Origin of the sequence: Streptomyces sp. SLBN-31 (assembly GCF_006715395.1) — a bacterium.
Taxonomy (GTDB): domain Bacteria; phylum Actinomycetota; class Actinomycetes; order Streptomycetales; family Streptomycetaceae; genus Streptomyces.
In genome coordinates, this window is record NZ_VFNC01000001.1 from 2,333,297 (window position 1) to 2,557,494 (window position 224,198).

General features: G+C 72.1%; 213 protein-coding genes, 3 tRNA genes, 2 pseudogenes and 1 riboswitch (2 of these 219 running past the window's edge). Of the genes and pseudogenes, 126 read left to right on the forward strand and 92 right to left on the reverse strand.

Annotated features, from left to right (window positions below; translation table 11 throughout):
* Window positions 1-460: the 3' portion of a TetR/AcrR family transcriptional regulator gene (locus FBY22_RS10670; protein WP_142144441.1), read on the forward strand. Its footprint begins 155 nt before the window's first position; 460 of the gene's 615 nt are visible here — the last part of the coding sequence; its start codon lies beyond the left edge, outside the window; the stop codon is at window positions 458-460.
* A gap of 147 nt (window positions 461-607) precedes the next feature.
* Here FBY22_RS10670 and FBY22_RS10675 read toward each other — a convergent pair whose 3' ends face one another.
* A complete protein-coding gene (locus FBY22_RS10675; RefSeq protein ID WP_142144442.1) occupies window positions 608-1,606 on the reverse strand; it encodes a DUF2510 domain-containing protein in 999 nt (332 codons plus the stop codon).
* A gap of 351 nt (window positions 1,607-1,957) precedes the next feature.
* Between FBY22_RS10675 and FBY22_RS10680 the strand changes: the two genes are divergently transcribed.
* Window positions 1,958-4,639: an AAA family ATPase gene (locus FBY22_RS10680; protein WP_142144444.1), complete on the forward strand. Its 2,682-nt coding sequence runs from the start codon at window positions 1,958-1,960 to the stop codon at window positions 4,637-4,639.
* 7 nt (window positions 4,640-4,646) lie between these two features.
* On the opposite strand, the gene FBY22_RS10685 is transcribed toward FBY22_RS10680, so the two are convergent.
* From FBY22_RS10685 to FBY22_RS10720, 8 genes are all read right to left on the reverse strand, one after another.
* A complete protein-coding gene (locus FBY22_RS10685; protein WP_142144446.1) occupies window positions 4,647-5,438 on the reverse strand; it encodes an SDR family NAD(P)-dependent oxidoreductase in 792 nt (263 codons plus the stop codon).
* A gap of 63 nt (window positions 5,439-5,501) precedes the next feature.
* Window positions 5,502-6,629 carry a 3-oxoadipate enol-lactonase gene (gene pcaD / locus FBY22_RS10690; protein WP_142144448.1) on the reverse strand — a complete coding sequence of 376 codons (1,128 nt, stop codon included), beginning with the start codon at window positions 6,627-6,629 and terminating at the stop codon, window positions 5,502-5,504.
* Window positions 6,626-7,960 carry a 3-carboxy-cis,cis-muconate cycloisomerase gene (pcaB, locus tag FBY22_RS10695; protein ID WP_142144450.1) on the reverse strand — a complete coding sequence of 445 codons (1,335 nt, stop codon included), beginning with the start codon at window positions 7,958-7,960 and terminating at the stop codon, window positions 6,626-6,628. Before pcaB ends, pcaD begins: the two co-directional genes overlap by 4 nt.
* A complete protein-coding gene (pcaG, locus tag FBY22_RS10700; protein WP_142144452.1) occupies window positions 7,957-8,562 on the reverse strand; it encodes a protocatechuate 3,4-dioxygenase subunit alpha in 606 nt (201 codons plus the stop codon). The genes pcaB and pcaG overlap by 4 nt, the downstream gene beginning before the upstream one ends.
* A 6-nt stretch (window positions 8,563-8,568) precedes the next feature.
* The gene (gene pcaH / locus FBY22_RS10705; protein ID WP_142144454.1) at window positions 8,569-9,342 is read right to left on the reverse strand and encodes a protocatechuate 3,4-dioxygenase subunit beta; all 774 of its coding nucleotides are present in this window, start codon (window positions 9,340-9,342) and stop codon (window positions 8,569-8,571) included.
* 18 nt (window positions 9,343-9,360) lie between these two features.
* Complete coding sequence (locus FBY22_RS10710; RefSeq protein ID WP_142144456.1) at window positions 9,361-10,563, reverse strand: thiolase family protein; 1,203 nt, start codon at window positions 10,561-10,563, stop codon at window positions 9,361-9,363.
* Window positions 10,560-11,204: a CoA transferase subunit B gene (locus FBY22_RS10715; protein WP_142144458.1), complete on the reverse strand. Its 645-nt coding sequence runs from the start codon at window positions 11,202-11,204 to the stop codon at window positions 10,560-10,562. Before FBY22_RS10715 ends, FBY22_RS10710 begins: the two co-directional genes overlap by 4 nt.
* Window positions 11,204-11,959 carry a CoA transferase subunit A gene (locus FBY22_RS10720; protein ID WP_142144460.1) on the reverse strand — a complete coding sequence of 252 codons (756 nt, stop codon included), beginning with the start codon at window positions 11,957-11,959 and terminating at the stop codon, window positions 11,204-11,206. Before FBY22_RS10720 ends, FBY22_RS10715 begins: the two co-directional genes overlap by 1 nt.
* 211 nt (window positions 11,960-12,170) lie before the next feature.
* Between FBY22_RS10720 and FBY22_RS10725 the strand changes: the two genes are divergently transcribed.
* Window positions 12,171-12,635 (forward strand): MarR family winged helix-turn-helix transcriptional regulator, encoded by a 465-nt coding sequence (locus FBY22_RS10725; RefSeq protein WP_142144462.1) that lies wholly within the window; start codon window positions 12,171-12,173, stop codon window positions 12,633-12,635.
* 13 nt (window positions 12,636-12,648) lie between these two features.
* Here FBY22_RS10725 and FBY22_RS10730 read toward each other — a convergent pair whose 3' ends face one another.
* Complete coding sequence (locus FBY22_RS10730) at window positions 12,649-13,626, reverse strand: DUF3048 domain-containing protein (RefSeq protein WP_142147521.1); 978 nt, start codon at window positions 13,624-13,626, stop codon at window positions 12,649-12,651.
* A 214-nt stretch (window positions 13,627-13,840) separates the two neighbouring features.
* Between FBY22_RS10730 and FBY22_RS10735 the strand changes: the two genes are divergently transcribed.
* Window positions 13,841-15,031: a zinc-dependent alcohol dehydrogenase gene (locus FBY22_RS10735; protein ID WP_142144464.1), complete on the forward strand. Its 1,191-nt coding sequence runs from the start codon at window positions 13,841-13,843 to the stop codon at window positions 15,029-15,031.
* A gap of 11 nt (window positions 15,032-15,042) precedes the next feature.
* On the opposite strand, the gene FBY22_RS10740 is transcribed toward FBY22_RS10735, so the two are convergent.
* The gene (locus FBY22_RS10740; RefSeq protein WP_142144466.1) at window positions 15,043-16,104 is read right to left on the reverse strand and encodes an ATP-dependent DNA ligase; all 1,062 of its coding nucleotides are present in this window, start codon (window positions 16,102-16,104) and stop codon (window positions 15,043-15,045) included.
* Between the two features lie 74 nt (window positions 16,105-16,178).
* Between FBY22_RS10740 and ligD the strand changes: the two genes are divergently transcribed.
* The gene (gene ligD, locus FBY22_RS10745) at window positions 16,179-17,195 is read left to right on the forward strand and encodes a non-homologous end-joining DNA ligase (protein WP_142144468.1); all 1,017 of its coding nucleotides are present in this window, start codon (window positions 16,179-16,181) and stop codon (window positions 17,193-17,195) included.
* Between the two features lie 197 nt (window positions 17,196-17,392).
* Window positions 17,393-18,427 (forward strand): LacI family DNA-binding transcriptional regulator, encoded by a 1,035-nt coding sequence (locus tag FBY22_RS10750; RefSeq protein ID WP_142144470.1) that lies wholly within the window; start codon window positions 17,393-17,395, stop codon window positions 18,425-18,427.
* An 18-nt stretch (window positions 18,428-18,445) separates the two neighbouring features.
* Here the strand turns inward: FBY22_RS10750 and FBY22_RS10755 are convergent, their stop codons facing one another.
* Entirely contained in the window at window positions 18,446-19,231 is a 786-nt protein-coding gene (locus FBY22_RS10755) for a VOC family protein (protein ID WP_142144471.1), read from the reverse strand.
* Between the two features lie 78 nt (window positions 19,232-19,309).
* Window positions 19,310-19,444, reverse strand: coding sequence for a hypothetical protein (locus FBY22_RS44795; RefSeq protein WP_260844786.1), 135 nt, complete (start codon window positions 19,442-19,444; stop codon window positions 19,310-19,312).
* Here FBY22_RS44795 and FBY22_RS10760 point away from each other — a divergent pair.
* Both FBY22_RS10760 and FBY22_RS10765 read left to right on the forward strand, forming a co-directional pair.
* Window positions 19,443-19,688 carry a WhiB family transcriptional regulator gene (locus FBY22_RS10760; RefSeq protein ID WP_174267121.1) on the forward strand — a complete coding sequence of 82 codons (246 nt, stop codon included), beginning with the start codon at window positions 19,443-19,445 and terminating at the stop codon, window positions 19,686-19,688. The genes FBY22_RS44795 and FBY22_RS10760 overlap by 2 nt on opposite strands.
* Window positions 19,689-19,735: 47 nt before the next feature.
* Window positions 19,736-23,089, forward strand: a complete 3,354-nt coding sequence (locus FBY22_RS10765; RefSeq protein ID WP_142144473.1) for a hypothetical protein — start codon at window positions 19,736-19,738, stop codon at window positions 23,087-23,089.
* Between the two features lie 63 nt (window positions 23,090-23,152).
* Here the strand turns inward: FBY22_RS10765 and FBY22_RS10770 are convergent, their stop codons facing one another.
* From FBY22_RS10770 to FBY22_RS10780, 3 genes are all read right to left on the reverse strand, one after another.
* The gene (locus FBY22_RS10770; RefSeq protein WP_142144475.1) at window positions 23,153-24,127 is read right to left on the reverse strand and encodes an acyl-ACP desaturase; all 975 of its coding nucleotides are present in this window, start codon (window positions 24,125-24,127) and stop codon (window positions 23,153-23,155) included.
* A gap of 218 nt (window positions 24,128-24,345) precedes the next feature.
* Window positions 24,346-25,122 (reverse strand): dimethylargininase, encoded by a 777-nt coding sequence (gene ddaH, locus FBY22_RS10775; protein WP_142144477.1) that lies wholly within the window; start codon window positions 25,120-25,122, stop codon window positions 24,346-24,348.
* Between the two features lie 131 nt (window positions 25,123-25,253).
* Window positions 25,254-26,867, reverse strand: coding sequence for an ABC-F family ATP-binding cassette domain-containing protein (locus tag FBY22_RS10780; protein ID WP_142144479.1), 1,614 nt, complete (start codon window positions 26,865-26,867; stop codon window positions 25,254-25,256).
* A gap of 306 nt (window positions 26,868-27,173) precedes the next feature.
* Between FBY22_RS10780 and FBY22_RS10785 the strand changes: the two genes are divergently transcribed.
* A complete protein-coding gene (locus FBY22_RS10785; protein WP_142144481.1) occupies window positions 27,174-27,800 on the forward strand; it encodes a GPP34 family phosphoprotein in 627 nt (208 codons plus the stop codon).
* A gap of 282 nt (window positions 27,801-28,082) precedes the next feature.
* Complete coding sequence (locus FBY22_RS10790; RefSeq protein ID WP_142144483.1) at window positions 28,083-28,916, forward strand: isocitrate lyase/phosphoenolpyruvate mutase family protein; 834 nt, start codon at window positions 28,083-28,085, stop codon at window positions 28,914-28,916.
* Window positions 28,917-28,996: 80 nt separating this feature from the next.
* On the opposite strand, the gene FBY22_RS10795 is transcribed toward FBY22_RS10790, so the two are convergent.
* On the reverse strand, window positions 28,997-29,413 hold the full coding sequence (locus FBY22_RS10795) for an SsgA family sporulation/cell division regulator (RefSeq protein WP_142144485.1): 417 nt from the start codon (window positions 29,411-29,413) through the stop codon (window positions 28,997-28,999).
* Between the two features lie 247 nt (window positions 29,414-29,660).
* On the opposite strand from FBY22_RS10795, the gene FBY22_RS10800 reads away from it, so the two are divergent.
* The 4 genes and pseudogenes from FBY22_RS10800 (at window position 29,661) to mmpA (ending at window position 32,599) form a co-directional block, all read left to right on the forward strand.
* On the forward strand, window positions 29,661-30,737 hold the full coding sequence (locus FBY22_RS10800; protein WP_142144487.1) for an oxidoreductase: 1,077 nt from the start codon (window positions 29,661-29,663) through the stop codon (window positions 30,735-30,737).
* 72 nt (window positions 30,738-30,809) lie between these two features.
* A complete protein-coding gene (locus FBY22_RS10805) occupies window positions 30,810-31,148 on the forward strand; it encodes a plasmid stabilization protein (protein WP_142144489.1) in 339 nt (112 codons plus the stop codon).
* Between the two features lie 49 nt (window positions 31,149-31,197).
* A pseudogene (locus FBY22_RS10810) lies at window positions 31,198-31,888 on the forward strand (endonuclease V); the annotation flags it as partial.
* A 558-nt stretch (window positions 31,889-32,446) separates the two neighbouring features.
* Window positions 32,447-32,599 (forward strand): morphogenic membrane protein MmpA, encoded by a 153-nt coding sequence (mmpA, locus tag FBY22_RS44125; protein WP_174267122.1) that lies wholly within the window; start codon window positions 32,447-32,449, stop codon window positions 32,597-32,599.
* 19 nt (window positions 32,600-32,618) lie between these two features.
* On the opposite strand, the gene FBY22_RS10815 is transcribed toward mmpA, so the two are convergent.
* On the reverse strand, window positions 32,619-33,797 hold the full coding sequence (locus tag FBY22_RS10815) for a trans-acting enoyl reductase family protein (RefSeq protein WP_142144491.1): 1,179 nt from the start codon (window positions 33,795-33,797) through the stop codon (window positions 32,619-32,621).
* 203 nt (window positions 33,798-34,000) lie between these two features.
* Here FBY22_RS10815 and FBY22_RS10820 point away from each other — a divergent pair, with 203 nt between their 5' ends.
* The 6 genes from FBY22_RS10820 (at window position 34,001) to FBY22_RS10845 (ending at window position 42,960) form a co-directional block, all read left to right on the forward strand.
* Complete coding sequence (locus FBY22_RS10820; RefSeq protein ID WP_142144493.1) at window positions 34,001-35,131, forward strand: CaiB/BaiF CoA-transferase family protein; 1,131 nt, start codon at window positions 34,001-34,003, stop codon at window positions 35,129-35,131.
* A complete protein-coding gene (locus FBY22_RS10825; protein ID WP_142144495.1) occupies window positions 35,128-36,270 on the forward strand; it encodes an acyl-CoA dehydrogenase family protein in 1,143 nt (380 codons plus the stop codon). The genes FBY22_RS10820 and FBY22_RS10825 overlap by 4 nt, the downstream gene beginning before the upstream one ends.
* A 44-nt stretch (window positions 36,271-36,314) precedes the next feature.
* Complete coding sequence (locus FBY22_RS10830) at window positions 36,315-37,529, forward strand: acetyl-CoA C-acetyltransferase (protein WP_142144497.1); 1,215 nt, start codon at window positions 36,315-36,317, stop codon at window positions 37,527-37,529.
* Window positions 37,530-37,570: 41 nt separating this feature from the next.
* Entirely contained in the window at window positions 37,571-39,745 is a 2,175-nt protein-coding gene (locus tag FBY22_RS10835; RefSeq protein ID WP_142144499.1) for a 3-hydroxyacyl-CoA dehydrogenase NAD-binding domain-containing protein, read from the forward strand.
* A gap of 145 nt (window positions 39,746-39,890) precedes the next feature.
* Window positions 39,891-41,519, forward strand: coding sequence for a thiamine pyrophosphate-binding protein (locus FBY22_RS10840; protein ID WP_142144501.1), 1,629 nt, complete (start codon window positions 39,891-39,893; stop codon window positions 41,517-41,519).
* 106 nt (window positions 41,520-41,625) lie between these two features.
* Window positions 41,626-42,960 carry a glycoside hydrolase domain-containing protein gene (locus tag FBY22_RS10845; RefSeq protein ID WP_142144503.1) on the forward strand — a complete coding sequence of 445 codons (1,335 nt, stop codon included), beginning with the start codon at window positions 41,626-41,628 and terminating at the stop codon, window positions 42,958-42,960.
* A gap of 10 nt (window positions 42,961-42,970) precedes the next feature.
* On the opposite strand, the gene FBY22_RS10850 is transcribed toward FBY22_RS10845, so the two are convergent.
* Window positions 42,971-43,696: a MerR family transcriptional regulator gene (locus FBY22_RS10850; RefSeq protein ID WP_142144505.1), complete on the reverse strand. Its 726-nt coding sequence runs from the start codon at window positions 43,694-43,696 to the stop codon at window positions 42,971-42,973.
* A gap of 150 nt (window positions 43,697-43,846) precedes the next feature.
* Between FBY22_RS10850 and FBY22_RS10855 the strand changes: the two genes are divergently transcribed.
* Window positions 43,847-44,749, forward strand: coding sequence for an adenosine kinase (locus FBY22_RS10855; protein WP_142144507.1), 903 nt, complete (start codon window positions 43,847-43,849; stop codon window positions 44,747-44,749).
* A gap of 14 nt (window positions 44,750-44,763) precedes the next feature.
* Here FBY22_RS10855 and FBY22_RS10860 read toward each other — a convergent pair whose 3' ends face one another.
* Window positions 44,764-46,251 (reverse strand): M1 family metallopeptidase, encoded by a 1,488-nt coding sequence (locus FBY22_RS10860; protein ID WP_142144508.1) that lies wholly within the window; start codon window positions 46,249-46,251, stop codon window positions 44,764-44,766.
* Between the two features lie 201 nt (window positions 46,252-46,452).
* On the opposite strand from FBY22_RS10860, the gene FBY22_RS10865 reads away from it, so the two are divergent.
* Complete coding sequence (locus tag FBY22_RS10865; protein ID WP_142144509.1) at window positions 46,453-48,396, forward strand: Xaa-Pro dipeptidyl-peptidase; 1,944 nt, start codon at window positions 46,453-46,455, stop codon at window positions 48,394-48,396.
* 34 nt (window positions 48,397-48,430) lie between these two features.
* On the opposite strand, the gene FBY22_RS10870 is transcribed toward FBY22_RS10865, so the two are convergent.
* A complete protein-coding gene (locus FBY22_RS10870; protein ID WP_142144510.1) occupies window positions 48,431-49,387 on the reverse strand; it encodes an FAD-binding oxidoreductase in 957 nt (318 codons plus the stop codon).
* A gap of 66 nt (window positions 49,388-49,453) precedes the next feature.
* On the opposite strand from FBY22_RS10870, the gene FBY22_RS10875 reads away from it, so the two are divergent.
* Together FBY22_RS10875 and FBY22_RS10880 are read left to right on the forward strand one after the other, a co-directional pair.
* A complete protein-coding gene (locus tag FBY22_RS10875; protein WP_142144511.1) occupies window positions 49,454-50,476 on the forward strand; it encodes an oxidoreductase in 1,023 nt (340 codons plus the stop codon).
* Between the two features lie 37 nt (window positions 50,477-50,513).
* The gene (locus FBY22_RS10880) at window positions 50,514-52,154 is read left to right on the forward strand and encodes an ABC-F family ATP-binding cassette domain-containing protein (protein WP_142144512.1); all 1,641 of its coding nucleotides are present in this window, start codon (window positions 50,514-50,516) and stop codon (window positions 52,152-52,154) included.
* A 54-nt stretch (window positions 52,155-52,208) separates the two neighbouring features.
* On the opposite strand, the gene FBY22_RS10885 is transcribed toward FBY22_RS10880, so the two are convergent.
* Window positions 52,209-54,599 (reverse strand): Tex family protein, encoded by a 2,391-nt coding sequence (locus FBY22_RS10885; protein ID WP_142144513.1) that lies wholly within the window; start codon window positions 54,597-54,599, stop codon window positions 52,209-52,211.
* A 101-nt stretch (window positions 54,600-54,700) separates the two neighbouring features.
* Window positions 54,701-54,832, reverse strand: coding sequence for an LPFR motif small protein (locus FBY22_RS44800; RefSeq protein WP_260844787.1), 132 nt, complete (start codon window positions 54,830-54,832; stop codon window positions 54,701-54,703).
* Window positions 54,833-54,974: 142 nt separating this feature from the next.
* On the opposite strand from FBY22_RS44800, the gene FBY22_RS10890 reads away from it, so the two are divergent.
* A complete protein-coding gene (locus FBY22_RS10890; RefSeq protein WP_142144514.1) occupies window positions 54,975-55,928 on the forward strand; it encodes a GlxA family transcriptional regulator in 954 nt (317 codons plus the stop codon).
* Window positions 55,929-55,962: 34 nt separating this feature from the next.
* On the forward strand, window positions 55,963-56,613 hold the full coding sequence (locus tag FBY22_RS10895) for a DJ-1/PfpI family protein (protein ID WP_142144515.1): 651 nt from the start codon (window positions 55,963-55,965) through the stop codon (window positions 56,611-56,613).
* Here FBY22_RS10895 and FBY22_RS10900 read toward each other — a convergent pair.
* Complete coding sequence (locus FBY22_RS10900; RefSeq protein WP_142144516.1) at window positions 56,585-57,340, reverse strand: enoyl-CoA hydratase/isomerase family protein; 756 nt, start codon at window positions 57,338-57,340, stop codon at window positions 56,585-56,587. The genes FBY22_RS10895 and FBY22_RS10900 overlap by 29 nt on opposite strands.
* Window positions 57,341-57,564: 224 nt before the next feature.
* On the opposite strand from FBY22_RS10900, the gene FBY22_RS10905 reads away from it, so the two are divergent.
* Window positions 57,565-58,074, forward strand: coding sequence for an ATP-binding protein (locus tag FBY22_RS10905; protein WP_142147524.1), 510 nt, complete (start codon window positions 57,565-57,567; stop codon window positions 58,072-58,074).
* Window positions 58,075-58,077: 3 nt separating this feature from the next.
* On the opposite strand, the gene idi is transcribed toward FBY22_RS10905, so the two are convergent.
* The 3 genes from idi to galE (FBY22_RS10920) all read right to left on the reverse strand — a co-directional run bounded on the left by idi (window position 58,078) and on the right by galE (FBY22_RS10920) (window position 60,963).
* The gene (gene idi, locus FBY22_RS10910) at window positions 58,078-58,671 is read right to left on the reverse strand and encodes an isopentenyl-diphosphate Delta-isomerase (protein ID WP_142144517.1); all 594 of its coding nucleotides are present in this window, start codon (window positions 58,669-58,671) and stop codon (window positions 58,078-58,080) included.
* 253 nt (window positions 58,672-58,924) lie between these two features.
* On the reverse strand, window positions 58,925-59,860 hold the full coding sequence (locus tag FBY22_RS10915; RefSeq protein ID WP_142144518.1) for a cation diffusion facilitator family transporter: 936 nt from the start codon (window positions 59,858-59,860) through the stop codon (window positions 58,925-58,927).
* A gap of 134 nt (window positions 59,861-59,994) precedes the next feature.
* Complete coding sequence (galE, locus tag FBY22_RS10920; protein ID WP_142144519.1) at window positions 59,995-60,963, reverse strand: UDP-glucose 4-epimerase GalE; 969 nt, start codon at window positions 60,961-60,963, stop codon at window positions 59,995-59,997.
* A 279-nt stretch (window positions 60,964-61,242) separates the two neighbouring features.
* Between galE (FBY22_RS10920) and FBY22_RS10925 the strand changes: the two genes are divergently transcribed.
* The 20 genes from FBY22_RS10925 to FBY22_RS11015 all read left to right on the forward strand — a co-directional run bounded on the left by FBY22_RS10925 (window position 61,243) and on the right by FBY22_RS11015 (window position 82,368).
* Window positions 61,243-63,030 carry a DUF5941 domain-containing protein gene (locus FBY22_RS10925; protein WP_142144520.1) on the forward strand — a complete coding sequence of 596 codons (1,788 nt, stop codon included), beginning with the start codon at window positions 61,243-61,245 and terminating at the stop codon, window positions 63,028-63,030.
* Window positions 63,027-63,779: a sugar phosphate nucleotidyltransferase gene (locus tag FBY22_RS10930; RefSeq protein ID WP_142144522.1), complete on the forward strand. Its 753-nt coding sequence runs from the start codon at window positions 63,027-63,029 to the stop codon at window positions 63,777-63,779. Before FBY22_RS10925 ends, FBY22_RS10930 begins: the two co-directional genes overlap by 4 nt.
* The gene (locus FBY22_RS10935; RefSeq protein ID WP_142144524.1) at window positions 63,767-64,828 is read left to right on the forward strand and encodes an iron-containing alcohol dehydrogenase family protein; all 1,062 of its coding nucleotides are present in this window, start codon (window positions 63,767-63,769) and stop codon (window positions 64,826-64,828) included. Before FBY22_RS10930 ends, FBY22_RS10935 begins: the two co-directional genes overlap by 13 nt.
* Window positions 64,806-65,585, forward strand: a complete 780-nt coding sequence (locus FBY22_RS10940) for a CDP-alcohol phosphatidyltransferase family protein (RefSeq protein WP_142144526.1) — start codon at window positions 64,806-64,808, stop codon at window positions 65,583-65,585. The genes FBY22_RS10935 and FBY22_RS10940 overlap by 23 nt, the downstream gene beginning before the upstream one ends.
* Before the next feature lie 32 nt (window positions 65,586-65,617).
* On the forward strand, window positions 65,618-66,463 hold the full coding sequence (locus FBY22_RS10945) for a glycosyltransferase family 2 protein (protein ID WP_142147526.1): 846 nt from the start codon (window positions 65,618-65,620) through the stop codon (window positions 66,461-66,463).
* 95 nt (window positions 66,464-66,558) lie between these two features.
* Window positions 66,559-67,488, forward strand: a complete 930-nt coding sequence (locus FBY22_RS10950; RefSeq protein WP_142144528.1) for an ABC transporter permease — start codon at window positions 66,559-66,561, stop codon at window positions 67,486-67,488.
* Window positions 67,481-68,260 carry an ABC transporter ATP-binding protein gene (locus tag FBY22_RS10955; protein WP_142144529.1) on the forward strand — a complete coding sequence of 260 codons (780 nt, stop codon included), beginning with the start codon at window positions 67,481-67,483 and terminating at the stop codon, window positions 68,258-68,260. The genes FBY22_RS10950 and FBY22_RS10955 overlap by 8 nt, the downstream gene beginning before the upstream one ends.
* 386 nt (window positions 68,261-68,646) lie before the next feature.
* Entirely contained in the window at window positions 68,647-69,549 is a 903-nt protein-coding gene (gene hpnC, locus FBY22_RS10960; protein ID WP_142144531.1) for a squalene synthase HpnC, read from the forward strand.
* Window positions 69,546-70,496 (forward strand): presqualene diphosphate synthase HpnD, encoded by a 951-nt coding sequence (hpnD, locus tag FBY22_RS10965; RefSeq protein WP_142144533.1) that lies wholly within the window; start codon window positions 69,546-69,548, stop codon window positions 70,494-70,496. The genes hpnC and hpnD overlap by 4 nt, the downstream gene beginning before the upstream one ends.
* Window positions 70,496-70,633, forward strand: coding sequence for a DUF6380 family protein (locus FBY22_RS45905; protein ID WP_222127752.1), 138 nt, complete (start codon window positions 70,496-70,498; stop codon window positions 70,631-70,633). The genes hpnD and FBY22_RS45905 overlap by 1 nt, the downstream gene beginning before the upstream one ends.
* The gene (gene hpnE / locus FBY22_RS10970; protein WP_142144535.1) at window positions 70,630-72,057 is read left to right on the forward strand and encodes a hydroxysqualene dehydroxylase HpnE; all 1,428 of its coding nucleotides are present in this window, start codon (window positions 70,630-70,632) and stop codon (window positions 72,055-72,057) included. Before FBY22_RS45905 ends, hpnE begins: the two co-directional genes overlap by 4 nt.
* 68 nt (window positions 72,058-72,125) lie before the next feature.
* Window positions 72,126-73,190: a polyprenyl synthetase family protein gene (locus FBY22_RS10975; protein WP_174267197.1), complete on the forward strand. Its 1,065-nt coding sequence runs from the start codon at window positions 72,126-72,128 to the stop codon at window positions 73,188-73,190.
* A gap of 119 nt (window positions 73,191-73,309) precedes the next feature.
* Window positions 73,310-75,301, forward strand: a complete 1,992-nt coding sequence (gene shc / locus FBY22_RS10980; protein ID WP_142144539.1) for a squalene--hopene cyclase — start codon at window positions 73,310-73,312, stop codon at window positions 75,299-75,301.
* Complete coding sequence (locus tag FBY22_RS10985) at window positions 75,301-75,993, forward strand: 1-hydroxy-2-methyl-2-butenyl 4-diphosphate reductase (protein ID WP_142144541.1); 693 nt, start codon at window positions 75,301-75,303, stop codon at window positions 75,991-75,993. Before shc ends, FBY22_RS10985 begins: the two co-directional genes overlap by 1 nt.
* A 5-nt stretch (window positions 75,994-75,998) precedes the next feature.
* Window positions 75,999-77,021, forward strand: coding sequence for an adenosyl-hopene transferase HpnH (gene hpnH, locus FBY22_RS10990; RefSeq protein WP_030936191.1), 1,023 nt, complete (start codon window positions 75,999-76,001; stop codon window positions 77,019-77,021).
* A 4-nt stretch (window positions 77,022-77,025) separates the two neighbouring features.
* Window positions 77,026-78,183, forward strand: a complete 1,158-nt coding sequence (gene ispG, locus FBY22_RS10995; RefSeq protein WP_142144543.1) for a flavodoxin-dependent (E)-4-hydroxy-3-methylbut-2-enyl-diphosphate synthase — start codon at window positions 77,026-77,028, stop codon at window positions 78,181-78,183.
* 27 nt (window positions 78,184-78,210) lie between these two features.
* The gene (dxs, locus tag FBY22_RS11000; RefSeq protein WP_142144545.1) at window positions 78,211-80,145 is read left to right on the forward strand and encodes a 1-deoxy-D-xylulose-5-phosphate synthase; all 1,935 of its coding nucleotides are present in this window, start codon (window positions 78,211-78,213) and stop codon (window positions 80,143-80,145) included.
* Window positions 80,142-81,527: an aspartate aminotransferase family protein gene (locus FBY22_RS11005; protein WP_142144547.1), complete on the forward strand. Its 1,386-nt coding sequence runs from the start codon at window positions 80,142-80,144 to the stop codon at window positions 81,525-81,527. The genes dxs and FBY22_RS11005 overlap by 4 nt, the downstream gene beginning before the upstream one ends.
* 95 nt (window positions 81,528-81,622) lie before the next feature.
* Window positions 81,623-82,246, forward strand: coding sequence for a helix-turn-helix domain-containing protein (locus FBY22_RS11010; protein WP_142144549.1), 624 nt, complete (start codon window positions 81,623-81,625; stop codon window positions 82,244-82,246).
* A complete protein-coding gene (locus tag FBY22_RS11015; protein WP_142144551.1) occupies window positions 82,243-82,368 on the forward strand; it encodes a DUF6126 family protein in 126 nt (41 codons plus the stop codon). Before FBY22_RS11010 ends, FBY22_RS11015 begins: the two co-directional genes overlap by 4 nt.
* 16 nt (window positions 82,369-82,384) lie before the next feature.
* Here FBY22_RS11015 and FBY22_RS11020 read toward each other — a convergent pair whose 3' ends face one another.
* Entirely contained in the window at window positions 82,385-83,182 is a 798-nt protein-coding gene (locus FBY22_RS11020; RefSeq protein WP_142144553.1) for a tyrosine-protein phosphatase, read from the reverse strand.
* Between the two features lie 170 nt (window positions 83,183-83,352).
* On the opposite strand from FBY22_RS11020, the gene FBY22_RS11025 reads away from it, so the two are divergent.
* The 3 genes from FBY22_RS11025 to FBY22_RS11035 all read left to right on the forward strand — a co-directional run bounded on the left by FBY22_RS11025 (window position 83,353) and on the right by FBY22_RS11035 (window position 87,881).
* Window positions 83,353-85,425, forward strand: coding sequence for an alpha-galactosidase (locus FBY22_RS11025; protein WP_142144555.1), 2,073 nt, complete (start codon window positions 83,353-83,355; stop codon window positions 85,423-85,425).
* Between the two features lie 307 nt (window positions 85,426-85,732).
* A riboswitch (cyclic di-AMP (ydaO/yuaA leader) is annotated at window positions 85,733-85,898 on the forward strand.
* A gap of 4 nt (window positions 85,899-85,902) precedes the next feature.
* A complete protein-coding gene (locus tag FBY22_RS11030; RefSeq protein WP_142144557.1) occupies window positions 85,903-86,850 on the forward strand; it encodes a peptidoglycan DD-metalloendopeptidase family protein in 948 nt (315 codons plus the stop codon).
* A 245-nt stretch (window positions 86,851-87,095) separates the two neighbouring features.
* On the forward strand, window positions 87,096-87,881 hold the full coding sequence (locus tag FBY22_RS11035; protein WP_142147528.1) for an SGNH/GDSL hydrolase family protein: 786 nt from the start codon (window positions 87,096-87,098) through the stop codon (window positions 87,879-87,881).
* A gap of 53 nt (window positions 87,882-87,934) precedes the next feature.
* Here FBY22_RS11035 and FBY22_RS11040 read toward each other — a convergent pair whose 3' ends face one another.
* The 3 genes from FBY22_RS11040 to FBY22_RS11050 all read right to left on the reverse strand — a co-directional run bounded on the left by FBY22_RS11040 (window position 87,935) and on the right by FBY22_RS11050 (window position 90,183).
* A complete protein-coding gene (locus FBY22_RS11040; protein WP_313905368.1) occupies window positions 87,935-88,555 on the reverse strand; it encodes a TetR/AcrR family transcriptional regulator in 621 nt (206 codons plus the stop codon).
* Window positions 88,556-88,564: 9 nt separating this feature from the next.
* Window positions 88,565-88,891: a hypothetical protein gene (locus FBY22_RS11045; protein WP_142144559.1), complete on the reverse strand. Its 327-nt coding sequence runs from the start codon at window positions 88,889-88,891 to the stop codon at window positions 88,565-88,567.
* 113 nt (window positions 88,892-89,004) lie between these two features.
* Window positions 89,005-90,183 carry a glutamate dehydrogenase gene (locus tag FBY22_RS11050; RefSeq protein WP_142144561.1) on the reverse strand — a complete coding sequence of 393 codons (1,179 nt, stop codon included), beginning with the start codon at window positions 90,181-90,183 and terminating at the stop codon, window positions 89,005-89,007.
* A gap of 418 nt (window positions 90,184-90,601) precedes the next feature.
* On the opposite strand from FBY22_RS11050, the gene FBY22_RS11055 reads away from it, so the two are divergent.
* The 7 genes from FBY22_RS11055 (at window position 90,602) to FBY22_RS11085 (ending at window position 97,255) form a co-directional block, all read left to right on the forward strand.
* Window positions 90,602-91,846 carry an MBL fold metallo-hydrolase gene (locus tag FBY22_RS11055; protein ID WP_142144563.1) on the forward strand — a complete coding sequence of 415 codons (1,245 nt, stop codon included), beginning with the start codon at window positions 90,602-90,604 and terminating at the stop codon, window positions 91,844-91,846.
* A gap of 576 nt (window positions 91,847-92,422) precedes the next feature.
* Entirely contained in the window at window positions 92,423-94,498 is a 2,076-nt protein-coding gene (locus tag FBY22_RS11060) for a sensor histidine kinase KdpD (protein ID WP_142144565.1), read from the forward strand.
* 68 nt (window positions 94,499-94,566) lie between these two features.
* A complete protein-coding gene (locus tag FBY22_RS11065) occupies window positions 94,567-95,001 on the forward strand; it encodes a roadblock/LC7 domain-containing protein (protein WP_142144567.1) in 435 nt (144 codons plus the stop codon).
* Window positions 95,002-95,003: 2 nt separating this feature from the next.
* Window positions 95,004-95,375 (forward strand): DUF742 domain-containing protein, encoded by a 372-nt coding sequence (locus FBY22_RS11070; protein ID WP_142147532.1) that lies wholly within the window; start codon window positions 95,004-95,006, stop codon window positions 95,373-95,375.
* On the forward strand, window positions 95,353-95,952 hold the full coding sequence (locus tag FBY22_RS11075) for an ATP/GTP-binding protein (protein WP_142144569.1): 600 nt from the start codon (window positions 95,353-95,355) through the stop codon (window positions 95,950-95,952). The genes FBY22_RS11070 and FBY22_RS11075 overlap by 23 nt, the downstream gene beginning before the upstream one ends.
* Window positions 95,953-96,013: 61 nt before the next feature.
* Window positions 96,014-96,598, forward strand: a complete 585-nt coding sequence (locus FBY22_RS11080) for a GAF domain-containing protein (RefSeq protein ID WP_142144571.1) — start codon at window positions 96,014-96,016, stop codon at window positions 96,596-96,598.
* 57 nt (window positions 96,599-96,655) lie between these two features.
* The gene (locus FBY22_RS11085; RefSeq protein ID WP_142144573.1) at window positions 96,656-97,255 is read left to right on the forward strand and encodes a TetR/AcrR family transcriptional regulator; all 600 of its coding nucleotides are present in this window, start codon (window positions 96,656-96,658) and stop codon (window positions 97,253-97,255) included.
* A gap of 237 nt (window positions 97,256-97,492) precedes the next feature.
* On the opposite strand, the gene FBY22_RS11090 is transcribed toward FBY22_RS11085, so the two are convergent.
* Genes FBY22_RS11090 through FBY22_RS11100 form a run of 3 tightly spaced genes read right to left on the reverse strand, consistent with a single transcriptional unit; the run spans window position 97,493 to window position 99,622 of the window.
* On the reverse strand, window positions 97,493-98,098 hold the full coding sequence (locus FBY22_RS11090; protein ID WP_142144575.1) for a GPP34 family phosphoprotein: 606 nt from the start codon (window positions 98,096-98,098) through the stop codon (window positions 97,493-97,495).
* A gap of 13 nt (window positions 98,099-98,111) precedes the next feature.
* Entirely contained in the window at window positions 98,112-99,338 is a 1,227-nt protein-coding gene (locus FBY22_RS11095) for a YbfB/YjiJ family MFS transporter (RefSeq protein ID WP_174267123.1), read from the reverse strand.
* Window positions 99,335-99,622, reverse strand: coding sequence for a muconolactone Delta-isomerase family protein (locus tag FBY22_RS11100; RefSeq protein WP_142144577.1), 288 nt, complete (start codon window positions 99,620-99,622; stop codon window positions 99,335-99,337). Before FBY22_RS11100 ends, FBY22_RS11095 begins: the two co-directional genes overlap by 4 nt.
* A 112-nt stretch (window positions 99,623-99,734) precedes the next feature.
* Between FBY22_RS11100 and FBY22_RS11105 the strand changes: the two genes are divergently transcribed.
* The 10 genes from FBY22_RS11105 to FBY22_RS11150 all read left to right on the forward strand — a co-directional run bounded on the left by FBY22_RS11105 (window position 99,735) and on the right by FBY22_RS11150 (window position 107,058).
* On the forward strand, window positions 99,735-100,664 hold the full coding sequence (locus FBY22_RS11105; RefSeq protein ID WP_142144579.1) for a LysR family transcriptional regulator: 930 nt from the start codon (window positions 99,735-99,737) through the stop codon (window positions 100,662-100,664).
* A 128-nt stretch (window positions 100,665-100,792) separates the two neighbouring features.
* Complete coding sequence (locus tag FBY22_RS11110) at window positions 100,793-101,506, forward strand: SDR family NAD(P)-dependent oxidoreductase (protein WP_142144580.1); 714 nt, start codon at window positions 100,793-100,795, stop codon at window positions 101,504-101,506.
* Between the two features lie 19 nt (window positions 101,507-101,525).
* Entirely contained in the window at window positions 101,526-101,894 is a 369-nt protein-coding gene (locus FBY22_RS11115) for a nuclear transport factor 2 family protein (RefSeq protein WP_142144581.1), read from the forward strand.
* A gap of 164 nt (window positions 101,895-102,058) precedes the next feature.
* Window positions 102,059-103,087: an L-threonine 3-dehydrogenase gene (tdh, locus tag FBY22_RS11120; RefSeq protein WP_142144583.1), complete on the forward strand. Its 1,029-nt coding sequence runs from the start codon at window positions 102,059-102,061 to the stop codon at window positions 103,085-103,087.
* A gap of 27 nt (window positions 103,088-103,114) precedes the next feature.
* Window positions 103,115-104,317, forward strand: coding sequence for a glycine C-acetyltransferase (locus FBY22_RS11125; protein WP_142144585.1), 1,203 nt, complete (start codon window positions 103,115-103,117; stop codon window positions 104,315-104,317).
* Window positions 104,318-104,352: 35 nt separating this feature from the next.
* Complete coding sequence (locus FBY22_RS11130; protein WP_142144587.1) at window positions 104,353-105,264, forward strand: LysR family transcriptional regulator; 912 nt, start codon at window positions 104,353-104,355, stop codon at window positions 105,262-105,264.
* Window positions 105,265-105,299: 35 nt separating this feature from the next.
* A complete protein-coding gene (locus FBY22_RS11135; protein WP_142144589.1) occupies window positions 105,300-105,893 on the forward strand; it encodes a helix-turn-helix domain-containing protein in 594 nt (197 codons plus the stop codon).
* Window positions 105,890-106,435, forward strand: coding sequence for a GNAT family N-acetyltransferase (locus FBY22_RS11140; protein WP_142144602.1), 546 nt, complete (start codon window positions 105,890-105,892; stop codon window positions 106,433-106,435). Before FBY22_RS11135 ends, FBY22_RS11140 begins: the two co-directional genes overlap by 4 nt.
* 30 nt (window positions 106,436-106,465) lie before the next feature.
* Window positions 106,466-106,825, forward strand: a complete 360-nt coding sequence (locus tag FBY22_RS11145) for an MmcQ/YjbR family DNA-binding protein (RefSeq protein ID WP_142144604.1) — start codon at window positions 106,466-106,468, stop codon at window positions 106,823-106,825.
* Between the two features lie 159 nt (window positions 106,826-106,984).
* Window positions 106,985-107,058, forward strand: a tRNA-Pro gene (locus FBY22_RS11150).
* 316 nt (window positions 107,059-107,374) lie between these two features.
* Here the strand turns inward: FBY22_RS11150 and FBY22_RS11155 are convergent.
* Entirely contained in the window at window positions 107,375-107,662 is a 288-nt protein-coding gene (locus tag FBY22_RS11155) for a metal-sensitive transcriptional regulator (protein WP_142144606.1), read from the reverse strand.
* A 117-nt stretch (window positions 107,663-107,779) separates the two neighbouring features.
* On the opposite strand from FBY22_RS11155, the gene FBY22_RS11160 reads away from it, so the two are divergent.
* The 4 genes from FBY22_RS11160 to FBY22_RS11175 all read left to right on the forward strand — a co-directional run bounded on the left by FBY22_RS11160 (window position 107,780) and on the right by FBY22_RS11175 (window position 112,068).
* The gene (locus FBY22_RS11160; RefSeq protein WP_142144608.1) at window positions 107,780-109,912 is read left to right on the forward strand and encodes an alpha-galactosidase; all 2,133 of its coding nucleotides are present in this window, start codon (window positions 107,780-107,782) and stop codon (window positions 109,910-109,912) included.
* 114 nt (window positions 109,913-110,026) lie between these two features.
* A complete protein-coding gene (locus FBY22_RS11165) occupies window positions 110,027-110,521 on the forward strand; it encodes a MarR family winged helix-turn-helix transcriptional regulator (RefSeq protein WP_142147536.1) in 495 nt (164 codons plus the stop codon).
* Window positions 110,522-110,845: 324 nt separating this feature from the next.
* Window positions 110,846-111,652, forward strand: a complete 807-nt coding sequence (locus FBY22_RS11170; protein WP_142144610.1) for an MBL fold metallo-hydrolase — start codon at window positions 110,846-110,848, stop codon at window positions 111,650-111,652.
* Window positions 111,653-111,654: 2 nt separating this feature from the next.
* Window positions 111,655-112,068, forward strand: a complete 414-nt coding sequence (locus tag FBY22_RS11175) for a nuclear transport factor 2 family protein (RefSeq protein ID WP_142144612.1) — start codon at window positions 111,655-111,657, stop codon at window positions 112,066-112,068.
* 7 nt (window positions 112,069-112,075) lie between these two features.
* Here FBY22_RS11175 and FBY22_RS11180 read toward each other — a convergent pair whose 3' ends face one another.
* The 4 genes from FBY22_RS11180 to FBY22_RS11195 form a co-directional block, all read right to left on the reverse strand.
* Window positions 112,076-113,095 (reverse strand): glycoside hydrolase family 43 protein, encoded by a 1,020-nt coding sequence (locus FBY22_RS11180; protein ID WP_142144614.1) that lies wholly within the window; start codon window positions 113,093-113,095, stop codon window positions 112,076-112,078.
* 27 nt (window positions 113,096-113,122) lie between these two features.
* Window positions 113,123-113,410, reverse strand: coding sequence for a DUF1905 domain-containing protein (locus FBY22_RS11185; RefSeq protein WP_142144616.1), 288 nt, complete (start codon window positions 113,408-113,410; stop codon window positions 113,123-113,125).
* Window positions 113,411-113,749: 339 nt separating this feature from the next.
* Window positions 113,750-114,925, reverse strand: coding sequence for a flotillin family protein (locus FBY22_RS11190; RefSeq protein ID WP_142144618.1), 1,176 nt, complete (start codon window positions 114,923-114,925; stop codon window positions 113,750-113,752).
* Between the two features lie 12 nt (window positions 114,926-114,937).
* Window positions 114,938-115,186, reverse strand: a complete 249-nt coding sequence (locus FBY22_RS11195) for a hypothetical protein (RefSeq protein ID WP_142147538.1) — start codon at window positions 115,184-115,186, stop codon at window positions 114,938-114,940.
* Window positions 115,187-115,378: 192 nt separating this feature from the next.
* Here FBY22_RS11195 and FBY22_RS11200 point away from each other — a divergent pair, with 192 nt between their 5' ends.
* Together FBY22_RS11200 and FBY22_RS11205 are read left to right on the forward strand one after the other, a co-directional pair.
* A complete protein-coding gene (locus FBY22_RS11200) occupies window positions 115,379-116,545 on the forward strand; it encodes an acyltransferase (protein WP_142144620.1) in 1,167 nt (388 codons plus the stop codon).
* 61 nt (window positions 116,546-116,606) lie between these two features.
* On the forward strand, window positions 116,607-118,583 hold the full coding sequence (locus FBY22_RS11205; RefSeq protein WP_142144621.1) for a heavy metal translocating P-type ATPase: 1,977 nt from the start codon (window positions 116,607-116,609) through the stop codon (window positions 118,581-118,583).
* A 171-nt stretch (window positions 118,584-118,754) separates the two neighbouring features.
* Here the strand turns inward: FBY22_RS11205 and FBY22_RS11210 are convergent, their stop codons facing one another.
* The gene (locus FBY22_RS11210) at window positions 118,755-119,240 is read right to left on the reverse strand and encodes a helix-turn-helix domain-containing protein (protein WP_142144623.1); all 486 of its coding nucleotides are present in this window, start codon (window positions 119,238-119,240) and stop codon (window positions 118,755-118,757) included.
* Between the two features lie 140 nt (window positions 119,241-119,380).
* On the opposite strand from FBY22_RS11210, the gene FBY22_RS11215 reads away from it, so the two are divergent.
* Window positions 119,381-119,875 carry a PaaI family thioesterase gene (locus FBY22_RS11215; RefSeq protein WP_142144625.1) on the forward strand — a complete coding sequence of 165 codons (495 nt, stop codon included), beginning with the start codon at window positions 119,381-119,383 and terminating at the stop codon, window positions 119,873-119,875.
* A 61-nt stretch (window positions 119,876-119,936) separates the two neighbouring features.
* Window positions 119,937-120,047, forward strand: a pseudogene (locus tag FBY22_RS11220) (aromatic compound degradation protein PaaI); the annotation flags it as partial.
* 277 nt (window positions 120,048-120,324) lie between these two features.
* Here the strand turns inward: FBY22_RS11220 and FBY22_RS45695 are convergent.
* Window positions 120,325-120,678, reverse strand: coding sequence for a hypothetical protein (locus FBY22_RS45695; protein ID WP_313905369.1), 354 nt, complete (start codon window positions 120,676-120,678; stop codon window positions 120,325-120,327).
* Here FBY22_RS45695 and FBY22_RS45700 point away from each other — a divergent pair.
* The 6 genes from FBY22_RS45700 (at window position 120,646) to FBY22_RS11250 (ending at window position 125,492) form a co-directional block, all read left to right on the forward strand.
* Window positions 120,646-120,924, forward strand: coding sequence for an MGH1-like glycoside hydrolase domain-containing protein (locus FBY22_RS45700; RefSeq protein ID WP_313905370.1), 279 nt, complete (start codon window positions 120,646-120,648; stop codon window positions 120,922-120,924). The two genes, FBY22_RS45695 and FBY22_RS45700, sit on opposite strands and share 33 nt — an antisense overlap.
* Entirely contained in the window at window positions 120,921-121,277 is a 357-nt protein-coding gene (locus FBY22_RS45705; RefSeq protein WP_313905371.1) for a hypothetical protein, read from the forward strand. The genes FBY22_RS45700 and FBY22_RS45705 overlap by 4 nt, the downstream gene beginning before the upstream one ends.
* On the forward strand, window positions 121,274-122,722 hold the full coding sequence (locus tag FBY22_RS11235; RefSeq protein WP_142144627.1) for an alpha-amylase family glycosyl hydrolase: 1,449 nt from the start codon (window positions 121,274-121,276) through the stop codon (window positions 122,720-122,722). Before FBY22_RS45705 ends, FBY22_RS11235 begins: the two co-directional genes overlap by 4 nt.
* A gap of 65 nt (window positions 122,723-122,787) precedes the next feature.
* A complete protein-coding gene (locus tag FBY22_RS11240; protein WP_142144628.1) occupies window positions 122,788-123,450 on the forward strand; it encodes an NUDIX domain-containing protein in 663 nt (220 codons plus the stop codon).
* 96 nt (window positions 123,451-123,546) lie between these two features.
* A complete protein-coding gene (locus tag FBY22_RS11245) occupies window positions 123,547-124,530 on the forward strand; it encodes an aldo/keto reductase (RefSeq protein ID WP_142144630.1) in 984 nt (327 codons plus the stop codon).
* 218 nt (window positions 124,531-124,748) lie between these two features.
* A complete protein-coding gene (locus FBY22_RS11250; RefSeq protein ID WP_260844979.1) occupies window positions 124,749-125,492 on the forward strand; it encodes a hypothetical protein in 744 nt (247 codons plus the stop codon).
* A gap of 6 nt (window positions 125,493-125,498) precedes the next feature.
* Here FBY22_RS11250 and FBY22_RS11255 read toward each other — a convergent pair whose 3' ends face one another.
* A complete protein-coding gene (locus tag FBY22_RS11255) occupies window positions 125,499-125,810 on the reverse strand; it encodes an EthD family reductase (protein WP_142144632.1) in 312 nt (103 codons plus the stop codon).
* Window positions 125,811-125,866: 56 nt separating this feature from the next.
* Window positions 125,867-126,805 (reverse strand): sigma-70 family RNA polymerase sigma factor, encoded by a 939-nt coding sequence (locus FBY22_RS11260; RefSeq protein WP_142144634.1) that lies wholly within the window; start codon window positions 126,803-126,805, stop codon window positions 125,867-125,869.
* Window positions 126,806-126,822: 17 nt separating this feature from the next.
* Here FBY22_RS11260 and FBY22_RS11265 point away from each other — a divergent pair, with 17 nt between their 5' ends.
* A complete protein-coding gene (locus FBY22_RS11265; protein WP_142144636.1) occupies window positions 126,823-127,641 on the forward strand; it encodes a DUF427 domain-containing protein in 819 nt (272 codons plus the stop codon).
* Here FBY22_RS11265 and FBY22_RS11270 read toward each other — a convergent pair.
* From FBY22_RS11270 to FBY22_RS11290, 5 genes are all read right to left on the reverse strand, one after another.
* Window positions 127,604-128,140: an NUDIX hydrolase family protein gene (locus tag FBY22_RS11270; protein ID WP_142144638.1), complete on the reverse strand. Its 537-nt coding sequence runs from the start codon at window positions 128,138-128,140 to the stop codon at window positions 127,604-127,606. The genes FBY22_RS11265 and FBY22_RS11270 overlap by 38 nt on opposite strands.
* 15 nt (window positions 128,141-128,155) lie before the next feature.
* Window positions 128,156-129,292: an amidohydrolase family protein gene (locus tag FBY22_RS11275; protein WP_142144640.1), complete on the reverse strand. Its 1,137-nt coding sequence runs from the start codon at window positions 129,290-129,292 to the stop codon at window positions 128,156-128,158.
* A 1-nt stretch (window position 129,293) separates the two neighbouring features.
* Entirely contained in the window at window positions 129,294-130,697 is a 1,404-nt protein-coding gene (locus tag FBY22_RS11280) for a glutamine synthetase family protein (RefSeq protein ID WP_142144642.1), read from the reverse strand.
* Window positions 130,698-130,737: 40 nt separating this feature from the next.
* Entirely contained in the window at window positions 130,738-131,550 is an 813-nt protein-coding gene (locus FBY22_RS11285) for an SAM-dependent methyltransferase (RefSeq protein ID WP_142144643.1), read from the reverse strand.
* A gap of 123 nt (window positions 131,551-131,673) precedes the next feature.
* Entirely contained in the window at window positions 131,674-132,498 is an 825-nt protein-coding gene (locus FBY22_RS11290) for a hypothetical protein (protein WP_142144645.1), read from the reverse strand.
* Window positions 132,499-132,758: 260 nt separating this feature from the next.
* Between FBY22_RS11290 and FBY22_RS11295 the strand changes: the two genes are divergently transcribed.
* The 9 genes from FBY22_RS11295 (at window position 132,759) to FBY22_RS11335 (ending at window position 142,119) form a co-directional block, all read left to right on the forward strand.
* A complete protein-coding gene (locus FBY22_RS11295; protein WP_142144647.1) occupies window positions 132,759-134,171 on the forward strand; it encodes a cytochrome P450 in 1,413 nt (470 codons plus the stop codon).
* A 77-nt stretch (window positions 134,172-134,248) separates the two neighbouring features.
* Entirely contained in the window at window positions 134,249-135,103 is an 855-nt protein-coding gene (locus FBY22_RS11300; RefSeq protein ID WP_142144648.1) for a Cof-type HAD-IIB family hydrolase, read from the forward strand.
* A 70-nt stretch (window positions 135,104-135,173) separates the two neighbouring features.
* A complete protein-coding gene (locus FBY22_RS11305; protein WP_142144650.1) occupies window positions 135,174-135,830 on the forward strand; it encodes a helix-turn-helix domain-containing protein in 657 nt (218 codons plus the stop codon).
* Window positions 135,831-135,915: 85 nt separating this feature from the next.
* A complete protein-coding gene (locus FBY22_RS11310) occupies window positions 135,916-137,241 on the forward strand; it encodes a Xaa-Pro peptidase family protein (RefSeq protein WP_142144652.1) in 1,326 nt (441 codons plus the stop codon).
* Complete coding sequence (locus FBY22_RS11315) at window positions 137,241-138,218, forward strand: thiamine pyrophosphate-dependent dehydrogenase E1 component subunit alpha (RefSeq protein WP_142144654.1); 978 nt, start codon at window positions 137,241-137,243, stop codon at window positions 138,216-138,218. The genes FBY22_RS11310 and FBY22_RS11315 overlap by 1 nt, the downstream gene beginning before the upstream one ends.
* Window positions 138,206-139,186 carry an alpha-ketoacid dehydrogenase subunit beta gene (locus tag FBY22_RS11320; protein ID WP_142144656.1) on the forward strand — a complete coding sequence of 327 codons (981 nt, stop codon included), beginning with the start codon at window positions 138,206-138,208 and terminating at the stop codon, window positions 139,184-139,186. The genes FBY22_RS11315 and FBY22_RS11320 overlap by 13 nt, the downstream gene beginning before the upstream one ends.
* 22 nt (window positions 139,187-139,208) lie before the next feature.
* Window positions 139,209-140,561 carry an amidohydrolase family protein gene (locus FBY22_RS11325; protein WP_142144658.1) on the forward strand — a complete coding sequence of 451 codons (1,353 nt, stop codon included), beginning with the start codon at window positions 139,209-139,211 and terminating at the stop codon, window positions 140,559-140,561.
* Window positions 140,558-141,433 (forward strand): cupin domain-containing protein, encoded by an 876-nt coding sequence (locus tag FBY22_RS11330; protein WP_142144659.1) that lies wholly within the window; start codon window positions 140,558-140,560, stop codon window positions 141,431-141,433. Before FBY22_RS11325 ends, FBY22_RS11330 begins: the two co-directional genes overlap by 4 nt.
* Window positions 141,430-142,119 (forward strand): SDR family NAD(P)-dependent oxidoreductase, encoded by a 690-nt coding sequence (locus FBY22_RS11335; protein WP_142144661.1) that lies wholly within the window; start codon window positions 141,430-141,432, stop codon window positions 142,117-142,119. The genes FBY22_RS11330 and FBY22_RS11335 overlap by 4 nt, the downstream gene beginning before the upstream one ends.
* Before the next feature lie 32 nt (window positions 142,120-142,151).
* Here FBY22_RS11335 and FBY22_RS11340 read toward each other — a convergent pair whose 3' ends face one another.
* The 4 genes from FBY22_RS11340 to FBY22_RS11355 all read right to left on the reverse strand — a co-directional run bounded on the left by FBY22_RS11340 (window position 142,152) and on the right by FBY22_RS11355 (window position 144,687).
* Entirely contained in the window at window positions 142,152-142,799 is a 648-nt protein-coding gene (locus tag FBY22_RS11340) for an endonuclease (protein WP_142144663.1), read from the reverse strand.
* 10 nt (window positions 142,800-142,809) lie between these two features.
* Entirely contained in the window at window positions 142,810-143,142 is a 333-nt protein-coding gene (locus FBY22_RS11345) for a DUF3140 domain-containing protein (protein ID WP_142144665.1), read from the reverse strand.
* 109 nt (window positions 143,143-143,251) lie between these two features.
* Window positions 143,252-143,734: a Dps family protein gene (locus FBY22_RS11350; RefSeq protein WP_142144667.1), complete on the reverse strand. Its 483-nt coding sequence runs from the start codon at window positions 143,732-143,734 to the stop codon at window positions 143,252-143,254.
* Window positions 143,735-143,868: 134 nt separating this feature from the next.
* A complete protein-coding gene (locus FBY22_RS11355) occupies window positions 143,869-144,687 on the reverse strand; it encodes an alpha/beta fold hydrolase (protein ID WP_142144669.1) in 819 nt (272 codons plus the stop codon).
* 92 nt (window positions 144,688-144,779) lie between these two features.
* On the opposite strand from FBY22_RS11355, the gene FBY22_RS11360 reads away from it, so the two are divergent.
* The 5 genes from FBY22_RS11360 to FBY22_RS11380 all read left to right on the forward strand — a co-directional run bounded on the left by FBY22_RS11360 (window position 144,780) and on the right by FBY22_RS11380 (window position 147,138).
* The gene (locus FBY22_RS11360; RefSeq protein ID WP_142144671.1) at window positions 144,780-145,553 is read left to right on the forward strand and encodes a sulfite exporter TauE/SafE family protein; all 774 of its coding nucleotides are present in this window, start codon (window positions 144,780-144,782) and stop codon (window positions 145,551-145,553) included.
* 107 nt (window positions 145,554-145,660) lie between these two features.
* Complete coding sequence (gene rpmG, locus FBY22_RS11365) at window positions 145,661-145,825, forward strand: 50S ribosomal protein L33 (protein ID WP_142144673.1); 165 nt, start codon at window positions 145,661-145,663, stop codon at window positions 145,823-145,825.
* A gap of 44 nt (window positions 145,826-145,869) precedes the next feature.
* Window positions 145,870-146,130 carry a type B 50S ribosomal protein L31 gene (locus tag FBY22_RS11370; protein WP_142144675.1) on the forward strand — a complete coding sequence of 87 codons (261 nt, stop codon included), beginning with the start codon at window positions 145,870-145,872 and terminating at the stop codon, window positions 146,128-146,130.
* Complete coding sequence (gene ykgO / locus FBY22_RS11375; RefSeq protein WP_142144676.1) at window positions 146,127-146,249, forward strand: type B 50S ribosomal protein L36; 123 nt, start codon at window positions 146,127-146,129, stop codon at window positions 146,247-146,249. Before FBY22_RS11370 ends, ykgO begins: the two co-directional genes overlap by 4 nt.
* A 142-nt stretch (window positions 146,250-146,391) precedes the next feature.
* Window positions 146,392-147,138 carry a cobalt-precorrin-6A reductase gene (locus FBY22_RS11380; protein WP_142144678.1) on the forward strand — a complete coding sequence of 249 codons (747 nt, stop codon included), beginning with the start codon at window positions 146,392-146,394 and terminating at the stop codon, window positions 147,136-147,138.
* Window positions 147,139-147,513: 375 nt separating this feature from the next.
* On the opposite strand, the gene cobF is transcribed toward FBY22_RS11380, so the two are convergent.
* Both cobF and FBY22_RS11390 read right to left on the reverse strand, forming a co-directional pair.
* A complete protein-coding gene (gene cobF / locus FBY22_RS11385; RefSeq protein ID WP_160159867.1) occupies window positions 147,514-148,290 on the reverse strand; it encodes a precorrin-6A synthase (deacetylating) in 777 nt (258 codons plus the stop codon).
* A gap of 92 nt (window positions 148,291-148,382) precedes the next feature.
* Entirely contained in the window at window positions 148,383-148,898 is a 516-nt protein-coding gene (locus tag FBY22_RS11390) for a DUF309 domain-containing protein (RefSeq protein WP_142144683.1), read from the reverse strand.
* A 101-nt stretch (window positions 148,899-148,999) separates the two neighbouring features.
* On the opposite strand from FBY22_RS11390, the gene FBY22_RS11395 reads away from it, so the two are divergent.
* A tRNA-Pro gene (locus FBY22_RS11395) sits at window positions 149,000-149,073 on the forward strand.
* A gap of 206 nt (window positions 149,074-149,279) precedes the next feature.
* Here the strand turns inward: FBY22_RS11395 and FBY22_RS11400 are convergent.
* From FBY22_RS11400 to FBY22_RS11410, 3 genes are all read right to left on the reverse strand, one after another.
* Window positions 149,280-151,469 (reverse strand): MMPL family transporter, encoded by a 2,190-nt coding sequence (locus FBY22_RS11400; protein WP_142144685.1) that lies wholly within the window; start codon window positions 151,467-151,469, stop codon window positions 149,280-149,282.
* A 199-nt stretch (window positions 151,470-151,668) separates the two neighbouring features.
* On the reverse strand, window positions 151,669-152,790 hold the full coding sequence (locus tag FBY22_RS11405) for a PP2C family protein-serine/threonine phosphatase (RefSeq protein ID WP_142144687.1): 1,122 nt from the start codon (window positions 152,788-152,790) through the stop codon (window positions 151,669-151,671).
* 471 nt (window positions 152,791-153,261) lie between these two features.
* On the reverse strand, window positions 153,262-153,999 hold the full coding sequence (locus tag FBY22_RS11410) for a TetR/AcrR family transcriptional regulator (RefSeq protein WP_142144689.1): 738 nt from the start codon (window positions 153,997-153,999) through the stop codon (window positions 153,262-153,264).
* Window positions 154,000-154,198: 199 nt separating this feature from the next.
* Here FBY22_RS11410 and FBY22_RS11415 point away from each other — a divergent pair, with 199 nt between their 5' ends.
* On the forward strand, window positions 154,199-155,284 hold the full coding sequence (locus FBY22_RS11415; RefSeq protein ID WP_142144691.1) for a GNAT family N-acetyltransferase: 1,086 nt from the start codon (window positions 154,199-154,201) through the stop codon (window positions 155,282-155,284).
* 25 nt (window positions 155,285-155,309) lie between these two features.
* On the opposite strand, the gene FBY22_RS11420 is transcribed toward FBY22_RS11415, so the two are convergent.
* From FBY22_RS11420 to FBY22_RS11460, 9 genes are all read right to left on the reverse strand, one after another.
* Complete coding sequence (locus FBY22_RS11420; RefSeq protein ID WP_142144693.1) at window positions 155,310-156,383, reverse strand: GNAT family N-acetyltransferase; 1,074 nt, start codon at window positions 156,381-156,383, stop codon at window positions 155,310-155,312.
* Window positions 156,380-157,729 (reverse strand): beta-galactosidase, encoded by a 1,350-nt coding sequence (locus FBY22_RS11425; RefSeq protein WP_142144695.1) that lies wholly within the window; start codon window positions 157,727-157,729, stop codon window positions 156,380-156,382. The genes FBY22_RS11420 and FBY22_RS11425 overlap by 4 nt, the downstream gene beginning before the upstream one ends.
* Window positions 157,726-158,739: a glycosyltransferase gene (locus FBY22_RS11430; protein WP_160159868.1), complete on the reverse strand. Its 1,014-nt coding sequence runs from the start codon at window positions 158,737-158,739 to the stop codon at window positions 157,726-157,728. Before FBY22_RS11430 ends, FBY22_RS11425 begins: the two co-directional genes overlap by 4 nt.
* A gap of 76 nt (window positions 158,740-158,815) precedes the next feature.
* The gene (locus FBY22_RS11435; RefSeq protein WP_142144699.1) at window positions 158,816-160,426 is read right to left on the reverse strand and encodes a phospholipid carrier-dependent glycosyltransferase; all 1,611 of its coding nucleotides are present in this window, start codon (window positions 160,424-160,426) and stop codon (window positions 158,816-158,818) included.
* Window positions 160,423-161,235 (reverse strand): PIG-L deacetylase family protein, encoded by an 813-nt coding sequence (locus tag FBY22_RS11440; RefSeq protein WP_142144701.1) that lies wholly within the window; start codon window positions 161,233-161,235, stop codon window positions 160,423-160,425. Before FBY22_RS11440 ends, FBY22_RS11435 begins: the two co-directional genes overlap by 4 nt.
* A gap of 6 nt (window positions 161,236-161,241) precedes the next feature.
* A complete protein-coding gene (locus FBY22_RS11445; protein ID WP_142144703.1) occupies window positions 161,242-163,065 on the reverse strand; it encodes a glycosyltransferase in 1,824 nt (607 codons plus the stop codon).
* Complete coding sequence (locus FBY22_RS11450; RefSeq protein WP_142144705.1) at window positions 163,062-165,497, reverse strand: lipopolysaccharide biosynthesis protein; 2,436 nt, start codon at window positions 165,495-165,497, stop codon at window positions 163,062-163,064. Before FBY22_RS11450 ends, FBY22_RS11445 begins: the two co-directional genes overlap by 4 nt.
* Window positions 165,494-166,960, reverse strand: coding sequence for a glycosyltransferase family 4 protein (locus FBY22_RS11455; protein ID WP_142144706.1), 1,467 nt, complete (start codon window positions 166,958-166,960; stop codon window positions 165,494-165,496). The genes FBY22_RS11450 and FBY22_RS11455 overlap by 4 nt, the downstream gene beginning before the upstream one ends.
* 5 nt (window positions 166,961-166,965) lie before the next feature.
* Window positions 166,966-167,688: a glycosyltransferase gene (locus FBY22_RS11460; protein ID WP_142144708.1), complete on the reverse strand. Its 723-nt coding sequence runs from the start codon at window positions 167,686-167,688 to the stop codon at window positions 166,966-166,968.
* 538 nt (window positions 167,689-168,226) lie between these two features.
* Here FBY22_RS11460 and FBY22_RS11465 point away from each other — a divergent pair.
* Window positions 168,227-170,041, forward strand: a complete 1,815-nt coding sequence (locus tag FBY22_RS11465; protein ID WP_142144710.1) for a glycoside hydrolase family 15 protein — start codon at window positions 168,227-168,229, stop codon at window positions 170,039-170,041.
* A 111-nt stretch (window positions 170,042-170,152) separates the two neighbouring features.
* On the opposite strand, the gene galE (FBY22_RS11470) is transcribed toward FBY22_RS11465, so the two are convergent.
* The 7 genes from galE (FBY22_RS11470) to iolC all read right to left on the reverse strand — a co-directional run bounded on the left by galE (FBY22_RS11470) (window position 170,153) and on the right by iolC (window position 178,372).
* Entirely contained in the window at window positions 170,153-171,208 is a 1,056-nt protein-coding gene (gene galE / locus FBY22_RS11470) for a UDP-glucose 4-epimerase GalE (protein ID WP_142144712.1), read from the reverse strand.
* Between the two features lie 111 nt (window positions 171,209-171,319).
* Window positions 171,320-172,105, reverse strand: a complete 786-nt coding sequence (locus FBY22_RS11475) for a GntR family transcriptional regulator (RefSeq protein WP_142144714.1) — start codon at window positions 172,103-172,105, stop codon at window positions 171,320-171,322.
* A 35-nt stretch (window positions 172,106-172,140) separates the two neighbouring features.
* Window positions 172,141-173,634 carry a CoA-acylating methylmalonate-semialdehyde dehydrogenase gene (locus tag FBY22_RS11480; protein WP_142144716.1) on the reverse strand — a complete coding sequence of 498 codons (1,494 nt, stop codon included), beginning with the start codon at window positions 173,632-173,634 and terminating at the stop codon, window positions 172,141-172,143.
* A 29-nt stretch (window positions 173,635-173,663) separates the two neighbouring features.
* Window positions 173,664-175,541 (reverse strand): 3D-(3,5/4)-trihydroxycyclohexane-1,2-dione acylhydrolase (decyclizing), encoded by a 1,878-nt coding sequence (gene iolD / locus FBY22_RS11485; RefSeq protein WP_142144718.1) that lies wholly within the window; start codon window positions 175,539-175,541, stop codon window positions 173,664-173,666.
* Window positions 175,541-176,431, reverse strand: coding sequence for a 5-deoxy-glucuronate isomerase (gene iolB, locus FBY22_RS11490; RefSeq protein WP_142144720.1), 891 nt, complete (start codon window positions 176,429-176,431; stop codon window positions 175,541-175,543). The genes iolD and iolB overlap by 1 nt, the downstream gene beginning before the upstream one ends.
* Window positions 176,432-176,504: 73 nt before the next feature.
* The gene (locus tag FBY22_RS11495) at window positions 176,505-177,386 is read right to left on the reverse strand and encodes a deoxyribose-phosphate aldolase (protein ID WP_142144722.1); all 882 of its coding nucleotides are present in this window, start codon (window positions 177,384-177,386) and stop codon (window positions 176,505-176,507) included.
* A gap of 11 nt (window positions 177,387-177,397) precedes the next feature.
* Window positions 177,398-178,372 (reverse strand): 5-dehydro-2-deoxygluconokinase, encoded by a 975-nt coding sequence (gene iolC / locus FBY22_RS11500; protein ID WP_142144724.1) that lies wholly within the window; start codon window positions 178,370-178,372, stop codon window positions 177,398-177,400.
* Between the two features lie 290 nt (window positions 178,373-178,662).
* Between iolC and FBY22_RS11505 the strand changes: the two genes are divergently transcribed.
* From FBY22_RS11505 to FBY22_RS11525, 5 genes are read left to right on the forward strand one after another with little or no spacing between them, the layout of a single operon-like run.
* The gene (locus FBY22_RS11505; protein ID WP_142144726.1) at window positions 178,663-179,682 is read left to right on the forward strand and encodes a sugar ABC transporter substrate-binding protein; all 1,020 of its coding nucleotides are present in this window, start codon (window positions 178,663-178,665) and stop codon (window positions 179,680-179,682) included.
* On the forward strand, window positions 179,682-180,758 hold the full coding sequence (locus tag FBY22_RS11510; protein WP_142144728.1) for an ABC transporter permease: 1,077 nt from the start codon (window positions 179,682-179,684) through the stop codon (window positions 180,756-180,758). Before FBY22_RS11505 ends, FBY22_RS11510 begins: the two co-directional genes overlap by 1 nt.
* Before the next feature lie 4 nt (window positions 180,759-180,762).
* On the forward strand, window positions 180,763-181,674 hold the full coding sequence (locus tag FBY22_RS11515; protein ID WP_142144730.1) for an ATP-binding cassette domain-containing protein: 912 nt from the start codon (window positions 180,763-180,765) through the stop codon (window positions 181,672-181,674).
* Window position 181,675: 1 nt separating this feature from the next.
* Window positions 181,676-182,578 carry a sugar phosphate isomerase/epimerase gene (locus FBY22_RS11520; protein ID WP_142144732.1) on the forward strand — a complete coding sequence of 301 codons (903 nt, stop codon included), beginning with the start codon at window positions 181,676-181,678 and terminating at the stop codon, window positions 182,576-182,578.
* 19 nt (window positions 182,579-182,597) lie between these two features.
* Window positions 182,598-183,623: a Gfo/Idh/MocA family protein gene (locus FBY22_RS11525; protein ID WP_142144734.1), complete on the forward strand. Its 1,026-nt coding sequence runs from the start codon at window positions 182,598-182,600 to the stop codon at window positions 183,621-183,623.
* On the opposite strand, the gene FBY22_RS11530 is transcribed toward FBY22_RS11525, so the two are convergent.
* The 6 genes from FBY22_RS11530 to FBY22_RS11555 all read right to left on the reverse strand — a co-directional run bounded on the left by FBY22_RS11530 (window position 183,616) and on the right by FBY22_RS11555 (window position 189,560).
* Window positions 183,616-184,059 carry a GNAT family N-acetyltransferase gene (locus FBY22_RS11530; RefSeq protein ID WP_142144736.1) on the reverse strand — a complete coding sequence of 148 codons (444 nt, stop codon included), beginning with the start codon at window positions 184,057-184,059 and terminating at the stop codon, window positions 183,616-183,618. The genes FBY22_RS11525 and FBY22_RS11530 overlap by 8 nt on opposite strands.
* A gap of 1 nt (window position 184,060) precedes the next feature.
* Window positions 184,061-185,083, reverse strand: coding sequence for a Gfo/Idh/MocA family protein (locus tag FBY22_RS11535; protein ID WP_142144738.1), 1,023 nt, complete (start codon window positions 185,081-185,083; stop codon window positions 184,061-184,063).
* Between the two features lie 24 nt (window positions 185,084-185,107).
* Entirely contained in the window at window positions 185,108-186,418 is a 1,311-nt protein-coding gene (locus FBY22_RS11540; RefSeq protein ID WP_260844793.1) for an NAD(P)/FAD-dependent oxidoreductase, read from the reverse strand.
* Between the two features lie 126 nt (window positions 186,419-186,544).
* Window positions 186,545-187,549: a Gfo/Idh/MocA family oxidoreductase gene (locus tag FBY22_RS11545; protein WP_142144740.1), complete on the reverse strand. Its 1,005-nt coding sequence runs from the start codon at window positions 187,547-187,549 to the stop codon at window positions 186,545-186,547.
* Between the two features lie 50 nt (window positions 187,550-187,599).
* Complete coding sequence (locus tag FBY22_RS11550; RefSeq protein ID WP_142144742.1) at window positions 187,600-188,376, reverse strand: SDR family oxidoreductase; 777 nt, start codon at window positions 188,374-188,376, stop codon at window positions 187,600-187,602.
* 17 nt (window positions 188,377-188,393) lie between these two features.
* Window positions 188,394-189,560 (reverse strand): phytanoyl-CoA dioxygenase family protein, encoded by a 1,167-nt coding sequence (locus FBY22_RS11555; RefSeq protein ID WP_142144743.1) that lies wholly within the window; start codon window positions 189,558-189,560, stop codon window positions 188,394-188,396.
* 107 nt (window positions 189,561-189,667) lie between these two features.
* On the opposite strand from FBY22_RS11555, the gene FBY22_RS11560 reads away from it, so the two are divergent.
* A complete protein-coding gene (locus tag FBY22_RS11560; protein ID WP_142144745.1) occupies window positions 189,668-190,699 on the forward strand; it encodes a LacI family DNA-binding transcriptional regulator in 1,032 nt (343 codons plus the stop codon).
* A gap of 11 nt (window positions 190,700-190,710) precedes the next feature.
* Entirely contained in the window at window positions 190,711-191,319 is a 609-nt protein-coding gene (locus FBY22_RS11565) for a poly-gamma-glutamate hydrolase family protein (protein ID WP_142144747.1), read from the forward strand.
* Here the strand turns inward: FBY22_RS11565 and FBY22_RS11570 are convergent.
* Window positions 191,303-192,460 carry a Gfo/Idh/MocA family protein gene (locus FBY22_RS11570; RefSeq protein WP_142144749.1) on the reverse strand — a complete coding sequence of 386 codons (1,158 nt, stop codon included), beginning with the start codon at window positions 192,458-192,460 and terminating at the stop codon, window positions 191,303-191,305. The genes FBY22_RS11565 and FBY22_RS11570 overlap by 17 nt on opposite strands.
* A 122-nt stretch (window positions 192,461-192,582) precedes the next feature.
* On the opposite strand from FBY22_RS11570, the gene FBY22_RS11575 reads away from it, so the two are divergent.
* Window positions 192,583-193,587 (forward strand): LacI family DNA-binding transcriptional regulator, encoded by a 1,005-nt coding sequence (locus tag FBY22_RS11575; protein ID WP_142144751.1) that lies wholly within the window; start codon window positions 192,583-192,585, stop codon window positions 193,585-193,587.
* Here FBY22_RS11575 and FBY22_RS11580 read toward each other — a convergent pair.
* Entirely contained in the window at window positions 193,577-193,921 is a 345-nt protein-coding gene (locus FBY22_RS11580) for a cupin domain-containing protein (RefSeq protein ID WP_142144753.1), read from the reverse strand. The two genes, FBY22_RS11575 and FBY22_RS11580, sit on opposite strands and share 11 nt — an antisense overlap.
* 728 nt (window positions 193,922-194,649) lie before the next feature.
* Here FBY22_RS11580 and FBY22_RS11590 point away from each other — a divergent pair.
* From FBY22_RS11590 to FBY22_RS11640, 10 genes are all read left to right on the forward strand, one after another.
* Window positions 194,650-195,243, forward strand: a complete 594-nt coding sequence (locus tag FBY22_RS11590; protein WP_142147542.1) for a hypothetical protein — start codon at window positions 194,650-194,652, stop codon at window positions 195,241-195,243.
* Between the two features lie 27 nt (window positions 195,244-195,270).
* Complete coding sequence (locus FBY22_RS11595; protein ID WP_142144754.1) at window positions 195,271-196,137, forward strand: intradiol ring-cleavage dioxygenase; 867 nt, start codon at window positions 195,271-195,273, stop codon at window positions 196,135-196,137.
* Window positions 196,134-197,216: a maleylacetate reductase gene (locus tag FBY22_RS11600; RefSeq protein WP_142144756.1), complete on the forward strand. Its 1,083-nt coding sequence runs from the start codon at window positions 196,134-196,136 to the stop codon at window positions 197,214-197,216. Before FBY22_RS11595 ends, FBY22_RS11600 begins: the two co-directional genes overlap by 4 nt.
* 185 nt (window positions 197,217-197,401) lie before the next feature.
* A complete protein-coding gene (locus FBY22_RS11605; RefSeq protein ID WP_142144758.1) occupies window positions 197,402-198,052 on the forward strand; it encodes a GntR family transcriptional regulator in 651 nt (216 codons plus the stop codon).
* Between the two features lie 62 nt (window positions 198,053-198,114).
* Complete coding sequence (locus FBY22_RS11610; RefSeq protein ID WP_142144760.1) at window positions 198,115-198,864, forward strand: PIG-L deacetylase family protein; 750 nt, start codon at window positions 198,115-198,117, stop codon at window positions 198,862-198,864.
* Entirely contained in the window at window positions 198,861-199,565 is a 705-nt protein-coding gene (locus FBY22_RS11615; RefSeq protein ID WP_142144761.1) for a 4-carboxy-4-hydroxy-2-oxoadipate aldolase/oxaloacetate decarboxylase, read from the forward strand. The genes FBY22_RS11610 and FBY22_RS11615 overlap by 4 nt, the downstream gene beginning before the upstream one ends.
* Window positions 199,562-200,671, forward strand: coding sequence for a 4-oxalomesaconate tautomerase (locus tag FBY22_RS11620; RefSeq protein ID WP_260844794.1), 1,110 nt, complete (start codon window positions 199,562-199,564; stop codon window positions 200,669-200,671). The genes FBY22_RS11615 and FBY22_RS11620 overlap by 4 nt, the downstream gene beginning before the upstream one ends.
* On the forward strand, window positions 200,668-201,618 hold the full coding sequence (locus tag FBY22_RS11625) for a catechol 2,3-dioxygenase (RefSeq protein WP_142144763.1): 951 nt from the start codon (window positions 200,668-200,670) through the stop codon (window positions 201,616-201,618). Before FBY22_RS11620 ends, FBY22_RS11625 begins: the two co-directional genes overlap by 4 nt.
* Window positions 201,619-201,729: 111 nt before the next feature.
* The gene (locus tag FBY22_RS11630; RefSeq protein ID WP_142144765.1) at window positions 201,730-203,055 is read left to right on the forward strand and encodes an aromatic acid/H+ symport family MFS transporter; all 1,326 of its coding nucleotides are present in this window, start codon (window positions 201,730-201,732) and stop codon (window positions 203,053-203,055) included.
* 658 nt (window positions 203,056-203,713) lie between these two features.
* Window positions 203,714-204,496 carry an alpha/beta fold hydrolase gene (locus FBY22_RS11640; RefSeq protein WP_142144767.1) on the forward strand — a complete coding sequence of 261 codons (783 nt, stop codon included), beginning with the start codon at window positions 203,714-203,716 and terminating at the stop codon, window positions 204,494-204,496.
* 12 nt (window positions 204,497-204,508) lie between these two features.
* On the opposite strand, the gene FBY22_RS11645 is transcribed toward FBY22_RS11640, so the two are convergent.
* The gene (locus FBY22_RS11645) at window positions 204,509-205,249 is read right to left on the reverse strand and encodes an MBL fold metallo-hydrolase (RefSeq protein ID WP_142144769.1); all 741 of its coding nucleotides are present in this window, start codon (window positions 205,247-205,249) and stop codon (window positions 204,509-204,511) included.
* A 175-nt stretch (window positions 205,250-205,424) separates the two neighbouring features.
* A complete protein-coding gene (locus tag FBY22_RS11650; RefSeq protein WP_142144771.1) occupies window positions 205,425-206,015 on the reverse strand; it encodes a TetR/AcrR family transcriptional regulator in 591 nt (196 codons plus the stop codon).
* Between the two features lie 226 nt (window positions 206,016-206,241).
* On the opposite strand from FBY22_RS11650, the gene FBY22_RS11655 reads away from it, so the two are divergent.
* Together FBY22_RS11655 and FBY22_RS11660 are read left to right on the forward strand one after the other, a co-directional pair.
* Window positions 206,242-207,693, forward strand: a complete 1,452-nt coding sequence (locus FBY22_RS11655) for an MFS transporter (protein ID WP_142144773.1) — start codon at window positions 206,242-206,244, stop codon at window positions 207,691-207,693.
* A gap of 119 nt (window positions 207,694-207,812) precedes the next feature.
* Window positions 207,813-207,886 (forward strand) — tRNA-Pro (locus FBY22_RS11660).
* Here the strand turns inward: FBY22_RS11660 and FBY22_RS11665 are convergent.
* The 3 genes from FBY22_RS11665 to FBY22_RS11675 form a co-directional block, all read right to left on the reverse strand.
* Window positions 207,868-208,458 carry a hypothetical protein gene (locus FBY22_RS11665; RefSeq protein ID WP_142144774.1) on the reverse strand — a complete coding sequence of 197 codons (591 nt, stop codon included), beginning with the start codon at window positions 208,456-208,458 and terminating at the stop codon, window positions 207,868-207,870. The two genes, FBY22_RS11660 and FBY22_RS11665, sit on opposite strands and share 19 nt — an antisense overlap.
* A gap of 82 nt (window positions 208,459-208,540) precedes the next feature.
* Entirely contained in the window at window positions 208,541-209,275 is a 735-nt protein-coding gene (locus FBY22_RS11670) for an SDR family oxidoreductase (protein WP_142144776.1), read from the reverse strand.
* The gene (locus tag FBY22_RS11675; RefSeq protein ID WP_142144778.1) at window positions 209,272-209,538 is read right to left on the reverse strand and encodes an Atu4866 domain-containing protein; all 267 of its coding nucleotides are present in this window, start codon (window positions 209,536-209,538) and stop codon (window positions 209,272-209,274) included. The genes FBY22_RS11670 and FBY22_RS11675 overlap by 4 nt, the downstream gene beginning before the upstream one ends.
* A gap of 141 nt (window positions 209,539-209,679) precedes the next feature.
* Between FBY22_RS11675 and FBY22_RS11680 the strand changes: the two genes are divergently transcribed.
* Window positions 209,680-210,513 (forward strand): helix-turn-helix transcriptional regulator, encoded by an 834-nt coding sequence (locus FBY22_RS11680; protein WP_142144779.1) that lies wholly within the window; start codon window positions 209,680-209,682, stop codon window positions 210,511-210,513.
* Between the two features lie 582 nt (window positions 210,514-211,095).
* On the opposite strand, the gene FBY22_RS11685 is transcribed toward FBY22_RS11680, so the two are convergent.
* Together FBY22_RS11685 and FBY22_RS11690 are read right to left on the reverse strand one after the other, a co-directional pair.
* Window positions 211,096-211,842, reverse strand: coding sequence for an SDR family oxidoreductase (locus tag FBY22_RS11685; protein WP_142144781.1), 747 nt, complete (start codon window positions 211,840-211,842; stop codon window positions 211,096-211,098).
* Window positions 211,843-211,954: 112 nt separating this feature from the next.
* Complete coding sequence (locus FBY22_RS11690) at window positions 211,955-212,851, reverse strand: RNA polymerase sigma-70 factor (RefSeq protein WP_174267124.1); 897 nt, start codon at window positions 212,849-212,851, stop codon at window positions 211,955-211,957.
* A gap of 359 nt (window positions 212,852-213,210) precedes the next feature.
* Between FBY22_RS11690 and FBY22_RS11695 the strand changes: the two genes are divergently transcribed.
* Entirely contained in the window at window positions 213,211-215,070 is a 1,860-nt protein-coding gene (locus FBY22_RS11695; RefSeq protein ID WP_142144784.1) for an ABC transporter ATP-binding protein, read from the forward strand.
* A 53-nt stretch (window positions 215,071-215,123) separates the two neighbouring features.
* On the opposite strand, the gene FBY22_RS11700 is transcribed toward FBY22_RS11695, so the two are convergent.
* Window positions 215,124-216,389, reverse strand: coding sequence for a hypothetical protein (locus FBY22_RS11700; RefSeq protein WP_142144786.1), 1,266 nt, complete (start codon window positions 216,387-216,389; stop codon window positions 215,124-215,126).
* A 160-nt stretch (window positions 216,390-216,549) separates the two neighbouring features.
* Between FBY22_RS11700 and FBY22_RS11705 the strand changes: the two genes are divergently transcribed.
* The 3 genes from FBY22_RS11705 to FBY22_RS11715 all read left to right on the forward strand — a co-directional run bounded on the left by FBY22_RS11705 (window position 216,550) and on the right by FBY22_RS11715 (window position 219,293).
* On the forward strand, window positions 216,550-217,158 hold the full coding sequence (locus FBY22_RS11705) for a TetR/AcrR family transcriptional regulator (protein ID WP_142144788.1): 609 nt from the start codon (window positions 216,550-216,552) through the stop codon (window positions 217,156-217,158).
* Window positions 217,159-217,208: 50 nt separating this feature from the next.
* A complete protein-coding gene (locus FBY22_RS11710) occupies window positions 217,209-218,195 on the forward strand; it encodes a DMT family transporter (RefSeq protein ID WP_142147546.1) in 987 nt (328 codons plus the stop codon).
* A 120-nt stretch (window positions 218,196-218,315) separates the two neighbouring features.
* Window positions 218,316-219,293 (forward strand): cytochrome c oxidase assembly protein, encoded by a 978-nt coding sequence (locus FBY22_RS11715; RefSeq protein ID WP_142144790.1) that lies wholly within the window; start codon window positions 218,316-218,318, stop codon window positions 219,291-219,293.
* Between the two features lie 5 nt (window positions 219,294-219,298).
* Here the strand turns inward: FBY22_RS11715 and FBY22_RS11720 are convergent, their stop codons facing one another.
* The 3 genes from FBY22_RS11720 to FBY22_RS11730 all read right to left on the reverse strand — a co-directional run bounded on the left by FBY22_RS11720 (window position 219,299) and on the right by FBY22_RS11730 (window position 221,906).
* On the reverse strand, window positions 219,299-219,724 hold the full coding sequence (locus tag FBY22_RS11720; protein ID WP_142144792.1) for a VOC family protein: 426 nt from the start codon (window positions 219,722-219,724) through the stop codon (window positions 219,299-219,301).
* Between the two features lie 45 nt (window positions 219,725-219,769).
* Entirely contained in the window at window positions 219,770-220,618 is an 849-nt protein-coding gene (locus tag FBY22_RS11725) for an AraC family transcriptional regulator (RefSeq protein WP_142144793.1), read from the reverse strand.
* Window positions 220,619-220,820: 202 nt separating this feature from the next.
* Window positions 220,821-221,906 (reverse strand): M12 family metallopeptidase, encoded by a 1,086-nt coding sequence (locus FBY22_RS11730; RefSeq protein WP_142144795.1) that lies wholly within the window; start codon window positions 221,904-221,906, stop codon window positions 220,821-220,823.
* 95 nt (window positions 221,907-222,001) lie between these two features.
* Here FBY22_RS11730 and FBY22_RS11735 point away from each other — a divergent pair, with 95 nt between their 5' ends.
* Together FBY22_RS11735 and FBY22_RS11740 are read left to right on the forward strand one after the other, a co-directional pair.
* A complete protein-coding gene (locus tag FBY22_RS11735) occupies window positions 222,002-223,837 on the forward strand; it encodes a LuxR family transcriptional regulator (protein ID WP_142144797.1) in 1,836 nt (611 codons plus the stop codon).
* Window positions 223,838-223,993: 156 nt separating this feature from the next.
* A protein-coding gene (locus FBY22_RS11740) for an RNA polymerase sigma-70 factor (RefSeq protein ID WP_142144802.1) crosses the window boundary here: on the forward strand, window positions 223,994-224,198 show its beginning. It continues 713 nt past the right edge of the window; 205 of the gene's 918 nt are visible here — the first part of the coding sequence; the start codon lies at window positions 223,994-223,996; the stop codon falls past the right edge of the window.

The following is a 224,198-nucleotide window of genomic DNA, read 5'->3' on the forward strand; positions in this document are numbered from 1 at the left end:
CACGCGCTGCAGCAAGTCCACGCTCTACCGGCAGTGGAAGACCAAGCCCCAGTTCGTGGTCGCCGCGCTGCGCTCACGCCGCAGGTCCCGGTTCGAGGGCATCGACACCGGCTCGCTCGCCGGTGACCTGCGCGAGGCCGCGCGGGCCGTGGGCCGCTGGTCGACCAACGACACCAAACTGCTGCAGGCCCTCGGGCACGCCGTCACCCAGGACGCCGACCTCGCGCAGGCCCTGCGCGAGGCGATCGTCTACCCGGAGATCGCCGCACTGAAGGAGTTGCTCCGGCGCGGGGTGGCACGCGGCGAGATCGCCGCCGACCATCCGGCGCTGGAGTACATCCCCGCGCAGATGTTCGGGGTCGCCCGCGCCCGGCCCGTCGTGGACGGCGAGTACGCCGACCCCGACTATCTGGTCCGCTTCGTGGAGGCCGCCGTGCTGCCCGCGCTCGGACTCACCTGAGACCCGGGTCGCCGTCCACGGGATGACTGGACGGCGGCCCGGTCGCGCCGCACCGTGGGGACGGGGGCGGCGCGCACTCCCCGGCCGGGTGGGGTGCCCCTTGAGCGGAGGGGCGCTCCACCCGGCCGACCTGTGCCGGGGCCGGCCTCAGACGTTGCTGCCGTCGCCGCTGTCGGTCGAGACCTCGATGCCCTTGGTGATCTCGTCGATGACCGACTGCTTCTCGCCGACGTCGACGCCGAAGCGCACCACGACGATGTTCGCGGGGTTGGCGGGGGAGGGGAAGGCGAGCGACTCGACGTAGCCGTCGGAGCCGTTGCTGGTGACCGCCTTCCAGCGGACCATGTAGCCCTTCTGCCCGGCCACCGTGACCGCCTTGGAGCCGAGCACCTGGTGCGAGGTGATCGAACCGTAGGTCTTGCCGCCGTAGGACTGCGTGGCGTTCGCCTGGATGTCGGCCTTCGCGACCTCCTCGGCCGTGCTGCCCGAGGTCCTGAGCACCTGGGCCGGAGCCGAGTACGCGCCGCCCTTGGTGCATTTCTTCGAGGTGTCACCGGGGCACTTGTAGGAGTCGTTCGACGTGATTGAGGCGCCCACCTGGAGCTGCTGCCCGTACCAGTCCGCCGGTATGGGCAGGCTGATGCCGCTGATCGGGTCGGTCACCGAACCGCTCTTGATCTTCGGGGCCTCGGACTGACCGGGGGCCGGGGACTGCCCGCCGTCCGGGCCGCCGGAGCCGCCCGGCGAACCGCCCTCGCCGTCGAACGGCGCGCCCTGTCCACCCGGACCCCGCTGGGAGTTCGCGGCACCGCCGCCCGAGCCGCCGTCGCCGGTCAGCGCCCACACGCCCACACCGATGCTCGCGAGGACCGCCGCCGCCACGGCGACGGCTGTCCCCGTGTGCAGCCCGCGCCGCGGAGCGTGCGGCGGCGGCTGGGCGGGGAACGCCGGATAGGTGGGATACGCCGCGTACGCCGGATCCGGTCCCGCCATCGGCGACTGCGCCGGGGGACCCCATACGGCGGCCGAGCCCGCGGGGCGGGTCCGGTCCGTCCATGCCTTGCCGTCCCACCAGCGCTCGGTGGCGGGACCCTCACTCGTCTGCCCCGGGTCGGGATACCACCCGGGAGGAGTCACCTGCGTCATGCCCCCACCGTATGAGGCGTCGGTGAAAGCGGGATGAGAGGATCCGGCCTTCGGCCCACGACCGTCCGGTCGTGCGCCCGCTCACCCGCCCCTCGACAAGGCCGCCCCGGCGGCCCCTTTACCGCGAACGTGCCCCGCCCGTTCCCGCGTTGGCGTGAAACAGCCGGGTCCTGAACGCCTTTTGACGATCCGTCGGCTGCTCACCCGCAGGTCAGGACCTCGGCGCGTCGCCCGCTCGCACCCGCTGTCACCCATCACGGCAACAGCTGCCCCGACCGGCCTCCACTCGCCCGACCGGGCCGCTACGCTCGAGATCTGTACGTCGTTCGGGCGACTTGGGGAGGTAGCGGGATGACGGAGGTACGGCCCATGGAGGCCGCCTCGGCCTCCCTGTGGGAGCGGGACGAGGAACTCGCCGCCGTCGCACAGGCGGTCGACACCCTGCGCGCCGACCGCTCGTCCTCGGGCAGCCTGCTGATGGTCCAGGGCGAGGCGGGCCTGGGCAAGACCGCCCTGCTGGCCGAGACCCGCCGCATGGCGGAGCGGCGCGGCTGCACGGTCTGGTCGGCCCGCGGCGGCGAGACCCTCAGGTCCGTGCCCTTCAACGTGGTCCGCCAGCTGCTGCAGCCCGCCCTGGTGTCACTGATGCCGGAGGAGGCGCGCGAGTACCTCGGCGACTGGTACGAGGTCGCGGGTCCCGCCCTCGGCATCACCGAGCCCGGCGAGCGGCAGGCCGACCCGCAGGGCGTGCGCGACGGCCTCGTCGCCGCCGTACGCAGGCTCGCCCGGCGCGACTGGCCCCTGGTGCTGCTCGTCGACGACGCCCACTGGGCCGACCAGGAGACCCTGCGCTGGCTCGCCGCGTTCGCCGAACGCCTCGACGACCTGTCCGTCCTGGTCGTCGTGGCACGCCGTCCCGGCGAGGTCAGCGGCGAGAGCGCCCGTCTCCTCGAGACGGTCGCCGCCACCGCGGGCCGCCCCGGCACCCTGCTGAGCGCCCTCACCCCGGACGCCACCGCCGGCCTCACCCGCGCCACCCTCGGCGCGCACGCCGACGCCCCGTTCTGCCGCGAGGTCTGGGCCGTCACCGGCGGCAACCCGTACGAGACCGTCGAACTCCTCGCCAAGGTCCAGGACAGCGAGCTGGAGCCGACCGAGGGCTCCGCCGCCGAACTGCGCGCCCTCAACCGCTCGGCCCGCGGCGGCGGACTCGTCGCCCGCCTGGAGGAACTCGGCATCGACGCCACCCGGTTCGCCTGGGCCGCCGCCATCCTCGGCACCGGCATCACCGTCCGCCTCGTCGCCAAGCTCGCCACCATGGATCACGACGCGGCGGCGCGCTGCGCCGAACTGCTCAAGGGCGCCCGCATCCTCTCCGAACCCGACCCGTCGGCCGGCCCGGCCGGCGACGGCGAGCTGGAGTTCGTCCACCCGCTGATCGCCACCGCCGTCTACCACTCCATCCCCGACGCCCTGCGCACCGCCATGCACGGCATCGCCGCCCAGGTCATCACCGACTCCGGGCTCGGCGCCGCCATGGCCTCCCGGCACCTGCTGCAGGTGCACCCGGACGACGACGAGGAACTCGTCGAGCAGCTGCGCGAGGCCGCCCGCGAACACCTCGCCGTCGGTGCCCCGGACGCGGCCCGCCGCTGCCTGGAACGCGCCCTGCTGGAACCGCCGACCCCCGAGGTCCACGCGCGCGTGCTCTACGAACTCGGTTGCGCCACCCTGCTGACCGCGCCCGCCGTCACCATCGACCATCTCCAGTCCGCGCTGGGCATGCCCGGCCTCGCCGGCGACGAGCGGGTGGACGCCGTCTTCCGCCTCTCCCAGGCCCTGCTGCACAACGACCAGCTGGAGGAGGCCGTCCGCACGGTCGAGGCGGAGGCCGCCCGGCACGAGGACGGTCCCGCCAAACTGCGGCTGCAGGCGGTGCGGTTCATGTGGGAGGGCATAGCCGGTGAGGCCGTCTCCCCGGACCGCTCCGAGCGCCTCGCCGCACTCGCCGCGACCTGCACCGGCCGCGACAACTCCGAGCGCGCCCTGCTGATGCTGCGCGGCTTCGACGCCCTGATCCACGGCGAGAACGCCGAGGAGGTCGTCGAGTACTGCGACCGCTCCCTGGTCAACGGCCGCCTCGCCCCCGGACTCGGCTGGACCGACACCGAGTGGGGCATCGAACTCCTGCTGATGCTGGCCAGCTCCTACGCCCACACCGACCGCCTGGACCGTGCCGAGAGCCTGTGCACCGAGGCCCTGCGCGCCTACGAGTCGGCGGGCTGGAGTGGCGGTCACCTCGTCCTGGCGCACGCCTACGTCGGCCTCGCGCACCGCAGGCGCGGCCGGCTGCGGGAGGCGGAGACCTCCCTGCGCGAGTCGCTGCGTCTCGCCGAGCGGGTCGGCCGTGGACTGCCGCTGTACTGGACCGTGACCTGCAACCTCGTCGACACCCTGCTGGCCCGCGGCCATGTCGTGGAGGCCTGGGAGATCGCCGAGCAGTACGGCTTCGCCCCGCCCTACCCCTCCACCATCGTGATGCCCGACGTGCGTTCCGTCCGCGGCAGGCTGCTGCTCGCCGTCGGCCGCACCAAGGACGGCATCAACGAACTGGAGGAGGCCGAGAAGGCCGCCGCGGCCCGCGGTCACCACAACCCCGTGGCCGTCCCCTGGGCCCTCGACCTGGCGCGCGCCCTCGCCACGGAGGACCCGGCCCGGGCGGCCCGGCTCGCCTCCGACGCCCGCCGGCAGGCCGAACGGTTCGGCACGGACACGGCCATCGGCGAGGCCCTGCGGTGTGCCGCGGCGCTGGAGACCGGGCAACGGGCGGTCCGGCTGGCCGCCCAGGCGGTCGCCTACCTGGAGGCCTCCCCCTGCCAGTACGAGCACGCGGCGGCCCGCTTGGAGTACGGGATCGCCGCGCGGTCGGTGGCGGAGATCAACCGGGGCCTGGCGCTGGCGCGTTCGTGCGGCGCGGACGGTCTGGTGGCGACGGCCCGGGAGGTGCTGGAGACGGGACGGGGCCTGCGCTGAAGGCGCGTCACAGCGCCAGGAGCTGGTCCGTCACCACCGACAGCCGCCTGCGCACCTGGCGGTCGTACGTCAGCTCGTGCGCCCTCGACCGGCTCGTGCCGTCGAAGTAGCCGCCCGTGCCCAAGTCCTTCGTCGCCAGGGCCAGTACACCCGGTGCGCCGTCCGCCACCGTGTTCCACGGGGTGACGCCGCCCTCCCGGACCATCGCCGTGTCCATGAAGGTCGCCGGGTGCAGGACGTTCACGGCGACACCGGTGTCCGCCAGCTCCTCCGCGAGGTCGAAGGTGTGGGCGGCCAGGGCGAACTTGGCGCGGCGGTAGGCCGCGAAGCCGTCGTAGCCCCGACGGAACTCGACGTCGTCGAAGTCGAGGGGATCCTGGCCCACCGAACCCACGTTGACGATCCGGGCCGGTGTGTTCGCGCGGAGCACCGGCAGCAACGTGCGGGTCAGCACCACCGGCGCCAAGTAGTTCACGGCCAGGCGCAGTTCGTGGCCGTCGGCGCTCAACTCCCGCGCCGCGCCGGGCGCGCCCGCCCCGACACCGGCGTTGTTGATCAGGACGTCCAGGTCGGGATGCGCGTCGGCCACGTGGGCGCCCAGCTCGCGCACCCGCGCCAGTGAGGCCAGGTCGGCGACAAACCCCTCGGCGTCGCCCTCGGTGCGCAGCTCCTCGACGAGCCGCTCGGTACGCCCGGCGTCGCGGCCGTGGGCGAGGACGACGTGTCCGGAGCGGACCAGCTCGAAGGCGAGGTAGCGGCCCAGGCCCGAGGTGGCGCCGGTGATGAGAATGGTGGACATGCCCCCACCGTAGGCACGCGGCGGGGCATGTGCGAGGTGCTGCTGAGGCTACGACCAGCAGGGTCACCCTTCCGCTTCGGTCTCCTCGGCGAGGACGCGCTGAGCCGTCGCGAACGCCGCGTTGGCCGCCGGGACCCCGCAGTACACGGCCGTCTGCAGCAGCACCGCGCCGATCTCCTCGGGGGTGAGACCGTTGCGCCGGGCCGCGCGTACGTGCATGGCCAGTTCCTCGTAGTGGCCGTGCGCGACCAGCGCGGTCAGCGTGATCATGCTGCGTTCGCGGCGCGAGAGCGTCGGGTCGGTCCAGATCTCGCCCCAGGCGTAGCGCGAGATGAAGTCCTGGAAGGGGGCGGTGAAGGGGGTCTGGCGGGCCTGGGCGCGGTCGACGTGGGTGTCGCCGAGCACCTCGCGCCGCACCGCCATGCCGCGCTCGGCGCCGCCGTCGAGGTGGGCCCGCAGGGCCGTCAGCACGGCCTGCGGGCACTGTGCGGGCGCGAGGTGGCCGGCCCCGGGCAGCTCCACGAGCGTGGAGCCGGGGACGGCGTCGGCGATCTCGCGCAGATGCGGGGGCGGGGTCGCCCGGTCCTCGCGGCCGGCGATCAGCAGGGTGCGGACGGAGAGTTCGGGGAGCCGGTCGCGCAGGTCGTAGGCGGCCAGCGCGTCGCAGCAGGCGGCGTACGCCTCGGGGTCGGCGGCACCCTGGTCCCGCACGAGTTCCGGGATCGTGAACCCGTCGGGGAACCAGCGTGCCGGGGCGCTCTCGACGAGCCAGTCCAGTCCCTCCCGGCGCACCCGTTCGGCCCGCTCCTGCCACGGCCCGGGCCCGTTGAAGTGCGCGGAGGCGCAGATCACGGCCAGCGAGGAGACGCGCTCGGGGTGGTGCAGGGCGAGGTGCAGACCGACGGCGCCGCCCAGGGACACACCCGCGTAGGCGAACCGCTCGATGCCGAGGGAGTCGGCGAGGGCGAGCACCAGGCCGGCCAGGTCGCCGACGGTGGCGCCGGGGCCGATCAGGCCGGGGGCGGACCCACCGTGCCCGGGCAGGTCCCAGCGGATCACGCGGTGGGTGGCGGACAGCTCGGGCGCGACCTGGTCCCACAGCGCGTACGACGTGCCGAGCGAGGGCCCGAGCAGCAGCGCGGGCGCCGATGCGGGACCCTCGGCACGGTGGTTGAGGAGTTTGTCGGTCAACGTCGCTCCAGAGCACGGTCGGTGAGGGCTCCGGCGGAGCCGGTGTAACGGGTGGGGTCGGTGAGCTCGCCGAGGTCGGCGTCCTTCAGTTCCGGCTGCTCGGCGAGGAGTTCGCCGAGCGGGCGGCCCTCGGCGTAGGTCCGCCGGGCGAGCTCGGTCAGCAGTTCCTTGGCGCGGGCCCGCCCGAGCACCGCGGCCAGCTCGGCGGACAGCCGCTCCGAGACGATCAACCCGTGGGTGAGGCCGAGGTGTTCGCGCATCGCGTCGGCGTCCACCCGCAGCCCCTCGGTCAGTTCGGCGGCGTCCCGGGCGGCCCCGCCGGCCAGCCGCAGCAGGTCCCGCAGCGGCTCCCACTCGGCGTGCCAGGCCCCGGCGGGCCGTTCGTCCTCGGAAGCCATCGAGGCGTACAGCGTGGCCGCGAGCTGCGGGGCGCGCCGGGCGGCGGCCGCGATCAGAGTGGACCGCACGGGGTTGGCCTTGTGCGGCATCGCGGAGGAGCCGCCGCCGCTGCCCTCCGCGACCTCGGCGATCTCGGTGCGGCCGAGAACCAGGACGTCCGCCGCGATCTTGCCCAGTGCTCCGGCCGTGAAGGCCAGGCAGCCGGCGAGGTCGGCGACCGGGGTGCGCAGGGTGTGCCAGGGCAGGAGCGGGGCGGCGAGGCCGAGTTCACCGGCGTAGGCCGCGGTGAGGTCCACCGGGTCCGCGGCGCCGTACACCGTGAAGGCCGCCAGTGTCCCGGCGGCGCCGCCGAGTTGGGCGGGCAGGGTGTCCCGGACCCGGGTGACGCGGTCGCGTGCGTCGAGGACCAGGGAGCGCCAGCCGGCCGCCTTCAGCCCGAACGTCGTCGGTACGGCGTGCTGGGTGAGCGTCCGGCCCGGCATCGGGGTGTCGCGGTGGTCGGCGGCGAGCCGGGCCAGCGCCCGCTCCGTGCGGGCGAGGTCGGCCAGGGCGGGCTCCGTGGCCCGCACCGCGACCAGCATCATCGCCGTGTCCATGATGTCCTGGCTGGTGGCGCCCCGGTGGACGTAGGGGCCGTACTCCCCCCCGACGCTCTTCGTCAGGTCCGCGACCAGGGGGATGACCGGGTTGCCGCCGGAGCGGGCGCGCCCGGCGAGGGAGCGCACGTCGAAACGGGCGGCGTCGGCCGCCTCGCTGACCGCGGTGGCGGCCTCGGCCGGGGCGAGGCCCCGGGCGGCCTGGGCGCGGGTCAGGGCCGCCTCCGCGTCGAGCAGGGCCTGCAGGAACGCCGTGTCGGAGGTCGCGGAGGCGGCGGGGGAGCCTGCCCACCCGGGGGCGAGCAGGCCGGTGTCGTCGGGACCGACAGAAGTCACTGGTACTCCAGGAAGACCGTCTCGCCTTCGCCCTGAAGGCGGATGTCGAAACGGTAGGTGCTGTTGCCCTCGTCCTTGGCGATCAGCGTGTCGCGGCGGTCCGCCGCCAGCTGCGCGAGCAGCGGGTCGTCCGCGTGCGCCGCCTCGTCGCCCGGCAGGTAGATCCGGGTGAACAGGTGCACCAGCAGTCCGCGCGCGAAGACGCACACGCTCAGGTACGGCGCGCTGTGCCCCCGGGCGCCCGGACGCAGGGTGCGCGCGTACCAGTGGCCGTTGGCGTCGGTCTGGATGCGTCCCCAGCCGGTGAACTCCACGCCGTTGCGGCCCAGGTAGTCGCCGGAGGCCGGGTCGCGCCGTATGGAGCCGTCGGTGGTGGACACGTTGCCGTCCGGGTCGGCGCCCCACAGCTCCACGAACGCGTCGGGCAGCGGCTGGCCCTCGCCGTCGAGGACGTAGCCGTGGACCGTGATCGTGTCCGGGTGTCCGTGGGGCGCGATGTCCTCGCCGCCGCGGAAGGGCAGCGCGTAGCCGTAGAAGGGGCCCACGGTGTGCGAGGGGGTGGGCAGCACGCTCTCCGGCCGACTGGTGTCGATCTTCGTCATGGCAGGTCAGCGTCCTTCTTCGATCCAGGTGGCGTTCGGGCCGTCCAGCACGATGTCCCAGTGGTAGCCCATGGAGAACTCCGGCACGGACAGGTCGTGGTCGTAGGTGGCGACCAGCCGCCGGCGGGCCGCGTCGTCCGTCACCGACTGGATGATCGGGTCGTACGGGAAGAGCGGGTCGGCCGGGAAGTACATCTGCGTCACCAGCCGCTGCGTGAACGCCGTGCCGAACATCGAGAAGTGGATGTGCGCGGGCCGCCAGGCGTTGAGGTGGTTGCGCCAGGGGTAGGGGCCGGGCTGGATCGTCGTGAAGTGGTAGCGGCCCTCGGCGTCGGTGATCGTACGGCCGACACCGGTGAAGTTCGGGTCCAGTGGGGCGTCGTGCTGTTCGCGCTGGTGGGCGTAGCGGCCGGCCGAGTTGGCCTGCCAGATCTCGACGAGCTGGCCGCGTACGGGCTTTCCGGCCCGGTCCAGCAGCCGGCCCGAGACCGTGATGCGCTCGCCGACCGGCTCGCCGGTGTGCTGCCGGGTGAGGTCGTTGTCGATGGCGCCCAGGTCCCGTTCGCCGAAGGCGGGGGAGTGCAGCTCCACCAGCTCCGGGTCCTTGGTGACGTCGATGGCGACGGGCGGCTGCTGGGGGTGGCGCAGGACCGAGGAGCGGTACGGGGCGTACTCGCGGCGCGGGTGGTGCTCGACGGGGGCGCCGTCGGCGACCCGCTTCTCGTAGGCGGCGTGCTCGGCCGCGATCTCCTGGTCGATGTCGTGCTGGGTGAGAGTCATGGGGATTCCTCGTGGTTCCTATCGTTCCAGGACGAGGGCGAGGCCCTGGCCGACGCCGATGCAGAGGGTGGCGACGCCGACGCCGGAGCCGCGGCGGGCGAGCTGGTGGGCGACGGTGCCGGCGAGCCGGGCACCGGAGGCGCCGAGCGGGTGGCCCAGCGCGATGGCGCCGCCCCGGGGATTGAGGATGGCCGGGTCGAACTCGGGCCACTCGGCGACGCAGCCGAGCACCTGGGCGGCGAAGGCCTCGTTCAGCTCCAGCACGGACAGGTCGTCGAAGGTCCTGCCCGCCTTGGCGAGGGCCCGGTTGACGGCCTCGACGGGAGCGAGGCCGAAGTAGTGCGGGTCGAGTGCGTTCACGCCGGTCGCGGAGATACGGGCGAGCGGCTCGCGGCCCACCGCCTCCAGGCCTTCCTCGTCGACCAGCAGCAGGGCCGCCGCGCCGTCGTTCAGGGGCGAGGCGTTGCCCGCGGTGACGGTGCCGTTCTCCTTGCGGAAGGACGGCTTGAGCTTGGCCATCGCGGCCAGGGAGGCGTCGGGGCGCACGCACTCGTCGGCGGCGAAGACGACGGGGTCGCCCTTGCGCTGCGGGAGGGAGACGGCGGCGAGTTCGGCGTCGAACAGCCCTGCCTGCTGAGCGGCGGCCGCCTTCCGGTGGGAGGCGAGCGCGAACTCGTCCTGCTGCTCACGGCTGATCTTGTGCTTGTCGGCGATGAGTTCGGCCGACTCGCCGAGCGGGACGGTCCACTGCGGGTCCATCTTGGGGTTGACCATGCGCCAGCCGAGGGTGGTGGAGTACAGCTCGGTGTGCGCGGCGGGGAACGGCTTGTCCGACTTCGGCAGCACGTACGGCGCCCGGGTCATGGACTCCACGCCGCCGGCCACGGCGATGTGGGCGTCGCCGGCGGCGATGGCGCGGGCCGCCTGGATGACGGCTTCGAGGCCGGAGGCGCACAGCCGGTTGACGGTGACGCCGGGGACGGAGGTCGGCAGGCCCGCCAGCAGGGCGGCCATGCGGCCGACGTTGCGGTTCTCCTCGCCCGCGCCGTTGGCGTTGCCGAAGTACACGTCCTCGATGCGGGCCGGGTCCAGACCGGGGGTGCGGGCGAGGAGCTCGCGGATCGCGTGGGCGGCCAGGTCGTCCGGGCGCACCGCCGCCAGGCCGCCGTTGTAGCGGCCGATCGGGGTACGGACGGCGTCGACGAGGTAAACCGTGTTCACAGCAGGTCCTCCGCAACAGTCAGCTTCGCGCCGGTCTTGGCGACGACGTCATCGACGCTCGCCCCTGGGGCGACCTCGGTCAACACCAGGCCGTCGGGTGTCACGTCGATCACGCCGAGATCGGTGATGACCCGGTTCACACACGCCTTGCCGGTCAGCGGCAGCGCGCACTCCTGAAGGATCTTCGGCGAGCCGTCCTTGGCGGTGTGCGTCATCACCACGATGACCGTGCGGGCGCCGTGCACCAGGTCCATCGCCCCGCCGATCCCGGTGATCAGCTTGCCGGGAATCGCCCAGTTCGCCAGGTCGCCCTGCGCGGAGACCTGCATGGCGCCCAGTACGGCGACATCGATGTGCCCGCCGCGGATCATCGAGAAGGACAGCGCCGAGTCGAAGAAGGACGCGCCCGGCAGGACCGTCACCGTCTCCTTCCCGGCGTTGATCAGATCCGGGTCGACCGCGTCCTCGGTGGGGTAGGGGCCGGTGCCCAGGATGCCGTTCTCCGACTCCAGGATCACCTCCACGCCCTCGGGCAGGTAGTTGGGGATCAGCGTCGGCAGACCGATGCCGAGGTTGACGTAACTCCCGTCCCGCAGTTCTTGCGCGGCGCGCGCGGCCATCTGCTCACGACTCCACGGCATCAGCTGCTCACCGTCCGCTGCTCGATCTTCTTGTCCGCCGCCTGCTCCGGCGTGAGCGCCACCACCCGCTGGACGAAGATGCCCGGCAGGTGCACCGCGTCCGGGTCGATCTCGCCGGGTTCGACGAGTTCCTCCACCTCGGCGACCGTGACCCTGCCCGCCATGGCGGCCAGCGGGTTGAAGTTCCGGGTCGACTTGTTGAACACCAGGTTCCCGTGGCGGTCGCCCTTCGCCGCCCGCACCAGCGCGAAGTCGGTACGGATGCCCCGCTCCAGCACGTACTCGGTGCCGTCGAACTCCCGCACCTCCTTCGGCGGCGAGGCCAGCGCGACGCCGCCCGTGCCGTCGTAGCGCCAGGGCAGTCCGCCCTCGGCCACCTGGGTGCCTACTCCCGCCGGGGTGTAGAAGGCGGGGATGCCCGCGCCGCCGGCCCGCAGCCGCTCGGCCAGCGTGCCCTGCGGGATCAGCTCCACCTCCAGCTCCCCGGCCAGGTACTGACGGGCGAACTCCTTGTTGGCGCCGATGTAGGACCCGGTCACCCGCGCGATCCGCCCGGCCGCCAGGAGGACCGCGAGGCCCGTCTCCATCGCCCCGCAGTTGTTGGAGACGACGCGCAGCCCGGACACGCCCCGCTCGTACAGTGCCCCGATGAGCACGTTCGGCACACCGCTCAGGCCGAAACCGCCCACCGCCAGCGACGCGCCGTCCGGCACGTCGGCCACCGCCTCCGCGGCCGTGGCGACCACCTTGTCCATCCGTGAAGCCCCATCCCGTCCGAGCGCCCGGTCACGAATTAATCAGGGCACTGAGTATTTCGGTGAAGTTTCCTTCACGCTGCCATCGGAACAGTTCAGCGTCAAGACCTCCATGGACAGTGAGGTCGGGCCAGGCCGGCCGACGGCAGACAGGTGACGACACGACCGCTATCGTTCAGTGCACCAACTAATTCGACCTCGGGGAGTGCGCATGGCCGCGGTGGACCTCACCACCCACCCCGGGCACCTGGCCCGGCGGCTGCAGCAGGCCCATTACCTGCTGTGGAACACCATGGTCTCGGAGGAGATCACCTCGCCGCAGTTCGCGGTCCTCAACGCGCTCGCCGACGAGCCGGGCCTGGACCAGCGCACGGTGGGGGAGCGGGTGGGCCTGGACCGTTCCACGATCGCCGAGGTGATCAGCCGGCTCGGCAGGCGTGGGCTGGTGGACAAGGTGCGCGATCCGCAGGACGGCCGGCGTTTCCTGCTGCGGCTGACCGGCGACGGCGAGCGCACCCACCGCAAGCTGACCGTGCGCACCGCCCGTATGAACCAGGTCTTCCTGGCCCCGCTGTCCGCCGCCGAGCAGACGGTCTTCTTCGACCTCATCCAGCGGGTCGCGGACGCGGCCGAGGGGCTCCGCAACCCGGCGGAACCCCTCCTGGCGCAGGGGTGAACGTCGAGAGCGGTCAGGAAGCCTTGACGAACACGACCCACACCTGGCCGCTCGCGAAGTTCACCGGCTTGCCGTCGCCCGTCGTGAAGTCGGTGCCGTCGGCGGCCTTCTCGCGCTTCCAGTCGGCCTGGTAGACCTTCCCGTCCCGCAGCACCTCCGCCTTCCCGGAGCCCACCGTCTCGGTGTACGGGGTGTTGTTGCCGAGGAAGTCCCGGAAACCGGACTTGCGGATCCTCACGTGCTGGACGACGACGGTCGCCGGGGCGACGGGCTGCCCGTCGGTCGTCACCGTGGGCGTCCCGTCCATCGAGACCAGCCAGCGGTGGCGGTCGGCCGACCAGCGGAAGGTGAACCGGGCGGAGGGGTAGGCGACCGTGGCGGAGGTGTCGGCCCGGCCTCCGGCGGGCGCGGCGCCGTAGCGGAAACCGTTGGTGAGCGCACTCGCGCCCGGGGCGGAGCGCATCAGGCGGGCGGGGCGCAGATAGAGGTTGTGCGGTGCGGGTCTGCCGGTGCCGCGGAAGTAGGCGTCGGTGGCCTTGTCGGGCGGCTCCGCCTTGAGCGGTGCCTTGTCGATCAGCGGGAGCAGTTTGTGCTGGGCGCCGGAGAAGGCGAGCGTCGGATCGTCGTACTGGCCGAGCAGTTCCAGGTCCGACTCGCGGGCGCTGCGCACCGGCCCGACGACCTTGGGCAGCTTGCGCGCGTACACCGCCATCAGCCGGCTCAGTCCGCCCTCGACCTGCTCGACGTACACGACGTCCGCGTCGCGCAGACCCGTATGGGGCCGGGCGGGGCCGGAGTTGTCGATCTTCACGGCGAGCACCGAACCGGTGTGGGCGGACGGGGTCGCGGAAGCCGTCGGCGGCTTCAGCCGACCGCGACCGCCGTCGGCCGGACCGTGTCCGCCCGTGCAGCCCCCGGCCAGCACCGCCGTTCCCGCGGCCAGCAGTGCCACGCCCAGCGAGGTGCGTCTCTTGCGCACCATTCGTCCCATGCTCACCGTTGGCCCCCGTCTCTTGTCAACGATTATGCGCTTATAAGTTCATCGATGGCCATACCCGATCGAATCTGATTGGGCGCGTCGAATAAGGCCGAATGGCCCTGAACAACCGGCATCACTTTCGTGCGCGCTTCGGCGGGAGGCGCCCGGGTACCCGGGCGGGACTGCTGCACCGGACTCACCGACGCGATGGAGGGAGCGCCACGCGATGAAGGCTGTGACCTGGCAGGGCAAGCGGGACGTACGGGTGGAGAGCGTGCCCGATCCGAAGATCCAGGAGCCGACCGACGCGATCATCCGCATCACGTCCACCGGGCTGTGCGGCTCCGACCTGCACCTGTACGAGGTGCTCACCCCGTTCATGACACCGGGCGACATCCTCGGACACGAACCCATGGGCATCGTCGAGGAGGTCGGGGCGGGCGTGCCGGACCTCGCGGTGGGCGACCGCGTGGTGGTGCCGTTCCAGATCGCCTGCGGCAACTGCTGGATGTGTCTGACCGGGCTGCCCACGCAGTGCGAGACCACGCAGGTCACCAGCGAGGGCATGGGCGCCGCCCTGTTCGGCTACACCCGCCTGTACGGCGCCGTCCCGGGCGCACAGGCCGAGTACCTGCGGGTCCCACAGGCCCAGTTCGGGCCGATCAAGGTCCCCGAGGGCCCGCCCGACGACCGCTTCGTGTACCTCTCGGACGTGCTGCCCACCGCCTGGCAGGCCGTCGAGTACGCGGGCGTCCCGAAGGGCGGCAGCGTCGCCGTGCTCGGCCTCGGCCCGATCGGTGACATGGCCTGCCGGATCGCCATGGCGCGCGGCGCCGGGCGGGTGTTCGGCGTGGACCTGGTGGGCGAGCGGCTGCGCAGGGCGCGGGCGCGGGGCGTGGAGACGTACAACCTCAAGAGCTTCGACAACGAGAAGGAACTGGTCGAGGCGATCCGCGACGAGACCGACGGGCGGGGCCCCGACGCCGTCATCGACGCCGTCGGCACCGAGGCGCACGGCAGCGCGGCGGCCAAACTGGCCCAGCAGGCCTCGGCAATGCTGCCGCGCAAGATCAGCGGGCCCTTCGCCGAGCGGTTCAGCATCGACCGGCTGGCCGCCCTCCACACCGCGATCGAGCTGGTGCGCCGTGGCGGCACGATCTCGCTGAGCGGTGTCTACGGCGGGATGGCCGATCCGATGCCCATGCTCACCATGTTCGACAAGCAGATCCAGCTCCGCATGGGGCAGGCCAACGTACGCCGCTGGAGCGACGAGATCATCCCGTACCTGACCGACGAGGACCCGCTCGGCGTCGACGACTTCGCCACCCACCGGCTGCCGCTCAGCGACGCGCCGCGCGCGTACGAGACCTTCCAGAAGAAGCGGGACGGCATGGTGAAGGTGCTGATGCAGCCCTGACGTGAGTGGGGTCAGCCGAGGATCTCGCCGAGGTCGTAGCGGACCGGCTCCTCGAGCTGCGCGTACGTGCAGCTCTCGGGGGTCCGGTCCGGGCGCCAGCGGCGGAAACGGGCCGTGTGCCGGAAGCGCGCCCCGTTCTCCATGTGGTCGTAGGCCACCTCGGCCACCCGCTCCGGGCTGAGCGGCACCCAGGACAGGTCCTTCTTGCCCGACCAGCGGCTCGGCGCGCCGGGCAGCCGTGCCGTCTCGTGCGCCGCCTCCTCCGACCAGGCCGCCCAGGGGTGCCCCGAGACGTCCGCCATCCTGAGCGGCTCCAGCTCCTCGACCAGCTCCGCGCGCCGCTTCATCGGGAAGGCGGCCGACACGCCCACGTGTTGCAGCCGGCCCCGGTCGTCGTACAGGCCGAGCAGCAGCGAGCCCACGACGGGCCCGCTCTTGTGGAGGCGGTAGCCCGCCACGACGACGTCCGCCGTCCGCTCGTGCTTGATCTTGAACATGGCACGCTCGTCCTGGCGGTAGCGCCCCGTGAGCGGCTTGGCGATGACACCGTCCAGGCCCGCCCCCTCGTACTGCTCGAACCAGCCCTGCGCCACCTCCAGGTCGGTCGTCGCCGGCGCGAGGTGTACCGGCGCGGTCACCTGGGACAACGCCCGCTCCAGCAGCGCCCGCCGGTCGGTGAGCGGCACGTCCAGCAGCGACTCGTCCGCCAGGGCCAGCAGGTCGAAGGCCACGAAGGAGGACGGGGTCCGCTCGGCGAGCGTCCGCACCCGCGAGTCCGCCGGGTGGATGCGCTCGGTGAGCGCGTCGAAGTCGAGGTGCCCGTCCCGGGCGATCACGATCTCGCCGTCGAGGACGCAACGGTCGGGCACCCGCTCCCCGAGCGCGCTCACCAGCTCGGGGAAGTACCTGGTCAGCGGCTTGCCGGTCCGGCTGCCCAGCTCGACCTCGTCCCCGTCGCGGAACACGATGGCCCGGAAGCCGTCCCACTTCGCCTCGTACTGCATGCCCGGCGGGATCTTCGCCACCGACTTGGCGAGCATCGGCTTCACGGGCGGCATCACCGGGAGATCCATGCCCCCGATTCTGCTCGCATACGTCGCTTGTCGCCCGGTATGCGGTGTTTACGGGGTATGCCTACCGTGTCCGTATGGGTGAAGCGATGGAACTGGAAGCGGGCGGCCGTACGGTCCGGTTGTCCAGCCCGGACAAGGTCTTCTTCCCGGAGCGCGGGTTCACCAAGCTGGACCTCGCCCGGTACTACATCGCCGTGGGCCCCGGCATCCTGCGCGCCCTGCGGGACCGGCCCACCACGCTGGAGCGCTACCCGGAAGGCGTCACCGGCGAGTCGTTCTTCCAGAAGCGGGCGCCCAAGAACATGCCCGACTGGATCCCGACCGCCCACATCACCTTCCCCAGCGGCCGCAGCGCCGACGAGATGTGCCCCACGGAGGAGGCCGCCGTCCTGTGGGCGGCCCAGTTCGGCACCCTCACCTTCCACCCATGGCCGGTGCGCCGCGACGACGTCGACCGCCCCGACGAACTGCGCATCGACCTCGACCCGCAGCCCGGCACCGACTACGACGACGCCGTGCACGCCGCCCACGAACTGCGTGCCGTCCTCGACGAGTTCGGTGGCCTCAAGGGCTTCCCGAAGACCTCCGGCGGACGCGGCCTGCACGTCTTCGTGCCGATCGAACCGCGCTGGACCTTCACCCAGGTGCGGCGCGCCGCCATCGCCGTGGGCCGCGAGATGGAGCGCAGGATGCCGGACCGCGTGACCATCAAGTGGTGGAAGGAGGAGCGCGGCGAGCGCATCTTCGTCGACTACAACCAGACGGCCCGCGACCGCACCATCGCCTCCGCCTACTCCGTACGGCCCCGCCCGCACGCCCCCGTCTCGGCGCCTCTGCGCTGGGAGGAGGTCGGGGTCGCGCATCCGCAGGACTTCGACATCGCCACCATGCCCGCGCGGTTCGCCGAACTCGGCGACGTCCACGCGGACATGGACGACCACCGCTACTCCCTGGAGGCCCTGCTCGAACTGGCCCGCCGCGACGAACACGACCACGGTCTGGGCGATCTGCCGTACCCGCCCGAGTACCCCAAGATGCCGGGGGAGCCCAGACGGGTCCAGCCGAGCCGGGCCCGCAAGGACCTCTCCTGACCACTGCGAAGACGGTTCACTCGGTGAACGGTTCCTCCAGGACGTGGATCAGCCGCCACGGTCCCATCTCGCCGTCGCGCGCCGATCCTCGGTCGGCCGTCGCCCGCGCGCAAGCGGCTTTCGCGGAGCGAGAGCGCTCTCACGTCGGTGGTCGCCCCGGGCTATCCTGATCCGCACCCGCCGACGAGGAGCCACGAGTGACCGACACCGCACCACGCCCCACGCTGGAGGCCGTGGCCGCCCGGGCGGGCGTGTCGCGGGCCACCGTCTCACGGGTGGTCAACGGCGGGGACGGCGTGCGCGAAGCGCTCGTCGACCGGGTGCGGCAGGCCGTGGAGGAACTCGGGTACGTGCCGAACCAGGCCGCCCGCAGCCTGGTCACCCGGCGTCATGACGCCGTCGCCGTGGTCATCGCCGAACCGGAGACCCGGGTCTTCGCCGACCCCTTCTTCGCCCTCCAGCTGCGCGGCATCAGCAAGGAGCTGACGGCCCACGACAACCAGCTCGTGCTGCTCCTCACCGAGGGCCGCGACGACCACGTCCGCGTCGGCCGCTACCTCGCCGGCGGCCACGTCGACGGCGCGCTCGTCTTCTCGCTGCACCTCGACGACCCGCTGCCGGGGCTGATCCAGCATGCCGGGGTGCCGACCGTGTTCGGCGGCCGGCCCGGCTGGAGCGAGAGCGGCGGCGACGCCGTGTACGTCGACAGCGACAACCGGGGCGGCGCCCGCGAGGCCGTACGGCACCTGGTCGGCCTCGGCCGCTCCCGCGTCGCGCACATCACCGGCCCCCTGGACCAGACGTCCGCCGCCGACCGGCTCGAAGGCTTTCGTGACGTCATGCCCGACGCGGACCCGCGGCTGGTCGAGGAGAGCGACTTCACGCCGGCCGGCGGCGAGCGGGCGATGCGCGAGCTGCTGGACCGGCGCCCCGACGTGGACGCGGTCTTCGCCGCGAACGACCTCACCGCCGCCGGTGCCCTGCGGGTGCTGCGCGAGCGTGGACGGCGGGTGCCCGAGGACGTGGCCGTGATCGGCTTCGACGACATGCTGCCCGTCGCCGAGCAGACCGACCCGCCCCTGACGACGGTCCGTCAGGACATCGAAGGAATGGGCCGGTTGATGGCACGCCTGTTGCTGGACCGGCTCGGACACCGCACCGACGAGGGCGCCGAGGGCGCGCCGTCCAGCGTGGTGCTGCCCACCACCCTGGTGCGACGGGCCTCGGCGTGACGCTCCCCGGCGCCTCCCTCACGCCTGTGCCGGCTCGCTCCTGATGACGGCGAAGCGGGCGCCGTACGGGTCGGCGAGCCTCGCCACGGTGCCCACGCCCTCGATCCGGGTGGCCGGCATCCGCACCGTCCCGCCCAGCTCCCGCGCCCGGTCCACCGTGGCCTCCGCGTCGGCGACCTCGAAGTACGGAAGCCAGTAGGGGCTGTCCTCGGAAGGGTCGTCGGCGACCGAGACGATGCCGCCGAACATGGCGTCCTCACCGCCCTCGGCGGGGTTCACGCACGTGTACGTACCACCGGGGAAGGGCACCGCGGAGGTCTCCAGGCCGAGGGTCTCGTGGTAGAACCAGGCCGCCGCGGCCATGTCCGGGGTGTACAGCTCCACCCAGGACAGCGCGCCCACCTCGTTCGCCAGGTCGACGCCCTTGGTCCGGCCGGGCTGCCAGATGCCGAAGGGCACGCCCGCCTTGTCCCCGAGGATCGCCATGCGGCCCTCGCCCATCACGTCCATGGGCTGCATGAACACGCTGCCGTGGGCCTGCTCGGCGGCCTTGGCGGTGGCGTCGGCGTCGGAGGAGCGGAAGTAGACGGTCCAGGAAGGCGGGCCCTGCTCGGGCCCGGTCTGCATGGCGCCGGCCACCGTCTTCCCGTCCAGCTGGAAGAAGCCGTAGCCGCCGGCGTCCGGTCCCGCCGACTCGAACCGCCAGCCGAAGAGCCCGCCGTAGAAGGAGATGGCGCCCTCGATGTCGGACGTGCCGACGTCGATCCAGTTCGGAGCGCCGTTGACGAAACGGGTGGTGAGCATGTCGCCCTCCTCGCAGGGGTCCCGTTCTGTGCACTGCCGAGTCTTGCACCGCCCACTGACAATCGCCGCCGGAACGGATCACGCCGCATTCCGCGCGCCGCCGTGCGCCACGGTGGGCGGGCGCGTCACCATCAGGTGGCCGGGGGCCGTGAACGACGGCGTTGATCGGGCGTTGAGCGAACGTTTTTCGCCGCCCGGCACGATCACGCCCATGCACATCGACTCCATCACCCCGGACGACCTCACCTGGCAGGCCCAGGCCCTGTGCGCGCAGACCGGGGCCGACTTCTTCTTCCCCGAGCCCGGCAGTTCGGTGCGCGAGGCCAAGCGCATCTGCGCCCTGTGCGAGATGCGGCCCGCGTGCCTGGAGTACGCGCTGCGCAACGACGAGCGCTTCGGGGTCTGGGGCGGGTTGTCGGAGAAGGAGCGGCTGGAGCTCAGGCGCACCCGGTACTGAGCGAAAATCCGCCCGCCGCACGTGCGTGGGCGGGCACAATCCCCCGCATGGTCCGCCTCACCCCGCAGCAGCAGACCGAGAGCCTGCTCAGCGCCCTCGATCCGCTCGCCCACCCGCACCGCATGCGGGAACTCGCCGTGCGCGTCCGGATGACGACACCCCTGCGACCGCTTCTGGAGGAACTCGAGGCGCGGGGCACCTACGGCCGGCAGCTCGCCGTCGTCGCCGCGTCCGTCGGGCGCGACGCCGACTGGATCGCCGCGCGGATCGCCGACCCGGACTCCTTCGTACGCGGTCACGCGCTGCGGGTCGCCGACAGCCTGGGCGTTCCCGACAGCGCCTTCGAGGCGGGACTCGCCGACGCCTGCGAGACCGTGCGCCGGGACCTGCTGCGCGCGGTGGTCGCCTCAAGGCGCACCGCGCTCGCCGACCGCCTCGTCGACACGCTCCGCGCGGACTGGGGCGACACCGAGGCGGCCCGCCTGCTGCCCGGCTGCACGGCCGGCACGGTCGAGCGGCTGCTGCCCGGGCTCCTGCACGCCGTCGGCGCGTGGACGGCACTGGTGCGACGGCACCCGGCGATCCTGCTCGACGCGCTGGAGGAACAGCTGACCGCGCTGCCGCCGGCACTGCGCGAGACCTGGTGGACGCGCTACGACCGCGCGGTGGCCGCCGTCAGTCCGACCGCGCCGCTGCGGGTGCTCGGGCTGCTGGAACGGCTGGGTCCCGCCCGTCTGCCGTACGAACTCCGCGCCCAGGTATGGAGGTTCGCGGCCGTGGACCCGGGCCTGGTGTTGCGGCTGCTGCTCACACCCGCCTGGGCCGACGTGGTCGGCGTTCACGCGATGAGCCCGGCCGCCCTGCGTCGCCTCGCCCGCTCCGGACGGCCCGAACTCGTCGACTACGGCCGCTCGTTGGCGCCGTACGGCGCCCTGCCGACCCTGCTGGCGGCACTCCCGCCCGGCGGCAGGCAGGCGCTGTTCGCCGCCGTCGGCGAAGGGCGCGGCGGCTCCGACATCATCGATGCCACCGTCCTGGACGTCCTGACGCGCCGTCACGCCGCCGATGTGGCCCGCGAGTCCGCGGCCCGGGCCCGCGAGCGGGGGGCCCGGTGGAGTGCGGTGCTGCTCGCCGAGTCCTATCTGCCCGTCGCCGAGGTGCGCGAGCGGCTGCTCGCGGCGACCCGGCGTCCGGCCGCCGAGGACCGGGCCGAGGCCTGGCCGCTGCTGATCCGCAACGCCGCGCGCTGGGGCGACCCGGCCGCCGTCACCGCCGTACTGCGGGACATGGAGCGGCTGCGCAACGAACAGGACCCGGTCCGCTCGGCCGCGCTGCGCGCCCTCGCCGACACCCGGGCGGCCCTGTTCACCGAGGACGCGGCGCCCCACCTGGACCGGATCGCCGGTGACGCCGTCGAGGCCCGCGACTCCTCGCCGGAGACCCGGCGGCGGCTGAGTGAGCTCGCCGTGGCCGTGCTGCGCGAGCACGCGGCGGGCGGCTCCAGGGAACTGGTGAACTGGGCGCTGCGCACCCTGGTCCGGATCTCCGGCCACACCGGCGGCGCCGACCTCGGGCTCCTCGACCGCACGCTGCGGCGCGGCCAGGAGCACCAGGTGTTCGACGCGCTGCGGCCGTGGATCGAGGCGGGCGCCGAGAAGGCCGACTACGGCCTGGCCTTCGCCCTCGCCCGGGGCGTGGGCCGTCGCGCGGCCGGCATGACCGAGCTGCAGGAACTGCTGTGGCAGGCCGTCCGGTACGGCGGCGACTCCACCGTGCGCACGGCCGTCGACCTGTGGCTGGACCCGCCCGCCGCGCGCGACGAGCGGGTGGCGCGCCTCCTCACCCACGAGCCGTCGGCGGCCGCGCTGCCCGCCGTGTGGCGCACCGTCGTCCGGCGCCGCACCGACCTGCTGGACGGCCTGCTCGCCGAGACCCCGCCGCACGGGCGCTTCCTGACCAAGGGCACCCCGTGGACCGTACCGGCGACCGTGGAGGTACGACGCTGGGTGCCGCGTCAACAGGCTGCCCTGCTACGGCAGTTGGCCACCCTGGCGGGAGACGCCGCCCTGCCCGTGCACCAGCGGGCGCAGGCGGTGGCCCGGGCGGCGTACGTTCCGGACGGCGGTGCCGGTCTCGTCCGCCGCTGGATGGCGTCGTCCGACGTCGTCCTGGCGGAGGCGGCACTCGCCGCGCTGTCCCGCACCGACCGCCCCGCCGACACCCTGCCCGAGCTGCTGGCCCACGCCGGCACGGAACGGGCCCGGGTCGCGGTCTACGCGGCCACGCGCGCGAGTCGTCACGCACCGCCGTCGCGCCTGGCAGCGCAGCTCACGGACGTGATCACCGCCCCGGACGCCAAGGTGACCAGCCGCAAGGAGGCCGTCCGGCTCGCCGCCGCCAGACTGCCGGTGCCGTCGGCCGCGCGCCTGGTCGCCGAGACCTACGCGCGCTCCGGCACCCACGCCGACGTGCGGGCGGCCTGTGTCGCCTGCACCGGGGGACTGCTGGCCCATGAGGAGATCTGGGCACTGCTGCGGGACGCAGCGGGCGCCGAACCGGTGCTGCGCGCCGCCGTGCTGCGGGTCACACCGTTCGCCCTGCCCGAACCCCAGCGGGAGCGGTACGCCGCCCTGGTGCGCGAGGTCAGCGGCACGGACGACCCGGAGACCGCGGACCTCGCCTTCGAGGCCCTGGCCCGCTGGACCGCGTGGTCCCCCGAGGCGCCCGCGGTGCTGGCCCGGGCCGTGACGGACCTGTCGGAGCGCGCCAACTGGCACGCCGCCGCCCGGGGCCTGGTCACGGCAGCGTCGGCGAGCCCTGAGGGCGCCCTCGGGCTGCGCGAGGCGCTGCGGACCCTGGCCGAGACCCCGGCCGACGCCGAGCCCGACGCCGAGGAGGGGCGCGACCGGCCCGCCCGCCGGCGCATCGCGTTTCTCGCCGCGTGCCTCGGGGACGGCGCCCGGTCCGCTCCGGCGGCCCTGCGCCCCGCCGCCCGCGCCGCGAGCGAGGTGCTGGGGGAGTACGACGCCCACGTCCCGCAGGCCGCCGCCCTCGCCGTCGCTCACCTGGACCTGGCCGTCGTACCGCCCGGCCTGAACAGGCTGGCGGCCGTCGTGGGCACCGGGCGGCCCGTGCTCGCCGGGCGGATCGCCCACACGCTGCGGCTGCGCCTGCAGCACCAGGAGAAGCAGGTCGACGCCGAGGAGCTGCTCGCGGAGGCGGTACGGCTGACCGGACACGGCGGTCACACCGAGGGGCTGCTCGCCCTCGCCGTCGTCCAGGCGCTCGGCAACCGCGCCGACTGGCCGGCGCCCTGGCGCGAGCGGCTGCGGGCACTGCGCCGCCACCCCCGCGCCGACGTAAGGGACGCGGCGCTGGAGGAGACGACGGCGTACGAGTGAGCGGACGGCCTCGGTCGGCCGTCCGCTCTGCGCAGGATTGATCCCCTGGAGCCGGGGGTGGCCTCAGCCGGCCGCCCGCGCCGCCATCCGGGCCTTGCGGGTCGCGAGCTTCTCGTCGAACTTCAGGGCCTCCGCGTCGAGGCCGCCCATGAACAGGCCGAGTTCCTCCTGGGCCTGGACGCCCTCCGGGCCGAGGCCGTCGATCTCCAGGACCTTCAGGTGGCGCAGGACCGGCTGGAGGACGTCGTCGTGGTGGATGCGCAGGTTGTAGACCTCGCCTATCGCCATCTGCGCCGCCGCCCGCTCGAAGCCGGGGATGCCGTGGCCGGGCATGCGGAAGTTGACGACGACGTCCCGCACGGCCTGCATCGTCAGGTCCGGGGCGAGCTCGAAGGCGGCCTTCAGCAGGTTGCGGTAGAAGACCATGTGCAGGTTCTCGTCGGTCGCGATGCGGGCCAGCATGCGGTCGCAGACCGGGTCGCCGGACTGGTGGCCGGTATTGCGGTGCGAGATGCGGGTCGCGAGCTCCTGGAAGGCGACGTAGGCCACCGAGTGCAGCATCGAGTGGCGGTTGTCCGACTCGAAGCCCTCGCTCATGTGCGCCATCCGGAACTGCTCCAGCTTGTCCGGGTCCACCGCGCGCGAGGCGAGCAGGTAGTCGCGCATCACGATGCCGTGTCGGCCCTCCTCGGCGGTCCAGCGGTGCACCCAGGTGCCCCAGGCGCCGTCGCGGCCGAAGAGCGAGGCGATCTCGTGGTGGTAGCTGGGCAGGTTGTCCTCGGTGAGGAGGTTCACCACGAGCGCGATGCGGCCGATCTCGGTGACCTTCGACTGCTCCTTGTCCCAGGCCTCGCCGTCCTCGAAGAGGCCGGGGAAGTTACGGGCGTCGGACCACGGCACGTACTCGTGCGGCATCCAGTCCTTGGCGACCTGCAGATGCCGGTTGAGTTCGGTCTCGACCACTTCCTCCAGCGCGTACAGCAGCCGGGCGTCGGTCCAGACGGCGGGGCTGCCGAGGGAAGGGGAAGTGATCGTCACGGGAACTCCAGGGGGACGCACGACAGAAGCGGAACCGACCGGCGAGCGGTGCCGGGAACCTACGCAATCGTAGGCTACGAATCCGTAGGTTACGATGCCGTAGGTTAAGGGCGCTGTAAAGATCCCTGATCAGGCACCCTGCCGCAGGCGTCCGAGGGCATGTCAAAAAGCCCCACGACCCGCAGGTCCCGGGACCGAAGGGGTGAGTCGCTCACCCGTCAGGCGTACAAGTCGCGCATGCGGACCGAGAGGCACGTCACACACCCCTCGAGCTTCTCGAACTCGCTGATGTCGACCACGACGGGCTCGAAACCGAGATCGGCGAGCAGGTCCGCCGTCTTCGGCGCGCTCGCCGCCATCAGCAGCTTGTCCCCGCCGAGCAGCACCACGTGCGCGCCGGACTCCTCCGGCACCGACAGGAAACGCGGGAAGAGCGCGGGCCGGTCGACCTTCGGGATGTGCCCGACGACGGTCCCGTCGGGCAGCGCGGTGACCGCCGACTTCAGGTGCAGTACCCGGCTGACCGGCACCGCCACGACCCGCGCCCCCAGCGGCTCGAAGGCGGCCCGCAGCTGCTGCACGCCGGCCGCGTTGGTGCGCCCGCCCCGGCCGACGTAGATCGTGTCGTCGACCTTCAGCACGTCCCCGCCGTCCAGCGTGCCCGGCTCCCAGATCCAGTTCACCGAGCAGCCCAGCCGGGCGACGGCCTCCTCCACGCCGGCCGTCTCCTCCCGGCGCGACTCGGCGCCGGAGCGCGCGATCAGCGCGACGTTCTTGTACATGACGACGGTGTCCTCGACGAACACCGAGTCCGGGCAGTCGTCGGCCGGGTCGACCTCGATCGTCTCCCAGCCGTGCTCTCTCAGGGCCTCGACGTAGGCCTCCCACTGCTCGCCCGCGAGATCGGCGTCGACCTTCTCCCGCTCGATGTGCGTCACCAGACCATCGGCGAGGCGCGGGCTGGGGCGGCGGACGAGGGCCTTCTTGCTGGGCACGAGGGGCCTTTCGCATCGGAGGGGCGGGGGACCGGGCACCCGTGGTGTGCGGGGGCCCGGTCCGCCATCATGCAGCGCGGACCGGCGAGGGCAAAACCCTCGTTGCCGGGCTGTGCCCCTCCTGAGATGCGCTACCCGACCTCCTCCGGCGCCGTCTCCCGCAGCTCGCCGTCGAGCAGCAGCCATCTCGTGATGCCGATCGACTCCAGGAACGGCAGGTCGTGGCTGGCCACGATCAGCGCCCCCTCGTACGACTCCAGGGCGCTCGTCAGCTGTCGCACGCTCGCCATGTCGAGGTTGTTCGTCGGCTCGTCGAGCATGAGCAGCTGCGGCGCCGGCTCGGCCAGCATCAGCGCGGCCAGCGCCGCCCGGAAGCGCTCGCCGCCGGACAGGGTCGCCGCCTTCTGGTCGGCGCGGGCGCCCCGGAACAGGAAGCGGGCCAGCCGCGCCCGGATCCCGTTGTTGGTGGCGCCCGGCGCGAACCGGGCCACGTTCTCGGCGACGGAGAGCTCGTCGTCGAGCACGTCCAGGCGCTGCGGCAGGAAACGCAGCGGCACGTGCACCTGTGCCTCGCCCGACACCGGCGCCAGCTCCCCGGCGATCGTCCGCAGCAGCGTCGTCTTGCCCGCGCCGTTGCGCCCGATGAGCGCGACCCGCTCGGGACCGTGCAGGTCGAGCCCGCCGGCCACCCGCGCGCCGTACGCGAGCTCCAGCTCCCGCAGGGTGAGCACGCCGCGGCCCGGCGGTACGGCGGTGTACGGCAGGTCGACGCGGATCTCGTCGTCGTCCCGTACGGCCTCCACCGCGTCGTCGAGCCGTTCCCTCGCCTCGGTGAGCCGCTCCTCGTGCAGGAGCCGGTGCTTCCCCGCGGACACCTGGGCCGCGCGCTTGCGCGCCCCCATGACGATCTTCGGCTCGCGCTTCTGGTCCCACATCTTCTGGCCGTACCGCTTGCGCCGGGCCAACTTGACCTGAGCGTCCACCAGTTCGCGTTTCTGCTTGCGCAGATCGGACTCGGCGACGCGCACCATCCGCTCGGCCGCCTCCTGTTCGACGGCGAGCGCCTCCTCGTAGGCGGAGAAGTTGCCGCCGAACCAGGTGACCTCGCCGGAGCGCAGGTCCGCGATCTGGTCGACGAGTTCCAGCAGTTCACGGTCGTGGCTGACCACGACCATGACGCCCGGCCAGGACTCGACGGCCGCGTACAGCCGCCGGCGCGCGTACAGGTCGAGGTTGTTCGTCGGCTCGTCCAGGAGCAGTACGTCCGGGCGGCGCAGCAGCAGCGCGGCCAGCCGCAGCAGCACCGACTCGCCGCCGGAGACCTCGCCGATGGTGCGGTCCAGCCCGATGTGGCCGAGCCCGAGTTCACCGAGGGTGGCGAGGGCGCGCTCCTCCACGTCCCAGTCGTCGCCGAGGGTCTCGAAGTGCTCCTCGGTCAGCTCGCCCGCCTCGATGGCGTGCAGCGCGGCCCGCCGTTCGGCGATGCCGAGCGCCTCGTCGACGCGCAGGCGCGTGTCGAGCGTGACGTTCTGCGGGAGGTGTCCGATCTCGCCCGCGACGCGTACGACGCCTTCGGCCGGGGCGAGTTCGCCGGCGACGAGCTTCAACAGGGTCGACTTGCCGGACCCGTTGACGCCGACGAGTCCGGTCCTGCCCGGACCGAAGGCGACGTCGAGTCCCTCGAAGACGGACGTGCCGTCCGGCCAGGAGAAGGACAGGGAAGTGCAGGTGATGGAAGTAGACATACGGGGCCTCCGCGATTGCGTGGTGCGGTCAGGGGCAAACGCGTATCGAGACACCGGCGACCCGGAGGCGGGACCCGAGGAGAAGAGGAGGGCACGAAGAAGGCCCTGCTGCGTCGGGACGGCTCGAACACCGAGGTCGCACGCTGCGCACACACCTCTCGGGTGTGACGCGGTGTCTCATGACCTCAGAGGAGCAACGTCCTTCTCCGATCGACGACAACAGAACCGCCATACACCGTACGAGCGGGGTTCGGGGCTGTCAACGAATTAACGTGAGCCCCGACCTCGCCGCACCAAGGAGACCTCGTGCCCCACGGTTCGCTCCCCCTCCCGGCCAAGCTCTGCCTGCTGACCTGGGACACTCCCGGCGGCGAGGCCATGGCCGCCGCGCACGTGGTGCGGGCCGGCGCCCTCACCGAGCTGGTCCTGCGCGGCCTGCTCACCGACGACGACGGCATCGCCACGCCCGTGGACCTGGACTCCCTCGCCGGGGACGCCGTGCTCGACGGCCTCCTGGAACTGGTCCGCGAGTCCCGGCCGCACCGCTGGCGGACCTGGGTGACGCTGCACGCGCGCGTGACGTTCGACGCGGCACGCGAGCAGCTGACTGCCGAGGGATGCCTGCGGGCGGAGAAGAAACGGGTCCTCGGCGTTTTCCCGAGCGTGGAACACGTACTGGACGACACGGCCCTCGTGGAGGCCCTGCGTGAGGAGGCCCGGCGGGTCCTCGGGGAACGGCTGCCCGAGGTCTCCGGCCGGCAGGCCGCGTTCGCCGCCCTCGCGGCCGCCGCGAACCCGCCCGCGCTGTTCCCGGACGGCGGCCGCGGACACCACGAGGACCGCGTCGAGGAACTGATCGCGCTCAGCGGGGCACGGGTGGTGCTCAGCGAACTGTGCGCCACCCTGTCGACCCCGGGCCGAGCCCTCACGTAGAGGCCACCCCCACCGCGACCGGCTTCCGCAGCCGGAGGGTGGGTATCCCGCGGCCCTTACGTGGCTGCTCGGTTTCGGTCGGTCGTCCTCGCGGCCCTCGGGTCGCGGCCCGGTATTCGGCTTTCGTCGGTGGAGGCCGGGTCTCGCGCGCCCCTCGCGTCGCGGCCGGCTTCCGGCTCCCGCACGGGGAGGGCGGGTGCCCTCGGCCCTCGCGTCCGGCCCCCACGTCGACGTCGGATTCCTGCCAGCTCCCGTCCCTCCCCGGCTGGTTGGGTGGTGTGCATGACGACGAACCCGCATCCGCTGCGCGACCGCGCCCTCGCCTTCCGCGCCCTGCACGTCCCTGGCGAGCCGCTCGTCCTGCCCAACGCCTGGGACGCCATGAGTGCGCGCGTGGTCGCCGACGCGGGCGCCGCGGCCGTCGCCACCACCAGTGCCGGCCTCGCCTGGACGCTCGGCGCGACCGACGGCGACCGGCTGGACCGGGACACGGCCCTCGCCGCCGTCGCGCGCATCGCCGCCTCGGTCGGCCTGCCCGTCAGCGCCGACATCGAGAGCGGCTACGCGAAGGACCCGGCGGGCGTCGCCGACACGGTCCGCGCGGTGATCGAGGCCGGCGCGGTGGGCGTCAACATCGAGGACACGCTGTACGAGCCCGGCGCAGGGCCCCTACTGCCGATCGCCGGGCAGGCCGAGCGCATCGCGGCCGCCCGGGAGGCCGCCGACGCGGAAGGAGTGCCGCTCTTCGTCAACGCCCGGATCGACACCTTCCTGCGGGGCGGCGGAGAAGTGGACCACACCCTGGAGCGGGCCGCCGCGTTCCTCGCCGCGGGCGCCGACGGAGTCTTCGTACCCGGGGCCGTCGACCCGGACACGATCGGACTCCTCGCCGCGGGGATCGACGCCCCGCTGAACGTCCTGGCGGGCCCCGGGGCCCTGCCGGTCACCGAACTGGCGTCTCTGGGCGTCGCGCGGGTGAGCATCGGCTCCGAGGTGGCGCAGGCGGCGTACGCCGTGGCTCGACGGGCGGCAAGGGAACTGCTGGAGAAGGGAACGTACGACGCTCTGGCAGGCGGCCTGGACTACACGGCCCTGAACGATTTGGCGACGCCCTGACCCGCCTCAGGGGCGGGGGGAACTGCGCGACAGGCCACAACGCGGCTGCAGGGACCGACAACCGCCCGGGCCCCGCCCCTTCAGCAGGCGTCCCGCATCAACTCGGCCAGGTCATGGTCGAGGTCGAGGTGCAGGTGCTCCAGCCCGACGGGCACGAGATCCCCCGTCGCGTCGAGGAACGACCGGACCTCCTCCGACCGCACGTGCACCACGGCCGTTCCCTCGGGCGCGTGGAACTCCAGCACGGTCCGCTCGTACCCGTACGGCCGCACCCGCACGTCCCCGTGCCCCTCCGGCCCCTCCAGGCCGGCCGTGAGCAGTTCCCGCGAGAAGGTCCAGCAGACCTCCACGCCCTCGAGCGTGGCCGGCGCGGGGAAGGTCATGCGGACCGCGAACGGATCGGTACGGTCGTAGTGAAGCGTCGCCGGGATGCTGGGCATGCGCGGCGCGGCGGCGACGAGGCGGGCCTCGACGGGCTGCTCGATGACGGTGGACAACGCCTGCTCCCTTATGACGGCTGGACGAGCTTGCGGGCTTCTTGAGCCGGGCACTGCTAGAGACGCCGGAATCGGTGAATCCGTGCACACGAATTTCGAGTGACCTCCGTCACCGCGTTCATTCACAGAAGTGACGTGATCCACCTCGGTTGCGCCGGTGGGCAGTTGGCGCGCGCGGGCATCTGGACGGAGCCGGGGCGGTGGACTAGCTTCGCCCGCCATGAGGCGATCGGTGATCACGCGACGGATGAGACGCACGTTTCGCACGGTGGCCGCGGGGGCGGTGTGCTCGGCGGCGCTGGCCGCCCTGGCCGCCGTACCGGCCCAGGCGGGGGAGCGGGGGCGGCCGGCGCCGCACTGGGAGCTGAAGGACACCGCAACGCCCGGGGTGCGCTTCCGCGGTCTGGCGGCCGTCGGCCGGGACACCGCGTGGGTGGCGGGCACCCAGGGCACCGTGCTGCGGACCACGGACGGCGGGGCGAGCTGGCGGAACGTCTCGCCGCCCGGCGCGTCGGAGCTGCAGTTCCGGGACGTCGAGGCCTTCGACGCGCGCCGGGCCGTGGTCCTGGCGATCGGGGAGGGCGAGGCGTCCCGCGTGTACCGCACCGACGACGGCGGAGCGACCTGGACGGAGTCCTTCCGCAACACCGACGCGAAGGCCTTCTACGACTGCATGACCTTCTTCGACCACCGCCACGGCCTCGCCATGAGCGACCCGGTGGACGGCAGGTTCCGCATCCTGTCGACCGGCGACGGAGGCCGCTCCTGGCAGGTGCTGCCGAGCGCGGGCATGCCGGCCGCCCTGGACGGCGAGGCGGGCTTCGCAGCGAGCGGGCAGTGCCTGGTCGCCTCGGGCCCGTCCGACGTCTGGCTGGCCACCGGAGGCGGCGCACGCGCGCGCGTGCTGCACTCCGCGGACCGCGGGCTGACCTGGACGGCCGCCGACACGCCGATCCCGGCGGGCGACCCGGCCAAGGGCGTCTTCGCCCTCGCCTTCCGCGACCGCGCCCACGGCCTCGCCGTCGGCGGCGACTACCGCGCCGACCAGGCCTCCCCGCGGGCCGCCGCGGTCACCGGCGACGGCGGCCGCACCTGGCGGCCTGCCGCGACGCCTCCGCCCGCCTACCGCTCCGGTGCCGCCTGGCTGCCGCACAGCCGCACCGCCGCCCTCGCGGTGGGCCCCACCGGCACCGACCTCACCACGGACGGCGGCCGCACCTGGCGGACGGTCGACACGGGCTCGTACGACACCGTGGACTGCGCCGCGGACCTCGGCTGCTGGGCGGCGGGGGAGCAGGGGCGGGTGGCTCGCCTGGAACGGTGACGCATGGGGCCGGAATGCGGGTACCCGGTCGCCGACGGCGCCGGCCGTCGACCGCGGAAGGAGTGAGTGACCATGCCCGCAGGTTCCAGCTCGAAGCGGGAGCGCCAGTACGAGCACATCAAGAAGAGCGCGCAGGACCGGGGAGAGAGCACCGGACGCGCCGAGGAGATCGCGGCGCGGACGGTCAACAAGGAACGCGCGCGGTCCGGCGAGTCGAAGACGGCGAGCCGCAGCTCGAAGCAGGACATGTCGTCCAGCAAGCGCGGCGGCCAGCGGTCGGGCAACCGGACCGGCTCCCAGGGGCCGACCCGCGATCAGCTGTACAACGAGGCCAAGCAGCGCGGCATCGAGGGCCGTTCGAACATGAACAAGGACCAGCTGCAGCGCGCGCTGAACTCGAAGAAGAGCTGACCCGCCCGGTCCGGGCCGCCTCGCCGGGACCCGTACGCTCGTCCCCATCATGACGACCGTACGCATCCCCGCGGGCTGGCCCGCGACCGAGGAAGAGGCCCGGGCCGCGCAGGACGAACTGCGGGCCCGGGTGGTGCTGGGCGAGCCCGGCCCGCCACCCGGCGGCGGGCACGTGACGGGCGTCGACGTGGCCTACGACGACGAGCGGGACGTCGTCGCGGCCGCGGCGGTCGTCCTGGACGCCGCGACACTGCGGGTCGTGGCGGAGGCCACCGCGATCGGCCGGATCTCGTTCCCGTACGTCCCCGGACTGCTCGCCTTCCGGGAGCTCCCCACCGTCCTCGCCGCCCTCGACGCCCTGCCGTGCCCGCCTGGCCTGGTCGTCTGCGACGGCTACGGCCTCGCCCACCCCCGGCGCTTCGGCCTCGCCAGTCACCTGGGCGTCCTGACGGACCTTCCGACGATCGGCGTCGCGAAGAACCCCTTCACGTTCCACCACGAAGACCCGGCGGCCCCGCGCGGCAGCACCTCCCCTCCTCGCGGACACCGCGACGGGCACCGAGGAGGTCGGCCGCGCCCTGCGGACCCGCGAATCCGTCAAACCGGTGTTCGTCTCGGTCGGCCACCGCACGAACCTGGACAACGCCTGCGCCCACGTCCTTTCCCTGACCCCGTCCTACCGCCTCCCGGAGACGACCCGCAGAGCGGACGCCCTGTGCCGCAGGGCGTTGCGGGAGGCGGTCTCGCCGCGGAAGCCGGTCGCCGATCTCGCGGCGGCGGATCCCGCCCGCTCCTGGGGCCGGTCCCTGTTCGAACGGCAGGCCGCCCCGGTGACCTGGGCGGGGCGGGTACTGGACGCGGCGGCCGTCGGTCCGGACCGGACACCGGAGATCGCCGCCGCCCTGGAGCTCGCGCGCGACTTCGAGCAGTGGCACCGGGGACGCGAGCTCTTCGCCCTGGTCCGCGGGAGCGGAGCGGCCGACCAAGCGGGGCTCACGGAGGAACGGCGCATTGTGCTGCGCCTCGCCGAACTCGTGTGCAAGGTCGCCCACAACACGGCGGGACCGCCGCCGTACTTCGACCACCACGCCGGCTGGCAGATCGGCCCGCTCGCCCGGCGTCTCGCCGTGCTCACCCGGGACCCGGCCCTCCGGGACAGGATCGAGGACGCCCTGGGAGAGCGGCCGCCGGCCGGCGCCTGAGGGGCGGGGCCGACGGCCGCAGTGGGGCGTCTGAGTACCCGTACTGAGTACCTGTACGGATGTGGGCGGGCCCGCCCGGGCGGCAGGCTGGCCCGCATGACGACGCACCGCGCCCGCGCTCCCAAGCCCCTCGCCGACCCCAACCGTCCCGTCGAGCGTGCCGTGACGGCCGCCCTGGTGCTCGCCGTGCTGGCCGGGCTCGGCTGGATCGGCGGAATGATCTACACCCTGGCGGGCTGGTCGCTGTAGGGCCCGGTCGGGCCCCCGGTCACCGGCTCGCGGCCACCCGGAAGGTGATGCCCGCCCGGCGCAGGCGCTCGGTCAGGGCGTCGCCCATCGCGACCGCCGTGGTGACCTGCCCGGACGTCGGCGGGAGGTCGTCGAAGGCCAGGGACAGGGCCGACTCGGCGAACATCTTGGCCGTCTCGTCGTAGCCGGGATCGCCGCCCGAGACCTCGGTGAAGACCCGCCGGCCGCCGCCTTCGCCGACGAAGCGGACGGAGAACCAGCTCTTGGCGCGCTTCTCGGGGCCCGGCCCGTCGCCGGGCTTGAGCCGGTCCGACAACCAGCGCCGCGCGGGCGGCAGTTGAGCCGCCGCGACCAGCGCGCCCATGGCCGCCGCCCCGCCCACCGCGACGGGCAGGTGCCGCACGGCCGCGTAGTGCCGGTAGCGGAAGTCCGGGCCGTAGCGCTCCAGGGCCTTCGCGGACCGGTGCACGATCTGCGGGTCGATGGTCGGCAGCGGCAGCGCCCAGGCGCCGACCTCCTTGGCGAACCGCGGCGCACCGGTCGGTGCGGCGGCGCGCCTGCCCACCAGGCGCGGCTCGTGGCGGCGCCGGTCCCGCTCGGCGGCCAGCATCGGCCGCAGCCGGGAGAACTGGTTGAGCGCCGAGGCGAACGTACCGCCCGAGAAGGTGGCGTCGGCGGTGACGAACCCGTCCACCTTCAGCGGGACGCCCTCCGGCAGCTGCCGCACCGTGAAGTACGCGCCCAGGTCGTGCGGCACCGAGTCGAACCCGCACGCGTGCACCAGCCGCGCACCCGTCTCACGCGCGCGTGCGTCGTGCCGCACATAGGTCAGGTCCACGAACTCCGGCTCGCCGGTGAGGTCGAGGTAGTCGGCCCCCGTGTCGGCGCAGGCGGCGACGAGGTCCTCGCCGTAGGTCACGTACGGACCCACGGTCGTGGCCACCACGCGCGCGTGCTCGGCGAGTTCGCGCAGCGAGGCGGGGTCGGTCACGTCGGCCGTCAGCACCCCAATCTTCTCACCGCCCGGCAGCCGCTCGCGCAGCTCCTGGAGCTTGCGCTCGCTGCGGCCGGCGATCGCCCAGCGCAGCCCCTCGGGGGCGTGCGCGGCGAGGTACTGCGCGGTGAGCGTCCCGACGAAACCCGTGGCTCCGAAAAGCACGATGTCGTACGGACGGTCCGTCCTGTTCAGCCTGCTCATGACACCTCTCGTCCGCTGCGCGCGCCGTTGTCGGTGGCCGAGGCTAGCTTGAGGTGTGCCGGGCCCCGGCGCCGGGTGGCGCGCGCTCACCATAATTGGCTAAGCGCTTGCTCGTCCGGGTCTTGTGCTCTTCAGGACAGGTTCATAGCATCACTGGTGTTACATCAGTTGTGTCATACCCGTGTGATCAGTCTGGGGGCCGGATGGCGACGACGCCAGGGCAGGGGCCGCTCACCGGCGTGCGCGTGGTCGAGCTGGCCGGGATCGGGCCCGGCCCGTTCGCCGCCATGCTGCTGGCCGACCTGGGCGCCGACGTCGTCCGCGTGGACCGCCCCGGCGGGGCCGGTCTCGCGATCGACCCCGCCTACGACGTGACCAACCGCAACAAGCGCTCGGTCGTCGTCGACCTCAAGGCTCCGAACGGCTCCGCGCGCGTTCTGGACCTGGCCGCCCGCGCCGACATCCTGATCGAGGGCTACCGCCCCGGCGTCGCCGAGCGCCTCGGCGTCGGCCCCGAGGACTGCCACGCCCGCAACCCCGCGCTCGTCTACGGCCGCATGACCGGCTGGGGCCAGGAGGGCCCCCTCGCCCAGCGCGCCGGCCACGACATCGCCTACATCGCGCTCACCGGCACGCTCGGCATGATCGGCGAACCCGACCGGCCGCCGGCCGTCCCCGCCAACCTCCTCGGCGACTACGCGGGCGGCTCCCTCTACCTCGTCGTCGGCGTCCTCGCCGCGCTCCACCACGCGCGCGCGACCGGCACCGGCCAGGTCGTCGACGCCGCCATCGTCGACGGCACCGCCCACCTCTCCGCGATGATCCACGGCATGCTCGCCGCCGGCGGCTGGCAGGACCGGCGCGGCGCCAACCTCCTGGACGGCGGCTGCCCGTACTACGGCACCTACGCCACGGCCGACGGCCGGTACATGGCGGTCGGTCCCCTGGAGCCGCAGTTCTACGACGAGTTCGTCCGCCTCCTCGACCTGCCCGAGCACGCCGGCACCCGCAAGGACTGGACCCGATGGGGCGAGCTGCGCGAGGCGGTCGCGGCCCGCTTCGCCTCCCGTACCAGGGACGAGTGGACGGCCCTCTTCGAGGGCTCCGACGCGTGCGTGGCCCCCGTCCTCTCCCTGGCCGAGGCCCCCCGACACCCGCACCTCGCCGCCCGCGGCACCTTCACCGACCACGGCGGCATCACCCAGCCCGCCCCCGCACCCCGTTTCTCCGCGACCCCCACCACCGTGCGCACCGGCCCCGCCCGGCCGGGCGCCGACACCGCCGCCGTGGCACACGACTGGGACGCACCCGACCTCCTGAAGGGCCTCGAATGAAGCGGCAGATCTTCGCCCCCGAGCACGACGCGTTCCGGGAGACCGTGCGCGCCTTCCTGGCCAGGGAGGTGCTGCCGTACTACGAGCAGTGGGAGAAGGACGGCATCGTCTCCCGCGACGCCTGGCGCGCGGCCGGCAAGCAGGGCCTGCTCGGACTCGCCGTGCCCGAGGAGTACGGCGGCGGAGGCACCGACGACTTCCGCTACAGCGCGGTACTGGCGGAGGAGTTCACCCGCGCGGGCGCGCCCGGCCTCGCGCTCGGCCTGCACAACGACATCATCGGCCCCTACCTCACCTCGCTGGCCACCGAGGAGCAGAAGCGCCGCTGGCTGCCCGGCTTCTGCGACGGCTCGATCATCACCGCCATCGCCATGACCGAACCCGGCGCGGGCTCCGACCTGCAGGGCATCAGGACCCACGCCGAGGACCGCGGCGATCACTGGGTGCTCAACGGCTCCAAGACGTTCATCTCCAACGGCATCCTCGCCGACCTGGTGATCGTGGTCGCCCGGACGACCCCCGAGGGCGGTGCGCACGGGCTGTCGCTGCTCGTCGTCGAACGGGGCACGGAGGGCTTCGAACGCGGCCGCAACCTCGACAAGATCGGCCAGAAGGCGCAGGACACGGCCGAGCTGTTCTTCCACGACGTGCGCGTGCCGAAGGAGAACCTCCTCGGCGAGCTCAACGGCGCGTTCGTCCACCTGATGACCAACCTCGCGCAGGAGCGCCTGAGCATCGCCGTCTCCGCGATCGCCGCGGCGGAGCATCTGCTGGAGATCACCACCGAGTACGTCAGGGAGCGCGAGGCCTTCGGCCGGCCGCTCGCCACCAAGCAGCACATCCGGTTCGAGGTGGCCGAGATGGCGACCGAGTGCGCGGTCACCCGCACCTTCCTCGACCGCTGCACAGAGGAGCACGCGAACGGCACGCTCGACGCGGTGCACGCTTCGATGGCCAAGTGGTGGGCGACCGAGCTGCAGAAGAGGGTCACCGACCGCTGTCTGCAACTGCACGGGGGATACGGCTACATGAGCGAATATCCCGTGGCCAGAGCCTTCGTCGACGGCCGTATCCAGACCATCTACGGCGGTACGACCGAGATCATGAAGGAGATCATCGGCCGTTCCCTGCTCGGTTGAAGCTCTCCCGCCCGGCCCGACCCTCACCCTCGAAAGGCTTCCCAGTGAGCACCGAAGCGTACGTGTACGACGCGATCCGCACCCCGCGCGGCCGCGGCAAGGCGAACGGCGCCCTGCACGGCACCAAGCCCGTCGACCTGGTCGTGGGCCTCATCCACGAGCTCCGCGGCCGCTTCCCGGACCTCGACCCGGCCGCGATCGACGACATCGTGCTCGGCGTCGTCGGACCCGTGGGCGACCAGGGCTCCGACATCGCCCGCATCGCCGCGATCGCCGCCGGTCTTCCGGACACGGTCGCCGGCGTGCAGGAGAACCGCTTCTGTGCCTCGGGCCTGGAAGCCGTCAACATGGCCGCCGCCAAGGTGCGTTCCGGCTTCGAGGACCTCGTCCTCGCGGGCGGCGTCGAGTCCATGTCCCGGGTGCCGATGGCCTCCGACGGCGGCGCCTGGTTCAACGACCCGATGACCAACCTCGCCACCAACTTCGTCCCGCAGGGCATCGGCGCCGACCTGATCGCCACCATCGAGGGCTTCTCCCGCCGGGACGTCGACGAGTACGCCGCCCTGTCGCAGGAGCGCGCGGCCACCGCCTGGAAGGAGGGCCGCTTCGACCGGTCCGTCGTGCCGGTGAAGGACCGCAGCGGCCTGACGGTCCTCGACCACGACGAGCACCTGCGCCCGGGAACCACCGCCGACTCGCTGGCCAAGCTGAAGCCGTCCTTCGCGGACATCGGCGACCTGGGCGGCTTCGACGCCGTCGCCCTGCAGAAGTACCACTGGGTCGAGAAGATCGACCACGTCCACCACGCCGGCAACTCCTCCGGCATCGTCGACGGCTCCGCGCTGGTCGCGATCGGCTCGAAGGAGATCGGTGAGCGCTACGGCCTCACGCCCCGCGCGCGGATCGTCTCCGCCGCCGTCTCGGGCTCCGAGCCCACCATCATGCTGACCGGCCCCGCCCCCGCCACCCGCAAGGCGCTCGCCAAGGCCGGGCTGACCATCGACGACATCGACCTCGTCGAGATCAACGAGGCCTTCGCGGCGGTCGTCCTGCGCTTCGTGAAGGACATGGGCCTGTCCCTGGACAAGGTCAACGTCAACGGCGGCGCCATCGCGCTGGGTCACCCGCTCGGCGCGACCGGCGCGATGATCCTGGGCACGCTCGTCGACGAACTGGAGCGCCAGGACAAGCGGTACGGCCTCGCGACCCTGTGCGTCGGCGGCGGCATGGGCATCGCCACCATCGTCGAACGCGTCTGAACACCCCAGCGGCCACAACAGACTTCAACGGAGACCCCCTCATGACCGAGAGCACCACCATCCGCTGGGAACAGGACCGCACCGGCGTCGTCACCCTCGTGATCGACGACCCGAACCAGTCCGCGAACACCATGAACCAGGCGTTCCGCGACTCCCTGGCCGTGATCACCGACCGCCTGGAGGCCGAGAAGGACTCCATCCGCGGCGTCATCGTCACCTCCGCCAAGAAGACCTTCTTCGCCGGCGGCGACCTGCGCGACCTCATCCGGGTCACCCCCGAGACCGCGCAGGACCTCTTCGACGGCGGCATGGCGATCAAGCGCAACCTGCGCCGCATAGAGACCCTCGGCAAGCCGGTCGTCGCCGCGATCAACGGCGCCGCGCTCGGCGGCGGTTACGAGATCGCGCTCGCCTGCCACCACCGCGTCGCCCTCGACGCCCCCGGCTCCAAGATCGGCTGCCCCGAGGTCACCCTGGGCCTGCTGCCCGGAGGCGGCGGCGTGGTCCGCACCGTCCGCCTGCTGGGCATCGCCGACGCCCTGCTGAAGGTCCTGCTCCAGGGCACCCAGTACAACCCGCAGCGGGCCCTGGCCAACGGCCTGGTCGACGACGTGGCCGCCACCCAGGACGAACTGCTCGCCAAGGCGCGCGCGTTCATCGACGCCAACCCCGCCTCGCAGCAGCCCTGGGACCGGCCCGGCTACCGCATCCCGGGCGGCACCCCCGCCAACCCCAAGTTCGCGGCCAACCTGCCCGCCTTCCCCGCCAGCCTGCGCAAGCAGACGAACGGCGCCCCCTACCCGGCCCCGCGCAACATCCTCGCCGCGGCCGTCGAGGGCTCCCAGGTCGACTTCGAGACCGCCCAGGTCATCGAGGCCCGGTACTTCGTGGAACTGGCCGCCGGCCAGACCTCCAAGAACATGATCCAGGCCTTCTTCTTCGACCTCCAGGCCGTCAACTCCGGCGCCAACCGCCCCAAGGGCATCGAGCCCCGCAAGGTCCGCAAGGTCGCCGTCCTCGGCGCCGGGATGATGGGCGCGGGCATCGCCTACTCCTGTGCCCGCGCCGGCATCGACGTCGTCCTCAAGGACGTCTCCCTGGAGGCGGCCGTCAAGGGCAAGGGCTACTCCGAGAAGCTGTGCGCCAAGGCCGTCTCCCGGGGCCGCACCACCCAGGAGAAGGCCGACGCGCTGCTCGCCCGCATCACGCCGGCCGCCGACCCGCAGGAAGTGGCCGGCTGCGACGCGGTGATCGAGGCCGTGTTCGAGAACCCCGAGCTCAAGCACAAGGTCTTCCAGGAGATCCAGCACATCGTCGAGCCGGACGCGCTGCTGTGCTCCAACACCTCGACCCTGCCGATCACCCTGCTCGCCGAGGGTGTGGAGCGCCAGGCCGACTTCATCGGCCTGCACTTCTTCTCGCCGGTCGACAAGATGCCGCTCGTCGAGATCATCAAGGGCGAGCGGACCGGCGAGGAGGCCCTCGCGCGGGCCTTCGACCTGGTCCGGCAGATCAACAAGACCCCGATCGTCGTCAACGACTCGCGCGGCTTCTTCACCTCCCGGGTGATCGGCCACTTCATCAACGAGGGCGTCGCCATGGTCGGCGAGGGCGTCGAGCCCGCCTCCGTCGAACAGGCGGCCGCCCAGGCGGGTTATCCGGCCAAGGTGCTCTCCCTGATGGACGAGCTCACCCTCACCCTGCCGCGCAAGATCCGCAACGAGTCCCGGCGGGCCGTCGAGGAGGCCGGCGGCACCTGGGCGACGCACCCCGCGGAGGCCGTCATCGACCGCATGGTCGACGAGTTCGACCGCCCCGGCCGCAGCGGGGGAGCGGGCTTCTACGACTACGACGAGGCCGGCAAGCGGGCCGGTCTGTGGCCGGGACTGCGCGAGCACTTCACCAAGCCGGGCCACGAGATCCCGTTCGAGGACATGCAGGAGCGCATGCTCTTCTCCGAGGCCCTCGACACCGTCCGCCTGATGGAGGAGGGCGTCCTGACCTCGGTCGCCGACGCCAACATCGGGTCGATCTTCGGCATCGGCTTCCCCGGCTGGACGGGCGGAGTGCTGCAGTACATCAACGGCTACGAGGGCGGGCTGCCCGGATTCGTGGCACGCGCCCGTGAGCTGGCCGAGCGCTACGGCGAGCGGTTCGAGCCGCCCGCGCTGCTGGTGCGAAAGGCCGAGCAGGGCGAGCGGTTCGCGGACGCGTAGCGGACCAGGGCGGCGGCGCCGGTTCCGCCCGGCGCCGCTGCCCGGTTTCTTTCGGTCGGGGCCCGCACCCGCTTGCCCTCCGGCGCCGGGACACCGACGCTGACCCGCGAGCCGTCAGCACGGTCCCGTCCCCGGAGGAGCCCTCATGGGATACCGTCCCGCCCTCGCCGTCCTGGACATCCTGCGCGACGAGGGCGTGGACCGCGTCTTCGGCAACCCCGGCACCACCGAACTCCCCTTCCTGGCGGCCCTCTCGGACACGCCCGGCGCCCCCGAGTACGTGTTCGGCGTCCACGAGGGCTCCGTCGTCGCCATGGCCGACGGCTACGCCCGCGGCACCGGCCGCCCGGCCTTCGTCAGCCTGCACATCGCCGCCGGCCTCGCCAACGGCCTCATCGGCCTGCTCAACGCCCGCCGCTCCCGCACCCCGCTCGTGGTGACGGCCGGTCAGCAGGACCGCCGCCACCTCCAGCAGGACCCCATGCTCTCCGGCGACCTCATCGGCATCGCCACCCCCGCGGTGAAGGCGGCATACGACATCCAGCACGCCCACGACCTGCCGCTCGCCCTGCGTCGCGCCTTCGCCCTGGCCGTACGCCCGCCCGCCGGGCCGGTGTTCCTGTCCGTCCCCACCGACCTGCTCACCGAGGACACCGAGGTCGACATCCCGGCCCGCACCCCAGTGCCGCCCGCGGGACCCGCTGCAGGCCTCGAACACGCCGCCTCCCTGCTCGGCGCCGCCGACCGCCCGGCGATCGTCGCCGGGGACGGCGTGGGCCGCGAGGACGCCCTGGCCGCACTGGTGCGCACGGCGGAGGCCTGCGGGGCGGTCGTCCACCACCAGCCCATGGCGGACTGCCTGGACTTCCCCACCACGCACCCCCTGTACGCCGGGATGCTGCCGCCCCGTCACGACGCCGTCCGCGTCGCTCTGGCCGGGTACGACACCGTCCTGATCGTCGGGGCGCACGCCTTCACCCCCCACGCCTACACGCCCGGACCCCCGCTGCCGCCCGGCCTCCAGGTCGTCCAGCTCGACTCCGACCCGCACGAGATCGGCCGCAACTTCCCCGCGGCGACCGGCCTGGTGGGCGCGCTCGCCCCCTCCCTGGACCGGCTCTCGGAACTCCTGCGGGACCACGTGCCCGCACACACCGCCAAGTCCCGCATGCTGCGTGCCGGCGAGCGTCACGCCGCCGAGCGCGACCGCGACGACTCCGCCGCCCGCGCCGCCTACTCCCCGGCCCCGCTCGCCCCCTGGGCCGCCGCCCACGCCGTCGCCCGCGGCCTGCCCCCGGACGCCGTGGTCGTCGAAGAGGCCATCACCGTCGGCCTGTTGCTCCGCCGCCTCGTGCGCCTCGACCGCCCCGGCAGCTACACCCACACCGTCGGCGGCGGCCTCGGCTGGGGCATCGGCGCCGCAGTCGGCCGCGCCCTCGCCGAACCGGGCCGCCCGGTGGTCGCCGTCCTCGGCGACGGCTCCACCCTGTTCGGCCTCCAGGGCCTGTGGAGCGCCGCCCGGCAGAACACGCCCGTCCTGTTCGTGGTGATGGGCAACGGCGCCTACCGGACCGTGCAGGAGACGTACCAGGCGATGGGCGGCCAGGGCGTCTGCCCCGGCACGGAACTGGGGGAGCTGGACTTCACGCAGGCGGCACGCTTCTTCGGGGTGGACGCGGTACGGGCCGAGAGCGCCGACCAGCTGCGTGAACTGGTGGCGCGGGCCGGGGAACTGACCGGGCCGCTGCTGGTCGACGTACCGCTGCGTTCGTGAACGGGGGCCGAGCCGGCCCCGGCGAGGGCCGGTCGGCCCATGGCAGCGCACCGGGACCGCGCCCACGCTGACGGCACATCAACTGACAGCCGACCGGGAGGCCGTCATGCCACGTCAGCGCACCACCCCACGAAGACTGCTCGTCCTGTCGTCCGCCTGCGTCCTGACCGCGGCGGCCGCCCTGGCCCTCGCCCCCGCCGCCACCGCCGAACCGGCCACCTCCGTCGCCTACCCCTCCGGTGCGAGCGCGACCCGCTACTCGGGACTCGCCTTCGACACCTGTACGGCACCGCCGCTCGCGTCCGTACAGGCCTGGAGCGCCTCCCCGTACCGCGCCCTCGGCGTCTACGTCTCCGGCGTCAACCGCACCTGCGCCCAGCCGCAGTTGACCGCCTCCTGGGTGGCCTCGGTGTCCCAGCTGAAATGGCGTCTGCTGCCCATCCACAAGGGCCTGCAACCGCCCTGCGGAGCCCGCCCGACCGACGCCAAGATCAGCACGACGCCCGCCACCGCCCGCTCGCAGGGCACCGCTGCCGCCACCGAGGCGGTCACCGCGGCGAAGGCACTCGGCATGCGGCCGGGCAGCGCCCTCTACAACGACATCGAGAACTACAGCCAGACGGACACCACGTGCCGCACGGCCGTGCTGTCCTACCTCTCCGCCTGGACGAAGGAACTGCACCGCGTCGGCTGGGTCTCCGGCGTCTACATGAACCTCAACCTCGGCGCGGGGCAACTCGCCGCCGCCTACACGTCCACCAGCTACGCGCGCCCGGACGCGCTGTGGATCGCGCGCTACGACGGGGTCGACTCCCTCAAGGGCTGGAGTGGCGTCACCGACTCCAAGTGGGCCGTCCACCAGCGCGCCAAGCAGTTCCGCGGCGGCCACGACGAGACCTACGGCGGCGTCACCCTCAACATTGACACCGACCGCCTCGACGCTCCCGTCGCCACGGTCGCCCACCCCTACAAGGTGACCAGCACGACCGCCCTCAACGCCCGCACCGGCCCCTCGACGAGCTACCCCGTCGCCGCGACCTACGCCCCCGGCACCACCCTGGACGTCGTCTGCCAGGCCCCCGGCGCCAAGGTCGCCACCACGTCCGTGTGGGACAAACTCACCAACGGCGCCTACGTCTCCGACCACTACGTCAGCACCCCGTCCGACACCGGATACAGCTCCCCGCTGCCCCGCTGCACCTATCCCTACCAGGTCACCGCCACGAACGGCCTGACCGAACGCAGCGGCCCCGGCTCCGGCTACAGCGCCGTCGGCACCTCACCGAACGGCGCGCTCGCCTGGGTCACCTGCCAGCGGACCGGGACGACGGTCGGCACGACGAAGATCTGGGACCGCCTCGACAACGGCCACTACGTCTCCGACCACTACGTCGCGACCCCCAGCACCACGACGTACAGCAAGCCGATCCCGCGTTGCTGACCCCCGGGTGTCAGGCGGGACGGCCCTCCTCGGGGGCCGCCAGCCACTGGTGCACCTCTTCCTTCAACGACCGCTGGAACGTGGTCAGCAGCGCCTGCACCACGATGGGCTGCATGTGCGCGGACAGGGACTTCACGTCCTCCTCGGCCCGCTCGGACACCTCGCTGCGGAACAGCCGCGACAACTCGCGGGCCGCCGCCCGGGAGTGCTCGATCATCACCTCGCGCGCCGCGAGGATCGCCTCCTGGGACAGCGGTACGTCGAGCAGCTGCACGGACAGCCGGAGCAGCCCCGAGTCCACCCGGAAGGCGTCCCCCTCGGGCCGCACGACGCCCATCGCGGTCAGCCGCTCGACGTCCTCCTCGCTCAGCGCCCGCCCCGCCCGGCGCCGCAGCTCCTCGGGGGCCACCGTCTCCACGGTGTCCGGCGCCCAGGAGGCCACCACGGCCCGGTGGATCGCCAGGTCGTGGTGGCTCAGGTCCGCCGGCAGTTGCTCCATGTAGCGCTCGATCGCCGCCAGCGTCATGCCCTGGTGCTGCAGCTCCTCGATCAGGTTCAGCCGGGCCAGGTGCCCGGGTCCGTAGTGGCCGACCCGGCGCGGACCGATCACCGGCGGCGGGATGAGCCCTTTCGTGCCGTAGAACCGGACCGTGCGGACCGTGATGCCGGCCCGCGCGGCCAGCTCGTCGATCGTGAGCGTCGGCTCCCCGGTGGCCCTGTGGGTGTCGGTCGTCATGTGCAGCAGTATCGCTGTCACACCAGTACTGCGAAACCTCGACAGGAACTGCGCGACCGGCCCCCTCCGAACGGCAGCGGAGGTCCGGCCGGAGGGTCCACCGCGAGGGGTAGTGTCGACGTCGCTGTCCACGACCATGGGAGGCGGAACGTGAGGCGCGAGAACGACGTGCTCGTGTTGGGTGGGGCCGGTGTGGACACCATCGTGTACGTGCCGGAGCTGCCGCTGCCGTACGCGGACAGCTACCTGATCGAGCGGGGCATCCGCACCCGCGCCGGGCAGACCGGCGACTTCGTCGCGCTCGGGCTCGCCGCGCTGGGCCTGCGCGTGCACCACCTCGACATGCTCGGCGACGACCCCGAGGGCGACCTGGTCCGTGCCCTGCACGAGGAGCACGGCATCCCGCTGACGGCGGTCCCGCAGCCCGCCGGGACGAAGCGCGCCGTCAACCTCGTCGGCCCCGACGGCCGCCGGCTGTCCCTGTACGACTCCAGCCGCACCCGGAGCACGGACCGCCTCCCCGAGGACCTGGTCCGCGAGCTGGCCGCGGCGAGCCGGCACGCGCACGTGTCCATCACCCAGCCGTGCGCCGAGGCCCTGCCCGTGCTGCGCGAGACCGGCGTGACCCTCTCCACCGACCTGCACGACTGGGACGGCGAGAACCCGTACCACCAGGCGTTCGCCGACGCCGCCGACATCGTCTTCCTCTCCGCCGCCGCCCTCACCGACCCGGAGCGGACGATGCGGGGGATCACCGAGCGGGGCCGTGCCGAGGTGGTCGTGGCGATGGCCGGGGCGAAGGGCGCGTACCTGCTCGCCGACGACGAGCTCACCCATGTACCGCCCGTGGCGCCGCCCTCGCCGGTGGTCGACTCCAACGGCGCGGGCGACGCCTTCGTCTCCGCCTTCCTCCACGGCTGGCTCAACCGCGAGACCCCCCGGCGCTGCGCCCTGTACGGCGCCGTCGCGGGCGCCCACGCCTGCACGGTCCCCTCGACGCGGACGGAGCCGATCGGCCGGGAGGAACTGCTCGCCAGGGCCGCCGAGCTGTAGGAGGCGGGTGCGGCTCAGTGCACGTCGTTCGTCGCGGCGATCCTCTTCCACGACTTCGGCCGCGCGACCGCACCCGCCTTCCCGGCGATGGACGCACCCCTCGCGGCGGGCGCCGCGGGCTTCACCGGCTGGAACAGCCACGTGTCGAACAGCGCCGACAACGACTTCCCGGAGACCCGTTCGGCGTACGCCCGGAAGTCGGCGACCGAGGCGTTGCCGTACGCGTGCTCCTGCGGCCAGCCCTTCAGAATGGCGAAGAACGCATCGTCGCCGATCTCGTTGCGCAGCGCCTGGATCGCCAGCGCCCCCCGGTCGTAGACGGCGATGTCGAACTGGTCGTCCGGCCCGGGATCGCCCGGCTTCACCGTCCAGAACGCGTCGTCGGCCGGATGCGAGGCGTAGACGTAGTCGGCGAGCTCCTGCGTCGTGCCCTCGCCCTCGTGCTCGGACCACAGCCACTGCGCGTACCGCGCGAAGCCCTCGTTGATCCAGATGTCCTTCCAGCCCTTGAGCGACACACTGTCGCCGTACCACTGGTGGGCCAGCTCATGGACGACCACGGACGTGTTGGAGCCGTTCGCGAACTGCTTCGGGCTGTAGTACACGCGGGTCTGCGTCTCCAGCGCGTACCCGGTGGTGGTGTTGGGCACGTACCCGCCGGCCGAGGCGAAAGGGTACGGCCCGAAGTAGCCGCTGAGCCAGTCCACGAGCTCACCGGTGCGCTCCACGCTCGCCCGCGCGGCCCCGTCGTTGTCGCCGAGGTCCTTGCTGTAGGCGTTGACCACCGGTACGCCGCCCTCCGACGTGCCGGTGGTGATGTCGAACTTCCCGACGGCCAGCGTGGTCAGATAGGTCGCCTGCGGCTTGTTCTCCCGCCAGTTGTACCGGGTCCAGCCCAGCTTCGAACTCGTCGACTGCAGCGTGCCGTTGGAGATCGCCTGGGTTCCGTCCGGCACGGCCACCGACACGTCGTAGGTCGCCTTGTCGAGCGGATGGTCGTTGCTCGGGTACCACCACCAGGCCGCCTCGGGCTCGTCGGCCGCGACCGCCCCGTCCGGGGTGCGGTGCCAGGTGCTGAAGCCGTACGCGCTCTTCGTGGACGGCACCCCGCTGTAGCGGACCACCACGGTGACCGGCGTGCCCTTGGGCAACGGCGTCTTCGGCGTGATCACCAGCTCGTGCTGGCCGGAGGTGGTGAAGGAGGCCGCCGCGCCGTTGACCCGGACCTCGCTCACGTCCAGCAGGAAGTCCAGGTCGAAGCTCGACAGGTCCTGTGTCGTCCTCGCCAGGATCGTCGCCGTGCCCTCCAACTCGTCGGTCGTGGGCTGGTACTTCAGCCGCAGGTCGTAGTGGGAGACGTCGTAGCCGCCGTTGCCGTAGTACGGGTAGTAGGGGTCGCCGATACCCGGAGCGCCGGGGGAGAAGCTCGCCGCCGATGCCGGGATCGCCAGCAACAGGGAGGCCGCGGCGAGTGCGCCCGGCGCCAGGATTCTGGGGTGCACGGAAGACTCCAAGTCGTAGGGGGGTGAAGTCTGTTCGAAGCCTATTCAGTCCCTGTGGCTTCGCATGTGTCCACAGCCTCCCCTGTCACACGATCGCCATTCGGCCTTCATGAACCGACCGGACCGTAGGCCCTCGCATGTCACCCCTGACGCCGACGCGCCTTCTTTTGCACGGCAGTTGACCGATGTAGCGTCCCGCGCATGCCGAAACGCACGCGCTTCACGACCTGGAGACCCCTCGCGACGGTGGTCGTCGCCGTCCTCATGGCCGCCTTCCTCACCCCGGCGGTGGCCCACGGCGCCCCTCGCGAGAGCAGGCCCGTCTACTCGTACACGAATGCCGTCCGCGAGGCCGTCTGGGTGGACACCGGGCTCGACGGTGACGGCGACGGGAAGACCGACCGGGTCGCCGCCGACATCGTCCGCCCCCGCGAACCCGCCCGGCAGCACCGCAAGATCCCCGTCATCATGGACGCCAGCCCCTACTACTCATGCTGCGGCCGCGGCAACGAGAGCCAGAAGAAGACGTACGACGCCAATGGCCACGTCGTCCAGATGCCGCTGTTCTACGACAACTACTTCGTCCCGCGCGGCTACGCCTTCGTCGGCGTCGACCTCGCCGGCACCAACCGCTCCGACGGCTGCGTGGACGTCGGCGGCCGCTCCGACATCCAGTCCGCCAAGGCCGTGATCGACTGGCTGAACGGCCGCGCCAAGGCGTACACCACCCGGACCGGGAGCGTGCGCGCCAAGGCGGACTGGACCAACGGCAGAACCGGCATGATCGGCAAGAGCTGGGACGCCACCATCGCCAACGGCGTCGCCGCCACCGGCGTCAAGGGCCTGAGGACGATCGTCCCGATCAGCGGCATCTCCTCCTGGTACGACTACTACTTCCAGCAGGGCGCGGACCTCTACGACTCCGGCCCGGACTGGCTGAGCGACTACGTCGACAGCCCCGACGCCCGCGCCAGGTGCGCCGCCGTCCAGCAGAGGATCGCCGACGGCGCCCCGCGCACCGGCGACCGGACGCCGTTCTGGACCGAGCGCGACTACGTCAAGGACGCCGCCAAGGTGCGGGCCAGCGTCTTCCTGGTGCACGGCATGCAGGACCTCAACGTCCGCACAAAGCACTTCGGCCAGTGGTGGGACGCCCTCGCCCGGCACGGTGTCGAGCGCAAGATCTGGCTCTCCCAGACCGGTCACGTCGACCCCTTCGACTACCGGCGCGGCGCCTGGGTCGACACCCTGCACCGCTGGTTCGACCACGAACTCCTCGGCTACGGCAACGGCGTCGACCGCGAACCCATGGCCGACATCGAACGCCACCCCGACCAGTGGGTCACCTCCAAGGTCTGGCCGCCGCGGGGCACGGCCACCACAACCCTGCGCCCGGCCCCCGGCGCGCAGCACGGCGTCGGCACCCTCGGCCTCACCCCCGGCACCGGCACCGAGACCTTCACCGACGACCCGAGTCACAGCGAGACCGACTGGGCCGCGCACATCGACACGCCGACGTCCGACAAGGCCGGCTTCGTCACCCGGCCCCTCACCCACGACCTGCGCCTGTCCGGCTCCTCGAAGGTGACCATCACCGCGACCCCGACCACCGCGACGGCCCACCTCTCCGCCGTCCTGGTCGACCTCGGCCCCGACACCATCCGCGACTACGCCGACGCCGCCGAGGGCATCACCACCCTCACGGACCGCAGCTGCTGGGGCGCGAGCACCCCGGGCGACAGCGCCTGCTTCAAGAACACCGCGGCGAAGACGGCCGACGTCGACCACACCGTGTTCAGCCGCGGCTGGGCCGACCTCGGCACCTACGCCTCTCCCGGCAAGGGCGTCCCGCTCACCCCGGGCAAGGCGTACACCATCACCGTCGACCTCGCGGCCACCGACCACGTCGTCCCGGCCGGCCACCGCCTCGCCCTGATCGTCGCGGGCACCGACAAGGACCTCATCGACCCGCCCGCCGACAAGCCCACGCTCACCCTGGACCTGTCCCGCACCTCGGCCCGCGTCCCGCTCCTCGGCGGCACCCCGGCCTTCGCACGGGCGACCTCCGGTACGGCATCCGCGTCCCCGCAGGTCACCCGCCCGTCCGGCGTCGGCGACCCGAGCGGCGCGCAGCGCGTTCCCTGAGACACCCGCCTCGGGTGATCCCGCGACCCGCGAATCAGGCGGCCGGGCCGACCAGCCCGGCCGCCTCCTCCGCACAGCCCCAGGCGACCGTCACGCCCGCTCCGCCGTGCCCGTAGTTGTGCACCAGCGCCCGCCCGTCCGGCAGCAGTTCGCGCTCCAGACGCACCGCGTCCCGGGCCGGCCGCAGCCCCACCCGGTGCGCCAGCACCCGGGCGCCCGCGATCTCGGGCCGCAGCGCCGCACACCGTCGTACGATCGCCTCGGCCACAGCCGGATCGGGCTCCGTGGACCACACGTCCTCCTCGGCGGTCCCGCCCAGCACCAGCCGCCCGGGCTGCGGGAAGAAGTACGCCATCTCCCCGTCGGCGCCGGTGGAGACGAGCCAGGTGCGAATCCCCGGGTTCTCCACCACGACCAACTGCCCGCGCACGGGACGTACCGCGGCGTCCGGCACCAGCTCCCGCGCGCCCAGCCCGGTGCAGTTGACCACGACGGGCGCGTCCGCCTCCGCGAGGCCGCCGACCGCCCGCTCCTCGACCACGCCCCCCGCCCGCACCAACCGCTGCCGCAGCCACGGCAGATGGGTGGCCATGTCGACCAGCGGCAGCCGCGCCCACAGCCCCGAGCCCGCGTACTCCTCGGCCGTGGACGCCCGCAGCCCCGGCAACCGGGCGGCCGCCCACGCCACCTCCTCGTCCAGGACGGTCTCGCCCATTACGCCTTCGACCATCCGTACGCCGGTCACCTCCGGCCGCGACGCGAGCTCCTCGTACACGTCCAGCGACCGCAGCGCCCATGCGCGCGCCGCCGCGGCCGGCCGGATGCGGTACGGCCACCACAGCGCGCCCGCGACCACCGAGGTGGTCCGCTCGACCGGATCCCGCGTCCACACCCGCACCCGCAGCCCGCGCTCGGCCAGGACGACGGCGGTCGAGAGTCCGATGACCCCGCCGCCCACCACCACGACATCGTTGTTCGATCCACTCTCCACGCCCGGACCGTAGCGGAATGTCCCATGGCGTGCGCAGACCGCCCCCACTGAGGGAATACTCACAGCATGTCTGCCGAGTACGCGACCTTCGGCCTGGCACCGGCGATGCGTGCCGGTGGACTCCTCGCCAACGGTGACTACCAGGTGCACCGGGACTTCGTGGACTTCCTCGTCGACGGGCGCCCGCTGCTGTTCCAGCTCTCCGACCTCGACGCCGTCTCCCCGCTCGCCTCCGACGTACCGCCCGCGATCTTCACCGAGCAGGTCCGCGGCCTGCTCCTGGAGACGGACGCCCCGCTGCCCGACCGCCGGCACGTCATCTACGGCTGCCCCGAGTGCGCCGACCTCGCCTGCGGCGCGGTCACCGCGGTCATCGACCGCGACGGCGAGGACTTCATCTGGCGGGACTTCGCCTGGCAGACCGACGACCGCGCCGACCTGGAGCTCAACGGCTACCACGGCATAGGGCCGTTCCGGTTCCGGGGCACCGAGTACCGCGCCGCGCTGGCCGCCCTCCTCGACGGCGAGACCCACTCCGCGCGCCGCCGCGTCCTGCTCATCGGCGCCCGCGTCGCCCTCCTCGCCAAGCTCGCCGCCGCCCTGCGCACCATCGGCATCGGCGCCGACATCGCCCACGACGCGTACGGCGTGCCCGCCGACGAACTGCGCGCCTACGGCGCCGTCGCCTTCGGCCGCGCGGTCAGCCGGGAGGAACGAGCCGCGGTACGCCGCTCCTTCGAACAGGCCGGCCTCGACGTGGCGTACGTCGAGGGGCTCGCCCCGATCGTGCCGCTCCTGGTCGCCCAGATCGAACACGCCCTGGACCGCAGCCCCACCGAACAGCGCCGCCTCACCCGGCTGGTGGCGGCCGCCGGCGAGGCCGGCGTCGAGGTCACTTCGCCCTGCCGGGTACGCCTCACCGCGTACCGCCTCGACCGCCTGTACCGCACCCACACCCACGAGGTCTTCGACGGCGTCCTCGAACCGGGCCGCCACCGCATCGCCCTGGACGCCAAAGCGAGGAAGGGGGAGTCCTACGTCGTGGCCCGGACGGCCGGGAGCGTGCTGGTGAAGGCGATGACACCCTGACGGCCACCGCGCCGTGAAGGTTAGGATCGACGACCTGATGACTGCCACCCTCGTCGCCAAGAACCTCGCCGCCGGACACGGCGACCGCGCCCTCTTCTCCGGCCTGGACCTCGTCGTCGCCCCCGGCGACGTGATCGGACTGGTCGGCGCCAACGGCGCGGGCAAGTCCACCCTGCTGAAGATGCTCGCGGGACTCCTCGCCCCGGAGGAGGGCGAGCTCAGGCTCTCCCCGCCGACGGCGACCGTCGGCCACCTCCCGCAGGAACCGGAGCGGCGCCCGGGGGAGACCGTCCGTGCGTTCCTCGCCCGCCGCACCGGCGTCGCCGAGGCCCAGCGGGTCATGGACGAGGCCACCCAGGCCCTGGTCGACGGCGCGCCCGGCGCCGACGACGCCTACGCGACGAGCCTGGAGCGCTGGCTCGACCTCGGCGGCGCGGACCTGGAGGAGCGGGCCGAGGAGATCACCGACTCCCTGGGCCTCGCGGTCGACCTCGACCAGCCGATGACGTCCCTGTCCGGCGGCCAGGCGGCACGGGCGGGCCTCGCCTCCCTGCTGCTGTCGCGCTACGACGTCTTCCTCCTCGACGAGCCGACCAACGACCTCGACCTGGACGGCCTGGAGCGCCTCGAACGCTTCGTCGGCGGCCTCCGCGCCGGCACCGTCGTCGTCAGCCACGACCGCGAGTTCCTCACCCGAACGGTCACCAAGGTCCTCGAACTCGACCTCGCCCAGCAGCGGATCACCCTCTACGGCGGCGGTTACGCGGCCTACCTGGAGGAACGCGAGGTCGCCCGCCGGCACGCCCGCGACGACTACGAGGAGTACGCCGACAAGCGCGCCGCCCTCCAGGACCGGGCCCAGATGCAGCGCTCCTGGATGGACAAGGGCGTCAAGAACGCGCGCCGCAAGGCGAACAACGACAACGACAAGATCGGCCGCAAGTTCCGCAGCGAGGCCAGCGAGAAGCAGGCCGCCAAGGCCCGCCAGACCCAGCGCATGATCGAACGCCTGGAGGCCGTCGACGAGCCCCGCAAGGAGTGGGAACTGCGCATGGAGATCGCCTCGGCCCCCCGCTCGGGAGCCGTCGTGGCCACCCTGCGCGACGCCGAGGTACGGCGCGGCGGCTTCACCCTCGGCCCGGTCTCCCTGCAGATCGACTGGGCGGACCGGGTCGCGGTGACCGGCGCCAACGGCGCGGGCAAGTCCACCCTGCTCGCCGCCCTGCTCGGCCGCGTCCCCCTCGACGCGGGCACGGCCGCCCTCGGCTCCGGCGTCCTGGTCGGCGAGGTCGACCAGGCCCGCAAGCTGTTCCACGGCGCCGAGGGCCTGCTGGACGCGTTCTGCGCCGCCGTCCCCGACACCGAACCGGTCGAAGTCCGCACCCTGCTGGCCAAGTTCGGCCTGAAGTCGGACCACGTCCTGCGCCCGGCGGCGACACTGTCACCCGGCGAACGCACCCGCGCGGCCCTTGCGCTGCTCCAGGGCCGCGGAGTCAACCTGCTCGTCCTGGACGAGCCGACCAACCACCTCGACCTGCCGGCCATCGAGCAACTGGAGTCCGCCCTCGACTCCTTCGAGGGCACCCTCCTCCTCGTCACCCACGACCGCCGCATGCTGGACGCGATCCACGTCACCCGCCGCCTGGAGGTAGCGGACGGCAAGGTCACCGAGCGCTGACCCGCCCACTGTGACGGAGGCGGGCCGGAGCCCTCCGGCCCCGGCCCGCTGGGGTCAGCGCTTCTTCTGGTCCAGCAGGCCGGCCCGCCGCAGGGCGTCCGCCATCGCGCTGTTGGCCGGGGGCGCGGCGGCCTGGCGTGCGCCGCCGCCCTGACGACCGCCGCCGCCCTGGCGCTGCTGCTGTTGCCGCTGCTGAGGCGGACGGCCGCCGCGCTGCCGGCGTTCACCGCCGCCGCCCTGCTGGTCCTGCGGGGCCGCCTCGTCGTCGAGACGCAGCGTCAGCGAGATCCGCTTGCGCGGAATGTCGACGTCCAGCACCTTCACCTTGACGATGTCGCCGGGCTTCACCACGTCGCGCGGGTCCTTGACGAACGTCTTCGACATCGCCGAGACGTGCACCAGGCCGTCCTGGTGCACACCGACGTCCACGAACGCCCCGAAGGCGGCCACATTGGTGACCACGCCCTCCAGGACCATCCCGGAGGCGAGGTCGGAGATCTTCTCGACGCCCTCCTTGAAGGTGGCCGTCTTGAACGCGGGCCGAGGGTCGCGCCCCGGCTTCTCGAGCTCCTTGAGGATGTCGGTGACGGTCGGCAGACCGAACGTCTCGTCCACGAAGTCACCCGGCCGCAGCGAGCGCAGCACGCCCGTGTTGCCGATGAGGGAGGCGACCTCCTGCCCGGACGTCTTCACCATGCGCCGCACGACCGGGTAGGCCTCCGGGTGCACGCTGGAGGCGTCGAGCGGGTCGTGGCCGCCGCGGATGCGCAGGAAGCCCGCGCACTGCTCGTACGCCTTGGGGCCGAGCCGGGCCACCTTCTTCAGCTCCGTACGGGACTTGAACGGTCCGTTGGAGTCGCGGTGCGCGACGATGTTCTCGGCGAGGCCGGAGGTGATGCCTGAGACGCGGGCCAGCAGCGGCGCCGAGGCGGTGTTGACGTCGACGCCCACGCCGTTCACGCAGTCCTCCACCACCGCGTCCAGCGAGCGCGACAGCTTCACCTCGGACAGGTCGTGCTGGTACTGGCCGACACCGATCGACTTGGGGTCGATCTTCACCAGCTCTGCGAGCGGGTCCTGCAGCCGGCGCGCGATCGACACGGCGCCGCGCAGCGACACGTCCATGTCGGGCAGCTCCTGCGAGGCGAACGCCGACGCCGAGTACACCGAGGCGCCGGCCTCGGAGACCATCACCTTCGTGAGCTTCAACTCGGGGTGCTTGGTGATGAGTTCACCGGCGAGCTTGTCGGTCTCGCGGGACGCCGTGCCGTTGCCGATCGCGATCAGCTCGACGGCGTGCTCCTTGGCCAGCCGGGCCAGCTTGGCGATGGCCTCGTCCCACTTGTTCGCCGGCACGTGCGGGTAGATGACGTCGGTGGCGACCACCTTGCCGGTCGCGTCGACCACGGCGACCTTGACGCCCGTGCGGAACCCGGGGTCCAGGCCCAGCGTGGCGCGCGTGCCGGCGGGCGCGGCGAGCAGCAGGTCGCGCAGGTTGGCGGCGAACACCTGGACGGCGTCGTCCTCGGCGGCCGTCCGCAGCCGCAGCCTGAGATCGATGCCGAGGTGGACGAGGATGCGGGTGCGCCAGGCCCAACGGACCGTGTCCTTCAGCCACTTGTCGGCGGCCCGGCCCCGGTCGGCGATGCCGAACCTCGACGCGACGATCCCCTCGTACGACGAGGGCCCCTCGGTCGGCTCCTCCGGTTCCAGGACGAGGTCGAGGACCTCCTCCTTCTCGCCGCGCAGCATGGCGAGGACGCGGTGCGAGGGCAGCTCGGTGAACGGCTCGGCGAAGTCGAAGTAGTCGGCGAACTTGGCGCCCGCCTCCTCCTTGCCCTCACGCACCTTGGCGGCGAGCCGCCCGCGCACCCACATGCGCTCGCGCAGCTCGCCGATGAGGTCGGCGTCCTCCGCGAACCGCTCGGTCAGGATCGCCCGGGCGCCGTCGAGGGCGGCCTGCGGGTCGGCGACTCCCTTGTCGGCGTCGACGAACGCGGCCGCCGCGGCGAGGGGCTCGACCGTCGGGTCGCCCAGCAGCCCCTCGGCCAGCGGCTCCAGCCCCGCCTCCCGCGCGATCTGCGCCTTGGTGCGCCGCTTGGGCTTGAACGGCAGGTAGACGTCCTCCAGGCGGGCCTTGGTCTCCGCGCCCAGGATCCGCGCCTCAAGTTCCTCGGTGAGCTTGCCCTGCTCGCGCACCGAGTCGAGGATCGCGGTCCGCCGCTCCTCCAGCTCCCGCAGGTAGCGCAGCCGCTCCTCGATCGTGCGCAGCTGCGCGTCGTCGAGCATCTCGGTCGCTTCCTTGCGGTAGCGGGCGATGAAGGGCACCGTCGAACCGCCGTCGAGCAGCTCCACGGCAGCCCTGACCTGCCGCTCCCGTACGCCGAGCTCCTCGGCGATCCTGCCTTCGATGGACCCTGCTGCCAGGGCCCCGGGTGTGGTCACGATCCCGTACCGCCTTCTCACTGAGGTTGCGCGGCAATTGTGGCAGGTGACGCCGACAATCGGGGATCAGGGCGGCTTCGGCGGGCCGGGACGCGCGGGAGTCAGGCCCGGTGGCCGCGCGCGGAACCGGAGGCTCCGCCGAAGAGCCGGGCCAGGGCCCGGAACGGCAGCGTGACGACGGTGGCGATCGCGCCACCGATCTGGCGCAGTACGTCGGCTATCGCACGGAACACGGTAACTTCCCCTTTCCTCTCCCGGCCGCGACGACCGGGAGCCTTCGGGTACCCCGGCGTGCGCGGATTCCACCTCGGCATGGCAGGAAAGGTGGGGTGCTCGTCATTGCGGCCATCACGCGGGCGGCCAAGGATGGAGGACATGCGAACCGTGCTGGTCGTCCTCTTCGACGACGTGCAGAGCCTCGACGTCACGGGCCCGGTGGAGGTCTTCAACGGTGCCGAGCGGCACTGCCCGGGCACCTACCGGATCCGCACCGTGACCGCGGACGGCGGGCCCGTGCGCACCTCCAGCGGCCTCACCCTCGTTCCCGACCACTCCTTCGCCGACGCACCGGCCGCGCACACCCTGCTGGTCCCGGGCGGCGAGGGCACCAGGCGGCCCGATCCGGGCGTGGTGCACTGGCTGCGCGAGCACGGGCCGCGGGCCGAGCGGCTGGTCTCCGTGTGCAGCGGTGCGCTGCTGCTCGCCGAGGCGGGACTGCTGGACGGCCGCCGGGTCACCAGCCACTGGTCGGTGTGTGCCCGGCTCGCCCGCGACCACCCGTCCGTCGAGGTCGACCCGGACCCCATCTTCATCCGCGACGGCAACCTCGCCACCTCGGCCGGCGTGACCTCCGGCATCGACCTCGCGCTCGCGCTCGTCGAGGAGGACACCGGCCGTGACGTCGCCCTGTCCGTCGCCCGGCACCTGGTGGTCTTCCTGCGCCGGCCCGGCAACCAGGCGCAGTTCAGCGCCCAGCTCACCGCGCAGACCGCCCGGCGAGAGCCGCTGCGCGAGGTCCAGCAGTGGATCACCGAGCACCCGGGAGCCGACCTGTCGGTCGATGCGCTGGCCGCCCGCGCGCGCCTCTCGCCCCGCCACTTCGCCCGCGCCTTCCAGACCGAGACCGGCATGACGCCAGGCCGCTACGTCGACCGCGTCCGCCTCGAACACGCCCGGCGCCTGCTGGAGGAGACCGCCGACGGCGTCGAGGAGATCTCCCGTGCCTGCGGCTACGGCACCCCGGAGGCGATGCGCCGCGCCTTCGTCCGGACCCTCGGCACCGCACCCGCCGAGTACCGGCGCAGATTCCACCCGGCACCCGTCCACTGACCGCCCACCGAACCGACCGAACCAAGGGGGAACCATGCAGATCGCGATCGTCCTCTTCGACGGCTTCACCGCCCTCGACGCCGTGGGACCGTACGAGACACTCGGCCGACTGCCCGACTCCGAGACGGTGTTCGTCGCCGAACGCACCGGCCCGGTCCGCACCGACAACGCCCACCTGGCGCTCACCGCCGACCGCACCCTGGCCGAGGTGCCGAGCCCCGACGTCGTGGTCGTGCCCGGCGGTCCCGGGCAGACCGGGCAGATGGACAACGAGGCGCTGCTCGGCTGGATCCGCGCCGCCGACGCCACCAGCACCTTCACGACGTCGGTGTGCACCGGCTCCCTGCTGCTCGCCGCGGCGGGCCTGCTCGAGGGACGCCGGGCCACCTCGCACTGGCTGGCTCTCGACGAGCTGAAGAGGCTCGGCGCCGAGCCGACGGGGGAGCGGGTCGTGGCCGACGGCAAGTACGTCACCGCCGCCGGGGTGTCCTCCGGCATCGACATGGGGCTCGCCCTGGTGGGCCGGATCGCCGGCGACTTCGTGGCGCAGGCCGTACAGCTGGGCATCGAGTACGACCCGCAGCCGCCCTATGACGCGGGGGCCCCGCAGAAGGCGCCCGCGGACGTCGTGGAGCTGATGCGCTCGCGCAGCCGGTTCATCCTCGGCCGGGAAGAGCCCAGGTGAACCGCGGCGGGCGGCGCTCCAGGAAGGCGGCGACGCCCTCCGCGGTGTCCCCGCCGGCGCGCATCTGCTCCGTCCAGTGGGCGTCCCGGTCGGTGCGGCCGTCGGCGAACTCCTTGGCGGCGGCCTGCGTGAGCTGGGAGCGGGACACCAGGACCCGGGTGAACTCCGCGACCCTCTTGGCGAGTTCGCCCTCGGGCAGCACCTCGTCCACGAGGCCGGTGCGCAGCGCCCGCCCGGCGTCGATCAACTCGCCGGAGAACAGCAGGTACTTGGCGGTGGCCGGCCCCACCAGCGACACCAGACGGCGGGTGGAGGAGGCCGGGTAGACGATGCCGAGTTTCGCCGGCGTCACCCCGAACAGCGCGCCCTCCTCCGCGAACCGCAGATCACAGGCCGCCGCCAGCTGCGACCCGCCGCCCACGCAGTGCCCCCGGATCGCGGCCAGCGTCGGCTTCGGGAAGGCGGCCAGCGCCTCCTCGGCCCGCACCGCCAGCCCCTGCGCCTCCTCCGGTGACCCGCGCAGGGTGGAGATGTCGGCGCCGGCGCAGAACGTCCCGCCCTCCCCTGTCAGCACCAGCGCCCGTACGCCCGGGTCGGCGGCGAGGTCGTCGAGGAGCGGCGGCAGGGCCGCCCACATCGCGGCCGTCATGGCGTTGCGCTTGGCCGGATGGTGGATGACGACGGTGGCGACCGCGTCGGTCACGCCGTGCAGCAGCTGGGGCTCCATGGGCCGGATGCTAACCGCCGTGTCCGACCGCGCGGTCGGCGAGGGGGTCGGTACAAAGGGGGACGGGGCGTCATCGGGACGGTCGTCGTCGAACCCGTAACGCGCAAAAAGAGGTCACAAGCGCTCGATACTCGCTGACTTCTGTTCAGTCATCCGGGTGGCGGCGGGCGGTTACCAACACTCGACGTGTGGTGACAATCGAGCGCAAGGGTGGCGACCGGACGATGGACAACCACGGGCGCGGGTCAGGCTCGCGCCCAGAGGACGAGGGGCAGGACCCCCTCGATCCCGGCCCGCCGGATCCGCTGCCGTACGAAGGCGTCTGGCGGTTCACCGCTCCCGCCGTCGACGCCTCGGTCCCGCAGGCACGGCACGCCGTACGGGACCTGCTGTACCGCCAGGGCGTGCCCGTCTCCGACGACCTGGTGCACGGCCTGCTGCTGATCGTCTCGGAGCTGGCCACGAACGCGGTCAAGCACGCGGCGCTGCTGTCGCCGATGCTCGCCGTGGAGGTGGCCGTCGGCGCCGAGTGGGTGCGGGTGTCCGTGGAGGACAACCACCCCTATCGCCCCACCGCCCTGGAGGCCGACCACGGGGGTGAGGGCGGCCGGGGGCTGCTTCTCGTCGCCGAGGTCACCCGGGAGGCGGGCGGGGTCTGCGAAGTCGCGCACACGGCGAGCGGCGGCAAGGTGATCTGGGCCGCCCTGCCGCTCAAACCCGCGCGCGTGCCGTGACGCTCACCAGCCGGCCGACGGGCCCGTCAGCTCCCGGACCGCCGGGCGGGCGGCGTCCAGCACGGTCATGAACCACGCCGAGAAGGGGTCCTTCTCGTGCCGCTCGGCGAGCTCGGCGGGGGTCACGAACGCGGTCGCGCCGACCTCCTCCGGGTCGGGCCGCAGCGGGGACTGCACCATGCCGACGAAGAGGTGGTTGTACTCCTGCTCCACCAGGCCCGAGTCCGGGTCCGGGTGGTTGTAGCGGACCGTGCCCGCCTCGGCCAGCAGCGAAGGCGAGACGCCCAGCTCCTCGAACGTGCGCCGGGCCGCCGCCGCGAAGGGCGCCTCGCCGGGGTAGGGGTGGCCGCAGCAGGTGTTGGACCACACACCGGGGGAGTGGTACTTGCCCAGGGCCCGCTGCTGCAGCAGCAGCCGGCCGTGCTCGTCGAAGAGGAAGACGGAGAACGCCCGGTGCAGCCGGCCCGGTGGCTGGTGGGCGGCGAGCTTCTCCGCGGTGCCGATCGTGACGCCGTCCTCGTCGACCAGTTCCAGCAGAATCGCGTCTGAGGTGCCGTTCGACGGACTGTGCGTCGCGGTGGCAGGTGTGATCGGCATACCCATCCTTCGCATCGGTCTTCGCGCCCCAAGTGTGCCGCACGAAACCGGTACTCCCGGCACCTCACGGCCCGACCGCAGGTCCCGCGCGCGGCGCGCACCACGGCCGTACACCGGTCGGACGCCGGAATGGGGCCCGGTGGTTGATCGTGCCCGGCGCGGTCGGCGGGGAACCGTCCGGGCGGGCTGTGGACTCAAGGACGCGAGCGCGTGCCGGATCGCTGCGTTCCGCCCCTGGGGCGTCCCGCCCGCCTCAGTGGCACAGCTTCGCCTCGTGCTCGGCGTGCCCGCTCGGCTCCAGCTGGAAGGTGCAGTGCTCCACGTCGAAGTGGTCGCCGAGGCACTCCTGAAGCTCGTGCAGCATCTTCTCGTGGCCGATCGCGCTGAGCACGTCGGAGCGTACGACCACGTGCGCCGACAGCACGGGCATGCCCGAGGTGATGGTCCAGGCGTGCAGGTCGTGGACGTCCTCCACACCGTCCAGGGCGAGGATGTGCGCCCGCACCTCGGTCATGTCGACGTCCTTGGGCGCCGACTCCAGCAGGACGTCCAGGGTCTCGCGCAGCAGCTTGACGGTGCGCGGCACGATCATCAGGCCGATGACGAGGGACGCGATGGGGTCGGCGGCCTGCCAGCCCGTGGCCAGGATCACCAGCGCCGCGACGATCACCGCGAGCGAGCCCAGCGCGTCCGCCGCGACCTCCAGGAAGGCGCCGCGCACGTTCAGGCTCTCCGCCTGGCCGCGCACCAGCAGCGTGAGAGAGATCATGTTCGCGACCAGGCCGATCGTGCCGAACAGGACGGTCAGTCCGCCCGCGGTGTCGGCCGGGGTGACGAACCGCTGGATCGCCTCGTACAGGACGTAACCCCCGACGCCGAGCAGCAGCAGGCAGTTGGCCAGCGCGGCGAGGATCTCGGCCCGGGCGTAGCCGAAGGTGCGGTTGCCGGTCGCCGGGCGGTTGGCGAAGTGGATGGCCAGCAGCGCCATGCCGAGGCCCAGCGCGTCGGTCGCCATGTGCGCGGCGTCCGCGATCAGCGCCAGGGAGTCCGCCAGCACCCCGCCGACGATCTCGAGCACCATGACGGTGAGCGTGATCGACAGCGCCACCCGCAGCCGTCCGCGGTAGGCCGCGGCCGCCGTGCCGGTGGGCGGCGCGTGTGTGTGCCCGTGATCGTGCCCAGCCCCCATGTCGGCCGCCCTCCTGAGTTCCGCCCGGGATCACAGTGAACTACGGGGCGGGGGTACCCGGCAACGCGGCACTGAACACCGTTGTCATGTGCCCTGACCTGCGCAAACAAAGTGCAGGTCAGGACAGCCTAAGTTCAGTGGGAGCGGTGGTGCAGCCAGCCCTGCCAGGCCGACTCGACCATCTCCCGCACCCCGCGCCGGGCCGTCCAGCCGAGCTCCTCGGCGGCCCGCGCGGCGGAGGCGACGGCGCGCGGCGCGTCGCCGGGACGGCGCCCCTCGACGACCGGCGCACGGCGGTCGCCGGTCACCTCGCCGATGACCGTGATCAGTTCGCGCACCGAGACGCCCTCACCGCGGCCGATGTTGACCGTCAGATCGCCGCCCGCGCGCGTGTCCAGCGTCCGCGCCGCCGCGAGATGGGCCTCGGCGAGGTCGGCGACATGGATGTAGTCGCGTACGCAGGTGCCGTCCGGCGTCGGATAGTCGTCGCCGAAGATCCGCGGGGCCTCGCCCCGGGTGAGCCGGTCGAAGACCATCGGGACGATGTTGAACACGCCCGTGTCGGCCAGCTCGGGCGCGCCCGCGCCCGCCACGTTGAAGTAGCGCAGGCACACCGTCGTGATGCCGTGCGCCCGGCCGGCCGCCCGGACCAGCCACTCGTCGGCGAGCTTGGTCTCGCCGTACGGGTTCACCGGCAGGCACGGCGTGGCCTCGGTGATCAGGTCGACGTCCGGATTGCCGTACACGGCCGCCGAGGAGGAGAACAGGAACCGTCCGATCCCGGCCCCGGCCACCGCCTCCAGCAGGGCCGCGAGCCCGCCGACGTTCTCCCGGTAGTAACGGGTGGGCTGCGCCACCGACTCGGCGACCTGCTTGCGCGCCGCGAGATGGACGACGCCCGTCACGTCGTACTCGGCGAACACCCGCTTCAGCAGCTGTCCGTCGTACGCCGAGCCCTCGACGAGCGGCACGGTCGCCGGCAGCCGCTCCGGGAAGCCGGCCGAGAGGTCGTCCAGCGCGACGACCCGGTCCCCGGCGTCGGCCATGAGCCGCGCCACATGCGCCCCGATGTATCCCGCTCCGCCTGTGATCAGCCATGTCATGGTCGCCCACCCTATGTCGGCGCCGGACGGCGATCCCCAATGTCCCGGGATGCCTGATCTGCCCCGCGCGGTTTGTGGGCGGGCCCCCGCATCACCGATGATGATCGCGGCAAAGGCCGGTGGAGACGGTGTTGATCGGCCCGTGAACGGGCGGTGAACGGCGCTCTCCGGGCATCCGATAGCCTCTGCCGACATGCCGCCCGCCTGGTGCTGCCAAGGGGCGCCCCCACCGTGCACATGACCGGCGCCCGCGCGTCGGCACCCAGGGAGTGAGTTCGGTTGTCGACCGCCATCCTCACCGGTCAGCCGGTCCCCGGATCGTCGATCGAGGGCGATCTGCGGTCCCTCGGCTTCGACGTACGGATCGCCTCCGACGCCGCCGACGCCGAGACCCTGCTCGCCCAGGTACCCGGCGGCAAGCGGGTCGCCGTCGTCGACCCCCGCTTCGTCGGACACCTGCACGCGCTGCGCCTCGGCCTCACCGACCCGCGCTTCGACCTCGCCGCGATCCCGGGCGCGGTCACCGCGCAGCCGGCCGGCCGTCAGGCGCTGACCCGCGCGATGGCCCGTGAGAACTCCGCCGGCGGCGGTACGGCCCTCGCGGTGGACAGCCTCGCCGACCGCGTGGTCGCCGCCCTGGACGCGGACGGCGCCGGTGTCCACCGCCCCGAACTCGGCAGCCTGATAGCCGCCGTTCCCGCCGACCCGCAGGCCCGCAACGAGGCACGGCAGGCCGTCGCGGACGTCGACGACGAGGCCGTACGCCTGAAGTCCGCCGTAAAGGCCCGCGACGGCTTCTTCACCACGTTCTTCATCAGCCCCTACTCCCGCTACATCGCCCGCTGGTGCGCCCGCCGCGGCCTGACCCCCAACCAGGTCACCACGGCCTCCCTGCTGACCGCGCTGATCGCGGCGGCCTGCGCGGCCACCGGCACCCGGCCCGGCTTCGTCGCCGCCGGTGTCCTGCTGATCGCGTCCTTCGTACTGGACTGCACCGACGGCCAGTTGGCCCGCTACTCGCTGCAGTACTCCACGCTGGGCGCCTGGTTGGACGCCACCTTCGACCGGGCCAAGGAGTACGCGTACTACGCGGGGCTGGCGTTGGGCGCGGCCCGCGGCGGCGACGACGTGTGGGCCCTGGCCCTCGGCGCGATGATCCTGCAGACCTGCCGGCACGTCGTCGACTTCTCCTTCAACGAGGCCAACCACGACGCGACGGCCAACACCAGCCCCACCGCGGCCCTTTCGGACAAGCTGGACAGCGTCGGCTGGACGGTGTGGGTACGGCGGATGATCGTGCTGCCGATCGGTGAGCGCTGGGCGATGATCGCGGTGCTCACGGCGGTCACCACGCCCCGGATCACCTTCTACGTCCTGCTCGTCGGCTGCGCGTTCGCGGCGACGTACACGACGGCGGGCCGCGTCCTGCGCTCGCTGACCCGCAAGGCGCGGCGCACCGATCGGGCCGCGCTGGCGCTGGCGGACCTCGCGGACAACGGACCGCTCGCCACCCTGGTGGCGCGTGCCACACGCGTCCGCCTCGGCAACCCCCTCCTGGTCGCGGCGGCCGGCACGGTGGTCCTCGCCGTCTCCCTCTTCTCCGGAGCGACCTGGGCGCCCGTCGCCGGAGCCGTCGTCTACACCGTCACCGCCGGTCAGGCCCTGTGCCGCCCCCTCAAGGGCGCCCTCGACTGGCTGGTCCCTCCGCTGTTCCGCGCCGCCGAGTACGGCACCGCCCTGGTCCTGGCCGCCCACGCGGACGTGAACGGGGCCCTGCCGGCGGCTTTCGGCCTGGTGGCGGCCGTCGCCTACCATCACTACGACACGGTGTACCGCATCCGCGGCGACGCCGGAGCGCCCCCGGCCTGGCTGACGCGGGCCATCGGGGGGCACGAAGGACGGACGCTGCTCGTCACCGTCCTGGCCGCGGTGCTCACCGCTTCGCAGTTCAAGGTCGCGCTCACGGTCCTCGCCGTGGCCGTGGCCCTGGTGGTGCTCGTCGAGAGCATCCGCTTCTGGGTGTCCTCCGGGGCCCCCGCCGTACACGATGAAGGAGAACCCGCATGATCGGCCTCGTGCTGGCGGCCGGCGCCGGACGGCGTCTGCGCCCCTACACCGACAGCCTTCCCAAGGCGCTGGTGCCGGTGGGGCCCGCGGGCATAGAGGGCGAACCCACGGTCCTCGACCTGACCCTCGGCAACTTCGCCGAGATCGGTCTGACCGAGGTCGCGGTCATCGTCGGCTACCGCAAGGAGGCCGTGTACGAGCGCAAGGCGGCGCTGGAGGCGAAGTACGGCCTCAAGCTCACCCTCATCGACAACGACAAGGCCGAGGAGTGGAACAACGCCTACTCCCTGTGGTGCGGCCGTGACGCCCTCAAGGACGGCGTGATCCTCGCCAACGGCGACACCGTCCACCCGGTCTCCGTCGAGAAGACGCTGCTCGCCGCGCGCGGCGAGGGCCGTCGCATCATCCTCGCCCTGGACACGGTCAAGAACCTTGCCGACGAGGAGATGAAGGTCGTCGTCGACCCCGCGAAGGGCATGACGAGGATCACCAAGCTGATGGACCCGGCCGAGGCGACCGGCGAGTACATCGGCGTGACGCTCATCGAGGGCGACGCCGCCCCCGAGCTGGCCGACGCCCTCAAGACGGTCTGGGAGACCGACCCGCAGCAGTTCTACGAGCACGGGTACCAGGAGCTCGTGAACCGCGGCTTCCGGATCGACGTGGCGCCGATCGGCGACGTCGAGTGGGTCGAGATCGACAACCATGACGATCTCGCCCGCGGACGGGAGATCGCGTGCCAGTACTGACCCGGCTCATCCCCTCGCCGCTCGTCGTGGACATCCGCCCGGGTGCCCTCGAAGATCTGGCGGGCGTGCTGGCCGACGAGCGCATCTCCACCTCCGGACGGCTCGCCGTCGCCGTCAGCAATGGCTCCGGTGCCCGCCTGCGCGAGCGGATCGCTCCCTCGCTGCCCGGCGCGACCTGGTACGAGGTCGGCGGAGGCACCCTCGACGACGCGGTGCGGCTGGCCGGCGACATAAAGGCCGGCCACTACGACGCGGTCGTCGGCCTCGGTGGCGGCAAGATCATCGACTGCGCGAAGTTCGCCGCGGCGCGGGTCGGCCTGCCCCTGGTCGCCGTACCGACCAACCTCGCGCACGACGGCCTGTGTTCACCGGTCGCCACCCTCGACAACGACGCGGGTCGCGGCTCCTACGGCGTGCCCAACCCGATCGCGGCCGTCATCGACCTCGATGTCATCCGCGAGGCGCCCGCGCGTTTCGTGCGCGCGGGCATCGGCGACGCGATCTCCAACATCAACGCGATCGCGGACTGGGAACTGGCGAACCGGGTCAAGGGCGAGAAGATCGACGGTCTCGCCGCGGCGATGGCCCGCCAGGCCGGCGAGGCGGTGCTCCGCCACCCCGGCGGCATCGGGGACAACAACTTCCTCCAGGTGCTCGCGGAGGCGTTGGTCCTCACCGGCATCGCGATGTCGATCTCCGGTGACTCCCGGCCCGCCTCGGGCTCCTGTCACGAGATCAACCACGCCTTCGACCTGCTCTACCCCAAGCGCGCCGCGAGCCACGGCGAGCAGTGCGGCCTCGGCGCCGCCTTCGCGATGTACCTGCGCGGCGCGCACGAGGAGTCGGCGTACATGGCCGAGGTGCTGCGCCGGCACGGGCTGCCGGTGCTGCCGGAGGAGATCGGCTTCACGGTGGACGAGTTCGTCCGGGCCGTGGAGTTCGCTCCGGAGACCCGGCCCGGCCGCTACACCATCCTCGAACACCTCGACCTGAAAACCGACCAGATCAAGGACACATACGCCGACTATGTCAAGGCCATCGGTAGCTGAACTCCGTCCGGTCGTCCACCCCGCGGGGGTGAAGGACCGGCGCAGCGGTGAGCACTGGATGGGACGCCTCTACATGCGCGAGGTGTCCCTGCGGGTCGACCGCTACCTGGTGAACACCAGGGTCACGCCCAACCAGCTCACGTACCTGATGACCGTCTTCGGCGTGCTCGCGGCCCCGGCACTGCTCGTGCCGGGGATCCCGGGCGCCGTGCTCGGCGTCGTCTGCGTCCAGATGTACCTGCTCCTGGACTGCGTCGACGGCGAGATCGCGCGCTGGAAGAAGCAGTACTCGCTCAACGGGGTCTATCTGGACCGGGTCGGCGCCTACCTCACCGACGCCGCCGTGCTGGTCGGCTTCGGGCTGCGCGCCGCCGACCTGTTCGGCAGCGGCCGTATCGACTGGCTGTGGGCGTTCCTCGGCACGCTGGCCGGGCTCGGCGCCATCCTGATCAAGGCGGAGACGGACCTGGTCGGCGTGGCCCGGCACCAGGCGGGCAAGCCGCCGGTGCAGGAGTCGGCCGCCGAGATGCGCTCCTCCGGCATGGCCCTGGCGCGCAGGGCCGCGGCGATGCTGAAGTTCCACCGGCTCATCCTCGGCATCGAGGCGTCCCTGCTGATCCTGGTGCTGGCGATCGCCGACCAGGCGCGCGGCGACCTGTTCTTCACCCGGCTCGGCGTGGCCGTACTCGCAGGCATCGCCCTGCTGCAGACCCTGCTGCACCTCGTGTCCATCCTCGCCTCCAGCAGGCTGAAGTGAGCGGCACGAAGGTCGGTGCGGTGATCATCACCATGGGCAACCGCCCCGACGAGCTGCGCGCACTGCTCGACTCGGTCGCCAAGCAGGACGGCGACCGCGTCGAGGTGGTCGTGGTCGGCAACGGCTCACCCGTGCCGGACGTCCCCGAGGGCGTCCGCACGATCGAGCTGCCCGAGAACCTCGGCATCCCCGGCGGCCGCAACGTCGGCATCGAGGCCTTCGGCCCCAGCGGTCGCGACGTCGACATATTGATGTTCCTCGACGACGACGGCCTGTTGGCGAACCACGACACCGCCGAGCTGTGCCGCCGGGCCTTCGAGGACGACCCCCGGCTCGGCATCATCAGCTTCCGCATCGCCGACCCCGACACCGGCGTCACCCAGCGCCGCCACGTGCCGCGCCTGAACGCCAAGGACCCGATGCGCTCCTCGCGGGTCACGACCTTCCTCGGCGGCGCCAACGCCGTCCGTACCCAGGTCTTCGCCGAAGTCGGCGGCCTGCCGGACGAATTCTTCTACGCGCACGAGGAAACCGACCTGGCATGGCGGGCCCTCGATGGGGGCTGGATGATCGACTACCGGTCCGACATGGTGCTGTTCCACCCCACGACCGCGCCCTCGCGGCACGCGGTCTACCACCGCATGGTCGCCCGCAACCGCGTCTGGCTGGCCCGCCGCAACCTCCCCGCGCCCCTGGTCCCGGTCTACCTCGGGGTCTGGCTGCTGCTCACCCTCGTCCGCCGCCCCTCGCGGCCCGCCCTGAAGGCGTGGTTCGGCGGGTTCCGGGAAGGCTGGACCACCGCGTGCGGGCCCCGCAGGCCCATGAAGTGGCGTACCGTGTGGCGGCTGACCCGACTGGGCCGGCCCCCTGTGATCTGACAAGCTCGTTCCTGTGACCCCTCGGCCCCACCAAGGGCCCCAGGTTCCATGCCATGCCCGCACAGGCAGCGCATCAAAGACGAAGGTTTCCACCAGTGAGTGAGACAACGCACGACGGCACGGTCGCGCTGAGCGCGTTCCCGCCGCCCGACGAGGGCCTTACGGCGGCGCAGCTCGCCACCAAGTACGGGCTGACCGTGAGCGGCGCCCGCCCCTCCCTCGTCGAGTACGTCCGCCAGCTCTGGGACCGGCGTCACTTCATCCTCGCCTTCTCGCAGGCGAAGCTGACCGCCCAGTACAGCCAGGCCAAGCTCGGCCAGCTGTGGCAGGTGGCCACGCCGCTGCTGAACGCGGCGGTGTACTACTTCATCTTCGGCGTCATCCTGCACGCCAGCCGGGGTCTGCCGCAGGACGTCTACATCCCGTTCCTGGTGACCGGGGTGTTCGTCTTCACGTTCACCCAGAGCTCGATCATGACGGGTGTGCGGGCGATCTCCGGCAACCTCGGCCTGGTGCGCGCCCTGCACTTCCCGCGGGCCTCGCTGCCCATCTCCTTCGCGCTGCAGCAGCTCCAGCAGCTGCTGTTCTCGATGATCGTGCTGTTCGTCATCGTGGTCGCGTTCGGCAGCTACCCCGGCCTGTCCTGGCTGTTGATCCTGCCGATCCTGGTACTGCAGTTCCTCTTCAACACTGGGCTCGCGCTGATCGTGGCCCGCATGGGCTCCAAGACCCCCGACCTCGCCCAGCTGATGCCGTTCATCCTGCGCACCTGGATGTACATGTCCGGCGTCATGTTCTCGATCAACCACATGCTGGCCGGCCGCTCCGAGGCCTTCATCCGCGTGATGCAGCTGAATCCGGCGGCCATCTACATGGACCTGATGCGCTTCGCCCTCATCGACGGCTACGGCGCCTCGAACCTGCCCCCGCACGTGTGGGCCGCCGCCGTGTTCTGGTCCGCCGTCGTCTTCGTCGGTGGGTTCGTGTACTTCTGGAAGGCAGAGGAGCGCTACGGCCGTGGCTGAGCAGAGCACCGGGGACGCCGTCCCCACCGTCATCGCGGACGAGCTGCACATCGTCTACCGCGTCCACGGCGCGAAGAGCGGCAAGGGCAGCGCCACCGCCGCGCTCAGCCGCATCGTCAAGCGGGGCGAGGAGCGGGGCGTGCGCAAGGTGCACGCCGTCAGGGGCGTGTCCTTCGTCGCCTACCGCGGCGAGGCCATCGGTCTGATCGGCTCCAACGGTTCCGGCAAGTCGACCCTGCTGCGCGCCATCGCGGGCCTGCTGCCCGCCGAGAGCGGCAAGGTCTACACCAACGGCCAGCCGTCCCTGCTGGGCGTGAACGCGGCCCTGATGAACGACCTGACGGGCGAGCGCAACGTGATCCTCGGCGGTCTGGCCATGGGCATGTCCCGTGAAGAGATCAAGGAGCGTTACCAGTCGATCGTCGACTTCTCCGGCATCAATGAGAAGGGCGACTTCATCACGCTGCCGATGCGCACCTACTCCTCCGGCATGGCGGCCCGGCTGCGCTTCTCCATCGCCGCCGCCAAGGACCACGACGTCCTCATGATCGACGAGGCGCTGGCCACCGGTGACCGCAAGTTCCAGAAGCGCTCCGAGCAACGCATCCGTGAGCTGCGCAAGGAGGCGGGCACGGTGTTTCTGGTCAGTCACAACAACAAGTCGATCCGTGACACCTGCGACCGTGTGCTGTGGCTGGAGCGCGGCGAGCTGCGCATGGACGGACCCACCGAAGAGGTCCTCAAGGAGTACGAGAAGTTCACGGGCAAGTAGTCCACCCGCGCCTGGACGTAAACGCCAGCACGGATCGCCGGGCCCCGCCGCAACCTCCGCGGCGGGGCCCCGCGTCTGCAAAGGAAACGTCAACTCGGCGACGGCTTAGGAATCTTGACGCCAATCGGTGTGTTGTTGTGATGTGCAGGACACCCCAGGGATCCTTGCTGCGTTGTACAACGTAAGCTGTACCGGTCCCGAAACGCGGCAAGTGGGGCGATAATGCACGACACCCTCAAGCGGGACGGGCGTGCGGACGGCTGGGCGGCGTGTCCGAAATAGTGTGTATTGGGTCTGCGGTGTAGAACGGGAGATGTGACGGCAATGGCTACGGAAACTCCCCAGCTCCACGCAGCGTGTGCCGTCCCCGCGCCGGGCAGTGAGCGGTGACGGCAGGCGACTCGTCGCGCCCCGGTGATCCGGAGCGCGGCACGCTCGACAAGGCCGCGGGCGAGAACTTCCCCGTGGCGCCTTTCTTCCTGCCCCGGGACTGGCGCGACGACCTCATGGCGGTCTACGGCTTCGCCCGCCTCGTCGACGACATCGGCGATGGCGATCTGGCCCCCGGCGGCGCCGACGCCCGCCTGCTCGGCGTGTCCCCCGCGGACGCCGAGGACCGGCTGCTTCTCCTGGACGCCTTCGAGGCCGACCTCGAGCGGGTCTTCTCCGGGGAGCCCCGCCACCCCCTGCTGCGCCGCCTGCAGCCGACGGTCCGCCGCCGCTCGCTCACGCCCGAGCCCTTCCTCGGCCTGATCGCCGCCAACCGCCAGGACCAGCTGGTCAGCCGCTACGAGACCTACGACGACCTGCTCGCGTACTGCGAACTCTCGGCCAACCCCGTGGGCCGTCTGGTGCTGTCCGTCACCGGCACCTCGACCCCCGAGCGCGTCCGGCTCTCCGACGCGATCTGCACGGCGCTGCAGATCGTCGAACACCTGCAGGACGTCGCCGAGGACCTCGGCCGCGACCGCATCTACCTGCCCGCCGAGGACATGAAGCGATTCCATGTTCAGGAGGCGGATCTCGCCACGCCCACCGCGGGTGCATCGGTGCGCGCACTGGTTGCATACGAAGCAGAACGCGCCCGCTCCCTCCTGAATGAAGGCGCCCCCCTGGTGGGTAGCGTCCACGGCAGGTTGAAGCTGCTGCTTGCGGGGTTCGTGGCGGGGGGAAGGGCGGCGGTCCGAGCGATCGCCGCCGCCGAATACGACGTTCTTCCCGGCCCGCCCAGGCCCGGCAAGCTCCGGCTGCTGCGCGAGGTGGGCGGGACTCTGCGAGGAGAGGGGTGATCCGGACCGTGGAGTCGGAACAGCACGTGCCCGCGCCGGTACTCGCCGCCTACAGCTACTGCGAGGCCGTCACCGGACAGCAGGCCCGTAACTTCGCGTACGGCATCAGACTGCTGCCGACGCCGAAGCGGCGCGCGATGTCGGCGCTGTACGCGTTCTCACGGCGCGTGGACGACATCGGCGACGGCGCGCTCGCCGGGGACGTGAAGGCGGCAAGACTCGAGGACACCCGGGCACTGCTGACCCGGGTGCGCGCCGGCGAGGTCGCCGAGGACGACATCGACCCCGTCGCGGTCGCCCTCACCCACGCCGCCGAGGCCTTCCCGATCCCGCTCGGCGGTCTGGACGAGCTGATCGACGGTGTGCTGATGGACGTCCGTGGCGAGACCTACGAGACCTGGGACGACCTGAAGGTGTACTGCCGCTGCGTCGCGGGCGCCATCGGCCGGCTCTCGCTCGGCGTCTTCGGCACCGAAGCGGGAGCACGCGGCGCCGAGCGCGCGCCCGAGTACGCGGACACCCTGGGCCTCGCCCTGCAGCTCACCAACATCCTCCGGGACGTCCGCGAGGACGCCGAGGGCGGACGCACCTACCTGCCCTCCGACGACCTCGCGAAGTTCGGGTGCTCGGCCGGGTTCCACGGCCCGACCCCGCCGGAGGGCTCCGACTTCGTGGGCCTCGTGCACTTCGAGGTACGCCGGGCCCGCGCCCTCTTCGCCGAGGGCTACCGGCTGCTGCCCATGCTCGACCGGCGCAGCGGCGCCTGCGTGGCGGCCATGGCCGGCATCTACCGCCGCCTCCTCGACCGCATCGAGCGCGACCCGGAGGCCGTGCTGCGCGGCCGGGTCTCGCTGCCCGGTCGGGAGAAGGCCTACGTCGCCGTGCGCGGGCTGTCCGGCCTGGACACCCGGCACGTGACGCGGAGGACCGTCAGGAGGCGCGCCTGATGGACAAAGCGGTCCAAGGTGATTCCAGTGGTGAAAAGCGGCACGCAACCCTCCGGGCGAGGACGGCGTCCCTGACTGCGACGGCCTGCCGTGCACGGTTCGACCACGGCGGTCGCGCAGGGGAGGGCGCACGATGAGCGACGGCACGCAGCCGGGAGGACCGGCCGCCGACGTCCCGGGACGGTCCGGGCGGCACGCCGTCGTGATCGGCGGCGGGCTCGCCGGCATCACCGCCGCGCTCGCCCTCGCCGACGCGGGCGTCGACGTCACGCTGGTCGAGGGCAGGCCGAGACTGGGGGGCCTGGCCTTCTCCTTCCAGCGCGGCGACCTGACCGTCGACAACGGCCAGCACGTGTACCTGCGCTGCTGCACCGCCTACCGCTGGTTCCTCGACCGTATCGACGCGGCCGGGCTGGCGCCGCTGCAGGATCGTCTCGACGTGCCCGTACTCGACGTCGCGAGGCCCGCGGGCCGGCGGCTGGGCAGACTGCGGCGCGACGCCCTGCCGGTACCCCTGCACCTGGGGCGCAGCCTGGCGACGTATCCGCATCTCTCGCTCGCCGAACGGGCCGCGGTGGGCCGTGCCGCGCTCGCGCTCAAGGGCCTCGACCTCGCCGATCCGGACCTGGACACGCAGGACTTCGGCAGCTGGCTGACCGCGCACGGTCAGTCGGCGCGTGCCGTCGAGGCCCTGTGGGACCTGGTCGGGGTCGCCACCCTCAACGCGGTCGCGGGCGACGCCTCGCTGGGGCTCGCCGCGATGGTGTTCAAGACCGGTCTGCTGTCCGATCCGGGCGCGGCCGACATCGGATGGGCGCACGTCCCGCTGGGCGAACTGCACGACCGGCTGGCCCGCAAGGCGCTCGACTCCGCGGGCGTCCGTACCGAAGTCCGTACACGCGTCACCTCCGTCCTCACTGACGAAAACGGGCGCTGGAGCGTTCAGGTTCCCGGCGAGCGGCTCACGGCGGACGCCGTCGTGCTCGCCGTACCCCAGCGCGAGGCCCATGACCTGCTGCCCGACGGCGCGCTCGACGCCCCGGAAAATCTTCTGCGGATCGGCACCGCGCCGATCCTCAACGTGCATGTCGTCTACGACCGCAAGGTGCTCCAAAGGCCGTTCTTCGCGGCCCTCGGCACCCCCGTCCAGTGGGTCTTCGACCGCACCGACGCCTCCGGACTGCGCAAGGGCCAGTACCTCGCGCTCTCCCAGTCGGCGGCGCACGACGAGATCGACGAGCCGGTCGCCGCGCTGCGCGAGCGCTATCTGCCCGAGTTGGAACGGCTCCTTCCCGGTACACGCGCCGCCGTGGTCGAGGACTTCTTCGTGACCAGGGAGCGAACGGCGACCTTCGCTCCCGCCCCCGGCGTCGGACGGCTGCGGCCCGGCGCCCGTACCAAGGCCCCCGGCCTCTACCTGGCCGGAGCGTGGACCGCCACAGGGTGGCCCGCGACCATGGAGAGTGCGGTCCGCAGTGGTGTGAGTGCGGCCGACGCCGCGCTGAGCGCCCTGGGCCGGCCCCGCCCGCGTCGCCTCTTCGAGTTCGAGGAGGCGGCCTGATGCTCGACCAGCACGCGGCAGGTCCCCGCACCCCCGGTACCGCAACAAGAGGAGAGACTGTGCCCACTGTGCCCCCGGCCGAGAAGGCCGATCGAGAGACCGCAGTGGACGTGACCGCGCTCCTCGAGCGCGGCCGGACCCTTGCCACACCGGTACTGCGGGCGGCCGTGGACCGCCTGGCGCCTCCCATGGACACCGTTTCCGCCTACCACTTCGGCTGGATCGACGCCGACGGAAGGCCCGCCGACGGTGACGGCGGCAAGGCCGTGCGCCCCGCCCTCGCGGTACTGTCCGCCGAGGTCACCGGCGCCGCCCCGGAGGTCGGCATCCCCGGTGCCGTCGCCGTCGAGCTGGTGCACAACTTCTCCCTCCTGCACGACGACCTGATGGACGGCGACGAACAGCGCCGCCACCGCGACACCGTCTGGAAGGTGCACGGCCCCGCCCAGGCGATCCTCGTCGGCGACGCCCTGTTCGCCCTGGCCAACGAGATCCTCCTCGAACTCGGCTCGGTCGAGGCCGGCCGCGCCACCCGCCGTCTGACCACCGCCACCCGCGCCCTGATCGACGGCCAGGCCCAGGACATCTCCTACGAGCACCGCGACCGCGTCAGCGTCGAGGAGTGCCTGGAGATGGAGGGCAACAAGACCGGCGCCCTGCTCGCCTGCGCCTCCTCCATCGGCGCGGTCCTCGGAGGTGCCGACGACCGCACCGCGGACACCCTGGAGAAGTACGGCTACCACCTCGGCCTCGCCTTCCAGGCCGTGGACGACCTGCTCGGCATCTGGGGCGACCCGGTCTCCACCGGCAAGCAGACGTGGAGCGACCTGCGCCAGCGCAAGAAGTCCCTGCCGGTCGTGGCCGCGCTCGCGGCGGGCGGCCCCGCCTCGGAGCGGCTCGGCGAGATCCTCGCCGCCGACGCCAAGAGCAGCGACTTCGAGAACTTCTCCGAGGAGGAGTTCGCGGCCCGGGCCGCCCTCATCGAGGAGGCGGGCGGCCGCGAGTGGACGGCGCAGGAGGCGCGCCGCCAGCACACCATCGCCATCGAGGCCCTCGACGCCATCGACATGCCCGACCGGGTGCGGGATCGGTTCGCGGCGCTCGCCGACTTCGTCGTCGTACGAAAGAGATGATCATTATCGGTCGAATAGCCCTCGCGTAGTCGCCGGCCGGCGCCGCAGCAGAGGTTCAGGCACCGGCCGACGGCGGACCCACAGCAGCACGATTTGCACGACTGCACGAAGGGGAAGCCATGACAGCGACGACCGACGGAAGCACCGGGGCACTGCCGCCCCGAGCTGCCTCGGCCAGCGAAACACACAGCACCGACCCCGTGGCGACCGGGGTGCACGACGTCGCCGTGCGCGCGACCCAACGCGCGACCGACTTCCTGCTGTCCCGGCAGGACGCCCAGGGCTGGTGGAAGGGCGACCTCGAGACCAATGTGACCATGGACGCCGAGGACCTGCTCCTGCGGCAGTTCCTGGGCATCCTCGACGAGGCCACCGCGCACGCCGCCGCCCTGTTCATCCGCGGCGAGCAGCGCGAGGACGGCACCTGGGCCACCTTCTACGGCGGCCCCGGCGAACTCTCCACCACCATCGAGGCCTACGTCGCCCTCCGGCTGGCCGGCGACGAGCCCGACTCCCCGCACATGGCGAAGGCCGCCGCGTGGGTCCGCGAACAGGGTGGCATCGCGGCCGCCCGGGTGTTCACCCGGATCTGGCTCGCGCTCTTCGGCTGGTGGAAGTGGGAGGACCTGCCCGAACTCCCGCCGGAGCTGATCTACTTCCCGAAGTGGATGCCGCTCAACATCTACGACTTCGGTTGCTGGGCGCGGCAGACCATCGTCCCGCTGACGATCGTGTCCGCGAAGCGGCCGGTGCGGCCCGCGCCCTTCCCGCTGGACGAGCTGCACACCGACCCAGCCGACCCCAACCCGCCCAAACCCCTTGCCCCGGTGGCCAGTTGGGACGGCGCCTTCCAGCGGCTGGACAAGGCCCTGCACCAACTGCGCAAGGCCGTGCCGCGCAGACTGCGCAAGGCCGCCATGAACAGCGCCGCCCGCTGGATCATCGAACGGCAGGAGAACGACGGCTGCTGGGGCGGCATCCAGCCGCCGGCCGTGTACTCGGTCATCGCGCTCTACCTGCTGGGCTACGACCTCGAACACCCCGTGATGCGCGAGGGATTGGCCTCGCTGGACCGTTTCGCCGTGTGGCGCCGGGACGGAGCCCGGATGATCGAGGCCTGCCAGTCGCCGGTCTGGGACACCTGCCTCGCGATGATCGCCCTCGCCGACGCGGGTGTGCCGGCCGACCATCCGCAGCTGGTCAAGGCCGCGGACTGGATGCTCGGCGAGCAGATCGTCCGGCCCGGCGACTGGTCCGTCAAGCGGCCCGGACTCCCGCCGGGCGGCTGGGCGTTCGAGTTCCACAACGACAACTACCCCGACATCGACGACACCGCCGAGGTGGTCCTCGCGCTGCGCCGGGTCAGGCACCACGACCCCGAGCGGGTGGAGAAGGCCATCGGGCGCGGGGTGCGCTGGAACCTGGGGATGCAGTCGAAGAACGGGGCCTGGGGCGCCTTCGACGTCGACAACACCAGCCCGTTCCCCAACCGGCTGCCGTTCTGCGACTTCGGCGAGGTCATCGACCCGCCGTCCGCCGACGTCACCGCCCACGTGGTGGAGATGCTGGCCGTCGAGGGCCTCTCCCACGACCCGCGCACCCGGCGCGGAATCGAGTGGCTGCTGGCCGCACAGGAGCCGGACGGCTCGTGGTTCGGCCGCTGGGGCGTCAACTACGTCTACGGCACCGGGTCCGTCGTACCCGCGCTCGTCGCGGCCGGCTTCCCCGGCTCGCACCCGGCGATCCGCAGGGCGGTGGCCTGGCTGGAGTCGGTGCAGAACGACGACGGCGGCTGGGGCGAGGACCTGCGCTCCTACAGGGACAGGAAGGAGTGGAGCGGCAAGGGTGCCTCCACCGCCTCGCAGACCGCGTGGGCGCTGATGGCCCTGCTCGCGGCGGGGGAGAAGGACTCCGGGTCCGTCGAGCGGGGCGTCGGGTGGCTCGCCGCCACCCAGCGCGAGGACGGCTCCTGGGACGAGCCCTACTTCACCGGCACCGGCTTCCCCTGGGACTTCTCCATCAACTACCACCTCTACCGGCAGGTCTTCCCGCTGACCGCGCTCGGCCGCTATGTGCACGGAGAACCGTTCTCCACCGGCAAGGGGGGCTGATGAGCACCCAGCCCGCCCCGGCACCGTTGCTGATCGCCTGCGCGCTCGGCATCGAGCACCTCGCGCTGCGCACGAGCCACCGGGGCGTGAGGCGGAGGGGCGGCTTGGAGCGCCTGGGAGCCGAACCGAACCGGTGGGGCGCCGGCGGGCCGGTCACCGTCCTGCGCACCGGCATGGGGCCCGAGGCGGCCGAGCGGTCCGTCACCCGGGCCCTGGCCGATCCGGACCTCGCCGGGGCCGCCGTGCTGGCCACCGGGTTCTGCGCGGGGCTCGCGCCCGGGATGCACCCCGGCGACCTGGTCGTCGCCGAGGAGACCCGGGCCCCGGGCGGAACCGTTCCGTGCGCGGGGACCGACCTGCTCGTCAAGGAACTCGTGCGCGCCGTCCCCGGCCGCACCGTCCACACCGGCCCGCTCACCGGCTCGGACCACGTCGTCCGTGGTCATGAACGGTCGGAGCTGCTCGCGACCGGCGCGGTCGCGGTCGACATGGAGTCCGCGGCGACGCTTCTGAGCGCCGTGCGCTCCGGCGAGCGCCCCGTTGCGGCCGTACGAGTGGTCGTGGACGCTCCTGAACATGAACTCGTCCGTATCGGCACGGTGCGCGGTGGAATATCGGCTTTCCGCGTTCTTCGTTCGGTACTTCCGGCTTTTTTCGAATGGCACCGTAATTTGCTGCTCCCCAGGAGGTGAGCCAGATGGCCATGCCGCTGCGTCAGTCCATCAAAGTCGCTACATACTTGGCCGAACAGAAGCTCCGCAAGCGGGACAAGTTCCCGCTGATCGTGGAGCTGGAGCCTCTCTTCGCATGCAACCTGAAGTGCGAGGGCTGCGGCAAGATCCAGCATCCGGCGGGCGTGCTCAAACAGCGCATGCCGGTCGCGCAGGCCGTGGGAGCGGTGCTGGAGTCGGGTGCCCCGATGGTGTCCATCGCCGGCGGCGAGCCCCTGATGCACCCTCAGATCGATGAGATCGTGCGGCAGTTGGTGGCCAGGAAGAAGTACGTCTTCCTCTGCACCAACGCCATGCTGCTGCGCAAGAAGATGGACAAGTTCAAGCCCTCTCCCTACTTCGCCTTCGCCGTGCACATCGACGGACTGCGCGAGCGGCACGACGAGTCGGTGGCGAAGGAGGGCGTCTTCGACGAGGCCGTCGAGGCGATCAAGGAGGCCAAGCGGCGCGGCTTCCGGGTCACCACCAACTCCACCTTCTTCAACACCGACACCCCGCAGACCATCATCGAGGTGCTCAACTTCCTCAACGACGACCTCAAGGTCGACGAGATGATGATCTCGCCCGCCTATGCCTACGAGAAGGCGCCCGACCAGGAGCACTTCCTGGGCGTGGAGCAGACCCGCGAGCTGTTCAAGAAGGCCTTCGCGGGCGGCAACCGCCGCAAGTGGAGGCTCAACCACTCGCCGCTGTTCCTCGACTTCCTCGAGGGCAAGGTCGACTTCCCCTGCACCGCCTGGGCGATCCCGAACTACTCGCTCTTCGGCTGGCAGCGCCCCTGCTACCTGATGAGCGACGGGTACGTGCCGACGTACCGCGAGCTGATCGAGGAGACGGACTGGGACAAGTACGGCCGCGGCAAGGACCCGCGCTGCGCCAACTGCATGGCGCACTGCGGCTACGAGCCCACCGCCGTCCTCGCCACCATGGGGTCCCTGAAGGAGTCCCTGCGCGCCATGCGCGAGACGGTCTCCGGAAACCGGGAGTGAGGTCATGACCGCCGTTTCCCTCGGTGTCCCCGAGGTACCGGCCCGGCCGATCGCCGAGCGGCGCGTGTCGCGGCAGATCCATGTGGGGCCGGTGGCGGTCGGGGGCGGGGCACCGGTGTCGGTGCAGTCGATGACGACGACCCGTACGTCCGACATCGGCGCCACCCTGCAGCAGATCGCGGAACTCACCGCGTCCGGCTGCCAGATCGTCCGCGTCGCCTGTCCCACACAGGACGACGCGGACGCGCTGGCCACCATCGCGCGCAAGTCGCAGATCCCGGTGATCGCGGACATCCACTTCCAGCCGAAGTACGTGTTCGCGGCCATCGAGGCCGGCTGCGCCGCGGTGCGGGTGAACCCGGGCAACATCAAGAAGTTCGACGACCAGGTGAAGGAGATCGCCAAAGCGGCCCGGGACCACGGCACGCCGATCCGGATCGGGGTCAACGCCGGGTCGCTGGACAAGCGGCTGCTGCAGAAGTACGGCCGGGCGACGCCGGAGGCGTTGGTCGAGTCCGCGCTGTGGGAGGCGTCCCTCTTCGAGGAGCACGACTTCCGGGACATCAAGATCTCGGTCAAGCACAACGACCCCGTGGTGATGGTCAACGCCTACCGGCTACTGGCCGAGCGGTGCGACTACCCGCTGCACCTCGGGGTCACCGAGGCCGGTCCCGCCTTCCAGGGCACGATCAAGTCGGCCGTCGCCTTCGGAGCGCTGCTCTCGCAGGGCATCGGCGACACGATCCGGGTCTCGCTGAGCGCCCCGCCCGCCGAGGAGGTGAAGGTCGGCATCCAGATCCTGGAGTCGCTGGGGCTCCGGCAGCGGCGCCTGGAGATCGTCTCCTGCCCCTCCTGCGGCCGGGCGCAGGTCGACGTCTACAAGCTCGCCGACGAAGTCACGGCCGGCCTGGAGGGGATGGAGGTCCCGTTGCGGGTAGCCGTGATGGGTTGTGTGGTCAACGGCCCCGGTGAGGCGCGGGAGGCGGACCTGGGGGTCGCCTCCGGCAACGGCAAGGGGCAGATCTTCGTCAAGGGCGAGGTCATCAAGACCGTACCCGAGTCCAAGATCGTGGAGACCCTCATCGAGGAGGCGATGAAGATCGCCGAACAGATGGAACAGGACGGCGTCGCGTCGGGGGAGCCGGCCGTCACCGTGAGTTGAACAGCACGGACCGAAGGGGGCCCGAGCGTGACCATTCTGGAGAACATCCGGGGACCACGCGACCTTAAGGCGCTGTCCGAGGCGGAACTTCGCGAACTGTCAGAGGAGATCCGGGAGTTCCTGGTGCACGCGGTCGCCAGGACCGGCGGACACCTCGGGCCCAACCTGGGCGTGGTGGAACTGTCCATCGCGCTCCACCGGGTCTTCGAGTCACCGGTGGACCGCATCGTCTGGGACACCGGCCACCAGAGCTACGTCCACAAGATCCTCACCGGCCGCAAGGACTTCTCCAAGCTGCGCGGCAAGGGCGGCCTGTCCGGCTACCCCTCGCGCGAGGAGTCCGAGCACGACATCGTGGAGAACAGCCACGCCTCCACCGCCCTCGGCTGGGCCGACGGCCTCGCCAAGGCCCGCCAGGTGCAGGGCGAGAAGGGGCACGTCGTCGCGGTGATCGGCGACGGCGCGCTGACCGGCGGCATGGCCTGGGAGGCGCTGAACAACATCGCCGCCGCCAAGGACCGGCCGCTGATCATCGTCGTCAACGACAACGAGCGGTCGTACGCGCCGACCATCGGCGGGCTCGCCAACCACCTCGCCACCCTGCGCACCACCGACTCCTACGAGAAGGTGCTCGCCTGGGGCAAGGACGTCCTGCTGCGCACACCCGTCGTCGGCAACACCATCTACGAGTCCCTGCACGGCGCGAAGAAGGGCTTCAAGGACGCCTTCGCCCCGCAAGGCATGTTCGAGGACCTGGGCCTGAAGTACGTCGGCCCGATCGACGGACACGACATCGGGGCCGTCGAGTCGGCGCTGCGGCGTGCGAAACGTTTCCACGGCCCGGTCCTGGTCCACTGCCTCACCGAGAAGGGCCGCGGCTACGAGCCGGCCCTGGCCCACGAGGAGGACCACTTCCACACCGTCGGCGTGATGGACCCGCTCACCTGCGAGCCGCTCACGCCGTCCAACTCCCCTTCCTGGACCTCGGTGTTCGGCGACGAGATCGTCAGGATCGGGGAGGAGCGGGAGGACGTCGTCGCGATCACTGCGGCGATGCTGCACCCGGTGGGGCTCGGCAAGTTCGCCGCCAGGTTCCCGGACCGGGTGTGGGACGTCGGGATCGCCGAGCAGCACGCCGCGGTGAGCGCGGCGGGGCTCGCGACCGGCGGGCTGCACCCCGTCGTCGCCGTCTACGCCACCTTCCTCAACCGCGCCTTCGACCAGCTCCTGATGGACGTCGCCCTGCACCGCTGCGGGGTCACCTTCGTGCTGGACCGAGCCGGCGTGACGGGCGTCGACGGGCCCTCCCACAACGGCATGTGGGACATGTCGATCCTCCAGGTCGTGCCGGGGCTCAGGATCGCCGCGCCACGCGACGCCGACCAGCTGCGGGCGCAGTTGCGCGAGGCGGTCGCCGTGGACGACGCACCGACCCTGGTCCGCTTCCCGAAGGAGTCCGTCGGCCCCGAGATCCCGGCGATCGACCGGGTCGGCGGCCTCGACGTCCTGCACCGCGGCCCCGGCACGCCGGAGGTGCTGATGGTCGCCGTCGGGGTGATGGCTCCCGTCTGCATCCAGGCCGCCGAGCTGCTTCAGGCGCGCGGGATCTCCTGCACCGTGGTCGACCCCCGGTGGGTCAAGCCCGTCGACCCGGCGCTCCCGGGCCTCGCGGCGGAACACCGGCTGGTGGCCGTCGTCGAGGACAACAGCCGCTCGGCCGGTGTGGGATCGGCCGTGGCGCTGGCCCTCGGCGACGCCGAAGTCGACGTGCCCGTACGGCGGTTCGGTATCCCGGAGCAGTTCCTCGCGCACGCCAAGCGCGGCGAGGTGCTGGCCGACATCGGACTCACGCCGGTCGAGGTGGCCGGGCGGATCAGCGCGAGCCTGGCCGTCAAGGAGGCCGAGGTCACCCTGGCCGCCGAGGAACAGGTGAACGGCACCGTCAAGGAGAGGGCTGAATGACCAAGGAGTTCGACCTCGGGGCGCTCCTGTCCGAGCGCGGAGCCGAACGCTACGAGCTGCACGGGAAGTACCTCAACCACCAGCTCCCGCGCATGCTGCACACGATCGGCTTCGACAAGGTCTACGAGCGCGCCGAGGGCGCCCACTTCTGGGACGCGGACGGCAACGACTACCTGGACATGCTGGCCGGGTTCGGGGTGATGGGCCTGGGCCGCCACCACCCGGTCGTCCGCAAGGCGCTCCACGACGTCCTCGACGCCTCCCTCGCCGACCTCACCCGCTTCGACTGTCAGCCGCTGCCCGGCCTGCTGGCCGAGAAGCTGCTGACGTACAGCCCGCACCTGGACCGGGTGTTCTTCGGCAACAGCGGGACGGAGGCCGTCGAGACGGCGCTGAAGTTCGCCCGGTTCGCCACCGGGAAGCCGCGCGTGCTCTACTGCGACCACGCCTTCCACGGCCTGACCACGGGCTCGCTGTCCGTCAACGGCGAGTCCGGTTTCCGGGACGGCTTCGCCCCGCTCCTGCCGGACACCGCCGTCCCGCTCGGCGATCTCGACGCCCTGGCACGGGAGTTGAACAAGGGCGACGTCGCCGCCCTGATCGTGGAGCCGATCCAGGGCAAGGGCGTGCACGAGGCTCCGCCCGGCCATCTGCGCGCCGCCCAGGAACTGCTGCGCAAGCACAAGGCGCTGCTCATCGCCGACGAGGTGCAGACGGGGCTCGGCCGCACCGGTGACTTCTACGCCTACCAGCACGAGGAGGGCGTGGAGCCCGACCTGGTGTGCGTGGCCAAGGCGCTGTCGGGCGGCTACGTCCCGGTCGGTGCCACCCTCGGCAAGGACTGGATCTTCAAGAAGGTCTACTCGTCGATGGACCGGGTGCTGGTCCACTCGGCGAGCTTCGGCTCCAACGCCCAGGCCATGGCGGCGGGGCTCGCCGTGCTGTCGGTCATGGAGAACGAGCAGATCGTCGCGAACGCCCGGGCGACGGGAGAGCAGCTGAAGTCCCGGCTCTCGGCTCTCGTCGACAAGTACGAGCTGCTCGCCGACGTCCGCGGCCGCGGCCTGATGATCGGCATCGAGTTCGGCAGGCCCCGGTCGCTGAAGCTGCGCAGCCGCTGGACGATGCTGCAGGCCGCGCGCAAGGGCCTGTTCGCGCAGATGGTCGTCGTACCGCTGCTGCAGCGGCACCGGATCCTCACCCAGGTCTCCGGCGACCACCTCGAAGTGATCAAGCTGATCCCGCCGTTGATCATCGGCGAGCGGGACGTGGACCGGTTCGTGGAGGCCTTCACCGCCGTGATGGACGACGCGCACAGCGGCGGCGGACTGATGTGGGACTTCGGCAAGACGCTCGTGAAGCAGGCGGTCGCCAACCGGTGAAGCGGGGCGGGTGCCCGGCGTGAGCACCCGACCGCGGCTTTTGCCTCTGAGGCAATAAATTTGCCGCAGGGGCAAAATCGCGGCTGAATGGACATATGAGCTCCCCGGAAGCCGAGTCCGAGCCGTTCCCCGGACCGGACCTGCCCGCCGTCGCGCCCCAGCTGCGGGCCCTGCGCCGACGTGCCTCCCTCACCCTGGAGGCCGCGGCGCGCGCCGCCGGGCTCTCGCCGGCCCATCTGTCCCGGCTGGAGACCGGGCAGCGCCAGCCCTCGCTGCCGATGCTGCTCGCGCTCGCCCGTATCTACGGTACGACCGTCTCGGAACTGCTCGGCGAGCGGGTCGCCGACCGGGACGCCGTCGTACGCGGCGCCGACATGGAGCCGACGCCGGCGGGCGGCTGGACCTACTGGCAGGCCGGGTCGCCCGGCCGTGGCATGCAGGCCCTGCGCGTGCACGTGCCGCACGGCTCGCAGGGCGACATCGTGCGCGTGCATCCCGGCGAGGAATGGCTGTACGTCCTCAGCGGCCGGCTGCGGCTGCGCCTCGGTGACACCACGCACCGGCTCGCCCCCGGCGACAGCGCGCACTTCGACTCGCTCACCCCGCACCGCATCGCCGCGCAGGACCCCGACGGTGTCGAGCTCCTGTTCGTCCACACCCTGCTGCAGAGCCCGACGGCCACCCTGTGCCTCGGCCCCACCGATGGAGAGATGCCATGAGCAACAGCAACATGGAGGAGAAGTTCCCCCGCGGCCTGTGGGTCCGGCTGATCATCTACATCGCCGTGGGGCATCTGTTCGCGGCCTTCATCTACCTGCTGTTCGCGGTCGGGGCGAAGTAGGCCGGGTGCGCGTCGGTCAGTCGAGCAGCCGCCCGCGCAGCCGCTCACGAATCTCCGGTGTGACCCCGAGCCCCTGCTCCAGGTACGCCTCGACCCCGCCCCATGTCTCCTCGATGGTCTCGAAGGCCGCCGCCAGATACTCGGCGCGTGCCTCGAACAGGGGGCTGAGCAGCTCCATGACCTCGGGGGAGTAGCCGGCGGAGGAACTGCTGCTGCGGTGCACCTTGTAACGGCGGTGCTTGGCGTTGGACTCCAGGTAGTCCGCGACGATGGCCTCCCGCTCGACGCCCAGGGCGAGCAGGGTGACGGCTATGGACAGGCCCGCGCGGTCCTTGCCCGCCGCACAGTGCATCAGCGCCGGCACGCTGTCCTCGGCGAGCGAGCGCAGCACACGCGTGTGCTCGGCGGTGCGTTCCCTGATGATCGTGCGGTACGAGGTGATCATGCGGCCCGCGGCCTTGCCGTCACCGAGGACCTCGCGCAGCTGCTCGATCTCGCCGTCCCGCACCATCTTCCAGAAGCCCGCGCCGTCCGCCGGGTCGGACAGCGGCAGGTTCACATTGCGCACGCCCGGCAGCTCGACGTCCGGCCCCTCCAGCTGCTGGTCCGCGGCGTTGCGGAAGTCGAAGATCGTGTGCAGCCCCAGCGAGGAGAGGAACGCGGCGTCCTCCTCGGTCGCGTGCGCCAGGTGCCCGCTGCGGAACAGCACCCCGTGGCGCACCCGCCGCCCGTCCACCGTCGGCAGCCCGCCCACGTCGCGGAAGTTGCGCACCCGGGCCAGCTCCGGCTCGGTCGACGGGATCTGCTGCGTCACGGGGGCTCCTCCCAGTCCGCCCCGCCGACTCGGCTCGACGACGGGCACCTTGTCGACGATACGACATGCATTCCTTGGGCAATGAGTTGTCCACAGGCGTTGCCGTCGGCCCCCACCGGCATTGATGATGTTGCTGCTTGATCGCACCTGTTCGAATATGTGGGGGCTTGATGCTGGAGATCTCCGACAACGGCCGTACCTGGCTCCTGACCGGGCCGACCAGCGGCTACGCGATCCATCTCACCGAGGACGACGAGCTCCTGCACCTGCACTGGGGCCCCCGGATCGCCCTCGCCGACGCCGAGGCCCTCGCGGTACGCCCGCTGCCGGACTACCGCCCCTTCGAGTCCCCGCTCGACGGCCGCGAGGAGTACCCGGTCGAGGGCGGCCCGCGGTTCGTGCGGCCGGCCCTGTCCGTGCGCTCCGAGGAGCGGCGCGGCACCGAGTGGCGCTTCGAGGCGTACGAGGCGGAGGGCGACCACCTCCGGCTGAGGTTCCGCGACGGCGGCCTCGCGATCACCCTGCACCACCGGATGCGGCACGACGTCGTCGAGCGCTGGCTGACCCTCGACAACGAGGGTCCGGGCGCCCTGGAGCTGCTGCGCGCGGACGCCGCGACCTGGACCCTCCCCGACCGCGACGGCTGGCGGCTGTCCCAGCTGCACGGCCGCTGGGCCGCGGAGTCCCGGCTCACGACTTCCCCGCTCACCTACGGCGAGAAGGTCATCGGCAGCCGCCGCGGGCACACCGGACACCAGCACCTGCCCTGGGTCGCCCTCGACACCGACGCCACCGAGGAGCGCGGCGAGGTCTACGGCTGCGCTCTCGGCTGGTCCGGCTCCTGGCGCATCGCGGTGGCCCAACTCCCCGACGCACGCGTGCAGATCACCGGCGGCGCCGGATACGACGACTCCGGACTGCTGAACCTGGCGGCGGGGGAGTCGTACACCACCCCCGTCTTCGCCGGGCTGTGGAGCGACGGCGGCTTCGGCGGGGCGAGCCGGGCCTGGCACGCCTACCAGCGCGCGTACGTCGTCCCCGACGCGGACCAGGACCGGCCCGTGCTGTTCAACTCCTGGGAGGCCACGGAGTTCGACATCTCCGAGGAACAGCAGGGGGCCCTCGCACGGCGGGCCGCGGCGATCGGCGTGGAGCTGTTCGTCGTCGACGACGGCTGGTTCGGCAAGCGCACCAGCGACCGGGCCGGGCTCGGCGACTGGACGCCCAACCCCGACCGCTTCCCCAAGGGTCTGGCGCCGCTCGCCGACTACGTGCACGCCCTCGGCATGCAGTTCGGCATCTGGGTCGAACCCGAGATGGTCAACCCGGACAGCGACCTGTACCGCGCCCACCCCGACTGGGTCCAGTTCCAGCCCGGACGCAGGCGGACGGAGCTGCGCAACCAGCTCGTGCTGAACCTGGCCCGCGAGGACGTCCAGGAGTACCTCTGGGAGCGGCTCGACGCACTCCTGTCCAGCGCCCCGATCGACTACGTGAAGTGGGACTTCAACCGCTGCTTCACGGACGCCGGCTGGCCCGGTGACGCCTACCCGCAGCGACTGTGGGTCGACCACGTCCGCGCCCTGTACGCCCTGCTGGACCGGCTGCGGGAGGCCCACCCCGGTGTCGTCTTCGAGTCCTGCTCGGGCGGCGGCGGGCGGATCGACCTCGGGATCATGAGCCGTACGGACCAGGTGTGGACCTCGGACAACACCGATCCCCTCGACCGGCTCGCCATCCAGCACGGCTTCAGCCAGATCCACCCCGCGCGCGTCATGGCCGCCTGGGTCACCGACAGCCCCAACACCCAGCTCAACGGGCGCGTCAGCTCGCTTCGCTTCCGGTTCGTCAGCGCCATGGCCGGAGTGCTCGGGGTGGGCGGGGACCTCACACAGTGGACCGAGGAGGAGCTGACCGAGGCCCGCGACTGGGTGAGCCTCTACAAGGAGATCCGGCCGCTCGTCCAGCACGGTGAGCTGCACCGCCTCCGGCCGCCGACGGGCGGGCTCAGCGCGGTGCAGTACGCGCGCGGGGACCAGAGCGTCGTCCTCGCCTGGTTGCAGGCGCAGAGCTACGGCGAGCCCGTGCCGGCCCTGCGGCTGCGTGCCCTCGACCCGACAGCGTCGTACGAATGCCTCGAAACGGGCGAAGTGCATCGAGGTGCCGTATTGCTCCATCACGGATTGCGTACCGGACTGCGGGGCGACCTTGATGCGGCAGTTCTCCGCCTGCGCCGCATCTGACTCTTCTGTCCGAATTGCTGCGTTGATTGGGCTTCATTCCAACTCGCGCTGTGACAAACGGAGCTGGAGCAGTGTCACGTGAGCAGCGTCATACCCGTGACGGTGCGTACCTCGTCATGCTCACGTAATCAATCCGCCCTTCCTGCGAATTGAAGAGTGGGAAGAAGCGAAAATTCACGGAGAGTGACCGTGGATTTCCATGGAGGATCAAGGGAAACGGATGCACGGGGAACCGTCGCTTGTCCCTTCGCGTCCTCGTCGCTTACGTTCCACACCAATCCGGACGGACGCCCAATCCTGCCGCCGCCCGGAGCCCGCACCAACTCACCCGTGTACGGCAGGAGCGGGGGACCCACAGGTACAACGCCTGTTCCGGTCTCCGGAACGGCTAGGGGTACAGCCGCGACCAGCGCGCGGCCGGGCATCTCCAGCCCGCACCCGACAGCTCACCTCGCAGGCGCCGGAGAGGAATTCGCCATGCCCGCGAAGGGTAAGCACCGCCGACCCAAGTCCCAGCGCTTCACCCGCTCCATCGCCGTCGCCGGAACCGGCGGCGCCGCGCTCGCCCTCCCGTTGATGGGTGCCACCGGCGCCCACGCGGCCCCCGCCCAGTCCGCTTCCCAGTCGGTTTCGGAAAAGGCCGTGCAGTCCCTTCCGAATACCGCGAAGAAGGCGACCGAAAAGAAGAACTCCGCCTCGGAAAAGGCGGTCCACGTCTATTCGGTGCGGTCCGGTGACTACCTTTCGAAGATCGCCGAGGAGCAGCACGTCAGCGGTGGCTGGCACAAGCTCTACGCCGACAACCGCACCGCCGTCGGCGACGACCCGTCGCTCATCCACCCCGGTCTGAAGCTCACGATCGGCAAGAAGGCCGCGACGAACACCCCCAAGTCCTCCACGGCCAAGTCCTCGTCCGCGCAGGGCCCGAGCTCGACGAAGGAGCGCTCGTCCTCCTCCGGTAAGGCCACCACCCGCAGCGCCACCCGCAGCGCCACCGCGACCACCACCGCCACCACCGGCTTCCAGCTCCCCGTCTCGGGCGCGGCCGTCGGCACCGGCTACCACGTGGCCGGCAGCATGTGGTCCAGCGGCTACCACACCGGCGTCGACTTCGTCGTCCCCACCGGCACCTCCCTCAAGGCCGTCGGCGCGGGCACGGTCGTCTCCGCCGGCTGGGGCGGCGCCTACGGCAACCAGGTCGTCATCAGGCTCGCCGACGGCTACTACGCCCAGTACGCGCACCTGTCGCAGCTCTCCGTCTCGGCCGGCCAGAGCGTGAGCCCGGGCCAGCAGGTCGGCCTGTCCGGCGCCACCGGCAACGTCACCGGCCCGCACCTGCACTTCGAGATCCGGACCACGCCGAACTACGGCTCCGACGTGGACCCGGTCGCCTACCTCCGCTCCAAGGGCGTCGCCGTCGGCTGACCCCCCGCCGCCACGCCGCCCGACACGCTGCCGAAGGCCGGACCTCGATCCCCGGGTCCGGCCTTCGGTGTGTCTGACGGTTGAGCCGACAACAGTGCCGACCGAAGGGTTATTCCGACCTTGGTCAACACTTTAGGAGTGGCTTATCTCACCGTCCGTCAAGTCCCGCCTACGGTCGCGTAGGTCACATTCGAAGGTGAATCATGACGGCTGTGGCAGACGATTCGAAGAGTGACAGCAGATCAGTGATCGGGTCGTACGTCGCGGTGGGGGACAGCTTCACCGAGGGCGTCGGCGACCCCGGTCCCGACGGGGCCTTCGTCGGATGGGCGGACCGCTTCGCGGTGCTCCTCGCCGACCGGCGTCCCGAGGGCGACTTCAGCTACACGAACCTCGCCGTGCGCGGCAAACTGCTCGACCAGATCGTGGCGGACCAGCTACCACAGGCCATCGAGCTGGCCCCGGACCTGGTCTCCTTCTGCGCGGGCGGCAACGACATCATCCGGCCGGGCACCGATCCCGACGAGGTGGCCGAGCGTTTCGAGCGGGCGGTCGCCCGCCTCACGCAGGCCGCCGGCACCGTCATGGTGACGACCGGATTCGACACCCGTGGAGTGCCCGTGCTGAAGCACCTGCGCGGCAAGATCGCCACCTACAACGGGCACGTACGGGCGATCGCCGACCGGTACGGCTGCCCCGTGCTCGACCTGTGGTCGCTGAAGTCGGTCCAGGACCGCAGGGCCTGGGACGGCGACCGGCTCCACCTCTCGCCCGAGGGCCACACGCGCGTGGCGCTGCGCGCCGGGCAGGTCCTCGGCCTGGAGATCCCGGCCGATCCCGACCAGCCCTGGCCGCCGCTGCCGCCGCGGGGCACGCTGGAGGTGCGGCGGGACAACGTGCAGTGGGCACGCGAGTACCTGGTGCCGTGGATAGGGCGCCGACTGCGCGGCGAGTCGTCCGGTGACCACGTCACGGCGAAGGGCGCGCTGTCACCCGAGGACATCAGGACACGGATCGCCTCCGTCGCCTGATGCCTGATGCCTGAGGCCTGACGGGGTGGGGCCCCCGGTGCGAACCGGGGGTCTCACGTCTGCGAAGCGGTCAACGCCGTCCGGTCCAGACCCAGTTCGCGCGCCAGTGCCTCGTCCACCCACTCCTGGGCCCGGGCCCGCGAGACCGCGCCGGCGTACGAGGTGAGCTGGACCGCCAGGCCGTCCAGCAGGGCCGTCAGGCGCAGGGCCGTGCCGAAGGGGTCGGGGCAGTGGAACTCGTCCGCGGCCACGCCCTCCGCGATGACCTCGGCGATCGCCGCCTTCCACCGCTTGTCGAGGTCCCGCGCCACCTCCCGCAACGCGGGCTCGCGCAGCGCCGCCGCCCAGCCCTCGATCCACAGCCGCCAGCCCTTGGCCTGGCCGGTCGGCGCGTACCAGCGCACGGCGGCGCGCAGTCGCCGTAGCGCCGTGGTGCGACGGCCGAGCAGCTTGCGCAGATGGGCCAGGTCGTCCTCGGCGGCAAAGGTGAACGCGGCGGCGACCAGCTTCTCCTTCGTCGAGAAGTGGTACAGCACCAGGGCGTTGCTGACGCCGAGGGCCGACGCCACGTCGGCGATCCTGACCGCCGCCACGCCCCGCGCCTCGATCTGCTGGATGGCCGCCCGCAGCAGTTCCTCACGCCGCTCGGCCACGCTCAACCGCACTCTCGCCACGCCGTCACCCTATTCCGTCGTCCCTGATGACGCCGGGTGGGACCGCTGTTCGACCGGTTCCACCGGGTACAGCTCGGTCCTGGCGATCGCCGCGTCGCGCTCGCCGGCCAGGGACGTGCGGCGCTCGTCGGCCAGGAACCCGTCGTAACCGGCCCGCGAGGCGAACTCGATCAGCTGGATCTCGTCCGGGCGGCCCTCGGCGCCGTGGGCCCGCGCACGCTGCAGGATCCGGCCGTCGTGCTCGCCCAGCAGGGCCAGGACCTTGTCCTCGTACGCGGCCAGGGCCCCGGCGGCGCCGGGACGCGCCCAGAGCAGACAGCACAGACGAATCGTCATGGTGTCCGACCCTATCCGGGGCGCGTCCCCAACCAACGCCCCGGATCGGCCGTTTCGCGCGGGTCGGCAGGTGTGCGGCGCCCGGCCCCGGACCGGTCTTCGCGCCGCCGTCCTCAGCGGTACCAGCCGTACCGCTCCGCGATCACCGGCAGCCGGTCCGCGACGATGGCGTGGGCAGCCGCGCGCGGGGTCGTGCCGTCGGCCTCCGCGCGGGCCAGCATCTGCTCGACCAGGGCCCGCATCGAGCGACGCGTGTGGGCGAACGCCTCGTCCGCGTCCGGTCCGATGTCGCCGAACAGGGTCCACCACCACCAGGCGTTGGTCCCGGAGTTGACGACGACGTCGGGCAGCACGGTGACACCGCGAGCGGCCAGCAGCTCCTCCGCCTCGGGCAGTACGGGCATGTTGGCCGCCTCGACGATCCAGCGGGCCCCGATCCGTTCCTGGTCCGCCGCGTCGATCGCGTACGAGACGGCCGCCGGCACCAGCACCTCCGCCTCGGCCGCCAGCCAGGCGTCGCCCGGCAGCTCCCGGTCCCCGGGCCGCAACACCGCCCGGTCCACGGTGCCGTACCCGTCGCGCGCCGCCAGCAGCGCCTCCACGTCGAGGCCGGCGGGGTTGGCGATGGTGCCCTTGATGTCGGCCACCGCCACGACCGTGAGCCCCGCGCGCGCGAGGAAGCGCGCCGTGGCCCCGCCCATGGTGCCCAGGCCCTGCACGGCGACCCGCGTCCCGGCGTGCGGCAGGCCCGCCCGGTCCAGGGCGGCCAGCGCCGACTCCGCGACGCCGCAGCCGCCCACCAGTTCGTCCAGCCCGATGCCGTCCACCTCGACGGCGAAGGCGTCCGCGAGCCGGCCCCGCGCGGTCACCTCGTCGTCGAGCAGCGGGTACACCGCCTGGATGGTGGAGACGAGCCCCGCCTCGGCCGCCGCCCGCTCCACCGTGTCCTGGGTCAGGCCGAGGTCCTCACCGGTGGTCCAGAAGCCTTCGACGTACGGCTTCATGGCGCGCAGGTAGCGCACCAGCAGTCCGTACGCCCCCGCGTCCCGGGGATCGCAGTCGATTCCGCCCTTGGCGCCGCCCAGCGGGACGTAACGGCCCTCGGGGTTGTAGTGCAGCGCCTCCTTCATGGTCATCCCGCGGGCGAGGCCGGTGACCTCGTCCAGCGTGCATCCCTCGCGCATCCGCAGTCCGCCGCTGGCGACACCGCGCACCAGCCGGTCGACGACCAGGAAGCCCTGACGGCCGGTGATGTGGTCGGTCCAGGTGAGCGACATCAGGGGGGTGGTCATGGGGTCTCCTCGGAGACGGCGATCAGACGGGACCGGGCGGCGGGGGCGAGTGCCCCGGGCGGGTGGTGCCGGAGGGAATTACTGAATCGTCGGTCAGTGTCGAGAGGGTGCCTCCGCTTGTCAACGGAACGCGGGAGAGGGGTGAGCCCACCGCGCCGACGAGGGTCCGTGACGGTGGCGGGAATGGGCGCCGGGCGCCCCCGGTTGCCCTGGTGGTGGCTCCGCTTCCCGCGGGAGGCGGGCGCCGCGGTGCGCAGGTGGGCCGGGGAGCGGCAGCGGGACCTCTGCCTCGCAGAGGCCGTGGGCGGCCGTATCTTTGGGCTTTCCTTGGAAAGAGCCCGCCGGGACCGCGTGACTCGGGTGTTGTCAGTGGAGCCGACCATAATGGAATGCCTCACCGACTCCACCTGGAGGTACCGTGTCCGGTTTCCGTCCCCTGAGCTCCGGGCTCAAGGCGCTGCAGCCCGAGGCTTTCGGCGCGGATCCCACCGGTGAGCGCCTGGCGCGCATCCGCAGATCCCCGCACTTCAAGGACGGGGTCTTCCAGAATCCCGGCGGCCAGACGGGCCGCCCCTCCATCTCGATGGTGGACTTCGCGAAGGTCTACTTCGACAAGGACGAGCGGCCCCGCCGCGGCCCGCGGGGCACGATTCCCGTGCACCCCACCACCCTCGCCGACATCGCGAAGCCGCCGGCCACCGGGCTGCGGCTGACCTGGATGGGGCACTCCAGCGTGCTCGCGGAAATCGACGGGCACCGGGTGCTCTTCGACCCCGTCTGGGGTCAGCGCTGCTCCCCGTTCCCCTTCCTCGGCCCCAAGCGGGTGCACCCGGTGCCGCTGCCGCTGGCCGCGCTCGGCCCGGTCGACGTCGTCGTCATCTCGCACGACCACTACGACCACCTGGACCTGCCCACCATCAAGGCGCTGGCCGACACGGACACCCTCTTCGCCGTCCCGCTCGGCGTCGGCGCCCACCTCGAACACTGGGGAGTCTCCGCCGACCGGCTGCGCGAGCTGGACTGGCACGAGGCGACGAAGGTCGGCGGCCTCACGCTGGCCGCGACTCCGGCCCGCCACTTCTGCGGCCGCGGGATGCGCAACACCCAGCACACCCTGTGGGCGTCCTGGTCCGTCGCCGGGGACGAGCACCGCGTCTACCACAGCGGCGACACGGGCTACTTCGACGGCTTCCGGGACATCGGCGCCGAGTACGGCCCCTTCGACGCCACGATGATCCAGATCGGCGCGTACTCCGACTTCTGGCCCGACATCCACATGACGCCCGAGGAGGGCATGCGCGCCCACCTCGACCTTCAGGGCGGCAGGCCGCACGGCGTGATGCTGCCGATCCACTGGGCCACCTTCAACCTGGCGCCCCACCCGTGGGCCGAGCCCGGCGAGGGCACCATCGAGGCCGCCCACGCCACCGGCTCCCGCATCGCCCTGCCCCGCCCCGGCGAGCCCTTCGAACCCACCGCCGAGACGGTCCCCTCCGACCCCTGGTGGCGCCGAGTCGCCCACGCCCCCGACGGCGGCTGGCCGACGGCCGTCGCCGGAGCGGCGGTCAAGACGGCGGCGGACTCCGCGGCCGACGACCAGACCGACGTGCGGCGGGGCGCCGACGAGGGCACCGGGGAGCCGGAGGCGGTGCCCGCCGGCTGAGGCCGGTGCGGGGCCGCTCCGGGACGCCTGGGGCGGTGAGTACGGAGGGCGCGGCGGCTCGGGTGGCGAGTTCGGCGCAGTGCGGCCCGCGCCGGTGGCGCGGGCCGCCCCCTGTTGGGTGATGGTCGCGTCCTCGTGGTTGACACGGACAGTGACGTTCAAGGGGTGACTCCGGTGGGCGGAATCGGGGTTGAATCGGTCCCGTCGGGGTGGTGAGCGGACAAGTGATGAACGGTGTTCCCGGCCCGTTCCCTGTCCACCCCGCAGTCACGGCGGCGCGGCCGCTGCGTCGCCGCGACTGCTTCTGACCAGCTCTGATCGATCCGTTCTTGAGTGGGATCGCGCGTCCCCTGGGTTTATCGGTCTGTCGTACGACGCCTCATACCAGAGCGGGACGCTCTGCGTGGGACTTTGTCAACTGCCCACCGCACATGATGCCTTGCCGACTACTGTGAGTGTCCGTCGGGCGATGCGGGGCCGAATTCCTGTCCCCCTCTCGACCGACACGACGGCGCATGCCCGAACCGCGCACGCCCGCGCCCCAGGCACCGACGGACCAGCACGACGAGGAATCCGATGTCTCACCTCCGCGCACCGGCCGCACGCGCAGACCGCCGCGAGGGCGGACGGCACGGACGACCGGTCGCCCGCACAGCGCCCTCGCTGCCCGAAACCCACATACGGCCCCAGCTGCTCCGGCTCGCCGTGCTGCCGCCCGTCGCGGTCGCCCTGAGCGCCAGCGCGGCCGTCCTGTTCACGGTCCGCTCCACCGGAGCCCGCCCCGGCCTCACCCTGTGGGGCGTCCTCGCCGGCGCCGTCTCCGTCACGCTGGCGGGCATCGTGATCGCCGCGGTCGCCGCAGACCGGGCCGCCAGGTCAGTGAGCGACCGCATCGGCGTCCTGCGCCGCAGCACCGCCCGCGGCGAAGCCGACCTGCGCGCCCTCGTCGAGGCGCTGCGCCGCGGCGACGCCCCGCCCCAGAGCAAGCCCCGCGGCGCGCCCGCTGACGACGCCGAGGATTTCGAGCTGCTCGCCGCCGACCTCGCCCGCGCGCACGACGGCGCCGTCACCGCCGTCGTGCAGGCCGCCCAGCTCTCCAGCCAGGCCGGCAGCGAGCAGAAGCTCGAGGTCTTCGTGAACCTCGCCCGGCGGCTGCAGTCCCTGGTGCACCGGGAGATCTCGATCCTCGACGAGCTGGAGAACGAGATCGAGGACCCGGACCTGCTCAAGGGCCTCTTCCACGTAGACCACCTCGCCACCCGGATCCGACGGCACGCGGAGAACCTCGCCGTCCTCGGCGGCGCGGTCTCCCGCCGCCAGTGGAGCCACCCCGTCCCCATGACCGAGGTGCTGCGCTCCGCCATCGCCGAGGTCGAGCAGTACTCCCGGGTCAAGCTGGTGCCGCCGATCGACGGCACCCTGCGCGGCCACGCCGTCGCCGACGTCATCCACCTGCTGGCCGAACTCGTCGAGAACGCCTCGGTGTTCTCCGCCCCGCACACCCAGGTCCTGCTCCGCGCCACCCTCGTCACCTCCGGCCTCGCCGTCGAGGTCGAGGACCGGGGCCTCGGTATGCCCGTCGCCGAGCAGAAGAAGATGAACGCGCTGCTGGCCGACCCCGACCAGGTCAACGTCGCGAGCCTGCTCGCCGACGGCCGGATCGGACTGTTCGTGGTCTCGCAGCTGGCGCGTCGGCACGGCATCAACGTCCGGCTGCAGACCAACATCTACGGCGGCGTTCAGGCCGTACTCGTCGTACCGCAGGGGCTGCTGGGGCCGACGCCCGGCCTGCCCGGGGGCGTGGCGCAGCCGCAGGGCGGCACCGGCGGTACGGCAGCGGTCGTACCGCCCCAACTCCCTCAGCCGCAGCCGCAGTCACCGCCCCGGACCGGAGCCGACGTCACCACCGGGCGCCGGTCCGCGCCTCCTGCTTCCCCATCGCGTCACGGTGGGCAGTGGGACGCCGACGGCACCCGCTCGCCCCTCCACAACGGCAACGTGTCGCACGGAGCCACGGCAGGCGGCGGTCCCGCGCCCCTGCCGGTGCGCGGCTCCCACGAGGAGCGGCCCAACCCGGCGGAGGCGGTGCCCGGTATCCGGCCCGACGACCGGCACCTCGTCGCGGACCACGTGACCGCGCCGCCCACGGCCCGCGGCGGCACCGTCCGCGGCACCATGGGCAGGCCCCCGCAGCTGCCCCGCCGCCGCGCCCAGGAACACATCGCGCCCCAGCTGCGCGACGGTCCGGCACCCCGCCAGGACACCGACCACGTCGCCGGTCACGACCCCGGACTGATGGCCGCCTTCCAACGCGGCATCGGTCTCGCCGAGGCCCAGCAGCACCTGGAGTCGGAGCCCCTGGAGTCAGCGCACCCGGAGTCCGCCCACCTGCCGTCGGAACACATCGGGGCTGCGCACACAGGGGCGGACCACATGTCGTCACCGCACATGGAGCGTCCGCACCGGTTCCCCACCGAACGCCTGGACGCTTCCCGCACGGACGTCACCGCCACCACCCCGCCGCGCCCCATGGACGTCTCACCCATGGCCGTCTCACCCATGGACCCGGCCCACATAGCCCAGGCGCGCCCCGCCTCCGCGCGCGGCACCGACCACCCCACCCGGCACGACGGGAGCGCACCCGCCGGATGACCACCGCAGCCTCCACCCCCGCCCCCACCGCTCCCGCAGACCTTCGTACCCCAAGGAGTCGATCCACCATGGCGAGCGATGCACCGACCGGCCATGCATCCGATCTCGACTGGCTGATGAGCGGCCTCGTGCAGCGCGTACCGCACACCACCAGCGCGGTACTCCTCTCCTGCGACGGGCTCGTGAAGTCGGTCCACGGCCTCGACGCGGACAGCGCCGACCACATGGCGGCCCTGGCCTCCGGCCTGTACTCCCTCGGCCGCAGCGCCGGGATCCGCTTCGGCGACGGCGGAGAGGTCCGCCAGGTCGTCGTCGAACTCGACTCGACGCTGCTGTTCGTGACCACCGCGGGCTCCGGGACCTGTCTCGCCGTGCTCGCCGGCCGCGAGGCCGACGCGGCCGTGCTCGGCTACGAGATGGCCATGCTGGTCAAGAGCGTCCGCCCGTACCTGGCCACCGCACCCCGGCAGCACGCCGTCGAACCCACGGCGATGAGGCCTTGAACGTGGCGGCGGCGGGCGACGGGCCCTGGCTCGACGACGCGGCCGGCCGGCTGGTGCGCCCCTTCACGGTGAGCAACGGCCGCACCCGGCCGACCATCTCCCTCGACCTCCTGTCGCACGTGATGGCCACCGGCGCCACGCCTCTCGGCTATCTCGGCCCCGAGCACCAGCAGGCCATCGACCTGTGCCGGGCACCCGTCTCGGTCGCCGAGCTGGCCGCCCACCTCAAGCTGCCGGCGGTGGTCACCAAGGTGCTGCTGTCGGACCTCGTCGACTGCGGGGCGCTGACCACCAAGCCCCCCGAGTTCCACCACGCCCCGACCGACCGGGCCCTACTGGAGGCAGTGCTCGATGGACTACGACGACAGCTCTGACCCCTTCCCGACCGCACTGAAGATCCTGGTCGCGGGAGGGTTTGGAGTCGGCAAGACGACCTTCGTGGGCGCGGTGAGCGAGATCGCGCCGCTGAGCACGGAGGAGCTGCTCACCACGGTCAGCGCCGCGACCGACCGTCTCGACGGGATCGAGAACAAGGTCGAGACGACGGTGGCCATGGACTTCGGCCGCATCACCCTCGATCCGGAGCATGTGCTCTATCTGTTCGGCACACCCGGGCAGGAGCGGTTCTGGTTCATGTGGGACGAACTCTCCGAAGGGGCGCTCGGCGCGGTCATCCTGGCCGACACCCGCCGCCTGGAGGAGTGCTTCGCCGCGGTCGACTTCTTCGAGCAGCGCGGCCTCGGCTTCATCGTCGCCATCAACGAGTTCGACGGCTCCTACCGCTACGACCCCGAAGAGGTCCGAGCCGCCATCGACCTGCCCCCGGAGATCCCCGTCGTGCGCTGCGACGCCCGCATCTCCAGTTCGGGCGTGCAGACCCTGCTCACCCTCGTCCGCCACCTCATAGCACACGCCCCGGCCCACGCGCCGAGCCACGGCGCCCCCATGTGAGTCCCGAACACCCGCCATGGAGCCCCTACATGACCTGCGTCCCCAGTGACGGAGCCCGCCCATGAGGTACGACCCGTCGCGTCCCGCCGGTCGACTGCTGCTCACCCCGGAGGACAAGGAGGCCCCCGCCCGCACCCGGCGCCTGTGCCAACTCGGCCTGAACGAACGCCCGGACCCCGCTCTCGACGCCTACGCCGGCCGCCTCGCCGAGGTGACCGGGGCGCCGTACGCAATGGTCAACTTCATCGACGAGAACCGGCAGTTCTTCGCGGGCCTGCACGTGCCGGAGGTACCGCCGGCCGTCGTCGTCAGGGCCGACGGCAGCGCACCGGTGCTCGGCCGTGAACTCACCCGCGACCACGGCTTCTGCCCCCATGTGGTGGTCCGGCGCAAGGCGCTGGTGCTGGAGGACGTGCGCGACTACCCGCGGTTCGCGGGCAACGCGATCGTCGACGAGTTCGGCATCCGCTCCTATCTGGGCGCACCACTCGTCGACGGTACGGGCATGGTGCTCGGCACGGTGTGCGTGGCCGACGTGGAGCCGCGGCCGTGGGGCAGGCCCGGCCTGGAGAGCATCAAGGCATCGGCGGCGGAACTGGTGGCGCGGCTGGAGCGGCGCGAGGCGGACGGGCTTCCGCTGCTGTGACCGGGGGACCGGCCGCCTCACTAGCCGACCGGTCTAATACGTCCGTACACTGTCCGCATGGGACGCACCAGCGACGCCAAGCAGAAGATCCTCGGTGCCGCACGCTCGCTGATCGAGGGGCGCGGCTACTCCGCCCTGGGCGTGGCCGAGATCTGCAAGGCCGCCGGGGTGCCGAAGGGGAGTTTTTACTACTTCTTCGAGTCCAAGGAGGCGCTCGCGCTCGCCGTCGTCGACGAGCACTGGGCGGCCCAGAAGCGCGACTGGACACGCGCCCTGGGCGGCGACGAGGAGCCGCTGCGGCGGCTGCGGCGGCTGTTCGAGGAGACGGAGGCCGGACAGCGCGCCGTCCAGGAGGGCTGCGGCACCGTCTCGGGCTGCCTGTTCGGCAACCTCACCCTGGAGCTGAGCAACCAGACCGAGGCCGTCCGCGAGCGGTTGCAGGAGATCTTCGAAGCGCAGATCGACATGGTCGAGGCGGTGATCACCGAGGCTCGTGAGCGCGGTGAGACCACCGCCACCGACACCCGCGCGGCCGCGCGCGCGGTGGTGGCCCAGCTCGAGGGCCAGGTGATGTTCGCCAAGCTCTACAACGACACCGGCCGACTGAGCCCCCTGTGGGACAACTGCCGGGCGCTGCTCGGCGCCCCCGCGGCCTGACCGCCGGGGGCCAGCCGGCACAGGGCCGAGCCGATGGATTCAGGGCCGAGCTGACGGGTTCCAGCGGCGTCGCGACGCCCCGGCACGCTTGCCCGCTGCCCGCTGCCCGCTGCCCGCTGCCCGCCGGCCGACTGCGCCCCCTGTGGGACAACTGCCGGGCCCTGCTCGGCGCCCCCGCGGCCTGACCGCCGCTCGCGCCGGACGCCGCAGCCCGTTCCGCGCCGGCCATCACACGCCCTAGTAACCCCGCCAGACGTTGTCGAACGCCGCGTCCTCGATCTGGCGCCGTTGCCGTACGGCCTCCAGTTCCATCACCGCGTTTCCGACGGCGGCCAGCACGGTCGTGGCCGTCTCGCCCGCCAACTCCTCCGGGATCTCGGGCGGTTCGGCACCGATACCGGCCGCGGCGGCGAGCGCGCCGAGGACGGGCTCACCCGCCGCCCGGCGCTCCTCGGCCGCGCGCCGGGCCGCCGAGTCGACCAGCACCGACCGCCCGGTCCGCAGCGGAATGCGGCGGCCCCGCGGCCGGGCCGTCAGCCCGACGCGCTCCAGGTCGTCGACGTAGGCCGCGGACAGCCCGCGGCCCCGGCGCCACAGCCAGTCCTCGACCGACTCGTACGGTTCCTGCCGTACGAGAGCCGCGGCGGCCTCGTCCAACAGCCGGTCGCCCGTGGGGGACTGGGCGCTGGGCAGGATGCGGTCGCCGTCCAGGACGAGGGCCTTCGCCTCGACGAGGTCGAACACCTCGGCCGCCGCGAGCGCGAGCGACAGGTCGCCCTGTTCCAGCGGCTTGTCGGCCGCCGCGTCCAGGGCGACGATCGCGAGGTCCCGTGCGGTGGTCATGTGCGGCTCCACGTCAGTCGGCCGAGTGCGGGGCGAGCGCGCCCGCTTCCTCGTTCGATTGTCGCCGCCCCGCCGGTTCCGTGCGTCGCGTTACGACCATGTGGTGCGGGAAACCGACGCGCAGCACGGCGGCGGCCGCGGCCGCGGCGAGGACGACCAGGGCGGCCAGGAGCAGCGTCTGCCGGTATCCGTGGTGCAGCAGCGGCGCCACCGCCAGGGGGCCGAGGATCTGGCCGACGGAGTACCCGGCGGTCAGCAGGGCGACCGAGCGCGGGAAGCGCAGGTGGGCCCCGGTGGCGAGGGCGAGCGTGCTGACGCCGATGAACGTGGCGCCGAACAGCACCGCCGAGCCGTAGGCGGCGGCCGTACCGCCGGCCAGGGCGGGCAGGGCGATCCCGGCCGCCTGCACCACCAGGGCCGTGGCCAGCAGCCCGGGACGGGACCAGCGGCGCCCCAGCCGCGCCCACAGCGCCGAGGACGGTACGGCGGCCAGCCCCACGAGCACCCAGGCGCCGCTGCCGACCGGGCCGGGGGCCTCCTGCCCGATCGCCGCGACCAGGAAGGTCCCGGCGACGATGTACCCGACGCCCTCCAGGGTGTAGCTGACGAACAGCGCGCCGAACCAACGGTGCGTACGGGGCCGCGCGCCGCCCTCGGCCCCCCGGGCGGCGGGCGCCGCCTCCGGCCGCAGGTTCCAGCAGGCGGCGGTGAGCAGCGCGGTGAGGGCGGCCGCCGCCCACCAGGCCGTACGCCAGTCGCCGAAGGACCGCAGGACCAGGACCAGGACCAGCAGGCCGGACAGGGCGATTCCGCCGCCCACGCCGCCGAACGCCCAGCCGGACAGGTGCGGCGGACGGTCGCGCAGGTGGTGCAGGAGGGATCCGGCCGCGACGACGAACACCAGGGCGCTTGCCGCCCCTGCCGCCAGCCGCAGCAGCGCCCAGACGGCCGTGCTGTGGGTGAGCGGCATCGTCGCGAGCGTCCCGGTCAGCAGCAGCAGCGACCCGCGCAGCACGGCGGGCGAGCGGGTCAGGGCGGGGGCCAGGATGCCCGCGAGCGCCCCGAGCAGGTAGCCGACGTAGTTGGCGGTGGCCAGGTTCGCTCCGGATGCCGCGGACAGGCCCGCCCCGGTGTGCATCAGGGGCAGGATCGGGGTGTAGACGAAGCGGCCGACCCCCATGCCCGCCGCGAGTGCGGCGGCGGCCCGGGCGACATGGGCCCAGGGGGAGGAGTCCCTCATCGGCCCGGATCGTTCGGGTGGGACTCCAGCGGGGTGACCGTGACGGCCATCCACGGGCGCAGCGGCAGCGTGCCGAGCACCTTCTCGTGCAGCTCCGCCTCGTCGGTGGCCCGCCAGACGCCGATGCTGCGCAACTCGCCCACCGGACGCCAGAGCCGGGCCAGATGGCCGGTGGCGGCCAGTTCCGCGGCGCGGACGGCCTCGGCGGCCCGCCGCCGGTCGACCTCGTCCTGACCGGTGCCCTCGGGGACGGTGGTGGTGATCTCGACCAGGAACTCTCGCATGACGCACTCCGTTCGCGCTCGTCGGTGGGCCCATCGTGCGCCCGTCCCCGGCACGCCTTCCACGACCGGCTTCCTCGCTGCTGATAGGCCCGGCCTACCAGCGCGCCGTAGCATGGCGCGCGTGGAACTTCGCCAGCTGCGGTACTTCGTCGCGGTCGCCGAGGAACTGAACTTCGGCCGTGCCGCCGAGCGGCTGCTCATCGCAGGCCCCTCGCTCTCCCAGCAGATCAAGGCACTCGAACGCGACCTCGGAGTACGGCTCTTCGACCGGGACCGCCGCTCGGTCTCCCTCACGGCGGCCGGCGCCGACCTGCTGCCGCACACCCGTGCCCTGCTGGAGCGGGCGGACGACCTCGAGCGCCGGGCCGGCCGGCTGTCCGGTTCCCAGCCGGTACGGCTCGGATACGTCAACTGGCTGCCCGCCGACCTGGCTTCGCGCACGGCCTCGGTCGCCCAGGTCCGGGTCGACGCGTGGGTCGCCCCCTCCCACACCCAGGCCGCCCGGGTCTCCGACGGGAGCCTGGACCTCGCCGTGTGCTGGGTGCGCGAGGAGGACCTGAAGCGACTGGGTCTGCGGGCCCGGCTGATCGGCGCCGACCGGCTCTACGCCGTCGCCAAGGGCACCGACACCGGCGAGGTGGCCGCGGGGGAGACCGACGTCCTCATCGACGACGACATCACCTCATGGCAGTCCTGGAACGTCTACGCCGAGGAGCTCGCCCTCGGCGCCGGGGCCCGTCCGGTGCGCATCTCCGACGGAGCCGTCACCGGCCCCGCCTTCTTCGACCACGTCCGCCGCTGCACCCGTCCGGTCCTCAACTCCCCCAAGGGGCAGGGCGATCCGATCCCCTCCGACCTGGTCCGCCGCGAGATCGTCGCCCCGAAGGTGTACTGGACCTGGTCGCTCGTGTGGCGCGAGAAGGAGGACAGGCCTGCCGTCCTCGCCACCGTCGACGCCTTGTGCGAAGGCGTCGGCGACCTCGGGATCCATGCCCCGGACGCCTGGCTGCCCGCCGGCGATCCGTACGCGCTCCCGGGCTGACCTGCGCTGGGAGGATCAGCCTCCCACGCGGTAGAGAACCGATCCTTCCGCCGCCCTGCGATCCGGCCTACCTTCCACATAGTCGACCGGTCGGCTAGTAACCGGTCATCACTTCGGAGAAGGTCACCATGAGCACGCAGAACCAGAAGGTCGCGATCGTCACCGGCGCCTCCCAGGGCATTGGCGCCGCCCTCGTCGAGGGCTACCGCAAGCTCGGCTACGCCGTCGTCGCCACCTCGCGCACCATCGCCCCCGTCGACGACGCCGGCGTCCTCACCGTCCAGGGCGACATCGCCGACCCGGCCACCGCCGAGCGCGTCGTCGCGGCCGCCGTCGAGCGGTTCGGGCGGATCGACGCCGTGGTCAACAACGCGGGCGTCTTCGTCGCCAAGCCGTTCACCGACTACACGGCCGAGGACTACGCGGCCGTGACCGGCATCAACGTCGCCGGCTTCTTCCACCTCACCCAGCAGGCCGTCCCGCACCTGCTCGCCCAGGGCGGCGGCCACATCGTCAGCGTCACCACCAGCCTGGTCGACGCCGCCGACTCCCGGGTCCCCTCGGTCCTGGCCTCGCTCACCAAGGGCGGTCTGCAGTCCGCGACCAAGTCCCTCGCCATCGAGTACGCCACCCGCGGCATCCGGGTCAACGCGGTCTCGCCCGGCACCATCAAGACCCCCATGCACCCGGCCGAGACCCACGACTTCCTCGCCGCCCTGCACCCCGTCGGCCGAATGGGTGAAGTGGGCGACATCGTCGACGCGGTGCTCTTCCTGGAGACGGCCCCCTTCGTCACCGGGGAGATCCTGCACGTCGACGGCGGCATGAGCGCCGGCCACTGACACCTTTCGAGGAGCAGCCATGACCAGCACGACAGCAGACGAGGCCGTCCTGCGCGGCGTCCTCGACCGGTGGAAGGCCGCGGTCGACGAGCACCGGCCGGAACTCGTCGCCTCGGTCTTCACCGAGGACGCGATCTTCCAGGGGCTCCACCCCTACAGCGTCGGACGGCGGGGCGTCGCCGAGTACTACGATTCCCAGCCGCTCGGCATGAAGGCCGCGTACCGCGTCCTGGAGACCCGGCGGCCCGCCGACGGACTCGTCCTCGGCTACCTGGCCGTCGAGTTCTCCTTCACCGACCGGCCCGCCCTGGACGTCAAGCTCTCGGTCCTGGTGACCCGGGAGGGCGACGAGTGGTACATCGCCCACTACCAGGTGTCCCAGGCGTGACGCGCTCCCAGGCGTGAAGCGGATCTGCGGCGCGGCTTAAGAAACTCTCGATGGACCGGGGGAGGGACCGTGCGGCAGATTGCTACGCGATCCCACCCCTCTCCCCGGATGCGGGCTTCCTCGGCATGCCCGCGCCCGGGGTCTCACCGTCAGGAGCCCTAGCGTTGAAGGCGCTGGTCAAGGAGAAGGCGGAGCCCGGGCTGTGGCTCGCGGACGTCCCGGAGCCCACGGTCGGACCCGGTGACGTACTGATCAAGGTGCAGCGCACCGGCATCTGCGGCACCGACCTGCACATCCGCTCCTGGGACGGCTGGGCACGGCAGACGATCCGCACGCCGCTCGTGCTCGGGCACGAGTTCGTCGGCGAGGTCGTCGGGACCGGGCGGGACGTCGCGGACATCAAGGCCGGCGACCGGGTCAGCGGGGAGGGCCACCTGGTGTGCGGCAAGTGCCGCAACTGCCTCGCCGGCCGCCGCCACCTGTGCCGGGCCACGATCGGGCTCGGCGTCGGCCGGGACGGGGCCTTCGCGGAGTACGTCGCCCTTCCCGCCGCCAACGTCTGGGTGCACCGTGTACCGGTGGACCTCGACGTCGCGGCCATCTTCGACCCGTTCGGCAACGCCGTGCACACCGCGCTGTCCTTCCCGCTGGTCGGCGAGGACGTGCTCATCACCGGCGCCGGGCCGATCGGTCTGATGGCCGCCGCCGTGGCCCGGCACGCCGGCGCCCGCAACGTCGTGATCACCGACGTCAGCGAGGAACGGCTGGAGCTGGCCCGCAAGATCGGCGTGAGCCTGGCCCTGAACGTCTCGCAGTCCCGGATCGCCGACGGACAGCGGGAGTTGGGGCTGCGGGAGGGGTTCGACATCGGCCTGGAGATGTCCGGCCGGCCCGAGGCCATGCGGGACATGATCGCCAACATGACGCACGGCGGACGTATCGCCATGCTCGGCCTGCCCGCCGAGGAGTTCCCGGTCGACTGGGCCCGTATCGTCACCTCCATGATCACCGTGAAGGGCATCTACGGCCGGGAGATGTTCGAGACCTGGTACGCGATGTCGGTGTTGCTCGAAGGCGGCCTCGACCTGTCGCCCGTGATCACCGGCCGGTACGGCTACCGCGACTTCGAGGCGGCGTTCGCCGACGCGGCGAGCGGCCGCGGCGGCAAGGTCATCCTCGACTGGACCGCGTAAGTCATCAGCATCCATAGGAGCTTTGAGATGTTCGACTCCGTGCGCGACGACCTGCGCGCCACCCTCGACGAGATCCGCGCCGCCGGCCTGCACAAGCCCGAGCGGGTGATCGGCACCCCGCAGTCCGCGACCGTCAACGTCACCGCGGGCGGCCGCCCCGGCGAGGTCCTCAACTTCTGCGCCAACAACTACCTCGGCCTGGCCGACCACCCCGAGGTGATCGCCGCCGCCCACGAGGCCCTCGACCGCTGGGGCTACGGCATGGCGTCCGTGCGGTTCATCTGCGGTACGCAGGAGGTGCACAAGCAGCTGGAGGCGCGCCTGTCGGCGTTCCTCGGCCAGGAGGACACGATCCTGTACTCCTCCTGCTTCGACGCCAACGGCGGTGTCTTCGAGACCCTGTTGGGCCCGGAGGACGCGGTGATCTCCGACGCCCTCAACCACGCCTCCATCATCGACGGCATCCGGCTGTCCAAGGCGCGGCGCTTCCGCTACGCCAACCGTGACATGGCCGATCTGGAACGGCAGTTGAAGGAGGCCGCGGGCGCGCGGCGCAAGCTGATCGTCACCGACGGCGTGTTCTCGATGGACGGTTACGTCGCGCCGCTGCGCGAGATCTGCGACCTCGCCGACCGCCACGACGCCATGGTCATGGTCGACGACTCGCACGCCGTCGGCTTCGTCGGCCCCGGCGGCCGCGGCACCCCCGAACTGCACGGCGTCATGGACCGCGTGGACATCATCACCGGCACCCTCGGCAAGGCACTCGGCGGCGCCTCGGGCGGCTACGTGGCGGCCCGAGGCGAGATCGTCGCCCTGCTGCGCCAGCGCTCGCGCCCGTACCTCTTCTCCAACACGCTCGCACCGGTGATCGCCGCCGCCTCCCTGAAGGTCATCGACCTGCTGGAGTCGGCGGACGACCTGCGCGTCCGGCTGGCCGAGAACACCGCCCTGTTCCGCCGCCGGATGACCGAGGAGGGCTTCGAGGTCCTGCCCGGCGACCACGCCATCGCCCCGGTGATGATCGGCGACGCCGCGAAGGCCGGCCGGCTGGCCGAGCTGCTGCTGGAGCGCGGCGTGTACGTGATCGGCTTCTCCTACCCCGTGGTGCCGCAGGGCCAGGCCCGTATCCGCGTGCAGCTGTCCGCCGCGCACTCCACCGAGGACGTGGACCGGGCCGTCGACGCCTTCGTGGCCGCGCGGGCGCAGCTGGAGGCCGAACGGGTCTGAGGGCCCGGGGGTGTCTGTTTGAGACAATCGGATCCATGATCGAAGCGCGGCGGCTCCACATCCTCCGTGCGGTGGCCGACCACCGCACGGTGACGGCGGCTGCCGCCGCGCTGTACCTGACCCCCTCGGCGGTCTCCCAGCAGCTGACGGCCCTGGAGCAGGAGACCGGTCACCGCCTGGTCGAGCGCGGCGCCAAGGGCGTGCGGCTGACCCCGGCCGGCGAGATCCTGCTCAGCCACACCAACGCGGTCCTGGCCCAGCTGGAGCGGGCGGAGGCCGAGCTCGCCGCGTACGGCTCGGGCGCCGCCGGTACCGTCACCGTCGCCGCCTTCGCCACCGGCATCGCCCAGGTCGTCGCCCCCGCGGTGGCCCGTCTCGCAGAGTCGGCGCCCGGTATCCGCATCCGCGTCCAGGACGCCGAGGGCGACGCCAGCCTGCCGATGGTGCTGGACCGGCAGGTCGACGCGGCCGTCGCCGTCGAGTACCGGGGCGCCCCGCCCGCCGACGACCCGCGGCTGACCCACGTGTCCCTCTACGCCGAGCCGTTCGACGCGGTCGTGCCCGTGCGCCACCGGCTGGCCGAGGCCGCCGAGATCCCGCTCGCCCACCTGGCCAAGGACGCGTGGATCGGCCCCTACCCCGGCAACCCGTGCCACGACGTGGTCGTCCTGGCCTGCGAGAGCGCCGGGTTCCAGCCGCGCCTGGAGCACTCCTCGGACGACTTCCGCGCGGTCGTCGCCCTCGCCTCGGCCGACGCCGGCGTGGCGCTCGTACCGCGGTCGGCGCTGAGCGGGATGGACCTCACCGGCGTCGTCGTACGCCCCGTCGACGGTGTCGCGCCCACGCGCCGGGTCTTCGCGGCCGTACGGCGCGGGGCCGAGGAGCATCCCCTGATCCGCCCCGTGCTGGAGGCGCTGCGCGAAGCGGCAGGTGTGAAGACGCCGTAACCTGTCTGTTTCATATCCGGGATATCGTCCCTGATGTGAAACGCGATGAACGTGCCGGGGAGCCCCCGGTCCCGGACCCGGTCGACGCCCGGCTCGCCGCGCGCCTGGCCGAGCTGCGCGCCGAACACGGCTGGTCGCTCGGCGAGCTGGCGGAACGCAGCGGCATCAGCAGATCGACCCTCTCCCGTGCCGAAAGGGCGGAGATCAGCCCCACCGCCGCACTCCTCAACCGCCTCTGCGGGGTCTACGGGCGGACCATGTCCCGGCTGCTCGCCGAGGTGGAGGCGGAACCCACGCTTGTGGTGCCGGCCGCCGAGCAGCCGGTGTGGCGGGACCACGCCTCCGGCTTCGTACGACGATCCGTCTCGCCCCCGCACGCCGGGCTGCGCGGCGAACTCGTCGAGGGTCGGCTCGCGGCGGGGGCCGACATCTCCTACGACCGTCCGCCCGTACCCGGTCTGGAACAGCACATCTGGGTGCTGGAAGGAGCACTCGACGTGACGGCGCGGGAGACGGAGCACCACCTCGGCACGGGGGACTGCCTGCGGCTGCGGGTGTGGGGGCCGACGCGGTTCCGGTGCGCGGGCCCGGTGGACGTGCGCTACGTGCTGGCGGTGGTGCTGCCGTGATCGTGGAGCGCGTGGACCACGCCGAACTGCTCGCGTCCGCGGCCGGACTGGCCGACCTGCTGGTCGACACCGTCGAAGGCGGCGCCTCCATCGGCTTCCTCGGGCCCCTCGACCGGGCGGAGGCCCTGGCCTGGTGGCGGGAGCGCGCCGTCGGCGTCGCGTCGGGCCGGCTCGCGGTGTGGGTGGCCCACGGCGGCGGTCGGCCGGTCGGCACGGTGAGCCTGGCCTTCCCGGACAAGCCCAACAGCCGCCACCGGGCCGAGCTGGTGAAGCTGATGGTGCACCGGGACGCCCGCGGTCGGGGCCTCGGCCGTCTGCTCCTGGCCACGGCGGAGGAAGCGGCCGCCGCGTCCGGCATCACCCTGCTGCACCTGGACACCGAGACCGACAGCCCCGCCGAGCGGCTGTACCGGACGGCCGGCTGGAGCCGCATCGGTGCGATCCCGGACTACGCGGCGGCCCCGGACGGAGTGCTGAGGCCGACGTCGATCTACTACAAGCCCCTTCGCCGCGAGACCGGCGCCGAGGCTCCCACCAGGTGATTGTCAGTGGGGGCGGCTAACGTGCGGGGCATGCCCGACGCCGAAGACGTACGCCGAATCTGCCTCGCCCTGCCGGACACGACGGAGAAGATCGCCTGGAGCATGCCCACCTTCAGGGTCGCGGGGAAGATGTTCGCCACGCTGCCCGAGGACGAGACCTCCATCGCCGTGCGCTGCCCCAAGGAGGAGCGCGACGAACTGGTGCTGGCCGAACCGGAGAAGTTCTGGATCGCCGACCACGAAGCGCAGTTCGCCTGGGTCAGGGCCCGCCTCGCCGCGATCGAGGACGAGAGCGAGCTGCGCGACATACTCGCCGACTCCTGGCGCCAGGCCGCCCCGTCCCGACTGCTGGACGCCTACCCGGAGTTGGGGGCGCCGTCCGCGGACTGACCGGCGGGGGTACCGGTGCCGGGCGGCACGACCCGGTGCCGGGCGGTGGGACCCGTGGGCGGCCGCGGGGTCGGCGAAAAGGCGTGCGCGACCATGGACCCGAGTGCGGTATGGTTTCCCTGCGTGTTCGGCCCGGGGAAACCCCAGGTCAGACGGCACCGGGACGTGGCGCAGCTTGGTAGCGCACTTGACTGGGGGTCAAGGGGTCGCAGGTTCAAATCCTGTCGTCCCGACGGTGCGAAGGGTCTTCGTGGGCGAGAGCCGGCGGGGGCCCTTCTTCGTGCGTCCGCTCACGAACGGCGGCCGAACAGGCGCTTCAAGAGTCCTTCGGTCGGGGCCTCGTCATCGGAGCAGGTGCAGCGCTGTGAGCGCGGGACTCCGGCGAGTACCTGCTCGACGTGCATGCCGCAACCCCGGTATGTGATGCCCTTGCACTTTCGGCAGACCGCTTGTCGGCACATGAGGTGTTCTCCTTCGGGTCGGTCTACGGGATCGGTCAACGGGATCGGGATTCGGGTTGGTCTTCGGGGTCGAGAGGGTCGACGGTGATCAGGCGAGCGACAGGAAGAGCTTCTCCAGGCGGGCGCGGGTGCGCTCCTGACCCTCGGCCGGGTCCGCCGCGCTCTCGGCGTCCACGACGCACTGCTGCAGGCCGGTCGCGATGATCGCGAAGCCCGCGCGGTCGAGCGCCCGGGACGCCGCCGCGAGCTGCGTGACGACGTCCTCGCAGTCCCGCCCCTCCTCGATCATCCGGATCACTCCGGAGATCTGTCCCTGCGCCCGCCGCAGTCGGTTCAGCACCGAGCGCAGCTCCGCGTCCGTCGGTTCGAACTCCATGATCACTCTCCTCTCGCATACCCCCGGGGGTAATTGTACGTGAGGTGGCGGACCGACCGGGAAGGGTGGCCCTGGGAAGATCTGCCGAAGCCCGTCCGCCACCGAAGGGAAACCGCGTTGACCAGTGCCGTCGAAGCAGCGGAGGGGTCGGTTCTCTGGTCCCAGGAGGTTCTCGGGCTGTGTGCCGTCGCGGGGCCCGGCGGGTCGGTCAGGCTGGGGGCACCCGGACAGGACTGGGACACCCTGCTGCCCCTGGTGGAGATCACCGCCACAGGGCACGGGCGCAACTGGTCGGGGGAACGGTTCATCGACACCGCGATCGGCGAGCGCCTCGCCCACCGCGGCCACCGGACGGTCCAGGACGGGGAGTGGCGACGCACGACGATCACGCTCGCGGATCCGGTGACCGGCCTCGCCGCCGAGGTGAGTCTGCGGACCTGTCCCGGCGCCGGTTTCGTCCGCTCACAGGTGCGCCTGGTCAACCAGGGCGGCGCGCCGCTCCGACTGGAGAGCGTGTCGAGCCTCGCGCTCGGCGGTCTCGCCGACGGCGCCCTCGACGGCCTCACCCTGCACTGGGCGGACAACGACTGGCTCGCCGAGTGCCGTTGGCGGCAGGCCCCGTTCCGCGACCAGGTCGTCCGGCTGAGCCGGTCCGCTCACGGCCACGAGGGGCGCGGCTGCTTCGAGCGCTACTCGCAGGGCAGTTGGTCGACGGGCCGGCATCTCCCGGTCGCCGCGCTCACCGACCCGGCGGGACGCGCGTGGCTGTGGCAGATCGAGTCGAGCGCCGGCTGGCGCTACGAGACCGGCGAACGCGAAGGCGCCGCCTACCTCGCCCTGTTCGGCCCCGACGAAGCCCATCACCAGTGGAGTCGGCTCCTCGCGCCCGGTGAGGAGTTCAGCACCGTCCCCGTGACCCTCGCAGGTTCCGGAACCGGCGGGCTGGACGCCGCCTTCGGGCAACTCACCGACTGCCGCCGCCGGATGCGCCGCGGCCACCCGGACCGCACGACCCTCCCGGTGATCTACAACGACTACATGAACACCCTGATGGGCGACCCCACCACCGAAAAACTCCTGCCGCTCATCGAAGCGGCGGCCGCCGCCGGCGCCGAGGTCTTCGTCGTCGACGCCGGCTGGTACGACGACGACGCCCAGGGCTGGTGGGACGCCGTCGGCGCCTGGGAGCCCTCCGGCCGTCGCTTTCCGGGCGGCATCCAGCGGGTTCTGGACGCCGTCAGGGAACACGGCATGACACCGGGCCTGTGGCTGGAGCCCGAAGTGGTGGGCGTCCGCAGCCCGTTGGCGCGCACCCTGCCGCCCGAGGCGTTCTTCCGCAGGGGCGGCATACGGGTCACCGAACACGGCCGCCACCACCTGGACCTGCGCCACCCGGCCGCCCGCGCCCACCTCGACCGGGTCGTCGACCGGATCGTGGGGGAGTGGGGAGTGGGCTATCTGAAGCTCGACTACAACATCAACGTCGGGCCGGGCACCGAGAGCGGCGAGGAGAGCGCCGGTGCGGGGCTGCTCGGGCACCATCGCGCCCACCTCGACTGGCTGGGCGCCGTTCTCGACCGGTATCCCCGTCTCGTCCTGGAGAACTGCGGCTCGGGCGGCCTGCGCATGGACTACGCCCAACTCGCCGTCACCCAGGTGCAGTCCACCAGCGACCAGCAGGACCCCCTGCGCCTGCCGCCCATCGCGGCCGCCGCCGCCACCGCGGTGACGCCCGAGCAGGCCGCCGTATGGGCCTACCCCCAGCCGCACTTCGACCCGGACCTGATCGCCTTCACCCTCACCGGCGCGATGGCGGGGCGCTTCCACCTGTCCGGGTTCCTCGACCGGATGGACCGGGAACGGTTCGACCTGGTCCGTACCGGCCTGGCCGTCTACAAGGAACTCCGCGCGGGGATTCCGGGCAGCCTGCCCTTCTGGCCGCTCGGCCTGCCCTCGTGGGAGGACTCCTGGATCGCGTTCGGGCGGCGTGGAACCGACGCCGACTGGCTCACGCTGTGGCGACGGGCCCCGGCCCCCGGTGACGACGCCGACGACGGCACCCGCACCGTCCCCCTCGACCACCTCCGCGGCGCCCGCCTCACCCCCACGCTCCTCTACCCGGCCACCGCCGACGCCACCGCCGCCTGGGACGCCGCCCACGGCCGACTCACCGTCTCCTTGCCGCGCCCCGGCACCGCCGTACTCCTCCGCCTCGACGGCGGGGCGCCGCCCCCGGGCCGAGATGACTGACGGCTACGGGCCCGGCGTGGCCACGGAAGTTCCGGGGGTGCCCGCGTGCGGGGGCGGCATCCACGGCATGATCAGTGGATGGACACCGTGGACGACCGGACGGGTGGTGGGAGCGTGGACGAGCAGGCGGAGATCACGTCGCCCAAGGACGCCGCGGACAACGCGCTGGTGCTGGCCTTCGGGCGGCTGCAGGGGGCCGCGAACCGGCTGGAGTACATCCTCGGCCGGGCGCTGGAGCGGGAGTGCGGCATCAGCCACCTGATGTTCGAGGTGCTGCTCATCCTGGGGCGGGCGGAGGGGCCCGGGCTGTCGATGCGGGCCATCGCCCAGGAGCAGGTGCTGACCACGGGCGGCGTCACGCGCCTGGTGGACCGGATGGAGAAGGCGGGGCTGGTCACGCGCGCCGAGGACCCCGACGACCGGCGCGGCCGGCTGGTGAGGCTGACCCCGCTGGGCGAGGAGACCGTCGTACGGGCCTCCCGGCTGCACGTGGAGAACATCCGACGCCATTTCCTGGCGCCGCTCCCGCCCGAGGACCGTGACCGGTTCGCCGAGGACCTGCGCATACTCAGCCACTCGGCACGCGACGAGCTGCCCCGGCTTCCCTGAGAGGCCTCCGGGCGCCCACCGAACCACTGGCAAGCGAGCGTGCGGCGATCGCCCCTACCGCTGGCGGAATATCTGACGAGTCAGTTACTGTTCTGTCAGGTGAATCGCTCGCAGTCGGCGAGCACCGCACCCTGCCGAGGTCCTCGATGAAGCTCGTTCACGTCTACACGCTCACCGAGCGGGCCCCTTCTCGCCGTCGACGGTGACCGCGCCACGGTCCTGGCCCAGGGACACGCCACCGCCGACGACATCGACCGACGCCTCGCGGTCCTCGGCACCCACTGATCTCCCGTCCCCACACCCTTCCCTCGCAAGGAGCCATCGATGAGCACCCTCTCCTTCAAGGTCCTCGATCTCGACTTCCCGGCCGGCAGCAAGAACAAGACGGCCACCCTGGTCACCGGCGAGAGCGACGCGCTGCTGGTGGACGCCGCCTTCACCCGCGCCGACGGCCACCGGCTGGCCGCCGAGGTCCTCGACTCGGGCAAGCGCCTGACGACCGTCTTCGTCTCCCACGCCGACCCCGACTTCTACTTCGGTGCCGAAGTCCTCGCCGACGCCTTCCCCGAGGCGAAGTTCGTCGCCACCCCGCTCGTCATCGAGCACATCACCCACTCCTACGAGGGCAAGCTCAAGGCCTGGGCGGCCCTCGGGGCGAACCTGCCCACCCGCCTGGTCGACCTGGAGCCCCTGACCGGCGACCTCACCCTGGAGGGCCACCGCTTCGAGCTGAAGGGCGGCCCGGCCGGCCTGCCCGACCGGCACTACCTGTGGCAGGCCGAGCACCGCGCCCTCCTCGGCGGCGTCCTGCTCTTCCAGCAGGAGCACGTCTGGGTAGCCGACACCCCCACCCCCGGCGACCGCGCCGCCTGGATCGACCTGCTCGACGAGATGGCCGCCCTCGACCCCGCGCTGGTCGTCCCCGGCCACCGCCTGCCCGGCACCGCGGCCGACGCCTCCGCCATCACCGCCACCCGCGACTACCTGCTCGCCTTCGAGGAGGAACTGGGCAGGGCCGCCGACGGTGCCGCGCTGAACGACGCCCTGGTCAAGCGCTTCCCCGACAACGGCATGCTGATCGCCGCCCAGATCGGCTCCAAGGTCGCCAAGGGCGAGATGCAGTGGGGCTGACCATGGGCGAGTTCACCACCACCTCCACCGCGCCCGCCGACGTCGTCCGCCGCCAGTACCTGGCCTCCGCGGCCGGCGACCTGGCAGCCCTGCGGGCCACCCTCGCCCCGGACGTGGAGTGGACGGAGATGGCCGGCTTCCCGCTCGCCGGCACCTACCGCACCCCCGAAGGCGTCACCTCGAACGTCATGGAGAAGCTCGGCCAGGACTGGGACGGCTGGACCGCCCACGACGACACCTACGTCGTCGACGGCGAGAACGTCGTCGTCCTGGCCCGCTACACCGCCGTCAACAAGGCCACGAGCAAGCCGATCGACGTCCGCGTCGCTCACCACTTCGTCGTACGCGGCGGACTCATCGTCCGCTTCGAGCAGTTCGTCGACACCGCGCTCGTCCGCGACGCCATGCAGAACTGACCGCCGCTCACCCGCCGCCGTCGAGGTCCGTGCGCTGCCGGAGCACCCGCAACTCGTCGCGGTGCAACCGCATCTCGTACAGCTTGCCGCGGGCGTTCTCGAACGGGCGGTGCAGAATCATCATCAACCGGCCCTCGAAGGTGTGGAACAGCATGCCGTGCCCGCTGTCGTCGCGGACCAGAGGCCGGCGCTGTTCCCACGGACCCCGCAGCTCACCGGAGTTCGAGACGGCGTAGGTCTGCACGTATCCGCCGCCGAGGCCGCCGTCCTCGCCGGCCCGGTTCTTCTCGTACGTCGACCACAGCATCAACAGTGAGCCGTCCGGGGTGCGATGCAACTGCGGGCCGTCCGTGACGTACGGCGGCAACTGGTGCGGTACCCCGGCGGGGATCTGCTCCCCGAGCCAGGAGGCGTCCGAGCCCTTGAAGAGGAAGACGGGGTCACCGACGGTCCGCGTCAGGTCCGGGGCCAGCCGGATCGCCTCCATCGTCCCGTCGACGGTCTGCAGCCACTCGTGGGCGTACACCATCCACGGCTGCCCGGACGGGTCGACGTACAGCGTGCCGTCGAGGGTCATGAGGTGTTCGGGCGGTGTGGGGCGGGAGGCGTCGACGAGCGTGAACGGCCCGAGCAGCGAGTCGGACACGGCGGTGACCGTGCCGCGCCGGTGGTTCGGCAATTGGAACGGCGTGCCGTAGCGGCCCGGAGGCGACACCGGCAGCGGCCTGCTCTCGTCGTGCAGGGTGGTGAACAGGTAGTAGCGGCCGCCCCATTCGTGCACCTCGGGCGCCCATCCGCCGTCGGCCGCCCACGGCTCCCTCTGTTCGGCGGTCAGGAAGACCACCGTCGGACGCGTCCAGTCGCGCAGGTCGCGGCTGCGGTAGACCATCGTGCCGACGCCCTCCACACCGGACACCGACGGGTCGTTGGAGGTGTAGAGGCAGTAGGTGCGGGTGCCGCCGTCGGCGACGACGAACGGGTCGTGCAGCGGCATCTCGGCCAGCCGCATCACTTCGCTATCGGCCATGATCGAAGAATACGGGGACGGCGGGGTCTAGAGACGGACGGTCATCCGCACCGCCACCTCGTCCCCCGCTGCCACGCCCTGCGGCACCCGCACGGCGTTCTTCAGCGGTAGCAGATAGCCGCCGTCCTTGGGGAACAGCGAGGTGGCGAAAGCGACTTCACCGATGCGGGCCTCGACCGGGACGACACCCCAGCCGTACGTGGCGGTCGCGGCCACCTCGCGGATGTCGGCGGACTCCTGGTCGGGCACGGCCACGAAGTAGTACGGCGCCGGCCCGCGCCACTCGATCACCCGGCCCCTGAAGGCGAGTTCCACGCGGTCAGCTCCTCTTCTCCAGCTCGGCCAACTCGTGTTCGGTGCGGGTAGCGAGCAGGTCCTCGCCCCCCGGCCGTCCGCCGCCATCGCCGCCGTCCGTGGGGCGAGCGCCTCATCGAGGGAAGGCCGGGCGTCAGTGCCGTGGGGGACACCCGGGCGCGAAGCCATCTCGTCCCACGGCAGGGACAGACGTTGCTCCGTTGAGGCTCACCGCGGTGAACCGGGCCCCGCCCAGCTCCGCGCGCTCGAACTCGGTGCCCGGCAGGTCGTGAAGTCGCCGTCGCCCATGACGGTCAGGGTAGGACGCGGTCCCCGCCGGGGCGGAGACCGCGGCGCGGCTCAGTCGACGTTCACCGGTCCGTCGCCCGGCTTGCGGTCCTCCTTCGCACGCAGCTCCAGCACGCCGTTGCCCCCGCCGGTACGGCCCTCGGAGTCCTGGCCGCCGAGGTTCTGGCGGACCGAGTCGAGGATCGTCAGGCCCTGCGAGACCAGGCCGGCGGCGATCTCACCGAGGCCGTCGGCGCCGTTGAGGACGTTGACGTTGGCGCCGGCGAGGCCGCCGGCGGCCTCCTTCACGATCTGCGGAAGCTGGTCGATCAGCATCCGGTCCAGAGCCACCCGGTCGTAGGAGGCGGCCGCCTCGGCCTGGATCTTCATCCGGTCCGCCTCCGCCTTGGCGAGCAGCTTGATCCGCTCGGCCTCCGCCTCGGCGGGCTTGACGATCTCGGCCACCAGCTGCTGCTGACGCAACTCCGCCTGCCGCTGGGCCAGTTCGGTCTGAGCGGCGAGCACTTCCTGCTGGGCGTGGGCCTGCGCCAGCGGACCGGCCTGCGCGGCCTGGGCCTGCGCCCGGTCCACCTGCGCCGAGTACTCCGCCTGGACGACGGCGGTCTGCCGGGCGTACTCGGCCTGCTTGCGCGCCGCCTCCTGCTGCGCCTCGGCCGCGGTCTGGGTGGCCTGGGCCTGGGCGATCTGGGCCTGCCGCTGGATGGCGGCGCGGTGCGGCGCGGACATGGCGTCGATGTAGCCGGCGTCGCCGTCGTCGATCGACTGGATCTGCAGCGAGTCCACGATCAGACCGATCTTCGCCATCTCGGTCTTGGAGGTGTCCAGCACCTCCGCGGCGAGCTTCTGACGCTCAGTGACGATCTCCTCGACCGTCATGGAGCCGATGATGGCCCGCAGATGACCGGCGAAGATCCGGCCGGTCAGCACCGACATCTGGTCCTGATCCGAGAGGAAACGCTGACCGGCGTTGATGATGCTCTCGGTGTCGTTGCCGACCTTGAAGGCGATGACGGCACGGACGTTCAACGCGATGCCCTGCCGGGTCACACACGTCTCCGTCACCTCGGCCTCGCACATCGCCAGCGTGAGGAAACGGGTCTTTCGGAAGAACGGCAGCACGAACTTCCCGTGCCCCGTCACCACCCGGAACGGCGCGCCCCCCAGTCCCCGCCTGCCACCCGAGATCAGCATCGCCTCGTCTGGCGCGGGAACGCGGTAACCGAACATTCTGTTTACTCCTCAGTCAGCGTCGGCACGGTCGCCGAACGCGGCGAGTGGATCCTGCCACTCGATGACGCCGACTTCACGGCACCCCCGTGACTCGATCACGAGTACCGTCGCCCCCGTCGGCAGAGGGTCGTCCGACCAGGCGATGAAGGTCTCGGAGCCACCCCGTACACGCACCAGGATCTCGCCGGGGCCCGCCGTTCCGCGCGTGCCCACCAGCAGCTTCCCCGTGCAGCCGATCACGGCCTCGTCCTGCGGCATCACCGGCCGACCTCCCACGCTCTGGCCCACGGCTTCGACGATAGACCCACCGGTAGCCGGGGCGTGACACCAGGGATGACTCCGCTTACGCCCACCGTTCGTGTGACGTTGCCTACCAGATCGATTGGAAGATGGGGAACCGGCAACGCTCCCTCTCATGTCTCCTACGCACATTCTCGGGAGGGTGACTCGATGACGACGGCGACCGGGACGGCGCCGGCCGGCACACCGAGGACCTCGCCCGCACCCGCGACCACCCCCACGACCAGGACCGCCAGGACCGCGGCGCCCTCGCTGCCGTCCCTCACCGGACTGAGATGGATGGCCGCGCTGCTGGTGTTCGGCCTGCACGTGCACAACTTCGGCTACTTCGGCGGCACCGCCGACCGCATCACGACCTGGGCGTTCGGGGCCGGCGGCACGGGGGTGTCGTTCTTCTTCGTGCTGTCCGGCTTCGTGCTCATGTGGTCCGCGCGGCCCGGCGACCGCGCCCCCGCCTTCTTCAGACGCCGGGTCGCCCGCATCCTTCCGGTCCACCTCGTCACCGCCGCCCTCGCCCTGGTCATGGCCTGGACGCTGCCCCGCATGGCGATGCCGACCCTGGGCCAGGGCCTGGCGAACGTCCTGCTGTTGCACTCCTGGTGGCGCCCGTGGTGGCAGACCCTCGACCCGGTCAGCTGGTCACTGGCGTGCGAAGCCTTCTTCTACGCCACCTTCCCCCTGCTCGCGCTCCTGCTGCGCCGGCTCGGCGCCCGCGGGTCGGCTGCGCTGGCCGCCGCGGCGCTGCTGACGGTGCTGGTGCTGGCCTGGGCCGACGCCCACCACTGGTTCGGGCAGCCGCTGTACTCCTTCCCCGCCGCCCGTCTGCCCGAGTTCGTGCTCGGCGTGGCCGTCGCCCGGCTGGTGCTCCTGGACCGCTGGCGCGGACCCGGCCTGGAGGGTTCCCTCGCCCTGGCGATCATCGGGTACTTCCTGGTACCCCAGGTGACCGCCGGCTACCCGGCGACCACCTGCACGGTCCTGGGCTTCGCCCTGCTCATCCCGGCGGCGGCCGTCGCCGACCTGCACGGCCTGCCCTCGCTGTGGCGGCACCGCCGGCTGGTGCGGCTCGGGGAGCTCTCCTTCGCCTTCTACATGGTCCATCTGCTGGTCCTGCGGGCGGGCACGGCCCTGCTGGGGGTCAAGCCCCGCTACGGCTTCGTGGAGGGCCTGACCGTCACGGCCGTGGCGTTCACCGTGTCCCTGGCGCTGTCCTGGCTGCTGTACGAGAAGGTGGAACGCCCCGCGCGCCGGCTGCTGCTCCGCCGCCGCGGTGTGCGGCGCGGTGGACGGAAGGAGGCGGCGCGGAGCGAGCGGTGAGGAGCGCGCACCAACTATGAAGAGATGAACGTCTCTTCATGTGTTCCTGTATGGTGGGCCGGTGACCTCCACCCTCACCCCACCCCGCTCCGCCTCCGCGCCGGACACGGTCGCACCCCCGCGCCGCACCCGCCTCCTGGCCCTGCCCGAGGCGCGCTGGGCGCTCGCCGCCACGGCCGCCTTCCTGCTCGCCCTGCCGCTCCAGCTGGCGGGTCAACCGGCTTGGCTGTGGGGGCCGTTGTACGTGCTGGCGTACGCGACCGGGGGATGGGAGCCGGGCTGGGAGGGCCTGAAGGCGCTCGCGGGCCGGACGCTCGACGTCGATCTGCTGATGGTCGTCGCAGCCCTCGGCGCGGCGGCGATCGGCCAGGTGATGGACGGCGCCCTGCTGATCGTCATCTTCGCGACCTCGGGTGCCCTGGAGGCCCTGGCCACGGCCCGCACCGCCGACTCGGTGCGCGGACTGCTCGACCTCGCCCCGGCCACGGCGTGCCGGCTCGCTCCGGACGGCACCGAACAGGACGTGCCGGTCGAGGAGCTGGCGGTCGGCGACATCGTCCTCGTACGGCCGGGCGAACGCGTCGGCGCCGACGGGCGGGTGCTGGACGGGGCGAGCGAGGTCGACCAGGCGAGCATCACCGGCGAGCCGCTGCCCGCGGCCAAGGAGCCCGGTGACGAGGTGTTCGCGGGGACCGTCAACGGCACGGGCGCACTGCGTGTGCGTGTCGAACGTGACGCCTCCGACTCGGTGATCGCCAGGATCGTCCGCATGGTCGAGGAGGCGTCCGAGACAAAGGCGCCGACCCAGCTGTTCATCGAGAAGGTCGAACAGCGCTACTCGCTCGGCATGGTGGCGGCGACGCTCGCGGTCTTCCTGGTGCCGCTCGCCCTCGGCGACGACCTGAAGGGCGCGCTGCTGCGGGCCATGACCTTCATGATCGTCGCCTCGCCGTGCGCGGTCGTACTGGCCACCATGCCGCCCCTGCTGTCGGCCATCGCCAACGCCGGCCGGCACGGCGTGCTGGTGAAGTCGGCGGTGGTGATGGAACGGCTCGGACAGGTCGACGCCGTGGCGCTGGACAAGACCGGCACGCTCACCGAGGGCGTCCCCCGGGTGACCGACGTCCGGCCGCTGCCCGGATCGGGCCTGGGGGAGCGGGAGCTGACGATCCTGGCGGCCGCAGCCGAGCACCCCAGCGAGCATCCGCTGGCGCGGGCCGTCGTGGCGGCGGCGCGGGAGCGGGGGCCGGCGCTGCCGCCCGCCGAGGACTTCGGCTCCACCCCCGGGGTCGGGGTCGTGGCGACCGTCGACGGACGCCGGGTCGAGGTCGGCGCCCCCGCCCGGCTGCTCGCCGGCGCGGACGAAGCCGGGGCCGCGCCGGCGGCGGTACTCGCGGCCGAGACGGAGGAGCGGGGACGTACCGCCGTCCTGGTCCTCGCCGACGGGGTGCCCGTCGGCGTACTGGGCCTGGCCGACCGGCTGCGGCCCGACGCCGCCGCGACCGTCGCCGCCCTCACCGCCCTCACCGGCACCGCCCCCCTGCTGCTGACCGGCGACAACCCGCGCGCGGCGGCGCTGCTGGCCGCGGAGGCCGGCATCGAGGACGTCCGGGCCGGGCTGCTGCCGCAGCACAAGGTGGTCGCCGTACGGGAGCTGGAGGCCGCCGGGCGCAAGGTGCTGGTCGTCGGCGACGGCGTCAACGACGCGCCCGCCCTGGCCGCCGCGCACGCCGGTATCGCCATGGGCCGGGCGGGCTCCGATCTGGCGCTTGAGACCGCGGACGCGGTGGTCGTACGCGACGAGCTCGCCGCCGTGCCCGCCGTCGTCGCCCTCTCCCGCCGGGCCCGGCGACTGGTCGCGCAGAACCTCGTGATCGCCGGGGTGTTCATCGCCGGCCTGGTCGCCTGGGACCTCGCGGGCACCCTGCCGCTGCCACTCGGAGTCGCCGGCCACGAGGGATCGACCGTCCTCGTCGGCCTCAACGGCCTGCGCCTGCTGCGGGAGCGGGCCTGGGGGGAGAGCCCTGACCGAGGGTGAGTGACGCCGTCCTGTGTTCGGGGTGGCGGGCGGCGGATCGGTTCCGCGTGGACGGTGGGGCCGGGGTGCGCTGTGCGGCTGGCCGTGGCGGCAGGCGGTGGCCGCGGGGGCGTGACGCCGTCCGGCGCAGGGCAGTGGGCCGTCCCGTTCCTCGGGGTAGCAGGCCGTGGGTCAGGTGCGTGTCGACGGTTGGGTCAAGGGGCGCGCCGCCGGACCCGGTACGACCGTGACCTCGGTGGGGGAGAGGGCGGTGTGTTCGTCCGGGCACTCGACCACGACGCGGACGGAGGCGCCGCAGTCCCGGTGCCGGATGTCGAGCGTCGGGCCCTCGGGGTCCCCTACGTAGGCCTCGCCCCACTGCCGCAAAGCGACCAGTACGGGCCACAGATCGCGGCCCTTGGGGGTGAGGCGGTACTCGTTCCGGGTCCGGCTGCCGTGCTCCTGGTAGGGGACGGTCCGCAGGACACCGGCCGCGACCAGCTTGCGCAGCCGGTCGGCGAGTACCGCTTCGGACAGTCCCACATGGCGGCGGAAGTCGTCGAAGCGTCGCACGCCGTTGAAGGCGTCGCGCAACAGCAGCAGCGTCCACTTCTCGCCGACCAGGTCGAGGGTGCGCTGCACCGGACAGTTCTCGGTGCTCATGTCGAGCCACTTCATGCGGCCATCGTAGAGCACCTGGCTTCGACATTGACAGTCAGCGAAGGGGAGAGCTAGCTTCGGCGGACAGAGTCAGATGGCCCCGGAGGACCGGGCGACGGCGTCGGAGGCCTCGCGGGCCAAGGAGGAAGCGCAGCCGCATGGAACGCTCACGTACGTACGACTGGGACGACCCCGCGATCTCCGCGGCCACCGTCGGCCAGGGCTCCGGCCTGCACTTCCTGCGCGAGATCCTCGCCGGCCGGCTGCCCGCGCCGCCCATCGCCGCCACCCTGGGCATGGATCTCGAAGAGGTCGACCACGGGCACGCGGTGTTCTCGCTGGAGCCCGGCGAGGAGCACTACAACCCCATCGGCAGCGTGCACGGCGGCATCTACGCGACGATGCTCGACTCCGCGGCGGGCTGCGCCGTGCAGTCCACCCTCCCGCAGGGCGTGGCCTACACCTCGCTCGACCTCACCGTGAAGTTCCTGCGCCCGATCACCGCCGACACCGGCAAGGTCCGCGCCGTCGGCAGCGTCCTCAGCAGCGGTCGGCGTACCGCGCTGGCCGAGGCGCGGCTGTTCGACTCGGCCGACCGGCTCCTCGCGCACGCCACGAGCAGCTGCATGCTGTTCCCGGTTCCGGGCGCCTGAGCTGCCGGACCTCCGCGCACGGCACGCGGACCGGGAAGTCCCTCTCCGTCGCTCGGCCATGAGCAGCGGTCGGCGTACCGCGCTGGCCGAGGCGCAGCTCTTCGACTCCGCCGACCGGCTCCTCGCGCACGCCACGAGCAGCTGCATGCTGTTCCCGGTTCCGGGCGCCTGAGCTGCCGGACCTCCGCGCACGGCACGCGGACCGGGAAGTCCCTCTCCGTCGCTCGGCCATGAGCAGCGGTCGGCGTACCGCGCTGGCCGAGGCGCAGCTCTTCGACTCCGCCGACCGGCTCCTCGCGCACGCCACGAGCAGCTGCATGCTGTTCCCGGTTCCGGGCGCCTGAGCCGCCGGACACCCGCGCACGGCACGCCGACCCGGAAGTCCCCCCTCCGCCGCCCAGCCATTGCGGGCCGGACCCGCGCCCCCGAGTCTGGGAGCGATGCCGGGCCTACGAGGAGGCGGCGATGGCGGCGGACAGCGGCACGGCGGGCGGCGAACGGCAGCGGCTCGAAGAGGCCGACAGCGGCCGGGCGACCCGGCTGAAGGTGCGCTCCCTGGTCGGCCTGCTGCCGCTCGCGGCGATCAGCGTGGTAGGCAGCAGGCCGACCGCGGCTTCCCCGAACTGGTCGAGGGAGCCAAGGGGTTCATCCGGCGGCACCCGGCCGTCGAGGCCGTCGTCACCCGGCGCCTCGACGCCGACCGCGCGCACGACGGCCGGTACCTGTTCGCCCTGTTCGGCGAGGACAGGCTGCGCCGCGTCCTGGCCCGCATGCTGGACGAGGAGGAGTTCCTCGGCCCGCACGGCATCCGGTCCCTCTCCCGCCACCACGCGGATCACCCGTACACCTTCGAGGTGCACGGCGAGACGGACGGCGTGGGCTATCTCCCCGCCGAGTCCGACTCCGGCATGTTCGGCGGCAACTCCAACTGGCGCGGCCCGGTGTGGTTCCCGATGAACGTGCTGCTGATCCGCGCCCTGCTGAACCTGCATGCCTATACGGCCCCGGATTCACCGTGGAGTGCCCGACGGGCTCCGGCCGGCTCATGAACCTCTACGAGGTCGCCCGCGAGATCTCGAACCGGCTCACCGCCACCTTCCTGCGCGCCGAGGACGGCCACCGCCCTGTGCACGGCGCCCAGGCCAAGTTCGCCAAGGACCCGCACTGGAAGGACCTGATCCTCTTCTACGAGTACTTCCACGGTGACAACGGCGCCGGTCTCGGCGCCTCCCACCAGACCGGCTGGACCGGTCTGGTCGCGGCCACCGCCACCGTGTTCCACACCATCAGCGCGGAGGACTGGCACCGCGGCGCCCGGGAGTCCCTGCGGCCCCGGGACGTACCCCAGGCCGCCGCCGACGACGAACACTTCACCGTGGACGAGGAGGAGCCGTTCTCATGACGGTGATCTACGAGATCAACACCCTGGTCTGGCTGGGTGAGTTGAGCACCCGCCACGGTCGCCGCGTCACCCTCGGGGACGTGCCCGGCGAGGTGTGGGACGAGGTCGCCCGGCCCGGCATCGACACCGTCTGGCTGATGGGCGTCTGGGAACGCAGCCCGGCCGGCCTCGCCATCGCCCTGCGCGACCCGGCACTCCTCGCCTCCTTCCGCGAGGCCCTGCCCGACCTCACCGAGGCCGACATCACCGGATCGCCGTACTGCGTACGCGACTACGTGGTCGACCCCGGCCTCGGCGGACCGGAGGGCCTCGCCGAGGCACGCGCCCAACTCCGCTCGCGGGGCGTGCGGTTGCTCGTCGACTACGTCCCCAACCACGTCGCCGCCGACCACCCCTGGCTCACCGCGCACCCCGAGCGCCTGGTCCAGGGCACCGAGGAGGACCTGGCCCGCTCGCCCGAGGGCTTCCTCGACGTCGGCGGACGGATCTACGCCAACGGCCGCGACCCGTACTTCGCGCCCTGGCACGACGTGGTTCAGCTCGACGCCTTCGGCGCGGACCTGCGCACCGCGACCGTGGACACCCTCGTCTCCATCGGCGACCAGGCGGACGGCGTGCGCTGCGACATGGCGATGCTGCTCATGAACGACGTGTTCGCCAAGACCTGGGGCGACCGGGTCGGCCCGCCGCCCGCTGAGGACTTCTGGCCGTACGTCCTGCCACGCGTGCGCGACCGCCACCCCGACATGCTCTTCGTGGCGGAGGCCTACTGGGACCTCGAACGCGCCCTCCAGGAGCAGGGTTTCGACCACTGCTACGACAAACGCCTCTACGACCGCCTCGTCCACGAGGACGCCGCATCGGTCCGCGCCCACCTCCAGGCGGACCCCGCCTACCAGCGCGGCCTGGTCCGCTTCCTGGAGAACCACGACGAGCCCCGCGCCGCCGCCACCCTGCCCGGCGGCCTGGAACCGGCGGCGGCCGTCACCGTCGCGACCCTGCCCGGCGCCACCCTCTGGCACGAGGGTCAGTTCGAGGGCCGCAGGGTCCGCCCACCGGTCTTCCTCAATCGTCGCCCACCGGAACCGGTCGACGAGGAACTCCGCGCGTTCTACATGCGGTTGCTGCCCGCCGCGGCCGCCGTCCGCGACGGCGAGTGGCGGTTGCCGACCACCACCGGCTGGCCCGACAACGACACCCACCGCAACCTGCTCGCCTGGACCTGGACCGGCGCCGACACCCGCCACGTCGTGATCGTCAACCACTCCGACACCCCGGCCCGGGGCCGGATCCCGCTGCCCTGGCCCGACCTCGCCGGCCGGCCCCACCGGCTCACCGACCTGCTCACCGACCAGGCGTACGACCGTGACGGCGACACCCTGCTCGCCCCCGGCCTCTTCGTCGACCTGGCCGCCCGGCACTCCCACGTGCTCGCCGTGACCTGACGGGGGCCGTGGTAGGAAGCGACCATGACGAACCGCACCGTGCTCCTCCCGCCCGGGGGCGTCCGATGACCGCCGGCATCGACACCCCCGACCGGCGCGGCCGCACCGGCCTGGACCGGACCGGCCTTGACCTGACAGGCAACCCCCGCGTGAAGGTGCGGGAGGTGAAACTGCTCTCCAGCCACTGGTACGTCGAGCGCGCCACCACCTTCGACATCCGGCGCGCCGACGGCAGCTGGTCCACCCAGCAGCGCGAGACGCACGACCGCGGCAACGGCGCCACCATGCTGCTGTACGACACGGAGCGGGAAACCGTCCTGCTCACCCGGCAGTTCCGCTTCCCCGTCTACGTCAACGGCCACCCCGACGGCATGCTGATCGAAACCCCCGGCGGCCTCCTCGACGACGATGACGAACACCCGGAACTCGCCGTCCGTCGCGAGGTCGTGGAGGAGACCGGCCACACCATCGGCGAGGTCCGGCACGTCTTCGACGTCTACATGAGCCCCGGATCCGTCACCGAACGCGTCAGCTTCTACGCCGCCGCCTACGGCCCCTCCACCCACACCCACGAGGGCGGCGGCCTGGACGAGGAGGGCGAGGACATCGAGATCGTCGAACTGCCCTTCCACCGGGCCCTGGAGATGATCCGGACCGGTGAGATCAACGACGCCAAGACCATCATGCTGCTCCAATGGGCCGCCCTGGAGGGGCCGTTCGCCAAGTAGCGCGCACCCCCTTGACCTGAAGTGCGCTTCAAGCTTCAAGAACGAGACTCCCGTTCGTACCCGCACCTCCGCGCGGGCACGAACGGGAGGACATCCATGAGGTACCGCACGATCGGAACCGCCCCCGGCACCCGCCGCGAGGTCAGCGTCCTCGCCCTCGGCGCGATGCTCTTCGGCTCCCGCACCGACGAGAAGACGTCCTTCGCCGTACTCGACCGCTACGTCGAGGCCGGCGGCACCTTCATCGACACGTCCGACAACTACGCCTTCTGGGAGGACGGCGGCCAGGGCGGCCAGAGCGAGGAACTCCTCGGTCGCTGGCGGCACAGTCGCGGCGTCGGCGACGAGATCCTGATCGCGACCAAGCTCGGGGCCCGCCCGCTCGCCCCCGGCACCGACTACGTCGACAACCCCGAAGGGCTGTCCGCGAAGGTGATCCGCGAGTCCGCCGAGCGCAGCCGTGAACGCCTCGGCGTCGACCGGCTGGATCTGCTCTACGCCCACATCGACGACCACACCGTCCCGCAGCGCGAAACCGTCGAGGCCTTCGCCCGGCTGGTCGCCGAGGGCACGGTAGGCCTGCTCGGGGTCAGCAACCAGGCCGTGTGGCGGGTGGAGCGGGCCCGGGCGATCGCGGCGGCGGCCGGACTGCCCTGCTACGAGGTGCTCCAGTACGAGCACAGCTACCTGCGGCCCCGCCTCGACGTGCCCGGCGGCCTGTTCCCCGACGGCAGCCTCGGCGCCGTCGGCCCCGAGATGCTCGGCTACCTGCGGGCCGAACCCGGCCTCACCCTGGTCGCCTACTCGCCCTTGCTGAAGGGGGCGTACGTCCGCCCGGAGCGGCTGCCGGCCGAGTACGACCACCCGGGTACCCCGGCCCGTCTCGCCGCGCTCCACGAGGTGGCGCGGGAGACCGGTGCCACCGTCAACCAGGTGGTCCTGGCCTGGCAGCTCGGCGGCGCCCTGCCGGTCGTCCCGCTGGTCGGCGCGTCCTCGGTGGCCCAGCTGGAGGAGAGCCTGGCCGCGGTGGACCTGGAGCTGTCGCACGACCAGCGATTCCGGCTGGACTCGGCGCACTGAGGCAACCCGACCCTCTTTTCCACAGTCTCTAGAAACGGTTGCATTTCGATGCATACGGTCGGTGGGGCCGCCGTACGAGAGACGGGGGAGTCTTGCTGCACAGGGAGACACGGCGCTGGGACGGCGCCGACAGGGGACTGGACGGCGACGGGTCCGCGGATCACCTACCCGGGCGCCGGAACGAACGGCCGCGCGCCGCGTGGTGGTGGCGCGTCGCGCTGTTCGTCTGGCGCACCCTGCGGGGCGAGTGGGAGGGCATCATCGCCGATCCGCTGCGCCGGCTCAGGCGCCGCGGCCTGCCCGCCCTCTCGCTGGCCTTCCTGGCCGCGGGCGGCGTGATCTTCTTCCACGCCATCGCGCAGCACCGCACCGGCGCCACCGTGGTGCGGCTGCTCGGCGGCGTCTACGCCGACCTGCCGCTGTGGCTCGCGCTGCTGCGCACGCCCGTCTCCCTGTACGTACCGGCCCTGGACCTGCCGGTGTGGGCGGGCATCACCCAGCTCTTCCTCGCCTTCGCGCTGGCCGAACTCGCCCTGGGCCGGGCCAGGACCCTCGTCATCTCCTACGCCACGACGCTCGCCGGCACGCTCATGGTGCGGGTGATGCTCGCCATCGGGCCCGCCTGGCACGGGGTCGGGCTGCCGCCGGAGGTCGGCCAGGTGCTCGACACCGGACCGTCGGCCGCCGTCGTGGGCCTGTTCACCTACATCTCGGTGGTCAGGCGGGCGCCCATCGTGTTCACCCTCACCGGCGGCTCGATGGTGTGGGAGTCGATCGCCGTACCCAATCTGGCCGGCCGCGAGCACCTGATAGCGGTCGGTGCCGCGATCGCCCTGGCCCTGTTCCACGAATCGCGCCGCAACCGCAGGCGCCCGCGCCACGAGCCGATGCCCCCGGTCGTCTCGGGACCGGTGCCGGCCCGGCCGGTCATGCCGCCGGGCCGGCCGTCCCTGCTGGCGTAGGCCCGCTCAGACCTCGTCCACGGTGTAGACCATGCTGCGGACGGCGGTGAACTCCTGAAGGCGTTCGGAGTCCGCCGCACAGGCCCGGCCCTCGGGGGAGGCGAACGCCGCGCGCAGTTCGTCCAGGCTGTCCCATTCGAGCATGCCGACCAGGTAGTACGGCGTGCCGCCGCGGACGGCCGTGACGCCGGTGCCGACGGTGTAGCGGCGCAGCCCGGGCAGCTTGTGGGCCAGCGGGAGGTGGACCTCGCGGTAGTGCCGTTCGAAGGCCGCGGGGTCGTCGGGAGTGTTGTACAGGGCGAGGAAACGCGCCGTCATGTCAGATGTCCTCTCGATCGATGGTCACCGGTATCTACCGGCGCCACCGCGCGGGCTCATCGCGGTCGGGCGGATTCCTCGGCGGGAACCTCCGGCGCCAGGCCGAACGCCTCGAACACCCGCGGATCGGCGAAGACGACATTGCGCGCGATCCGCCCGCCGGTCACCGTGAACACCTGCAGCGTGTGCAGCCGGAACCCGCCCTCCGGGGCGGGCGCGTACGCGGCGAACGCGGGCTCGCCGCCCGCGCCGAGGTGCCGGACCCTCCACCCGGCGCCGCGCATCTCGAAGACCCGCTCCATGAACCGGCCGTAGTCGCGCCTGCCCCGGTACCACAGTGGGACCGGCGGCATCTCCAGGACCGCGTCGTCGGTCAGCAGCCGCACCAGCGCGGGCACGTCCGCGGCCTCGAAGGCCCGCGCGTACCGCCGTACCGCCTCGCGTGCCCCGGCGTCGTCCGGCTCGCCGATACCGCCGGGGTCGCCCACCTCGGCGACCGCGGCCCGGGCCCGCTGCAGGGCGCTGTTGACCGCTGCGACCGTGGTCCCGAGCTGCTCGGCGACCTCCGCGGCGCTGAACTGGAGCACCTCCCGCAGCACCAGCACCGCACGCTGCCGCGCGGGCAGCACCTGCATCGCGGCCACCAACGCCAGCCGCAGGTCGGCCCGCGCGTCGACGTCGTAGCGCGCGTCGGGGAACGGCTGGAGCCACGGGATGTCGAAAGCCGGCGTCAGCGGCGCCCCCGGGTCCTCGCTCGGCGCCCCGAGCCCCGACGGCAGCGGCCGCCGCGCCCGCCCCTCCAGTGCCGTCAGGCACACGTTCGTCGCGATGCGGTACAGCCATGTGCGCACCGACGCGCGCGAGGCGTCGTAGCGCTCCCGGGCCTTCCAGGCGCGCAGCATCGTCTCCTGCACCAAGTCCTCGGCCTCGTGGAACGAACCCGACATCCGATAGCAGTACGCGACCAACTCGCCCCGGTACGGCTCAAGGTTCATGGGGTCATCATGGCCCTATGAGTGGACTTGGCACCGCACAGTCCGTCCGCAGCACCCCCGAAGGCCTCCTGTGGGAGCCGAGCGAACGCTGGGTGCGAGGCCGCAAGGGCGACGTGACCGTCGTCGACAGCCGGCACCCCGTCCTGGTCTGGGAGCCGTCGCTGCCCGTACCGCAGTACGCCTTCCCCCGCGCCGACGTACGCGAGGACCTGCTGCGCCCCTCGAGGAACCCGCGGCCGGGCGCCCACAGCGGATCGAAGATCTTCTACGACCTCGTCGTCGACGGCGAGTTCCTGGAGAACGCCGCCTGGACCTTCCCGGGCGCCGACCTGGCCGGGCACATCGCCTTCGAGTGGTTCGGGCGCAGCGGCAGGGGCCTGGACCACTGGTACGAGGAGGAGGAAGAGATCTTCGTCCACCCCCGCGATCCGCACAAACGGGTGGACGCCATCCCGAGCAGCCGCCATGTGCGAATCACCGTCGACGGCACGCTCCTCGCGGACACCCGCCGGCCGGTGCTGCTCTTCGAGACCGGCCTGCCCACCCGCTACTACGTTCCGCGCGAGGACGTGCGCACGGACCTGCTCACCGCGAGCGACCACCACACCGCCTGCCCCTACAAGGGCGTCGCCGAGTACTGGTCGACGGACGGCGGCGAGAACCTCGTGTGGAGCTACCCCGAGCCGCTGCCCGCCGTGGCCGTGATCGAGGGGCTGCTCGCCTTCTACAACGAGGTCGTCGACATCACCGTGGACGGCGAGCGCGCGGAACGCCCCGTCACGCCGTTCAGCGCGATGCTCAGACAGAGCAGCCGACGTGGGCGAGGGCCTGCCTGAGCAGCACCCCGTGGCCGCCCGGCATCTCGCCCTGCACGGCCTGCGACATCGCCTCCTGCGGGCTGAACCAGACCAGGTCCAGGGCGTCCTGGCGGGGCCGGCAGTCACCGGTGACCGGCACCACGTAGGCCAGGGACACCGCGTGCTGGCGCGGGTCGTGGTACGGCGTGATGCCCTGGGTCGGGAAGTACTCGGCGACCGTGAAGGGCTGCAGCGAGGCCGGGATCCGGGGCAGCGCCACCGGGCCGAGGTCCTTCTCCAGGTGGCGCAGCAGGGCGTCCCGCACGCGCTCGTGGTGCAGCACCCGGCCGGAGACCAGGGTCCGGCTGACCGTGCCGTCCGGCCCGATGCGCAGCAGCAGGCCGACGCTGGTGACTTCGCCGCTGTCGTCGACCCGCACGGGTACGGCCTCGACGTACAGGATCGGCATGCGCGCACGCGCCATCTCCAGCTCGTCGGGGGAGAGCCAGCCGGGCGTGGTTTCGGTCATGTCAGACATTGCTTGATCATACTTTCAGGAGTTGCCGGGAAGGCGGTAGACCTGACGGGCGTTGTGTGCTCCTGCCCACTCCGCGATGTGCAACGCGTCCGGCAGGTCAAGTTCGTCGGCGTCCACCCGGTCCTGCAGCAGAGCGGCCAGACCCCGGCGGAAGGCGAGTGCGCCCAGGAAGTGGAACTCGGCCACACCGTAGGCGTCGGAGCTGTACAGCAGTTTGCGGAACGGGGTGATCTCCAGGGCCTCCTCCAGCACGGCCCGGGACCGTGCCGGGCCCACGAAGTGCAGGGCGAGCCCCACGTCCAGGTGGACCTGCTCGAACACCGTGGCCAGATAGGCGGCCTGGCGCTGGTACGGCCAGCAGTGCAGCAGCAGGACCGGGATCCTGCCGGCGGTCAGGTGCAGCCAGTCGGTGAGGTGGGCGGGGTCCGAGCGGTGCAGCCGGATGTCGTTGTCACCGAGGCCGACATGCAGTTGGAGGGGCAGACCCAGATCGACGGCGGTCCACAGCAGATGCCGTACGAGAACCGGGTCCGCCAGCCGGCCGCCGCCGCCCGCGAGCCAGCGCCGGGCCGCCTCGGTGACCCGCGCGTCCGAGGGGCGGGCCGGGTCCAGGTCGAAGCCCGTGCGGTAGGCGGCGACCGACTTCACCGCCACCACGCCCGGCCGCCGTACGGCCTCCAGCGCGGCCACCCGGAAGCGGTCCGCGTACTCGCCCGGCTCCACGCCCCGCGCCGCCACCGACTCGGCCACACTCTCCAGCCGCACCACTTCGTACGCGGTGCCGCCCGCGGCGACGGCGAGCTCGGCCGGGGTGCTGAGACGTTCCGGCGCGTACCCGGTGTCCACGCAGAACACGCCCGTCCCGGCGGCGCCCAGGAGCCGGCGGTGGACTTCGCCCCACCCGAGCCCGGCGCGCCGGGCCAGGTAGTCGTCGGCCGACGCGTGCCGCGGCAGGTCCAGCAGGGGGGCGCAGTGGCGGCGGACGGCCACCCCGACGGGACTGTCGAAGGAGGAGCTGCCCGGCCACGACCCGCCCTCGGTGATCAGGTCCTCGAACTCCGGCCCGGACAGGTCGGCGGTGACCACGCCGTGGCAGTGGTGGTCCACCAGCGCCAGCGCCTCCAGTGCCTCCAGGACCGGTCCGCCGCTCATCTCAGTACTTCCAGCGGTAGGCCGCCGCCACCCACTCGTCGTCGTGCCCGTCGGCCGCCGCGATCTCCCCCTGCCGTACGGCGATCACGGCATCGGCGAGCACCGGCCCGAGCGCCGCCCGCAGCCGTTCGTCCTTGCGGAACTCCTCGACGGCCTCGGCGAGGGAGGCCGGCAGCCGCCGTACGTCCCGTGCCGCCGCATCCGCCGGGTCCAGGTGGGCCGGGTCGCCGGTGATCTCCTCCGGCAGCCGCAGCGAGCGGTTCACGCCGTCCAGTCCGGCCGCGATCACGCAACCGAGGGCGAGATACGGGTTCGCGGCCAGGTCGACCGGCTTGACCTCCAGGTTCGCCGCCTGTTCGCGCAGGCCCGCCGTGCCCGTGACGACCCGCACCGCCGCCTCGCGGGTCTCGCGGCCCCAGGCGGTGAACACCCCGGCCCACTGGGACGGTTTGAGGCGCAGATAGCTCGCCGGGCTCGGCGCGGTCACGGCCGTCAGGGCGGGCAGCCGGGCGAGGATGCCGGCCGCGAAGGACTCCGCGTCGGCCGTCATGCCGTGGCGGCCCCCGCCGCCGGAGTGCAGGTTGACTCCGTCGCGCCAGGCGGAGAGGTGGAGGTGGCCGCCGTTGCCGACGCCCTCGGCGAGGACGGCCGGGGAGAACGACACCACCAGACCGTGCCGGCCGGCCACCGCCCGGATCGTCTGCCGCGCCAGCACGCTGCGGTCGGCCGCCGCCACCGGGTCCAGCGCACCCACCGAGATCTCGAACTGCCCCGCGGCGTACTCGGGATGGATCTGTTCGACCTCCACGTCCTGCGCGGCCAGTGCCGCCAGCAGGTCGGCGGTGTAGTCGCTCAACTCGACCTGGCGGGTGGCACTGTAGGCGGGTCCGGTGGTCGCGGGCACGAACTCCCCGCCCGTCGCGGGCCCTTGACCCACGCTCCACTCGATCTCGATGCCCGCCTTGAACGACAGTCCCTGCCGTTCGGCGGCCTCGGCGACGATCCGGCGCAGGACCGTGCGACCGCACCCGGGGTGCGGCTCGCCCTCCTGCGTGATCCGGTCGACCGGGGCCCACGCCCAGCCGGGCTGCCCGGCCAGGACGACCAGGCGGTCGAGGTCGGGGTAGAGGCGCAGATCGCCGTCCGGGGAGCCGAGGACGTCCGTGGTGACGATGGAGTCGTTCGCCAGGAGGGTGTCGAACACCGGCGACATGCCCACGCCCCAGGCCGACGCCGAGGCGAGCTTCTGCGTGGGGATCGTCTTGACCCGGCCGACGCCCGCGGTGTCGACGTAGGACAGCACGATGCCGTGCACGCCCCGCCCCGACAGCTCCTCGCTCATCGCGGCGGCCCGCTGCACTTCGCCGGGGCGCCCACCGGGGACGGGATCGGCAAGGGTGGTCATACGTCCTCCTCGACGGACTCGGCCGGGCGGCTGCCGTGCGTCAGGGTTTCATGGCCACCGCGCCGAACTGCGGTACCACGGGGGGCGTTTCGGGCTCGGCACGCCAACGGGAACACGACACCAGGCCCGGCTGAAGGATCTCCAGACCCTCGAAGAAGGCGGCGATGTCCTCGCCGCTGCGGGCGGTGATCGGCGGGGTGGCGTTCTCGTTCCAGAACTCCATCGCCGGGATCTGGCCGGCGCCGCCGAGGTCGTCGTCGAAGGTGGGGTGGGTCAGCACGAGGTAACTGCCGGACGGGACCGCCGCCATGACCTCGCGCACGATCCGCCGCGCCTTGTCCACGTCCAGCACGAAGTTGAGGATGCCGAGCATCATCACCGCGACCGGCGCGGTGAGGTCCAGGGTGCGCGCGGCGCGTTCCAGGATCGCGGCCGGGTCGTGCACATCGGCGTCGATGTAGTCGGTCACCCCGCCGGGTGTGCTGGTCAGCAGGGTGCGGGCGTGCGCGAGCACGATGGGGTCGTTGTCGACGTAGACGATCCGGGCGTCGGGGGCGATGCGCTGGGCGATCTCGTGGGTGTTGTCCACGGTGGGCAGCCCGGTGCCGATGTCCAGGAACTGCCGCACCCCGCGCTCCTCGGTGAGGAAGCGCACCGCCCGGCCCAGGAACCAGCGGTCCGCGCGGGCGATGTCCCGGATGATCGGGAACATCCCGGCGACGTGCTCACCGACCTGCTGGTCGACCTCGTAGTTGTCCTTGCCGCCGATCCAGTAGTTCCACACGCGCGCGTTGTGCGCCACACCGGTGTTCAGCCGTGCCGACCCGCTCGACGGGGTGTGGCTCTCACTCACGACTCAGCTCCTTCTCGCACCGCCTGCGGTCGTCGCCGCCATTGTGCCGCCCGGTGATCACGCTGTCCCGGGAATCGGCTGATCAGGTGTGATCAGGTGTGCGGAATCGGCCGGTTCGATCCGTCAGGCGTTGTGCCCGGGGCCGGGCGCGGGCGTCTTGCCCGCATTGACCTGCTTGAGCCGCTGGGCGCCCTCGCGCACCGCCAGCTCCAGGGAGGCGTGCTCGCCGCCCGCGAGACCGCCGGCGGTGACCGTGATGGCGTCGTTGCCCACGCGCACGGCGGCCACGTCCAGGGTGAGCGTGGCGGGCTCGCCGTTCGCGGTGCCCTGCACCACCACGCGCAGCCCCTGCCGGGCGTCGCCCTGGTTGGGCACGGAGGAGGTCGTCACCTGCACGGTCCGCTTGCCGCCCTTGGCGTCGGTCGCGGTGAACTGGTCGCACTTGACCGGCAGCGACTTCATCCAGCCCAGCGCGGCGCTCAGCCGGACCGGGTTGTAGGCGGCGACCTGGTACAGGAGGCGGGAGTCGCCCTGTTCGAAGCCGGTCAGCGCGTTCGCGCCGGACGGCCTGCCCAGCAGGTCGTCGTCGTAGAGCGAGTCCATGAGCCGCTGGCAGTCGGCGGCGTCCGCCTTGGCGGTGAGGAAATCGGCCACGTCGACCTTCCCCACCAGAAGGGTGTCGCCCCAGGACGCGGCGGTCTTCACCTGGTTCCAGTCACCCTCCAGGTTCGTCTCGGTGATCAGCGCGGCCCGCGCCCCGGCCTCGGTGAGCCGGGCTCCCGGTGTCGGACTGGTACGGCCTTCCTCGGCGAGCGGCGAGCCGGCAACGTCGGAGGCCGCGGCACCACCACCGTCACCGTCGCTCGAACACGCCGCGAGCGCCAGCAGCGCACCGAGGGACAGAGCCGACGCGAGCACACGGACGGGCCGGGACGGACGACGGGACATGGCGTGGCCTCCTGGGCGGGCGCGGCTGGGCGGGCGCGGCTGGGCGGGCGCGGTTTCCCTTCAGCGCACCACCGGCCCGTGCGGCCCACCAGCGCACCGGCGCGTACGGGTGACCCGGCGGACGGACCTCCACCCGCCCGGCTACCCGCCAGTACCCCCGCCCTGTGACGGACGGAACACCTGGGGTAAGGTCCCACCGGTCCACAACCACCCGCAGGCCGCGGGCCGTTACGGGCAGTGTCGAAGGGGGCGCCGCAGCCATGGAATTCCACGTGGTCGACCACGAGCACGCGACACCGGACGACACTCCGCTGGAGGACCTCGCTCCCCAGCCCCTGCTGACCCGCGACTACGAGATACGCCCCGCGCTCGTCTACGAGCGGCTGCGCGACCGCCACGGCCCCGTCGCCCCGGTCGACCTGCTGGGCGTGCCCGCCTGGCTGGTGCTGGGCTACCGCGAGTCGCTGCGGGTGCTCCAGGACGACGACGCCTGGCCCAAGGGCCTGGAGAACTGGCGCGCCCGGACGGAGGGCCGGGTGCCCGCCGACTGGCCGCTGGCCCCCTCCCTCGAGGTCAACCACGTACTGATCCAGGGCGGCGAGGGCTACCGCGACCTGCGCACCGCCTGGGACGCCGCGCTGCGCCCCTTCCAGGACCCGCGCCGCCCGCTGGCCAAGCGGCTGCGCACGGCCGTCACCGGGTACGCCGACGAGCTGATCGCCCTCCTGGCGCAGGGCGGCGGCAGTGGCCACGCCGATCTGTCGGCGCAGTTCTCCCGTCCGCTGCCGCTGATGGCGGCGAGCCACCTGCTCGGCTTCCCCGGCTCCCAGGGCGACGAGGCCCTGATGGACATGTGGCGGATCCTGGACGCCGGCCCCGACGCCGGGCCCGCCCTGGAGCGGCTGCTGGTGACGCTCACCGACCTCGCCGCCGCCAAGACCGCGAAGCCGGGCGACGACTTCCCCTCCCACCTGCTCGCCGCCCATCCGGACCTCACGGTCGACGAGCTGGCCCGCGAGCTGTTCATGCTGCTCGGCATGACCTCCGACCACGTCGGCATCCTCATCTCCAACACCGTCGTCGAGGTCATCTGCGGGGACAGCGCGGGCGGGGTGCGCACCACCCTGTCCGCCGGAATGGTCCGCGAGACCATGAACCGGGTCGTCATGCGCAAGCCGCCCCTGGTCAACTTCGTGCCGCGGTTCGCGGCCGAGGACACGACGCTGGGCGACTACGTGATCCGGGCCGGCGATCCGGTGTGGGTCTCAGCCGCCGCCGCCCACGCCGACCCCCTGTTCGCCGGGCAGATGACCCCGGACTCCAACATCAGCAGCCGGGCGCACCTGGCATGGGGAGCGGGCCGGCGCCAGTGCCCCGCCCGGGAACTGGCCTCGACCATCGCGATGGCCGGCGTCAGCCGCGTCTTCGAGCGCTTCGCCCACCTGGAACTCGCCCTCCCGGTCGACCAACTCCCCTGGCGCTCGTCGCCGTTCATGCGCGGGCTGCGGTCCCTGCCGGTGCGGTACGAACTCGCCGGGCCCGTGCCCGGGCCGGCGCCGCGGACGGAGATCGCCGTGCCGTCGGCGGACGTACCGCAGGGTGTCGAGCACGGCGCCCGGCGCCGCTCGTCGCTGTGGCGCTACCTGGCCGGACTGATCCGGTCGAACAACTGATCCGGTCGGCTCGCGTAGGGTGGCGGGACCGCCGCACACCCTCCGGCGCCCCGGCGCGCCCCGACCGGAAGCAGGTCATGACCTCCGCCTCCACGCCCCAGGCCACCGTCCCCGACCCGCCCGCCGGCCGTGCCGACATCCGTCTGGTCGTCACCGACATGGACGGCACGCTCCTCGACGACGCGGGCCGCGTCCCGCCCGGGCTGTGGGACACGCTGGCCGAACTGCGCCGGCGCGGAGTGCTGTTCAGCCCGGCGAGCGGACGCCAGTACGCCACGCTGGCCCGGCAGTTCGCCGACGTGGCCGAGGGCATGATGTTCATCGCCGAGAACGGCACCTACGTGGTCCGCGACGGCGTAGAACTCAGCTCCGACCCGCTGGCCCCCGGCGTCGCCGCCCGCGTGGTGCAGTCCGTACGGCGGCTGGTGGCCGAGGGCGTGGACGTCGGCGCCGTCGTCTGCGGCAAGCGGTCCGCCTACGTCGAGCGGAGCGACGAGGCGTTCCTGGCCGAGGTGCGCAAGTACTACGTCGAGCACCGGGTCGTGGAGGACGCCACCGCCCTCGACGACGACGTGATCAAGGTGGCCCTCTTCGACTTCGGCTCCGCCGCGCGCACCACAGCCCCCGCCCTGGCGCCGTTCGCCGACACCCACCAGGTCGTCGTCTCCGGCGAGCACTGGGTCGACGTCATGAACAGCACCGCCAACAAGGGCAGCGCCCTGCGCCGCCTGCAGCGGGCGCTCGGTGTCACCCCCGCCCAGACCATGGTGTTCGGCGACTACCTCAACGACCTGGAGATGCTGGACGCCGCCGAGTGGTCCTTCGCCATGGCGGGCGCCCACCCGGACGTCATCGCCCGCGCCCGCCACCTGGCCCCGTCCAACAACGACAACGGCGTGCTCCGCACGATCGCCCGCGTCCTGGGTCTCTGAGCCCCTGGTGCCGCGGTCGGCCCAGACTGTTCAATGGGGCTGCACATCTCCGGCCGCGAGAGGAGCCGCCGTGTCCGCCGCCGCCGTGCCGCCCGTCGGCGCGCGCATCAGACAGGCGCGCCTGGCCAAAGGCGTGAGCCTGCGCGCCCTCGCCCGGGAGATCGGGGTCTCCGCGAGCCTGGTCTCCCAGATCGAGACCGGCAAGAGCCAGCCGTCGGTGAGCACGCTGTACGCCATCACGACGGCGCTGTCGATCTCCGTCGAGTCGCTCTTCGACGCGTACGAGGGGCAGGCCGCCGCGGCCCCGGCGGCAGCGGCCTCGGCGGTGCCCGATACCGTCCTGCACGCCCTCGCGGCCTTCGCCGCCGACCCGGGCCGCCGGATAGGACCGCTGGTCGCGGAGGGGGAGCGCGAGACGCTGGAGCTGGACTCCGGTGTGGTGTGGGAACGGCTCGGCCATGTCCCCGGCACCGACGTCGACTTCCTGCTGGTGACCTACCGGCCCGGCGGTGCCTCCTCCGGCTCCGGCGGCCTGATGCGGCACGCGGGCACCGAGTACGGCTACCTGACCTCCGGCGAACTCGTGCTCACCCTCGGTTTCGACGAGTACACCCTGCGCCCCGGCGACGCCGTCTGCTTCGAGTCGACCACCCCGCACCGCTACCGCAACGACGGCACCGAGCCGGCCGTGGGCGTGTGGTTCGTGTTCAGCGAGGGCGTTCGGTAGCACCCGGTGTTCGGTAGCACCGGTGTTCAGTAACACTTGACACCCGTGCCGTGCGGACGTTCACTCCGAAGTGGGGGTGGTCGCCATGGCGATCCGCACATACGGCCCGAACGCCGTCGACTGGGAAGAGCGCGTCGACCTGGACCGGCTGCGCAAAGAGCGCCTGTCCCGGCTGCACGAGACCCTGAACCGCTCCTCGCTGGGCGCCGTGCTCAGCTTCGACTTCGCCAACATCCGCTACATGACCGCTACGCACATCGGCACCTGGGCGATGGACAAGCTGATCCGCTTCGCCCTGCTGGTGCGCGGCGGCGAACCCGTCGTCTGGGACTTCGGCTCCGCCGCCCGCCACCACCAGCTCTACAACCCATGGCTCGACTACAGCGACGGCAAGGGCGGCCCGCCCACCGGCGCCCGCGCCGGGATCTCCACCCTGCGCGGCGCCTTCCACCCGGACGCCGGGATCGCCGAGGAGGTGGCCCGCAAGATCGCCACCGAACTGCGCGAACACGGCCTCGCGAACGAACCGCTCGGCATCGACGTCGCCGAGATGCCGGTCCTGGCCGCCCTGCGCGCCGAGGGCATCGACGTCGTCGACGGCCAGCAGGTCTTCCTGGAGGCCCGACGCACCAAGACCCGCGACGAGATCTCCCTGCTCACCCAGGCCTGCGCGATGGTCGACGCCGCCTACGAGGAGCTGTACGGGTATCTGAGGCCGGGAGTGCGCGAGAACGAATGCGTCGGACTCGTCAGCAAGGTCCTCTACGACCTCGGCAGCGAGTACGTCGAAGGCGTCAACGCCATCTCCGGCGAACGCTGTTCACCCCACCCGCACGTCTACAGCGACCGCCTGATCCGCCCTGGCGACCCGGCCTTCTTCGACATCCTGCACAGCCACCTCGGCTACCGCACCTGCTACTACCGCACCTTCGCCGTCGGCAGCGCCTCCCGCGCCCAGCGCGACGCCTACGTCCGGTGCCGGGAGTACATGGACGAGGCCATCGCCCTCGTCCGCCCCGGTGCGACCACCGCCGACATCGTCCAGGTCTGGCCGCGCGCCGAGGAGTTCGGCTTCGCCGACGAGACGGCCGCCTTCGCCCTCCAGTACGGCCACGGGGTGGGCCTGTCGATCTGGGAGAAGCCCATCTTCAGCCGCCTGGTCTCCCTCGACCACCCCGAAGTCCTCGAAGAGGGCATGGTGTTCGCCCTGGAGACCTACTGGCCGGCCGCCGACGGCTGGTCCGCCGCCCGCATCGAGGAGGAGCTGGCCGTCACCGCCGACGGCTGCGAGGTCATCACCAAGTTCCCCGCCGAGGAACTGCTCGTCGCGGGCCGCAAGTACTGGACGGTCGGCGGTGAGCTGAACACCCGCCGCGAGTCCCAGTCCCACCTCAACACCCGGGACCGCTGATGGACGCGACCGAACTCCTCACCCTGTACGAGCGGATGGCCCTCGTCCGCCGCACGGAGAAGGCCGCCCACGACCTGTTCATGTCCGGCCTGGTCAAGGGCACCACGCACCTCGCCGCCGGGCACGAGGCGATCGCCGTCGGCGCGAGCGCCGCCCTGCGCGACGACGACTACGTCTTCGCCACCTACCGCGGCCACCACCACGCCCTCGCCCGCGGCGCCACACCGGAGGAGTGCCTCGCCGAACTCATGAGCCGAGCGACGGGCTTGTGCCGGGCCAAGGGCGGCTCCATGCACCTCACCAAGGCGTCCCGGAACATGCTCGGCTCCTACGCCATCGTCGGCGCCCATCTCCCCATGGCGGTCGGCGCCGCCTGGTCGGCCCGGCTGCGTGGCACCGGGCAGCTCGCGGTGGCCTTCTTCGGCGACGGCGCCACCAACATCGGCGCCTTCCACGAGGCACTGAACCTGGCCGCCGTGTGGAAGCTGCCGGTGCTGTTCGTCTGCGAGAACAACCTGTACATGGAGTACACGCCGATCGCCGACGTCACGGCCGTCGCCCGCCCGGCCGCCGACCGGGCGCCCGCCTACGGCATCCCCGGCGAGGTCGTCGACGGCAACGACGTCGTCGCCGTGCGCGAGACGGTGGGCGCCCTCGCCGAGCGGGCCCGTGCGGGAGGCGGGCCCGCGATCGTCGAGGCCGAGACCTACCGCCACTTCGGGCACAGTCGCGCCGACCCGGCGGCCTACCGCCCGGCCGAGGAGGTCGAACGCTGGCTCAAGCACGACCCGTTGGACCTCGCCCGGGGCCGGCTGGCCGAACTCGGGGTGGAGGAGGAGACGGTCACCGCAGCCGACGAGCGGGCCCGGGACGCCGTACAGAAGGCGGTGGAGGCGGCGAAGAACGCGCCGCCGCCCGATCCCCGCGAGGCGCTGACCGACGTGTGGGCGGACGGAGGTGCGGCATGGCGGACGTGATCACCTACCGCGAGGCGGTCGCCGAGGGCATCGCACGCGAGATGCGCCGCGACCCGGCCGTGGTGTGCCTCGGGGAGGACATCGGCGAGGCCGGCGGAGTGTTCAAGACGACCGTGGGGCTGCTCAAGGAGTTCGGGCCCGAGCGCGTGTGGGACACGCCGATCTCCGAACAGGCCATCGTGGGCGCGGCGATGGGGGCCGCCATGACCGGGATGCGGCCGGTGGCGGAGATCATGTTCTCCGACTTCTTGGCCTGTTGTTGGGACTACCTCGCCAACGAGATACCGAAAGTGCGTTACATGACGGGCGGTCAGGTCACCGTGCCCCTCGTCGTGCGCACCGCCAACGGCGGAGGGCTCGGTTTCGGCGCCCAGCACTCGCAGGCCACCGAGAACTGGGCCCTGACCGTGCCCGGCCTGAAGATCGCCGCGCCGACCACGCCCGCGGACGTGATCGGCATGATGGCGGCGGCGATCCGCAGCGACGACCCGGTCGTGTTCTTCGAGCACAAGGGGCTGCTGGCGAGCAAGGGCGCCCCGCCGCCCCCGGACCACGTCGTCGAGCTGGGCCGGGCCGCCGTCGTCCGCGAGGGCGCCGACGTCACCCTGGTCGCGCTCGCCTCGATGGTGCCGGTGGCGCTCGAAGCGGCCGCCCGCCTCGCCGAGGAGGGCATCGACGCCGAGGTCGTCGACCTGCGCAGCCTCATCCCGCTCGACACCGCGGCCGTGCTCGCCTCGCTCGCGAAGACCTCGCGCCTGGTCACCGTCGAGGAGAACCCGTACCAGGGCGGCTGGGGCGCCACCGTCGTCTCGGTCGTCGCCGACGAGGGATTCGACCTGCTCGACGCGCCCGTGCGCCGGATCGCGGGGGAGTGCGTGCCGCTGCCCTTCGCCGACGTGCTGGAGGAACAGGTCATCCCCACCACTCAGAAGGTCGTGGCGGCCGTCCGTGGCCTCGCCGCGTACTGAACACCCCATGGGAGGAAGCGCGATGACCGATCGGATACTCCTTCGCGCCGGGCACGTCGTCTCGATGGACCCGGACATCGGGGACCTGCCCCGGGGTGACGTCCTCATCGAGGACGGAACGATCACGGCCGTGCGGCCGGAGATCAGCGCCGACGCCGAAGTGCTCGACATGACCGGCCGCATCGTGATCCCCGGCTTCGTCGACACCCACCGGCACACCTGGGAGGCCTCGATCCGCGGCGTCGCCCCGGACGCCACCCTCGACGACTACTTCGTCGACATCCTCGACACCTTCGCCCCGCTCTACACGCCGGAGGACGTCTACGCGGCCAACCTGGCCGGTGCCCTGGAGTGCCTGAACGCGGGCATCACCACCCTGGTCGACTGGTCCCACATCAACAACACGCCCGAGCACCCCGACGCGGCGATCCAGGCGCTCGCCGAGACCGGCATCCGCGCCCAGTACGCCTACGGCAGCGCCAACACCTCCCTCGCCGAGTACTGGTTCGAGAGCAAGATCGCCATCCCGGGCGACGACGTACGCCGTGTCCGCGCGAAGTACTTCTCCTCCGACGACGGCCTGCTCACCATGGGCCTGGCCACCCGCGGCCCCGGCTTCTGCGTCAACGACGTCGTCACCTCCGAATGGGCCCTCGCCCGCGAACTGGGCATCCCGATCACCGTGCACGTGGCGATGGGCCGCCTCGCCGGCCGCTTCGGCATGGTCAAGCAGCTCAACGACCTGGGCCTCCTCGGCCCGGACACCACCTACATCCACTGTTGCTACCTCCACGAGGACGAGTGGCGGATGGTCGCCGACAGCGGCGGTACGGTGTCCGTCGCGCCGCAGGTGGAGACGCAGATGGGGCACGGCTGGCCGCCCGTGATGCAGGCGGTCGAGCACGGCCTGCGGCCCTCCTTGAGCGTCGACGTCGTCACCACCGTGCCCGGCGACATGTTCACCCAGATCCGCGCGGCCTTCGGCGCCGAGCGCGCCCGGGTCAACGCCGACTGCTGGCAGGCCAACCTGCCCGCGCCCGAGACCATGTTGACGGCACGCCGGATGCTGGAGATGGCGACGCTCAACGGCGCGCACGTCGCGGGACTGGAACACCGCACCGGTTCCCTGACCCCCGGCAAGCGCGCCGACGTCGTCGTCCTCGACGCGACCGCGCTGAACATGGCCCCGGTGCACGACGCGGCCGCCGCGGTGACGCTGTGCGCCGACGTCTCCAACGTCGAGACGGTCCTCGTCGACGGCGTGATCCGCAAGCGGGACGGGAAGCTGACGGCCGACGTGGCACGGGCGCGGCGCCTGGTCGAGGAGTCCCGCGACCGGCTGCTGGCCGCGAAGGAGGCGAGGAAGACCGCATGACACGGCACTTGGTGCGCCGGGCCGCCGACCTGCCCGAGCCGCCGTACGACCGGCTCGGGTACCGCAGACGGACCCTGGTCGGCGAGGACGACGGCAGTGTGCACACCGGCTTCGGCGTCTGCGAACTGCGGCCCGAGGGCCGGGTGCCCGCACACGTCCACTCGTACGAGGAGAGCTTCCACATCCTCGACGGGAGCGTGATCCTCGACGTGCCGGAGGGGTCCCACCTCCTGGTGGAGGGCGACTACGGCCTCCTGCCGACCGGTGTCCCGCACGCCTGGCGCGGCACCGGGGAGACGGCCGCGCGCTGGGCGGACATGCTGGCGCCGGTCCCGCGGGCGCGCTACGGGTACGACACCCAGGAAGTGCCCCAACTGCCCGCGAACGAGCCCGCCTTCATCGACGTCCGCGACCCCCGCACCCGCTCCTTCGGCCACTTCGAGCCCGCCCAGATGGACCCGGACCGGCAGTCCCAGGACCTCCTCGCGGTCTCGGCGAGCATGCGCACCGCACTGCTCGTCTACAGCGGCATCACGGTCAAGATGATGGTCGACGGCGACCTCGGCGCCGTCGCCTCGACGATGTTCATGGTGCGGTACGCGCCCGACGGCGTCGCCGGCACGCACGACCACCCCTTCGAGGAGACGTACTACTTCCTCGAAGGGGAGGCCGAGGCGGTCTTCGACGGCGAGACCTACCGCCTCGGGCCCGGCGACTGCGCCTGGGCGGGCGCCGGTTGTGTGCACGGCTTCGCCAACGCCGGTACGGGCGCGCTGCGTTGGCTGGAGACACAGGCGCCGCAACCGCCGACGCGCCACTCCTACCGGTTCACCCGGGACTGGGACTACCTCAGAAAGGCCCTGGAGTCATGAGCAGTGTCCTGGTCGTCGGCGGCACGTCGGGCATCGGCCGCGAGTTCGCCCGGGTCCGGGCCGACAGGGGCGACGAGGTCGTCCTCACCGGACGCGAGTCCGACCGCGCCGACGCCGTCGCCAAGGAGGTGGGAGCCCGCGGCCTCGCCCTCGACCTGTCCCGTCCCCGGGACATCGCCGCGGCCCTGGCCGACGTCGGCCGCGTCGACCACCTGGTCCTCGCGGGCGTCTCCCGCGACGAGAACCGCGTCACCGACTACGACATCTCCGCCGCCCTGCGCCTGGTCACGCTCAAGCTCGTCGGCTACACCGAGGTCGTGCACGTCCTGCGCCCGCGCATGACCGACGACTCCGCGATCGTGATCTTCGGCGGTCAGGCCAAGGAGCGCCCCTATCCGGGGGCCACGACGGTGGCCACGGTCAACGCCGGCGTACGGGGCCTGGTGAACACCCTCGCCGTGGAACTGGCGCCGGTCCGGGTGAACGCCGTCCACCCCGGTGTCGTCGGCGACAGCCCCTACTGGCGGGCCAAGCCGGAGGAGGTGCTGGCCGGCCTGCGCGCCCGGACCCCGACCGGACGGCTCGCCACCATGGCGGACGTCGTGGACGCGGTGGACTTCCTGCTGCGCAACAGGTCGGTGAACGCGGTGGAGTTGAGCGTGGACGGGGGGTGGCTGCTCGGCTGACCGGCAGGGCAGGCGGCCTGCGGGGCGTCGCGTCAGGCGGCGCGCCGCAGGCTGTCCTCCACCACGTCCTTGTCGAGCGCCGCCCGCACCAACGCGGCGGCGAGAGAGGCCGGTTGGGTGTTCCCGGCGAGTTTCACGAGTCGGTCGGGGTCCTTTGGCAGGCCCAGCCGTGCGGCGCCGTCGAGGGCCTTGCGGTCGAGGTAGGGGGCCACTTCGGGCCACACGCGCTGGACCTCGCGCAGGAAGATGTCGGCGCCGGCCGGGCCCAGCCCCGGGACCTCCTGGAGCAGACGGCGCAGTTCACCGACATCGCCGTCCGCCGCCTTCCGCATCCGGCGCAGGTCGCCGCCCCAGCGCTCGGTCAACAGCTGTGCCCCGTCACCGAGTTGGGTGGCGGTGCGCTCGTCGTAGCGGCGGTAGCCGCCGCGGCCCAGTGCGTCGACGCGGCGCTGCCAGTCTGCCCCGGCCATCCGGCGCGGGTCGCGCAGCCCGGTCTCGTACAGCTCCCGGGCGGTGGCCACGGCGATGGATCCGCGGATGCGGGCGCTCAGCAGCAGGGCCAGCACCAGCAGCCGGTACAGCGGCTGCGGGGTGTCCCTGAGCGTGATGCCCGCCTCCTCGGCGAACGTCCGCCCGTGCGCCCGCACGAGCTCCCGCACCACGTCCCGCTGCCCGCTCACGGCGTACGCCTCACGGCCGGAGCGGATCGTGGCCGATCGTCATCAGCAGGTGCCGGCGCCGGGTGTCCTCGGCCGCGGGCTCGTTCTCCAGGTCGGTCTGTTCCTCCACCGTGTCGACGACCTCGTGCATGACCTGGATGTCGTCGTCGGTGAGGTCGGTGCGCCGCTTCTGCAGGATCGCCAGGACGTGCTCCCCGGTCGGCGTGCCCGCGTGTTCGGGCAGCGGCTCCGACTGCTCGTCGGCGTCACTCACCCGCAGCCAGGCCGCCAGCTCCTGCGAGGTCATGTTCACCACGCGGTGGAACTCCTCCCACAGCGCGTCGAGTTCGAGGGCGTCGGTCATCGCGTGCCTCTTTCGGTACGTGCGTGTTCCGGTCGGTGCCACCGCGGTCCGGTCGGTGCCGCTGCGGTCCGGTCGGTGGCGTCGACTGCCGGTCGGTTCTCCCGGACGGTCACTTCTCGCTCGGGAAGTTCTCCGCCTCGAACATCCACCGCTGCTTCTCCAGGTCCGCGGTGATCGCGATCAGCAGGTCCTGGGTGACCGGGTCGGGCTCGTCGGTCGCGGCGATGCGCTCGCGCATCCGCCCGATCGCGGCCTCCAGCGCCTCCACCATCACCTGCACGACGTCGTTGTCGCGCACCCAGCCCTGCTCGGGGCCGGGCAGCCCGAAGTCGGCCGCGATCGTCTCCGGCCGGCCGTCCGGCGGCAGGCCGAGCGCCGCGGAGCGCTCCGCCACGGTGTCGGCGTAGGTACGGGCGGTGTCCACCACCTCGTCGAGCTGGAGGTGGATCGAGCGGAAACGTGGCCCCACGATGTTCCAGTGCGCCTGCTTCCCGATCAGCGAGAGCCCGAGAAGATCCACGAGGGTGTCCTGGAGTGCCTCCCCGGTCACCTTGCGCGCCGGTTCGGGAAGCGTGCTCTTCACCACGGCCATGGAGTGCTCCTCCTCGTGTCGTCCATGTCGTCAAGAAGCCGTGCCGCGTACGTCCTCGCAGGTCGCAGCGCACAACGGCCCATCGTCCGGGTGCCCGTCCGCATCCCGTGCAAACACCACGTACCACGTCCCGGTCAGCCTTCGGGGCCGCCCAGCACCCCGTCGAGGAACCGCGTCAGATCCGCGAACACCCGCGCCCTGTCGGTCTCGTGGAAGACCTCGTGCCGGGCGCCGCGGTAGATCCGCTCGGTGTGCCGGCCGGCGCTCAGCTGCTCGATCCCGACGCGGCTCCCGGCGAGCGGTACGAGCCGGTCGTCGTCGCCGTGCAGCCACAGAAGGGGGAGCCGGCCGACGTCGCCGCCCTCGGCCACGGTCGCCAGGGTGCGGGCGAACGCCTCGACCGTCGGCCGCTTCATCGGCCCGTGCCACACCAGCGGATCCGCCGCGTACGCCGCCCCGACCGCTGGCTCCCGGGACAGCGCGGCCGGACTGATCGGCGTGTCCGGGATCTCGGCGAGGGCGAGCAGCCGCCCGGGCAGCTCCCAGGCGCCGATCACCGGCCCCGAGAGCACCAGCGCGGCGAGCCGGTCGCCGTGGCGCTGGGCGTAGCGGGCCGCGATCAGCCCGCCCATGGAGTGCCCGACGACCACGACCGGCACACCGGGGTACGTCCCCCGCGCCAGTTCGGCCACTGCGTGCAGGTCGTCGACGACCTCCTCGAAGTCCACGATCAGCACCCGCTCGCCCGCCGACCGGCCGTGCCCCATGTGATCCGGACCGAAAACGGCCGCCCCGTGCCCCACCAGCACGCCCGCGAGCTCCTCGTACCGCCCGATGTGCTCCCCGTACCCGTGCGCGACGAGAGCGACGTACCGGGGCTGCTCCTTCGGCCACTCACGGGCCCGGACCGATCCACGACGTCCGGTCACCGCGTGCTCATGTGCGTCGGCCATGTCTCCTCCAGCTGCGTCCGAAAAACGCCAGGACCACCCACCGAGACGGTGCTTACAAGGACCGGTTGTCCGCACATAGCATCGGTCCCCGCATGAACACGATGACGCTCTGGCACACAACCGGCTGGGAATTCGCCGCCCTGGCCTTCGCGGCCCTCCTCGTAGGCTTCTCCAAGACCGCCGTGAGTGGGGCCAACACGGTGAGCCTCGCCATCTTCGCCGCGGTCCTGCCCGCCCGCGCGTCCACCGGCGTCCTCCTGCCGGTCCTGATCGTCGGCGACGTCCTCGCCGTCGTCACCTACCGCCGGCACGCCCACTGGCCCACCCTGTGGCGCCTGTTCCCGGCGGTCGCCGTTGGCGTGGTGGTCGGCACGCTGTTCCTGATGTGGGCGGACGACGGCATCGTGCGGACGTCGATCGGCGCGATCCTGCTGTTGATGGCGGGGGTGACGGTCTGGCGCCGGCGCACGGCCGAAGCGGACGAGGAGCCGGACTCCGTGAGCAGCCGGGCCGGGCGGGCGAAGGCCCGCTCCTACGGTGTCCTGGGCGGTTTCACCACCATGGTCGCCAACGCGGGCGGCCCGGTGATGTCGATGTACCTGCTCTCCGCGGGCTTCCGCAAGCTCGGCTTCCTCGGCACCTCGGCGTTCTTCTTCCTGATCGTCAACGTCTCCAAGGTGCCCTTCAGTGCGGGCCTCGGCCTGATCGACGGCCGCTCCCTGCTCCTCGACGCCGCGCTCGCCGTGTTCGTCGTACCCGGCGCGCTGTTCGGCAAATGGGCTGTGAACCGGATCAACCAGCGCCTCTTCGAGCAGCTGGTCATCGCCGCGACGATCGTCGGCGGGCTGCAGCTCCTGTTGCGCTGAAATCACCGTCCCGAACCCGGGAATGCGGCGAGGGGGGACCGCGTTACACCACATGTGATTGACATGCTCGGATCAAAGATCCGTGGCGTGGGCGAAGGGAGGACCCCATGGCTCGCAGCAAGGCGCGCCCCGTCGTCACGCTGAGGTCGACGGCCGGAACCGGCGTCACCTACGTGACCCGCAAGAACCGTCAGAACCAGCCCGACCGGATGGTTCTGCGCAAGTACGACCCGGTCGCCGGGCAGCACGTCGAGTTCCGCGAGACCCGCTGAACGAAGACCGCCCGCCCCAGGCCGCTCCCAAGGAGGGAAACCCCGTGAAGCCCCGCATTCATCCCGACTCCCGGCTCGTCGTCTTCCGTGACCGCGCCGCGGACGTCGCGTTCCTGACCCGCTCGACCGCCGACTCGCCGCGCACGATCGAGTGGCAGGACGGCAACACCTACCCGCTGATAGACGTCGAGATCTCCTCGGCCAGCCACCCCTTCTACACCGGCAACCAGCGGGTCCTGGACACCGCCGGCCGAGTCGAGCGCTTCGAGCGCCGCTACGGCCGCACGAGGAAGGCAGCACGATGAAGGTGCGCAAGTCGCTGCGCTCGCTGAAGGCCAAGCCCGGCGCCCAGGTGGTCCGCAGGCGCGGCACGGTCTTCGTGATCAACAAGAAGGACCCCCGCTTCAAGGCCCGCCAGGGCTGACGGCGGCACAGAACACGCAGGGCGGCTCCGCCTGGGGCCGCCCTGCACGTCGTTCCGCAGGCTGCCGCGCCGGCTCCCCCGTCTCCGGGCCCGCCGAGACGCCGGTCGCCGCTCGCGGCCGAGGGCCTCGTAGGCTCACCCCATGTCCCCGCACGTCCTGATCCTCGGTGGCACCGCCGAGGCCCGTGAACTCGCCGCCGCGCTGGTGGCCCGCCCCGGCCTGCGCGTCACCACCTCTCTCGCGGGGCGCGTGACGCGGCCGGGGGCGCTGGCGGGGGACGTACGCGTCGGAGGCTTCGGCGGTGCCGAGGGACTGGCCGACTGGCTGCGCGAGCAGCGCGTGGACGCGCTGGTCGACGCCACCCACCCCTTCGCCGAGGCGATCACCGCCCACGCGGCACAAGCGGCCGCGACGGCCGGCGTACGGGCCGTCGTGCTGCGCCGGCCCGGCTGGCGGCCCGGCCCCGAGGACCGCTGGCACACGGTCGCGTCCCTGAGTGAGGCGGCGGACCTGCTGCCGCGGTTCGGACCCCGGGTCTTCCTGACCACGGGACGTATGGGTCTGGCCCGCTTCGCCCATCTGGCGGACCGTCACTTCGTGGTGCGCTCGGTCGATCCCCCCGAACCCCCCATGCCCCCGCACACCGAAGTCCTGCTGGCCCGCGGCCCGTTCACCGTGACCGACGAACTGACCCTGCTGCGCGAGTACCTGATCGACGTCCTGGTGACCAAGGACAGCGGCGGACGGGCCACGGCCGCCAAGCTGACGGCGGCCCGCCGGCTGCGTCTGCCGGTCGTGATGGTGACCCGCCCGCCGCTGCCCGAGGGAGTGAGTGTGGCGAGGGACGTGGCGCAGGTGCTGGAGTGGCTGGACCTCGACACGCCGTGACCCGGCGCCGGAACCGCTCGGCGCTCAGCCCGTGCCGCTCGACGCGAGCTCCGGCTGTACCCGCTCCTCCCGCCAGTTCCCCCAGGCCGCGCCGAGGACGGCGGCCCCGACAAGATCGGCACGAGGACGACGTCGCGCCGGCCCCGGTCCACAACGGGCGGCTGCGCGCGCGGCGGACGGCGCGAGGTCCTCGGGCACTGTCACGAGGTCACGATCACACCGACCGGTGGGCTACCGGCGCGTGCGGGCGCCCCCCGGATAGCGCCGGACACCGCAGTCCGGACGGCCCCGAGCACCGTCGTCCGGACGGCCCTCCGGACTACCGTTCCCCGGGGTGGCGCCCAGGACTACCGTTGCCCGAGGTGGCGCCCAGGACTACCGTTGCCCGGGGTGGCGCCGCAGCAGGTACGTGTCCATGATCCAGCCCTTGCGCTCGCGCGCCTCGGCCCGCAGCCGCTCGATCCGCGGAGCGGCCTCGTCGATCGGACCGGAGACGAGGATCTCGTCGGGGGTGCCGATGTACGCGCCCCAGTAGATGTCGATGTCCTGGTCCGCGTACCGCCGGAAGGCCTGGTGGGCGTCGAGCATCACCACCACGTCGTCCACGCCCTCCGGGAAACCCTCACAGAGCCGCCGCCCGGTGGTGATCTGGACGGGGCGGGCGACCCGGTTCAGGCCCGTGCGGTGCCGGGCGACGAGCGCCGAGACACTGCTGATGCCCGGCACGACGTCGTACTCGAAGGCCACGGCGCCGCGCTCCAGGACCTCCTCCAGGATGGCGATCGTGCTGTCGTAGAGCGCCGGGTCGCCCCAGACCAGGAACGCGCCGCTCTGTCCGTCGCCCAGTTCCTCGGCGATCAGGCGCTCGTAGATGCCGGCCCGGGCGCTGCGCCAGTCCCCGACGGCGGGGGAGTAGGCCGCACCGCCCGCCCCACGGTCCCGCTCCGGGTCGCGGGCCTCGACGATCCGGTACGACGCCCCCTCGGGCATGTGCGTGTCGAGCATGTCCCGACGGAGCCCGGTGAGGTCGCTCTTCACCTCGCCCTTGTCCAGGACGAAGAACACGTCCGTGCTCCGCAGCGCCTTGACCGCCCGCAGGGTGAGCTGGTCGGGGTCGCCCGCGCCGATACCGATGACATGAATCTTTCGCACCCCCCGAGTCTGCCGCACGCCACCGGCAGCCCGGACACCGCGTCCGGGCCGGCTGGGGGGGAACGGCTCACGGTGCGCCGGGAGGCGTCCTCCTACGTCCGAAGCCGGGGCGCCCGCTCCGCCGCGTCGACGGTCTCCCCGCCCCGCTCCACCACCTCCGCAAGCTCCCGCGCCCAGGCGGACAGCCCCGTCAGATCCATCCCGTAGGGCTGCCGGCGCTCCGTGTCCGCCGCCCAGGCCGACACGGCGCCGGCTCCCCGCCGCAGCAGCCGGGCGCCGCCCGTGGCGTTCCCGCGGGCCGAGTGGGTGAGGCCGACGGCGAGCTGGGCGAGGCCGCGCCACAGTTCCCGCTCCTCCGCGGGACCCGACTTCCAGGCGTCCTCGAAGACCTCGTGCGCGTGGAAGGGCTTGCCCTCGGCCAGCAGCGTCTGCGCCTCGGCGACGGTCTCCTCCGGCGTGCGCACGACCCCCTCCGGCTGCCGGGCCACACCGGCCGCGCCGTAGGGCAGCGGCCGCCCGAGTCCGTCCCTCGGCCGGGCGTTGCGTGCCCGGCCCTCGCCGTCCCGGTCCCGCGCGTCCACCGGCTCTCCTGAGGATGTGCTGCCCATACGCCGATTGTCGCGCGCCCGGTGCCCCCTTTCGGCCCCGCCCCCACACGTGAGGTAAAGTGCTGTTCGCGCGATCACGCGGTTCACCGCGGGAAGCGCACCGGGACGTGGCGCAGCTTGGTAGCGCACTTGACTGGGGGTCAAGGGGTCGCAGGTTCAAATCCTGTCGTCCCGACGGTCACGATGTCGCAGGACATCGAAAGCCCCCGAACCCATGGGTTCGGGGGCTTCGTCGTGTTGCGGACGGGAGCGACCGAGAACCTGTACGGCCGGGGCCCGTGAGCACGCCGACGACGAGCCCGGCCGGGCACCACCGCGCGGGTGATGCCCGGCCCTGGCCGGGGCCGTGTCCTGAGGCCGTGTCAGCCGGTGGGCGGCACGCTAGCCGCGCCGCCCCGCCGAGTCCTGGCCGATCGCGTCCCGGCTGTCACCGGAAACCGGCAGCGCGTCGGGGTGCCCGGCGCCGGAGACCGCCGCCGGCTCCGCCCGGTCCGCGTGACCGGGCCACCACGCCGCGTGGCCGATGAGCGCGGTGAGGCTCGGCGTGAAGAACATCGCCATCACGAAGGCGGCGACCGCGATACCGAAGGAGACCGCGAAGCCCATCTCCGTGAGCAGCGCGTTGCCCGCCAGCATCATCGTGGCGAACGTGGCCGCCAGGATGAAGCCGGCCGCGGCCACGGTGGGACCGGCGTGCCGGAGCGCCATACCGGCGGCTTCGCGCGGTTCCCGGCCCTCGCGGGCCTCCTCCCGCAGCCGGGCGATCATCAGGATGTTGTAGTCCGTGCCGATGGCGACCACGAAGAGGTACATGATCACCGGGAGCATGAACATCAGCCCCGACTTGCCCTGCGCCTCCTGGAAGATCCACACCGTGGCGCCGAGCGTGGCGCCGAAGCCGAGGCCGACGGAGGCGATCAGGTACCAGGGAGCGACCACGCTGCGCAGCAGCAGACCCAGGATCACCATGATCAGCAGGGCGGCGACGGGGAAGACCGTGCGGTAGTCGTGGGTGACCGCCGCGTCGATGTCCTTGTAGATCGAGGACATGCCGCCGACCAGGGCCTTCGTGCCGTCCGGAGCGTCGGCGTGGGCGACGTCGCGCACCTTGCCCACCGCGTCCAGCGCCTTGTCCGTGGAGGCCTCGTACTTGAGCGTGACGGTGAAGTCCGCGGTGGTGCCGGCCTTGTTCACCTGTGTCATCCGGGCGTTCGCCACGCCGTCCACGGCGCCGAGCTTCCTGGCGTAGGCGTCGAAGGCACCCTTGTCCAGCGGCTTGCCGTCGGTGCTGGAGAGATAGACGTCGGTGGGGGCGGCTGCGCCCGCCGAGTACGCCTTCTGCATCTCGTCCTGGACGACCATGGACTCCTTGGTCTTGGGCATGGAGCCCGCGGCCAGGTCGAACGTGGCGTTGAAGCCGAGCGTGCCGAGCGACAGCGCGACCAGGACGAGACCGGAGACCGCGGCGGTCAGTGCCGGACGGCGTTCCACCCCGCGCCCCAGTGCGGCGAACCGGGCGTTCTCCGGTTCGCGCTGCCAGGACTTCGACGGCCAGAACACCTTGGGCCCGATCAGCGAGACCACCGCCGGGATCAGGGTCAGGGCGGCGAGCAGGGTGACGCTGACCGCGATGGCGAGCGCCGGGCCCATCTGCTTGAGGAAGCCCAGCGTCGACAGCACCAGCGCGAAGAAGGCGATGATGACCGCGCCGGCGGCCGAGGCGATGGCCTCACCGACCCGCGCGACCGCGTTGATCATGGCCTGTTTCGGTTCGTCGCCGCCCCGCAGCCGTTCGCGGTAGCGGAACATCAGGAACAGGAAGTAGTCCGTGCCCACGCCGAACAGCACGACGATCAGGATCGACGAGATGGAGCTGTTGGCCTGGAGGTCGAACAGCTTGGTGGCGTAGGCGATCAGCCCGTTGGCGATGGCGGACACCAGGCCGATCAGGAACAGCGGCAGGACGGCCAGGATCGGCGCCCGGAAGATGATCAGCAGCGTCACCAGAATGATCACGAAGGTGCCGATGCCGATCAGTGCCTCGCCGCGCTTGGACGAGTCCTGTTGGTCGAGTGCCTGCGCGGCGGAGCCGCCCAGCTTGACCTCCAGGTCGGTTCCCTTGACCAGTTGCTTGACGTCGTCGCGCAACACCTTGGCGGCGTCGGCCTGTTTGGGCTGGCCGGCGTTCTTGCTGTCCATCTGGACCAGGGTCATGGTGTACCGGCCGTCCTGGGACGGCCGGCCGGGGACGACCTTCTGCACCTGGTCGATGTGCTTGTCGCCCAGTTCCTTGGTGATCCGGACGACGTGCTGCTGGTCGGCGGCGGTCAGCTTCCCGCCGTCGGTGCGCTGGTACAGCGCGATCGCGGACGGCGTGAAGGCGCTGGGGAACGCCTTCGCCTGGAGGTCCGCGGCTTTGATCGACTCGTAACTCTTCGGCAGAAAGCTGCTCTCGTCACTGCTGGACGGCAGGCTCGGAGCGGTGGCGACGATCGCCGCCGCGGCGATCAGCCATGCCACGATCGTCCAGACGGGATGTCGGACGACGACATTGCCAATACGTCGGAACATGCGGGAGGGTCCTCCTGGTCAGGAAGATCACCGCAGCCCGGGGAGCGGACCCTGGCATCGGCGACCTCGGCCGGCCCTCGGGGCACTCCTCCCGTCGGGACGACCGAATGGTTGTCTCAGGTACCAAGCCTAGTGATGCTCATGACCAACGGTGTCGGGTGCCCTGCGGAAGTCGAGCGTCGTTCGAGCGGGCGTCCGTTCAGAGGTGGGTCGCGCGGCGGACGGTGAGGATGGCGATGTCGTCCTGTCTGCGGTCGTCGCCGGTGAACGCGAGGGCGTCCTCGTACAGGGCGCGGGGCAGTTCGGTGGGGGAGAGGCCGAGGTGCTTCGACAGGCGCTCGTCCAGCGGGTAGAAGGTGCCGTCGTCGGCCCGGGTCTCCGTCAGGCCGTCGGTGGTCAGCAACAGGGTGGAGCCGGAACGGAAGTCGAACCAGTCGACGGTGGCCGGTTCCACGGCGAGTTCGGCGAGGCCGAGGGGGACGCCGGTGTCGAGCGGCGGCGTGGTGACGAGCCCGTCGTGCATCAGCAGGGGCGGGACATGCCCGCAGTTGACGACCTGCGCCTCCTCCTCCGTGTCGATGCCGAGGATGAGGGCGGTGACGAACCGCTCGTCCTCACCGGTCTGCTCGGCATAGGAGTTGTGGCGTACGACGGCGGCGTCCAGGGCGTCCACGAGGGCGGTGAGGGTCGGTTCGCGGTGGGCGGCCTCGCGGAACGCGCCGATGACGGCGAACGCGGCGCCGACGGCGGCCAGGCCCTTGCCCTGCACGTCGCCGATCAGCACCCGCGTGCCGAAGGGCGAGGCGACGACGTCGTAGATGTCCCCGCCCACCAGGCGGTCCTCCTGGACGGGTTCGTAGACGCCGTTGACCAGGACGTCGTCGGTGACCAGGGGCAGGGGATGCAGGATGTGCCGCTGCATGGCGGCGGCGGTGGAACGCAGCCGCAGCATCTCGCGCTCGCGTCCCACGCGGCGGTGACAGGCGTAGACCGAGATCCCGCCCAGGGCGAGGGTGAACAGGACGAGCAGCACACGGTCGAGCCAGTGCCCGTCCAGGGGGGCCCGCAGCACCACCGTCGCGGTGACGGCCAGCGCGGTCCATGCGGCGACGAACGCGGTCTGCACCACCGTGCACAGCGCCGAGGCCGTACCCGGCAGGAACACCAGCAGCCCGAGCAGCCACACCTCGGACCCGGACAGGTTGCTGAGCACCTCCACCAGCACCGTCACCGCCACCACACCGGCCACCACGTCGATATTGGCCGGCGGCTCGATGGCATCGACGGCGTCGGCGGATCTCTTGCGACGGCTACCGGTCATGGGGGCTCCCGGGCGAATGGCGATCTCTTCGTACGTTAGGTCAGGTCGGGCGGAATTAACCCGCTGGGCGGAAGCCGCCCGGCCGGACCGTACGGCTCCTGCCGCACCGAGCCCTGCCGACCGCCGCCCAGCCGGGTGCGTACAACGCGCACGGCGGCGGCGGGGACATCGCGCTGTACCACGTGCAAAACGCCCACCGCGGCGGTCCCCGGCGGTGGGCCGGGCGTCGGCGGGATGATCACGGGCGGCCGGCCGCTGACCGTCGCCCCGGGGAGCCGGGGAGTGCTCTTCACCGGCAGCAGGTCGTGCGTGATGGGGGGCGTCCTCTCCAGCGCGGCAGGCACCCGGCGCGCCCGGTTCGGCCTCGCCACCGCGTCCGACCGGTACGCGGTCGCCGCGACCGTCCGGCCCGTCTCATCCGGCCCGTCCCCGTCGGCGACCCGCAGCTTTCGGTGCGGGCCGTCCGGCCTGTCACGGGGAGGCCTGCTCCCGCGCGTCCTGCGTGAACCGGTCGAGCAGGGCGTCCAGCCCGACGGCCAGTCCTTCGGCTCCGCCCCGTTCGGTGAGCGCCGGGGCGGTCCGCCGCAGTCCCGGCAGGTCCTGGGGCGGCATGCGGTGCAGACCGAGGCGGAACGCCGGGTCCTCCTCGTCGGGGTTGTCGACCATCGGCCGCAGCTCGACGGACACGTACCCGAGCAGCCAGGCGGTGAAGGCCCGGAAGAGGTCGGCAGTACCGGCGTCGTCGAGGCCCGCCCGCCGCAGCAGGTCGAGCACCCGCTCGTGGTCCTTCAGTACGGCAAGCGGGCGACGGGCCAGTGGCACCGCCAGCATGCGCGTGGTGAGCAAGGGGACCACGTGGGGATGCGCCATGCACACCTCGTACGTGATGCGGGCGACGCGATGGAGTTCGGTGCGCCATGGGGCGGCATCGGCGTCCGCGTCGGGACCGGCGTCCAGTCGTTCCGCCAGCTCCAGGTACAGAGCCTCCACCAGCCCGTCCAGCAGGGCGTCCTTGCCGGCCGCGTACCGGTACAGGGCCATCGCCTCCACGCCGAGCTCGGCGCCCAGCCGCCGCATGCTCAGCGCCGACAGGCCCTCCCGGTCCACCAGTTCCAGCGCGCTGGCAAGCACGCGTTCCCGGCTCAGCCGCCCGTACCGGCCGCGGTCGCTGGCCCGCCGGGCCGGATCGGACCCGGTGGATCTGACCATCGTCCTGTCTCCTCACCGCCCGGCAAACACCTCGCGGTGAGCGTACGACGTAAACGTCCGCACCGTCACACGCGCGGGCCCGGAATGATCGCCCGAGATGCCCCGGTCGTCCGTGCGGGCTAGGCTCATGGGTCGAGGCAGGTTGCCCCCCGATCCGTGAACCGGACTTCGCAGGCCTCACCGCCGGGCAGGAATCGCTGTGAACGGACCCGCTGTACTCCTGATCAACACCTCGACCGGGCCCGTGCACGTGACGACTCCGGTGCCACGGGAGACCTGGTGGATGCTCGCCCACAAGGATGCGGCGACCAACGTCACCCAGACTCCGGCGTGGCTCGACTGCGTGTGCGCGACGGGTCGGTTCCGGGATGCCAGCCGGTTGTACGAGTTCGAGAGCGGCGGCCGGCTCGTGCTTCCCCTGGTGACCAGGCTCCGGCGGCCGCCCTCGCTGACGGCGCAGGAGTCCTGGCCGGGAGAGTGGGGCATCGGTGGGCCGGTTTCCTCCGGGGTGGTGGGCCCACGGGAGGCCCGGGCGGTCTTCGACGACCTGGCGCGGCTACCGGCCCTGCGGGTCGGTTTGCGATTGCGTCCCGAGGACTCGGAGGTGTGGTCACGCGCCGTACCCGCGGCCTTCCAGGAAGACCGCCACACGGTTCAGGTGCTCGACCTTGAGGGTGGGTTCGGCACGGTCTGGGAACGACGCTTCCACCAGAGCGTTCGGCGTGGTGTGCGCCGGGCCGAACGCTCGGACGTCGACGTGGAGGTGAACCGTACCGGTCGGCTGGTTCCGGAGTTCTACCAGTTGTTCGAGCAGTCGATCGTGCGCTGGGCCGCGCGGCAGCACGAGCCGCTGGCGCTCGCCCGGTGGCGCAGGAAGCGCGCGTTCCCGAGGGAACGGCTGGAAGCAGTCGCGGACCTGCTCGGAGAGTCGTGCGCAATCTGGATGGCCCGCCGCGCCGGGGAGCCCGCCGCGGCGATCGTCGTCCTGCGTCACGGTCACCACGCCAAGCTGTGGCACGCGGCCATGAACCGGGACCTGGCCCATCCTGTCCGGGCCAATCATCTGCTGCACCGGCTGGCGATCGACGACGCGTGCGCAGCCGGCTGCCTGCGGTACGACTTCGGCGGATCCCGGCAAGGGGTGTCGCTCGCCGCCTTCAAGGAGGGCTTCGGCGCGGAGCCCTTCACCTCACCCCGGTACTACCGGGAACGGCTCCCCGTCTCCGCGGTCGACCGCGCACTCAGGAAGGCCGCCAAGCGCGTGATCCGCTTCGAGGAAGGGTGATTCCCGCCCCCGCCCGCGCCATGGGTCACCCGACGGCCGGCTGACGGGCGTTGACGGCCCTGAGCGCGATCCGGCGCAGTACGGAACTCCCGGCCACCATCGCTCGCACCTTCTGTCCCGACGTCATCTGGGCGTGCCGCAGCGCGGCCGGCAGGGTGCCCAAGGTCACCCACCCTTCGCCCAGAGGCAGGGTGCCCGTCTTCATCTCCTGCTTGTAGCGCTCGTCCCCCTTCCCGAGGTCGAGGTGCTCGATGCCCCGCGCCGCCGCGGCCTCGGCCATGCGCAGCAGGAGAAGGATGCCCGGCGAGAAGCGCGCCGCCTCGGGGTCGTAGGCGGGGAACCAGTACTGGAGCACGCGCCCGGAGCGCAGCCCGAAGTGCATGGCCACGGGCCGGTCGCCCGCGTACAGCGTGGACAGCGTGCCGGTGCAGGTGGCCGACCTGGTGCGCATGAGCCCGCGCAACAGCGCCACGACCGAGGGTTTCGCGAAGAGGTCCACCTGCCCCTTCGCCCGGTACTGCGCCGACTTCCAGCGCATGAGCGTGTCGAGGCGTTCGGGCGCGGCCTCTTCGAACACCAGCGATGTCTCACCCAGACTGCGCGTCAGCCGGCGTTCCTTCGCCTCCAGTTGCCTCATCCGGGCCGGTGACCTGCCGCGCAGATCCCCGGCGTAGGCCTCGTACCCGGACGTCAGGTCGATGACCGGTGACGCGGACCTGCGCACCACCCCGCCGGCGAAGGGCCTCTGGCCGGTGGTGAGATGGTCGTACCGCCAAAGGCGCAGTCCACAACCCCGCAGCAGCGCCCGGACGTCCCAGTCCAGTCCCGGCGCGTGCACCAGTCCCTGCACGTCGGACAGGCCGCTGCCGATGGGCAGCCCGAGTCCCAGCCTGTGGTGCTCGTACGGGAAATACCCCACCGGCACGGGCCCCTCCGAGAGCACGGCGACGCGGGCTGTGGCCCGGTGCCGGCCGACGGCCAGGGTGAACTGCGGCGACAGGAAGGGACTGGCGAGGTCCGGAGTGGCTTGCTGCAGAGCCTTCCACGCGGCGATGTCCGCGGCGCCGAGGCGGTCCGGGGTGAGCACGGTCACCGTCATGGTGTGGCTCCTCTCTGCAACTTCGCGATCACCGAGGCGTAGTCCCCGAGTGAGGATCCGGGTGTGCCGTCGTACAGGTTGTGGTCGAAAGCCCACATCAGTCCCGTGAGCCCGCAGGACTTCAGCTGGCGCGCGGCATCGTTCATGACGCCCGGGTAGTAGGCGGCCACATGCGGGCCCGCGCTCTCCCCGCTGATGACGAAGCCCTCGTGCGCGGCGATCCGGGAGATCCACCGCACCGACGACCACGTTCGCGCCCGGGCCTCGGTGCCACGGGTGAGGGCGTCGGGCGTGACGGCGCCGTCCGCGGGCCGGCAGGTGTTGTTCCTCGGCGTACCCGAACCGTCCACCAGCGCGGTGGAGACCAGTTGTACGGTGCGCCGGTGCTCGATCAGGCCGATGGTGCGGAAGAAGCCGGCGCCGCGGCTGATGAGCCCCGCGTCGGCCGTCGCGCCGAGGTGAGCGCGGACGGCCGTGGACAGGTCGCTCGGATAGAACCCGCCTCCGGGGATCAGCACCAGCAGCAGCCCGTGGTAGCCCAGGGCTTCGTACTGCCTGGTCTGCCAGTTCACCGCGTCGGCGAGCGCCGCGACGTACCAGTCGTACCACCGGGATACCTGGCCGACGGTGAAGGAGGCCCCGTGGTAGGTGGTCTGCCCGGGCCGCCAGCCCGGGTAGGGGTTCGGCGGCACGGTCGCGGGCCGGCCGGGATCCGCCCCGCTCGCCTGCGCGTGCCGGTCGAAGGCCCAGTACGACGCCGCGCCCCCGCTGCTCGAGGCCGGTGGTGGGTAGGTGAACTCCCCGGTGTCGTTCACGCCGATGCGCAGTGCCCAGAAGTTGCCCAGACCGATCTCCTGGTCCAGCCGTCGCAGGTAGCCCTCCACCTCGTTGCGGATCTCCTGGCTGAACACCAGGTTCGGGGTGGAGGTGAAGCGCGCGCCGCCCTGGTCGGTGAAGGCGTCCTCCGGATATCTGCCGCTCAGCCAGGACGGTGGGTTGTTGAGTCCGACGCCCGCTTCCACATGCAGTCCCGCGTCCCGGAACATCCGCAGCTTCCGCTTGAGCGCGGCGACGTAGTGCTGGTCCACCTGCCCCGGGGCCGGTTCGAACCGGTCCCAGTACACCGACATATGGGCCACACGCATGCCTCGTGCCTTGTCCGCCCCGGCGGTGCGCGGGCTCGTCTGCAGGGTGCCGAAGAAGAACCGCTGGTGGGGGTCGCCGGGGTCGCCGAGACGGATGAAGGAGACCACCGCGGCCACGACGGCGACGACCACCGCGTAGACGACCCACCGGCGCGCCCGCGAGCGCCCGGTCGCGCCGCCGTACCCGCTGCGGCCCGTCATGCCAGCAACTCCTCGTACAGACTGGAGTACTGCGCCGCGAACTGCGCCACCCCGAAACGCTCCTCGACCGTCACGCGGCCCCGCCGCGCCAGGTCCTGCCAACACCGGGGCCGGTCCAGCACCTGCCGCAGCAGACGGCCGGTCCGCTCGCAGTCGCCCGGAGCGGCCGTCAGCACGGTGCCGCGCAGGGACTCGAACTGCGGCAGCTCGCTCAGCACGACGGGGCGCCCCGTGGCGAGAGCCTGGAGCACGGTGAGCGGAACGTCCGCCTTGCCGCCGAGCGCGCGGGGCACGTAGAGGAGGACGTCCGCGGATGCCAGGAGGGCATGCATGTCCGAGCCGCTGCCGAGCACTTCGGTGTCCGCGAGGCCCTGGCGGGCAGCCTGGGCACGCAGATTCTCCTCCAGGGTGCGAGTGTCCTGGCCCGGCCGGTCGCGCAGCGCGAGAACCAGCCGGAAACGGGCTCCCGCGCGAGCCGCCACCGCGGCCGAGGCGATCGCCTCCTCGGCACCGCCTCCCGCGTCGTGATGACCGGTGACCAGCACGGTCGGCCTGTCCGTGGACGGCCGGGGCCGGAGGGGCCACTCGTCCAGCCGGACGACGGGCCGGATGACCCGTACCTGGTCGAAGCCGGCGGTGCGCATCTGCGCCGCGGTGACCTCGGACAGCGCCACGGTCGGCCCGAGTGGGCGGGACCGTGCGAGAAGCGCGGGGTTCATGACGCCGGGGACGGTGTGCAGGACCGGTGTGTCGCCGACAAGCCGGTCCCAGAGACGGGAAAAGAGGGGAAAGCTGCTGCCGATGGTCATCACGGCGTGCACGAGGTCGCACCGCCGGGTGAGGGCACACCCGGCCGCCGCAGCCTGCACCCGCACCGGCAGACGCGGGACACCGTCACGGGACAGAAGGGGAACGGACCGCCCCGGCAGGTCCCACACCGTCTCGTCGAGCCCGGGCCACCTGCGGAACCACAGATAACTGACCTGGGGAATGCCTTGGGCGAGGGCCATCGCGAGATCGGTGTCACCTCCCCGCCCCCCGTCGACCGGGCCGCTGGTGAGGAGCAGGACACGAGGCCGACTGCGGTCACGGGCCATGGTCGGCCCCCGTCCGCAGGCCGTGGGCGGACGCCCGGAACCGGAGATACGTCTTGTCGGGCAGTGGCAGCTTGTACAGCGCGAGCGTGCCGTAGGAGCGTCCGTGGAAGGCGAACACCAGGTGGCCTTCGGCCGCGAGGTGCCGCGCCGTGCGGGCATCCATCGTGCCGTACCCCTGATCGATCACCTTCCACGGGACGACCAGATAACGGGCGTACGCCCGGGTTCGAGCCTCGGGTGTGACCCAGTCGCCCATTTCGTACCTGTCCCGCAGCGCCCACGACGAGATACCGCCGCTGGCGCCGCCGTCGGCCGCGATGACCGCGCTGCCCACGGGCACGTGCTTTTTCATGTAGCCGCGCAACTGGGCGTAACCGTCGTCGCGCCCGGTGTGCACCTTGGCGTAGGAGATGCCCGAGAAGGCGACGGTCACCGTCAGGAAGCCGACGAGGGCCACGAGCAGGACCCTGCGCACCGCCCGGCGGCCGTCGCGCCGCCGGAAGCGCTCGATGCCCACTCCGAGCGCGGCGCCCAGCACCACCACGGTGGGCACGATGAGCAGATAGAGCGCCTGTTCCTCAAGTGTCCCCTGGGCGAGCGCGAAGGCCAGAGTGAGTCCGGCGCACAGGTGGAACAGGGCCAGCATCCTGAGCACAGGGTCCTTGCGGCGCAGCACGATCACCAGAGCGACAGGGCCGAGCAGCAGCAGCGCGTAGGTGGAGGCGAACGTCGTCACCTGGTCGATGAGCCGGCTGGTCAGCGACGGAGTTCCCGCGGCGTGGAACCCGGACTCCTGGACGATCCCGAGCAGGCGGGCCGCACCGTGGCTCTTGTCGTACCAGAACGGGGTGAAGTGACCGTAGAGTCCGACGAGGGCCACATACAGTCCGTACGGCACGACGGCGGCCGCGAGCGCGGTGAGCAGCAGTCTCCTGGGAGGTCCCCAGCCGAGGATCAGCGCGAGGACCAGGGGCAGCACGCTGATGAGCGCCGAGTGGTCCTTCGTCAGCAGCGCCAACCCGAAGAGCAGACCGGCCGCCACGGCCCGCAGCCGGGGCCGGCCGGGCAGCGGCTCGCGGGCCAGGGACAGCAGGACCAGGTATCCGGCCAGCACGAACAGCACCGTCTCGGTGTCCAGCATCACCCGGTCGTTCTGCCGGATGACGTACGGGTCCAGGGCGAACAGCAGGGCGGCCACGACACCGGCGGCGCGGGACCCGGCCCTGCTGACCAGCAGCAGTATCAGGACCGCCGTCGCGGCTCCCAGGAGGACGTTCACCAACCGGGCCTGGTACAGGCCGGTGACGAGATCGGGGCTGATGCCGACGAGCTTGCCCCAGCCCGCCTCCACGTAGAAGTAGCCGGGCGGATGCAGGAAGAACAGGCCCTCGGAGGTGCGGGGGAAACCGCCGTGCGCAGCGCTGACGCCGAGCTGCCGGTAGATCAGTTCGTCGACGAAGAGGTCCGCGGAACGGCCCACGTTCACCAGCCGCAGCGCCGCGGCCAGCAGGAAGACGCCGACTGCCAGGACACCCGTCGGCACGGCACGGCGCGCCGCCGGCGGCGTGGTCTGCACAGGGCGTGCCTCGAGGGTGGTCATGAGGAGGTCTCGCTGAACAGGTAGAGCTCGGGGCCGAGCGGGACGTGGCCGCCGGGGAACATGGCCCGGGACTGCGTGCGGTAGCCGAGGATCGCGGCGGACTTGGCGCCCAGTCCCGTGGTCCAGGTGACTTCTTCGCGCAGGCCGTTGCGGCGTACGAAGTCGGTGTCCATTGCCTCGTGCCGAATGTAGGGGAAGTCGCCGTAGTAGACGACGTGGCGTCGGCTCGTCTCGGCCGCCGTCCTGACCAGCAGATGGTCGACGTGCCCGCCGATCGCGAGCGGCGCGAGCAGCAAGGGCCGGGCTCCGACCGACGGTTCCGGGGCGGCGAGCGACCTGACGGTGCGGGTGAGGGTGCGCAACAGGTCGCCGTCGTAGGGCGAGATGCGGCCGGCGGCGAGGTGCCGACGGTAGGTGGGATAGACGTGCTCGCGCTCGGGCAGCAGCCGGCTCAAACCGCGTGCGGCCCCCCTCCCGCGAAGGGCCTTGCGGCGGAAGAGCCCCTCCGTGAGGCCCATGTGCCGCCAGGTGATGCCCATGGCCGTGAGCACATCCCGGTCCTCGGCGCGGCGAGCGGCGTACAGCTCCTCTGCGTCACGCATCCCGGACAGATGCAGGAAACGGCGAGCCGACAGGGTGTACGGCGGCGGGGCACCCGTCGTGAACAGCGTGACGACGGTGACGGGCGCATGCTGGCGGGTGTGCGCCATCAGAGCCCCGCACGACAGCACCGCGTCGTCGAGGTGAGGTGAGAGCACCACCAGGGGCACACCCTTCTCCACCGCGGTGGAGAACGGATCAGCAGTCATGGACGATCACCTCCCGCGGTGAGAACTCCGTGCGGCGGCGGACGACCCGAGTACGTCGCGCACCGTGGCCAGGTACCGGTCGGCCATCGCCTCCCACGTGTAGTGCCGTGCCGCCATGTACGCCTGACGCCCCAGCGCACGGCGGAGGTCCGCGTCCGTGGCGAGCCGGCCGATCTCCTCGGCCATCCGGTCGACGTCGAAGCAGGGAACGCCGATGTTCCCCTTGCCCTCCATCCAGTCCAGGGAGGGCAGGTCGAAGTGGAGCACCGGCTTGCCGTGGACCATGCTCTCGAGTGCGACGAGCCCGAACGCCTCGGTGCGCGAGGGCATGACCATGAAGGCGCTCTCCCTGAGCAGTTGCTCTTTGCGTTCCGAGGCGACGAAGCCGAGTCGGCGGACGTTCGCACCCGTGTGGGCGAGCAGCGACTCGACCCTGCGTTCCTCGGCCGCGGTGCCGTGTCCGGCGATTATCAGCGGCAGGGCCGGGGCAGCCGCCGCGTACGCCGCCAGTAGCAGGTCGAGGCCCTTGAGCTTCACGTCGAGCCGGCCCAGGAACAGGATGCTCCCACCGCTGCCGAACTCGTCCTCCTCGACGTGCCGCTGGTCCACACCGTTCTCGACCAGGTGTACCGCCGCCTTCGGACTGTGGCGCCGGGCTTCCGCGGCGTCCGCCTGGTTGAGGACGACCAGGTCCCGGTAGCGGCGCAGAGCACAGTGTTCGATGGCGAAGGCGGGGATGTGGTACTTCCGCCAGGTGGCGTCGCTGCACCGGCACTGGTTGATCCCGATGACGGGCTTCCTGGCGAACAGGGGCAGCAGACCCGTCGTGAACGGGGGAGTGAAGTTCTCCAGCCACACGTCGTGCGGGATCCTTCGGGCGACGAGCGGAAGCACCGCCTGGAACAGCAGCTGGGCGGCCCGCGGACCGGCCTTGCAGACGGGCACGAAGCGGTACCGCAGCCCGTCACGCACCTGTGTTCCGCCGTGGGTGGCCGCGGTGACGACGGTGACGTCGAACTCCTGGGCCAGGCGGCGTGCCACGTGATCGATCACTACCGATCCGCCGCCCCGGTAGTCGGTGCTCTGGACGGTGTCGAAGGCTGAGACGACCACCTGCGCTCGCGCGCGCGGCACGGGCCCGTCGAGGGCGTCGGCGCTAGGCTGCTGCTCACGCGAGGTGTTCCCGCGCGCCACCATGAGCCGGAAGGCGGCGTCCGCGGCGAGGGCCGGCGTGGTGGCGCGCGCGTCGAGGCCGACCACGTCGGCCGAGGAGCGCGCCCAGCGGCGGTAGCGTTCCTGCCAGTGCCGTCCCGGGTCCCTCGCGTCCGCGGCGTCGCACGCCGGCTCCTCGCCGGCATGACTCTCGAGGAGTAGCGTCAGGTCGTACGCGCCGGCCAGGCGGCGGAAGAGCGCAGCCGTCCGGGAGCCTGCCGGGGGATCGAACTTGGCCAGGGAGTCGAGCGGTCCCCGGTCGGTGAGGATCACGCAGGGACGGCGCAGTGCCAGGCGGCGCACGGCGGCCCGCACCCGCGCGCCGGCCAGCCGCAGGGCGGTCTCGGACGCGTCGATGCGGGCATGGACGGCGTCGAACCAGGTTCCGCGCTGCGACGACGGGCCCGTAGGGCGTCCGGACCGGGGCCGGCCGGGGAAGCGGCGGCACATCACGCAGCCGTAGCAGTAGGTCCTCGTGACCGTGCAGCCCTCCTGCCGCAGCGTGGCCACGACCCGGCCCACCAGAGTGGTCTTGCCGGAATCGTCGGGACCGGACACCGCCACCAGCAGCCGGCCGGGTATCGGCGGGCGCGATGAGGAGCGTTGCGGGCTGGTCATGACGTCCCCGCCTTTCGGGTCTTGGTGACGTACAGCGGGATCCTGAGCGCGGCCTCTCGTACGGCGCCTTCGATGCGCCCCTCGCGCAGCAGACGGGGGGTGTGCTCCACCGCCACGTGAAGCGAGGTCCTGGCCGGCAGGGGCACGGGCAGGGCGACGAACTCACCCCGGTCGAGCCGTCCGACGGCTTCCATGGCGGTGGCCAGGGCCTGGCCGTGGGCGGTGCCCCAGCCTTCCCGGACCGACTCCCGGTGGGCCTCGGCCATTACGTCCGGCTGTAGCAGCGGCCTGATGGCAAGGAGCTCCGACAGCTCGAAGGACAGATTCTGAAAGAGCGCGTGGGCCAGCCAGATACGCAGCCGGTCGGCGGGGCGGGGTTCCAGCCAGGGCCGGTCGTCCGCGGCCAGCGCGCGGGCGAAAAGCCGGTCGTTGGCCATCACCGGGACGCCGAACCAGCCCACGGACGCGTGCAGGTGGGCGGCCGGTCCGCTGGGCGGCCAAAGGAGCACCTTGGTCGAACGCTCAAGCCAGTACCGCTCACGGCGCACGGACCAGCCGGACAGGGCCTCGGCCGCCGCTGCCCACCGGCCGTCGGGGACCACCAGATCGAAGTCGCCGCCCACGTGCTCGCCAGGCCCGTCCGCCTTGATCAGGACACTCGGAATCCCGGCGGCCAGCAGCCGCTCGGTCGCCTCGCGCAGACTGCTCAGGAAGGACGCGTCGCGCTCCTCCACCTCGACCACGGTCTCGGCCAGTTGCCGCGGATAGCACCGGGCGAGCAGGGCTTCCGTGTTGCTGTCCCGGGCGACCGCCAGCGCGCGGCGCAGCTCGTCCTCGTCCGCGACCCTGACGTCATGGCGCCACACGGCGTCGAGGAGGAGCCGAGCGCCGGCGGTATCCCCGCGGGGGCGTACGGCACCGGGGCGCGGGCCGTCCCCGCCGGGACCACGGTCGGCGCCCGCGCTCTCACGGTCCGCTCCCGCGGCCTGTGCCGATGTGCCCTGCCGGGGTGCCGAACCCTCCGACCGGCCGTGCGCGGTGGCCGTCGCCCGGTGACGAAGGAAGCGAACGGCCGCCATGATTGCGATGGCCGTCGCGGCGACCAGCCATGCCGCGGGAACCGGACGCAGTGCCACGAGCACGCAGGTGACGACGAGCGGCTCGACCAGCGGCAGCTGCGCGAACACGCCGAACCCCTGCCTGCGTACCAGCAGACGCACCAGCAGCAGCAGCGCCGCCACAGCGCCGCAGCAGCCGCCGATCGCCAGTCCGAGTACTCCTCCGGCCCGCCAGCCGATCACCAGGCCCGCGACGAACAGCAGCACTCCGACGGCCTGACGGGACTGGCAGGACTGGTCGTTGACGGCCTGGAAGAAAGTGGAGACGAGATTGATGCCGCCGATGGCGAACCCCGACACCGCGGTGAACATGACGAGCCTGCTCAACGTGCCGTAGTTCGCCGGGAAGATCACGTCGAGTACCCCCGGCGGTGTGGTGGCGTAGACGGCCGCGAGCGGGAAGGCGACGATGAGATACATCCGCATGGCGTTCGTGGCCAGCGGGGTTCCCATGCGGCGCCGGGACAGCGCGGGGAAGAAGGCCACGGAGACGGCGCTGGCCAGGAAGAGCGGCGCCCGGCCCATCATCACGCTCACCTGATAGCTCGCGGTGGCCGCCGCGCCGGCCGGAAGCAGCGTGACCAGGACCAGGTCGATGGTGGCCATCAGCGCCACCAGGCTCTGCACGGTGCCCATTTCGACCGCACGGCGCCACAGGTCGCGGTTGGCCCGTGCCTGGGCCCAGCGCCCGCGTCCGCGGGTCATCCGGTAGGGCCACCAGATCAGGAGGGGGAGCGCCGCGATCCCGAACGCGGCCAGGGCGCCGGTGGCACCGAGCCCCAGCACCGACACGAGGAACAGGCCGACGACGACCTTCAGGGCCGCCTCACCGGTGAGGACGCCTGCCAGGGTGCACATCCGTTCGGTGCCCTGGAGCCAGCCACCGCTGACCCGGGTGATGTAGATCAGCAAAGTCACGACGCCGAGCGCGGCGACAGTGGTCGCGTCGGCGAACCGTGAGGCCACCAGCGCGACCACACCGCCGGCCACCACGCCGCCGGTCACCGCGATCACGATGGAGAACCTGACGGCATCGGCGCGCTCGGTCTGCGTACGCGCGCGTGCCAGGGCCTGAGCCAGCACCCAGGGGATGGCGACGAGAGCGATGGTCGCCGCGCACAGCACCAGTCCCTGTCCCGCGGCGAAGGTCGCGAAGTCGTCCACGGCCAGCGACCGGGTCAGCAGCAGGGCGTAACCGTAGTTGAGGGCTCCGATGGTCAGCCACGCGGCGGTGACCCAGCGGGCTCCCTGCACGGCTGTGACATCGTCCGGCCGTGCGACCGTTCGGGGAGCGGAGACGCGTATGGAGGTCATGGCGTGGTGTGGTCGCTTTCGCTCTGGGTGCCGTCTGAGGTCCAGCCGGTTCCCACCAGGACGTCCCGGCGGCTGGCCAGGGTGAGTTCGCTGGGCCGTACGTTCAGGCGGCGAAGGGCTCTCGCGGCGCGGACCTCGTCGCAGCCGTGCAGGAGCACCCGGAAGGTGCCGTCGCCGCACCGGTTCCAGGCGTCGGTCAGCCGCAGGGCGTGGCGCAGGACCTGCTCCATCGCGTTACCGTCCGTCACCCGGAAGCTGCCGATGACGCAGAGATCGCTCGGCCGGCGGCGCGAGCGCCGGTGACGCCGGGTCCGCGCCATCTCCTCCAGGACCACTGCGGCAAGTCGCTCCGCGGTGCTCTCCCAGGAGAAGGTCGCGGCCCACGACCGGCACCGCTGAGCCGTCCGCTGCCGCACGTCCGCGTCGGTGAGCTCGGCCAGCGCGTCCGCGACTGCGCCGGCCAGGTCCGAGTCGGGTGGCAGAAGCCATCCGGTGCGACCGGGCTGGACCGCGTCGCGCAGACCCGGCACATCGAAGGCGACGGCGGGAGTGCCGACCGCGTTGGCCTCGATGACGGTGAGACCCCAGCCCTCGGCGACGGACGGGACGACGGTGAGCCATGCCCGGGAGAGCAACTCCCACTTGCGCTCGTCGCTCACCCGACCGTGGAACGCGACCGCGTCCGAGACGCCGAGCCGCTGCGCGAGGTGACGCAGACGGGGAAGTTCGCTGCCGTCTCCGGCGATGTCGAGCCGTATGCCGGGCATCTTGTGCATCAGCGCGGGCATGGCGTGGACCAGCAGGTCCAGTCGCTTCTGGGGTACGAGCCTGCTGACGACCGCGATGGCCGGCGTCCGGCTGCGCGCAACGCGGGGGGACCCGTCGGATGCGCTGAACGCACCGTCGAGCGAGCTGCCGTTGGGCACGATGTAGACCGGGTTGCGGAAGCCGAGTTCACGCCGGATCCCCTCCAGGGTGGACGGAGAGACCACGACGACCGGCCGCCCGTGGTAGACGCGACGGCTGACCTGCTTCTCCAGGAGCCTGCCGGCGACGTTCAGCGGCCGGGGCAGAAGCATGTCGAACTGGCTCTGGTGGACGTGGTGCACGACGCACAGGTCGGCGGTCCAGCGCGGCGTGAACAACGGCGAGAAGAAGGGGATGCCGTTCTGGCAGTCGATGACGGCGTCGTAGGCGTGCCGGTGGCGCAGCAGATGGCGGGCGGCCGCCGCGTAGACGCCGTAGGTGCCGCCGCCGCGCAGAATCCGTATGCCGTCGGACACCGAGCGGGGTGCGGATCCGGGGTGGCGGGCGGTGAACACCGTGACGTGGGCGCCGGCCTCGCTGAAACGGCGGGCGGTCTCCCAGCAGAACGCCTCGGCGCCGCCGGCCTGCGGGTGGGAGGGATCGCGCCAGTTGAGGAAGAGTATGTCGGCTCGGTCGAGTTCGTTCAGTGCAGTCATGGCGGTCACCGCGCTATCGAGATCCGGATCAGGTCGGCCATGGAGCGCAACCCGTCGCGGCGGGCCGAGAACGTCGATCCCGGGACGTCGCACCAGGCGACCGGCACTTCTGTGACTCGGTGTCCGTGGCGCGCGAAGCGGGCGAGGATCTCCACGTCGAAGGCGAACCCGTCGACCTGGCAGCCATCGACGACCTCGCGGATGAGGGGGCCGTCGAAGAACTTGAAGCCGCACTGCGTGTCGGCGATGTCGGGGAGGGACATACGGGCCAGTCGCCGGAAGACCCAGCCGCCGCAGCGGCGCAGCGCGGACTGCTCGATCTCGTAGGACGCGCCCGGAGCGCGGCGGGAGGCTATGACCGCCGCGTGACCCTCCGCGAGCAGCGCCATCACGGGGTCGAGCGTCTCGATGGGGGTGGCGCAGTCGGCGTCGGCGAATCCCACGTAGCGGGCCGATGAGGTGGAGATGCCCCGGCGTACGGCGGCTCCCTTGCCGCGGTCGCTGCAGCCGATGGCGTACACCGGGACGGGCGCGTGGGCGAAACGCTCCACGACGTCGTGCGTTCCGTCGGCGCTGTCGTTGTCCACGACCACGATCGCGGAGGCCCAGGACCGTTCGGAGAGGTGGTCGACCGTGGCCTCGATGGTGGAGGGCAGACGGCGTTCCTCGTTGAATGCCGGGAAGATCAGCTCCAGGTCCACCGGGGGGCGGATGAGTGCGGAAGTCATCGCGCGGCGCCGCCTTCCGGGGTGTGCCGCCGTTTTGCGGCGGCGGTTCCAGATTGCCCTGCCGGCCAGTCGGTTGCGCGACGCAGGGTGTGGGGAGCGGGAGTGGTCGGGTTTCGACTCGAAGGTGCATACACGTCGAAATCCGTCTCTATGAGAAGAATACGTTGTATACGTACACACTCAGCTGAACCCGCCACTAAGTCAAGGTGGGCCGCGTCCAAGTTCGGTTGACTCGGCCGAGCGGGGAGGGGAGGGTGTACGTATATGTCGTAAATTTACGCATGGCCCGACTCTTCCCGGTGGTGGTCGTGATGCGAAAGGGGACTCCCGTCCCAGGCCGGCGACCGCACGGCACGGCACCCGTCACAACCCTGCCCCAGCAGTGTGTGCGCGTAGTGCGAGCCGACGAGTCCGGCTCCCTCGGTGCCTGCCCGGAGAGCGACCCGCCGCGGTCCGGCTGCCGGAGGCATGTTCGCTGGTGGGAGCCGCTGCTGCCGCGGCACTGCCGAGGACGCTCCGATCACGAGCGGCTCCCGTCATGAATGCGCCCATCGAGGACTACGCCCTGCTCAGCGACCTGGAGACCGCCGCCATGGTCGGCAAGGACGGGTCGATCGACTGGCTGTGCCTGCCCCGCTTCGACTCGCCGGCGTGTTTCGCCGCGCTCGTGGGCACGCGGGACAACGGCTTCTGGCGGGTGGCTCCCGTCGCCGGACGCCGTTGCACCCGCCGGGCGTACCGGGGGGACACGCTGATCCTGGAGTCGGAGTGGAACAGTGCGGCCGGCGCCGTGCGGGTCATCGACTTCATGCCGCCGCGCACGCACTCACCATGCGTGATCCGCGTCGTGGAGGGTCTCCGGGGTTCGGTGACCATGCGCAGTGACCTGCGCGTGCGGTTCCACCAGGGCCGCGTCCTGCCGTGGGTCCGGGCCGTCGAATCGGGCACCTTCGCGGTCGCCGGACCGGACGCCGTCTGGCTGCACGCGGACGGGCCGGTGAACATGCCCGGCGACGAGCGCGACACGGTGCACGACTTCGTCGTCCCAGCGGGCCGGAGGCTGGCCCTGACGCTGGTCTGGTCGCCGTCGCACCTGACCGAGCCGCCGCCGCAGCTGTCCGTCCCGGCGGAGACCGCACTGAAGGAGACCAGTGACTTCTGGCGGCGCTGGAGCGCCCGGTGCCGCTACGAGGGGCCGTGGCGGGACGCGGTGGTGCGTTCCCTGATCACCCTCAAGGCGCTCACCTACGCGCCCACGGGCGGCGTCATCGCCGCACCCACCACCTCGCTCCCCGGCCGCGTGGGCGGGGAGCGCAACTGGGACTACCGCTACTGCTGGCTGCGTGACTCCACCCTGACCCTGTCGTGCCTGCTGCGCAGCGGTTACCGGGAGGAATCCACGGCCTGGCTGGACTGGCTGGTGCGGGCGATCGCCGGTGACCCCGACCATCTGCAGACGGTGTACGGCGTCGAGGGCCAACGGCTCCTGACGGAGACCGAGGCGCCGTGGCTGACCGGCTATGAGGATTCCCGGCCGGTCCGCTTCGGGAACTCGGCGACGAGCCACTTCCAGTTGGACGTGTACGGCGAGGTCATGGACACGCTCTGGCTCTCGCTCCGGGCCGGAATCCCCATGCCGGCGCACCTGTGGGACCTGGTCGAGGTGCTCATGGGCCACCTCGAACGGCACTGGCGGCGGCCGGACCAGGGGCTGTGGCAGGTGCGGGGGCCGCAGAGGCAATTCGTGCACTCCAAGGTCATGGTCTGGGTGGCCGCCGACCGGGCTCTGCGCATGGGGGCGCTGCTCGGCAGAAACGGATCCTCGGGTATGTGGCGGGCCATGCGTGACGAGGTTCGCCGCGATGTCTGCCGCAAGGGATGGGACGCGCGGCAGCGGTCCTTCGTGCAGTCCTACGGTTCGTCGGCCCTCGACGCCTCCGCACTGCTCATCCCCCGCCTCGGCTTCCTGCCCGCCACGGACGAACGGGTGCGCGGCACTGTACGCGCCATGCGGCAACTGACCCACGGGGGATTCCTACGGCGGTACGACTCCGGCGGCGCCGCGCACGGGCCGGACGGTATCCGCGGCTCCGAGGGCGCCTTCGTGTCGTGTTCCCTGTGGTACGCCCAATGCCTCGCCGCGACCGGGCATCCGCAGCAGGCCCGCGCCGCCTTCGAACGTCTTCTCGCCGTCCGCAACGACGTCGGTCTGCTCGCCGAGCAGTGGGATCCGGACGCGGGACGTCAACTCGGCAACGCGCCGACGGCGTTCAGCCACGCAGCTGTGGTGGAGACGGCGTTCGCCCTGTCGCCGACGCCCTCCACCGCGAGGCCTCGCGGCCCGGCGACATAGGACCGGCGCAGTGGGGCCGGCCCCGCAGGGTCTGACAGGGCGCCTCCCCGCGACTGTGCAGACCAGCAGCCCGGCGGCGAGTACCGGCCACGAACGGCGCGCCTGATTGGTTCAGCCCTTCTTCTCGGGTCGCCGAGGGTAACTCGTGTAGCCGTGGGGGTTGAGCTGCTGGAACCGCCAGGCGTCCCGGCATATGTCGTCGAGGTTCCGTGTGGCACGCCAGCCCCAGGCGTGCGCCGCGCGGCTCGCGTCGGCGATGAGTTCGGCCACGTCACCCGGGCGGCGTGGTGCGGCCTCGTACGGGACGGGGTAGCCGCACGCCCCGGAGAAGGCGGCGACGACCTCAAGGACCGAACTGCCCCTGCCCGTGCCCACGTTGAACAAATGCATGCCGGGCGCGTCGGCGAGGTGGTCGAGTGCGACGCGGTGTGCCTCGACGGTGTCCATGACATGGGTGTAGTCGCGCACCGTCGTCCCGTCGCGTGTGGGGTAGTCGGTGCCGAAAACGCGAAGCCGTTCCCGGCGGCCGATCGCCACCTGGGCCAGGGACGGGATCAGGCTCTCGGGCACGGCGCGCGGATCCTCGCCGAGCAGGCCGCTGGGATGGGCGCCTGCCGGGTTGCAGTAGCGCAGGCACAGCACCGTGTACTCGGGGCGGCGGCGGCAGACGTCGGCGAGGAGCTGCTCGCAGGCCGACTTGGACGCCGCGTACGGGCTCGTGGGCCGGACGGGAGTAGCCTCGTCGAGCGGTCCGGGGCCGGCGTCGCCGTAGACAGCGGAGGTGGAGGAGAAGATCAGTCGGTGGACCCCGTGCTCGTGCATGGTCTGCAGCAGCGCGGTCGTGCCGCCGACGTTGGTGTCGTAGTACTCGACGGGCGTCATCAGTGACCGGCTCGCGGACTTGGCGGCGGCCAGGTGCACCACCGCGTCCACGGAGTGCCGGGCGAAGACCGACGACAGAGCGGGGCGGTCGCGGATGTCCAGTTCGTAGACGGCGCCGGCGAAGCGGCCGGCGATCCGCTCCACCCGCGAGAAGACCTGCGGCGTGCTGTTCGAGTAGTCGTCGACGACGATCAACTCGTAACCGTGATCCAGCAGGTTGACGCACGTGTGACTGCCGATGAAGCCCGCCCCACCGGTGACCAGGACTGTTGACGGTGCACTCATGGGCGCTCGACCCCTCAGCGTACATTTACGGCGTATGCTTACGACAGTCCTCCTGCTGTCGCCTCACGTCAAGCACGATTGGTCCCGGCACCCCGGTACCGGAGCCTGCCGTCAGGGCCTCACCAGCAACTGGAAGTCGAAGGCGTACCGCGACGCCCGGTAGATGTGCGTTCCGTACTCCACCGGGCGCCCCGTGTCGTCGTACGCCGTGCGCTGCATGGTCAGCACGGCCGCCCCCTCCGGTTCGTCGAGGCGGGAGGCCTCGTCGGCCGTGGCGGAGCGGGCGCCGATGGTCTGGCGGGCACTGTGCAGGGTGATGCCGGCGGTGCGCATCATGCGGTACAGGCCCGTCGCCTCCAGGCGTTCGGAGTCGAGGTCGAGGAGTGTGGCCGGCAGGTAGTTGCACAGCAGGGCCACCGGCTGGCCGTGGGTGAGGCGCAGCCGCTCCAGGACGATCACCTCGCTGCCCTCGGCGATGCCGAGCGCGGCCGCCACCTCCGGTGCGGCGGGCCGGCGCTCGTTGCTCACCACCTGGGTGGTGGGACCCTGGCCGGCCGCCTCCAGGTCGTCGTAGAGGCTGGAGAGTTCCAGCGGACGCTTGACCTGGCTGTGCACGACCTGGGTGCCCACGCCCCGGCGGCGCACCAGCAGGCCCTTGTCGACCAGGGACTGGATGGCCTGGCGGACCGTGGGTCTGGACAGGCCCAGACGGGTCGAGAGGTCGATCTCGTTGCCCAGGAGGTTCCCCGGGGCGAGGGCCCCGTGCTCGATGGCCGCCTCCAGCTGCTGGGCGAGCTGGTAGTACAGCGGCACCGGACTGCCCCGGTCCAGGGCGAAGTCCAGGGAGTCGAGCGCGGGGGCGTTCGCGGCACGGGTCGCGCCACGGGCCTTCGCCATGGACGTACCTCCCTCCGATAGGAGTTGACGCTCTGTCAGGAGTGGCTGGGGAAACCGAGGTTGATGCCCGCGTCGGCCGGGTCGGGCCAGCGCGTGGTGATCACCTTGCCCTGGGTGTAGAAGGCGATGCCGTCGTTTCCGTAGATGTGCAGGTCGCCGAAGAGGGAGTCCTTCCAGCCACCGAAGGAGTGGTAGCCGACGGGCACGGGGATCGGCACGTTCACGCCGACCATGCCCGCCTTGACCTCCAGCTGGAAGCGGCGGGCGGCGCCGCCGTCCCGGGTGAAGATCGCGGTGCCGTTGCCCCAGCGGGAGTCGTTGATCAGCTTGATCGCCTCGTCGTAGGACTCCGCGCGGACCACCGCAAGGACGGGCCCGAAGATCTCGTCCCGGTAGGCGTCCGCCGTCAGCGGCACCCTGTCGAGGAGGGAGACGCCGAGGAAGAAGCCGTCCTCGTGGCCCTCGACCGTGTACCCGGTGCCGTCCACCACGACCTCGGCGCCCTGCTCGGCGGCTGAGGACACGTACGAGGCCACCTTGTCCCGGTGCTCGCGGGTGATCAGCGGGCCCATGTCGGAACTCGGGTCGTCGCCGGGGCCGATCCTCAGGTTCTTCGCGCGCTCGGCGATCCTGGCGACCAGTTCGTCGCCCGTGTCGCCGACGGCGACCACGACCGAGACCGCCATGCACCGCTCGCCCGCGGAGCCGTAGGCCGCGTTGATCGCCTGGTCGGCCGCGAAGTCCAGGTCGGCGTCCGGCAGGACCAGCATGTGGTTCTTGGCGCCGCCCAGGGCCTGCACGCGCTTGCCGTGCTCGACCGCCTTGAGCTGGATGTACTTCGCGATCGGAGTCGAGCCGACGAAGGACACGGCCTCGACGTCCGGGTGCTCCAACAGGCGGTCCACAGCCACCTTGTCGCCCTGCACGACGTTCAGCACACCGTCCGGCAGGCCCGCCTCGGCGGCCAGCTCGGCCAGCCGGAAGGAGGCCGAGGGGTCCTTCTCGCTCGGCTTGAGCACGAAGGTGTTCCCGCACGCGATGGCCAGGGGGAACATCCACATCGGCACCATGGCCGGGAAGTTGAACGGCGTGATGCCCGCGACGACCCCGAGCGGCTGCCGGATGGAGGCGACGTCGACGCGGGTGGAGACCTGCGTCGACAACTCGCCCTTCAGCTGCACGCTGATCCCGCAGGCCAGCTCGACGATCTCCATGCCGCGCGCGACCTCGCCGAGGGCGTCGGAGTGCACCTTGCCGTGCTCGGCGGTGATCAGCGCGGCGATCTCGTCGCGGTGGGCGTCCAGCAGCTCGCGGTACTTGAACAGGACCGCCGTGCGCTTGGCCAGCGAGGAGCTGCCCCAGGTCTCGAAGGCGGCCTTGGCTGCGGCCACGGCGGCGTCCACCTCGTCGACGGTGGCGAACCCGACCTGCTTCTCCTGCTTGCCGGTCGCCGGGTTGTACACGGCGCCGTGGCGGCCGGAGGCGGACTCGACGGGCTTGCCGCCGATCCAGTGGGTGATGGTCTTCATGGTGCGGGGGCCTTTCAGCAACGGGGGGTTCAGAGGTGGTGGCGGCGGTCGGCGACCTGGCGGTCGTACTCCTCGCGGGCCCGTACGGCGGCCTCGCGGGTGGCGGTCTCGGCGACCGGGACGTCCCACCAGGCCTCGGCCGGGGGAGCGGCCGGGCCGGCGGTGTCGGTCTCGACGTAGACGCAGGTCGGGCGGTCGGAGGCGCGGGCCGCGGCGAGCGCCTCGCGCAGTTCGCGGACCGTCTTGGCGCGCAGGACGTCCATGCCGAGGCTGCCCGCGTTGGCGGCCAGGTCGACGGGGAGCGGGGCGCCGGTGAAGGTGCCGTCGGCGGCCCGGTAGCGGTACGCCGTGCCGAAGCGCTCGCCGCCGACCGTCTCGGACAGGCCGCCGATGGATGCGTAGCCGTGGTTCTGGATGAGGACGAGGTTGACCGGCAGGCCCTCCTGGACGGCGGTGACGATCTCGGTCGGCATCATCAGGTAGGTGCCGTCGCCGACCAGGGACCAGACCGGGGTGCCGGGCGCGGCCTGCTGGACGCCGATGCCGGCCGGGATCTCATAGCCCATGCAGGAGTAGCCGTACTCCAGGTGGTACTGGCGGGGACTGCGGGCCCGCCAGAGCTTGTGCAGGTCGCCGGGGAGCGAACCGGCCGCGTTGATCACCACGTCGTCGTCGCCGACGACCGCGTCCAGCGCGCCGAGGACCTGGGTCTGGGTGGGGACGGCGTTCTCGTCGGCGGCCGTGTAAGCGGCGTCGACGACCCGCTCCCAGCGTTCCTTGCCTTCACGGTACGCCGACTCGTGAACCGGGTTCACACGGTGATCCGCCAGCGCCTCGGTCAACGCCGTGAGCCCGGCGCGCGCGTCGCACACCAGCGTCCGCGCCGACAGCTTGTGAGCGTCGAAGGCCGTGATGTTGAGGTTGACGAAGCGCACGGCCGGGTTCCGGAACAGCGTGCCGGAAGCGGTCGTGAAGTCCGTGTAGCGGGTGCCGACGCCGATCACCAGGTCGGCCGTGCGCGCGATGTCGTCGCTGACCGCCGTGCCGGTGTGGCCGATGCCGCCGAGGTCGGCAGGGTGGTCGTGGCGCAGCGAGCCCTTGCCCGCCTGGGTCGAGGCGACCGGGATGCCCGTGGCCTCCACCAGAGCCTTCAGCGCGTCCTCGGCCTCGCTGTGGTGGACGCCGCCGCCCGCGACGATCAGCGGGCGCTCGGCGGCCCGGATCGCCGCCACCGCCTCGGCCAGCTCGTAGGGGTCGGGCGCGGGGCGCCGTACGTGCCACACGCGCTCGGCGAAGAACTCCTCCGGCCAGTCGTGCGCCTCGGCCTGGACGTCCTGGGGGAGGGCGAGGGTGACCGCGCCGGTCTCGGCCGGGTCGGCGAGCACCCGCATGGCGTTCAGGGCCGACGGGATCAGGGCCTCGGGACGCGTGATCCGGTCGAAGTACCGCGACACCGGGCGCAGGGTGTCGTTGACGGACACGTCAGCCTCGATGGGGTGCTCCAGCTGCTGCAGCAGCGGGTCCGGGGCGTGCGAGGCGAAGTAGTCGCCGGGCAGCAGCAGCACCGGCAGCCGGTTGATGGTGGCCAGGGCGGCGCCGGTGACCAGGTTGGTGGCGCCGGGTCCGATGGACGTCGTCACCGCCTGCGCGGAGAGACGGTTGAGCTGGCGGGCGTGTCCGACGGCCGCGTGCACCATGGACTGCTCGTTGCGGCCCTGGTGGAACGGCATGACGTCGTCGCCCGCCTCCAGCAGGGCCTGGCCGATGCCGGCGACGTTGCCGTGGCCGAAGATGCCCCAGGTGCCCGCGATCAGCCGGTGGCGCACGCCGTCGCGCTCGGTGTACTGCGCGGACAGGAAGCGCACCAGGGCCTGGGCGACGGTCAGACGGAGGGTGGGGGTGCTCATCAGGACTTCTCCGGGGCCGTGTAGAGGGGGAGGCGGGCGTCGACCGGTTGGTCGGGCCAACGGTCGCGGACCCAGGCGTGATCGGGGTGGTCGCAGATCAGCCAGGCCCGCTCGGGCTCGGGTCCCGCCATGACGTTGAGGTAGTACATGTGGTGTCCGGGCACGGCCATGGAGGGCCCGTGCCAGCCGTCGGGGATCAACACGACGTCCCCGTCCCGTACTTCGGCCAGGACATCGGTGTTGCGGCCGTGGCCCGAGGGCGACACGCGCTGGTAGCCGAGGCCCGGGATGCCGTCGTGGGCGGCGAACTCGAAGTAGTAGATCTCCTCCAGGACGGACTCCTCGCCGGGGCGATGCTCGTCGTGCTTGTGCGGCGGGAAGGACGACCAGTTGCCGCCCGGGGTGATGACCTCGACGGCGATGAGCTTGTCGCACTCGAAGACGCTTGCCGCACCGAAGTTGTTGACCTGGCGACTGCTGTTGCCGGTCCCGCGCAGCTCCACCGGCACCCCGGAGGCCGGCCCGTAGCGGGCGGGCAGCCGGCGGGTGCAGCGCGCCCCGGTGAGCGCGAACCGCCCGCCGCCGGCCGAGGACACCGTCGTACGGGCGTCGCGCGGGGCGTAGGCGAAGTCGCTGACCGCGTCGAACACGCTCGCGCGGCCGGTGAGTTCGAAGGTGTCGTGGCCGAAGTCGTCGGCGACGGCCACCGTGCAGGCGCCGCTGAGCGGCAGCACGATCCACTCGCTGTCGCCGGTGTCGAAGGTGTGCGTGCCGCCCGGAGGCAGCTCCAGTACGCGCAGGCTCGAGTGGCCCCAGCCGGCCTTCTCGGGCGTGACGTCGACGGCGTACGGGCCGCCGAGGGCCTTGCCCGCGGGCAGGTGGTACGTCATCGGGCACTCCTCCCTGTCACAGCACTCCTCCGTCTCACCGCGCACATCCCTGTCACCGCAGCGCTCCTCCGTGTCACAGCAGCCCCACGGCCGTGTCCACCGCGGTCTCCACGCCGCCCTCGGCCGGATAGAGCAGCGAGCGGCCCACGACCATGCCGGTCACGGTGGGCAGCCGCAGGGCCTTGCGCCAGCGCTCGTAGGCGCCTTCCTGGTCGTCTCCGACCTCGCCGCCCAGCAGGACGGCCGGCAGCGTGGAGGTCTCCAGGACCTCGCCCATGGCGTCGGGGTCGTCGGTGACCGGCAGCTTCAGCCAGGTGTAGGCGGAGGTGCCGCCCAGGCCCGCGGCGATCGCGATCGACCTGGTGACCGCCTCGGCGGACAGGTCGTTGCGCACCCGGCCGTCGGTCCGACGGGACATGAACGGCTCGACGAAGACGGGTAGCCGGTGCTCGGCGCACTCGTCGATGGCGCGGGCCGTGGCCTCGAGGGTGTTCAGCGAGCCCGGATCGTCATAGGCGATACGGGTGAGCGTCTTGCCCGCGTCGAAGCGGAAGCGGGCGATGTCCCGGGCGCGGTAGCCGGTGAAGCGGTCGTCCAGCTCGAAGGAGGCGCCCGCCAGGCCGCCGCGGTTCATCGAGCACATGACGACCTTGTTCTCCAGCGCCCCGAGCAGCAGCAGGTCCTCCAGGACGTCCGCGGTGCCGAGCACCCCGTCCACGCCCGGCCGGGACAGCGCGACGCACAGCCGCTCCAGCAGGTCGGCGCGGTTGGCCATGGCGAGCCCGCGGCCGCCGACGCCGAGCGCGCCGCGCGCCGGGTGGTCGGCGGCCACGATCATCAGACGGCCGCCGTCGCCGAGGAGCGGGCGGCGCGCACGCCGGGCCGCGGCCTCGGCGACGGCCTCGGGCCGCTGGGCGCGGACCGAGACGAGGTCGGGGATGCTGAGGGGCGACAAAGGGGCTCCGTTCAGGACGTGGCGGTGGAAGCGGCGCGGGTCAGGAGGTCTTCGACCTCGGCCTCGGTGGGCATCGCCGAGGAACAGGCGAGACGCGAGGCGACGAGCGCCCCGGCCGCGTTGGCGTACCGCATGATTTCGGCCAATTCCCGGTCGGCCAGCAGACCGTGCACCAGCGCGCCGCCGAAGGCGTCGCCCGCGCCGAGGCCGTTGACCACCTCGACCGGCACCGGCGGGACCTGAGCGGTGGTGCCGTCGCGGTGCACGGCGAGTACGCCCTTGGGGCCCTGCTTGACGATCGCGAGCTCGACGCCCGCCGCGAGCAGTGCTTCGGCGCAGGCCCGGGGCTCGCGGACGCCGGTGGCGATCTCGCACTCGTCGAGGTTGCCGACCGCGACCGTCGCGTGCCGCAGGGCCTCCGCGTAGTACGGGCGGCCCTCCTCGGGGTCCCGCCAGAACATGGGGCGCCAGTCGAGGTCGAAGACCGTGGTGCCGGCCCGGTCGCGGGCCTTGAGGGCGGCCAGCGTCGCCGAACGGCTGGGCTCCTGGCTCAGGCCGGTGCCGGTGATCCAGAAGACCCGGGTCGCCCGGATGGCGAAGTAGTCCAGGCCCTCGGAGTGTATCTCCAGGTCAGGGGCCTTAGGCTGCCGGTAGAAGTACAGAGGGAAGTCGTCCGGAGGGAAGATCTCGCAGAACGTCACCGGTGTCGGGTATGCGGCGACGGGTGTGACCCAGCGGTCGTCGACGCCGAACTCCTTGAGCGCCTGGTGCAGGTAGGCGCCGAAGGGGTCGTCCCCGGTGCGGGTGATCACCGCGGTGCTCCGGCCGAGCCGGGCCGCCGCGACGGCCACGTTCGCGGCGGAGCCGCCCAGGAACTTGCCGAAGGTCTCCACCTGGGCCAGGGAGACGCCGGACTGGAGAGGGTAGAGGTCGACGCCGATGCGGCCCATGGTGATCAAGTCGAAGGGCGGGGCTGACTCGGCCATGCGTGATGCTCCTCGGGCTGGGGTGCGGGTCCCAGTGGGGCTGCCGCCTCCCAGGTGTAGGCCTCCACCGGTGGCCCTGTCAATACTTTGTACTTACATTCGGACCTGATCGTGAAATGATGTCTTAACAAAGTATTGACAGCGGGCGCGGGCAGGGGTTTGATCCCGTCCCAGCGCAACAGGCCGCGTTTGCCGTGAACGACCCGGACATGCCAAGATCCCGGGCCCTGGATCATCGATGATCCCTTTCTCCCTTTCCCCCGCAAAAGCACAGTGAGGTGCCAGGAAAGATGGACCGTTCTTCTCACCCCCGCTCCCGCAGACTCTTCCCCGTTGTCGCGGTGGCTGCGGCGGCCGCCCTGACCCTCGCCGGCTGCTCCAGCAGTTCCGGGGGCAAGAAGTCCGAGGAAGGCGGCGCCAACGCGTCGGCCGGCAAGGCCACCACCCCCCGGATGACCGTCGCGCTGGTGACGCACCAGTCGCCCGGCGACACCTTCTGGGACATCGTCCGCAAGGGCGCCGAGGCCGCCGCCGCCAAGGACAACATCAAGCTCGTGTACTCCGCCGACCCGAACGCGGGCAACCAGTCCAACCTGGTGCAGAACGCGATCGACCAGAAGGTCGACGGCATCGCCGTGACCCTAGCCAAGCCCGACGCCCTCAAGACCGTCATCGGCAAGGCGAAGTCGGCCAACATACCCGTCGTGGGCCTCAACTCCGGTCTGAGCGACTGGAAGAAGCTCGGCCTGATGGAGTTCTTCGGCCAGGACGAGACGGTGGCCGGCGAGGCCTTCGGCAAGAAGCTGAACGACCTCGGCGCCAAGCACACCGTCTGCGTCATCCAGGAGCAGGGCAACATCGGCCTGACCCAGCGCTGCGACGGCGTGAAGAAGACCTTCTCCGGCAAGACCGACGTCCTCTACGTCAACGGCACGGACATGCCGTCGGTGAAGTCGACGATCACCGCCAAGCTCAAGCAGGACTCCTCCATCGACTACGTCGCGACCCTCGGCGCCCCCTTCGCGCTGACCGCGGTCCAGTCGGTCTCGGACGCCGGCAGCAAGGCGAAGATCGCCACCTTCGACCTCAACAAGGACCTGACGACGGCCATCAGCAAGGGCACGATCCAGTTCGCGGTGGACCAGCAGCCGTACCTGCAGGGCTACTTGGCGGTCGACTCGCTGTGGCTGTACAAGAACAACGGCAACTACAGCGGCGGCGGTGAGCAGCCCGTGCTGACCGGCCCGGCCTTCGTCGACAAGACCAACGTCGAGCAGATCGCCAAGTACGCCGCCAACGGAACCCGGTGATGAGCATGACCCAGCACGCCGAGCCGGCGGTGGAGACACCGCCGGCCCCCGGCCCCCAGCAGACGGACGGACGCACCGCCGAACGGCCCCTGGCGCTCAGGCTGTTGGCCCGCCCGGAGGTCGGCGTCTTCCTCGGCGCCGCCGCGGTGTACGTGTTCTTCCTGATCGCCGCCCCGCCGGTGCGCGACGGCAGCTCGATGGCCACGATCCTGTACCAGTCGTCCACCATCGGCATCATGACGCTGCCCGTCGCGCTGCTGATGATCGGCGGCGAGTTCGACCTGTCCTCCGGTGTCGCGGTCATCACCTCCGCGCTGACCGCGAGCATGCTCGCCTACCAGCTCTCCATGAACGTGTGGGTCGGTGTCGTCGCCGCGCTCGTGGTGTCCCTGGCGGTCGGCTTCTTCAACGGCTGGATGGTCGTCAGGACCGGCCTGCCGAGCTTCCTGGTCACGCTGGGCACGTTCCTGATCCTGCAGGGCGCCAACCTCGCCGTCACCAAGCTGGTCACCACCAACGTCGCCACCGACGACATCAGCAACATGGACGGGTTCGACCAGGCCCGCAAGATCTTCGCGTCGTCGTTCGACATCGGTGGCGTGCAGGTGAAGATCACCGTGTTCTACTGGCTGGTCTTCGCCGCCCTGGCGACGTGGGTGCTGCTGCGCACCAAGTACGGCAACTGGATCTTCGCGGTCGGCGGGAACAAGGACTCGGCGCGGGCGGTCGGCGTGCCCGTGACGTTCACCAAGATCTCCCTGTTCATGCTGGTCGGGCTGGGTGCCTGGTTCGTGGGCATGCACCAGCTGTTCACCTTCAACACCGTGCAGTCCGGTGAGGGCGTGGGCCAGGAGCTGATCTACATCGCGGCGGCCGTGATCGGCGGCTGTCTGCTGACCGGCGGCTACGGCTCGGCGATCGGCCCGGTCTTCGGCGCGTTCATGTTCGGCATGGTCAACCAGGGCATCGTCTTCGCCGGCTGGAACCCGGACTGGTTCAAGGCCTTCCTGGGCGTGATGCTCCTCGGCGCCGTCCTGATCAATCTGTGGGTCCGCCAGTCGGCGACCAGGAGGTGACCCGATGACGAAGAACGAATCGAGCACGCACGGAGCCGTCCTCCCGGACGCCCCGGTCCAGGACGAGGACGGTCCGATCGTCGAACTGCGCGGCGCGGGCAAGTCCTACGGCAACATCCGTGCCCTGCACGGCGTGTCCCTGTCCGTGCACCCCGGCAAGGTGACCTGCGTGCTGGGCGACAACGGCGCCGGCAAGTCCACCCTGATCAAAATCATCTCCGGACTGCACCAGCACACCGAGGGCGACTTCCTCGTCGACGGCCGCCCGGTCCGCTTCTCCACCCCCCGCGAGGCACTCGACAAGGGCATCGCCACCGTCTACCAGGACCTCGCCGTCGTCCCCCTGATGCCGGTGTGGCGCAACTTCTTCCTCGGCTCCGAGATCACCAAGGGCCCCTGGCCCCTGCGCCGCCTCGACATCGAGACGATGAAGAAGACCGCGGATACCGAACTGCGCAACATGGGCATCGTCCTGGACGACCTCGAACAGCCCATCGGCACCCTCTCCGGCGGCCAGCGCCAGTGCGTCGCCATCGCCCGCGCCGTGTACTTCGGCGCCCGCGTCCTCATCCTGGACGAGCCGACGGCCGCCCTGGGCGTCAAGCAGTCCGGCGTGGTCCTCAAGTACATCGCCGCCGCCCGGGACAAGGGCCTGGGGGTCATCTTCATCACCCACAACCCCCACCACGCCTACATGGTCGGGGACCACTTCAGCGTCCTGCGCCTGGGCACCATGGAACTCAACGCCTCCCGCGACGAGGTCAGCCTGGACGAGCTGACCAACCACATGGCCGGAGGCGCCGAACTCGCCGCCCTCAAGCACGAACTCGCCCAGGTCCGCGGCGTCGACGTCGAAGAACTCCCCGAGGCAGCCGACCTCACCGCCCCCGTCGGGACTTCGGAAGGGGCCTCCTGACATGGCCGGCGCCCTCGACCGCATCCGCGTCGGCTCGGCCCCCGACTCGTGGGGCGTCTGGTTCCCGGACGACCCGCGGCAGGTGCCCTGGGAACGCTTCCTGGACGAGGTCGCCGAGGCCGGTTACGCGTGGATCGAGCTGGGTCCGTACGGCTATCTGCCGACCGACCCGGCCCGGCTCACCGAGGAGACCGGCAGGCGTGGCCTGAAGGTGTCCGCGGGCACGGTCTTCACCGGCCTGCACCGCGGCCCGTCCGTCTGGGAGTCCACCTGGGAGCACGTCAGCCAGGTGGCCGCGCTCACCCAGGCGATGGGCGCCCGGCACCTGGTCGTCATCCCGTCGTTCTGGCGGGACGACAAGACCGCCGAGATGCTGGAGCCGCCGGAGCTCACCGGCGAGCAGTGGGCCTACCTGACCAAGGGCATGGAACGGCTCGGCCACGAGGTCAAGGAGACGTACGGCCTCGACCTCGTGGTGCACCCGCACGCGGACACGCACATCGACACCGAGGACCACGTCGAGCGCTTCCTCGACTCCACCGACACCGAACTGGTCAACCTCTGCCTGGACACCGGGCACTACGCCTACTGCGGCGGCGACAGCGTCAAGCTGATCGAGACCTACGGCGAGCGGATCGGCTACCTGCACCTCAAGCAGGTCGATCCGGAGGTCCTGGTCGGTGTCCGGGCTGCGGGCACCCCGTTCGGGCCCGCCGTCGCGCAGGGTGTCATGTGCGAACCGCCGTCCGGGGTACCGGAGTTGGGCCCCGTCCTGGAGGCCGCACAGCGGCTCGGCGTGGAGCTGTTCGCGATCGTCGAGCAGGACATGTACCCCTGCGAGCCGGACCGGCCGCTGCCCATCGCGGTGCGCACCCGCGCGTTCCTGAGGTCCTGCGGCGCCTGACTCCCTGGAGGGGACGACCATGGCTCAGCCCGCAACGCTGCAAGTCGCCGTCGTCGGCACCGGGAAGATGGGCGCCGACCACGTCCGCCGTATCCAGCAGGTCGTCAGCGGCGCCAGAGTCACCGCCGTCGTGGACGTCGACGCCGAACGCGCCAAGGCCGTCGCCGCCCGCGTCGAGGGATGCACCGCCTACACCGACCCGGCGGCCGCGATGGCGGCGGCCGACGTCGACGCCGTCCTGATCGCCTCCCCGGGGCCCGCTCACGAGGCGGCCCTGCTGGCGGCGTTCGAGCACGACCTGCCCGTGCTGTGCGAGAAGCCGCTCACCCCGGACGCGGCGTCCGCGCTGCGGGTCATGGAGGCCGAGCTGCGCCTCGGCCGGCGCCGGGTCCAGGTCGGCTTCATGCGGCGCTACGACGCCGAGTACATGAAGCTCAAGTCCCTGCTGGGGACCGGCCAGTTGGGCAGGCCCCTGATGCTCCACAACCGGCACCGCAACGTCGCCTCGCCGCCCGGCTGGCGCAGCGAGATGCTGATCAACGACTCCGTCGTGCACGAGATGGACGTCACCCGCTGGCTGCTGGGCCACGAGATCACTGCCGTGACCGTGCTGCGCCCGACGCCGTCCGCGAACGCGCCCGACCAGATGCAGGACCCGCAGTTCGTGGTCTTCGAGACCGACGGCGGCGCGATCGTCGACGTCGAGATCTTCGTCAACTGCGGCTTCGGCTACCAGGTCCAGGCCGAGGTGGTCTGCGAACGCGGCACCGCCCGCATCGGCGACGGCCACGCCATGGTCACCAACATGGCCGGCCGCTGGGGCGGCACCATCCCCCAGGACTTCGTGGAACGCTTCGCCGACGCCTACGACCGCGAGGTCCAGGCGTGGGTCGACGCCACCCGACGCGGCGAGGTCACCGGCCCCGGCGTATGGGACGGCTACGCGGTGGCCGCGGTGTGCGAGGCGGGAGTCCGGGCCCTTGAGGAGGGCGGCCGGGTGGAGGTCGAACTGGTGGAACGGCCGGCCCTCTACGACGTCAGCTGAGCGTCCGCGAGAACACCACCCGCGGCTGCCCCGGCCCGTTGTACTCCTCCTCCACGCGCACGTCGAAGCCCAGGCTGCGGTGGAAGGCGACCGAACCCTCGTTGCCGACGGTCGTGATCGCCTTCAGCCGCACCGCCCCCTGCCGACCGGCGGCCTCGGTGAAGGCGCCGTACAGCGCGCGTCCCAGACCGGCGCCGCGGGCGTCGTCGCGCGTCGCGACCAGGTGCACGTAGCCGGTGCCGTCCGGGGTGACGAAGCCGATGAGATAGCCGAGGACGCCGTCCTCGGACCGGGCGACCAGACAGGTCTCGCCGAACTCGTGCACCAGCGGCAGGAGATGGAGCGCCCGCAGGTCGCGGTCGCCCCAGTACCGGGCGTGGTCGGCGAGGACCTGCCGGATGTCCGCCACCCGCGCGGGGACGATCCGGAAGGCCATGTCAGCTCCCGACGGTGCTGCGCGGCCGGGGTGCGAAGCCCGCCGCCCGGTAGCACTCGTCGACCAGCCTCATCGTTGCCACCGCGTCGTCCGCGTCCAGCGGCACGGGCGTGCCCTCCCGCACCCGCGCCGCGAACGCCTCCAACTGGTAGGCGTACGACGACCGGGTGCCGAGGCGCTCCGTCCGCTCACCCTCCGCCGTGCGCACCACGACGCGGTCGTCGAGGTGGGGCAGGACGAAGTTCGGGGCGCTCGCCTCGCCCTTGGTACCGATGATCCGGCAGCTCATCTCCAGCCCGTCGTACGCCATGTGGCAGCGCGCGGAACCCGTGGCGCCGCCGGGGAAGGCGAGTCCGGCGTCCAGCCACTCGTCGACGCCGGGCGCACCCGCCCGTTCCCCGCCCTGGGCGGACGCGAGGCGCGGGGCGCCGCCCGCCCAGGGCGCCAGCATCCGCAGGGCGTGCAGGCCGTAGCAGCCCAGGTCCATCATGGCGCCGCCGGCCAGCGGCAGCGACCAGCGCGGGTCGCCGTCGTCCGGCGCCGGGATCGCCACCAGCGTCTCCACCCGCCGCAGGTCGCCCAGTTCGCCGCTCTCCAGGAGCTCGTGCAGACGCCGGGTGACCGGGTGGAACAGGTAGTGGAAGCCCTCCATGAAGACCGTGCCGGCCTTGGCCGCCGCCTCCCGGACCTCGGCGGCCTCCTCGGCGTTGCTCGCCGACGGCTTCTCCGTCAGGACGTGCTTGCCCGCGGCGAGGGCGGCGAGGTTCCACGGGCCGTGCAGACCGTTGGCGAGGGGGTTGTAGACCGCCTCGACCTCGGGGTCGGCTAGCAGGTCGGCATAGGAGCCGACGACGCGCTCCACGCCGTGCTCGGCGGCGAAGGCCTCGGCGCGGGCCCGGTCACGGGCGGCCACGGCGACGAGCCGGTGACCGGCGGCGCGCGCCGGGTCGACGAGGGCGCGTTCGGTGATCCGCGCGGCGCCCAGCACTCCGATGCGCAGGGGCTCCCGGACCGGTTCGCTCATGATCTTTCCGTTCTCCTTGATCCGTCACTGCGTGCTCAGTGTGCCGTCCACCGGGGGGAAGTGGCGACGCGCGAGGTCCTGCGCGTGGGCGACGGTGCACTCGATCAGTTCGAAGGCCGGCAGGCCGCCGACGTGGTGGGTGCGGTCACGGCCCTGCAGCGCGTCGAGCCGGTCCAGCGCGCCGTCCGCCAGGTCGGCACTGCCGAAGTGCGGCATGAACGCCCACTCGTGCCGCCCGTGCACCCCGGCCAGCCGTCCGCCGAGCCGCTCCACGTCGTCCTCCAGCCGTGCGGCGACGTCGCCGGGGCGGCCGTAGGAGTAGAAGGTCCGGACCTCGCTGCCGGGGTAGCGGTGGTGGTACGAGACGCAGTGGCCCCTCGCCGAGCGGCTCGCGGTGTGGCCGTCGAGGAAGTAGAAGCCGTCCTCCGGGAGGCCGGGAGCGACGGCCACGGTGGTGTGGTAGGCGTGGGTACGGACCCGTCCGGCGAGGTCGCGCTCGTCGTCGGAGGCGTCCAGGACGGGCAGGATCCGGTCCAGGGGGACGGCGAGAACCAGGTCGTCGGCCTCCAGCCGACCGGAGTCCGTGACCACCCGCACGCCGTCCGGACCGCGCTGCACCGACCGCACGCGGACCCCGCACCGCACGTCCCTCAGCTCCTCGGCGACCCGCTGCCACAGCCCGCCCAACCCGCCTACCACGGTGAAGGCGCCCGCGTGGCCCAGCAGTTCGGGCCGGGGCGACAACAGCCCGGTCATCTCGGCGTACTTGACGAAGTACAGCGCCGGCACGTCGTCGTCGAGATAGCCGTAACCGGCCGCCGTGTATCCGGTGCCGAAGGACTCGGCCATCGACTCCAGGCCGTGTTCGGCGATCCACTCGGAGACGGGTGCGGCCAGAGCGCGCGCCGAGTGGGCGAGCCCCGGTTCGGCGATGCGGGGGAACTCCCGCTCCCGCAGGGCTCGGTAGCGCCCCAAGGCCTTGTCGCGCAGGAACCCCATCTGCTGCCGGCTCGCGGTGCCCGTCTCGACGTCGAGGACGCGGTAGCGGCTCGTGCGTTCCGTCTTCAGGCCCAGCTCGGTCACCAGATGCGCCGTCCGCTCGTAGCGGCTGGTGCAGATGTGGCCGCCGAGGTCGTAGCCGCGCCCGTCGATGTCGACGCTGCGGCACTTGCCGGCGACGGTGTCCCGTTCCTCCAGGACGGTCACCCGGTGCCCGGCGCGCTCCAGTTCCCGGGCGACCGCGAGGCCGCTCGGTCCGGCACCGACGACCACCGCGCTGCGGGGGCGGGCGGGGCGTTCGTACGGCCGGGACATCGGCTCCGTGTCGGCGTTCATGGTCGTCGCTCCTCGGTAGGCGGGACGTGATCGCATCCCTTGGTCATACGTGGAGAGACGTGATGGTGTTCCGGGTACCTGAGACCGACCGGCACCCGGAACACGCTTTTCTGAGCGGGACGCCGGTCAGCCGGCGCGGACCTCGGCGATCGTCACCGGGCGGTGCTCGTGCAGGGAAAGCGTGCAGGCGTCGGCGATCCAGCCGGCCTCCAGGGCGTCCCCGATCGTGCACGGCGAGGGGATCTTCCCGGCCACGACCTCGGTGAACGCGGTCAGCTCGGCACGGTAGGCCGCGGTGAAGCGGTCCATGAAGAAGTCGTGCGGGGTGCCCGCCGGGAAGGTCACGCCGGGCTCCACCGAACGCAGCGGCAGCTTGTCCTCCAGGCCGACGGCGATGGAGTCCGTGAAGCCGTGGATCTCCATGCGGACGTCGTAACCCCGGGCGTTGTGACGGGAGTTGGAGACCACCGCGATGGTGCCGTCGTCGAGCGTGAGGATCGCGCCGGTGGTGTCCGCGTCACCGGCCTCCTTGATGTAGTCGGCGCCGCGGTTGCCGCCGACCGCGTACACCTCGACCACCTCGCGGCCGGTCACCCAGCGGATGATGTCGAAGTCGTGGACGCTGCAGTCGCGGAAGATGCCGCCCGAGGCGGCGATGTACGCGGCCGGCGGCGGCGCCGGGTCCAGCGTGGTCGAACGCACGGTGTGCAGCTTGCCCAGCTCCCCGCTCCGCACGGCGGCCCGGGCGGCGACGAAACCGGCGTCGAAGCGGCGGTTGTAACCGATCTGGATCGGCACGTCGCTGCCCTCGACGGCCTTGAGGACCTCGACGCCCTCGGCCATGGTCCGGGCCACGGGCTTCTCGCAGAAGACGGGGATACCGGCCTCGACGCCGGCCAGGATCAGCCCGGGGTGGGCGTCGGTCGCGGCGGCGACGACGATGCCGTCCACCCCGGCGGCCAGAAGGGCCTCCGGCGAGTCCACGACCTCGCCGCCGAACCGGTCGGCGGCGCTCTTGGCGGCGTCCGCGAACGGGTCGGTGAGGACGAGCGAGTCGACCGCGTCGAGCCCGGAGAGGGTCTCGGCGTGGAAGGCGCCGATGCGGCCGAGGCCGAGGATTCCGATGCGCATGGGGGTGCAGCTCCTTGAGGGTGTTTCCGGTGAGCGGGGGAGTAAGGAGGTCAGTCGAGGCCGCCGAGGACGTTCTGGTCCCAGTCGATCACCGATCCGGTCACCACGCCCGACCGGTCCGACAGCAGGAAGACCACGAAGTCGGCGATCTCGTCAGGCTGGCCAAGCTTGCCCATCGGCAGCCGGGCCGCGGCCTGCTCGCGCCAGTCGTCCCCGGCGCCGTGGAACGCCTTCTGGGTGGCGTCCTCGCCCTCGGTCGCGGTCCAGCCGATGTTCAGGCCGTTGATGCGGACCCGGTCGAAGCGGTGGGCGTGCGCCGCGTTGCGGGTCAGGCCGATCAGACCGGCCTTGGCGGCGACGTAGGGGGCGAGGAAGGGCTGCCCGCCGTGCGCCGAGGAGGTGATGATGTTGACGACCGTGCCGGGCGCGTGGCGGGCGACCATGTCCGCGACGGCCGCCTGCATCGCGAAGAACGGCGCCTTGAGGTTGATCGCGATGTGCTGGTCGAACAGTTCGGGCGTGGTGTCCAGCAGCGTTCCTCTGGACGTCAGTCCCGCGGAGTTCACCAGGCAGTCGATGCGGCCGTACGCGGCGACGACGTCACCGACGGCCGTCTTGGCCTGCTCGGCGTCCGCCAGGTCGGCGCGGACGAACATCGCCTTGCCGCCCGCCGCCGTCAGCTCCGCCACCAGCGCCTCGCCGGGTTCCGGCCGCCGCCCGGTGACGGCCACGACCGCCCCCTCGCGGACCGCGGCCCGCGCGATGGCCGCACCCACGCCCTGGCTGCCGCCGTTGACGAGGACGACCTTGTCGTCGAGAAGTCCCATGGATCTTCGATGCCCTTTCAGCTCGCGCGCCGTTCACCGGCCACGCGCAGTTGGTCCCGCAGGATCCGCGCGGGCCGGGTCTCGCGCAGCGCCTGGCGCACGAGATCCGCCTGTGAGGGCGGGGCCAGGCCGTCGACCGGCGGGTCGCTGTCGAGGTTGGTGGGGAACGGGTAGCCCTCGCAGCTCGCGGCGATCACGTTCTCCAGCCAGGCCTCGTCCGCGCCCTCGGTCCTGCGGCGCAGCAGCACCGGGTAGACCGCGTTCGTCACCGCCTCCCGGTCCACGGTCTCCATCGCCCGGCCGAACGCCGAGGACACCTGGAGCAGGTTGGCCATGCGCCGCACGTCAGTGGTGCGGTTCGTCCCGGCGGCGTGGAACAGCGCCGGGTTGAAGAAGACGGCGTCGCCCTTGGTGAGCGGCAGCTGGACGTGGTGCTCCTTGAAGTACGCCTGGAACTCCGGCCGCCGCCACGCCAGATAGCCCGGCTCGTAGGCCTGGGAGAACGGCAGGTACAGCGTCGGTCCCGACTCCACCGGCATGTCGCAGTGCGCCACCGCGCCCTGCAGGGTGAGCACGGGGGACAGGCGGTGCACGTGCGCCGGGTAGGCCGCGGCGGCCTCGTCGGAGAGGAAGCCGAGGTGGTAGTCGCGGTGCGGGGTCTGCGCAAGACCGCCCGGGTTGACCACGTTGACCTGCGAGGTGACCTGGTAGCCGGGGCCGAGCCAGGCCTCGCAGACCAGGGCGAGGACGGGGTTGGCGTAGTAGTCGGCGAACGCCACCGGGTCGTAGAGCGCGGCCTTCTCCAGCGCGTTCCACACCCGCTCGTTCGCACCGGGCCTGGCGAAGTGGTCGCCGGCCTTCGCGCCGGCCGCGTCCTGCTCTCGGATCAGCGCCTCGAACACCTCGGTGAGCCGGTCGACGACCGCGAGGTCGGGGAACGCGCCCCGGAGCACCACCACGCCGGGCCCGTCGGTGAGCGCGCGGACGAACTCCTCCTGGACGCCGCGGCGGTCCTCGGCGCCGAGGACGCGCTCGGCGTCGTAGAGGAGGACGTTGCGCTCCACGGAGGAGGCGTGCGGGTGGTCGGCGGGGTCGGTGGTCCGCTCGACGAGGGTGCGGAAGGAGTCGAGGTCGCAGTCCTGCTCGGACAGCCAGGCACGGCGGTGTACGGCGGTGAAGGACATCTGCGTCCTCTCGGTGACAGGGGCGACTCAGCGCTGCCATTCTTGTCAGTACAAACCCGTCGAACAACCGGCACGCGGCCATCAAAAACCCCTCAAGGAGCCACCGCATGGGTCACCCGTTCCCGATCCGGGAGATCGCACGTCAGGCGGGGCTCAGCGAGGCCACCGTGGACCGGGTGCTCAACGGCAGGGGAGGGGTGCGCGAGAGCACGGCGCGGGAGGTCCAGCAGGCCATAGCCGACCTGGACCGCCAGCGCACCCAGGTCCGGCTGGTCGGGCGGACCTTCATGATCGACATAGTGATGCAGACGCCCGAGCGGTTCTCCACCGCCGTGCGTGCCGCCCTGGAGACGGAGCTGCCGTCCCTGCACCCGGCCGTCGTGCGTTCCCGCTTCCACTTCCGGGAGACCGGACCGGTGGCGGAACTGACGGGCATCCTGGACCGCATCGGCCGGCGCGGCTCCCAGGGCGTGATCCTCAAGGCCCCGGACGTCCCGGAGATCATCGCAGCCGTCGGCCGCCTCGCCGAGGCGGGCATCCCCGTCGTCACCCTGTTCACCGACCTGCCCGCCACCGCCCGCCTCGGCTACGTCGGCATCGACAACCGCGCCGCCGGCGCGACCGCCGCGTACCTGATGGGCCAGTGGCTCGGAGACCGGCCCGGCAATGTGCTCACCAGCCTCAGCAGCGGCTTCTTCCGCAACGAGGAGGAGCGCGAGATGGGCTTCCGCAGTGCCATGCGCACCCGTCACCCCGAGCGCGCGCTGGTCGAGATCGCCGAGGGCCAGGGCCTGGACGCCACCCAGTACGACCTCGTGCGCGCCGCCCTGGAACGCGACCCCGGCATCCGGGCCGTCTACTCCATCGGCGGCGGCAACATCGCCACCCTGCGCGCCTTCGAGGACCTCGGCCGCGAGTGCGCGGTGTTCGTCGCGCACGACCTCGACCACGACAACACCCGCCTGCTGCGCGAACACCGGCTCTCCGCCGTCCTCCACCACGACCTGCGCCAGGACATGCGGGAGGCCTGCCACATCGTGATGCGCGCCCACGGCGCCCTGCCGCCCGCGGGACCCGTGCTGCCGTCCGCGATCCAGGTGGTCACCCCCTACAACATGCCCCCGCAGGCGACGAGTTGAGAGGGCCGGGAGTGACCAGGACGGAACAGGTCGAGATCGAGGGCGTCCGCATGCTCGCCGCCCTGACCCCGGGCGACGGGATCGGACTGCTGGCGCTGCACGGCAGCAACGAAGGCGGTACGGCCGAACTGGCCCGGTCGGTGGCCGAGTTGTCCGGCGCCACCAGCCTGGTCTTCACCCAGCCGGGCGTGCCCGAGCCGGTGCACGTGCGCTCGCCGCGGATGGCAGTCGAACACTGCGCGCTGCTACGGGAGTTCCTGTCCCGGGTGGAACTCACGGTCTCCCTGCACGGCCACAACAGGACCGCGACACCCCGCTCGGTCTTCCTCGGCGGCGGCAACCGCTCTGCGGCGCTGCTGGTCGCCGGCGGACTCGGCGCCCTGCGGCCGGAGTTCGACCCGGTCACCGACCTCGACGAGATCCCCGTGGCGCTGCGCGGCCTGCACCCCAGGAACCCGGTGAACATGACCCGCCGCGGCGGCGTCCAGGTCGAACTCCCCCTCGCGGCCAGGACCGGCGGGCGGGCGTGGGCGCCGGGAGTCCCGGACACCCCGCCGCGATCCGTCGTCGACGCCCTGGCCAAGGGCGTGGAGTCCCTCGCCGCTATGCCCGGACGCTGACCCAGGAACGGCTCTCCGCCGACTCGGTCATCGCCTCCAGCGCGGCGGCGCTGTGCACGGCGTCCGGGAGCGTGGCCCCGTACGGCTCGCCCTCCGCGATCGAGCGCAGGAAGCGGTGGGCCTCGATCACCTTCAGGTCGTCGTAGCCCATGCCGTTGGCGGCGCCGGGCTGGAAGGCGCCGTACTCGCCGGCGCCCGGGCCGACGTAGACCGTGCTGACGGGCTGGTCCTGGAAGGTCGTGCCCCGGCTGACGCCCAGCTCGTTCATGCGCCGGAAGTCCCAGAACACCGCCCCCCTGGTGCCGTGCACCTCGAAGCCGTAGTTGTTCTGCTCGCCGACCGAGACCCGGCAGGCCTCCAGCACACCGCGGGCGCCGGAGGCGAAGCGCAGCAGACAGTTCACGTAGTCCTCGTTCTCGACCGGGCCCGGCTCGCCGCCGGTGGCACGGGTGTGACCTGCGGTGGCGCCGGTGGGCCGGGCCCGCTCGGGGATGAACACGGCCGTGTCCGCGGTCAGCGACTCGATGTCGCCGAGCAGGAACCGGGCCAGGTCGGCGCCGTGCGAGGCGAGGTCGCCCAGGACCCCGCTGCCGCCCCGCTCCTTCTCGTACCGCCAGGTCAGGGCGCCCTCGGGGTGGGCGGCGTAGTCGCTGAAGAGGCGCACGCGGACGTGTGTGACCGTGCCGAGCTCGCCCGAGGCGATCAGCTCGCGGGCGGCCTCCACGGCGGGAGCGTTGCGGTAGTTGAAGCCGACCGCCCCCTGCACGCCCGCCCGCGCCACCGCGTCGGCGACGGCCCGGGCGTCCGCCAGGCTCAGGCCGACCGGCTTCTCGATCCAGATGTGCTTGCCGGCCTCGGCCATGGCCACGCCGATCTCGCGGTGCAGGAAGTTCGGGGCGGTGATGGACACGGCCCGCACCCGCGGGTCCCGGGCGACCTCGCGCCAGTCGCGGGTGGCGGAGTCGAAGCCGAACCGTGCGGCGGCCTCCTCAGCCCGCCCCGGCACGTCCTCGGCGACCGTGACCAGCCGCGGGCGCAGACCCAGGCTCGGGTAGTGGTGCGGGACGCGGGCGTATGCCTGGGTGTGCACCCGGCCCATCCAGCCGAACCCGACGACGGCGACACCCAGCGAATCCACCATGACAGCCCCTCTTTGGACCGGTCCACAACCTGTCCAGGTCACACTGATGGGGCCCTTCTGCCGGTGTCAACCCTCACCCGCGCCTTTGACAAGCCGGATCGGCTCATGGAACGGTCCAGAACATGAAACCGCCGACGATCCGCGACGTGGCCGAGCAGGCCGGTGTCTCCAAGTCGCTGGTCTCGCTCGTGCTGCGCGGCTCCGAACAGGTGCGGCCCGAGAAGCGGGAGGCCGTGCTGCGGGCGGTACGGGAGCTCGGCTACCGGCCGAACGCCGCCGCGCGCAGCCTCAGCGAGCAGCGCACCCGCACGGTCGGCGTGCTCCTGGACGACCTGCGCAACCCCTGGTTCGTCGAACTCCTCGACGGCCTCAACTCGCTGCTGCGCGCGGCCGGTCTGCACATGCTGCTGGCCGACGCCCGCCTCAACCGCCGCACCGGCCAGGACCTCACCGGCCCGTTCCTCGACCTCGGGGTCGACGGACTGGTAGTCGTCGGCACGCTGCCCGACCTCGCCGCGCTCGGCGCGGTCGCCGAACGCATCCCGGTCGTCGTGGCCGGCGCCCGCGAGACGGCACCGGTGGGCGTGGACGTCGTCGCCGGGGACGACGAGCTCGGCGCGCGGCTGGTCACCGAACACCTCATCGGCCTCGGCCACCGCCGTATCGCGCACATCGCGGGCTACGGCGCCGTCGGCGAGCTGCGCAGGCGCAGCTTCGAGTACGCCATGCGGGAGCACGGTCTCGCGGACCGGGCGGTGGTGGAGCCGAGCGACATGACGGAGGAGGGCGGCTACCGCACCACCGTCCGGCTGCTGAGCCGCCCGGACCGGCCCACCGCCGTGTTCGCCGTGAACGACATCGCGTCGGTCGGCGCGCTCTCGGCGGTGGAGGAACTCGGTCTGCGTGTCCCGCACGACGTGTCGGTCGTGGGCTATGACAACACGAGTATCTCCCGGCTGCGCCACGTTTGGCTGACCACGGTTGACGGCGCGGGCCACGAGGTCGGCCGCCGCGCCGCCCGCTGCCTCCTGGACCGTTTCGAGCGGCCCGGGGGAGCGGGCCGACTCCACCTGGCGGCACCGGTGTTGGAGATCCGCGGCACGACGGCCGCCCCGGTCACAGAGTGATGGCGTAGGCCTTGCGCAGCGTCTCGTGCACCGTCCAGGTCGTACGGTCGCCCGCCCGCAGCACCGCCATGTCGCCGGGCCCCACCTCCAGCGTCGGCCCGCCCTCGACCTCGACCGTGGCCGACCCGCTGACCACGACGAACAGCTCGTCCGCCTCGGTGTCGGTGACGACGCCCGGCGTGATCTGCCAGATCCCGCGGATCTGCCGGCCGTCCGCCGACTCCCAGAGCACCCTCCCGGTCACCTCGGGCGTACCGGAGACGATCTGTTCCGGGGCGAGGGGCTCGGGTTCGAGCTCGGCGTCGGGGATGTGCACTGCGAAGGAGTGGGTCATGGACCGAGCGTAGCCAGGACGACGGCCCGCCGGGCCTGGACAGAGTGTGGGGGATCGGCGCAGGTGAAAGGACACATCGTCGCGACGGCGGGCGTCTGCTGGGGCGCGGGGGCAGGCCCCGGGCCGCGGGGTGAGGCCCCGGGACACGCGGACCAGTCCGCCCCCCCGGGCGCCGACGCCACCGCCCGTCCCCGCTGGCCTCGGCCCTCGGCGCACCCTGGCCTCCGGTACCCGACCCGCCCCGGGCACCGACGTCACCGTCGCCCCGCTCGCCTCGGCCCTCGGCGCGCCCTGGTCTCCGGCGCCCGGCCGGCCCTAGTCTCCGGCACCCGGCCCGCCCTCACCTCCGGCACCCGGTCCGCCCTCGACGCCCGACGACCGGCCCGCTTTCGACGTCCCGACGCTCGGTCCGCCTGGACCTCTGGCGCTCAGCCTGACTCCCGACCTCCGGCTCCATGCCCACCCTCGCCTCCGTTGCCATGCCCGCCCCCAGCGCCCGGCCCGCCCCCCCCGGCGCTTTCCGGCGGCATGCCTGCCCCCGCCCCCCGACGCTCTCCGGGCCCCGCCCCCGGGCCCCCGCCCCCCCGGCGCCCACCCCACCCCCGGCGCCCGCCCTCATGGCGGCGCGCCGCCCTGTGTCCTTGTGCTTCCGCCAGTGCGATCACCCGGGGCACCGGCCTACTCGATCACCGCATACGCGTGCCCGGACTGTCGTAGGGTCCTGTCCCGTGGGAACGGACATCGACGGCGCCATCGAAAGCCGCTCGGCCGACGGGCGTTGGCACATGGACGCGGATCTGCTGGACTTCCGGCCGCCGCGGGACTACGACGCCTGGGAGTGCCTGTTCGGCGTACGCGGGACGGGAGACGTCAGCCGCCCGCTCTTCGCCGACCGGGGCCTGCCCTATGACGTCAGCGATCCCGTGCGGGAGGCCGGCGTCGGCGACCATCAGCACAACCACAGCTACGCCACCTGGGCCGACGTCGCAGCGGTCGACTGGGACGCGCCCCTCGCCGCCGGCCTCGCCTGGAACCGGGCGGTCAGAGCGGCGCCGGAGGGCGAGGAGGTCGTACGGGTGACGCCCGGGCTGCGTGAGGCCGCCGCGCGCACCTTCGGTGGGGACCTGCTGCTCGCGCCGCCCGAGTGGCCACCGGGAGGCCTGGTGCGCGTGGACGGGGCGGTGTACCGGCCAGTGTCGCTCACCGCCCGGATGCTCGCCCCGCCGGACGAGGGATGCTGGGCAGAGGTGTGGAGCGCGATGCGGGACCTCGCGAGCCGGCACGGCGACGAGCAGGTACGGCTCGTCGTCTGGTTCGGCTGACCGGCGCCCCGGGGAAGGAAGCGACAGATGACCGCCGACGCCACGAGCACGACCGTCACGGACCAGGCGGTGAACAGCCTGGCCGGCACCGCCGACCCGCGCCTGCGCGAGCTGCTCACCGGCCTGATCCGGCATCTGCACGCCTTCGCGCGCGAGACCCGGCTGACGCAGGCGGAGTGGGAGCGGGCCATCTCGTTCCTGACCGCGACCGGGCAGACGTGCACGGACACCCGGCAGGAGTTCATCCTCCTGTCCGACGTGCTCGGTCTGTCGATGCTGGTCGAGACGATCAACGGCGACCGCGCGCCGGGCGCCACCGAGTCGACGGTCCTCGGCCCGTTCCACATGACCGAGTCCCCGGTGCGACGACTCGGCGAGAACATCGACCTGGTGGGCGGCGGCGAGCCGTGCGCGGTGAGCGGCCGCGTCCTGTCCGGGGACGGAACTCCCCTGCCGGGCGCGACGATCGACGTGTGGCAGGCCGACGGCAACGGCTTCTACGACGTCCAGCGCCCCGACCTGCAGCCGCCGGGCAACGGCCGCGGACTGTTCACGGCCGACGCCGAGGGCTCCTTCCGGTTCCGCACCTGCGTGCCCAGCCCGTACCCGATCCCGACCGACGGCCCCGTCGGGGACCTGCTCCGGGCGACCGGCCGCCACCCCTACCGACCGGCCCACATCCACTTCATCGCCTCGGCGGACGGGCACGCCCCGGTCACCACGCACATCTTCGTCGCGGGCAGCGACTACCTCGACTCGGACGCGGTGTTCGCCGTCAAGCCCAGCCTCGTCCAGGACTTCGAACTCGCCGACGACCCGTCCCTGGCACGGGAGTTGGGCCTGCCGAACCCGTTCCGGCACGCTCGCTTCGACCTCGTACTGGAACGATCGTGAAGGACGTCCTCGACTTCACCCACGAGTCCCGGCAGGTCCGGGTCGTCTTCCGGCCCGGTGCCGCCACGAGCGCGACGGCCGGGGAGGCCGCCGGACTCGGGCTGCGCCGCCTGCTCGTCGTCTGCGGCAGTCGCGGCACGGCCACCGCCCGGGCGGTCGCGGACTCCCTTGGTCCCGCCTGCGTGGGCCTGCACGACGGCGCCCGCATGCACGTGCCCGTCGAGGTCGCCGACCGGGCCGTGGAGGTGGCCCGCGCGGCCGGCGCGGACGGCCTGGTCGCAGTCGGCGGCGGCTCGTCCATCGGCCTCGGCAAGGCCGTCGCCCTGCGCACCGGCCTGCCGCTGATCGCCGTGCCCTCCACCTACTCCGGCTCGGAGATGACCCCGGTCTGGGGCCTGACCGAGCACGGCGCCAAGCGCACCGGCCGCGACCCCGTCGTCCTCCCGCGCAGTGTCGTCTACGACCCCGAGCTCACCCTCTCCCTGCCGGTGCCGCTCTCCGTCACCAGCGGCGTCAACGCCATCGCCCACGCCGTCGAGGCCCTGTACGCCCCCGACGGCTCACCGCTGACCGCGCTGATGGCCGAGGAAGGCGTACGGGCCATGGCGGCCGCCCTGCCCGCGGTCGCCGACGCCCCCGGCTCCCTGGAGGCCCGCGGCCGCGCCCTGTACGGCGCCTGGCTGTGCGGCTCCTGCCTCGGCGCCACCACCATGGGCCTGCACCACAAGCTGTGCCACGTCCTGGGCGGCACCTTCGGCCTGCCGCACGCCGAGACCCACACGGTCGTCCTGCCCTACGCCCTCGCCTACAACGCCCCCGCAGTCCCGGAAGCGGCCGCCGCCCTCGCCCGTGCCCTGGACACCCACGACGCTCCCCGCGCCCTGCGGTCCCTGGCCGAACGCCTCGGCGCCCCGCGCACCCTCGCCGAACTCGGCCTGAGTGAGGCCGACTTGGCGGTGGCCGCGGCACAGACGGCGGGCCAGGCCTACGCCAACCCCCGCGCGATCACGATGGATGGCGCACTCGCCGTGCTGCGGGCGGCGTACGAGGGGTCGGAGCCGGAGTTCCCCGCGGCCTGAGCCGACCGGCAGGAGTTCCCATTCCCCGGTCTCGTGGCCGTGCGCCGTCGTGCCCCCGGCCTCCAAGCCTGCACCGCCGCGCCCAAGCCGTGCACCGTCGCGCCCGCAATACGGCGGACAAAATTGTTGACAATCTTGTTTGGCTAGATTTAGGTTCGACAGGCACTCACTCAGGGAGGGCAACGATGCCGAAAGAAGCCCGTCCGAGCACCGGGGAGCAGGCCAAGCAGCATGCGCTCGCGCAGCTGCGGCAGGCGATCCTGCACGGCGAGATGGCACCGGCGCAGCGGCTGGTGGAGAACGAACTCGCCGAGCAGTTCGGTGTGACACGGGCGAGCATCCGGGCGGCGCTCATCGATCTGGAGGCCCAGGGCCTCGTCGAGCGGATCCGCAACCGCGGCTCGCGGGTGCGGGTGGTGACCGTCGAGGAGGCGGTCGCCATCACCGAGTGCCGCATGGTCCTCGAAGGGCTGTGCGCGGCCAAGGCCGCCGCCCTGGCCAGCGACGAGCAGCTCGCCGAGCTGACGGAGCTGGGCACGGCGATGACCAAGGCCGTGGCCGACGGTGAGCCGGTGACCTACTCCGAGCTCAACCAGGAACTGCACGCCAAGGTGCGCGAGTTCTCCGGCCAGCGCACCGCCGTGGACCTGCTGGAGCGGATCAATGCCCAACTGGTGCGTCACCGCTTCCAGTTGGCGCTCAGGCCGGGCCGGCCGCAGCACTCCCTGAACGAGCACCTGGCGATGATCGAGGCGATCAGGGCCAGGGACCCGCAGGCGGCCGAGGCGGCCGTCCGCGCCCACCTCACCAGCGTCATCGAGGCGTTGCGCGACTGACGCACACGCGCCGGACGCGGGGGGAGGCGGGCGCCCACCTGTCCATCAAGGAGATAGCAGCAATGACTCAGGCCAACGCGCCCGCCACCCCACGTTCCACCCTCGTGGTCACCGCGCACGCCGGGGACTTCGTGTGGCGGGCGGGAGGCGCCATCGCCCTGGCCGCCTCCCGCGGGGAGAAGGTCACCATCGCCTGCCTCACCTTCGGCGAGCGCGGCGAGTCCGCCAAGGCCTGGCGCGAGGGCAGGAAACTGGAGGAGATCAAGGCGATACGCCGGGAGGAGGCGGAGAACGCCGCCGCCACCCTCGGCGCCGAGGTCCGCTTCTTCGACGCGGGCGACTACCCGCTCGTCGCCACCGCCGAGCTGACCGACCGGCTCGTCGCCCTCTGCCGCGCCACCCAGCCCGACGTCGTGCTCACCCACCCCACCGAGGACCCGTACAACGGTGACCACCCGGCCGCCAACCACATGGCCCTGGAGGCCCGCGTCCTCGCGCAGGCCATCGGCTACCCGGGCGAGGGCGAGATCATCGGCGCGCCGCCGGTGTTCTACTTCGAACCCCACCAGCCGGAGATGAGCGGCTTCAGGCCCGAGGTGCTCCTCGACATCACCGAGGTCTGGGACACCAAGCGCAAGGCCATGGAGTGCCTCGGCGCCCAGCAGCACCTGTGGGACTACTACACCGACCTCGCCGTCCGCCGCGGCGTCCAGCTCAAGCGCAACGCCGGCCCCAACCTGGGACTTGCCCACAAGACCATGGCCGAGGCGTACATGCGCCCCTATCCGCAGATCGCGAAGGAGCTGGCATGAGCGGCGTCATCGTCACCGACCCGCCCAAGGCGGAGGCCAAGGACGTCGAGGCGCTCGCCGGCTACGGCGTGGCCACCGTCAGCGAGGCGATGGGCCGCACCGGCCTGCTGGGTCCGGAGATCCGGCCCGTCCAGCAGGGCGTCCGGGTCGCCGGCACCGCGGTCACCGTGCTGAGCTGGCCCGGCGACAACCTCATGATCCACGCGGCCGTGGAGCAGTGCGGCGAGGGCGACATCCTCGTCGTCACCACCACCTCCCCCTGCACGGACGGACTGTTCGGCGAACTGTTCGCGACCGCGCTGAAGCAGCGCGGGGTGCGCGGTGTCGTCCTCAACACCGGCATCCGCGACACCCAGGAACTGCGGGACATGGGCTTCGCGGCCTGGTCGCGCGCCGTCTCGGCGCAGGGCACCGTGAAGGCCACCGGCGGCTCGGTCAACGTGCCGATCGCCATCGACGGCCAGGTGATCCGCCCCGGCGACGTGATCCTCGCCGACGACGACGGAGTCGTGGTCGTGCCGCGCGAGCGCGCCCGCGAGGCGGCCGAGCGGTCCGAGGCCCGCGAGGCCAAGGAGGCCGCCACCCGTACCGCCTTCCTCGACGGCCAACTCGGCCTGGACCGCTACGGGTTGAGGGACTCCCTCAAGCGCCTGGGCGTCGAGTACCGGACGCACGAGGAGTACGCGGGAGACGGCTCGTGACCGGCCCCGCGGAGCTGCGCTGCATGCTGATGCGCGGCGGCACCTCCAAGGGCGCCTACTTCCTGGCCGAGGACCTGCCCGCCGACCCGGCGGCCCGCGAAGAGCTCCTGCTGCGCGTCATGGGCAGCCCGGACGAGCGGCAGATCGACGGCCTGGGCGGCGCCCATCCGCTCACCAGCAAGGTGGCCGTCGTCTCGCCCTCCACCGCCCCGGACGCCGACGTCGACTATCTCTTCCTCCAAGTCGTCGTCGACCGGCCGGAGGTGAGCGACCGTCAGAACTGCGGCAACATCCTGGCCGGCATCGGCCCGTTCGCCGTGGAGCGCGGACTGGTCCCGGCAGGGGAGAAGGAGACGTCCGTCCGCATCCGCATGGTCAACTCCGGTGACCGCGCGACGGCGACCTTCCCGACCCCCGACGGCCGCGTCGACTACACAGGGGACGCCGAGATCTCGGGCGTGCCCGGGACGGCCGCGCCCGTGGTCGTCGAATTCCCGGCCGGTGCGGGGGAGTTGCTGCCCACCGGCAACGTCCGTGACGTCATCCACGGCGTGGCCGTCACCTGCGTGGACAACGGCATGCCCACGGTGCTCATCGAGGCCGCCTCGCTCGGCGTCACCGGCTACGAGGCGCCCAAGGACCTGGAGGAGGACCTCGCGCTCGCCGACCGGCTGCGCGCGATCCGCCTCGAGGCGGGCCGGCTGATGGGGCTCGGCGACGTCTCCGACACGACCGTGCCCAAGCTGACGCTGCTGGCCCGGCCCCGCGACGGCGGCGCGGTGACCACCCGTACCTTCATCCCGGTCCGCTGCCACACCTCGATCGGCGTCCTGGGCGCCGCCGGTGTTGCCGCCGGCCTGCGGATCGAGGGCGGCGTGGGCGCGGGTCTCGCGGAGTTCGACGGGGGCGGCGACCGGGTCCGCATAGAACACCCCACGGGCTTCATGGACATCGAGAGCAGCCTCACCACGGGCCCCGACGGCCTGCCCGTCGCCCGCCGCACCGCCGTGGTCCGCACGGCCCGCAAGATCTTCGACGGCACCGTCTTCCCGCGAGCCGCCGGGACGGCACCGATCCCCCCGCACCCCCATGGAGGTCAACGATGACTCCGCCGCTCGGCGACATCGCCCACATCGGCCACGCCCAGCTCTTCACCCCCGACCTGGACGCCAGCGTCGCCTTCTTCACCGACTTCCTCGGTCTGACCGTCAACGGCCAGGACGGCGACACGGTCTACCTGCGGACCTTCGACGACTACGAGCACCACAGCCTGGTCCTCACCGCCCGCGAGCGGCCCGGCCTCGGCCGGCTCGCCCTGCGCACCTCCAGCGAGGAGGCCCTGCGCCGCCGTATCAGGGCGATCGAGGAGGCGGGCGGCACGGGCACCTGGGTCGAGGACGAACCGGGCCTCGGCAAGCTCTACTTGACGACCGACCCGGACGGCCACGAGCACGCCCTGTACTGGGAGAGCGAGCACTACCGGGCTCCCGGGGAACTGCGGCCGGCGCTGAAGAACCAGCCACAGGCCAAGCCCGACAGGGGAGTCGGGGTCCGCCGCCTGGACCACGTCAACTTCCTCGCCGTCGACGTGCTCGCCAACGCCGAGTTCCAGCAACACGTGCTCGGCGCCCGGCCCACGGAGCAGATCCGGCTCGACTCGGGCCGCGTCGCGGCGCGTTGGCTGACGTACACGAACAAGTCGTACGACGTCGTCTACACCGAGGACTGGACCGGTTCGACCGGGCGGCTGCACCACATCGCCTTCGCGACCGACACCCGCGAGGACATCCTGCGCGCCGCCGATCTCGCCATCGACAGCGGTGTGTTCATCGAGACGGGCCCGCACAAGCACGCCATCCAGCAGACGTTCTTCCTCTACGTCTACGAGCCGGGCGGCAACCGCATCGAGCTGTGCAACCCGCTGACCCGGCTGGTGCTGGCCCCCGACTGGCCGCTGATCACCTGGACCGAGGAGGAGCGGAAGAAGGGGCAGGCCTGGGGTCTGAAGACCATCGAGTCGTTCCACACGCACGGGACGCCGCCGGTCGCCTGAGCACGACTACGAGCCACCTCCAGATTGTCGATGAGATTGTTGACAAAAGTGTTGACTCTCTGGGGGTGGCTCCTTAGCGTCTAGCGCACCACGTACGAGAGGTAACCAACGATGTCTTCCTCCCCCTCCCCAACCGCTCGCGGCAGCAGACTGGCCCTCCTGGTCGTCGGGCTGTGCTGGCTGGCCGTGCTCTTCGACGGTCTCGACATGTTCATCTACGGCTCCGTGCTGCCGCACCTGCTGGAGACGAAGACCTTCGGCCTCACCCCGGACCAGGCCGGCGACCTCGGCTCCTACGCCACCTTCGGCATGCTGGTCGGCGCGCTGACCGCGGGCACGGTCGCGGACCGGATCGGCCGCAAGAAGCTGATGATCGGCTGCGTGACGCTGTTCTCGCTGGCCTCCGGAATCTGCGCGATCTCCGACAGCGTCGCCGTCTTCGGCCTCGGCCGGACCCTCGCCGGCGTCGGCCTCGGCGGACTGCTGCCGACCGCGATCAGCATGGTCTCCGACTACGCCCCCCGCGGCCGCGGCGCGATCGTCATCGGCCTGCTGATGACGGCCCACCACGCGGGCGGCATCCTCTCGGCCTACGTGGCCAAGTGGCTGGTGGAGCCGGTCGGCTGGCGTGCGGCCTTCTGGGTCTGCGTGGCCCCGCTGTTCTTCGCCCCCGTGCTGCTCAAGCTGCTGCCCGAGTCGCTGAGCTTCCTGGTCGCCAAGGGCCGCGACGAGGAGGCCGCCGCTCTCGCCGCCCGCTACGACGCCGAGCTGCCCACCACGTCCGGCAGGAAGACCGCCGCCGACCGCTGGGAGGCGCTGCGGGGCCTCTTCCGCGGCGGCGAGTGGATCCAGACCCTGCTGTACTGGCTGGCCTCCTTCGGCGGACTGCTCCTCGTGTACGGCGTCGCCACCTGGCTGCCCACCCTGATGCGCACCCAGGGCTACGAGCTCACCAACGCGCTGACCTTCGTCGTCGTCTTCAACCTCGGCGGCATCGTCGGCATGCTGGTCGCCGGCCGCGCGGCCGACCGGTTCGGCGCCCCGCGCATCTCGGCGATCTGGTTCGCGCTCACGGCCGCCGGCGTCTACCTGCTCAGCGTCCACATGTCGATGGGCGTCACCACGCTGGTCGTCTTCCTCACCGGCGTCTTCCTCAACAGCGCGCAGACGATGATCTATGCGACCGTCTCCATCCGCTCCACCCCGGACAGCCGCGCCACCGCCGTCGGCTGGACGTCCGGCATGGGCCGCTTCGGCGCCGTCTTCGGCCCATGGCTCGGCGGCCAGCTGCTCGCCGCCGGCAACGGGGAGTGGGGCTTCACCGCCTTCGCCCTCGCCGGAGTCTCCTCCACGGTCTTCATCGGCATCGCCGCCCTGCGCACCCCACCGACGGGCACCCCGGCCGACACCGAACAGAACCTGGTCGCCGCCCACTGACAACGGCCCCCGCCCGGTCGACCGACGGGGCGGTACAACAACAGACGCCGGCCCCACGACGACACGGGGCCGGCACCCGCCGTTCTTGCCGGACGGCATCCCGGCGGCGGATGTTCGAGGGAGGCATCCAGCGCCGGCTCCATGGGACCAAGGCGCGCCCGTACGCGGGCAGGCGGCGGCGCGGCTCACCTCGGTCACCCGTGCGCCCGTCGGAGAGCAGCGATGCGCCGGCGCGCTGTCCTGGCAGGTGCCGTGCTCGTCCGCTCGGCGGTTTTCGGCTGCTGCTGCTCGGAGCTCTCCAACCGCCAGCTCAACAGGACCTGTTGAGGCCCCGGGCAGGGTGCGCTGCTGGGCGGCGTGGACGTTCTCGAGGTCGCCCATCACGGTTCCGCGTACGGAGTTCGAAACTCATGCGCCAGGTGGAGTCGGCGTCCGACGTGTGGGGGACGGCACCCGCGTCCTGCGGCGCGGCCAGCACCGGCGTCCTAGGCGGCGCGCGGCCGTCGCCCGGTGCGGCCCAGCCGCAGGGGCCGGCTGGTGGTGGGAGGTGTGGGCCCGCTGTGAGAGCCGGTGGGCGGTGGTGGGGACTCGGTGGCGGGGCGGTTGGCCGGTTGCCGTAGCGGATGCGAGGTGTCCCGCTTGGGGTCACGCTCGTTGTATGAGCGAGCGTTGGGATGTCCGGCGTGCGGGGCCCGAGGGGGCCACGCACCGGGTGATGATGATTCCGGGCGGGATGTGCTCGACCGAGTTCTACGCCGACGTCATGGCCGAGCCCGTACTCGCCGACGTGGGCACGGTGGCGGTGACGCAGCCGGGGATGGCCGGGACCGAGGCGCCCGAGGACGTGTCCATGGAGCACTACGCGGAGCTGATGGCACGCTTCGCGGCCGACACCGGATGCGATGTCGTCGTCGGCCACAGTCTCGGGGCGAACGTGGCGCTGGAGATGGCGGCGGCCGGGCTGTTCAAGGGCCCGCTGGTCCTGCTGTCGCCCACCTTCTCGCGCAAGGACGAGGCGTCTTTCCTGGCGGTGATGGACGCGCTCGGGCGGGTCCCCGGCCTCGGTGCGGTGGCCTGGTCGGGGATGCTCAGGATCGTGCCGACCGCCATGAAACGCGAACTGCCCAAGGCCCGCGCGGACGTGCTGGCCGCGGCGATGCGCGGCAACGACCCCGCGACCTGCCGCAGGATCGTCCACCGCTACTACGAGTACCTGGGCCGCCATCCCTCGCTGGTCGACCGGCTGTGCGAGGCCGCCGTCCCCGCCTGGGTCGTCAGGGGTGACCACGACGAGATCGGCCTGACGGACACCGAACGCAAGGGCCTGGAAGCCTGCCCGCACGTCCGCATGGTCACGGTGCCCGACGCCGGTCACCTCCTGCTGGTCCAGCAACCCGCACGGGTCGCCGGCGTGATCGCGGAAGCGGTCGCCGCGGTCTGACCCGGCGACCGCTCAGAGGTCGACGACCAGGTCCGGTACGGCGACGCCGACGGGCCCCGAGAAGCCCTCACCGGCCGCCTCGAGCGCCGTCGCCCGATCGGTACCGGGCCACAGATGGGTCAGCAACAGCCGTGAAACGCCCGCCTGTTGGGCATACCGCCCGGCCAGCTCCGCGGTGAGCAGGAAACAGGCGTCCTCGTCCGGCACCCGACGCGGGTAGGTCGCCTCGGACACCAGCAGGTCCGCGTCGCGCGCCAGACGCGGCACGTCCGGGCTGGGGCCCGTGTCGCCGGTGTAGACGAGCACGCCGTCGGGCGTGCTCAGCCGGATGCCGGCGTTGGGCACGAAGTGCGGCAGCAGCACGGTGTCCGCCGTGAACGGGCCGATGCCGAAACGGTCGCCCGGGCTGAACTCGTGCAGGCACAGGGCCTTCGCCAGCATGCCCGGGCGGTCCAGGGCGAGGACGGCGTCCAGCGCCCGGTGCGGCGCGTACACGGCGAGCGGGGGCGCCGGGTTCTCCCGCAACGCCCGAGCCCGCAGAAGGGGGTTGAGGTCGGCGCAGTGGTCGGGGTGCCCGTGGCTGACGAGCACCGCGTCGACCGCGCCCACGTCGAGGCGTGTCAGCAGGCGGGGCAGCGTGGCGTATCCGGGGTCGATCAGCAGCCGGAAGCCGGCGTGTTCGATCAGGTAGCCGCTGCACGCCTGCCGTGCGGTGGGCCAGGCGCCGCAGCCGCCGAGAACGGTGAGTCGCATGGCAGGGACCCTACGCCGGGAGACCGGCGAGCGGCCCGGAGTCGGTCCCGGCCCCGTCCGGTCCTCCGCCGACAGGTTGCGCACGGCTCCCCAGGCGTCTTTTCAGGGGCGCGGGGAACTGCGCGACCAGCGACGAACCACCCGCACCCGCCCAAGGCGCCCTCGCACCGGTCTCCTAGGCGCCTTCGGCCCCCGCGGGCCGGCGGGAGCGCACCCCGTCGAGGGCGATGGCGAGCACCCGGTCCCGCTGGGCGTCGTCGTCGAAGGCCGTCGCCGTGATCCCGGCGACCATCCGCAGCAGGTCGGTGAAGTCCATGTCCTTGCGGGCCTCACCGGCCGCCTGCGCTCGCTCGAACAGCGGTCCGCCCGCCGCGTACATCGAACTCCGGCAGGCCTGGAAGATCTCCGACTCGTCGTTCAGGGCCTCGCGCACGGCCCGCTTGGTCACCATGTAGCCGGTGAAGCGGCGCAGCCAGGCTGTCAGCGCCTCCCAGGGTTCCAGCTCGGCGACCTCCTGGGCGACCCGGCACAGCTCGTTGACCTCGTCCGCGTAGACGCTCTCGAAGAGGTCACGCCGGGTCGGGAAGTTCCGGTACAGCGTGCCGATGCCCACGCCCGCACGGCGGGCGATGTCCTCCAGGGACGCCTCCGCGCCGTGCGCGGCGAAGGCTTCGCGCGCCGCGGCCAGCAGGGCGTCGTAGTTGCGGGCGGCGTCCTTCCGGTGGGGCCGCCGGGACGTCACGATCTCGCCTACGGGGAACGTCACGGATGCCTCCCGAGCACGATCAATACGGAGGGGTACCTCCGCTACTTGAAGCGGAGGGTTGCCTCCGCTAGAGTGGAGGCGTACCTCCACTTTAGCAGTGCGAGGTCCGACGACCACCTTTCCGCGACCGCTCACCGCGGCCGTCGGCGTGCCGGTGCCGCGCGAGCGGCGTACCAGGCCCGTACGACCGCGGCCCGAGGCCGCACCCCGTTCGGAGAGGCCCCTCATGCCCCGCCAGTCCACCCGTCTCACCTTCTCGGTCCTCGCGACCGGTGCCGGTGTGTTCGCCATGCTGCAGTCGCTGATCGCGCCCGCCCTGCCCACCGTCCAGCACGCGCTGCACACCTCCCAGTCCACCGCGACCTGGGTGATGACGGCCTACCTGCTGTCCGCCTCCGTCTTCACGCCGATACTCGGGCGCGTCGGCGATCTGATCGGCAAGAAACGCATCCTCGTCGCCGTCCTGCTCGTCGTGCTGCTCGGCTGTCTGCTCGCCGCGCTCGCCCCGACAATCGGCGTCCTGATCGTCGCGCGGGTCGTGCAGGGCGTCGGCGGCGCCCTGTTCCCGCTCTCCTTCGGGATCATCCGGGACGAGTTCGCCCCCTCCCGGGTGCCCGGCAGCATCTCCAACCTCTCCGCGGTGATCGCCGCGGGCGGCGGCGTCGGCATCGTCGCCGCCGGACCCATCGTCTCCGCGCTCGACTACCGCTGGCTGTTCTGGATCCCCGTCGGCGTCGTCGCGGCCACCGTCCTCATCGCCCTGCGCTACGTCCCCGAGTCGGCCAACAGGGCCGAAGGCGGCGTCAGTTGGCTGGGCGCGGGCCTGCTGTCGGCCTGGCTGGTGGCACTGCTGCTGCCGCTGAGCCAGGCGGCCAAGTGGGGCTGGGGCTCGGGGAAGGTGATCGGCCTGTTCCTCGCGGCGGCCGTCCTGTTCGCGGTGTGGCTGCTGGCCGAGGCCCGCTCGCGCACCCCGCTCATCGACCTGCGCGTGATGCGACTGCCGGCGGTGTGGACCACCAACGCCGCGGCCCTGCTGTTCGGCGCCGGCATCTACGCGCTGTGGTCCTTCCTGCCGGGCTTCGTCCAGACACCGGGCTCCGCCGGGTACGGCTTCGGCGCGAGCGTGACGGCCTCCGGGCTGCTGATGCTCCCGATGCTGATCGCGATGTTCGCCTCGGGCATCCTCAGCGGCCGACTGGAGCCCGTGATCGGCGCGAAGCCGCTGCTGACGGCGGGCGCCGCGCTCGGCGCCCTCGCCCTGGGCTTCCTCGCCCTCTGGCACGCCGCCCAGTGGCAGGTCGCCGTCGTCTCCGGTGTGTTCGGCCTCGGCATCGGCCTGGCCTTCGCCTCCATGGCCAACCTCATCGTCGGCAGCGTCCCGGCCGACCAGACCGGCGCCGCGACCGGCATGAACGCCAACATCCGCACCATCGGCGGCTCCATCGGCGCCGCCCTGACCGGCGTGCTGGTCACCGGCCGGCTCCAGCCCTCGGGTCTGCCGTACGAATCCGGCTACACTCACGGCTTCGCGCTGCTGGCGGTGCTGTCCCTGGCCGCCGCGCTGGCGGCGCTGCTGGTACCGACGGCACGCTCCGGACGCCTGACCGGTACGGCGCGGGCGGGCGACGACCCGGCGCCCGCCGAGCCGCAGGCCGTCGCGCCGGCCACCCGAGGCTGACACGACCGGGCCGGCCCGGCGAGCACCGGGCCGGCCCCGCCGTCGGGCCGACGCACACACCGTTACCCGTACGGTAAGGTTGACGTGCGCGATCACGCGGTCCACCGCGAAGCGCGCACCGGGACGTGGCGCAGCTTGGTAGCGCACTTGACTGGGGGTCAAGGGGTCGCAGGTTCAAATCCTGTCGTCCCGACGGTGCGAAGGGCCTTCACGGACGGAAGTCTGTGAAGGCCCTTTTTCCGTGTCGGGCGACTTCGAGGGCGAGTCGGGGCATGCGGGGGCCCGGTTCCAGGACCGTAGCGTGTCGGGGTTGAGGACGATCCAGAACCCGGCGACCCGGCCGCCGGTGACGTCGAGGCCGATGACGGCCACGACACGGTCGCCGTGGCGGGCGACGAGGCTGGTGCGGCCGTCGACGGCACGAGCGCTCAGGGCGGGCCGCGGGCGGCCGCCGAGGAGGATCAGCAGGTTCTCGGCGACGGCCCGACCGCCGTGGACCGGCCCGGTCGGCACCCGCACCTTGCCGCGGCCGTCGAAGAGGGCCGTGACGTCCGGGCACTGCAGCGACGCGAGCAGCTCACCGTCCTCGGCGGCAGACGCCCCGCACACGGCCCGCGCGAGGGCGCCGTGCCGCCGCCACCCCCACGACCTCCTCGACCACCGGCGCCGCAGCCGCGGTCGGCCCCTTCGCGCGGCGGTAGGGTCGGCGATCGTGCCGGGTGCCGCCTCGGAGGTGCGCGGGGCGGCGGCCGCCGACGGCTTCACGACGAGCTGGTCCGTCCTTTGTGCAGCTCAGCGCCGGTGTGATCGACACTGTCGTGTGCAGCATGTGTGGCACTACCGCGTGTCATTGGGCGCTTGCGGTGGGGCGGACGACGATTTCGTTGACGTCGACCTGCGAAGGCTGGCGAATGGCGTAAGCAATGGCCTCCGCTATGGCGGAGGCGGGCAGAGCAACGGCGCGGTAGGTCTTCATGGCCTCCCTGGCAGCAGGGTCGGAGATACCGTCGGCGAGTTCGGACTCGGTCACGCCCGGGGAGACGAGAGTGACCCGGATGTCCCCGGTGGCCTCCTGGCGCAGTCCTTCGGAGACAGCGCGGACGGCGAACTTCGTCGCGCAGTAGACGGCTGCGGTGGGAGAGACCTCGTATGCGCCGACGGAGGCGATGTTCACGAAGTGCCCGCCGCCCTGAGCGCGCATCGTGGGCAGGGCGGCGGCGATGCCGTGCAGGACTCCCCGCACGTTCACGTCGATCATCCGGTCCCACTCATCGGTCTTCAGCGCTTCCAGCGGCGAGAGAGGCATCACTCCGGCGTTGTTGACCACCACGTCCACTCGGCCGTAGCGCTCTCGGGCGGCGGACATGAAGGCCCGGACATCGGCGGCATCCGTGACATCCAGCCGCCGGAACGCCGCAGTGCCGCCCGCGGTGGTGATCTCCTTGGTCAACGCATCGAGACGATCGGCGCGTCGTGCCCCGAGGAACAAGTTGTGGCCATCGGCGGCAAGCCGACGGGCGGTCGCCTCTCCGATCCCGCTGCTCGCTCCGGTGACCGCCACGACCTTGGCTGCGTCTGTCATACCTGCGTTTCCTCTCGGTGGAGCACGAGGTGCTCGTGGTAGAGCACCCCGTCGCGGATGTCGCCCGTCGCGGTGAACCCGGAGTCGTCGACGTAATCGATGTGGTTGCCGGTCACCGTGTAGCGGCCCGTGTACGCGCTGCTTCGGTTGCCGCGGGCCTCGTCGTACCGGCCGTCCGGCAGCAACTCCTGGCGGATGTGACCGTCCGCGGTCACCCACATGCCGACCACGTCGGTGTGGCCCTCCTCCGTGTTCCCTGTCATGACGGACTCCCCTCGTCCATGGGTGTGGATCTGTCCTGCCCGGCCGAGTCTGGACAGGTCGAAGTCCGCCGACCAGGACGTGTGCTGCCTGGGTGCGGTGCACCCAGGCAGCACACCGCCCCTGCGGCCTAGCCTGAGGACATGACCGACAACCACCTGGGAGAGTTCCTGCGCGCATGCAGGGCGGCCCTGCGGCCGCAGGACGTCGGCATGGCGAGCTACGGCGTGCGCAGAGTCGCCGGACTGCGCCGTGAGGAGGTCGCCGTCCTGGCCGGGGTGAACGCGGATTACTACACCCGCCTGGAACAGGGGCGCGAACGCCACCCCTCGGCCCAGGTGCTCGACGCGCTCGGCCGAGCCCTGCGACTGGGCCCCGACGCCCACGCGCACCTGCACCAGCTGGCCGGGACAGCGCCGACCAACCAGTTCACCCACACAACGGACCGGGTCAGTCCCGCCCTTCGCCAGTTGATGGACGGCTACCCGGGCGCCCCGGCGTTCGTCATCAACCGGACCCTGGACGTCCTGGCAGCCAACGCCCTGGCCGAGGCCCTGCACTCACCCTTCGAGCAGGCGGACAATCTGGCCCGCATGACCTTCCTCGACCCGGCGGGCCGACAGTTCTACACCCGGTGGAGTCGCACGGCGCAGGCCACCGTGGGCCACCTGCGCCAGGCGGCCGGCCTCGACCCGGACAACCCGCGGCTGCGGGAACTCGTCCACGCCCTCACCGAGCACAGCGCGGACTTCACCCGCCTGTGGAACACCCACGCCGTGCGAGGCAAGACCCAGGACGCCAAGCACTTCCTCCACCCGAACGTCGGCCCCCTGACCCTCACCTACCAGGCCTTCGACGTACGCGACGCTCCGGGCCAGCAACTCGTCATCTACCAGGCCGAACCCGGCAGCCCCAGCGCCCAGGTCCTCAACCTGCTCGGCTCCCTCCACGCCACCTCGAACCAGACCGCCATGTAGCCGGAACGACGGCCTGGACCTGCTGGACAATCGCCTCAGCCGGTGCTTGTTTTCGGACACCAGCTTGAGTGAATCCCGCAGGCGGCTGTCGGATCCCGCCCGATCACGATCGGACGGGATCTCGTCAACCACCCGGTGACCGGAGCTCTGAACCAACGCGGCTGAGTCGGCCCCGGTCGACCGCCAGCACCGTTCACGAGGCCGGGGTCCCGGTTGGCCTGCCGCGCGGCATCCAGGTCGGACCGGACTTCCTCCAGCGCGCCGGTCAGTTCGACGTTTCGCTGCTCCAGCCTGGCGATCTTCCGCTGGAGTTCGTCGATGTCCGCTGGGGCTCCGAGTCCCGATTCGTGCCATGCCCGCGTTCCCAGCGCCTGCGACAGCCGCTTCTCCAGCTGCTGGACGCGCGCGGCCAAGGGGGTGTCGCGAGCCTGGGCGATGCGGGCGGGGAACGTGGAAGGCGTCTGGGGCGGTACGACGGAGGGCGAAGGCCATGCGATGCGCCGAGGCACGGCGTTGCAGACGTCGAGGGCGGAGCAGGGAGTGGTGGGGGCCCTCGCCGGCAGGCGAGGGCCCCCAGCGGGCTCACTTCCGCCGCGCGAGCCAGTCGGCGAAGCGGGTCTCGGCGAGGTGCGCGTGCGGGCCCGGCAGAAGCGTGTCGTCCCGCAACTCGGCACCCCAGTAGCGGGCCTGCGGGTCCGTGACGACCTCGCGGGAGTCGTTCTGCGCGGCCAGTCCCATACGGATGAACTCCTCGAGCCGGAAGACCTCGGGGCCGCCGGTCTCCACCACGCCGCCCACCGGGTCGCCGACCGCGGTACGGCCGACGGCCGCGGCGACGTCGTCGGAGACCATGGGCTGGATCTTCGCGTCGGGCAGGCGGACGGTGTCGCCCTCGGTCATCCCGTCGGCGAGTCCCTTCACGAACTCGAAGAACTGGGTGGCGTGCACGATCGACCAGGGGACGTTCGACGCCCTGATCAGGTCCTCCTGGACCTGCTTGGCCCGGAAGTACCCGCTCTCCAGCAGGCGTTCGGTGCCGACGACGGACAGGGCGACATGGTGCGCCACACCGGCCTCGGCCTCCGCCTTGAGGAGGTTGGTCGTGGACGTGCGGAAGAAGTCCATGACGTCCTCGTCCTTGAACGAGGGGGAGTTGGAGACGTCGACCACGACCGACGCGTCCCGCAGGACCTCGGCCAGTCCCGCACCGGTCAGCGTGTCGACGCCCGTGCCGGGCGCTGCCGCGACCGCCTCGTGCCCGTGTTCGCCGAGCCGTGCGACCACCTTCGAGCCGATGAGCCCGGTGCCACCGATCACTACAACCTTCATGTCGGATTCCCTTTCGGAGTCTTTCTGGTCCCTGCATGAGGACAGACAGGGCAGGGCGGTGACTTGTGACAGGTGACCCGCCCGCGCTCGACAGCACGGGTGGGTCCGGTGCTCAGCCGTCCAGGGATGCCACGTAGGGCGCGAGTTTGCGCGGGTTCATGACCCACAGGAGGCGCTCGATGCCGCGTTCCGAGGCGTCGAGGTACAGCAGGGCCACGGCCTCCCCGTCGGCCAGGACGAGGACGGCCGGCATGCCGTTGGCCTCCACCTGCCGGATGTCCTTGCCGGGCCAGAAGCGCGGGGCGAAGGCGGCCAGGTACCGGGAGACACGCGGACGTCCGAAGACCGGGATCCTCGACGCCCCGCGGACCCCGCCACCGTCGGAGTAGCTGGCCACGTCCTCGGCGAGCAGGCCTTCGAGGACGGCCAGATCGCCGGTCTGCGCCGCGTCCAGGAACACCCGCATCAGCCGCCGGTGCGCCGCGGGCTCCACCGGCCTGCGGCGGTCCGACGACAGGTGCTTGCGGGCGCGGCTCACCAGTTGACGCGTGTTGGCCTCGCTCAGCTCCAGCATCTCCGCGATCTGGGGGTACGCGTAGTCGAAGGCCTCTCGCAGCACATAGGCGGCGCGCTCCACGGGATTCAGCTTCTCCAGCAGGAAGAGCACCGCCATGTCGAGCGCCTCGGCCCGCTCCGCCCCCAACTGCGGGTCGGCACGCGTGTCGACCGGCTCCGGCAGCCAGGGGCCGGTGTACGACTCGCGTCGCACCCGGGCGGACTGGGCGAGATTGATCGACAGCCGGGCGGTGATGGTGGCGAGGAACGCCGCCGGTTCGCGTACGGCGCCGCGATCGGTGTTGTGCCACCGCAGCCACGCCTCCTGGACGATGTCCTCGGCCTCCGTGGCACTGCCGAGGACGCGGTAGGCGATGCCGAAGAGCTGGGGGCGGGCCGCCACAAACGCCCTCGTGGCCTCGCCGAGGGAAGCCCTGTCGTCCTCGGTGTTCATCCCTGCTCCCGGTTCCGCGTCCGCCATGCCAGAGCCGTACCCCGCCGGTTCCGCGGTCACCTCCGCCTGTCGGGTGGTGCTGGTGTCGGTCCTCACAGAACCAGGACCGGACAGGGGGCGATTCTGTGACAGCCCCGGTCTGTCGGCCGCTCGTGACGTGCGTCCCGCGCGCCGCGGGCGCACCTCCCGGCGGGCGGAAAACGCGTGGACCGGGCGGGGGCCTTCGCGGGACACTCCCATTTCTGGCCTGCACGTACTCGCGCGAGGGCGTCGCCGCGAGCTGTGCGAGGGCGCTCACGCGAACGACGTTCTCCGCCGAACCACGCGCAGGACCACCGCCGTACGACGACGGGATCGGGATGGGATCAGCTGACGCACGCGCGGGTTCGCCGCGCAGGGGCTCCGTGCTCCTCGCACTTCGTTACTACGGACGACAACTGGCCCGGTTACGGCGGCTGACGGCACCCGCCATGCTGCTGCCGGCCCTCGGAAACATCGGCCTCAACTACATCGCGCCGCTCATCGTGGCCAAGCTCGTCGCCCGCATCGCCGGCGACGACGGCGTCGGCCTCGGCGCGACACTGCCGTACGTCATCGGCTTCGCCGGCGTCATGCTGCTGGCGGAGGGCCTCTGGCGCATCGGCCTGCACTGTCTGAACCGTCTCGACGCCCTCGGCGTCGAGCACCTGTACGTCCTGGGCATGGACGAGCTGTTCGCCAAGGACGCCGCGTTCTTCCACGACAACTTCGCCGGATCGCTGACCAAGCGGGTGCTGAGCTTCGCCTCCCGCTTCGAGGACTTCATCGACACCCTCACCTTCAACGTCGTGGGCAGCCTCGTGCCGCTGATCTTCGGATCGGTTGTGCTGTGGCGCTACGAACCGCTGCTGGTCGTCGGCCTGCTGGCGATGATCGCGCTGACGGCCCTGCTGGTGGCCCCGCTCATCCGGCGCCGCCAGGCCCTCGTCGACCAGCGCGAGGAGGCGATCGCCCGGGTGTCGGGCCATGTCGCCGACAGCCTGATGAACATGGACACGGTCCGGGCGTTCGCCGCCGAGGAACGAGAGGCCGCCGAACACCGCTCGCGGGTCGCGCACTCACGTCGTCTGATGCTGCGGTCGTGGGACTACGGCAACCTCCGCATCGACACGCTGGTCGCGCCGATGTCCGTGCTGACCAACGTCCTCGGGCTGCTGCTCGCGGTCACTCTCACCGGCGGCGGGCACGGGGTGGAGGCGATCGTCGTCGCCTTCACCTACTACACCAACGCCACCAAGATCATGTTCGACTTCAACCAGATCTACCGTCGCCTGGAGAGCTCGATGACGGAGGCCGCGCAGTTCACCGAGCTGCTGCTGGTGCCGCCGACCGTGCTCGACCCGACGGCCCCGGAGCCGCTGCGCGAGGGCCCCGCCGATGTCCGCTTCGAGCGGGTGACCTTCGCCCACGGGGGAGGGGAGCCGCTCTTCGACGGACTCGACCTGACCGTCCCCAGTGGCACGAAGATCGGCCTCGTCGGCCGGTCCGGCGGGGGCAAGACCACGCTGACGCGGCTGCTGCTGCGGATGACGGACATCGACGGCGGCCGGATCCTCGTCGGCGGCCAGGACATCAGCCGGATGCGCCAGGCCGACCTGCGCGGCCTCATCGCGTACGTGCCGCAGGACCCGGCCATGTTCCACCGCACCCTGCGCGACAACATCGCCTTCGCCCGGCCGGACGCCACCGAAGCCGAGATCCGCCGGGCGGCGGAGGCGGCGCACGTCACGGAGTTCGCCGACGCGCTGCCGCACGGCTTCGACACCATGGTCGGCGAGCGGGGCATCAAGCTGTCCGGCGGACAGCGCCAACGCGTCGCCCTGGCCCGGGCGATCCTGCGCGACGCGCCGATCCTGCTGCTCGACGAGGCGACCAGCGCACTGGACTCCGAGAGCGAGATCCTCGTGCAGGAAGCGCTGTGGCGGCTGATGGAGGGGCGCACGGCCCTGGTGGTGGCGCACCGGCTGAGCACGGTCGCCGGCATGGACCGGCTCGTCGTCCTCGACCGCGGCCGGATCCTCGAACAGGGCACGCACCAGGAACTGCTCGCGGCCGGGGGCGCCTACGCGAAGCTGTGGTCGCACCAGTCGGGCGGCTTCCTCGACGACAACGCGCCCGCCGACTCCCCGCTGACGGACGGCCGGGTCACCGGCAGCGTCGCCGGCGCCGACCTGCACTGACACCCGCACCTCGTGGGCGGACCCCCCACGAGGTGCCGTGCACGGGTCGTGCCCTAGCCGCGGGAGGCGCGGCGGCGGCGTGCCACCACGACGGCGCCCGCGCCCACGGCGACGGCCGCGGCGGCCGCGCCGGCGACGGGCAGGACCGCGCCGGAACCGGTGCTCGCCAGATCGCCGCCGGAGCCGGACTGCGCGGAGGCGCCGCTCGTGGACGAGCCGCCCCCGGTGGCGGAACCGCCGCCCGTGGAGGTGGAACCGCCGGTGAACGAGGCGCCCGAACCGCCGCCGGACGTCGACGAGCCGGAACCGCCCGTGGAGCCGCCGCTGCCGGCGACGTCGAGCGTGATGTCGGCCTTGTCGTTCGCCTTGTGGTCGTCGAACGGCCGGGACGCCCCGGCGAGCGACACCGAGCCCTTGGCGCCGGGCACCGCCTTGTCGATGCGCAGCTTGAAGGTGTAGGTCTCGCCCCCGCCCTCGTTCTCCCAGGCCTGGCTGGTGCCGCACTCGTAGCTTCCGGTGGCCACCTTGTCGCAGAAGTCGTGGGCCTTGGTGACCGTCGTACCGGCCGGCACCCTGATCTTCACCTTGGTGACCGGGATGTCCCCGTCCCGCAGCACCCAGGCCGGACCGGCGTTGGTGAACCTCACCGTCAGACCGACCCTGTCGCCCACCCGCCCCTTGAGATCGGCGCCGGTGACCTGGAAGTCGGCGGTGTTCTCGGTCGTGACCTCGACGTCGACCGCGTCCCAGTCGGGGTGCTGGCTGTAACCGGGGTGCGCCGGCTCGTCGTCGGGCCGCTCGACCAGCTTGACGGCGGGGCCGGTGCCGCGGACGGGCTCGTAGGCGCCGTCGGTGGGAGCGGGGTCGTCGGTGGCGACGACCACCCGCAGCCGGTCGTACAGGGCGCGGTCGAGGGCCTTGAGCGTCAGCGACTTCTCCGGCGCGTAGACGACACCGGGCTTCACCGTCTGGTCGAACTCGCAGACGGCCTCGGACTTGCTGGGCGCCTCGTCGAACGAGGCCACCTCGTAACGCAGGCAGTTGGAGGGCAACTCGGTGTGGCTCAGGCCGCGGGTGACGGAGTACGACAGATAGACCTTGCCGATGGAGGCGCTGCCGCTGCTGGTGAACGAGGCCGGCACGTCGAAGCCGTCGCCCGGCTTCACACCGCTGATCGGGGCGATGGGGCTCAGAGTCAGTACCGCCCCGGAGTCGTCGTCGGCGGCGGCCGGCGTGACGCTCAAGGCTGTCAGGGCGACGGCGCCGAGGGCGCCGGCGGCCAGTCGGAGCGGGCGGAGGCCGGGGGAGCTCTGGAGCATGGGGGGTCCTCGGGGTGAAGCATCGGCGACAGGCGAACGAACGCTGTGGGAACGCGAGTTCCGCAACAACAGACCGCCTCCGCACGCGAATGGTTGCACCGGGAAACCGTATGGAATACTAGGTAGACCGACCTACCTAATCGCTTGACAGGAGGGCCCCATGGACGACACGGCCACCCCGGCAGCACGCCCCGGCAAGCGGCCCGGCAGCGCGCGCGACCGGCTGCTCGCCGCAGCCGCGCGCCGCTTCTACGCGGACGGCGTCTCGGCGACCGGGATCGACACCATCACCGCCGAGGCCGGCGTGGCCAAGATGAGCCTGTACAACAACTTCTCCTCCAAGGCCGACCTGGTGCTGGCCTACCTCGACGAGCGGCACGAGGAGTGGCTCGGCCTGTACCGGCAACGGCTGGCGGCGGTCCGGGACCCGCGCGGCGGCGTCCTTGCCGTCTTCGACGCGTATGCCGATCACGCCGCCTTCGCCTACGAACGCGGCTTCCGCGGGTGCGGGCTGCTGAACGCGGCCGCCGAACTGCCCGCCGGCCACGAGGGGCGGGACCTGGTGCGCCGGCACAAGGAGGAGGTCGAGGCCCTGCTCGCCGGACACCTCGGAGAACTGCTGCCCGACCGCCCCGAGGAGGCGCGCGCCCTGGCGGAGCAGCTGTCCTTCCTGCTGGAGGGCGCCATGGCGCGCGCCGGCCTGGAGGGTGCCGCCACCCGGGTGGCGCGTGCGCGGGCCATGACGGCCGACCTGCTGGACGGGCTGTGACGCGGCCGGCCGTGCGCGGGCCCGCTTCGGCGGGCACGGGCGCGGTGTGCGTGCTCATGGCGTCGGTCCTGTGGGGGACCACCGGTACGGCGGCGACCTTCGCCCCGGGCGTGGGGCCGCTCGCCATCGGGGCCGCGGCCATGGGACTGGGCGGTCTGCTCCGGGCCCTTCTGGCCGCCCCGCGCATCGCCGGGGAAGCGGCGCGCCTGCGCGCGCACCGCGGTGTGGTCGTGACCGGCGCGCTGTCGGTGGGCGCCTATCCGCTGGCCTTCTACAGCTCCATGCACCTGGCCGGCGTCGCCGCCGGAACGGTCGTCTCCATCGGCTCGGCGCCGCTCGTCTCGGCGGTCATCGAACGGGTAGGGGACGGCCGCCGCCTCACCCGCCGCTGGACGGCCGGAGCCGGCCTGGGCCTGTCCGGCACCGTGCTGCTCTGCCTGGCCGAAGCGGCCCGGCCGGAATCCGGTACGGCGGGCCACTCCGCGTGGGCGACCGTACTCGGCGTGGCACTCGGCCTGGTCGCCGGCTTCACCTACGCCCTGTACTCCTGGGCCGCCCACCGCCTGATCAGCCGCGGCATCCCGTCGGGCGCCGCCATGGGCACGGTCTTCGGCCTGGGCGGTCTGCTGCTCCTGCCCGTGCTGCTGGTCACCGGCGCCCCGCTGCTGGCCTCTTGGTCCAACGCGGCCGTCGGTGCCTACATGGCCCTGATCCCGATGTTCCTCGGGTACCTGCTGTTCGGCTGGGGCCTGGCGCACGTCCCGGCGAGCACCGCCACCACGCTCTCGTTGCTGGAACCCGCCGTCGCGGCCGTGCTCGCCGTACTGGTCGTCGGCGAGCGCCTGCCCCTGCTCGGCTGGGTCGGCATCGCCCTGGTCGTCGGCTGCCTCGCCGTCCTCACCACACCCTCCCGCCGCCCCGCACCAAGGCTTCGAGTCACCGCCACCCCCACGACGGACCGGAACAGGCATACCCGACCTGACCCCGGGGCACCGCCGCGGCCCGAACCGGACCCCTTGGGTAAGAGCTCGGCATGAGCAAGGTATGACGGCGGGCGATCGCCTGGCGTGATGCGTTCGGGCAGGTCACCGGCGGCGTAAAGTGCCTCGGCGAGTCCGGTCGTCGCCAGGCCGGCCTGCCGTGGAGAGAGGGGCGTCATGGGGAGTCCGCCGGAACTGACCCCGGGACGCCTGTTCACCTCGTGGCAGTGGGACGTGCCCGCGCTGCTGCTCGTCGCCCTCCTCGCCGGGCTCTACGGCTGGGGCGTCCTGCGGTTGCGGCGCCGGGGCGAGCTCTGGCCCGTGGCGCGCGGCGCCGCCTTCGGGCTGCTCGGCCTGGGCGCCCTCGTCGTGGCCACCATGTCGGCCCTCGCCGTCTACGACCACGTGCTGTTCTGGCCGGCTGCGGTGCAGAACATCCTCCTCGACCTGATCGCACCGCTCGGCCTGGCGCTGGGCGACCCGCTGCGGCTCGCCCTGCGCGCCCTGCCCGAGCCCGCCGCCGGACGCCTGCGGCGGGCCATGACCGGACGTCCGCTACGGCTGCTCACCTTCCCGCTGGTCAGCACGGTCCTGGTACTGGCCACCGAGCTGACCGTGTACTTCACGCCGTACTTCGAGACCGCGCTGCGCGTGGGCTGGCTGCACCAGGTGATGTATCTGCACCTGCTGCTCGCCGGCTGCCTGTTCGTCGTACCGGTGCTCACCCGCGAGGAGGCGCTGCCGCGCTGGTGCACCCACCCCGTGCGGGGGGCGCTGGTCTTCCTCGACGGCATCGTCGACGCCGTACCGGGCATCGTGGTCATGACCCACGGCACCCTGATCGCCGGCGCCTGGTACCTGCACCACGCCCCGGCCTGGTCGCCGGACGTCCGGCACGATCAGCAGGTCGGCGGCGGCGCGATGATCGGCATCGCCGAGCTGGTGGCGCTGCCCTTCCTGCTCGCGATCCTGGTCCAGTGGGCCCGCGCCGAACGCGCGGAGACGGTCGCGCTGGACCGCCGCTTGGCGACGGAACTGGTCCCGGCCGGCCCGGTGGAAGGGGCGGCGCAGGGGCCGGATCTGGTGCGCCCGTGGTGGGAGACGGAGAACAGCGCCGTCGCCCAGCGCATCCGGCAGCAGCGACCGGGCTCCTGACCGACTCAGCGCGGCTCGCCGCGATAGGTGCCGAAGTACCAGCGGTTGCCCTCGGGATCACGGGCGGCGAAGTCGCGGGAGCCGTAGTCCGTGACGTGCAGGTCGGTGATGATGTCGGCGCCGGCGGCCTTGGCGCGGGCGTGCACGGCGTCCGGGTCGGCGGTGACGACGTAGGCACTGAAGTGACCGGGCGGGGTCGGGCCCTCGCCCTCGCCCCGGCCCTCGCGCACGGAGCCCAGCATCACGCCGCCGCCCTCGGGCCAGCTGACCTGTGCGTGCTCCACCAGTTCGCCGTCGCCGTACACCACCGTCTCCTCGAAGCCGAACGCGTCGACGAGGAACCGGATCAGGGCGCGGGCGTCACGGGCGCGCAGGGTGGGCCAGACCTGCGGGGCGGGGGATCGCTCGGCGGGGCCGGGAGTGCTGGTCATGGGATACGCCTCTTTCGTGGGGAGGGTGGGTGGACTCCCTCAGCGTCACGCGGGCGGATGGTGCCCGGCTTGGATGTTTCGGAACTCCTGCGCCAGCCACGCGCTGGGGGTGCAGGAGGCCAGCGCGGCGAACTCCCGGTCCAGGTGGGACTGGTCCGCGTAACCGCAGTCGGCGGCCAGACCCGCCAGATCGGGTGGGCCCGGCCGGGCGGCCAGACGGCGCCGGGCCAGGTCGAAGCGGACGACCCGGGCGGCGGCCTTCGGCGTGAGGCCGATCTCGGTGCGGAAGAGCGTGCGCAGATGGCGGTCGCTGAAGCCGGTCCCGGCGGCGAGCTCGTCGACGCGCAGCCGGCCGCCGGCGCCGAGCAGCCGCCGCCAGGCCTCCGCGACCGCGGCGCCGGCCCGGACGTCCCGGCCGCGGGCGAGCCGGCCGAGCAGCCAGCCGTCGACGACCCGGAAACGGGCCGGCCAGTCGGGGGCCTCGCGCAGCCGGTCGTGGACCTCGCGCACGTCCGCGCCCAGCACGTCGTCCGCGTGCGCGTCGATCCCGGCCAGCGCCCCGGCGGGCAGCCCCAGCAGGACGCGGGCGCCGAGCGGGCTGATCGCCACCTGGATGCCGGACTGCCGGCCGGGGACGTCGATCAGCGCGGGCGTGACGTGCAGACCGCCCAGCAGGGTGGGGTAGTCGCCGGCGGACGCGGCCGGGTCGGGGTGGGCGGCCATGCTGAGCGGTTCGTCGAGGGTGAGGATCAGCGTCAGCCACGGGGACGGCAGACCGCGGTGCCGGGTGGCGGGAAGGCCGCGCTGGCGATAGCCGGAGTACCAGCCGACCAGCCCGCGCAACGGCGGCGCGGGACCCACCCGCACCGCCTCGTCCACGACCTCGACGACCATACGGCCATCCTCCCGCGCCCGCCCGCCGCCGGCAGCACGAATGTCATTCCTGCCGTCGCGGGCGCGGCGCGAACTCGTCGCCCACCTGGGGACCTCGGACATGGGTCGGAGGCACATCTCCCTCCCCCGAAGGTGATGTGCCTCCGACCTTCCCCCGGCGCCGGACTGTGGGTCCAGCCGACCGCGTGGGCGGTCCGTGCCGTCACCAGCACATGACCGCTGTCTCCCCCGAACCCCACGCGGAGTACTGACGCACTCGGACGAAGTAGCGGCGGCCCCTGACGAGCCGCGCCCGGACGGTCGCGTTGTGCGGCGCGCCGCCGTCGTCGTGGCCGGCGAGGTAGCGGGGTTCCCCGTCCCGCTCCTCGAAGACCACCACCACGCTGTCACTCGCCCCGAAGGTGCCCACCGTGTACTCGCGGGTCTGCGGCGGCTCGATCGTGAAGTCGGCCTGTTCCCCCGGGCCGAGACCGAGCGGCACGGACCGGAAGGGCACGAGCGCCGGCGGCCGCCCCCGCTCGGCCGGCGGATACCAGCGCAGGACGAACTCCTTGTCGGCCACGGAGAGCGTGCCCGGCGGGTTGAGCCCCCCGCGGAACTGCTCGGGCTCCAGGATCAGCCCGCCCGGGAACGGATACTCCATGATCGAATGCGGGTCCCAGACGGTGCCGTTGACCTCGTCCGGGTCGAGCTTGCGCAGGATGTTGTGGAACGTCGTGTCCCGGCCCCAGAAGTTCGGCGGACCGGCCAGGTCGGCATAGACGGCCTCGTCGTCCCAGGTGATCCCCGCGTACGGGCTCTGGTGTTCGTGCAGCATGCCCAGCGCGTGCCCGATCTGGTGCAGGGCCGTCCCGCGCTCCCCGGGCGCGGTCAGGTCCCAGCCGAAGTTCATCGTGCGTTCGTTCTGCCCGGCCCGCAGCGCGTCCCGGCCCACCGCCGACCAGGACCCGTCGCCCGGCTGGAAACCGATCCGCAGCTCTGCCTCATAGCGGTCGCCGACCTCGACGAAGGACACACCGATGCCCAGGTCCCGCCACTCCCGGAAGCAGTCGCGCACCACGTCCCGCTGCTCCTGGCCGCCGCCCCACGACACCCGCCGCATCGAGCCGGTTCCGGGCACGGCGATGACCGAGGCGTCGGTGTCGCCGTCGAAGAACCAGTAGTGCAGCACCGTGCCGTTCACCCAGATCCGGTTGCCCGCGACCAGCGCACCGCGCCGCTCGGCGGTCAGCCCCGGCGCCGGAGCGGGGGCCGACTGCTGCGCGAGGCTGCAGTAGCGTCCGGTCATGCGCACAGCCTGCCGTGAGCGGGGTCACAGGCGCCTGAGTCGGGGGCTACTCAAGTCGCCCTGTATCAGGCGTGAGTACTCGCACTCGTACTCACGTGACGACTTTCGAACGGGACGCGAAAACCCTTGAACTGCCCTGGCGGTTCACCGGCCGTGAGGACGAACTGGACCTGATCCGCCGGTCCCTCACCGCGGGTCACCACGGCATCGTGGTCACCGGCCCGGCCGGCTGCGGCAAGACCCGGCTGGTGACCGAGGCCGTGCGCGGCGGCGACCGCGCCCGCGCGGCCGGTACGCCCGAGACCCGGCACATCCCGTTCGCCGCGTTCGCGCACCTGCTGCCCGAGTCGGTCTCCCTGCACCGCGCCGTCCAACTGCTCTCCGGGGTGCGCCTGTTGCTGGTCGACGACGCCCATCTGCTCGACGACGCCTCGGCCGCCCTCGTCCACCAGCTGGCCGTGCACGGCCGCACCCGCCTCATCGTCGTCGCGGCGGACGGCGCACCGTGCCCCGCCGCCGTCGCCCGGCTGTGGACCGGCGAACTGCTGCCGCGCCTGGCCCTGGAGCCGCTGCCCCGCGAGGACATGGAACAGCTCCTCGCGGCCGGCGTCGGCGGCCCCGTGGAGCCGCTCACCCTGCGCCGGCTGCTCCACCTCGCCCAGGGCGATCTGCGGCTGCTGCGCGACCTGGTGGACGCGGTGCGCGAGCGGGCACCGCACACACGCGGGAAGGACACCGACGCCTGGACATGGCGCGGCCCGGTCCCGGTGACGGCGGCGATCCGCGAACGCACCGCCGAGGCCCTGGCCCGTCCCTGCCGCGAGGAGCGCGCGACGCTCGAACGGCTCGCCTTCTCAGAGCCCTTGCCGCTGCCCATGGACGACCTCGACCTGCGGGCCCTGGAAGCCCTGGAGGCCGACGGCCTGGTCACGGCCGACGACCCCGGCGGCGCCCGCCTCGCCCACCCCCTGCACGGCCCGGTGCTGCGGGCCGCGGCCGGCAGGCTGCGGGCGAGGCGGCTGGCCCGCACCCCCGACCAGTGCGGACCGGCGCTCGCCGCCGAGACGGCCGCTCTGACCGCGCGGATCGAACAGACCGACGTACGCGTGCTGCCGGCCCCGGTGGGGGAGTGGCTGGCGCACGAGGGCGCGCCCGTACCGGCCGCAGACGCGGCCGTGCGCGCCCGGTTCTCGCGGCTTCGGGGGGAGCTGCGGGAGGCGGCGGCCTGGGCGGGGGAGGGACTGCGGAACGCGCCGGGGGACGCGTCCTGCCGCAGCGAACTCGCCCTGGCCGCCGCGCAGTCGGGGGACGCGGCCACCGCCCAGGAGGCGGTCGCGGGGCGGCCGGAGCTCCAGGAGCCGGCCGCATGGCTGGCGGCGGCCCGCGGGGACGTGGAAGGGGCGGCGCTGGAGGCCTTCGACGGGCGGGACGCGTACGCCCTCTACGACGCCGTACGCCTCGGCGCCCCCGACAAGGTCGCCGGACGCCTCCCCGAGGGCGGTGTGTTCGCGCGGCACGCCGACGCGCTCGCCCGGGGCGACGGGCCGGAGCTGGTCCGGGTGGCCGAGGCGCTGGAGGAGCGCGGCTTCGAGCTGTTCGCGGCCGAGGCGCACGCGCAGGCCGTACGGGCGCACCGCGACCCGAGCGCCGCCCGCGTCGCACGCACGCGTGCCGCCGCCCTCGCCCGCCGTTGCCAGGGCGCCCGCACCCCGGCCCTGTCCGGGCTGGTCCTCGGTGAACTCACCGCCCGCCAGCGGCAGATCGTCACTCTCGCCGCCGCCGGTCTGAGCAACCGGCAGATCGCCGAACAGCTCACGCTGTCCATCCGGACCGTGGGCAACCACCTCTACAGCGCCTACGCCCGCCTCGGCGCGAACGACCGGGCGGCGCTGGTGTGGCTCGTGGACCTGCCGGACGCCCGATCGGCCTGAGCCACCTCATGGACCGGCGGTCTGACCCCCAGGATTCGGGGGAGGGGTCAGGCCGCCACCCCATGCCCGCACCTCGGGTGCCTCGCGGATGTCACAGGCGGACGCGCCGTCTCGTCGTAGAGGATGCCCACGACGTCGTCCCGAGGAGAGGCAGGCATGACCAGGACCGAGGAGTTCCAGGAGCTGCGGCCGCTGCTGTTCTCGATCGCCTACCGCATCCTGGGCAGCGTGAGCGAAGCGGAGGACGCCGTCCAGGAGGCCTGGCTGCGCTTCGAGGGCGCGCCGGCCGAGCCACGGTCCGTGAAGGCCTACCTGTCGGCCACGGTCACCCGGATCTCCATCGACGTGCTGCGCTCAGCTC

Bases quoted from the DNA above. Each gene is read 5' to 3' on its own strand.
- FBY22_RS10675 (WP_142144442.1), bottom strand. From the start codon at position 1,606: ATGACGCAGGTGACTCCTCCCGGGTGGTATCCCGACCCGGGGCAGACG.
- FBY22_RS10680 (WP_142144444.1), top strand. From the start codon at position 1,958: ATGACGGAGGTACGGCCCATGGAGGCCGCCTCGGCCTCCCTGTGGGAG.
- FBY22_RS10685 (WP_142144446.1), bottom strand. From the start codon at position 5,438: ATGTCCACCATTCTCATCACCGGCGCCACCTCGGGCCTGGGCCGCTAC.
- pcaG (WP_142144452.1), bottom strand. From the start codon at position 8,562: ATGACGAAGATCGACACCAGTCGGCCGGAGAGCGTGCTGCCCACCCCC.
- pcaH (WP_142144454.1), bottom strand. From the start codon at position 9,342: ATGACTCTCACCCAGCACGACATCGACCAGGAGATCGCGGCCGAGCAC.
- FBY22_RS10715 (WP_142144458.1), bottom strand. From the start codon at position 11,204: ATGCCGTGGAGTCGTGAGCAGATGGCCGCGCGCGCCGCGCAAGAACTG.
- FBY22_RS10720 (WP_142144460.1), bottom strand. From the start codon at position 11,959: ATGGACAAGGTGGTCGCCACGGCCGCGGAGGCGGTGGCCGACGTGCCG.
- FBY22_RS10725 (WP_142144462.1), top strand. From the start codon at position 12,171: ATGGCCGCGGTGGACCTCACCACCCACCCCGGGCACCTGGCCCGGCGG.
- FBY22_RS10730 (WP_142147521.1), bottom strand. From the start codon at position 13,626: ATGGGACGAATGGTGCGCAAGAGACGCACCTCGCTGGGCGTGGCACTG.
- FBY22_RS10735 (WP_142144464.1), top strand. From the start codon at position 13,841: ATGAAGGCTGTGACCTGGCAGGGCAAGCGGGACGTACGGGTGGAGAGC.
- FBY22_RS10740 (WP_142144466.1), bottom strand. From the start codon at position 16,104: ATGGATCTCCCGGTGATGCCGCCCGTGAAGCCGATGCTCGCCAAGTCG.
- ligD (WP_142144468.1), top strand. From the start codon at position 16,179: ATGGGTGAAGCGATGGAACTGGAAGCGGGCGGCCGTACGGTCCGGTTG.
- FBY22_RS10755 (WP_142144471.1), bottom strand. From the start codon at position 19,231: ATGCTCACCACCCGTTTCGTCAACGGCGCTCCGAACTGGATCGACGTC.
- FBY22_RS10760 (WP_174267121.1), top strand. From the start codon at position 19,443: ATGCACATCGACTCCATCACCCCGGACGACCTCACCTGGCAGGCCCAG.
- FBY22_RS44795 (WP_260844786.1), bottom strand. From the start codon at position 19,444: ATGGGCGTGATCGTGCCGGGCGGCGAAAAACGTTCGCTCAACGCCCGA.
- FBY22_RS10765 (WP_142144473.1), top strand. From the start codon at position 19,736: ATGGTCCGCCTCACCCCGCAGCAGCAGACCGAGAGCCTGCTCAGCGCC.
- FBY22_RS10780 (WP_142144479.1), bottom strand. From the start codon at position 26,867: ATGTCTACTTCCATCACCTGCACTTCCCTGTCCTTCTCCTGGCCGGAC.
- FBY22_RS10790 (WP_142144483.1), top strand. From the start codon at position 28,083: ATGACGACGAACCCGCATCCGCTGCGCGACCGCGCCCTCGCCTTCCGC.
- FBY22_RS10800 (WP_142144487.1), top strand. From the start codon at position 29,661: ATGAGACGCACGTTTCGCACGGTGGCCGCGGGGGCGGTGTGCTCGGCG.
- FBY22_RS10805 (WP_142144489.1), top strand. From the start codon at position 30,810: ATGCCCGCAGGTTCCAGCTCGAAGCGGGAGCGCCAGTACGAGCACATC.
- mmpA (WP_174267122.1), top strand. From the start codon at position 32,447: ATGACGACGCACCGCGCCCGCGCTCCCAAGCCCCTCGCCGACCCCAAC.
- FBY22_RS10815 (WP_142144491.1), bottom strand. From the start codon at position 33,797: ATGAGCAGGCTGAACAGGACGGACCGTCCGTACGACATCGTGCTTTTC.
- FBY22_RS10820 (WP_142144493.1), top strand. From the start codon at position 34,001: ATGGCGACGACGCCAGGGCAGGGGCCGCTCACCGGCGTGCGCGTGGTC.
- FBY22_RS10825 (WP_142144495.1), top strand. From the start codon at position 35,128: ATGAAGCGGCAGATCTTCGCCCCCGAGCACGACGCGTTCCGGGAGACC.
- FBY22_RS10835 (WP_142144499.1), top strand. From the start codon at position 37,571: ATGACCGAGAGCACCACCATCCGCTGGGAACAGGACCGCACCGGCGTC.
- FBY22_RS10840 (WP_142144501.1), top strand. From the start codon at position 39,891: ATGGGATACCGTCCCGCCCTCGCCGTCCTGGACATCCTGCGCGACGAG.
- FBY22_RS10845 (WP_142144503.1), top strand. From the start codon at position 41,626: ATGCCACGTCAGCGCACCACCCCACGAAGACTGCTCGTCCTGTCGTCC.
- FBY22_RS10850 (WP_142144505.1), bottom strand. From the start codon at position 43,696: ATGACGACCGACACCCACAGGGCCACCGGGGAGCCGACGCTCACGATC.
- FBY22_RS10865 (WP_142144509.1), top strand. From the start codon at position 46,453: ATGCCGAAACGCACGCGCTTCACGACCTGGAGACCCCTCGCGACGGTG.
- FBY22_RS10875 (WP_142144511.1), top strand. From the start codon at position 49,454: ATGTCTGCCGAGTACGCGACCTTCGGCCTGGCACCGGCGATGCGTGCC.
- FBY22_RS10880 (WP_142144512.1), top strand. From the start codon at position 50,514: ATGACTGCCACCCTCGTCGCCAAGAACCTCGCCGCCGGACACGGCGAC.
- FBY22_RS10890 (WP_142144514.1), top strand. From the start codon at position 54,975: ATGCGAACCGTGCTGGTCGTCCTCTTCGACGACGTGCAGAGCCTCGAC.
- FBY22_RS10895 (WP_142144515.1), top strand. From the start codon at position 55,963: ATGCAGATCGCGATCGTCCTCTTCGACGGCTTCACCGCCCTCGACGCC.
- FBY22_RS10900 (WP_142144516.1), bottom strand. From the start codon at position 57,340: ATGGAGCCCCAGCTGCTGCACGGCGTGACCGACGCGGTCGCCACCGTC.
- FBY22_RS10905 (WP_142147524.1), top strand. From the start codon at position 57,565: ATGGACAACCACGGGCGCGGGTCAGGCTCGCGCCCAGAGGACGAGGGG.
- idi (WP_142144517.1), bottom strand. From the start codon at position 58,671: ATGCCGATCACACCTGCCACCGCGACGCACAGTCCGTCGAACGGCACC.
- FBY22_RS10915 (WP_142144518.1), bottom strand. From the start codon at position 59,860: ATGGGGGCTGGGCACGATCACGGGCACACACACGCGCCGCCCACCGGC.
- galE (WP_142144519.1), bottom strand. From the start codon at position 60,963: ATGACATGGCTGATCACAGGCGGAGCGGGATACATCGGGGCGCATGTG.
- FBY22_RS10930 (WP_142144522.1), top strand. From the start codon at position 63,027: ATGATCGGCCTCGTGCTGGCGGCCGGCGCCGGACGGCGTCTGCGCCCC.
- FBY22_RS10940 (WP_142144526.1), top strand. From the start codon at position 64,806: ATGTCAAGGCCATCGGTAGCTGAACTCCGTCCGGTCGTCCACCCCGCG.
- FBY22_RS10945 (WP_142147526.1), top strand. From the start codon at position 65,618: ATGGGCAACCGCCCCGACGAGCTGCGCGCACTGCTCGACTCGGTCGCC.
- FBY22_RS45905 (WP_222127752.1), top strand. From the start codon at position 70,496: ATGGACAAAGCGGTCCAAGGTGATTCCAGTGGTGAAAAGCGGCACGCA.
- hpnE (WP_142144535.1), top strand. From the start codon at position 70,630: ATGAGCGACGGCACGCAGCCGGGAGGACCGGCCGCCGACGTCCCGGGA.
- shc (WP_142144539.1), top strand. From the start codon at position 73,310: ATGACAGCGACGACCGACGGAAGCACCGGGGCACTGCCGCCCCGAGCT.
- FBY22_RS10985 (WP_142144541.1), top strand. From the start codon at position 75,301: ATGAGCACCCAGCCCGCCCCGGCACCGTTGCTGATCGCCTGCGCGCTC.
- hpnH (WP_030936191.1), top strand. From the start codon at position 75,999: ATGGCCATGCCGCTGCGTCAGTCCATCAAAGTCGCTACATACTTGGCC.
- ispG (WP_142144543.1), top strand. From the start codon at position 77,026: ATGACCGCCGTTTCCCTCGGTGTCCCCGAGGTACCGGCCCGGCCGATC.
- FBY22_RS11005 (WP_142144547.1), top strand. From the start codon at position 80,142: ATGACCAAGGAGTTCGACCTCGGGGCGCTCCTGTCCGAGCGCGGAGCC.
- FBY22_RS11010 (WP_142144549.1), top strand. From the start codon at position 81,623: ATGAGCTCCCCGGAAGCCGAGTCCGAGCCGTTCCCCGGACCGGACCTG.
- FBY22_RS11015 (WP_142144551.1), top strand. From the start codon at position 82,243: ATGAGCAACAGCAACATGGAGGAGAAGTTCCCCCGCGGCCTGTGGGTC.
- FBY22_RS11025 (WP_142144555.1), top strand. From the start codon at position 83,353: ATGCTGGAGATCTCCGACAACGGCCGTACCTGGCTCCTGACCGGGCCG.
- FBY22_RS11030 (WP_142144557.1), top strand. From the start codon at position 85,903: ATGCCCGCGAAGGGTAAGCACCGCCGACCCAAGTCCCAGCGCTTCACC.
- FBY22_RS11045 (WP_142144559.1), bottom strand. From the start codon at position 88,891: ATGACGATTCGTCTGTGCTGTCTGCTCTGGGCGCGTCCCGGCGCCGCC.
- FBY22_RS11050 (WP_142144561.1), bottom strand. From the start codon at position 90,183: ATGACCACCCCCCTGATGTCGCTCACCTGGACCGACCACATCACCGGC.
- FBY22_RS11060 (WP_142144565.1), top strand. From the start codon at position 92,423: ATGTCTCACCTCCGCGCACCGGCCGCACGCGCAGACCGCCGCGAGGGC.
- FBY22_RS11065 (WP_142144567.1), top strand. From the start codon at position 94,567: ATGGCGAGCGATGCACCGACCGGCCATGCATCCGATCTCGACTGGCTG.
- FBY22_RS11075 (WP_142144569.1), top strand. From the start codon at position 95,353: ATGGACTACGACGACAGCTCTGACCCCTTCCCGACCGCACTGAAGATC.
- FBY22_RS11080 (WP_142144571.1), top strand. From the start codon at position 96,014: ATGAGGTACGACCCGTCGCGTCCCGCCGGTCGACTGCTGCTCACCCCG.
- FBY22_RS11085 (WP_142144573.1), top strand. From the start codon at position 96,656: ATGGGACGCACCAGCGACGCCAAGCAGAAGATCCTCGGTGCCGCACGC.
- FBY22_RS11090 (WP_142144575.1), bottom strand. From the start codon at position 98,098: ATGACCACCGCACGGGACCTCGCGATCGTCGCCCTGGACGCGGCGGCC.
- FBY22_RS11095 (WP_174267123.1), bottom strand. From the start codon at position 99,338: ATGAGGGACTCCTCCCCCTGGGCCCATGTCGCCCGGGCCGCCGCCGCA.
- FBY22_RS11100 (WP_142144577.1), bottom strand. From the start codon at position 99,622: ATGCGAGAGTTCCTGGTCGAGATCACCACCACCGTCCCCGAGGGCACC.
- FBY22_RS11105 (WP_142144579.1), top strand. From the start codon at position 99,735: ATGGCGCGCGTGGAACTTCGCCAGCTGCGGTACTTCGTCGCGGTCGCC.
- FBY22_RS11110 (WP_142144580.1), top strand. From the start codon at position 100,793: ATGAGCACGCAGAACCAGAAGGTCGCGATCGTCACCGGCGCCTCCCAG.
- FBY22_RS11115 (WP_142144581.1), top strand. From the start codon at position 101,526: ATGACCAGCACGACAGCAGACGAGGCCGTCCTGCGCGGCGTCCTCGAC.
- FBY22_RS11125 (WP_142144585.1), top strand. From the start codon at position 103,115: ATGTTCGACTCCGTGCGCGACGACCTGCGCGCCACCCTCGACGAGATC.
- FBY22_RS11130 (WP_142144587.1), top strand. From the start codon at position 104,353: ATGATCGAAGCGCGGCGGCTCCACATCCTCCGTGCGGTGGCCGACCAC.
- FBY22_RS11145 (WP_142144604.1), top strand. From the start codon at position 106,466: ATGCCCGACGCCGAAGACGTACGCCGAATCTGCCTCGCCCTGCCGGAC.
- FBY22_RS11155 (WP_142144606.1), bottom strand. From the start codon at position 107,662: ATGGAGTTCGAACCGACGGACGCGGAGCTGCGCTCGGTGCTGAACCGA.
- FBY22_RS11170 (WP_142144610.1), top strand. From the start codon at position 110,846: ATGAGCACCCTCTCCTTCAAGGTCCTCGATCTCGACTTCCCGGCCGGC.
- FBY22_RS11175 (WP_142144612.1), top strand. From the start codon at position 111,655: ATGGGCGAGTTCACCACCACCTCCACCGCGCCCGCCGACGTCGTCCGC.
- FBY22_RS11180 (WP_142144614.1), bottom strand. From the start codon at position 113,095: ATGGCCGATAGCGAAGTGATGCGGCTGGCCGAGATGCCGCTGCACGAC.
- FBY22_RS11190 (WP_142144618.1), bottom strand. From the start codon at position 114,925: ATGTTCGGTTACCGCGTTCCCGCGCCAGACGAGGCGATGCTGATCTCG.
- FBY22_RS11195 (WP_142147538.1), bottom strand. From the start codon at position 115,186: ATGCCGCAGGACGAGGCCGTGATCGGCTGCACGGGGAAGCTGCTGGTG.
- FBY22_RS11200 (WP_142144620.1), top strand. From the start codon at position 115,379: ATGACGACGGCGACCGGGACGGCGCCGGCCGGCACACCGAGGACCTCG.
- FBY22_RS11210 (WP_142144623.1), bottom strand. From the start codon at position 119,240: ATGAAGTGGCTCGACATGAGCACCGAGAACTGTCCGGTGCAGCGCACC.
- FBY22_RS11215 (WP_142144625.1), top strand. From the start codon at position 119,381: ATGGAACGCTCACGTACGTACGACTGGGACGACCCCGCGATCTCCGCG.
- FBY22_RS45700 (WP_313905370.1), top strand. From the start codon at position 120,646: ATGCTGGACGAGGAGGAGTTCCTCGGCCCGCACGGCATCCGGTCCCTC.
- FBY22_RS45705 (WP_313905371.1), top strand. From the start codon at position 120,921: ATGAACCTCTACGAGGTCGCCCGCGAGATCTCGAACCGGCTCACCGCC.
- FBY22_RS11235 (WP_142144627.1), top strand. From the start codon at position 121,274: ATGACGGTGATCTACGAGATCAACACCCTGGTCTGGCTGGGTGAGTTG.
- FBY22_RS11240 (WP_142144628.1), top strand. From the start codon at position 122,788: ATGACCGCCGGCATCGACACCCCCGACCGGCGCGGCCGCACCGGCCTG.
- FBY22_RS11245 (WP_142144630.1), top strand. From the start codon at position 123,547: ATGAGGTACCGCACGATCGGAACCGCCCCCGGCACCCGCCGCGAGGTC.
- FBY22_RS11255 (WP_142144632.1), bottom strand. From the start codon at position 125,810: ATGACGGCGCGTTTCCTCGCCCTGTACAACACTCCCGACGACCCCGCG.
- FBY22_RS11260 (WP_142144634.1), bottom strand. From the start codon at position 126,805: ATGAACCTTGAGCCGTACCGGGGCGAGTTGGTCGCGTACTGCTATCGG.
- FBY22_RS11265 (WP_142144636.1), top strand. From the start codon at position 126,823: ATGAGTGGACTTGGCACCGCACAGTCCGTCCGCAGCACCCCCGAAGGC.
- FBY22_RS11270 (WP_142144638.1), bottom strand. From the start codon at position 128,140: ATGTCTGACATGACCGAAACCACGCCCGGCTGGCTCTCCCCCGACGAG.
- FBY22_RS11275 (WP_142144640.1), bottom strand. From the start codon at position 129,292: ATGAGCGGCGGACCGGTCCTGGAGGCACTGGAGGCGCTGGCGCTGGTG.
- FBY22_RS11280 (WP_142144642.1), bottom strand. From the start codon at position 130,697: ATGACCACCCTTGCCGATCCCGTCCCCGGTGGGCGCCCCGGCGAAGTG.
- FBY22_RS11290 (WP_142144645.1), bottom strand. From the start codon at position 132,498: ATGTCCCGTCGTCCGTCCCGGCCCGTCCGTGTGCTCGCGTCGGCTCTG.
- FBY22_RS11295 (WP_142144647.1), top strand. From the start codon at position 132,759: ATGGAATTCCACGTGGTCGACCACGAGCACGCGACACCGGACGACACT.
- FBY22_RS11300 (WP_142144648.1), top strand. From the start codon at position 134,249: ATGACCTCCGCCTCCACGCCCCAGGCCACCGTCCCCGACCCGCCCGCC.
- FBY22_RS11310 (WP_142144652.1), top strand. From the start codon at position 135,916: ATGGCGATCCGCACATACGGCCCGAACGCCGTCGACTGGGAAGAGCGC.
- FBY22_RS11315 (WP_142144654.1), top strand. From the start codon at position 137,241: ATGGACGCGACCGAACTCCTCACCCTGTACGAGCGGATGGCCCTCGTC.
- FBY22_RS11320 (WP_142144656.1), top strand. From the start codon at position 138,206: ATGGCGGACGTGATCACCTACCGCGAGGCGGTCGCCGAGGGCATCGCA.
- FBY22_RS11325 (WP_142144658.1), top strand. From the start codon at position 139,209: ATGACCGATCGGATACTCCTTCGCGCCGGGCACGTCGTCTCGATGGAC.
- FBY22_RS11330 (WP_142144659.1), top strand. From the start codon at position 140,558: ATGACACGGCACTTGGTGCGCCGGGCCGCCGACCTGCCCGAGCCGCCG.
- FBY22_RS11335 (WP_142144661.1), top strand. From the start codon at position 141,430: ATGAGCAGTGTCCTGGTCGTCGGCGGCACGTCGGGCATCGGCCGCGAG.
- FBY22_RS11345 (WP_142144665.1), bottom strand. From the start codon at position 143,142: ATGACCGACGCCCTCGAACTCGACGCGCTGTGGGAGGAGTTCCACCGC.
- FBY22_RS11350 (WP_142144667.1), bottom strand. From the start codon at position 143,734: ATGGCCGTGGTGAAGAGCACGCTTCCCGAACCGGCGCGCAAGGTGACC.
- FBY22_RS11355 (WP_142144669.1), bottom strand. From the start codon at position 144,687: ATGGCCGACGCACATGAGCACGCGGTGACCGGACGTCGTGGATCGGTC.
- FBY22_RS11360 (WP_142144671.1), top strand. From the start codon at position 144,780: ATGAACACGATGACGCTCTGGCACACAACCGGCTGGGAATTCGCCGCC.
- rpmG (WP_142144673.1), top strand. From the start codon at position 145,661: ATGGCTCGCAGCAAGGCGCGCCCCGTCGTCACGCTGAGGTCGACGGCC.
- ykgO (WP_142144676.1), top strand. From the start codon at position 146,127: ATGAAGGTGCGCAAGTCGCTGCGCTCGCTGAAGGCCAAGCCCGGCGCC.
- FBY22_RS11380 (WP_142144678.1), top strand. From the start codon at position 146,392: ATGTCCCCGCACGTCCTGATCCTCGGTGGCACCGCCGAGGCCCGTGAA.
- FBY22_RS11390 (WP_142144683.1), bottom strand. From the start codon at position 148,898: ATGGGCAGCACATCCTCAGGAGAGCCGGTGGACGCGCGGGACCGGGAC.
- FBY22_RS11400 (WP_142144685.1), bottom strand. From the start codon at position 151,469: ATGTTCCGACGTATTGGCAATGTCGTCGTCCGACATCCCGTCTGGACG.
- FBY22_RS11405 (WP_142144687.1), bottom strand. From the start codon at position 152,790: ATGACCGGTAGCCGTCGCAAGAGATCCGCCGACGCCGTCGATGCCATC.
- FBY22_RS11410 (WP_142144689.1), bottom strand. From the start codon at position 153,999: ATGGTCAGATCCACCGGGTCCGATCCGGCCCGGCGGGCCAGCGACCGC.
- FBY22_RS11420 (WP_142144693.1), bottom strand. From the start codon at position 156,383: ATGACGGTGACCGTGCTCACCCCGGACCGCCTCGGCGCCGCGGACATC.
- FBY22_RS11425 (WP_142144695.1), bottom strand. From the start codon at position 157,729: ATGACGGGCCGCAGCGGGTACGGCGGCGCGACCGGGCGCTCGCGGGCG.
- FBY22_RS11430 (WP_160159868.1), bottom strand. From the start codon at position 158,739: ATGGCCCTCGCCCAAGGCATTCCCCAGGTCAGTTATCTGTGGTTCCGC.
- FBY22_RS11435 (WP_142144699.1), bottom strand. From the start codon at position 160,426: ATGACCACCCTCGAGGCACGCCCTGTGCAGACCACGCCGCCGGCGGCG.
- FBY22_RS11440 (WP_142144701.1), bottom strand. From the start codon at position 161,235: ATGACTGCTGATCCGTTCTCCACCGCGGTGGAGAAGGGTGTGCCCCTG.
- FBY22_RS11445 (WP_142144703.1), bottom strand. From the start codon at position 163,065: ATGACCAGCCCGCAACGCTCCTCATCGCGCCCGCCGATACCCGGCCGG.
- FBY22_RS11450 (WP_142144705.1), bottom strand. From the start codon at position 165,497: ATGACCTCCATACGCGTCTCCGCTCCCCGAACGGTCGCACGGCCGGAC.
- FBY22_RS11455 (WP_142144706.1), bottom strand. From the start codon at position 166,960: ATGACTGCACTGAACGAACTCGACCGAGCCGACATACTCTTCCTCAAC.
- FBY22_RS11460 (WP_142144708.1), bottom strand. From the start codon at position 167,688: ATGACTTCCGCACTCATCCGCCCCCCGGTGGACCTGGAGCTGATCTTC.
- FBY22_RS11465 (WP_142144710.1), top strand. From the start codon at position 168,227: ATGAATGCGCCCATCGAGGACTACGCCCTGCTCAGCGACCTGGAGACC.
- galE (WP_142144712.1), bottom strand. From the start codon at position 171,208: ATGAGTGCACCGTCAACAGTCCTGGTCACCGGTGGGGCGGGCTTCATC.
- FBY22_RS11475 (WP_142144714.1), bottom strand. From the start codon at position 172,105: ATGGCGAAGGCCCGTGGCGCGACCCGTGCCGCGAACGCCCCCGCGCTC.
- FBY22_RS11480 (WP_142144716.1), bottom strand. From the start codon at position 173,634: ATGAAGACCATCACCCACTGGATCGGCGGCAAGCCCGTCGAGTCCGCC.
- iolD (WP_142144718.1), bottom strand. From the start codon at position 175,541: ATGAGCACCCCCACCCTCCGTCTGACCGTCGCCCAGGCCCTGGTGCGC.
- iolB (WP_142144720.1), bottom strand. From the start codon at position 176,431: ATGACGTACCACCTGCCCGCGGGCAAGGCCCTCGGCGGCCCGTACGCC.
- iolC (WP_142144724.1), bottom strand. From the start codon at position 178,372: ATGGCCGAGTCAGCCCCGCCCTTCGACTTGATCACCATGGGCCGCATC.
- FBY22_RS11505 (WP_142144726.1), top strand. From the start codon at position 178,663: ATGGACCGTTCTTCTCACCCCCGCTCCCGCAGACTCTTCCCCGTTGTC.
- FBY22_RS11510 (WP_142144728.1), top strand. From the start codon at position 179,682: ATGAGCATGACCCAGCACGCCGAGCCGGCGGTGGAGACACCGCCGGCC.
- FBY22_RS11515 (WP_142144730.1), top strand. From the start codon at position 180,763: ATGACGAAGAACGAATCGAGCACGCACGGAGCCGTCCTCCCGGACGCC.
- FBY22_RS11520 (WP_142144732.1), top strand. From the start codon at position 181,676: ATGGCCGGCGCCCTCGACCGCATCCGCGTCGGCTCGGCCCCCGACTCG.
- FBY22_RS11525 (WP_142144734.1), top strand. From the start codon at position 182,598: ATGGCTCAGCCCGCAACGCTGCAAGTCGCCGTCGTCGGCACCGGGAAG.
- FBY22_RS11530 (WP_142144736.1), bottom strand. From the start codon at position 184,059: ATGGCCTTCCGGATCGTCCCCGCGCGGGTGGCGGACATCCGGCAGGTC.
- FBY22_RS11535 (WP_142144738.1), bottom strand. From the start codon at position 185,083: ATGAGCGAACCGGTCCGGGAGCCCCTGCGCATCGGAGTGCTGGGCGCC.
- FBY22_RS11540 (WP_260844793.1), bottom strand. From the start codon at position 186,418: ATGAACGCCGACACGGAGCCGATGTCCCGGCCGTACGAACGCCCCGCC.
- FBY22_RS11545 (WP_142144740.1), bottom strand. From the start codon at position 187,549: ATGCGCATCGGAATCCTCGGCCTCGGCCGCATCGGCGCCTTCCACGCC.
- FBY22_RS11550 (WP_142144742.1), bottom strand. From the start codon at position 188,376: ATGGGACTTCTCGACGACAAGGTCGTCCTCGTCAACGGCGGCAGCCAG.
- FBY22_RS11555 (WP_142144743.1), bottom strand. From the start codon at position 189,560: ATGTCCTTCACCGCCGTACACCGCCGTGCCTGGCTGTCCGAGCAGGAC.
- FBY22_RS11560 (WP_142144745.1), top strand. From the start codon at position 189,668: ATGGGTCACCCGTTCCCGATCCGGGAGATCGCACGTCAGGCGGGGCTC.
- FBY22_RS11570 (WP_142144749.1), bottom strand. From the start codon at position 192,460: ATGGTGGATTCGCTGGGTGTCGCCGTCGTCGGGTTCGGCTGGATGGGC.
- FBY22_RS11575 (WP_142144751.1), top strand. From the start codon at position 192,583: ATGAAACCGCCGACGATCCGCGACGTGGCCGAGCAGGCCGGTGTCTCC.
- FBY22_RS11580 (WP_142144753.1), bottom strand. From the start codon at position 193,921: ATGACCCACTCCTTCGCAGTGCACATCCCCGACGCCGAGCTCGAACCC.
- FBY22_RS11595 (WP_142144754.1), top strand. From the start codon at position 195,271: ATGACCGCCGACGCCACGAGCACGACCGTCACGGACCAGGCGGTGAAC.
- FBY22_RS11605 (WP_142144758.1), top strand. From the start codon at position 197,402: ATGCCGAAAGAAGCCCGTCCGAGCACCGGGGAGCAGGCCAAGCAGCAT.
- FBY22_RS11610 (WP_142144760.1), top strand. From the start codon at position 198,115: ATGACTCAGGCCAACGCGCCCGCCACCCCACGTTCCACCCTCGTGGTC.
- FBY22_RS11615 (WP_142144761.1), top strand. From the start codon at position 198,861: ATGAGCGGCGTCATCGTCACCGACCCGCCCAAGGCGGAGGCCAAGGAC.
- FBY22_RS11625 (WP_142144763.1), top strand. From the start codon at position 200,668: ATGACTCCGCCGCTCGGCGACATCGCCCACATCGGCCACGCCCAGCTC.
- FBY22_RS11630 (WP_142144765.1), top strand. From the start codon at position 201,730: ATGTCTTCCTCCCCCTCCCCAACCGCTCGCGGCAGCAGACTGGCCCTC.
- FBY22_RS11640 (WP_142144767.1), top strand. From the start codon at position 203,714: ATGAGCGAGCGTTGGGATGTCCGGCGTGCGGGGCCCGAGGGGGCCACG.
- FBY22_RS11645 (WP_142144769.1), bottom strand. From the start codon at position 205,249: ATGCGACTCACCGTTCTCGGCGGCTGCGGCGCCTGGCCCACCGCACGG.
- FBY22_RS11655 (WP_142144773.1), top strand. From the start codon at position 206,242: ATGCCCCGCCAGTCCACCCGTCTCACCTTCTCGGTCCTCGCGACCGGT.
- FBY22_RS11670 (WP_142144776.1), bottom strand. From the start codon at position 209,275: ATGACAGACGCAGCCAAGGTCGTGGCGGTCACCGGAGCGAGCAGCGGG.
- FBY22_RS11675 (WP_142144778.1), bottom strand. From the start codon at position 209,538: ATGACAGGGAACACGGAGGAGGGCCACACCGACGTGGTCGGCATGTGG.
- FBY22_RS11680 (WP_142144779.1), top strand. From the start codon at position 209,680: ATGACCGACAACCACCTGGGAGAGTTCCTGCGCGCATGCAGGGCGGCC.
- FBY22_RS11685 (WP_142144781.1), bottom strand. From the start codon at position 211,842: ATGAAGGTTGTAGTGATCGGTGGCACCGGGCTCATCGGCTCGAAGGTG.
- FBY22_RS11690 (WP_174267124.1), bottom strand. From the start codon at position 212,851: ATGAACACCGAGGACGACAGGGCTTCCCTCGGCGAGGCCACGAGGGCG.
- FBY22_RS11695 (WP_142144784.1), top strand. From the start codon at position 213,211: ATGGGATCAGCTGACGCACGCGCGGGTTCGCCGCGCAGGGGCTCCGTG.
- FBY22_RS11700 (WP_142144786.1), bottom strand. From the start codon at position 216,389: ATGCTCCAGAGCTCCCCCGGCCTCCGCCCGCTCCGACTGGCCGCCGGC.
- FBY22_RS11705 (WP_142144788.1), top strand. From the start codon at position 216,550: ATGGACGACACGGCCACCCCGGCAGCACGCCCCGGCAAGCGGCCCGGC.
- FBY22_RS11715 (WP_142144790.1), top strand. From the start codon at position 218,316: ATGGGGAGTCCGCCGGAACTGACCCCGGGACGCCTGTTCACCTCGTGG.
- FBY22_RS11720 (WP_142144792.1), bottom strand. From the start codon at position 219,724: ATGACCAGCACTCCCGGCCCCGCCGAGCGATCCCCCGCCCCGCAGGTC.
- FBY22_RS11725 (WP_142144793.1), bottom strand. From the start codon at position 220,618: ATGGTCGTCGAGGTCGTGGACGAGGCGGTGCGGGTGGGTCCCGCGCCG.
- FBY22_RS11730 (WP_142144795.1), bottom strand. From the start codon at position 221,906: ATGACCGGACGCTACTGCAGCCTCGCGCAGCAGTCGGCCCCCGCTCCG.